210 protein-coding genes, 6 tRNA genes, 2 other RNA genes and 1 riboswitch (2 of these 219 cut by a window edge) are annotated in these 230,686 nt (G+C 39.5%); of the genes, 133 read left to right on the top strand and 85 right to left on the bottom strand.

The genetic code is table 11. The features are described from left to right. Positions 1 to 834: the end of a mechanosensitive ion channel gene (locus AAC388_RS14575; protein ID WP_342370853.1), read on the top strand. It extends 852 nt beyond the left edge of the window; the window shows 834 of its 1,686 coding nt (coding positions 853-1,686); its start codon lies off the left edge, out of view; the stop codon is at positions 832 to 834. Positions 835 to 960: 126 nt separating this feature from the next. After that, entirely contained in the window at positions 961 to 1,131 is a 171-nt protein-coding gene (locus AAC388_RS14570) for a hypothetical protein (RefSeq protein ID WP_002120038.1), read from the top strand. Between the two features lie 12 nt (positions 1,132 to 1,143). On the opposite strand, the gene AAC388_RS14565 is transcribed toward AAC388_RS14570, so the two are convergent. The 5 genes from AAC388_RS14565 to AAC388_RS14545 all read right to left on the bottom strand — a co-directional run bounded on the left by AAC388_RS14565 (position 1,144) and on the right by AAC388_RS14545 (position 6,775). Further along, positions 1,144 to 2,343: an NAD(P)/FAD-dependent oxidoreductase gene (locus tag AAC388_RS14565; RefSeq protein ID WP_342370852.1), complete on the bottom strand. Its 1,200-nt coding sequence runs from the start codon at positions 2,341 to 2,343 to the stop codon at positions 1,144 to 1,146. 117 nt (positions 2,344 to 2,460) lie between these two features. Further along, the gene (locus AAC388_RS14560; RefSeq protein ID WP_342370851.1) at positions 2,461 to 3,342 is read right to left on the bottom strand and encodes a pyridoxal-phosphate dependent enzyme; all 882 of its coding nucleotides are present in this window, start codon (positions 3,340 to 3,342) and stop codon (positions 2,461 to 2,463) included. A gap of 65 nt (positions 3,343 to 3,407) precedes the next feature. Further along, a complete protein-coding gene (locus tag AAC388_RS14555; RefSeq protein ID WP_161282997.1) occupies positions 3,408 to 4,526 on the bottom strand; it encodes an HlyD family secretion protein in 1,119 nt (372 codons plus the stop codon). Positions 4,527 to 4,565: 39 nt separating this feature from the next. Then, the gene (locus AAC388_RS14550) at positions 4,566 to 6,209 is read right to left on the bottom strand and encodes an MFS transporter (RefSeq protein ID WP_014205911.1); all 1,644 of its coding nucleotides are present in this window, start codon (positions 6,207 to 6,209) and stop codon (positions 4,566 to 4,568) included. Next, complete coding sequence (locus AAC388_RS14545) at positions 6,206 to 6,775, bottom strand: TetR/AcrR family transcriptional regulator (protein ID WP_213689854.1); 570 nt, start codon at positions 6,773 to 6,775, stop codon at positions 6,206 to 6,208. Before AAC388_RS14545 ends, AAC388_RS14550 begins: the two co-directional genes overlap by 4 nt. Before the next feature lie 179 nt (positions 6,776 to 6,954). On the opposite strand from AAC388_RS14545, the gene AAC388_RS14540 reads away from it, so the two are divergent. From AAC388_RS14540 to AAC388_RS14530, 3 genes are all read left to right on the top strand, one after another. Next, complete coding sequence (locus tag AAC388_RS14540) at positions 6,955 to 7,578, top strand: LysE family translocator (RefSeq protein WP_013198835.1); 624 nt, start codon at positions 6,955 to 6,957, stop codon at positions 7,576 to 7,578. Positions 7,579 to 7,740: 162 nt separating this feature from the next. Next, positions 7,741 to 7,929, top strand: a complete 189-nt coding sequence (locus AAC388_RS14535; protein WP_309167405.1) for an NF038215 family lipoprotein — start codon at positions 7,741 to 7,743, stop codon at positions 7,927 to 7,929. Then, positions 7,910 to 8,245, top strand: a complete 336-nt coding sequence (locus AAC388_RS14530; protein ID WP_017386609.1) for a hypothetical protein — start codon at positions 7,910 to 7,912, stop codon at positions 8,243 to 8,245. The genes AAC388_RS14535 and AAC388_RS14530 overlap by 20 nt, the downstream gene beginning before the upstream one ends. 82 nt (positions 8,246 to 8,327) lie before the next feature. Here AAC388_RS14530 and metG read toward each other — a convergent pair whose 3' ends face one another. Next, on the bottom strand, positions 8,328 to 10,394 hold the full coding sequence (gene metG, locus AAC388_RS14525) for a methionine--tRNA ligase (RefSeq protein ID WP_309167436.1): 2,067 nt from the start codon (positions 10,392 to 10,394) through the stop codon (positions 8,328 to 8,330). A gap of 282 nt (positions 10,395 to 10,676) precedes the next feature. Between metG and AAC388_RS14520 the strand changes: the two genes are divergently transcribed. The 3 genes from AAC388_RS14520 (at position 10,677) to AAC388_RS14510 (ending at position 13,529) form a co-directional block, all read left to right on the top strand. Further along, positions 10,677 to 11,177 carry a hypothetical protein gene (locus AAC388_RS14520; RefSeq protein ID WP_017386611.1) on the top strand — a complete coding sequence of 167 codons (501 nt, stop codon included), beginning with the start codon at positions 10,677 to 10,679 and terminating at the stop codon, positions 11,175 to 11,177. A 145-nt stretch (positions 11,178 to 11,322) separates the two neighbouring features. Further along, positions 11,323 to 12,513, top strand: coding sequence for an iron-sulfur cluster carrier protein ApbC (apbC, locus tag AAC388_RS14515; RefSeq protein WP_002120320.1), 1,191 nt, complete (start codon positions 11,323 to 11,325; stop codon positions 12,511 to 12,513). 143 nt (positions 12,514 to 12,656) lie between these two features. Then, positions 12,657 to 13,529, top strand: a complete 873-nt coding sequence (locus AAC388_RS14510; protein ID WP_002120400.1) for a 5'-methylthioadenosine/S-adenosylhomocysteine nucleosidase — start codon at positions 12,657 to 12,659, stop codon at positions 13,527 to 13,529. A 32-nt stretch (positions 13,530 to 13,561) separates the two neighbouring features. Here the strand turns inward: AAC388_RS14510 and AAC388_RS14505 are convergent, their stop codons facing one another. Then, positions 13,562 to 14,128, bottom strand: coding sequence for a DUF2062 domain-containing protein (locus AAC388_RS14505; RefSeq protein WP_016802582.1), 567 nt, complete (start codon positions 14,126 to 14,128; stop codon positions 13,562 to 13,564). A gap of 362 nt (positions 14,129 to 14,490) precedes the next feature. Here AAC388_RS14505 and AAC388_RS14500 point away from each other — a divergent pair, with 362 nt between their 5' ends. From AAC388_RS14500 to AAC388_RS14470, 7 genes are all read left to right on the top strand, one after another. Further along, positions 14,491 to 15,084, top strand: a complete 594-nt coding sequence (locus AAC388_RS14500) for a LysE family transporter (RefSeq protein ID WP_032004285.1) — start codon at positions 14,491 to 14,493, stop codon at positions 15,082 to 15,084. A gap of 114 nt (positions 15,085 to 15,198) precedes the next feature. Continuing rightward, entirely contained in the window at positions 15,199 to 15,768 is a 570-nt protein-coding gene (gene dcd, locus AAC388_RS14495) for a dCTP deaminase (RefSeq protein WP_002120290.1), read from the top strand. 302 nt (positions 15,769 to 16,070) lie between these two features. Continuing rightward, positions 16,071 to 17,549: a hypothetical protein gene (locus tag AAC388_RS14490; protein ID WP_342370850.1), complete on the top strand. Its 1,479-nt coding sequence runs from the start codon at positions 16,071 to 16,073 to the stop codon at positions 17,547 to 17,549. Between the two features lie 231 nt (positions 17,550 to 17,780). After that, on the top strand, positions 17,781 to 19,823 hold the full coding sequence (locus AAC388_RS14485) for a hypothetical protein (protein ID WP_342370849.1): 2,043 nt from the start codon (positions 17,781 to 17,783) through the stop codon (positions 19,821 to 19,823). Positions 19,824 to 19,838: 15 nt separating this feature from the next. Next, positions 19,839 to 20,564 (top strand): DUF6160 family protein, encoded by a 726-nt coding sequence (locus AAC388_RS14480; RefSeq protein WP_101664015.1) that lies wholly within the window; start codon positions 19,839 to 19,841, stop codon positions 20,562 to 20,564. A 32-nt stretch (positions 20,565 to 20,596) separates the two neighbouring features. Further along, a complete protein-coding gene (locus tag AAC388_RS14475; RefSeq protein ID WP_342370848.1) occupies positions 20,597 to 23,008 on the top strand; it encodes a DUF6160 family protein in 2,412 nt (803 codons plus the stop codon). A gap of 161 nt (positions 23,009 to 23,169) precedes the next feature. Continuing rightward, positions 23,170 to 24,123: a DUF6160 family protein gene (locus AAC388_RS14470; RefSeq protein ID WP_342370847.1), complete on the top strand. Its 954-nt coding sequence runs from the start codon at positions 23,170 to 23,172 to the stop codon at positions 24,121 to 24,123. 83 nt (positions 24,124 to 24,206) lie between these two features. Here AAC388_RS14470 and AAC388_RS14465 read toward each other — a convergent pair whose 3' ends face one another. Next, entirely contained in the window at positions 24,207 to 25,151 is a 945-nt protein-coding gene (locus AAC388_RS14465) for a tRNA-dihydrouridine synthase (RefSeq protein ID WP_025464116.1), read from the bottom strand. 84 nt (positions 25,152 to 25,235) lie between these two features. Further along, positions 25,236 to 26,045 carry a cytochrome c biogenesis protein CcsA gene (ccsA, locus tag AAC388_RS14460; protein WP_002120294.1) on the bottom strand — a complete coding sequence of 270 codons (810 nt, stop codon included), beginning with the start codon at positions 26,043 to 26,045 and terminating at the stop codon, positions 25,236 to 25,238. A gap of 140 nt (positions 26,046 to 26,185) precedes the next feature. Here ccsA and ffh point away from each other — a divergent pair, with 140 nt between their 5' ends. Continuing rightward, the gene (gene ffh, locus AAC388_RS14455; protein WP_342370846.1) at positions 26,186 to 27,598 is read left to right on the top strand and encodes a signal recognition particle protein; all 1,413 of its coding nucleotides are present in this window, start codon (positions 26,186 to 26,188) and stop codon (positions 27,596 to 27,598) included. A 49-nt stretch (positions 27,599 to 27,647) separates the two neighbouring features. On the opposite strand, the gene AAC388_RS14450 is transcribed toward ffh, so the two are convergent. Together AAC388_RS14450 and AAC388_RS14445 are read right to left on the bottom strand one after the other, a co-directional pair. After that, the gene (locus AAC388_RS14450; RefSeq protein WP_064785587.1) at positions 27,648 to 28,382 is read right to left on the bottom strand and encodes a pantothenate kinase; all 735 of its coding nucleotides are present in this window, start codon (positions 28,380 to 28,382) and stop codon (positions 27,648 to 27,650) included. A gap of 14 nt (positions 28,383 to 28,396) precedes the next feature. Further along, positions 28,397 to 29,149, bottom strand: coding sequence for a biotin--[acetyl-CoA-carboxylase] ligase (locus tag AAC388_RS14445; RefSeq protein ID WP_068526716.1), 753 nt, complete (start codon positions 29,147 to 29,149; stop codon positions 28,397 to 28,399). A gap of 30 nt (positions 29,150 to 29,179) precedes the next feature. Between AAC388_RS14445 and AAC388_RS14440 the strand changes: the two genes are divergently transcribed. From AAC388_RS14440 to AAC388_RS14410, 7 genes are all read left to right on the top strand, one after another. Further along, positions 29,180 to 29,983 carry a sulfite exporter TauE/SafE family protein gene (locus tag AAC388_RS14440; protein ID WP_014205929.1) on the top strand — a complete coding sequence of 268 codons (804 nt, stop codon included), beginning with the start codon at positions 29,180 to 29,182 and terminating at the stop codon, positions 29,981 to 29,983. A gap of 256 nt (positions 29,984 to 30,239) precedes the next feature. Then, entirely contained in the window at positions 30,240 to 30,935 is a 696-nt protein-coding gene (locus AAC388_RS14435) for a GntR family transcriptional regulator (protein ID WP_016144478.1), read from the top strand. Between the two features lie 10 nt (positions 30,936 to 30,945). Continuing rightward, positions 30,946 to 34,395: a chromosome segregation protein SMC gene (gene smc, locus AAC388_RS14430; protein ID WP_342370845.1), complete on the top strand. Its 3,450-nt coding sequence runs from the start codon at positions 30,946 to 30,948 to the stop codon at positions 34,393 to 34,395. A gap of 1 nt (position 34,396) precedes the next feature. Further along, on the top strand, positions 34,397 to 35,428 hold the full coding sequence (locus AAC388_RS14425; protein WP_078225459.1) for a cell division protein ZipA C-terminal FtsZ-binding domain-containing protein: 1,032 nt from the start codon (positions 34,397 to 34,399) through the stop codon (positions 35,426 to 35,428). Between the two features lie 94 nt (positions 35,429 to 35,522). Further along, positions 35,523 to 37,562, top strand: coding sequence for an NAD-dependent DNA ligase LigA (ligA, locus tag AAC388_RS14420; RefSeq protein WP_078225458.1), 2,040 nt, complete (start codon positions 35,523 to 35,525; stop codon positions 37,560 to 37,562). A gap of 252 nt (positions 37,563 to 37,814) precedes the next feature. Further along, positions 37,815 to 38,279, top strand: a complete 465-nt coding sequence (gene bfr, locus AAC388_RS14415; protein WP_001214863.1) for a bacterioferritin — start codon at positions 37,815 to 37,817, stop codon at positions 38,277 to 38,279. 289 nt (positions 38,280 to 38,568) lie between these two features. Continuing rightward, on the top strand, positions 38,569 to 39,762 hold the full coding sequence (locus AAC388_RS14410; RefSeq protein ID WP_078225478.1) for an MFS transporter: 1,194 nt from the start codon (positions 38,569 to 38,571) through the stop codon (positions 39,760 to 39,762). Positions 39,763 to 39,831: 69 nt separating this feature from the next. Here AAC388_RS14410 and AAC388_RS14405 read toward each other — a convergent pair whose 3' ends face one another. Together AAC388_RS14405 and otsB are read right to left on the bottom strand one after the other, a co-directional pair. Then, positions 39,832 to 41,265 (bottom strand): trehalose-6-phosphate synthase, encoded by a 1,434-nt coding sequence (locus AAC388_RS14405; RefSeq protein ID WP_032063852.1) that lies wholly within the window; start codon positions 41,263 to 41,265, stop codon positions 39,832 to 39,834. Beyond that, on the bottom strand, positions 41,253 to 42,104 hold the full coding sequence (gene otsB, locus AAC388_RS14400) for a trehalose-phosphatase (protein ID WP_139363401.1): 852 nt from the start codon (positions 42,102 to 42,104) through the stop codon (positions 41,253 to 41,255). Before otsB ends, AAC388_RS14405 begins: the two co-directional genes overlap by 13 nt. Positions 42,105 to 42,460: 356 nt before the next feature. Here otsB and AAC388_RS14395 point away from each other — a divergent pair, with 356 nt between their 5' ends. From AAC388_RS14395 to bioD, 5 genes are all read left to right on the top strand, one after another. Beyond that, the gene (locus tag AAC388_RS14395) at positions 42,461 to 43,192 is read left to right on the top strand and encodes an alpha/beta fold hydrolase (RefSeq protein ID WP_017402526.1); all 732 of its coding nucleotides are present in this window, start codon (positions 42,461 to 42,463) and stop codon (positions 43,190 to 43,192) included. A 93-nt stretch (positions 43,193 to 43,285) separates the two neighbouring features. Next, the gene (gene bioA / locus AAC388_RS14390; RefSeq protein ID WP_342370844.1) at positions 43,286 to 44,566 is read left to right on the top strand and encodes an adenosylmethionine--8-amino-7-oxononanoate transaminase; all 1,281 of its coding nucleotides are present in this window, start codon (positions 43,286 to 43,288) and stop codon (positions 44,564 to 44,566) included. Position 44,567: 1 nt separating this feature from the next. Further along, positions 44,568 to 45,725, top strand: coding sequence for an 8-amino-7-oxononanoate synthase (locus tag AAC388_RS14385; RefSeq protein ID WP_342370843.1), 1,158 nt, complete (start codon positions 44,568 to 44,570; stop codon positions 45,723 to 45,725). Beyond that, on the top strand, positions 45,722 to 46,471 hold the full coding sequence (gene bioC, locus AAC388_RS14380) for a malonyl-ACP O-methyltransferase BioC (protein WP_342370842.1): 750 nt from the start codon (positions 45,722 to 45,724) through the stop codon (positions 46,469 to 46,471). Before AAC388_RS14385 ends, bioC begins: the two co-directional genes overlap by 4 nt. Beyond that, a complete protein-coding gene (gene bioD / locus AAC388_RS14375; RefSeq protein WP_342370841.1) occupies positions 46,472 to 47,116 on the top strand; it encodes a dethiobiotin synthase in 645 nt (214 codons plus the stop codon). 61 nt (positions 47,117 to 47,177) lie between these two features. Here the strand turns inward: bioD and rluB are convergent, their stop codons facing one another. The 5 genes from rluB to AAC388_RS14350 form a co-directional block, all read right to left on the bottom strand. Next, positions 47,178 to 48,101 (bottom strand): 23S rRNA pseudouridine(2605) synthase RluB, encoded by a 924-nt coding sequence (gene rluB / locus AAC388_RS14370; RefSeq protein ID WP_016142048.1) that lies wholly within the window; start codon positions 48,099 to 48,101, stop codon positions 47,178 to 47,180. A gap of 41 nt (positions 48,102 to 48,142) precedes the next feature. Continuing rightward, positions 48,143 to 48,739: an SMC-Scp complex subunit ScpB gene (gene scpB / locus AAC388_RS14365; RefSeq protein ID WP_002120355.1), complete on the bottom strand. Its 597-nt coding sequence runs from the start codon at positions 48,737 to 48,739 to the stop codon at positions 48,143 to 48,145. Then, entirely contained in the window at positions 48,736 to 49,527 is a 792-nt protein-coding gene (locus AAC388_RS14360) for a segregation/condensation protein A (RefSeq protein WP_002120271.1), read from the bottom strand. The genes scpB and AAC388_RS14360 overlap by 4 nt, the downstream gene beginning before the upstream one ends. 224 nt (positions 49,528 to 49,751) lie before the next feature. Further along, on the bottom strand, positions 49,752 to 50,369 hold the full coding sequence (locus tag AAC388_RS14355) for an L-threonylcarbamoyladenylate synthase (protein ID WP_342370840.1): 618 nt from the start codon (positions 50,367 to 50,369) through the stop codon (positions 49,752 to 49,754). A 90-nt stretch (positions 50,370 to 50,459) separates the two neighbouring features. Beyond that, a complete protein-coding gene (locus AAC388_RS14350; RefSeq protein ID WP_342370839.1) occupies positions 50,460 to 51,122 on the bottom strand; it encodes an elongation factor P hydroxylase in 663 nt (220 codons plus the stop codon). Positions 51,123 to 51,218: 96 nt separating this feature from the next. On the opposite strand from AAC388_RS14350, the gene AAC388_RS14345 reads away from it, so the two are divergent. From AAC388_RS14345 to lysM, 6 genes are all read left to right on the top strand, one after another. Then, positions 51,219 to 51,779 carry a YceD family protein gene (locus tag AAC388_RS14345; RefSeq protein WP_002120393.1) on the top strand — a complete coding sequence of 187 codons (561 nt, stop codon included), beginning with the start codon at positions 51,219 to 51,221 and terminating at the stop codon, positions 51,777 to 51,779. A gap of 74 nt (positions 51,780 to 51,853) precedes the next feature. After that, the gene (rpmF, locus tag AAC388_RS14340; protein ID WP_000290730.1) at positions 51,854 to 52,039 is read left to right on the top strand and encodes a 50S ribosomal protein L32; all 186 of its coding nucleotides are present in this window, start codon (positions 51,854 to 51,856) and stop codon (positions 52,037 to 52,039) included. Positions 52,040 to 52,190: 151 nt separating this feature from the next. Beyond that, the gene (gene fabD, locus AAC388_RS14335; protein ID WP_002120357.1) at positions 52,191 to 53,177 is read left to right on the top strand and encodes an ACP S-malonyltransferase; all 987 of its coding nucleotides are present in this window, start codon (positions 52,191 to 52,193) and stop codon (positions 53,175 to 53,177) included. Continuing rightward, entirely contained in the window at positions 53,174 to 53,908 is a 735-nt protein-coding gene (fabG, locus tag AAC388_RS14330) for a 3-oxoacyl-ACP reductase FabG (protein ID WP_002120395.1), read from the top strand. The genes fabD and fabG overlap by 4 nt, the downstream gene beginning before the upstream one ends. Positions 53,909 to 53,992: 84 nt before the next feature. Continuing rightward, the gene (acpP, locus tag AAC388_RS14325) at positions 53,993 to 54,229 is read left to right on the top strand and encodes an acyl carrier protein (RefSeq protein WP_001279871.1); all 237 of its coding nucleotides are present in this window, start codon (positions 53,993 to 53,995) and stop codon (positions 54,227 to 54,229) included. Between the two features lie 186 nt (positions 54,230 to 54,415). After that, a complete protein-coding gene (gene lysM / locus AAC388_RS14320) occupies positions 54,416 to 54,889 on the top strand; it encodes a peptidoglycan-binding protein LysM (RefSeq protein WP_002120434.1) in 474 nt (157 codons plus the stop codon). 44 nt (positions 54,890 to 54,933) lie between these two features. Here the strand turns inward: lysM and AAC388_RS14315 are convergent, their stop codons facing one another. Further along, positions 54,934 to 55,701, bottom strand: a complete 768-nt coding sequence (locus AAC388_RS14315; RefSeq protein WP_016144494.1) for a hydroxymethylpyrimidine/phosphomethylpyrimidine kinase — start codon at positions 55,699 to 55,701, stop codon at positions 54,934 to 54,936. A 97-nt stretch (positions 55,702 to 55,798) separates the two neighbouring features. Between AAC388_RS14315 and AAC388_RS14310 the strand changes: the two genes are divergently transcribed. Next, positions 55,799 to 56,473: an HAD-IA family hydrolase gene (locus AAC388_RS14310; RefSeq protein WP_002120346.1), complete on the top strand. Its 675-nt coding sequence runs from the start codon at positions 55,799 to 55,801 to the stop codon at positions 56,471 to 56,473. Between the two features lie 58 nt (positions 56,474 to 56,531). Here AAC388_RS14310 and ribB read toward each other — a convergent pair whose 3' ends face one another. After that, positions 56,532 to 57,191 (bottom strand): 3,4-dihydroxy-2-butanone-4-phosphate synthase, encoded by a 660-nt coding sequence (gene ribB / locus AAC388_RS14305; RefSeq protein ID WP_005070969.1) that lies wholly within the window; start codon positions 57,189 to 57,191, stop codon positions 56,532 to 56,534. Between the two features lie 90 nt (positions 57,192 to 57,281). Beyond that, positions 57,282 to 57,433, bottom strand: a riboswitch (FMN riboswitch). Between the two features lie 176 nt (positions 57,434 to 57,609). Here ribB and AAC388_RS14300 point away from each other — a divergent pair. Both AAC388_RS14300 and AAC388_RS14295 read left to right on the top strand, forming a co-directional pair. Continuing rightward, a complete protein-coding gene (locus tag AAC388_RS14300; protein ID WP_342370838.1) occupies positions 57,610 to 59,394 on the top strand; it encodes a DUF2157 domain-containing protein in 1,785 nt (594 codons plus the stop codon). Beyond that, positions 59,391 to 59,951, top strand: coding sequence for a GDYXXLXY domain-containing protein (locus tag AAC388_RS14295; RefSeq protein ID WP_342370837.1), 561 nt, complete (start codon positions 59,391 to 59,393; stop codon positions 59,949 to 59,951). Before AAC388_RS14300 ends, AAC388_RS14295 begins: the two co-directional genes overlap by 4 nt. A 45-nt stretch (positions 59,952 to 59,996) precedes the next feature. On the opposite strand, the gene panD is transcribed toward AAC388_RS14295, so the two are convergent. The 11 genes from panD to AAC388_RS14240 form a co-directional block, all read right to left on the bottom strand. Next, positions 59,997 to 60,377 (bottom strand): aspartate 1-decarboxylase, encoded by a 381-nt coding sequence (panD, locus tag AAC388_RS14290; RefSeq protein WP_002120296.1) that lies wholly within the window; start codon positions 60,375 to 60,377, stop codon positions 59,997 to 59,999. A 131-nt stretch (positions 60,378 to 60,508) separates the two neighbouring features. Continuing rightward, positions 60,509 to 61,090: an aminoacyl-tRNA hydrolase gene (gene pth, locus AAC388_RS14285; protein WP_002120328.1), complete on the bottom strand. Its 582-nt coding sequence runs from the start codon at positions 61,088 to 61,090 to the stop codon at positions 60,509 to 60,511. A 20-nt stretch (positions 61,091 to 61,110) separates the two neighbouring features. Beyond that, entirely contained in the window at positions 61,111 to 61,407 is a 297-nt protein-coding gene (gene rplY, locus AAC388_RS14280; protein WP_002120443.1) for a 50S ribosomal protein L25, read from the bottom strand. 96 nt (positions 61,408 to 61,503) lie between these two features. Then, the gene (locus AAC388_RS14275) at positions 61,504 to 62,454 is read right to left on the bottom strand and encodes a ribose-phosphate pyrophosphokinase (RefSeq protein ID WP_002120445.1); all 951 of its coding nucleotides are present in this window, start codon (positions 62,452 to 62,454) and stop codon (positions 61,504 to 61,506) included. Positions 62,455 to 62,490: 36 nt separating this feature from the next. Then, positions 62,491 to 62,565: transfer RNA gene (locus AAC388_RS14270), tRNA-Gln, on the bottom strand. 91 nt (positions 62,566 to 62,656) lie between these two features. Beyond that, positions 62,657 to 62,731 (bottom strand) — tRNA-Gln (locus AAC388_RS14265). Between the two features lie 20 nt (positions 62,732 to 62,751). Continuing rightward, positions 62,752 to 62,826: transfer RNA gene (locus AAC388_RS14260), tRNA-Gln, on the bottom strand. A 26-nt stretch (positions 62,827 to 62,852) separates the two neighbouring features. Further along, a tRNA-Gln gene (locus AAC388_RS14255) sits at positions 62,853 to 62,927 on the bottom strand. Then, positions 62,926 to 63,759 (bottom strand): 4-(cytidine 5'-diphospho)-2-C-methyl-D-erythritol kinase, encoded by an 834-nt coding sequence (ispE, locus tag AAC388_RS14250; RefSeq protein WP_218660247.1) that lies wholly within the window; start codon positions 63,757 to 63,759, stop codon positions 62,926 to 62,928. The genes AAC388_RS14255 and ispE overlap by 2 nt, the downstream gene beginning before the upstream one ends. Positions 63,760 to 63,777: 18 nt before the next feature. After that, positions 63,778 to 64,356 (bottom strand): lipoprotein insertase outer membrane protein LolB, encoded by a 579-nt coding sequence (lolB, locus tag AAC388_RS14245; RefSeq protein ID WP_342370836.1) that lies wholly within the window; start codon positions 64,354 to 64,356, stop codon positions 63,778 to 63,780. Positions 64,357 to 64,360: 4 nt separating this feature from the next. Continuing rightward, positions 64,361 to 66,070 (bottom strand): tetratricopeptide repeat protein, encoded by a 1,710-nt coding sequence (locus AAC388_RS14240; RefSeq protein WP_005070953.1) that lies wholly within the window; start codon positions 66,068 to 66,070, stop codon positions 64,361 to 64,363. A gap of 88 nt (positions 66,071 to 66,158) precedes the next feature. Between AAC388_RS14240 and hemA the strand changes: the two genes are divergently transcribed. After that, a complete protein-coding gene (gene hemA, locus AAC388_RS14235; protein WP_005803203.1) occupies positions 66,159 to 67,442 on the top strand; it encodes a glutamyl-tRNA reductase in 1,284 nt (427 codons plus the stop codon). Here hemA and AAC388_RS14230 read toward each other — a convergent pair. Beyond that, entirely contained in the window at positions 67,439 to 69,307 is a 1,869-nt protein-coding gene (locus tag AAC388_RS14230; protein ID WP_032056898.1) for a DNA primase, read from the bottom strand. The genes hemA and AAC388_RS14230 overlap by 4 nt on opposite strands. Before the next feature lie 158 nt (positions 69,308 to 69,465). After that, positions 69,466 to 70,629: an outer membrane protein assembly factor BamD gene (locus AAC388_RS14225; RefSeq protein ID WP_202744714.1), complete on the bottom strand. Its 1,164-nt coding sequence runs from the start codon at positions 70,627 to 70,629 to the stop codon at positions 69,466 to 69,468. Between the two features lie 71 nt (positions 70,630 to 70,700). Between AAC388_RS14225 and rluD the strand changes: the two genes are divergently transcribed. The 3 genes from rluD (at position 70,701) to AAC388_RS14210 (ending at position 73,242) form a co-directional block, all read left to right on the top strand. Continuing rightward, a complete protein-coding gene (rluD, locus tag AAC388_RS14220; protein WP_005075271.1) occupies positions 70,701 to 71,753 on the top strand; it encodes a 23S rRNA pseudouridine(1911/1915/1917) synthase RluD in 1,053 nt (350 codons plus the stop codon). Positions 71,754 to 71,763: 10 nt separating this feature from the next. After that, positions 71,764 to 72,501, top strand: a complete 738-nt coding sequence (gene pgeF / locus AAC388_RS14215) for a peptidoglycan editing factor PgeF (protein WP_206217308.1) — start codon at positions 71,764 to 71,766, stop codon at positions 72,499 to 72,501. 189 nt (positions 72,502 to 72,690) lie between these two features. Continuing rightward, complete coding sequence (locus tag AAC388_RS14210; protein ID WP_005075275.1) at positions 72,691 to 73,242, top strand: flavodoxin family protein; 552 nt, start codon at positions 72,691 to 72,693, stop codon at positions 73,240 to 73,242. Positions 73,243 to 73,290: 48 nt separating this feature from the next. On the opposite strand, the gene smpB is transcribed toward AAC388_RS14210, so the two are convergent. Then, positions 73,291 to 73,767, bottom strand: coding sequence for an SsrA-binding protein SmpB (gene smpB, locus AAC388_RS14205; protein ID WP_002120348.1), 477 nt, complete (start codon positions 73,765 to 73,767; stop codon positions 73,291 to 73,293). A gap of 134 nt (positions 73,768 to 73,901) precedes the next feature. Here smpB and coaD point away from each other — a divergent pair, with 134 nt between their 5' ends. From coaD to AAC388_RS14180, 5 genes are all read left to right on the top strand, one after another. Next, the gene (coaD, locus tag AAC388_RS14200) at positions 73,902 to 74,393 is read left to right on the top strand and encodes a pantetheine-phosphate adenylyltransferase (protein WP_005070938.1); all 492 of its coding nucleotides are present in this window, start codon (positions 73,902 to 73,904) and stop codon (positions 74,391 to 74,393) included. A 1-nt stretch (position 74,394) separates the two neighbouring features. Beyond that, the gene (locus tag AAC388_RS14195; protein ID WP_005070936.1) at positions 74,395 to 74,658 is read left to right on the top strand and encodes a YfhL family 4Fe-4S dicluster ferredoxin; all 264 of its coding nucleotides are present in this window, start codon (positions 74,395 to 74,397) and stop codon (positions 74,656 to 74,658) included. Between the two features lie 27 nt (positions 74,659 to 74,685). Then, positions 74,686 to 75,041, top strand: an RNA gene (gene rnpB / locus AAC388_RS14190) — RNase P RNA component class A. 64 nt (positions 75,042 to 75,105) lie between these two features. Beyond that, positions 75,106 to 75,182 (top strand) — tRNA-Met (locus AAC388_RS14185). A 148-nt stretch (positions 75,183 to 75,330) separates the two neighbouring features. Further along, on the top strand, positions 75,331 to 76,515 hold the full coding sequence (locus AAC388_RS14180) for a porin (RefSeq protein ID WP_342370835.1): 1,185 nt from the start codon (positions 75,331 to 75,333) through the stop codon (positions 76,513 to 76,515). A 54-nt stretch (positions 76,516 to 76,569) separates the two neighbouring features. Here AAC388_RS14180 and AAC388_RS14175 read toward each other — a convergent pair whose 3' ends face one another. Next, on the bottom strand, positions 76,570 to 77,550 hold the full coding sequence (locus AAC388_RS14175) for a LysR family transcriptional regulator (protein ID WP_014205958.1): 981 nt from the start codon (positions 77,548 to 77,550) through the stop codon (positions 76,570 to 76,572). 103 nt (positions 77,551 to 77,653) lie between these two features. Here AAC388_RS14175 and AAC388_RS14170 point away from each other — a divergent pair, with 103 nt between their 5' ends. The 7 genes from AAC388_RS14170 to AAC388_RS14140 all read left to right on the top strand — a co-directional run bounded on the left by AAC388_RS14170 (position 77,654) and on the right by AAC388_RS14140 (position 85,336). Further along, the gene (locus AAC388_RS14170) at positions 77,654 to 78,766 is read left to right on the top strand and encodes a tartrate dehydrogenase (protein WP_005803190.1); all 1,113 of its coding nucleotides are present in this window, start codon (positions 77,654 to 77,656) and stop codon (positions 78,764 to 78,766) included. Between the two features lie 20 nt (positions 78,767 to 78,786). Beyond that, positions 78,787 to 80,439 carry a BCCT family carnitine transporter gene (locus AAC388_RS14165; protein ID WP_080749776.1) on the top strand — a complete coding sequence of 551 codons (1,653 nt, stop codon included), beginning with the start codon at positions 78,787 to 78,789 and terminating at the stop codon, positions 80,437 to 80,439. An 11-nt stretch (positions 80,440 to 80,450) separates the two neighbouring features. Then, positions 80,451 to 81,425 carry an alpha/beta hydrolase gene (locus tag AAC388_RS14160; RefSeq protein WP_342370834.1) on the top strand — a complete coding sequence of 325 codons (975 nt, stop codon included), beginning with the start codon at positions 80,451 to 80,453 and terminating at the stop codon, positions 81,423 to 81,425. Between the two features lie 42 nt (positions 81,426 to 81,467). Then, positions 81,468 to 82,583: a carnitine monooxygenase subunit alpha gene (gene cntA / locus AAC388_RS14155; RefSeq protein WP_002120432.1), complete on the top strand. Its 1,116-nt coding sequence runs from the start codon at positions 81,468 to 81,470 to the stop codon at positions 82,581 to 82,583. Positions 82,584 to 82,646: 63 nt separating this feature from the next. Next, positions 82,647 to 84,098, top strand: a complete 1,452-nt coding sequence (locus AAC388_RS14150; protein WP_342370833.1) for an NAD-dependent succinate-semialdehyde dehydrogenase — start codon at positions 82,647 to 82,649, stop codon at positions 84,096 to 84,098. A gap of 47 nt (positions 84,099 to 84,145) precedes the next feature. Next, complete coding sequence (cntB, locus tag AAC388_RS14145) at positions 84,146 to 85,102, top strand: carnitine monooxygenase, reductase subunit CntB (protein WP_342370832.1); 957 nt, start codon at positions 84,146 to 84,148, stop codon at positions 85,100 to 85,102. Between the two features lie 157 nt (positions 85,103 to 85,259). Beyond that, positions 85,260 to 85,336, top strand: a tRNA-Met gene (locus AAC388_RS14140). Positions 85,337 to 85,379: 43 nt separating this feature from the next. On the opposite strand, the gene AAC388_RS14135 is transcribed toward AAC388_RS14140, so the two are convergent. The 5 genes from AAC388_RS14135 to AAC388_RS14115 all read right to left on the bottom strand — a co-directional run bounded on the left by AAC388_RS14135 (position 85,380) and on the right by AAC388_RS14115 (position 90,834). Continuing rightward, positions 85,380 to 86,408 (bottom strand): hypothetical protein, encoded by a 1,029-nt coding sequence (locus AAC388_RS14135; protein WP_202724696.1) that lies wholly within the window; start codon positions 86,406 to 86,408, stop codon positions 85,380 to 85,382. Continuing rightward, entirely contained in the window at positions 86,401 to 88,026 is a 1,626-nt protein-coding gene (locus tag AAC388_RS14130) for an NAD+ synthase (protein WP_342370831.1), read from the bottom strand. The genes AAC388_RS14135 and AAC388_RS14130 overlap by 8 nt, the downstream gene beginning before the upstream one ends. 385 nt (positions 88,027 to 88,411) lie before the next feature. Continuing rightward, the gene (locus AAC388_RS14125; RefSeq protein WP_014205966.1) at positions 88,412 to 88,972 is read right to left on the bottom strand and encodes a hypothetical protein; all 561 of its coding nucleotides are present in this window, start codon (positions 88,970 to 88,972) and stop codon (positions 88,412 to 88,414) included. A gap of 161 nt (positions 88,973 to 89,133) precedes the next feature. Beyond that, complete coding sequence (hemJ, locus tag AAC388_RS14120) at positions 89,134 to 89,586, bottom strand: protoporphyrinogen oxidase HemJ (RefSeq protein WP_002120291.1); 453 nt, start codon at positions 89,584 to 89,586, stop codon at positions 89,134 to 89,136. Between the two features lie 18 nt (positions 89,587 to 89,604). Next, the gene (locus tag AAC388_RS14115; RefSeq protein WP_002120440.1) at positions 89,605 to 90,834 is read right to left on the bottom strand and encodes a beta-ketoacyl synthase N-terminal-like domain-containing protein; all 1,230 of its coding nucleotides are present in this window, start codon (positions 90,832 to 90,834) and stop codon (positions 89,605 to 89,607) included. Positions 90,835 to 91,134: 300 nt separating this feature from the next. Between AAC388_RS14115 and AAC388_RS14110 the strand changes: the two genes are divergently transcribed. The 8 genes from AAC388_RS14110 to rimI all read left to right on the top strand — a co-directional run bounded on the left by AAC388_RS14110 (position 91,135) and on the right by rimI (position 100,027). Continuing rightward, the gene (locus AAC388_RS14110) at positions 91,135 to 92,454 is read left to right on the top strand and encodes an EcsC family protein (protein WP_202724695.1); all 1,320 of its coding nucleotides are present in this window, start codon (positions 91,135 to 91,137) and stop codon (positions 92,452 to 92,454) included. A gap of 200 nt (positions 92,455 to 92,654) precedes the next feature. Then, positions 92,655 to 93,029 carry a 30S ribosomal protein S12 gene (rpsL, locus tag AAC388_RS14105; protein WP_002050319.1) on the top strand — a complete coding sequence of 125 codons (375 nt, stop codon included), beginning with the start codon at positions 92,655 to 92,657 and terminating at the stop codon, positions 93,027 to 93,029. 160 nt (positions 93,030 to 93,189) lie between these two features. Then, complete coding sequence (gene rpsG, locus AAC388_RS14100; protein ID WP_001138055.1) at positions 93,190 to 93,660, top strand: 30S ribosomal protein S7; 471 nt, start codon at positions 93,190 to 93,192, stop codon at positions 93,658 to 93,660. A gap of 177 nt (positions 93,661 to 93,837) precedes the next feature. Continuing rightward, entirely contained in the window at positions 93,838 to 95,976 is a 2,139-nt protein-coding gene (gene fusA / locus AAC388_RS14095) for an elongation factor G (protein WP_002120436.1), read from the top strand. 95 nt (positions 95,977 to 96,071) lie between these two features. Then, positions 96,072 to 97,262, top strand: coding sequence for an elongation factor Tu (gene tuf / locus AAC388_RS14090; protein ID WP_005065785.1), 1,191 nt, complete (start codon positions 96,072 to 96,074; stop codon positions 97,260 to 97,262). Between the two features lie 204 nt (positions 97,263 to 97,466). Further along, on the top strand, positions 97,467 to 98,348 hold the full coding sequence (locus AAC388_RS14085) for a metal-dependent hydrolase (RefSeq protein ID WP_002121792.1): 882 nt from the start codon (positions 97,467 to 97,469) through the stop codon (positions 98,346 to 98,348). Between the two features lie 235 nt (positions 98,349 to 98,583). Then, entirely contained in the window at positions 98,584 to 99,459 is an 876-nt protein-coding gene (locus tag AAC388_RS14080) for a metal-dependent hydrolase (RefSeq protein ID WP_032057683.1), read from the top strand. A 106-nt stretch (positions 99,460 to 99,565) separates the two neighbouring features. Further along, on the top strand, positions 99,566 to 100,027 hold the full coding sequence (gene rimI / locus AAC388_RS14075) for a ribosomal protein S18-alanine N-acetyltransferase (RefSeq protein WP_002121701.1): 462 nt from the start codon (positions 99,566 to 99,568) through the stop codon (positions 100,025 to 100,027). Here rimI and AAC388_RS14070 read toward each other — a convergent pair. The 3 genes from AAC388_RS14070 to trxB all read right to left on the bottom strand — a co-directional run bounded on the left by AAC388_RS14070 (position 100,013) and on the right by trxB (position 102,649). After that, positions 100,013 to 100,828: an arginyltransferase gene (locus tag AAC388_RS14070; protein ID WP_004703325.1), complete on the bottom strand. Its 816-nt coding sequence runs from the start codon at positions 100,826 to 100,828 to the stop codon at positions 100,013 to 100,015. The two genes, rimI and AAC388_RS14070, sit on opposite strands and share 15 nt — an antisense overlap. An 18-nt stretch (positions 100,829 to 100,846) precedes the next feature. Beyond that, positions 100,847 to 101,578, bottom strand: coding sequence for a leucyl/phenylalanyl-tRNA--protein transferase (aat, locus tag AAC388_RS14065; protein ID WP_233734766.1), 732 nt, complete (start codon positions 101,576 to 101,578; stop codon positions 100,847 to 100,849). 123 nt (positions 101,579 to 101,701) lie between these two features. After that, entirely contained in the window at positions 101,702 to 102,649 is a 948-nt protein-coding gene (gene trxB / locus AAC388_RS14060; RefSeq protein ID WP_233734768.1) for a thioredoxin-disulfide reductase, read from the bottom strand. 269 nt (positions 102,650 to 102,918) lie between these two features. Between trxB and AAC388_RS14055 the strand changes: the two genes are divergently transcribed. After that, positions 102,919 to 105,972 carry a DNA translocase FtsK gene (locus AAC388_RS14055; RefSeq protein ID WP_233734771.1) on the top strand — a complete coding sequence of 1,018 codons (3,054 nt, stop codon included), beginning with the start codon at positions 102,919 to 102,921 and terminating at the stop codon, positions 105,970 to 105,972. A 150-nt stretch (positions 105,973 to 106,122) separates the two neighbouring features. Then, entirely contained in the window at positions 106,123 to 106,743 is a 621-nt protein-coding gene (rhtC, locus tag AAC388_RS14050; protein ID WP_068551238.1) for a threonine export protein RhtC, read from the top strand. A 40-nt stretch (positions 106,744 to 106,783) separates the two neighbouring features. On the opposite strand, the gene AAC388_RS14045 is transcribed toward rhtC, so the two are convergent. From AAC388_RS14045 to AAC388_RS14020, 6 genes are all read right to left on the bottom strand, one after another. Continuing rightward, positions 106,784 to 107,071, bottom strand: coding sequence for a PA4642 family protein (locus AAC388_RS14045; RefSeq protein WP_005070896.1), 288 nt, complete (start codon positions 107,069 to 107,071; stop codon positions 106,784 to 106,786). 83 nt (positions 107,072 to 107,154) lie between these two features. Then, positions 107,155 to 107,427, bottom strand: a complete 273-nt coding sequence (gene minE, locus AAC388_RS14040) for a cell division topological specificity factor MinE (protein WP_000896934.1) — start codon at positions 107,425 to 107,427, stop codon at positions 107,155 to 107,157. Between the two features lie 2 nt (positions 107,428 to 107,429). Beyond that, positions 107,430 to 108,242, bottom strand: a complete 813-nt coding sequence (gene minD, locus AAC388_RS14035; RefSeq protein ID WP_002121719.1) for a septum site-determining protein MinD — start codon at positions 108,240 to 108,242, stop codon at positions 107,430 to 107,432. Between the two features lie 66 nt (positions 108,243 to 108,308). Next, the gene (minC, locus tag AAC388_RS14030; RefSeq protein WP_005075304.1) at positions 108,309 to 109,037 is read right to left on the bottom strand and encodes a septum site-determining protein MinC; all 729 of its coding nucleotides are present in this window, start codon (positions 109,035 to 109,037) and stop codon (positions 108,309 to 108,311) included. A gap of 120 nt (positions 109,038 to 109,157) precedes the next feature. Beyond that, a complete protein-coding gene (locus AAC388_RS14025; RefSeq protein ID WP_039756890.1) occupies positions 109,158 to 110,204 on the bottom strand; it encodes a hypothetical protein in 1,047 nt (348 codons plus the stop codon). A gap of 16 nt (positions 110,205 to 110,220) precedes the next feature. Then, complete coding sequence (locus tag AAC388_RS14020; RefSeq protein ID WP_005803140.1) at positions 110,221 to 111,147, bottom strand: acyltransferase; 927 nt, start codon at positions 111,145 to 111,147, stop codon at positions 110,221 to 110,223. Positions 111,148 to 111,393: 246 nt separating this feature from the next. Here AAC388_RS14020 and AAC388_RS14015 point away from each other — a divergent pair, with 246 nt between their 5' ends. The 10 genes from AAC388_RS14015 (at position 111,394) to AAC388_RS13970 (ending at position 121,400) form a co-directional block, all read left to right on the top strand. Continuing rightward, positions 111,394 to 112,047 carry an OmpA family protein gene (locus tag AAC388_RS14015; protein WP_009390536.1) on the top strand — a complete coding sequence of 218 codons (654 nt, stop codon included), beginning with the start codon at positions 111,394 to 111,396 and terminating at the stop codon, positions 112,045 to 112,047. Positions 112,048 to 112,240: 193 nt separating this feature from the next. Further along, positions 112,241 to 114,280 carry a UvrD-helicase domain-containing protein gene (locus AAC388_RS14010; RefSeq protein WP_005070868.1) on the top strand — a complete coding sequence of 680 codons (2,040 nt, stop codon included), beginning with the start codon at positions 112,241 to 112,243 and terminating at the stop codon, positions 114,278 to 114,280. A gap of 25 nt (positions 114,281 to 114,305) precedes the next feature. Next, positions 114,306 to 114,758 carry a dUTP diphosphatase gene (gene dut, locus AAC388_RS14005; RefSeq protein ID WP_002121799.1) on the top strand — a complete coding sequence of 151 codons (453 nt, stop codon included), beginning with the start codon at positions 114,306 to 114,308 and terminating at the stop codon, positions 114,756 to 114,758. Positions 114,759 to 114,957: 199 nt separating this feature from the next. Continuing rightward, positions 114,958 to 116,376 carry a phosphomannomutase/phosphoglucomutase gene (locus AAC388_RS14000; protein ID WP_342370830.1) on the top strand — a complete coding sequence of 473 codons (1,419 nt, stop codon included), beginning with the start codon at positions 114,958 to 114,960 and terminating at the stop codon, positions 116,374 to 116,376. Between the two features lie 15 nt (positions 116,377 to 116,391). Continuing rightward, complete coding sequence (gene argB / locus AAC388_RS13995) at positions 116,392 to 117,297, top strand: acetylglutamate kinase (protein WP_002121716.1); 906 nt, start codon at positions 116,392 to 116,394, stop codon at positions 117,295 to 117,297. A 122-nt stretch (positions 117,298 to 117,419) separates the two neighbouring features. Further along, positions 117,420 to 118,202: a GNAT family N-acetyltransferase gene (locus AAC388_RS13990; RefSeq protein ID WP_002121744.1), complete on the top strand. Its 783-nt coding sequence runs from the start codon at positions 117,420 to 117,422 to the stop codon at positions 118,200 to 118,202. A 108-nt stretch (positions 118,203 to 118,310) separates the two neighbouring features. Next, a complete protein-coding gene (locus tag AAC388_RS13985) occupies positions 118,311 to 119,159 on the top strand; it encodes a class II glutamine amidotransferase (protein WP_342371585.1) in 849 nt (282 codons plus the stop codon). Between the two features lie 250 nt (positions 119,160 to 119,409). After that, positions 119,410 to 119,865, top strand: coding sequence for a bacteriohemerythrin (locus AAC388_RS13980; protein WP_086400214.1), 456 nt, complete (start codon positions 119,410 to 119,412; stop codon positions 119,863 to 119,865). A 153-nt stretch (positions 119,866 to 120,018) separates the two neighbouring features. Beyond that, entirely contained in the window at positions 120,019 to 121,086 is a 1,068-nt protein-coding gene (locus tag AAC388_RS13975) for a hypothetical protein (protein ID WP_139841464.1), read from the top strand. Further along, positions 121,086 to 121,400 (top strand): RnfH family protein, encoded by a 315-nt coding sequence (locus AAC388_RS13970; RefSeq protein WP_342370829.1) that lies wholly within the window; start codon positions 121,086 to 121,088, stop codon positions 121,398 to 121,400. Before AAC388_RS13975 ends, AAC388_RS13970 begins: the two co-directional genes overlap by 1 nt. 64 nt (positions 121,401 to 121,464) lie before the next feature. On the opposite strand, the gene AAC388_RS13965 is transcribed toward AAC388_RS13970, so the two are convergent. After that, a complete protein-coding gene (locus AAC388_RS13965) occupies positions 121,465 to 121,863 on the bottom strand; it encodes an outer membrane protein assembly factor BamE (RefSeq protein ID WP_002121740.1) in 399 nt (132 codons plus the stop codon). A gap of 111 nt (positions 121,864 to 121,974) precedes the next feature. Here AAC388_RS13965 and fur point away from each other — a divergent pair, with 111 nt between their 5' ends. Continuing rightward, on the top strand, positions 121,975 to 122,412 hold the full coding sequence (gene fur, locus AAC388_RS13960; RefSeq protein ID WP_016141990.1) for a ferric iron uptake transcriptional regulator: 438 nt from the start codon (positions 121,975 to 121,977) through the stop codon (positions 122,410 to 122,412). A 69-nt stretch (positions 122,413 to 122,481) separates the two neighbouring features. Here fur and AAC388_RS13955 read toward each other — a convergent pair whose 3' ends face one another. Together AAC388_RS13955 and AAC388_RS13950 are read right to left on the bottom strand one after the other, a co-directional pair. Continuing rightward, positions 122,482 to 123,600: a PilT/PilU family type 4a pilus ATPase gene (locus tag AAC388_RS13955; protein ID WP_032037409.1), complete on the bottom strand. Its 1,119-nt coding sequence runs from the start codon at positions 123,598 to 123,600 to the stop codon at positions 122,482 to 122,484. A gap of 19 nt (positions 123,601 to 123,619) precedes the next feature. Continuing rightward, positions 123,620 to 124,657, bottom strand: coding sequence for a type IV pilus twitching motility protein PilT (locus AAC388_RS13950; protein WP_002121749.1), 1,038 nt, complete (start codon positions 124,655 to 124,657; stop codon positions 123,620 to 123,622). 126 nt (positions 124,658 to 124,783) lie between these two features. On the opposite strand from AAC388_RS13950, the gene AAC388_RS13945 reads away from it, so the two are divergent. After that, positions 124,784 to 125,476: a YggS family pyridoxal phosphate-dependent enzyme gene (locus tag AAC388_RS13945; RefSeq protein ID WP_342370828.1), complete on the top strand. Its 693-nt coding sequence runs from the start codon at positions 124,784 to 124,786 to the stop codon at positions 125,474 to 125,476. A gap of 200 nt (positions 125,477 to 125,676) precedes the next feature. Here AAC388_RS13945 and AAC388_RS13940 read toward each other — a convergent pair whose 3' ends face one another. After that, on the bottom strand, positions 125,677 to 129,273 hold the full coding sequence (locus AAC388_RS13940) for an AAA family ATPase (protein ID WP_342370827.1): 3,597 nt from the start codon (positions 129,271 to 129,273) through the stop codon (positions 125,677 to 125,679). A 9-nt stretch (positions 129,274 to 129,282) separates the two neighbouring features. Next, a complete protein-coding gene (locus tag AAC388_RS13935) occupies positions 129,283 to 130,551 on the bottom strand; it encodes an exonuclease SbcCD subunit D C-terminal domain-containing protein (RefSeq protein ID WP_342370826.1) in 1,269 nt (422 codons plus the stop codon). A 164-nt stretch (positions 130,552 to 130,715) separates the two neighbouring features. Between AAC388_RS13935 and AAC388_RS13930 the strand changes: the two genes are divergently transcribed. Further along, positions 130,716 to 131,189, top strand: a complete 474-nt coding sequence (locus AAC388_RS13930; protein WP_342371584.1) for an OsmC family protein — start codon at positions 130,716 to 130,718, stop codon at positions 131,187 to 131,189. 61 nt (positions 131,190 to 131,250) lie between these two features. On the opposite strand, the gene AAC388_RS13925 is transcribed toward AAC388_RS13930, so the two are convergent. Further along, positions 131,251 to 131,628, bottom strand: a complete 378-nt coding sequence (locus AAC388_RS13925; protein ID WP_342370825.1) for a VOC family protein — start codon at positions 131,626 to 131,628, stop codon at positions 131,251 to 131,253. Between the two features lie 380 nt (positions 131,629 to 132,008). On the opposite strand from AAC388_RS13925, the gene AAC388_RS13920 reads away from it, so the two are divergent. Further along, positions 132,009 to 132,458 carry an ABZJ_00895 family protein gene (locus AAC388_RS13920; RefSeq protein ID WP_002121708.1) on the top strand — a complete coding sequence of 150 codons (450 nt, stop codon included), beginning with the start codon at positions 132,009 to 132,011 and terminating at the stop codon, positions 132,456 to 132,458. Positions 132,459 to 132,544: 86 nt separating this feature from the next. After that, positions 132,545 to 133,450, top strand: a complete 906-nt coding sequence (locus AAC388_RS13915; protein ID WP_342370824.1) for a TIGR01777 family oxidoreductase — start codon at positions 132,545 to 132,547, stop codon at positions 133,448 to 133,450. Here the strand turns inward: AAC388_RS13915 and AAC388_RS13910 are convergent. Together AAC388_RS13910 and hemB are read right to left on the bottom strand one after the other, a co-directional pair. Next, positions 133,442 to 134,557, bottom strand: coding sequence for an FAD-dependent oxidoreductase (locus tag AAC388_RS13910; protein ID WP_342370823.1), 1,116 nt, complete (start codon positions 134,555 to 134,557; stop codon positions 133,442 to 133,444). The genes AAC388_RS13915 and AAC388_RS13910 overlap by 9 nt on opposite strands. 25 nt (positions 134,558 to 134,582) lie before the next feature. Then, positions 134,583 to 135,596, bottom strand: coding sequence for a porphobilinogen synthase (gene hemB, locus AAC388_RS13905; protein WP_004794101.1), 1,014 nt, complete (start codon positions 135,594 to 135,596; stop codon positions 134,583 to 134,585). Positions 135,597 to 135,738: 142 nt separating this feature from the next. Here hemB and AAC388_RS13900 point away from each other — a divergent pair, with 142 nt between their 5' ends. The 7 genes from AAC388_RS13900 to AAC388_RS13870 all read left to right on the top strand — a co-directional run bounded on the left by AAC388_RS13900 (position 135,739) and on the right by AAC388_RS13870 (position 145,274). After that, a complete protein-coding gene (locus tag AAC388_RS13900; protein ID WP_002121786.1) occupies positions 135,739 to 136,236 on the top strand; it encodes a thioesterase family protein in 498 nt (165 codons plus the stop codon). 267 nt (positions 136,237 to 136,503) lie between these two features. Further along, entirely contained in the window at positions 136,504 to 137,655 is a 1,152-nt protein-coding gene (locus AAC388_RS13895) for an EmrA/EmrK family multidrug efflux transporter periplasmic adaptor subunit (protein WP_005070833.1), read from the top strand. A 6-nt stretch (positions 137,656 to 137,661) separates the two neighbouring features. After that, positions 137,662 to 139,185 carry a DHA2 family efflux MFS transporter permease subunit gene (locus AAC388_RS13890; protein WP_342370822.1) on the top strand — a complete coding sequence of 508 codons (1,524 nt, stop codon included), beginning with the start codon at positions 137,662 to 137,664 and terminating at the stop codon, positions 139,183 to 139,185. A 304-nt stretch (positions 139,186 to 139,489) separates the two neighbouring features. After that, positions 139,490 to 141,475 (top strand): gamma-glutamyltransferase, encoded by a 1,986-nt coding sequence (gene ggt / locus AAC388_RS13885; RefSeq protein WP_342370821.1) that lies wholly within the window; start codon positions 139,490 to 139,492, stop codon positions 141,473 to 141,475. A 161-nt stretch (positions 141,476 to 141,636) separates the two neighbouring features. After that, positions 141,637 to 141,996, top strand: a transfer-messenger RNA (tmRNA) gene (gene ssrA, locus AAC388_RS13880). A 219-nt stretch (positions 141,997 to 142,215) separates the two neighbouring features. Next, positions 142,216 to 144,030, top strand: coding sequence for a DUF262 domain-containing protein (locus tag AAC388_RS13875; RefSeq protein ID WP_057068412.1), 1,815 nt, complete (start codon positions 142,216 to 142,218; stop codon positions 144,028 to 144,030). Positions 144,031 to 144,293: 263 nt separating this feature from the next. Beyond that, positions 144,294 to 145,274 (top strand): restriction endonuclease PLD domain-containing protein, encoded by a 981-nt coding sequence (locus tag AAC388_RS13870; RefSeq protein WP_057068414.1) that lies wholly within the window; start codon positions 144,294 to 144,296, stop codon positions 145,272 to 145,274. Between the two features lie 8 nt (positions 145,275 to 145,282). Here AAC388_RS13870 and vsr read toward each other — a convergent pair whose 3' ends face one another. The 3 genes from vsr to AAC388_RS13855 all read right to left on the bottom strand — a co-directional run bounded on the left by vsr (position 145,283) and on the right by AAC388_RS13855 (position 148,155). Continuing rightward, positions 145,283 to 145,744 carry a DNA mismatch endonuclease Vsr gene (gene vsr / locus AAC388_RS13865; RefSeq protein WP_342370820.1) on the bottom strand — a complete coding sequence of 154 codons (462 nt, stop codon included), beginning with the start codon at positions 145,742 to 145,744 and terminating at the stop codon, positions 145,283 to 145,285. Between the two features lie 80 nt (positions 145,745 to 145,824). Continuing rightward, positions 145,825 to 147,084 (bottom strand): DNA (cytosine-5-)-methyltransferase, encoded by a 1,260-nt coding sequence (gene dcm, locus AAC388_RS13860; RefSeq protein WP_057068418.1) that lies wholly within the window; start codon positions 147,082 to 147,084, stop codon positions 145,825 to 145,827. 9 nt (positions 147,085 to 147,093) lie between these two features. Beyond that, positions 147,094 to 148,155 carry a DNA cytosine methyltransferase gene (locus tag AAC388_RS13855; protein ID WP_057068420.1) on the bottom strand — a complete coding sequence of 354 codons (1,062 nt, stop codon included), beginning with the start codon at positions 148,153 to 148,155 and terminating at the stop codon, positions 147,094 to 147,096. Between the two features lie 191 nt (positions 148,156 to 148,346). Between AAC388_RS13855 and AAC388_RS13850 the strand changes: the two genes are divergently transcribed. Together AAC388_RS13850 and AAC388_RS13845 are read left to right on the top strand one after the other, a co-directional pair. Next, positions 148,347 to 150,059 carry a hypothetical protein gene (locus tag AAC388_RS13850; protein ID WP_342370819.1) on the top strand — a complete coding sequence of 571 codons (1,713 nt, stop codon included), beginning with the start codon at positions 148,347 to 148,349 and terminating at the stop codon, positions 150,057 to 150,059. Between the two features lie 19 nt (positions 150,060 to 150,078). Further along, positions 150,079 to 152,508 (top strand): DUF2357 domain-containing protein, encoded by a 2,430-nt coding sequence (locus tag AAC388_RS13845; protein ID WP_342370818.1) that lies wholly within the window; start codon positions 150,079 to 150,081, stop codon positions 152,506 to 152,508. Between the two features lie 66 nt (positions 152,509 to 152,574). Here AAC388_RS13845 and AAC388_RS13840 read toward each other — a convergent pair whose 3' ends face one another. The 8 genes from AAC388_RS13840 to AAC388_RS13805 all read right to left on the bottom strand — a co-directional run bounded on the left by AAC388_RS13840 (position 152,575) and on the right by AAC388_RS13805 (position 160,024). After that, positions 152,575 to 153,057 (bottom strand): hypothetical protein, encoded by a 483-nt coding sequence (locus AAC388_RS13840; RefSeq protein ID WP_057068425.1) that lies wholly within the window; start codon positions 153,055 to 153,057, stop codon positions 152,575 to 152,577. A gap of 111 nt (positions 153,058 to 153,168) precedes the next feature. Beyond that, positions 153,169 to 153,699, bottom strand: a complete 531-nt coding sequence (locus AAC388_RS13835) for a hypothetical protein (protein ID WP_032057743.1) — start codon at positions 153,697 to 153,699, stop codon at positions 153,169 to 153,171. Between the two features lie 2 nt (positions 153,700 to 153,701). Then, positions 153,702 to 154,400 carry a hypothetical protein gene (locus AAC388_RS13830; protein WP_342370817.1) on the bottom strand — a complete coding sequence of 233 codons (699 nt, stop codon included), beginning with the start codon at positions 154,398 to 154,400 and terminating at the stop codon, positions 153,702 to 153,704. 17 nt (positions 154,401 to 154,417) lie between these two features. Continuing rightward, entirely contained in the window at positions 154,418 to 154,972 is a 555-nt protein-coding gene (locus AAC388_RS13825) for a PAAR domain-containing protein (RefSeq protein WP_342370816.1), read from the bottom strand. Positions 154,973 to 155,167: 195 nt separating this feature from the next. Next, the gene (locus AAC388_RS13820; protein ID WP_004794079.1) at positions 155,168 to 155,452 is read right to left on the bottom strand and encodes a hypothetical protein; all 285 of its coding nucleotides are present in this window, start codon (positions 155,450 to 155,452) and stop codon (positions 155,168 to 155,170) included. Between the two features lie 644 nt (positions 155,453 to 156,096). Continuing rightward, a complete protein-coding gene (locus tag AAC388_RS13815; RefSeq protein ID WP_342370815.1) occupies positions 156,097 to 157,443 on the bottom strand; it encodes an OprD family outer membrane porin in 1,347 nt (448 codons plus the stop codon). A gap of 78 nt (positions 157,444 to 157,521) precedes the next feature. Then, positions 157,522 to 158,907 (bottom strand): MFS transporter, encoded by a 1,386-nt coding sequence (locus AAC388_RS13810; RefSeq protein ID WP_057084983.1) that lies wholly within the window; start codon positions 158,905 to 158,907, stop codon positions 157,522 to 157,524. A 172-nt stretch (positions 158,908 to 159,079) separates the two neighbouring features. Continuing rightward, complete coding sequence (locus AAC388_RS13805) at positions 159,080 to 160,024, bottom strand: dihydrodipicolinate synthase family protein (protein WP_000050879.1); 945 nt, start codon at positions 160,022 to 160,024, stop codon at positions 159,080 to 159,082. Positions 160,025 to 160,211: 187 nt separating this feature from the next. Here AAC388_RS13805 and AAC388_RS13800 point away from each other — a divergent pair, with 187 nt between their 5' ends. The 9 genes from AAC388_RS13800 (at position 160,212) to AAC388_RS13760 (ending at position 170,676) form a co-directional block, all read left to right on the top strand. Then, positions 160,212 to 161,102: a LysR family transcriptional regulator gene (locus AAC388_RS13800; RefSeq protein ID WP_208753187.1), complete on the top strand. Its 891-nt coding sequence runs from the start codon at positions 160,212 to 160,214 to the stop codon at positions 161,100 to 161,102. A 136-nt stretch (positions 161,103 to 161,238) separates the two neighbouring features. Further along, a complete protein-coding gene (locus tag AAC388_RS13795; protein WP_003653184.1) occupies positions 161,239 to 161,760 on the top strand; it encodes a sigma-70 family RNA polymerase sigma factor in 522 nt (173 codons plus the stop codon). Next, positions 161,761 to 162,777, top strand: coding sequence for a FecR domain-containing protein (locus tag AAC388_RS13790; RefSeq protein WP_342370814.1), 1,017 nt, complete (start codon positions 161,761 to 161,763; stop codon positions 162,775 to 162,777). Between the two features lie 138 nt (positions 162,778 to 162,915). Continuing rightward, on the top strand, positions 162,916 to 166,089 hold the full coding sequence (locus AAC388_RS13785) for a TonB-dependent receptor (RefSeq protein WP_342370813.1): 3,174 nt from the start codon (positions 162,916 to 162,918) through the stop codon (positions 166,087 to 166,089). Between the two features lie 193 nt (positions 166,090 to 166,282). Next, positions 166,283 to 167,074, top strand: coding sequence for a Slam-dependent surface lipoprotein (locus tag AAC388_RS13780; protein ID WP_002041986.1), 792 nt, complete (start codon positions 166,283 to 166,285; stop codon positions 167,072 to 167,074). Between the two features lie 103 nt (positions 167,075 to 167,177). Beyond that, positions 167,178 to 168,644 (top strand): porin family protein, encoded by a 1,467-nt coding sequence (locus tag AAC388_RS13775; RefSeq protein ID WP_342371583.1) that lies wholly within the window; start codon positions 167,178 to 167,180, stop codon positions 168,642 to 168,644. A gap of 10 nt (positions 168,645 to 168,654) precedes the next feature. Beyond that, positions 168,655 to 169,575 (top strand): energy transducer TonB, encoded by a 921-nt coding sequence (locus AAC388_RS13770; RefSeq protein ID WP_342370812.1) that lies wholly within the window; start codon positions 168,655 to 168,657, stop codon positions 169,573 to 169,575. A 32-nt stretch (positions 169,576 to 169,607) separates the two neighbouring features. Next, complete coding sequence (locus tag AAC388_RS13765) at positions 169,608 to 170,207, top strand: biliverdin-producing heme oxygenase (protein ID WP_081175011.1); 600 nt, start codon at positions 169,608 to 169,610, stop codon at positions 170,205 to 170,207. 28 nt (positions 170,208 to 170,235) lie between these two features. Then, the gene (locus tag AAC388_RS13760; protein ID WP_342370811.1) at positions 170,236 to 170,676 is read left to right on the top strand and encodes a YbaN family protein; all 441 of its coding nucleotides are present in this window, start codon (positions 170,236 to 170,238) and stop codon (positions 170,674 to 170,676) included. 5 nt (positions 170,677 to 170,681) lie between these two features. Here the strand turns inward: AAC388_RS13760 and AAC388_RS13755 are convergent, their stop codons facing one another. Next, positions 170,682 to 170,957 (bottom strand): hypothetical protein, encoded by a 276-nt coding sequence (locus AAC388_RS13755; protein ID WP_086264849.1) that lies wholly within the window; start codon positions 170,955 to 170,957, stop codon positions 170,682 to 170,684. Between the two features lie 321 nt (positions 170,958 to 171,278). Here AAC388_RS13755 and AAC388_RS13750 point away from each other — a divergent pair, with 321 nt between their 5' ends. Both AAC388_RS13750 and AAC388_RS13745 read left to right on the top strand, forming a co-directional pair. Then, entirely contained in the window at positions 171,279 to 171,986 is a 708-nt protein-coding gene (locus AAC388_RS13750; protein ID WP_014206013.1) for a YoaK family protein, read from the top strand. A gap of 149 nt (positions 171,987 to 172,135) precedes the next feature. After that, positions 172,136 to 174,049 carry an alpha/beta fold hydrolase gene (locus AAC388_RS13745; RefSeq protein WP_342370810.1) on the top strand — a complete coding sequence of 638 codons (1,914 nt, stop codon included), beginning with the start codon at positions 172,136 to 172,138 and terminating at the stop codon, positions 174,047 to 174,049. Between the two features lie 55 nt (positions 174,050 to 174,104). Here the strand turns inward: AAC388_RS13745 and AAC388_RS13740 are convergent, their stop codons facing one another. From AAC388_RS13740 to betI, 7 genes are all read right to left on the bottom strand, one after another. Then, positions 174,105 to 175,439 carry a basic amino acid/polyamine antiporter gene (locus AAC388_RS13740; protein WP_342370809.1) on the bottom strand — a complete coding sequence of 445 codons (1,335 nt, stop codon included), beginning with the start codon at positions 175,437 to 175,439 and terminating at the stop codon, positions 174,105 to 174,107. Positions 175,440 to 175,444: 5 nt separating this feature from the next. Next, positions 175,445 to 176,323: a homocysteine S-methyltransferase family protein gene (locus AAC388_RS13735; RefSeq protein WP_014206015.1), complete on the bottom strand. Its 879-nt coding sequence runs from the start codon at positions 176,321 to 176,323 to the stop codon at positions 175,445 to 175,447. A 217-nt stretch (positions 176,324 to 176,540) separates the two neighbouring features. Continuing rightward, positions 176,541 to 177,011, bottom strand: coding sequence for a hypothetical protein (locus tag AAC388_RS13730; RefSeq protein WP_342370808.1), 471 nt, complete (start codon positions 177,009 to 177,011; stop codon positions 176,541 to 176,543). A gap of 91 nt (positions 177,012 to 177,102) precedes the next feature. Continuing rightward, a complete protein-coding gene (gene mqo, locus AAC388_RS13725) occupies positions 177,103 to 178,743 on the bottom strand; it encodes a malate dehydrogenase (quinone) (protein ID WP_068930621.1) in 1,641 nt (546 codons plus the stop codon). 510 nt (positions 178,744 to 179,253) lie between these two features. Beyond that, the gene (betA, locus tag AAC388_RS13720) at positions 179,254 to 180,912 is read right to left on the bottom strand and encodes a choline dehydrogenase (protein WP_057062629.1); all 1,659 of its coding nucleotides are present in this window, start codon (positions 180,910 to 180,912) and stop codon (positions 179,254 to 179,256) included. A gap of 95 nt (positions 180,913 to 181,007) precedes the next feature. Continuing rightward, a complete protein-coding gene (gene betB, locus AAC388_RS13715; RefSeq protein WP_075382446.1) occupies positions 181,008 to 182,480 on the bottom strand; it encodes a betaine-aldehyde dehydrogenase in 1,473 nt (490 codons plus the stop codon). Next, positions 182,473 to 183,096, bottom strand: a complete 624-nt coding sequence (gene betI / locus AAC388_RS13710; protein ID WP_005070763.1) for a transcriptional regulator BetI — start codon at positions 183,094 to 183,096, stop codon at positions 182,473 to 182,475. Before betI ends, betB begins: the two co-directional genes overlap by 8 nt. Positions 183,097 to 183,360: 264 nt before the next feature. Between betI and AAC388_RS13705 the strand changes: the two genes are divergently transcribed. The 4 genes from AAC388_RS13705 to AAC388_RS13690 all read left to right on the top strand — a co-directional run bounded on the left by AAC388_RS13705 (position 183,361) and on the right by AAC388_RS13690 (position 188,562). Continuing rightward, the gene (locus tag AAC388_RS13705; RefSeq protein ID WP_002117782.1) at positions 183,361 to 184,983 is read left to right on the top strand and encodes a BCCT family transporter; all 1,623 of its coding nucleotides are present in this window, start codon (positions 183,361 to 183,363) and stop codon (positions 184,981 to 184,983) included. Between the two features lie 120 nt (positions 184,984 to 185,103). Beyond that, a complete protein-coding gene (locus AAC388_RS13700; RefSeq protein ID WP_064784315.1) occupies positions 185,104 to 187,170 on the top strand; it encodes a choline transporter in 2,067 nt (688 codons plus the stop codon). Positions 187,171 to 187,181: 11 nt separating this feature from the next. Further along, positions 187,182 to 187,796 carry a MarC family protein gene (locus AAC388_RS13695; protein ID WP_002117499.1) on the top strand — a complete coding sequence of 205 codons (615 nt, stop codon included), beginning with the start codon at positions 187,182 to 187,184 and terminating at the stop codon, positions 187,794 to 187,796. A gap of 250 nt (positions 187,797 to 188,046) precedes the next feature. Beyond that, a complete protein-coding gene (locus tag AAC388_RS13690; RefSeq protein WP_005070756.1) occupies positions 188,047 to 188,562 on the top strand; it encodes an acyl-CoA thioesterase in 516 nt (171 codons plus the stop codon). Between the two features lie 130 nt (positions 188,563 to 188,692). On the opposite strand, the gene AAC388_RS13685 is transcribed toward AAC388_RS13690, so the two are convergent. Continuing rightward, complete coding sequence (locus AAC388_RS13685; protein WP_000761577.1) at positions 188,693 to 188,893, bottom strand: hypothetical protein; 201 nt, start codon at positions 188,891 to 188,893, stop codon at positions 188,693 to 188,695. 500 nt (positions 188,894 to 189,393) lie between these two features. On the opposite strand from AAC388_RS13685, the gene AAC388_RS13680 reads away from it, so the two are divergent. Further along, the gene (locus tag AAC388_RS13680) at positions 189,394 to 190,392 is read left to right on the top strand and encodes a GTP-binding protein (protein ID WP_202732859.1); all 999 of its coding nucleotides are present in this window, start codon (positions 189,394 to 189,396) and stop codon (positions 190,390 to 190,392) included. 45 nt (positions 190,393 to 190,437) lie between these two features. Here the strand turns inward: AAC388_RS13680 and dctA are convergent, their stop codons facing one another. Further along, positions 190,438 to 191,700 (bottom strand): C4-dicarboxylate transporter DctA, encoded by a 1,263-nt coding sequence (dctA, locus tag AAC388_RS13675; RefSeq protein ID WP_342370807.1) that lies wholly within the window; start codon positions 191,698 to 191,700, stop codon positions 190,438 to 190,440. Between the two features lie 189 nt (positions 191,701 to 191,889). On the opposite strand from dctA, the gene AAC388_RS13670 reads away from it, so the two are divergent. The 5 genes from AAC388_RS13670 to pgaD all read left to right on the top strand — a co-directional run bounded on the left by AAC388_RS13670 (position 191,890) and on the right by pgaD (position 196,860). After that, positions 191,890 to 192,420 (top strand): YaeQ family protein, encoded by a 531-nt coding sequence (locus AAC388_RS13670; protein ID WP_005075397.1) that lies wholly within the window; start codon positions 191,890 to 191,892, stop codon positions 192,418 to 192,420. 87 nt (positions 192,421 to 192,507) lie between these two features. Further along, a complete protein-coding gene (locus AAC388_RS13665; protein WP_002117532.1) occupies positions 192,508 to 192,846 on the top strand; it encodes an FKBP-type peptidyl-prolyl cis-trans isomerase in 339 nt (112 codons plus the stop codon). Positions 192,847 to 193,089: 243 nt separating this feature from the next. Further along, positions 193,090 to 195,084, top strand: coding sequence for a poly-beta-1,6-N-acetyl-D-glucosamine N-deacetylase PgaB (pgaB, locus tag AAC388_RS13660; protein WP_342370806.1), 1,995 nt, complete (start codon positions 193,090 to 193,092; stop codon positions 195,082 to 195,084). 13 nt (positions 195,085 to 195,097) lie between these two features. Next, complete coding sequence (gene pgaC, locus AAC388_RS13655) at positions 195,098 to 196,357, top strand: poly-beta-1,6-N-acetyl-D-glucosamine synthase (protein ID WP_002117710.1); 1,260 nt, start codon at positions 195,098 to 195,100, stop codon at positions 196,355 to 196,357. A gap of 83 nt (positions 196,358 to 196,440) precedes the next feature. After that, positions 196,441 to 196,860 carry a poly-beta-1,6-N-acetyl-D-glucosamine biosynthesis protein PgaD gene (pgaD, locus tag AAC388_RS13650; protein ID WP_017403159.1) on the top strand — a complete coding sequence of 140 codons (420 nt, stop codon included), beginning with the start codon at positions 196,441 to 196,443 and terminating at the stop codon, positions 196,858 to 196,860. A gap of 101 nt (positions 196,861 to 196,961) precedes the next feature. On the opposite strand, the gene AAC388_RS13645 is transcribed toward pgaD, so the two are convergent. Further along, a complete protein-coding gene (locus AAC388_RS13645; protein WP_342370805.1) occupies positions 196,962 to 197,750 on the bottom strand; it encodes a crotonase/enoyl-CoA hydratase family protein in 789 nt (262 codons plus the stop codon). Between the two features lie 247 nt (positions 197,751 to 197,997). Between AAC388_RS13645 and pnuC the strand changes: the two genes are divergently transcribed. Beyond that, complete coding sequence (gene pnuC / locus AAC388_RS13640; protein ID WP_005070736.1) at positions 197,998 to 198,579, top strand: nicotinamide riboside transporter PnuC; 582 nt, start codon at positions 197,998 to 198,000, stop codon at positions 198,577 to 198,579. Positions 198,580 to 198,593: 14 nt separating this feature from the next. Then, positions 198,594 to 198,893, top strand: a complete 300-nt coding sequence (locus tag AAC388_RS13635) for a hypothetical protein (RefSeq protein WP_032056871.1) — start codon at positions 198,594 to 198,596, stop codon at positions 198,891 to 198,893. Positions 198,894 to 198,938: 45 nt separating this feature from the next. Here the strand turns inward: AAC388_RS13635 and AAC388_RS13630 are convergent, their stop codons facing one another. Then, entirely contained in the window at positions 198,939 to 199,751 is an 813-nt protein-coding gene (locus AAC388_RS13630) for an IclR family transcriptional regulator (RefSeq protein WP_017399043.1), read from the bottom strand. A gap of 273 nt (positions 199,752 to 200,024) precedes the next feature. On the opposite strand from AAC388_RS13630, the gene AAC388_RS13625 reads away from it, so the two are divergent. The 14 genes from AAC388_RS13625 to AAC388_RS13560 all read left to right on the top strand — a co-directional run bounded on the left by AAC388_RS13625 (position 200,025) and on the right by AAC388_RS13560 (position 213,481). Beyond that, positions 200,025 to 200,330 (top strand): non-heme iron oxygenase ferredoxin subunit, encoded by a 306-nt coding sequence (locus AAC388_RS13625; RefSeq protein ID WP_002117586.1) that lies wholly within the window; start codon positions 200,025 to 200,027, stop codon positions 200,328 to 200,330. A gap of 27 nt (positions 200,331 to 200,357) precedes the next feature. Beyond that, entirely contained in the window at positions 200,358 to 200,657 is a 300-nt protein-coding gene (locus tag AAC388_RS13620; protein WP_342370804.1) for a recombinase-like helix-turn-helix domain-containing protein, read from the top strand. 16 nt (positions 200,658 to 200,673) lie between these two features. Beyond that, positions 200,674 to 201,741, top strand: coding sequence for an aromatic ring-hydroxylating dioxygenase subunit alpha (locus AAC388_RS13615; protein WP_342370803.1), 1,068 nt, complete (start codon positions 200,674 to 200,676; stop codon positions 201,739 to 201,741). Then, entirely contained in the window at positions 201,734 to 202,498 is a 765-nt protein-coding gene (locus AAC388_RS13610) for an SDR family oxidoreductase (RefSeq protein ID WP_005070723.1), read from the top strand. The genes AAC388_RS13615 and AAC388_RS13610 overlap by 8 nt, the downstream gene beginning before the upstream one ends. Positions 202,499 to 202,509: 11 nt before the next feature. Beyond that, positions 202,510 to 203,439, top strand: a complete 930-nt coding sequence (locus AAC388_RS13605; RefSeq protein ID WP_342370802.1) for a VOC family protein — start codon at positions 202,510 to 202,512, stop codon at positions 203,437 to 203,439. Between the two features lie 28 nt (positions 203,440 to 203,467). Next, entirely contained in the window at positions 203,468 to 204,679 is a 1,212-nt protein-coding gene (locus AAC388_RS13600; protein WP_342370801.1) for an FAD-dependent oxidoreductase, read from the top strand. A gap of 43 nt (positions 204,680 to 204,722) precedes the next feature. Then, positions 204,723 to 205,946: an MFS transporter gene (locus AAC388_RS13595; protein WP_005075416.1), complete on the top strand. Its 1,224-nt coding sequence runs from the start codon at positions 204,723 to 204,725 to the stop codon at positions 205,944 to 205,946. Positions 205,947 to 205,969: 23 nt separating this feature from the next. After that, positions 205,970 to 206,491: a cupin domain-containing protein gene (locus AAC388_RS13590; RefSeq protein WP_002117566.1), complete on the top strand. Its 522-nt coding sequence runs from the start codon at positions 205,970 to 205,972 to the stop codon at positions 206,489 to 206,491. 35 nt (positions 206,492 to 206,526) lie between these two features. After that, a complete protein-coding gene (locus tag AAC388_RS13585; protein ID WP_068530344.1) occupies positions 206,527 to 207,351 on the top strand; it encodes an alpha/beta hydrolase in 825 nt (274 codons plus the stop codon). Positions 207,352 to 207,366: 15 nt separating this feature from the next. Continuing rightward, entirely contained in the window at positions 207,367 to 208,161 is a 795-nt protein-coding gene (locus AAC388_RS13580) for an SDR family oxidoreductase (protein WP_204085979.1), read from the top strand. Between the two features lie 15 nt (positions 208,162 to 208,176). Further along, positions 208,177 to 208,968: an aspartate dehydrogenase gene (locus AAC388_RS13575; RefSeq protein WP_342370800.1), complete on the top strand. Its 792-nt coding sequence runs from the start codon at positions 208,177 to 208,179 to the stop codon at positions 208,966 to 208,968. A 13-nt stretch (positions 208,969 to 208,981) separates the two neighbouring features. Next, on the top strand, positions 208,982 to 210,448 hold the full coding sequence (locus tag AAC388_RS13570) for an aldehyde dehydrogenase (protein WP_342370799.1): 1,467 nt from the start codon (positions 208,982 to 208,984) through the stop codon (positions 210,446 to 210,448). A gap of 40 nt (positions 210,449 to 210,488) precedes the next feature. Next, positions 210,489 to 212,129, top strand: a complete 1,641-nt coding sequence (locus AAC388_RS13565; RefSeq protein ID WP_342370798.1) for a thiamine pyrophosphate-binding protein — start codon at positions 210,489 to 210,491, stop codon at positions 212,127 to 212,129. Positions 212,130 to 212,284: 155 nt separating this feature from the next. Next, the gene (locus AAC388_RS13560) at positions 212,285 to 213,481 is read left to right on the top strand and encodes a hypothetical protein (RefSeq protein ID WP_342370797.1); all 1,197 of its coding nucleotides are present in this window, start codon (positions 212,285 to 212,287) and stop codon (positions 213,479 to 213,481) included. Between the two features lie 61 nt (positions 213,482 to 213,542). Here the strand turns inward: AAC388_RS13560 and AAC388_RS13555 are convergent, their stop codons facing one another. Further along, the gene (locus tag AAC388_RS13555; RefSeq protein ID WP_342370796.1) at positions 213,543 to 214,841 is read right to left on the bottom strand and encodes an MFS transporter; all 1,299 of its coding nucleotides are present in this window, start codon (positions 214,839 to 214,841) and stop codon (positions 213,543 to 213,545) included. Positions 214,842 to 215,075: 234 nt separating this feature from the next. Between AAC388_RS13555 and def the strand changes: the two genes are divergently transcribed. Then, positions 215,076 to 215,558: a peptide deformylase gene (def, locus tag AAC388_RS13550; RefSeq protein WP_032004170.1), complete on the top strand. Its 483-nt coding sequence runs from the start codon at positions 215,076 to 215,078 to the stop codon at positions 215,556 to 215,558. 178 nt (positions 215,559 to 215,736) lie between these two features. Continuing rightward, entirely contained in the window at positions 215,737 to 217,059 is a 1,323-nt protein-coding gene (locus AAC388_RS13545) for a glutaminase (RefSeq protein ID WP_002060167.1), read from the top strand. Here AAC388_RS13545 and AAC388_RS13540 read toward each other — a convergent pair. Further along, on the bottom strand, positions 217,026 to 217,814 hold the full coding sequence (locus AAC388_RS13540; protein ID WP_039757072.1) for a helix-turn-helix transcriptional regulator: 789 nt from the start codon (positions 217,812 to 217,814) through the stop codon (positions 217,026 to 217,028). The two genes, AAC388_RS13545 and AAC388_RS13540, sit on opposite strands and share 34 nt — an antisense overlap. 106 nt (positions 217,815 to 217,920) lie before the next feature. On the opposite strand from AAC388_RS13540, the gene AAC388_RS13535 reads away from it, so the two are divergent. Beyond that, positions 217,921 to 219,141: an MFS transporter gene (locus AAC388_RS13535; protein WP_342370795.1), complete on the top strand. Its 1,221-nt coding sequence runs from the start codon at positions 217,921 to 217,923 to the stop codon at positions 219,139 to 219,141. 67 nt (positions 219,142 to 219,208) lie between these two features. On the opposite strand, the gene AAC388_RS13530 is transcribed toward AAC388_RS13535, so the two are convergent. Beyond that, positions 219,209 to 220,354, bottom strand: coding sequence for an aldose epimerase family protein (locus tag AAC388_RS13530; protein WP_130625646.1), 1,146 nt, complete (start codon positions 220,352 to 220,354; stop codon positions 219,209 to 219,211). A gap of 193 nt (positions 220,355 to 220,547) precedes the next feature. Between AAC388_RS13530 and AAC388_RS13525 the strand changes: the two genes are divergently transcribed. After that, positions 220,548 to 220,994, top strand: coding sequence for a hypothetical protein (locus AAC388_RS13525; RefSeq protein ID WP_342370794.1), 447 nt, complete (start codon positions 220,548 to 220,550; stop codon positions 220,992 to 220,994). Positions 220,995 to 221,005: 11 nt separating this feature from the next. On the opposite strand, the gene AAC388_RS13520 is transcribed toward AAC388_RS13525, so the two are convergent. Continuing rightward, a complete protein-coding gene (locus AAC388_RS13520) occupies positions 221,006 to 221,881 on the bottom strand; it encodes a LysR substrate-binding domain-containing protein (RefSeq protein WP_081037658.1) in 876 nt (291 codons plus the stop codon). A gap of 184 nt (positions 221,882 to 222,065) precedes the next feature. On the opposite strand from AAC388_RS13520, the gene AAC388_RS13515 reads away from it, so the two are divergent. The 4 genes from AAC388_RS13515 (at position 222,066) to AAC388_RS13500 (ending at position 226,075) form a co-directional block, all read left to right on the top strand. Beyond that, positions 222,066 to 222,815 carry an SDR family NAD(P)-dependent oxidoreductase gene (locus AAC388_RS13515; RefSeq protein WP_017399062.1) on the top strand — a complete coding sequence of 250 codons (750 nt, stop codon included), beginning with the start codon at positions 222,066 to 222,068 and terminating at the stop codon, positions 222,813 to 222,815. A 78-nt stretch (positions 222,816 to 222,893) separates the two neighbouring features. Next, a complete protein-coding gene (locus tag AAC388_RS13510; RefSeq protein WP_342371582.1) occupies positions 222,894 to 224,195 on the top strand; it encodes an MFS transporter in 1,302 nt (433 codons plus the stop codon). 19 nt (positions 224,196 to 224,214) lie between these two features. Beyond that, entirely contained in the window at positions 224,215 to 225,060 is an 846-nt protein-coding gene (locus AAC388_RS13505) for a transketolase (protein WP_057093946.1), read from the top strand. 10 nt (positions 225,061 to 225,070) lie between these two features. Continuing rightward, positions 225,071 to 226,075: a transketolase C-terminal domain-containing protein gene (locus AAC388_RS13500; protein WP_342370793.1), complete on the top strand. Its 1,005-nt coding sequence runs from the start codon at positions 225,071 to 225,073 to the stop codon at positions 226,073 to 226,075. An 81-nt stretch (positions 226,076 to 226,156) separates the two neighbouring features. Here AAC388_RS13500 and metH read toward each other — a convergent pair whose 3' ends face one another. Then, positions 226,157 to 229,843, bottom strand: coding sequence for a methionine synthase (gene metH, locus AAC388_RS13495; RefSeq protein WP_342370792.1), 3,687 nt, complete (start codon positions 229,841 to 229,843; stop codon positions 226,157 to 226,159). A 463-nt stretch (positions 229,844 to 230,306) separates the two neighbouring features. On the opposite strand from metH, the gene AAC388_RS13490 reads away from it, so the two are divergent. Continuing rightward, positions 230,307 to 230,686: the 5' end (the start) of an inorganic phosphate transporter gene (locus AAC388_RS13490; RefSeq protein ID WP_276124080.1), read on the top strand. 1,252 nt of this gene lie beyond the right edge of the window; 380 of the gene's 1,632 nt are visible here — the first part of the coding sequence; the start codon lies at positions 230,307 to 230,309; the stop codon falls past the right edge of the window.

The raw sequence follows: 230,686 nt of genomic DNA, 5'->3' as shown, positions 1-230,686 counted from the left end.
ACAGCAATGCTTAATGAAATCTTGCAGGCGATTCCAAACATTATTGCTGCTGGTTTAATTCTACTGGTTGCTTATATTGTTTCTCGTTTTGTTGGTCGCTTAGTCGCTGAATTAATTGCAGGTACAGGTGTTGATGAGATTCCTGCAAAGTTAGATGTACAACGCTTTTTAGGTCAAACTAAAGTTTCTAATGCAGTTGGCTGGTTAATTGTATTCTTTACTATGCTATTTGCGGTTTCTGAAGCTGCGGATCGTCTTGGTTTCGATCAAATTAGTGGTCTAATTGCAATGTTTATCCATTTCGGTGCAAACATTCTATTGGGCGCTGTAATCTTGGTTATTGGTTTCTGGCTTGCCAATGTTGTGGCGAACGTGGTTCAACGCGGCGAATATAATAGCTCGCGTTGGTTAGGTAGTTTAGTTCGTGTATTAATTATTGGTCTTGTACTTGCGCTTGGTTTAAGAGCGATGGGTATTGCAGATTCAATCGTTAATCTTGCATTTGGTTTGACTCTAGGCGCAGTTGCAGTTGCTTTCGCTCTTGCATTTGGTTTAGGTGGTCGCCAACCAGCAGAAAGACTGTTGAGCGATTTGCTAGATAAAGCTAAAAAAGAAGCGAATGAACCGAATCCGCTTTATCAACCACCGTCTAATACCACAACGAGCAGCCCATCTGCTGGTAGCTCATCTGCAACTACGAGTTCGTCAACAACTACAACTTCACCATCAACGGTTTCATCTGATGCAAAACCTGCTGATTCTGCACAAGTAAATCCAGCAGAACCACCAGTAAATAAACCGTTTGGATCTACTGGAGAAAATGACGAAATTTAGTAAGTAAAACTAATTTTCAGATAAACCGTACAAAAAATCTTTGATTTTTGTGATAAGTTCGACCACTCTATATTGAGTGGTCGTTCTTTTTAGACGTTATAAAAACAAATAAGTGAGGAAAATACGATGAAGAAACCAGGTCGTTTTTTAGCACCGATTGTCATTGCGGGAATTACGGTAGGTTTTTTAGCAAGTGCTTATAAATTTGTGTTTAATAAATCTAATTCATCAAAACAGGCAACAACTCATACACGTAATTCTGAAAAATCATCAAATGATTCGAAAGCTTCAAATTAGCTTATTCATCATTTAAACGTATTGTGCTGCTGCATAAGCAGAAGACCAAGCCCATTGGAAGTTATAACCTCCTAAATAGCCAGTCACATCAAGTACTTCCCCAATAAAAAACAGTCCTTTCTGCTTTTTACTTTCCATGGTTTTGGAAGATACTTCACTTGTATCAACTCCGCCTAAAGTAACTTCGGCAGTACGATAGCCTTCTGTGCCTGATGGTTTGACGGCAAAACCATGTAGTTGCTCAGCAATATGATCTAGCTGTGCATCACTGATATTACCAATCGCTATTTCGCTCTGCTCTGGCCATATAAGTTGCTGTAACTCTTGTACAATACTTTTTGCAGTAAATTCATTCAGAAGAGTACGCAATAAAACTTTAGGTTGGGCTTTCTTTTTGTCTTTTAAATAAGTTGCTAAATCTTGGCTCGGGAAAAAGTCAATTTTAAAACTTTCACCAGTATTCCAATAGTTTGAAAGCTGTAAAGAACTTGGACCACTCAAACCACGATGCGTAAACAATAATGCTTCAGTAAAGCTATTCTTCGAGTTACTTAGAGTCACATCTAAAGCATTACCACTTAGGCGTGTAGTGACTTCTTTAATATGATCTGAAAAAGTAAATGGGACTAAACCTGCGCGAGTTGGGAAAACCTGATGTCCAAATTTTTGTGCCAGTTCATAGCCAAATCCAGAACCACCCAAAGTTGGAATGGATAAACCACCTGTAGCAACCACTAATGACTCACAGCTAAATCGGCCTTGGTTTGTGTGTACAGTAAAACCGCCTTTTTCTAATGGATCAATCTGTACAGCTTCACATTGAGTTTGGATATCAACGTTATTGGTTTTATCACATTCACTTACTAGCATCTCTAAAATTTCTTTAGCGCCGTTTAGCGTGAATAATTGCCCGTGTTTTCGTTCTTCATAAGCAATTTTATAATCACATACCAAACCGATAAAGTCCCAGTTGCTATAGCGTGATAGAGCAGAAATAACGAAGTGTGGATTATGAGAAATATAGTTGTCAGGCTCTACATAAAGGTTGGTAAAGTTACACTTACCACCGCCCGACATTAAAATCTTTTTACCAATTTTATTGGCTTTTTCTAAAATTAAAACCGAGCGCCCTCGTTTAGCAGCATGTGCAGCCAACATGAGTCCAGAAGCACCTGCACCTAAGACAATGACATCGACATGACTGTTAGACATAAGAGATTCTCGATTAATCGTGAAAATTTAAAAGGGGCATATACTATCATGCCGAGCCTTAGTCATGCTAAAGACATTTACTGCTATGCGGAGTAATGTGCACTAAAAGCTAATAAGTTATTGATGTGTTTTATTTCTTATATCTGCTTGTAAACCACCAGAATGAATTGCCAGAATGCGAGTACCTTCAGAAAAGTAATTATTCTTTATAAGATCAAACAGACCAAACATCATCTTTCCCGTATAGATCGGTTCAAGTGGTACCGCATGCTGCTCTTCAAAACTTTCTATAAATGCCAATAATTCGGGTGAAGTTTTTGCATACCCGCCACAGCAGTATGCATCTGTCACAGCCCAGTTCTGTTTTTTGGTCCATTGCCGAATTTCTTGTTGTAAAAAGTCACCTTTTAAAGCCGAAAATCCTAAGACTTTTTGATCGGCTGAACTCCTTTCAATAAGACCCGAAATCGTTCCGCCAGTTCCTACTGCACAGCAAATCACATCATAGTTTTGCAAATCGCTTTGACTGAGAATTTCCTGACAACCTTGAACTGCAAGTTCATTGGTGCCGCCTTCAGGGATAATGAAAGTTTCAGGAAATTGGTGTTGTAATTGTTGAAGATAGTTTGCATCATCTCTCAAGCGGTATTCGTTGCGGGAGACAAAATGTAGATGCATTCCTAGACTTTGAGCTTTTGCTAAAGTTGGATTAAGAGGTTTGTCAGCTAACTCTTCACCACGAATAATCCCAATACTTTTTAAGCCAAAAAGATGAGCTGCATAGGCAGTCGCGGCAATATGGTTGGAATAAGCCCCACCAAAAGTCAAAATGCTCGGTAAACCTTGTTGTTTTGCAGCAAGCAAATTGTATTTTAGTTTGAAAAATTTATTGCCCGAAATTTGAGGATGAACTAAATCTAATCGCTTAATGTAGAGATGAACTAAAGAGGGGAGTTCAATATGCTGATAGGAAATAGGTTGGGCAATGTGATCAAACATTAGAAATTGAGAAAAATAATGATTGATCACATTGTAGCTTTTTAAATAGAGCTTTAAAAAGCTGTTTACGAACTTGTATCGACAGAAGTAATCACTGACATGCCAGGGCGTAAATGCTCCATTCCTTCTTGATTTGGATCAATGGTAATGCGTACGGCAATTCTTTGAACCACTTTGGTAAAGTTTCCTGTTGCATTGTCAGGCTTTAATACACTGAACTCGGAACCCGCAGCAGGTGAAATCTGTTCAACATGTCCTGTAAATTTTTTATGTTTCATGGCATCGACTGTGAACCATGCTTTTTGCCCAATTCGCATATTGGCAATTTGGGTTTCTTTAAAGTTGGCAATCACCCAAGTTTGTTGTGGGATGAGGTAGAGTAATTGTGACCCTGCTGCTACATATTGCCCAACACGAGGGTTCACCTCACCAAGTTGACCATCCATTGGAGCAACAATAACGCTATAGTCTTTAGTAGTTTGTGCTTGGTCTAGTTGTGCTTTAGCACTGGAAACTTGTGCTTCTAATCCAGCTTCTGCCACTTGCGCTGTTTTAAGCGCTTCTTTGGCAACTAAAACATTGGCCTCTGCCTGCTTCAGTGCTGCAAGGTTATTTTCAGCATCTGCTGCGGCTTTATCTTGCTCAGATTTAGAAGCTGCTCCACTATTTCCTAACTGTTGATATCGTCTAAGCTGTGCTAAAGAAAGTTCATATTGAGCTTTAACTTGTTCAACTTTAGCCTGTGCAGCCACAATATCAGCTTGTTTTTGAGCAATAGACTGTGTCTGATTGGCTAAAGTATTTTTAGCTTGTTCAACTCCAGAAGCCGCTTGCGTTACTTTTTGATCATAAGTAGTTGCATCAATATGCATGAGCACTTGACCTTTTTTGACATGATCAAAGTCTTTAACGACTACATCTTTAACATAGCCATTAATTTGCGACGATAAAATCGTTGTTTTACCTTTAACATAACTATTGTCAGTTTGTTGAACACTCGTTGCGAAAGGTCCGATTCTCCATGCCCACAAAATCACTAAAATACCAACAATGAGCACAACTAGCATCCATAATAAAGTTGAGCGTTTTGTGGGAATCAGTTTGCTCGCAGGTGCCGGTTCATTAGATGGAGCGGGAGCTGCTTGAGGTGGAGCTTGTTCCGGTTTGTTTTGATCATCTGACATATATCAATCTCAATTTCTATTTCATCAATAAAGAAGCCATTAAGGACGGCTAATTCCTCTGCGTTGTAGATATTTACTACGTGCAATATTAAATCCACCCCACAAGAGGAGTGCGATAGCAAAAATACCGTTTAATGCAATAACGTCATTGTAGGCACGTACTTGCGCTTCACGAGTGACCACTTGATTAAGTGAGCGCATGGATTGGGCTGTTTGTAATGCTGGGTCAGTAGTCGTAACTGATGCACTGCGTTGATAGGTCGAGAGCCTTTGAGCAACTAGAGGATCTGCTTGTTCTAAATCTTTAATAATCTCAACTTGATAGTTCTGCGTGCGGTGTTGTTGATAGGTCGAGAAGAATGAAGACCCGACAAGGCCACCAAAGGTTTGAGTTGCAGAGAACAGCACAATAAAAGTCACCACATACGAAGGACCTTTAGCCAAAGTTTGCGCAAAGCCAATCAGGAGCAATGGCCCAATAAATAAACCACCTGCAAAGCCTACTAAAAACTGACTTGCAAAGAAGTTCACAGGTCGGACATCACTCGTTAAGTGATAATCTAATCCACACGCGACTAAAATTAAAAATTCTGCAAAAAGTAAGTGGAAGATAATCCGTTCGCGTGAAAAAGTTAGTGCACTAAAAAGTGTTCCGCTTAAAATCCCTACCAATATGACCACATAGAGTGGAACAAATTGGTCAGGACCCATTCCCATAGTTTTTAAGAAATTAACCGCTGCGTAGCTTTGTTCTGACATTAAAAGTCGAATAGCAAAAGCACCAAAAATGAAGCGTAGGGTCGAAGCGGCACCTAACCAACGTGTCATAATTAATGGATTGGCGCGATAGTGCTCATAGAGCAACCCCAAAACAACTAAACTAAAACCTGCAATTAAGACGTAAGCAAGCCATTCACTGTTAAACCACCATAAAATTGGACCTTGCGTGAGCACAATACACAAGCAGGCAAAACCTGGAGCCAATAAAGCAAATGTAAAGAAATCCTGCTTCTCAAAAACATAAATTCTTAAGCTTCGCGGTAATTTCAATGAAACGACCATGGCTAAACAACAAAGTGCTAAGCCGAGCTCAAACGTATATAGAACAGACCAACTGTCTGTATTTACAAGAAATGGAGAAATAATCCAAGCTAATGGCACGCCAAGTTGCTGAAAACCAAAGGCAATATATATACCTTTTGCCATGTCTGCTTTTTTAAAAGCTTGCATGGTGTAATACATACCTAAAGAGCTTAATGGCGCACCAGCTAAACCTGCCACAACTCGAGCGAATAGTGCCATTTCATAGGTATGCACAAAAATATGTAATACCAAAACCGCAATAAAAATCACGAGTCCTATTTCTGAAAACACTCTCAAACCATACTGTTGCCGGGCTTTAAATAAAATCAGGTTTGAACTGACATTTGCCATGACATAAGCAGCAGGCAACCAAGCCGCTTCGGAAGGAGTTAGTCCATACTCACCTTGGATTAAAGGTAAATTTGCCGTAATAAAACCATTACTTAAGCTTGCCGAAAGGGCGATAAATAAACCAATAAAAAAGTAAATAAACCGCTTAGGTACAGAGTGTGCAATAGCTGCTGGTGAACCAGGTAAAGTCGGTTGCTCTTCTGGGGTCCAGTCGGGTGGTGTTTCTAAGTAACGAGGCGTTTTACTCATTCTATCCCTCGAATTTTTTGTATTTGAATACCATGAAATAGTAATTCAATTGCTCGTTTTGCTAAGCGAGTCTGTTCTTCTGGCTCATGTCCTTGAAATGAAGAACCCAACATTGCTGTGACCATTGCATAGTCATCGGCGGTCAGATCAGCTCGGCACAATTTTTGTTCTATCGCATTTTCAATCAGTGGGTTAAGTGCATTATTTCGCCGTTCATAAATTTTTAACATAATTGGATCTTGTCGATCAATCACTCTCCAAAAATCTTGCAAAATTGCGAGTTTGGGAAGTTGTCCAATATGTCCTTCAATTAAACGAAATAAACCGTCCTCGAACTGTTGAAAATGAGCTGCTTTTTGCTCTAGCTGCGTAATCGCGCGTTCTAAAAGTGCACTAATTAAAGCTTTTCGATCACCAAAGTTACGATAGAACGTCGCTCTGCCTACACCAGCGTGGTCAATCACAACTTGTAAGGGGACATTAATGCCATGAATACGGAAACATTCTTCGGCTGCATTGAGTAATTCATCCCGGTTCTGGGCAGCAATTTTTTGACGTTTACTCATGTCATCGGTTTGAGGAGTTTTAAAGGTTATATATTTAACGGACATTTTTGTCCGTTGTGAAGATCTAAATTGTAAAAACATGAAAATTCAATTTTCATCATTTATATCTTCGCCATTTTTATATGTGTCATAAAAAGCTGTTAGAATACCGCGCAATTGCGTGATGCTAGGTCAATACAATGTTTGAGTCCCTTATTCCTCTTTTTTCAATTGCGATGGCATTGATGCTTGGAGCAATAAGTCCTGGGCCAAGCTTTATTTATGTGGCACAAAATTCAATTTCTAAATCACGTAAACATGGGTTGTTTACCGCTTTAGGGACGGGGACAGGCGCAGCTCTGTTTGGCCTATTAGCTGTTATGGGATTGCAAGCAGTTTTATTAGCAGTACCTTCAGCTTATTTGATTTTAAAAATTGGTGGTGGGCTGTATTTGCTTTGGCTGGCTTTTAAAATTATTAAACATGCCAAAGAACCAATTGCTATGGAAAATGATGGCAAATCAAAAATGACCTATAAACAGGCATATCGATATGGCTTAATTACCCAGTTAAGTAATCCAAAAATCGCAGTTGTATTAGCCAGCGTATTTACGGCTTTACTACCAAAAGAAATTCCAAATTATTACTACGTCGCATTACCAGTGATTTGTTTTATGATTGATGCGGGTTGGTACTCATGTGTGGCAATGCTGCTCTCTTCAGAGAAGCCTAGAACAATGTACTTAAAAGCAAAAACTGGCGTTGACCGAGTAGCTGGAAGTATTGTGAGTGTATTAGGCTTAAAGTTAATTTTCTTCAAATGATAAGTCTTTAATTAAAATATCTAAAAAATCCGAAGCCAGCTATTTATAGTCTGGCTTTATTTTTGCGTAAAATATATACAAATTTAAATATCTTTTTTAGCACTTAAATACTTTAAAAGTGGTAACTTAATAAATAAAACAAAAAGAAATGAGGATCACGTTATGAAAAAACTAATGGTGAGCATTTCTGTAGTTTTTCTCATCTTAACTACAGGATGTGAGATGAAAACGATGAGCAAGCAACAGCCAGCAAATGAGCGGACCATGAGTATTGTGGGTACTCCGGTTCATGAAAAGGATTATAAAATTTCCGATATACAAGTGAATAATCATGAGCAAGCTAACTATTAAGTTACTTGCTGGATGTGCAACTTACTGTGTTTTTAATATGGTAAGTGCATGTGAGCCTGCTTCTTTAGATTGGGAGCTTTTTCAGGAAAAATATGATTTAAATCATGATGGCATGTATAGCCAAAAAGAATTTCAACGGGTTGAAGACTTTTATCCTTATAACTGGCCGAGTGATAAACGTTTTCAAGGTGAAAACAAGCAGACAGAGCTATTTCATTATTTAGATGAAAATAAGAATGGCTATTTAACAAATGAAGAGTTGGGAAATATACACGTTTTATTTAATAACCCTTGCGAAGGGTGGCCGTGGTCCTAATTTAGTAAGCCCCGTTTAAACCTATTCAAAGCCCTTAAAAATAAAAAAGCTCCCAATTTAGGGAGCTTTTTTTGAAAGCAGATTAAGAAACTTTATCGCCAGGTTTCGCACCGCTGTCTGGAGAAATAATGAAAATACCTTCACCATTTCCGGCAGCAAGTACCATGCCGTTTGAAATACCAAAACGCATTTTGCGTGGTGCAAGGTTAGCCACCATAACAACCAATTTACCTTTTAGGTCTTCTGGTGCGTATTGGCTACGAATGCCACTAAATACATTGCGTGGTTCAGCTTCACCAACGTCTAAAGTAAGTTGTAGTAGTTTATCTGAACCTTCAACTGTACCTGCTTCAATGACCTGAGCAACACGTAAGTCAACTTTTAAGAAGTCTTCGATACCGATAATTTCAGCTTCACCCACTGCTGGAGCAGGGGCAGCTTTTTTCTCGGCAGCTTTGTCCTTTTTCGCCGTTGCTTTAGTTGCTTCTGGAGCAGGAGCACCTAAAGACTCTTTAGAAGCATCAACCATAGCTGCAACAGCTTTTGGATCAACACGCTGCATAAGCGGTTGGAACTGCGCAATCTCATGGCTTACAAGAATTTGTTTGCGTGACTCGAAATCGAAGCTTTCAAGTTTTAAGAAATCTTGAACTTGTTGAGCTAAAGTTGGCAGAACTGGAGCCAAGTACACCGCTAATTGACGGAATAAGTTGATACCAACAGAACATACATCAAGAACTTGTTGTTCTTGACCTTCTTGTTTCGCAAGTGCCCAAGGCTTTTTCTCGTCAATATATTGGTTTGCGCGGTCAGCTAGCGCCATGATTTCACGGATCGCCGTAGAGAATTCACGTGCTTCATATGCAGCAGCGATTGAATCGCCAGCATCAATAAAACTTTGTACTAAATCAGTTTCTGCACTTTGAGCAGATAACGTATTGTTAAAGCTGCTGTTGATGAATTTCGCACAACGGCTAGCAATATTAACGACTTTACCGACTAAGTCTGAATTTACTTTCTGAACAAAGTCATCAAGGTTCAAGTCAGAGTCTTCAACTTTATCTGAAAGTTTAGAAGCAAAGTAATAGCGTAAATATTCTGGGTTTAGATGTTGTAAGTACGTCTCGGCTTTAATGAAAGTACCGCGAGACTTAGACATTTTTTGTCCATTTACAGTCAAGAAACCATTTACAAAAAGACCAGTTGGAGTGCGATAGTTCGCACCTTCAAGCATTGCAGGCCAGAATAAAGCATGGAAGTAAACAATATCTTTACCAATAAAATGATAAACATCATTTTGGCTATCTTTTTTCCAGAAATCATCAAACTTTAAATCTGGGCGTTTAGCTTTGATATAGTTTTCAAAACTAGACATATAACCAATTGGGGCATCTACCCATACGTAGAAATATTTATTCGGTGCGTCTGGAATTTCAAAGCCAAAATATGGTGCATCACGAGAAATATCCCAGTCTGCTAAACCTGCTTCAAACCATTCATCTAACTTGTTCGCAATCGAAAGAGGTAAACGACCTTCATCGCGCGTCCATTTTTGTAAATATTCAGAGAAGTTTGGAAGCTTGAAGAAATAGTGATCTGATGATTTTTCAACTGGTGTTGCACCACTTAAAGTTGAACGTGGATTAAGTAACTCGGTTGCATTATAAGTTGTACCACACACTTCACATGAGTCGCCGTATTGATCTTCTGATTTACATTTTGGGCATGTACCTTTAATGAAACGGTCAGACAAGAACATCCCTTTTTCTGGGTCAAATAATTGAGTTACAGGACGAACTGCAATATTTCCAGCTTCACGGTTTTTAATATAAATATCTGTTGAACGTGCTTTGTTTGCATCGCTATGCGTTGAATCGTAATGATCGAAATGTACGCCAAAACCGTCAAAATCACGGATGTGTTCTTTTTGAACATTCGCAATTTGCTCTTCTGGGCTAATACCATTTGCTTCGGCACGTAGCATAATTGCTGTGCCGTGAGCATCATCCGCACATACATAAGTCACATCATGACCCATTGCTCGCATGGCACGAACCCAGATATCTGCCTGGATGTAACCGAGTAAATGACCCATATGAATTGGACCATTAGCATAAGGGAGGGCATTAGTGACTAAAATTTTACGCACGGATTTCATTCTCTCATTCGTATTTATAAGGTGGAAGATTTTAACTGATGCAGGGAGATAAGCAAAGATTAATAATCTTCGGCTTGGCATAAGCGATTTCTATTAAAATGGATTTTGGTCAGGCATGGTTTCTCTTTAGAACAGATAAACAAATCAAAAAATATTTGAATCTTCCTGTATTGTCTTTGTTTCAAATTGCAGTTACGGTCAGAAAATAAGCCATAACGATGTATAACTAATAACTTATTCAGGTAATTTTTTAATTAAATGAGGATAACAACGATGACTACAGAAAATAAATTAGATGAATTAAAGGCAAAAGCGGCTGATGCAAAAGTACAAGGTGAAAAAGCTTTGGACGATTTAAAGGAAAATGTAAAAGAGAAGCAAGCTGCTGGTAAAGAAGCAGTTGAAGATAAGGTAGACCAATTAAAGGCAAAAGCAGCTGATGCGAAAGTACAAGGCGAAAAAGCTTTGGACGATTTAAAGGAAAATGTAAAAGAGAAACAAGCTTCTGGTAAAGAGGCTCTTGAAGAAAAAGCAACTGATTTAAAAGGTAAACTTGAGGATGCTCAGCATAGTCTACAAGATAAGTTTGATCATTTGCGTACAGAAGCAGCTCATAAACTTGACGATGCTAAAGCCAAAGCTGCGGAATTAAAGGAAGAGGCTGCTACAAAATTGGATGAGTTGAAAACGCAAGCAACCGCAAAACTTGATGAGTTGAAGAAAACTGCGACCGATAAACTCAATAAATTAAAGAACCATGATTCTGCTGAATAAGCTGATTTAAACTAAAATCTGCACTCCTTACCTAAAAGATGAGATGTGAAGTTAGTAATTATTCATCCCAAGGTGAGCGAGTGCGGAGCAATACTGTTACACTATCTCCATTAAGCTGTAATGATCTGTTTTTGGAGTAAACAATATGTCTTGGCTTTCTTCATTAAAGTCCGTTTTTTCACCCGCACAAGAGGTGAAAGAAGATGAAATCCAAACCGTACTCCAAAACTATTTACTACCCCATTCAAAAGATGCTTTAAAGGAGCGCATTAGTCAGCTTCAAGTTCAAGGTCGTGTTTTACAACTTACGATTAATACATTTCCTGATGAAAAAGAGCATTTGCAGCAAATCCATGATGATTTAGCTGGTGCATTAGAAAAGTGCGGTATTGAAGAACTTAATTTACACGTAGTTCAACAAAAGCGCCCTACACAAGAAAGTTCAAACCTACCTCCTGTGCTTGATGCCTCACCTAAATCAGAACCAGATCCAAATAATCCACCGATTCAAAAAGCCGCTCCGCAACAAAGAGATGTTCCACTTCACCCTCGCATTAAGAATGTTATTTTAGTTTCATCTGGAAAGGGTGGCGTTGGTAAATCGACAACTACGGTTAATTTGGCGCTTGCCTTGCAAAAAATGGGTCTTAAGGTTGGGGTATTAGATGCTGACATCTATGGCCCAAGTATTCCCACAATGCTAGGAAACGCTGGCAAAACCCCACTTATTGAAAGTGAAAATTTTGTACCTTTAGATGCTTATGGTATGGCTGTGCTTTCTATTGGTCATTTAACAGGTGATAACAACACACCTGTTGCATGGCGTGGACCAAAGGCAACAGGCGCTCTAATGCAACTGTTTAATCAAACACTTTGGCCTGATTTAGATGTACTCATGATTGATATGCCACCAGGTACTGGTGATATTCAGCTTACGCTTGCACAGCGTATTCCGGTTACAGGCTCAATCATTGTGACTACTCCGCAAAATGTTGCCTTGCTTGATGCCACCAAAGGAATTGAATTATTTAATAAAGTGGGTATTCCAGTATTAGGTGTCGTCGAAAACATGTCGACTCATATTTGTTCAAACTGTGGCCATGAAGAGCAAATTTTTGGTATCGGTGGTGGTGATAAGCTTTCCGAGCAATACCATATTCCATTGTTAGGCCGTTTGCCTCTAAATGCTCAAATACGTGAACATGCTGATCAGGGTAAACCGAGTGTTGTGGCAATGGATGATGCGGCTGATAGTTATATTGAGATTGCTAAATCAGTCTGGCAGCAGATTGAAAAAATCCCTCAACGCACACGTGATGATAAGCGTATTTTCTAATGTATTAAAACCCGGCTTTAAGTCGGGTTTTTTATCATGTGATTAAAATAAAAAATTAAATTACTGAATCCTAATAACAAAGCTGAACTTGAAATTGGCATGTAGATTGCTACCTTACACTTTTTAAAAAGAAAGGTTAAAAAATGCAATTTAAGTATAGTTTGGGCGTAATCAGTTTATGTAGCGCTTTATTTTTAGTTGGATGTAACGATGACAACTCATCTGCTTCACAAACACCAACAGTTCAGGAACAAAAACAGAAGTTACAGCCGATCATTATTCAGGGTGCTTTACCTGTAGAGTCGGAAAGAATGGCTTCAAAGTTAGAAAATAAGACTGTTGAAACCATTGGAGGATGGACCTTTTGGAAAGGTACCTATAATGGTTATCCAATGATTATTTCTAAAACCCGCATGGGTATGAGTAACTCTGCTGCAGCAACTGCTCTAGCGATTGAACGCTATAAACCAATTGCGATCATCAATCAGGGAACCTCAGGTGGACATGATCCTGACTTGCATGTATATGATATTGTTTTAGGAAAATATACAACCAATATTGGTGCATTTAGAACACCTAAACAGCCAGTGGGTGGTGGTTCAAACTCACTCACATGGGTTGAGGCTTTTGATGTGTTACCAACAGATGAATCTGACCCAGAGCCGATTGCAATACGCAAATTTGAAGGTGACCAAGAGTTGTTAATGGCGGCACATAAAGTCCGTTATGATAAAGGTGATGTGGTTGAAGGAACGATTGGTTCAGCAGATGTCTGGAATAATGAACTTGACCGTATTCAATTTTTCCACCAGCGTTATGGTACTTCTGTTGAAGAAATGGAAGCGGCTTCTGTTGCACAAATTGCAAGCCAGTTTAATGTTCCTTTCCTAGGCATTCGAATCTTATCTAATAATATTACCAATAACGGAGCTTATGACCCTGGTACAGGAGAGGCTTGCCAAGAATATGTGCTTAATGTGGCCGAAGAATATATGAAATCAAAACTACCGAAATAATGATTTAAACTTATGCAAGAAGAGTGAAGCTTTTATAAAACCTCTTCTTGCTTCTTTTGATGATGTCTACTTTTCCAGTTTTTAACAACCATCCAGCGCCAGAAAATTTCTGTGCATATATATAAAATAACAGCAAATACAAAAGCTTCTACAACAAGTCCAGTCATCAAGATTTTCGCAAGACTAAAATCAATGTGGCCATGGCCGAAATGAGTAATCCAACGAGAAATCTGATGCAATACACCTAGCAGCATTTCTTTGTTAATCATATGCACATGAAAAATGTGTGCACCGAACCAAAAACCAATATATAGAATAGGAACTAATGTAAGCGGGTTACTTAACCAAGCGAGCATCAAGCTAATTGGTAAATTTACTTCAAATAGTAATACCGCCATCACAATAAATACGCTGTGAAAAGGAATAGGCAGTAAACCAAAAAAAGTTCCGACAAAAACAGCTCGGGTAATTGATTTTCGATTGACATACCAAAGCACAGGATTAAGGGTTTTTTTACCAAAAATCCTTAGAAATTTCATATTTGAAACTTTCTCGGGGGAGGGAAGCCAAGATTGAAAAAAATGCTTTGCCATAATCATTAAGGGTAGTAAAGCGCGATGCTCTATATAAAAAAATCAGAAACAATATATGAATTGAAACTTATTAAAAGCTTAAAATTTAAACTTACCAGTGCTATATATTTTTATTATAAAGACTTTTGATGGAAAAATAGACTTAAAATAAAAATAGTTATGTTACTTAACTCAGAATCTATTTGAAAAGTATAACAACTGACCGTAAAGTTTTCTTCTCGACTTTATGTGATAATTTTATAAATATTTGTTTTTATATACTTTATTTTTATTTTGAAAATAATTTGAAATACTTTGTCTTACAATTACCTTTTGCCTTGTGACAGGATATCTATTAATCTGAGATGACTATATTGTGAGGTCATTCAATGATTTCATGGCTTTTTATTGGCTTAGTAGCCACAATTTTACTTACTCCTGGTCCAACCAATACCTTACTAGCTTCTTCTGGGGTACAAGTGGGTTTAAGGAAGTCAGTAAAACTTATTCCAGCAGAAGTTTTAGGTTATGTCATCTCTATTTCTGCATGGGGAATGCTGATTGGAAAAGTGTCTAGCACACTACCAATGCTGCCGCCTATTCTAAAGCTATTGAGCGCTTGCTATATTATTTTCTTAGCCATCAAGTTATGGCATACGGCAAATCAAGAAGTTGAATTAAATCAGCCAACAATTCGTGCTCGTGAGTTATTCTGCGCCACTTTATTAAACCCAAAAGCATTACTGTTTGCCTCAGCAATTTTCCCAGTAGGTGCATGGAGTAATTTTCATATTTATTTAATTCATATGATGGCTTATTTAGCGCTTATTACCCCAATTGCATTGTTCTGGATTTTCTTGGGATCGGTTTTAGCATCTAAAAAAGTAGGTTGGTTAAATCAAACTAACTTGCAAAAAACTGCTTCACTTGTATTGGTCAGCTTTTCAATTCCAATTAGTTATTCTGCTTTACTGAACCTCTAAATGTGCAGCTGAGCTATTCTTATTTATTTGAGTAGCTCTGTGTTGTTTTCATAATTGGTTTTTTAAGTTAAAGTACGTCGAAATCAATGAATTTACCTTTTGGATAGAAAATACATGGCCATTAAGTCTGATCGTTGGATTCGCGAAATGAGCGAAAAACACGGCATGATTGAACCTTATGCAGAGAATCAAGTCCGTTTTGATAAAAATGGTGAAAAGTTGATTTCCTACGGGGTCTCTAGCTATGGTTATGATGTACGCTGTGCCCGTGAATTTAAGGTTTTTACAAACGTACATTCTGCAATTGTCGATCCAAAAAATTTCGATGACAAAAGTTTTATCGATATTGAGTCTGACGTTTGTATTATTCCGCCAAACTCATTCGCTCTAGCGCGTACAATTGAATATTTCCGTATTCCTCGCAATGTGTTGACTGTATGTCTAGGCAAGTCAACCTATGCTCGCTGCGGTATTATTGTAAATGTGACTCCATTAGAACCTGAATGGGAAGGTCACGTTACTTTAGAATTTTCAAATACAACAAATTTACCTGCACGTATTTATGCTGGGGAAGGCGTAGCACAAATGCTATTCTTTGAAAGTGATGAAGTATGTGAAACCTCTTATAAAGACCGTGGTGGTAAATACCAAGGTCAAACAGGTGTTACGCTTCCTAAAACTTAATCTTTCCTCGATGAAAAGATTTTAAAAATAATGGGTCACTTAGGTGGCCCAATTTTATAAATAAAATTTTTTTGAGAAGCGTTTATCGGAATTATGATAAACGACAGTTTCCTTTTGTAAAAAATGATATAAAATGATCAATAATTGATTTGTTTTTTTGTTCTGCATCACAGAATTTAAAAGTAAATGTGGTTGATATAGGCTTTCTTTGATAATGTTTAGTTAAATATTTATCAAATGTAGATAGGCCAAATAAAAAGAAATTAAACAGGATTATGCCCCCACGGATACGGAGGTCGGCCATGCGACAGTTTACGTCTCTTCGAGTAGCACTTTTGACACTCGGAAGTCTATGTTTTTGTTCAGCTTACGCTGCTTCTACACTAGTCCCTATGTCAGATGCTGAACTATCAGCAACTCGTGGCCAAGCTTTAATGAGTATGTCTTATATTGCGCCTACGGACTCTGCAAATTTAGAAAAACTACGCGACAACAGTAGTAATATTGGTTTCTATAAATTAGGTTTGGAAGCTGAACTAGAAATTAACACCAATATTCGTAAATTACAGTTAGGTTGTGGTGGTGTAAATGGTGCTGGTGGCTGTGACATTGATATTGATAATCTGAGCTTAAGTGGACAAAAGTTTGATGCGAATGGCAATCCTTTAGCTATGACTAGCGAAGAGCGGGCTTCATCTTCTGCGGTTTTAACAAATCCGTTCATAGAGTTTGCGATTAAAAACCCTAATTCCGCGTCAACCCGTGAAGTCGCAGGTTTAAGATTAAGTGCTGAGAAATTTATCGGCTTGCTTACAGCAGGTACTGAAAACACAACTAGGCCAAATGGCATTAACTCGATTTCTGGTTATATGCAGGTTCAATCTGATAGCAGTGGGTTAATTAAAGGTTATGCAACAACTTCTGCTACGCGGGACAATTTATATGGTGCTAATGCAGTTACAGGTCGTTTACAAGCTTTAGGTTTAGGTGGATTTGCAGAAGTTAGTTTTATTACTTCAAATGGCGGATTTAATATTCCTGGCATTCAAAATAACTATTTTGAAATTGCTCCAATTCAAGTGAATGGTAATCGGGTTAGTTCTAAAGTTTTATCTGCTCCCGTTAAAGTCCCAAATATTTATGTAGGTCATAGTAGTTCCTATCCGGTCGATGGAACAGTGCAATACAATGCAGCAGGTCCACATGACCCAGCTTATCCAGAACCAACAGGTATTTATACACAGGGCGGTAGAGTGGAAGCTACAGTAACAGACTGTACTCCATTAGCATGTTTGATTGCAGGTAAAGGTGCTAAATTTCCTAATGTATATATGAATGGTACGATTTCAAATATTACTGCGAATTTAAATTTAACTCAGTCATTGGGTCTTATTCATAATTTACCAATTAATTCACCAATGTATCTCGCGCTACAAAATCAAATGCTCCAATGGCCAGGTGCGAAACCAGATGATGTGGCTCAAAAAGGTTGGTGGATGTCTTTTGCAAACCCCGTTAACATCGGTAACATCATTCCGCAAGATGCGATTGATATTTCACCACTATTTCCACAAATTTCGACGGCCGTCTCTGCTTATTTACAAAATAATCCAGCACAAACTTATGATTTATTAGGATTATTAAGTGTAGGTGATTTGGATGTAAATATTGGTACTATTGATTTGAAAAATAGTCCGCTTACATTAAATTTAAGCAATTTGCAGTTAACGAATCAAAATTTTAAGCCAAACTGCCATGGTTCGGGTTTAACTTTTTGTTAAATTCCGAGAAGGCAGATTAAGCTGCTCTACATTCATCGGAAAAGTAAATTTTTACATGCTTTTTTTTGCATTTGTGCAAATATTCCGCATAATAGAAATGTGGAAAGGTTGGCAATATCTTTTAGATTTGCCTCTTTGTCTAAGGTGAAAAGGATAGATTCACCTGGCATCAAGGATTGTTAAAGAAAAATAAATATGGTGCACGGCATCGTATAAAACAGGAAGGTCAAGATGACTACACTTAATTATACGGTAAGGTTTCAAAAAACCGTTTTGGCAAGTTTAATCGGGCTTTGTATAAGCCAACCTAGTTTCGCACTCGAAGAACTTTCTGATGCGGGCTTAAGTGAAACTACAGGTGAAGGTATTGCTATCTTGCCACAGAATACTTATATGGTATTTCGTGGTGCAGGCGCAAATGAAACCTCAAGTCAGATATTAACCGATCGTACTAAAGATACAGGTTATATCAATTATGTACCTGTTGGTCCTTTAAGTATGACAGCCGCTGATACCAATAAAAATGGCTCGATTGATTCTGGTGACCGTGCGGTAGGTAAAGCTGATATTTTTCTTTATGGCTTAGCACTTTCCAAATCTGATAATAATACCAATACTCGCCTTGCTTCTACCGATGCAGCCGCTGCAATTTCGAGTTGGGGTACTGCGGTTAACCCATGGATTTTTAAAGTTGCTACAGAAAACTTAGTACCGAATTTTAGTGCAAATAATTGTACAGGTGCGACTGATCCAACTTGCCAAGTGACTAATTTAGCTCTAGAAGCGCCTTTGTATGAGGTAGGAACAAAAGACGCTGCTGGTATAGATGCATATAAGCTAAAACTAGGCTTATGGACAGATATTTTTGTCCGTAATCCAAATAAAATAAATGGCGCCGCAGATCAATTTAATTATGGTGATTCGAATGGTTTAATTGGTACGAGTACGGATGCAAGTCGTGCAAACCGTCTTCGTTTACAAGGGGTCTGGAATAACTTTAGTTTAAATGGTAGCCGTTTGCAGCTTTTCCAGACCCTAGGTGGAGCGACATCTGCTGGAGGAATGAGCCCTTTCTATAATGATACTTTAGGTTTCGCTGGAGTAGTGCGTTTAAATAGTGGAGATGCCTCTAATTTAAGAGCAACGATTACTGCAAATACTCCTACCTCAACAGTTGGCCCATGGGTAAATCGCTATAGTACTCAATATACTGGCGCTCCAAGTAATGATTCACCAAGTTCAGATTGGTTGTATCGTATTCGTAGTCAAACTACGACAATTACTTCAACTGGTTCATGGACTGCCCCAACAGACAGCGCTATGAATAACGTATTGCGTTTGAGCACTCGTGAATCTGGAACTACTCAAAGTAATTTGGTAACACCTGCAATTAATGGTGGGTTTGCACCAACTTTTGATGCGAATGAAGGTTTATATCTCTATAACCCTAATATTAACCTTGTGTTGGGTTCTTTGTATCAACCATTGGTTTTAAGCTCAGATGGTAAAAACTTTAGTCTAGAACTTGCTCGTATTCCAAATAAACCTGAAATTTATAAGAAAATTTATACAGACTATAGTGGAGCCGATACGAGTTACTTAGGCTCAACTTGTAATATTTACCAATGTGGGACCAATGTAACCTTAGGCGGTAAAACTTACCAAGGCTCTAGTGCAACGCATAGCAGTATTTCAATTGGTTCAACTGTTTATAATTCTTCGAACAATACTTTAGAAGCATTTAAAGGGAATAGTACACAAGACGCGGTCGGTATTTCATTTGGTAAATTGCCTACGGGCACTGTAGCGGCTATAACGCAGACTAAAAACTTCTACCAATTGCAGAATCAAGAACGTCGTGCTGGTGAGTATCGCTGTGGGTTCTTGAACTTAGGTACTTGCTACGATACTTGGCAGTACCGTACAGCAACGGGCTGGACTGGAAATGCAGGTACAGGCTTAAAATTTGATTCTCAGGGTGCTAACTGGGCTAGTATTGACAGTACCTCTTATTATAACCCAACAGTAAATAATACAGGTTATACCTTAGCTGATGCAGGGAATGGCGCTCAATTTACTGTGCCAGCCGGCACACCTTTACCAGATGCTCGTTACGAAGGGGGGCGTTGGTATAGCACTACACCAAATGCAGATTTGAACACCTATAAATTATCTGGAGCACAAATTAGTTCAGCCATTAGTAATAACATGGGTTCAGGTGTTATTGACGGTGTTTTAATTCAGCACTTGAAACTTACAACTAAAGGTCTATAAGAGGAGGAGATTGATATGAAAAAAATAAGTACTTTGATCCTCGCTCTTTGCACAACAGTTACTCATGCTGAGCTGCAAACTTTAGATAATGACGCTTTGCAGGCGATTAATGGTCAAGCTGGTGCTGATTTATCTTTAATGCTTAATTTAAACCAGACAGCTAACGGTGTCTTTGACAATGGTAGTGGTGGTGTCTGTGAGAACGTTGAGTTCTGTCATATAGGTTTAGCGATTAACAAACGTTTTGTACAAGCAGATGCAACTAAGCCAAGTGGTTGGGCTGAAAATAGTGATAGTGGTAATAAGCTTTGGCTCGTGTTTAAAGGCGTACAAGGAACTTTAAATATTCAAAAAATGGGCTTGGATGGCGTTGATTTAAAGTATCTTGATAAAAGTAATACTGAAATGATTAAGCCTGCTATTCAGCTTAGTTTTAGCTCAGCTCAACCGATTTTATTGCGTAATTTTGGTTTCAATGCTTTATCAATTGAGCAAGATAACTTTACCAGCTCAACAACAACGCAAGGCTCGAGTGCAAATATGTATGATTATGCATATTTCAAAAAACCGACATATGCTGCGACTGCTAATAGTGCAGCACAGCAAGTTGCTACAGCGACTCCATCAGCCTATGACTATGGGCGTGAAACTGGTTTCATGGGTTTAATGATGAATGGGAATTTGGCTATTCAAGGAAAAGTCATGGTCTTTAGCTGTGATGGTAGCCATCCTCGTTGTTAAGGGTTAATGTAGATTTCAAAGGAACTGAAGTGATGAAAAAAAATAAAGAAAATCACAGCTCAAAGTTTATTTTAAATACATTAGCAACCAGCATGTTGTTAGTGAGTGGTCAAATTTATGCTTTAGAAGCTTTAACAGATGCTGATTTGAGCGCCGTCAATGGACAAGATGGGATCTCGATTCAAACGACGTTTAATGAAATTAATATTGATAATGCTTACTGGGATGACCATGCAGGCACACCAACAAGTGCTGATCAGGTATTAAGAGCTCAAGCAAGTGGTGTAAAAGTCCAAAAAAGTAATGCATCTAGCCAAACTTTAAGCACTAATTACCGTTTAGATGTAGGGAGTAACCCAACTACGGGTAAAACTGGACTCGACTTTTCTATGCAAAGTAGTCCATCACTTATTACCGTAAATAGCGTTAAAGTCTGTAATAGCTCTGCTACATGCTCACCAACTTTAGGGCAGTTGGCTATTCAAACGACCTCTCCTTTAAATTTAGCACTTACAACCCAAGATGGCTTATTTAATGCAAATAGCCAGTCAAGCATGACACTTGGTATTAATAATACCAATATTTATTTAGGGCAATTAGATGCTCGTAGTCAGCTAAATCAGTTAATTTTAAGAAATTTTAACTTTAATTTTGTCGGTAAAGGAGCCATGCTGATTGACCCAACTCGTGGCCTAGTTTTACAGACGAATACTGGAACTAACGTTGCTAGTGTAGGGCAAACCCCAAATAGTACCTATGGTTATGTTGATTTTAACCGTGTAGCAGATTCAGCTTCTGGTCTAACAGCAGGAACATATGTAGATAGTAGTGGAAAAGTAACTAATTCAGGCCTGAATATTGAGGTCATGTTAAGTTCTAATGTGGATAAAACTAACCCTTATGCTTTAGATGCAACCAATAGTCCCCAAAATGCGAAAGGTTTGATTCGTTTAGGTGCTAGCGGACGTATGGTAAATAGTTATTTACAAGTCCGTGGCATGGATGGTACGGCGGACACTACCACTTTAGGCACTGCAAATACCGCTACGGGTACGGGCTCAAGTAATAGTATTTTAGGTAATTCTGGGATTGCCTTTCGTATGAAAGGTGAATTCACTAAAGACAATGACTCAATGTTGGGCTCAGATGGCAAAGCAACCACTTTAGAAATTGGTGGAGCAGGTCTGAATGCTTATGGTTTCGAATTTGGTAATTTAACCGGCCTTAACTCCGCTACGCGTGGTTATTTTGACAGCGGAAATATTTATTTAAATCTTGCTGATACAAAAACATTATTAATGCCAAACAACGCGACTTTAAATGCAATTCGTTTAGGGTCGGGTACTTTAACAACAGCTGCTGATTATCAGCATAATATTCACCGTGATACGGTCACTAATCCGTTTAGCTTAATTCTTGCGATGCGTGGAGCAGAGTTTCAGGCATTTTCAAGACGCGGTCGTTTTACGACAAGTGCAAATGTTGCTGCTGCCAATCAGTTTGCAGACAATGGTGCAAATAACCAGTGGGGCTTAGCATTACCTTTTTATAACTTAAATGCTAACGCTGCTGTATATGGTTTAGATGCACCAGCAAATAGTGCTTATTACTATACAAAAGATGCAAATGGTAAGCCTGTTCGAAATGCTGTAGCTGCATCTGGAACCACTTCGCGTTTAGGTTTTGGTATTGCTGCTGGAACTACGGGACGTGATGCGACTGGAACTAAAACAACCTCAATTTTATTAATTGATGGTTCTCCAAATGCTAATAATGGTGGTAGTCCTACTGATTATTACATGGGCTTACGTAATATTGATATGTTCCTCAAAGGCAATGGAAGTATTGGTTTAGAAAATGGCAGTCTTAATATTAGTTTAAAAGAGATGCTACTTGCTTTATCAACAGAAATTGCAGCTGGTTATCTACCAGGGGCTAAATATAAAACGTGTCCAGCGACGGGTTCATGTACTTCACCTATTGATAATTTTGCCAAAAATAATGATGTGTTATTTGGTCTAAAACTCCGTTTAGGTGGCGATCTTAACTTATCAATTGTGCCAAATAGTTCAATTGCAGATGGTAGTGCCTTAACTGTACTCGGCGATTTCACAGTGCCTGCGACAGCAACTGGAAATACGGTTCAAATTAGTGATCCGATTGATGGTTCTGCAATTGGTTTTGACAATATTACAGGAAAGCTAGCGTTTAATAGTGCTTTGGTTGTGGGTAAAGATACAACAAGTGGTTTAGGTAAAGTTGGCGTAAATACGGCGGTTTATTTTAACCCTGATAAGAGCATTGACGGCGCATTACGTGTTAAAGATATTAATTTCTATCCACCTTCAACAGGAGCTGGAGCACGTTTAGGTGAGCTTGCAATTACTGGTGGACGTTTAAATAGTAGCTTTAGTATTGTGCCTAGAAATGGGGCCTTTAACTAATAAATAAAAGTGACGATTATCGTCACTTTTTTATATAAATTTTATTTTAGTGTGATTGGATTTGCATTCGTCGGGTTATAGAGATAATTGCTTTGTACTTGAATATTATTCTGATAGTCTGAACAAATAATAAGCGTTTGTCTCTTAAGGATTAGAGCGACATGAAGAATAAAAATATAGGGTTCTGGCTGCTACTTGCCAGTAGTTCAAGTGTATTTGCAATGCAACCTTTGGATGATCAAAGCCTTGCAGCAGCGACGGGCCAAAATGGCTTAACTTTAGGAATTCAGGCCGATAAAGTTAAATTTAACCAAGTCGCACTCATTGATACTAATGGTATTGCTTCAACTTCTTATAACAGTAAGGCTGGTTTTGTCATTGCTGGAAACTCTACTAATCCAGTTCCTGGTATAGAGTTTATTAAAGCCGCTGTATCGGGTAATCCTTCTTTTAATATTGCAATGGATACCGATGCTGGGGGGGGAAATCCTTTTTTAAATTTAGCTATATCTATGGGGAATGATGTAAACGGAATTCGACTTCTACCTTTTTCAGTTTATTTAGCCCCAAGTACATCTTTATCTAACCCATCCGATTATGCATTAACAAGTTATGCACCAAAATCAATTTTTAGTTCGGGAACGACAGTAAATACGGGTGTAAAAGAAATCATTCGTTCTACTGGAAATCTAGATATTAACTTTGTACAAACCAATAAACCCCGTTTAAACATTCAACTGGGTCATGCTGCCCAGTCCGTTATGGTTAAATTTGGTGGGGCAATTCAATCTATTTGTTCTGCTGCTACGGGTTGTCCAATTACTTTAGTGTCCGATAATACGGGTGCTACATTTGGGTTTAAGTTTGCAGGAACAAATACTTCAACTGGTTTTGTATTAGATGGTTTTTATGCAGGAGTTGATCCAACTGGATTAACTTTTGGTAATACAGGTGCATCTAGTAAATTTGATGCTTCACTTAATAATGTCACTTTAGGGAATATGGGTACTCAAAATACAACAACGTTTAATAATTTACCTAATGGTTCTATGGGGAGTTTTGGTGTCACTGGCGTTTCTGTAACTGACTTTAAAATGAAAGTAAGCGGCTTTTAAAAAAGAATAATAGCTTAACCTGAAATACGAAAGAGGGCGGCTGTGAAAACAATCGCCCTCTTTTTTTTAAAGGCTATGCCGAGTTAAATAGTATCTGATCTGGTGTGTTCTAATTGTTGAACAATCTCATCTAAAGCTTTAATTCGTTTCACTTGATCCCATAATTCTTTCGCTTGAGGGTAGGCTTTGGTCATCATACCTAACCACTGTTTATAACGACCAACCATCCCAATTTCTGTTTTTGCTTGACCGTTTAAAAAGCGAATTTGTAAGTCAACGAGTTGTTCCCAACTAAATAACGCTTCATCCATATTTTGGCGAATGCATTGGGTTAAATCAGGAGTTGTCACCGCACCACGGCCAATCATTAAGTCTTCACAACCAGATTGTTGCTGACAGGCTCTAGCATCAGCATTGGTCCAGATTTCACCGTTAGCAATGACATTAATTTTTAAAGCTTCTTTAATAGGTAGAATTTTTTCCCAATAAGCTGGTGGTGTATAGCCATCTGCTTTAGTTCGAGCGTGTACAGTTAACCAGCTTGCACCTGCATCTTCGACAGCGTGGGCATTTTCCATTGTATGGTTTTCATCGAGGTAACCTAAACGCATTTTTGCTGAAACAGGAATATGAGCAGGTACAGCATCTCTCACTGCTTTAATCAGCAGATGTACCACGTCTGGTTCATCAAGAAGGACTGAACCACCACGATGTCGATTAACGGTTTTTGCAGGGCAACCAAAATTAAGGTCGATTGCAGGTGCACCCAATTCAACAACTTTTGCTGCATTTGCTGCCAGCATATCTGGGTTATTACCTAGGAATTGAACATGAACAGGTGTACCGGCTGCCGTTTTACCGTCATTTTTTAGTTCAGGACAAAAACTATAATAGATGTGGTCTGGCAAAATACTGTCTGTAACGCGAATAAACTCGGTCACACACCAGTCGAAATCACCAACAGATGTGAGTGTATCCCGCATGATCGGGTCAGTTAAACCTTCCATTGGAGCGAGTATGAGTTTCACAGTCTGTGTCACCTGAGTAAAACGAAAACAGCGTTATACGGGATATGCATAACGCTGTCTAGTATCGATTAAATTTTAATTTCTCTAGCGCCCTAAGATCATCTCAAGCACAAATTTACTGCCGATAAATCCAATCGCTAAAAGTACAAAACCCATTAAGGTAAAACGAATTGCTTTTTGACCTCTCCAGCCAAGTTTGTAATGGCCGATCAGTAATGAGCCATAGATAAACCAAGAAATAATACTAAATACGGTTTTATGAGCGAGATGCTGAGCAAAGAAGCTATCAATTGTTAAAAAACCAAATGTAAGCGCAATCGTTAATAAAATGAAACCAGTAATGATTAGGTCAAATAATAAAGATTCCATCGCCTGAATCGGCGGTAGTAAGTTGACCCAGAAACGTTTTTTTTGTTTCTTTTTGAGTTCACGATTTTGGAACCACATTAAGATCGCATGTATGGTTGCCATCAGTAAAACTGCATAGGCAGAAAGCGAAAGAATGATATGAGTATCAAGTCCTAACGAATGCTGTTCAATAAATTGATCTGGTCGACTAAAGGCAAACCCTAAAATAAGACCAATAGCTGCGACAGGAATGCCTAACAAGTTTAACGGCAGAATAGGGCGGAAAGTACTAAAAATTAAGCTTAACAATAACATAAGCCCCGATGTAAAAGACATCAGGTTAAATACATCGTAGTTAATTCCTGCTGGTGTAAGCATGGCATCGCATAAAACTGTGCCGTGCAGTACTAATGCCAAGATAGTAACAAAAGCAAATAACCATGAGTTTGGTTCACGTTTTGACATTAAACGAATAAACAGATACCAGAAAGAAGTGGTATATGCGATGAGTGCCAAAATTGTATAAACCAAGGGGAGGCTAATCATGTCAAACCTTTTTCAGGATTAATTCATCTATATAAGATATAAATTCGCTGCGAACTAAAGTATCCTATAGCATTCTATGCATAAATTTTCTATTTCGAGAAAGATTTTTTTGCAACTAGCCATTTTAAGCGGATTTTGCAATGTTTGATACCTTAACAGAACGACTCACACAGAGTTTAAGAAATGTTACTGGCTCAGGGCAGCTGACCGAAGACAATATTAAAGATACCTTACGTGAAGTACGTATGGCACTTCTTGAAGCCGATGTCGCGTTACCTGTAACTCGTGAATTTATCGCGAAAGTTAAGGAAGAGGCATTGGGCCAAGAAGTGATGACTCAGTTATCACCAGGCCAGGCATTTGTAAAAATTGTCTATGACGAACTCACCAAGATGATGGGTGAGGCGAATGAAACACTTGATTTAAGTGCGAAACCTCCTGTTGTAGTATTACTTGCTGGTTTACAAGGTGCAGGTAAAACCACAACTGCTGCCAAGCTGGCACGTTTCTTAAAAGAACGTCAAAAGAAAAAAGTAATGACTGTCTCTGCCGACGTTTACCGTCCGGCAGCGATTAAACAGTTAGAAACTGTTTCAAATGAAGTTGGTGCAGGCTTTATTCCTTCAGATCCTTCTGAAAAGCCAATTGATATTGTTAATCGTGCAATTGAACAGGCAAAAATCCAGTTTGCTGATGTATTGATTGTCGATACAGCAGGCCGTCTACATGTCGATGCAGACATGATGGACGAAATTAAAGAATTGCATGCAGCAGTTAAGCCGACTGAAACTTTGTTTGTGGTTGATGCCATGACAGGTCAGGATGCTGCAAATACAGCAAAAGCATTTAATGATGCTTTAGCACTTACCGGTGTGATTCTTACTAAAACTGATGGTGATGCACGTGGTGGTGCAGCGCTTTCTGTGCGTGCCATTACTGGTAAGCCAATCAAGTTCTTGGGTATGGGTGAGAAGCTTGACGCTTTAGAACCATTCCATCCAGACCGTGTTGCTCAACGTATTTTAGGCATGGGTGATGTACTTTCTTTAGTCGAAGAAGTTGAACGTAAAATCGACAAAGAAAAAGCCGAAAAAATGGCGAAAAAATTGCAAAAAGGCGGTAGCTTCAACTTTGAAGATATGCTGATGCAATTTGAGCAAATGAAAAAAATGGGCGGCATGATGGGGTTCTTAGACAAGCTGCCTGGCATGGGCGGTGCAGGAATTCAGCAAGCGATTGAGCAAGCGAACCCTGAAAAACAAGTCAAGAAGATGGAAGCGATTATCCAGTCAATGACTGTTAAAGAGCGCCGTAACCCAGACTTGATGAACCCAAGTCGTAAAAAGCGTATCGCGGCAGGTTGTGGTATGGATGTTGCTGAAGTGAATAAACTTATCAAGCAACAAGCACAAATGGCCAAAATGATGAAGAAGTTTGCCAATCCATCTGGTATGAGCAAAATGATGCGTTCATTAGGCAATATGCAAAAGCAATTTGGCGGTGGCGGTGGCGGAATGGGTCCACTGTTTGGTAACAACGACCAAAAGAAATAAATCTATAAAATAAAAGGCGCATATAGCGCCTTTTATTTTGTTCTGTATTTTAGTCTTTAGGATAATGGGCAATATATTGCTGTAATCCTTTGAGTAAAAGATCGGTTTCTACCACAGGCTCATATTTTTGTAAGAACTTGGCAAATAGTGTTGCATCACCACCAGTCAGCAGTAGCTTTTTAGGAGATTGCTGCATAATATTTTCAATGGTACTAATCAGGCCTAATAAAATACCGTGATGTACTGCATCTACAGTGTTATTGCCCGGATTTAGGTTATCAAAAGCTGAGTCTGGAATTTTAATACCCTTGGTATTTTGAATAAGAGCATCTCGCTGCAAATACAAATTAGGCAGGATGTAACCTCCTAAATGCTGTTTACCTTGAGTTAAGTCAATTGTAAGCGCTGTTCCGCAACCAATAATGCAATAGTTTTCATCTGTCTGAGCTACAGCTAACACTTGTAACCAGCGGTCAATTCCAAGCTGGCTCGGAACTTCATAACCACACTGTAAGCCTGCATATTCAGAGTGAACTTTCGCAAAAACTACTGGAATTTCAAGCCATTTTAAAATCTGCTGAATACGTTGATTATTCTCGGTATCGAGTACCGAAGAAATCCCGATTCGATGCAGGCCTTGATGCTTAAAGTGTTGAATTAACCCAAGTAATAAATCGGCAGGAGACTGTAAATGTAGCTCAGCTGCATGTTCAATAGTTTGCTGATTTTCAGTAATCCAATACTTTAAACGGGTGTTCCCGATATCAAGCCATAAACTTTTCATGGAAGAACACCTGTTTATTGATTCACTTGCGGTCTTAAGCGACCTTGATAAAACTGTTGAGGTTCAGGAGTTTCAAGAATTACTGCACCTTCATTGGAGATTCCAACAAAACGACCATGTACCAGTCCCTGACTATGTTCGAACTGAACTAGCTGATTAATCCATGCCGCGTGATGGTTAAAACGTCCCGCTAAATTGTAGCAGCCATGATCAAACCAGCGAGCAGCATTTTGAATGGCAACATAAAGCTCTGAAATTAACTCAAGACGACCCATTTGATCTAGACCTAAATCCTCTAAAGAGGTAATTGGTTGATCACTATCAGTCACTGGTGGTGTTTTTAAATTAATCCCTACACCTACAATAGCCTGATGCTGAGACAGTGGTTCGACTAAAATTCCACCCCATTTACCCTGAGCACTATATAAATCGTTTGGCCATTTCACTTGCAGATTAAGAGCTTGTAACTGGGGGATTTGCAAAATATTCAGAGCAACTTCAAGTGCTAAGCGACCATCTAAGGGTGTTCGAGTTTGCACCAATGTGCTTAAATAAATGTTTCCTTCAGGTGAAATCCATTGCCGTTGATGTTGACCTCGCCCTTGAGTTTGTTGAGCACTGCAAACCAAGCCCGTTGTAATGCCTTTTTGGGCAATTTCACGAATATCATCATTGGTCGAAGTTGTGGTTGCTTTTAATAAAACCACTTCTGGAAGCTGGTTTTTTGCGCTTAAAAGTTGTTGTAGTTGGCGAGTCTCTAAATCCATGTTGAATATGAGCAGAGTGGTAAAACATTTATGGAGTTAATCATATATTTACTCATTGGCGCAATTGCTGGTTTTACTGCCGGATTGTTTGGAGTTGGTGGCGGACTAATTATTGTACCAATCCTCTATGTCGTTTTTACCCAATTGCACTACGATCCCGCGGTAATCATGCATATTGCAGTCGGAACATCGCTTGCAACCATTATTGTGACGTCTTTTAGTTCTGTTTCAGCTCATCATAAAAAGGGTGCAGTACTTTGGCCTGTTTTTCGTAATTTAGCGCCTGGACTGGTGTTGGGCTCATTTTTAGGGGCGGGTATTGCCGACCTGATGTCTGGCCAGCATTTGCAACTTCTTATTGGTATTTTTGCGGTTGTGATGGCCTATCGGATGTTTAAAGGAGCACATGTAGTTGTTGATCCAACGCGTCAGCTCCCTTCAACCCCTATGCAATTCATGGCGGGTGGAGGCATTGGTATTGCCTCTGCAATTTTTGGAATTGGGGGAGGAAGTTTAACCGTTCCATATTTAAACCGTCATGGCGTGGTCATGCAAAAAGCTGTCGCGACTTCTGCCGCTTGCGGTTTACCAATTGCAGTTGCTGGCGCGATTGGCTTTATGTGGTTTGGTGCCAAAGAACAAATCTCAGTGCCTAACACGATTGGTTATGTGCATATCTATGCGTTTATTGGCATTAGTGTCATGAGTTTTGTCACAGCGAAGTTTGGAGCAAAGGTTGCTCATGCGTTGTCGCCGCAGATGTTAAAAAAATGCTTTGCTTGCCTCTTAGTGGTGGTAGGTAGTTATTTTATTTATAAAGGCATTATGCATTAGAGACTAAAATCTCAAATTTATAAGACTGTGGAGTAAAAGCTTGAATTTTTAGGAATTCGAGCTTTTTTTATTCATAACATATAAGAGCGCTCCAAGCTTTTATTCATCTGATTTTGGTGTTGTTTTTAAATGAGTTGGCTTAAAATGCAATAAAATTGTCAGACAATGACATAGTTTTTAATCGATGGGATCAGTTAAAAACAAGGATGCGAAAGAAAAGCATGGATTAATGCATATAAAAAGTAGCGGGTGATTTATGAATCTCGAAGAGACAGAAAGTCTTTCTGAGCAAATTGTCAAATATATTAGCGAACAGATCATTAGTGGCGAGCTAGTAGAAGGCGAACGTATTCAAGAACTACGTATTGCCAAAGAACTTGACGTTAGCCGAGGATCAGTTCGTGAAGCATTGTTATTATTAGAGCGTACTCATTTAATTGAGATTTTTCCACGCCGTGGGGCAATTGTTTCAGAAATGTCTGCACAACAAGTTAAAGCGTTGTTTGATACAAATATGATGTTATTGGGGCATATTGTACAACGCATGAGCGAAACATGGCGTGCGCATGAAGCAGATCAATTACAGTTGCTATTAGAGCAACTTCTTGAACATGTCAAAGCAGGTGATATCGAAAAATTTTATGATGGGGTCTTCCAATATTTAGCTGAACAGCAAGATATGGTGGGTAATCCTTATCTAATGAAATTTTATAAAGAGTTATTACCCTCATTACGTCGTAGTTATTTTTTGACCTTAAATACCTCTAAGCGGGAACTACAAGAAGCATTTGCATTATTTAAACTCGTGACTGATGCAATTTTAATCCGAAAATCACAACAAGCCGCTTTATTTATGGAAGATTTTTGTCGACACTTACGTAACCTTGTGTTGGAATCGCTGACACGAATGAAACAGATTGAATTGGCTTGGGCAAGACGCTCACGCCGCTAGTTAGGGCATTATGCGTTTAAGCAGTTTAAAACTTTCCGGCTTTAAATCTTTTGCAGATAGTACAACCTTAAATTTTAAGGCTAACCGCACAGCAGTGGTTGGTCCAAATGGTTGTGGCAAATCAAATGTAATCGATGCAATCCGCTGGGTGATGGGTGAGTCAAACGCTCGTCAACTCCGTGGTGGTAGCATGCAAGATGTTATTTTTACGGGGACTTCCAAACGTAAACCCGTTGGTGTGGCCAGTGTTGAGCTACGCTTTGATAATACTTATGGAAAGTTGGGTGGATCGTATAGTGCTTATAATGAGTTAGCTGTTCGCCGTCAGGTCACGCGTGAAGGTAAGTCAGAATATTTCTTGAATGGTACACGTTGCCGCCGCCGTGATATTACCGATATTTTCTTGGGAACAGGCTTAGGACCACGTTCATATGCGGTCATTGAGCAAGGCATGATTAACCGCTTGGTTGATGCCAAGCCTGAAGAAATGCGTGTGTTCATTGAGGAAGCCGCAGGTGTTTCTCGTTATCAGGCTCGTCGCCGTGAAACTTTGCAGCATCTTGAACATACAGAGCAAAACCTTTCACGTTTAGACGATATTGCACTAGAGTTAAAATCGCAGCTTAAAACGCTTAAGCGTCAGTCGGAAGCAGCGGTTCAATATAAAACTTTAGAAAGCCAGATTCGTACGCTCAAAATTGAAATTTTGTCTTTTCAGGCAGAGAAAAGTGTACGCCTACAAGAAGAATATACCGTTCAAATGAATGAATTGGGTGAAACCTTTAAATTGGTTCGCTCAGAATTAAGCACGATTGAACATGATTTAGAAGCAACCAGTGCTTTGTTTCAGCGACTTATTCAGCAATCTTCACCGCTACAACAAGAATGGCAACAAGCTGAAAAGAAACTATCTGAGCTGAAAATGACTCTTGAACAAAAACAGAGTCTATACCAGCAAAATAGTACCACTCTCGTTCAGTTAGAGCAGCAAAGATTCCAAACTAAAGAACGTTTACAGCTTTCTGAATTGCAACTTGAAACACTGAATAATCAGCTAGAAGAACAAACAGAAGCTCTAACTGGTGTTGAGCATACAGCAACGGAGGCTGAACAAAACTTTGCTGATTTACAATCTCAGCAGAAACAAGCACAACAACAGTTTGAGCAAGTAAAAGCTCAGGTTGAAAAACAACAGCAGCAAAAAATGCAGATGTCAGCTCAAATTGAACAGTTGAGTAAAAATGTTCAGCGCATTGAGCAGCAAAAAGAAACGCTGCAACATCAAGCAAACCAAATTCAATCGCATGTTCATGAAGATGATCAGGGCGAGCTTGAGCAACTGCAACAGAAATTACTTGGCGAAATCGCGTCGCTTGAAACTGAAATTGAGCAACAATTACTGCATTTAGAGCAATCTCAACAGCAACATCAATCAAGTAAAAATCAGCAGCAAACGCTGAAAACAGAAATCCAAGTTTTATTATCGGAGCAGAAAAACCTAAGCCAGCTTGTTGCAAAGCAAAGTCCAAAACAACATCAAGATACGCTACGTTTAATGCAGGCTCTAGAGTTAACAGAGCAAGGTAAACCACATGCGCAGATTGTTGAGAAGTTTTTAGCAAAATGGTTACAAGCTCATATTCTTGAGACTGAACAAGTCTTTCAAGAAGGAGTTGCTCGCCAGCTAAAACCTTCAGAGCAAACAAGTAAATTTAAAGGTAACTTGGCTTGTTTAAATGAGTGGATTGCATCGCCACAGCTATCAATCTTTTCAAATGTAGCGATTGCACAAGATTTGACTCAAGCTTTAAATGAGCAAAAGCAGTTGCAACATGGCCAGTCTGTTTTGACTTTAGATGGTTATCATGTCGGGCAGGATTGGGTGATTGCCCTTATGTATGATGACGAAAGTCAAAGTGCACAAGGTATGCTGAGCCACCGTATTCGTCTAGATGAAATTGAACAAGCTCTTCAAAAGCAGCAACCAGAATTACAAGTATTAGATCAAATTATAGTTCAGCAAAAAGATGATTTAGGGCAATTACAGTCTGGTGTGCAGCACAAACAGCAGGTTGTGAAACAAAAGCAAAAAGACTTACAACAGCTTGATGTGCAAATTGCCAAGCAACAAACCGCAGCACAAGCATTTTTATTGCAAAAACAGCAATTAAAAGATCAACTTGGTCAGTTAGACATGCAGCTTGAAGAAGATGCAATGCAAAAAGACGATCTTGAAATTGATTTGCATGCATTAGCAATCAAGCTTGAAACCATTTTACCTGACTATAAAACTTTGCAATTTCGGGTAGAAGAATTAACGGAACAGTTAGACGAGCAGCAACAAGCCCTGCAACATCAGCAACAAGAACGTGAAATTTTACGCCGTAATAGCACGCAGACAACTCAACAGATTGAGTTGCTTGAAAAAGATATCTCATTCTTGCAAAGCCAATATCAGCAAATTAATGTTCAAATGGAGCAAGCGAAAAAGTTTGTTGACCCTATTCAATTAGAGTTACCAAATCTTGAGTCAGAGTTTCAGCAACAATTTGCTCAAACTGAAAAGTTGCAAAAGAACTGGAATGAATGGCAGCTTGAACTCAATAGTGTGCAGGAAAAACAGCAGACTTTGACCGATCAGCGTCATCAATATCAACAAAAAGATGAGCAGCTCAGAGAACAACTTGAAGCGAAACGGTTGGCATGGCAAGCAGCCAAGTCAGATCGTGAGCATTATCAAGAGCAGCTTAAAGAGCTAAATGCCGAGTTTCAAAAAGGCTTACAAATAGATTTAGTCGAGCACCAGCAAAAACTGGAAAAAGTACAGAAACAGTTTGAAAAAATCGGTGCAGTTAACCTTGCCGCTTCGCAAGAGTTTGAAGAAGTTTCTCAGCGTTTTGATGAGCTGAGTCACCAGATTCAAGATTTGGAAAATACGGTAACTCAATTAAAAGATGCGATGAAAAGCATTGACCAGGAAACCCGTAAGCTGTTTATGACAACTTTTGATCAGATCAATCAGGAGTTGCAAAACCTGTTTCCAAAGGTTTTTAATGGTGGTGAGGCGAGTTTAAGTCTTGAAGATGACTGGCAATCTGGTGTTAAACTGATGGCAAGGCCACCGGGTAAGAAAAATAGTTCTCTAGCATTACTTTCCGGTGGAGAAAAGGCTTTAACAGCGTTAGCATTAGTATTTGCGATTTTTAGATTAAATCCGGCACCGTTTTGTGTACTAGATGAAGTGGACGCACCACTTGATGATGCGAATGTTCAGAGATATTGTAATTTGGTAAAAGAACTTTCTGAACATGTACAATTCATTTACATTACACATAATAAGCTGGCGATGACCATGGCAACTGATTTGTTGGGTGTGACCATGCCTGAACCGGGTACATCAAAATTAGTCACTGTCGATTTAGAACAGGCAAAAGAATACGGGTTAGTTTCGGAGTCATAGAATGGAAATCAATACGATTATTGGCATCGTTGTTGCCATTATAATTATGCTAATTGGCTTAAAAATGATTTTAAAAAAGCCAAACCATGCTGAACCCTCATTAGACAGTGATTTACATATTAATCCTGATAGTAATCAACCGGTTATACCTAGGCACGTGAGAGATCAGCTTGAGAAAACTGAAGCTGAATCTGTAGCGGTGACTAGTGCAGAGCGAGTAGAACCGACTTTAAGCGAAGCTCCTGAAACAAAACAGTCAGAAATTGAGACCGTAGAACCCGCTAAAGCAATACAAACTGAAAAAACTCAAGCAGTTGTTGAAAACGCTTCTGTAAAAGAAATTAAATCTGAAGAAACAGTACCAAGCTCTGCCATTCATAAAGATGGTTCAGTTGAATTGGTTGATACAGTTTCTGTTAAACCGGAAGCTGAAGCTTTAGCAAAAGAAAATTTGGAAGCTGAAAGCGAAAAAACTGAGCCTGAGTTGAGTTTAAATCCGAATATTGAAACCGCCGAAATTGCTGAGTTTGAAGGCGAGAGTAATATTCTGGATGTGCATTTACATGAACAGCAACGTTATGATGATGAAAGTGCATTAGCGATGGCTGAACAGATTATTGCGCTAAATGTTTATCCAAACCCTCGTCGTGCATTGTCTGGCGATAAAGCGCTTAAAGTGCTGTTGAAATATGGTTTACGCTACGGCGAAATGTCGTGCTTCCATCGTTATGAAAATACCGATGAGCCGAGTGTACTCATGTTCTCTGTATTGCGTATGACAGACAATGGACCAGCTGGTTTTGATCTTGAAACTCTATCTACTGAACAAGTTCAAGGGTTGGCATTTTTCCTTGCGCTTCCAAACAGTAAAGCCGTGACTGGTTTTGATATGATGGCGAGTATTGCAGGTTTAATTGCTCGCGAAATTGATGGCAAAGTTTACGATGAGAATAATCTTGAATTTACGCCACAGTTAAAAGAGCACTGGCGTCATCATGTGATTGATTATCGTCCGGCACAGGCGACCGCCTAGTTTTAATTTTTTACGTTCGTTGCGATAATTGCAACATATCTAGTCGCAGCTCAGGGTGGAGAAATTTCCACCCTTTTTTATGGTGAATAACATAATGGCAACAACTTCCGTGATCGAACAGATGCGTCAGCTTATTCAACTGATTGCAAAGCATAACCATGCCTACTATGTCATGGATCAGCCGACAATCTCGGACAGTGAATATGATCATTTATTTCACCAGTTAAAAGCTTTAGAAGAGCAATATCCTGACCTTGTTCAATCAGATTCACCAATTACAAAAGTAGGGGGGCAAGCACTCTCTAAATTTCAAAGTGTGACTCATGTAGTTCCGATGCTTTCTTTGGGGAACGTTTTTAATCAGGAAGACTTATTCGCATTTGCACGCCGTGTTGAAGAGCGTTTGCCTAATCAAAAAGTACAATACGAAGTCGAACTAAAACTTGATGGTCTTGCGATTTCTCTCTGGTATGAAAATGGTGTGTTAATACGTGGCGTTACACGTGGTGACGGAGAAACTGGTGAGGACATTACCCAGAACGTTAAAACGATTCGTAATTTGCCTAAAGTGTTACATTCAGATCACTTTGAAATTCCACGTTTGCTGGAAGTTCGTGGTGAAGTACTTATGCCAAAGTCCGGTTTTGAAAAACTCAATGTCGAACAAGAAGCCAAAGGCGATAAAACATTTGCAAACCCGCGTAATGCCGCAGCTGGTAGTTTAAGACAACTCGATCCTAATATTGCTGCGGCTCGACCTTTAGCATTTTATGCTTACGGCATCGCTCAATGTGAACCTAATCATGGCTTAACTACCATGCATGACAGTCTGCAATGGCTCACAAAACTTGGATTTGAAATTGCTGAACGTCAATATCTTTGTAATTCAATTCAAGAAGTACAGCAACGTTATGAGCAAATTCAGCAAGAACGTTCAGATTTACAAGTTGAAATTGATGGGATGGTTGTAAAGGTTGATGACTTAAAGCAACAACAACAACTTGGTTTTTTAAGTCGTGAACCACGTTGGGCAACTGCTTATAAATTCCCTGCACAAGCTGCATTAACTACAGTTGATCAGATTGACTGGCAAGTAGGGCGTACAGGTACTTTGACTCCTGTAGCGCGTTTAAACCCTGTATTTGTGGGAGGAGTTACAGTTTCCAATGTAACTTTACACAACATTGGTGAGATCCATCGCCTAGATGTACGTGTTGGTGACACGGTGAGTGTTTATCGTACAGGCGATGTTATTCCTAAAGTAGAAAAAGTTTGGCCAGAGTTCCGTCCTGTTGATGCCGAAGTTGTACATTTACCTGAAAACTGTCCTGTTTGTGCCTCACCAGTTGTAATGCCTGAAGGGGAAGCTTTAGCACGTTGTTCTGGTGGACTGTATTGTGCTGCACAGCGTATTGAAGCGATTCGTCACTTTGTATCACGTAAAGCTCTGGATATTGAAGGTCTAGGTGATCGTTGGGTAGAGTCTTTATTACACCTCGATTTGCTCAAAGATGTTGCCGATATTTACCATTTGCATGAACACCGAGAAACTTTACTCGGGATTGAAAAAATGGGCGAGAAATCGGTACAAAATCTGATTGATGCGATTGAAGCTAGTAAAAAGACAACGCTTGCGCGTTTTATTTATGCTTTAGGAATTCGTGGGGTAGGTGAAACAACAGCTAGAATGTTAGCCAATACTTTCCAAACTTTGGAAGCGCTTAAAGCTGCGGATGTTGAAGCTTTAAAGAAAACACCAGATGTTGGTGATATTACTGCCGAGTGGATTGCTGACTTTTTCTTGGCACCGCACAACATTGAAGTGCTTGATCGCTTAATTGCCGCAGGAATTCATTGGGATGCACCGGCTGCACCAACACGACAGCCATTAAATGGCGAAAGCTGGGTATTAACAGGCACTTTAGAGCAAATGACCCGTGATCAGGCAACTCAAATGCTACAAGCATTAGGTGCGCGTGTAAGCGGTAGTGTATCGAGTAAAACCAAATGTGTTGTTGCGGGCGAGAAGGCTGGTTCGAAATTAGAAAAAGCAGCAAAACTAGGTATTGCTGTTATGAATGAGACTGATTTCTTATCACTTATGGCGAGCTACGGGCAGACTTTAAGCGAATAGATCTACCGAAATAAGAACCATTGATTTTAGTTACAAATTTATAAATTGATGGTTTGAGCCATATTTTAACGCTTGTCTGAACTTATAAATTGGACAAGCGTTTCTTTTTGCAGAGGAAATTTAAATAACTTAAACTGCAAATGCGTATGTTTCTCATTTTAATTTGATAAAAATCATAAACTTAACCATTTTTTGTTTTGCAATCACTTTTAAGATTGCCCATAATAGTTCTCATACGATAGGAGATTTATTATGCGTGGCAATCCAGAAGTCATAGACTATTTAAATATGCTCATTGGCGGAGAATTGGCTGCCCGTGATCAATATCTAATCCATTCTCGTATGTATGAAGATTGGGGCTTAAATAAAATTTATGAACGTATTGATCATGAGATGCAAGAAGAAGCTTCTCATGCTGATGCGATCATTCGCCGTGTATTGTTTTTAGGTGCTAAACCAAACATGCACCGTGAAGATATCAATGTTGGTACAGACGTTGTATCTTGTTTAAAAGCTGATTTGGCGCTTGAATATCACGTTCGCGAAAAGTTAGCGACAGGTATCAAACTTTGTGAAGAGAAGGGCGATTACATTAGCCGTGATATGTTGCGTCAACAATTATCAGATACTGAAGAAGACCATACATACTGGTTAGAAAAGCAATTACGTTTAATTGAGTTGATTGGCTTGCAAAACTATATTCAATCTCAAATTTAATAAAAAACCCAGCTAAGGCTGGGTTTTTTTATCGGCTCATTTTAATAAAATGAAGTCTTAACTTAGATGTTGATTTTTTCAAATTGAACATATTCAAAGCCTTACTATATAAGGCTTTGGCAGTTACAAAAAAGTCAGAAAAATTGTATCACACCCCCTGTTTTTTTTATGAAATTGTTTATAATTTCGCCAACAAAACCCTTGCCTAGAAATTTAATGAGGCAAGGGTTTTTCTATGGAAAATCGGTTGGTATGGATCGCCAATGATTTTATGGTGAGTTCGCGAAATATGTTATTTACCAAACCTGCTGTTTTAGATACAGCTACTCTCCTAAGCACACAGCGTCTTGCAACACGACTAAGCTTTTTTAGCTTAGGTTTTGCGACTGCAGCTTGGGCACCTCTTATTCCTTTTGCGCAACAGCGTTTAAACCTAAATCATGCTGATTTTGGTTTACTTTTGCTGTGTATGGGTATTGGTTCAATGATTGCTATGCCTGCGACTGGTGCTTTAGTAAAGCGCTGGGGATGTCGTCCGTTAATTGCTTTGGCATTGATGTTGTTAATGGTTTTATTGCCTAGCCTTACGATGTGGAGCAGCATTGTGACGATGGCTGTAGCATTGTTTATTTTTGGATCGGCAGCAGGATGTCTTGGAGTAGCTATCAATTTACAAGCAGTAGTTGTTGAAAAACATAGTGTGAGAGCTCTTATGTCTAGCTTCCATGGAATGTGCAGTCTTGGTGGCTTAACAGGCGCTATGCTTGTGACTGCACTATTGGCAGTAGGTCTTTCACCCTTAATGAGTACTTTATCAGTCGTTATGATTTTGCTTGTTATTGGTGGGGTTGCGATTCCATCTTGTTTAACGTCTTTTGAACAGGACGAAAAGCCACATGAAGATACCACTCAAGCGCCCAAAAAACTTTATCGTCCTGATGGCATTATTCTGCTTATTGGTATGATGTGTTTTATCGCCTTTTTATCAGAAGGTGCAGCAATGGACTGGGGTGGTATTTATTTAACAAGTAAATATCAGCTTAATCCTGCTTTTGCTGGTTTAGCTTACACTTTCTTTGCGCTTAGCATGACGACTGGTCGTTTTGCAGGTCATATCTTGCTTAAGCAATGGGGTGAAAAAAATATTGTGACTTATAGTGCAATTGGAGCCGCTATTGGTATGGCTGTTATTGTAACGGCACCAGTGTGGCAAGTGGTTGTATTGGGTTATGCACTGTTAGGATTAGGTTGTTCTAATATTGTACCAGTGATGTTTTCTCGTGTTGGTCGACAAAACAATATGCCTAAAGCAGCAGCACTTTCTTTAGTATCAACAATTGCCTATACCGGTTCATTAAGTGGACCAGCTTTAATCGGTTTAATTGGGGAATGGACTGGTTTAAGTACAGTTTTAACAGGCGTCGCTGTATTACTATTTATTATTGCTTTACTTAACCGCTTTACATTAGTAAAGACAAACTAATTTATAAATAATAATCATCAAATAGCGAACATCGAGAAATTAAATTTCTCGATGTTCTTTTATTCAGATTTATAAAACCTGATAAATAGATTGATAATTATCTTGTAATAATCGCTGAGGCTTCATTAGTAAAGTTGGTGTCTTTTCTAAATCATCCAAGAAATTATTTCGCCAATGGGTAAGATCAGATGATGTTAATCCCTCTATCAATTGTTGATAACGATTAATACGCTCAGCTTTAGACATTTCTAAAGCCATTTTTAAAGCATCCATCATTGCCGCTCTATCTTGTGGGTCAACAATCAAGGCTTGAGACATCTGCTCAGCAGCACCAGCATATTTAGATAAAATGAGCACACCTGGATTTTCTGGGTCTTGAGCCGCAATATATTCTTTAGCTACTAGATTCATCCCATCACGTAGTGAACTGATCCAGCAAATATCTGAATGACGATAAATGTGCATGAGATTATGGTGTTGTACCGTGTCATAGCAGCAATCTACAGGTCTCCAGTCTTCATGCGCAAACTCTTCGTTAATTAACTCCAGCTTGGTTTTAAAACGTTGATATAAGCGTTGATAAGCTGGAATATCGGTACGAGAAGGGATCGCCACTTGAAGATGTCGAACTAAGCCATGATATTCAGGGCTGGTTTCCAAAAAGGTTGCAAATGCATTAAATCTTTCGAGTAAACCTTTTGAATAATCAATACGATCAACTCCAATAATAGTTTTTTGACGTGGAATTTCTTCAAAATTAAATACCGAAGAGGTCGCCAAATCTTGTTGTGCTTGCTTTTGTATAAGTTCTGGTTGAACGCCAATTGGGTACGATTTAATTAATATTTGACGTTTTTTATAGCTAATACTGTTGCTTTGAATTTTTTGAGCTTCGAGTAAATTCAGACAAGTCTGCATGCAGGCATTTTGGTCAATCTGAGTTTGTAAGCCAATAACATCATATTGACTCAAGTCTTGAATTAACTCACGGGCTACCGGAATTTTGTGCCAGATATTCAGACTGGCAAAAGGAATATGTAAGAAGAAACCAATTTTGTTTTGCATGCCTAATTCACGGCAATAGCGAGCCACACTAAAAAAGTGGTAATCGTGCACCCAAATAAGATCTTCAGGCTGAGCAAGCTCTTTTAGCTTTTGAGCAAATAAGCGATTAACCTTTTGATAGGTATTATATTCTTCTGCATCATATTCAATTAGATCATCTCTATGGTGCATTGCTGGCCATAAAACTTTGTTAGCGAAACCACAATAATATTGGGCATATTGCTGATGAGTGAGAGGGCAGGTAATGTAGTCAATTCCTTGAGAATAAGCCTGCGCAAATTCTGGCGCTTCGCTATCGGTAATTTGCTGCCCATTCCAGCCTAACCAGATGCCGTTACTATCATTTAGTGCATCTTGTACAGCTACAGCAAGACCACCTGCTGAAGCTTTACCCGATGGCATACTTATTCTGTTCGATAATACGATTAATTTAGACATAATTTTTCTCCATTCTGATTTTGGCTATTTTTGACATATAAGCTTTTTATTCTGTTTTGAAATAAAAGAAGAAAATCCGCGACATTATTAATATCTTTTAATCTATATTTTGCTTGTGTTTCACCCGGACCTACTTTAATACTAAGGCCAGATTGCTGATTAATGTAAGTGAAACCAGATTCATCTGTTAAATCATCACCTATAAAAATAGGTAATACAGCAGGTAAATCAAGATGATTTAATATAGTTTTAATTGCTCTACCTTTATCAGCTTGGTTTGGAATTAATTCAACAACAAATTTCCCTCTATTTATTTTTAATTGAGGATAATTTAAATTAATTCTTTGCATAATATTAATGGCATTATTTTCTAAATTAGGATTTTTACGATAATGTAAGGCAATAGAATATCCTTTATCTTCAATTAATAATTCAGGATGTTTATCACAATTTTTGGTAATATCTTGTTTTAATTTTTTGAAATTAATACTGCTTAAATCTGGTCGAATATAATTTCCTGAATCAAAATAAATATCTAAACCATGTAAACCAGCAATTGGAACTTCAATAGGATGTAGTAGTTTGCTTGCTGTATCTACATCACGACCTGTTACAGCAATAACAGGTATATTTAATTTAGTAATTTTTTTTATAACGTCTAAGGTAGTTTGTGGAATAAAACTATGCTCAGGATTAATTTGAAAGGGTGCTAATGTACCATCAATATCCAAAAATAAGCAGTAATTTTTATCTAAAGATAAGTTATTTATAATATCATTGGGTGTAACAAAAGATGTATTTTTTTCTCTCCCATCAGATATTGTGTTTTGACTGTTCATATTAGCCTTCCTAATACTTTTTGATCAATAATTAATCTTCTAGCATTAAAATGAATTGGTGAGTCATTTTTTTTAATAAAAAAACATAAGTATTAACATTAATTACATTGCATAATGGATTTATAGGCGAAGTGTGGAGTATGTTGTTTTTTGATTGGCTTCAATGTTTAGATAATTAATTTTTTGTATGTTTACTATGAATAATGCGGGTCTTATTTATCAATATATTTCAGAATATTATCACATTATAAATGCTTAATTTTATGCTCTAAAATTTAATTTTTATATTGATTTTAAAAGATATTTTAAATCGATATTATTATATAATCCTTATAAAATTGGCTTTGAGCAGGCATATGAAGTTACAAAATAAAATTTTATTAATTACAGGTTGGGGAGTAGGAGTGGAGCCTTTGCAGTCCCTTAAATTGCAATTGGAAAAAGCTGGCTATCAAACACAACTTATTAATATTTTTAATATTTTAGATGGTAAGTATCGTGCCCAGCTTGATTTAGTTGCTGAGGTTGATGTAGTAATAGGTTGGTCTTTAGGTGGACAGTTAGCAACTCAACTGGTTAATACTTTTTATGAACAAACAGGGCAAACTAAAACTTTAATTACGCTCGCTTCAAATCCTTGTTTTGTTACCAACGATAATTGGCAGACTGCTATGCCTGCTGATGTGTTTAGTCAATTTAAGACTTCTTTTTTACAAAACCCGCAAGCCACTTTAAAGCGTTTTTATTATTTAATTACACTCGGTTCCTCTCAGGCTAAACAAGATTGGATAAGCATGCAAAACATAGCAAATCCGCCTTCAAGTGAATTGCTATCAGAAGGTTTGCAAATGCTTGAGCAACTAAATTTGGTAAATAACTTAAAAAACTATCTAGGTCCGCAGCTTCATGTGTTTGCCGAGCAAGATAATGTCATTCCTTGCAAAATTAGTGAAAATTTCAAGGATATCGCGACAGAAAACATGAGTTATAAAGTATTAGAAGGCGCTACCCATGCTTTTCCATACCTAGAAGTAGATCGAACAATTGAAGAAATCTGCCAATTTTTAACAATTCATCAGCAAAGTTAATAAGCTTTGGTTGATCTCGCAATTTTCTTTCATTCTTAACAGGTTTAACATGTGCTAAATGAAAGATTTAATTGCTGTAAAAGGGTATATAGGATGACCGATAATTTTGATTTGGAACATATTTGGCATCCATATACCTCAATGACCCAACCTTTACCAACGTTTAAAGTTAAACGTGCCTATGGGGCAACTATTGAACTAGATGATGGTAAGACTTTAATTGATGGTATGTCGTCATGGTGGTGTGCAATTCACGGCTATAACCACCCTGAACTCAATCAGGCAGTGACAGATCAATTACAGAACATGTCGCATATCATGTTTGGTGGTTTAACTCATGATCCTGCCATTGAACTTGGAAAAATTCTTTTAAAAATTACGCCGCCGAGTCTCGATAAAATTTTCTATGCAGATTCAGGTTCGGTTGCCGTTGAAGTTGCATTGAAAATGGCTGTGCAATTCTGGACAGCACAAGGCCAACCGCAAAAAACAAATTTTATTACTACACGTTCTGGTTATCACGGTGATACATGGAATGCGATGTCTGTTTGTGATCCAGTGACAGGCATGCATCAGATTTTTGGTACAAGTTTACCGAACCGTCTTTTTGTAGCAGCACCGCAAACCAAATTTCATGAAGAGTGGAACCAAGAAGATATTGCTGAGCTAGAGCAAGCTATTCAGCAAAATCATGAAAACCTTGCTGCACTGATTATTGAGCCGATTGTTCAAGGTGCAGGGGGGATGCGTTTTTATCATCCTGAATATTTACGTCAGGCGAAAGCACTTTGTGAACGATATAATCTGTTATTAATTTTTGATGAAATTGCGACTGGTTTTGGTCGCACGGGTAAGCTTTTTGCTTGGGAACATGCACAAGTTGAGCCAGATATTATGTGCATAGGTAAAGGGTTAACAGGCGGCTATATGACGTTATCTGCTACCTTAACGACAAAGCATGTTGCAGAAACCATTAGTCGCGGTGAGGTTGGGGTGTTTATGCATGGCCCAACCTTTATGGCCAATCCACTTGCTTGTGCGGTCGCTTTAAAAAGTACCCAATTATTAATTGAGCAAGATTGGCAGGCTAATATTGAGCGAATTGAACAACAGCTTAGCCAATATTTAAAGCCTTTAAGTCAGCTTGATTATGTTGCCGATGTGCGAGTGCTAGGTGCAATTGGTGTAGTAGAACTCACCTTTAATGTTGATATGAAAACCTTACAGCAACAATTTGTAGACCGCGGAATCTGGATCCGTCCTTTTGGAAAATTGGTTTATGTGATGCCACCGTATGTCATCACGCATCAAGAGTTAAGCGATTTGCTCGAACAATTAGTTGAAGTTGTTCAAACGATGCGGGGAGCGAATTAAGATGTCATTGCTTGAACATTTTTCTGCCGAATTGGATGAGTTAAAGCAACAAGGTAACTTTAGACAATTTACCCAAAATGTGCAGCACGGACGTTTTATTACGATCCAAAATAAAACGATGCTCAACTTAGCTTCAAATGATTATCTTGGGTTGGCTGCTGATATCAATCTTCGTCAAGAGTTTTTAGATAGCTTTCCAATCGAGCGTAGCTATTTTAGTTCATCATCTTCACGTCTATTAACGGGCAATTTTGATGAATATGAACAATTAGAAAATAGCCTAAGCCAAGCATTTGGTGGTCGCGCGGCACTATTATTTAATAGTGGCTACCATATGAATATTGGTATTTTGCCAGCTGTTGCTGATAGTAAAACTTTAATATTGGCGGATAAGTTAGTTCATGCCAGTATGATTGACGGGATCCGTTTATCTGGCGCTCAGTATGTGCGTTATCGACATAATGATTTACAACACTTGGAACAACTCCTCCAAAAATATCATGATGATGACAAGATTGAACGAATCATTGTGGTCACAGAAAGTATTTTTAGTATGGACGGTGATGAGACGGATTTAGCCGCTTTAGTTCAGCTAAAAAAACGTTTTGCTAAAACTATGTTATATGTCGATGAAGCGCATTCAATTGGGGTGCGTGGTCAGCAAGGCTTAGGGTGTGCTGAACAATATAATGTGATTCAGGAAATTGATTTTCTAGTCGGTACATTAGGCAAAGCATTAGCAGCAGTCGGTGGTTACATTATTTGTGATCCAATTATTAAAGATTATCTCATTAATAAAATGCGCCCACTTATTTTTAGTACTGCACAGCCACCGATTGTTATGGCATGGGCAAACTTTATTTTTCAAAAAGTATTACTCGCTCAATCTCAGCGTGAACACTTAAAAAATATTAGCCAATATCTTCAACAAGCTGTTGTAGAGAAGGGCTACGATAGTCCATCGACCAGCCATATCATTCCAGTCATTGTTGGAGAGAGTCAAGCTGCTATCGATAAAGCAAAACAGGTTCAGGAAAGTGGTTTTTATGCTATGCCTGTGCGTCCACCAACAGTACCGAAAAATAGTTCGCGTTTGCGTATTTCTTTAACATCAATGGTGCAGCAACATGAACTTGAAGAATTGGTGAGTTTTCTGTGAGTTTGAATAAAAACTTAGTTGCCCAGCGTTTTGCCAAAGCAGGGCAAACCTATTCAGAGCATGCAATTGTTCAAAAACAAATTTGCCAAAATTTAACAGGTTTAGTTCAGCAGTTCTGCCCGCGTATGATGTCGCGTGTTTTTGAAATTGGTTGTGGTTCTGGCAATTTAACTCGTCTTCTTGCTACATCTTTTCAGTTTGAAGAGTTAATTTTGAATGATCTATATGCAGATGTGCAGCAACACTTTAGTCATCAAGAAAATTTAAAATGGTTGATTGGGGATGTTGAAACTTTAGATTTTCCCCAGCAGCTCGATATGATTGTTTCAGGTTCAGCTTTACAGTGGATGCAAGATTTACCGCACTTGCTCAAACGTTTTAATGAAGCTTTAACTGAGCGAGGTTGGTTATGCTTTTCAACATTCGGCTCTCAGAATTTAATGGAAATTAAAGAGCTAACAGGACAAGGTTTAAGTTATTGGTCAGTTGAAAATTGGAATAGTGCCTTAATTCAGGCTGGTTTTGAGATTTTGCATTTGTCAGAATCAGAAACTCAACTCTATTTCGATTCACCTAAAGCCGTGTTGCAACATTTAAAAGCAACAGGTGTAACAGCAACGGCGCAGCATCGTTGGACTAAGCAAACTTTACAACAGTTTTATCAAGATTATGATCGGTTTAAGTGTGTCGAGGGATATTCCCTAACATATCATCCGATTTATTGTATTGCCCGGAGAGTGAAGTAAATGAGTGGCCAGATCTATTTTGTGAGTGGGATTGATACCGAAATTGGTAAAACCTACGCGACAGGTTTCTTAGCAAAATTATGGACTGAGCAGGGTAAAAAAGTGATTACCCAAAAACTCATTCAAACAGGTAACGCTGATGTTTCTGAGGATATTGAAAAGCATCGTGAAATTATGGGACAGGGCTGGTTTCAAGAAGATCATGACAAGCTAACCATGCCTGAAATCTTCAGTTATCCTGCTTCACCTCATCTTGCAACACGTCTTGATAATCGAGAAATTGATTTTCAAAAAATTGAAGATGCGACCCAAACATTGGCGGAGCGTTTTGAAATCGTATTGTTGGAAGGTGCGGGAGGCTTAATGGTGCCATTAACCACCAGTCTGCTTACCATTGATTATGTCGCTCAGCACCAGTTTCCCGTTATTTTAGTAACATCGGGTCGTTTGGGAAGTATTAACCATACTTTACTTAGTCTTGAAGCACTTAAGTCTCGTGGGCTGAAGTTGCATGCCTTGGTTTATAACCTAAAAGATGAATCAAAAGATCCATTAATTTCTCAAGATACTTCAAATTATTTGAAAGATTACTTAGCTATTCATTTCCCCGAAGCTGGCTGGATTGAACTGGCAAAAATGAATTAAGTCAAACGGCTAAAAAAAACCGCTCAAATTTGAGCGGTTTTTTTTACATCTTATGAATATTTTAGAATTTCTTCGAACCGCGGTTAAAACCAGTCGCTTTACGTTGGTTCCCTGTGTTAACAGGAGCTTCTTTTTCATCATCACGACGTTGTTGACGTAAGTAACCGCCACGACGTGCTGCCATTGGTTTTTCAGTCATACGATCAGTACGGCGTTTTGCCATACCAAATAGACCTGTACCTTGGCGTGGCTTTAACTCAACCGATTTGGCTAAGTTATCGATGTCAGTTTTGTCGAGTTCCATCCAACGGCCAGTACGTAATTCGCGCGGTAAAATAACAGTACCGTAGCGTGTACGTAATAAACGGCTGACTTTAAGATCTTGCGATTCGAAAATACGACGTACTTCGCGGTTACGACCTTCTTTTACTACAACTTGGTACCAGCGGTTAATACCTTCACCACCAATTTCAGAGAATGATTCGAATTTGGCAGGACCATCTTCGAGCTCTACTCCGTTGACCATGTTTTGGCGTAGTTTTGGCGTTACTTCCCCCATTACTCGAACAGCGTATTCACGTTCGATTTCATTAGATGGGTGCATTAAGCGGTTAGCAAGTTCGCCATCATTTGTGAATAGTAATAAACCAGTACTGTTAATATCCAGACGACCTACCATTACCCAGCGGTCATTGGCAATTTGTGGTAAATGATCAAATACGGTTGGGCGTTTTTCAGGATCATTACGTGAACAGATTTCACCCTCAGGCTTATAATAAATCAGTACGCGACGACGAATTTCGTCTTCAATCTGAAACTGAACTTTACGGCCATCAATGCGTAATTCATCGCCTGGTTCAATGCGCTCACCCACTTGGGCAACACGACCGTTTACACTCACGCGTCCTGCGGCAATAACCTCTTCCATATATCGGCGGGAACCTAATCCGATTCTCGCTAATACTTTTTGCAATTTTTCACTCATGACAGCACAACCTTAGACATAATGATCAACAGTCCACCTCTTTATGATTTCGGTGCATTTGCATCGAGAGCCATAAAGGCTTCCTTGGCGTTCTGTAGGGGAGGCAATTGGCCTAGAGAGGCTAGACCAAAAGCATTCAGAAACTGAGGCGTTGTAATTAGCAACGCAGGTCTTCCGGGTAAATCTCTAAAACCGGCTTCTTTAATCCAGTTCCAGTCAAATAGTGTTCTAAGAATCTGACTATTATTAGATACACCACGAATTTGTTCAATATCAGCTCGGGTAACCGGTTGATGATAAGCAATGACAGCCAGGGTTTCTAGTAATGAAGGCGACAGTTTTGTTGGTCGCTCTGGCCAAATTTGCGCAATAATACTACGATATTTAGATCTTACCTGAAAGCGAAACCCTTGTGCTGTTTCAATCAGCTCAATAGATCGACCATGTTGTAATAGCGCGAGCTGCTGCAAAAGCTGACGAAGCTGTTGTTTATTATATTGATTGTTAAATGCTTCTTTTAAGCGGGCAATTGAAACAGGCGCTTCACTGGCAAAGATAATTGCTTCAAGTTGTAATAAGACTTCATGATGTATGTCAGCTAATGACAAATCACTATTATTTTGTTCAAAACTACTCATATTGAAGATCCTTGAATTGCTAACGGGGCTTCAATACCAGTGGCAATAATTTTAATTTTCTGTTGGCGAGTCAATTCTAAAACTGCCATAAATGTAACAACCATTCCCATACGACCTTGCTGGGGATTGAGTAATTCTTTAAAACTTAACACATCACCAGACTCTAATTTCTCTTCAATATATGCAATACGTTCTTCGAGCAAAACAGGTTCTTGAGTGACAACATGGGTAATAGGTTCAGGGCGATTAAATACACAGAACAACGCATCATGTAGCGCTGAGATATCGTAACCTTCATAAACAGGAGAGATATGTCCTAAGCTTACATTGGCACTAAATGTATCGCGCTCAAGAATTGGCATTTGGCCTAAACGCTCAGCTGCTTGCTTAATGCGTAGATAGGTTTCAAGACGATCAATAAGCTCCTGCTTAGGGTCTTTTTCAATGCTTATAATTGTAGGTTTTGGTAGAAGTAGGCGAGACTTCAAGTCAGCCAATAAAGCAGCCATCACCATATAATCTGCTGTCAACTCGATATTCAAAGATTTCATGCTATCCATATAGGCCAAATATTGAGTCGCTATAGGAGCAATATCGAGTTGAATTAAATCGAAACCGTTTTTCTGAATCAGATAAATTAAAAAATCTAATGGACCTTCAAACCGCTCGAGCAAAATCTCAAATGCAGCTGGAGGTATATAGAGATCTTCTGGAATTTTGTCATGCCACTCATCTAAAACACGGATGTGTGGAGCGTCTTCCATGGATTGATGAAGTGATTGATTCATTACGATTATAAGCCACGCGAATTTTCAAAAGCATGAGACTTGTTATTCAAGTCCTAGACAGCTGTAAGTAGAAGAACAGCAGATAGTGAAAATCATTCTAAATGAATTGTGTCTTTTAATAAATTACTTAACGACTAAAGTGTAAAAAAAATCCAAAATAAATAAAGAGTATTTTTTTGAGTGATAATACTTTTTTTTAAACTATTGGTAAAAAATGTAAGTGCTTATTCAAAAGCACTTACGTCGCCAACACCACGACGGATAATTTCAGGATGTTCACCCGATAAATCAACAATACTTGTACTTGTTAGAGTTCCGAAACCTCCATCAATAAATACATCAATTCGTTTATCTAACTGATTTTCAATATCGTAAGGGTCATCTAGAGGATCTTCTTGACCTGGTAAAATTAATGTACTGGTAAGTAGAGGTTCACCAAGTTCTTTTAATAAAGCCTGACAAATTGGGTTACTCGGAATACGCAAGCCAATTGTTTTCTTTTTAGGGTGCATCAATCTACGAGGAACTTCACTTGTTGCAGGTAAAATGAACGTAGTAATAGCCGGTGTGTTCGCTTTCAATAAACGATATGTCGCATTATCAACTTTTGCATAAGTCGCAATATCTGATAAGTCGCAGCACATAATGGCATATTGATGTTTAGGCCCTAAGCCACGAATCTGTGCAATACGTTCCATGGCACTTTTATTACCGATTTGACACCCAATTGCATAGGCAGCATCGGTAGGGTAGACCACAACATCTCCTGCTCGGATACGTTCAACCGCTTGGGCAATGAGGCGTTGCTGTGGATTTTCAGGATGTACATGTAAATGCATCATATTTTAGAGACTCCCTCACGCCAGTGTTAAAAATAATTATTAGGCTTTTTCAATGGCCTAGGCAAGCAATTAACGTAGCTTTTTTGTCAATTAATCAAGGAGTTCACGTTTAAATTCATTTAATTGTAAAGGCGTACCCGAACGTGTACATTGGCAAATAAAACCAATAAATGCTGCTGCATCACGTGGCAACTTAGCTTCACCCGAAAAGTAACGTTGCACTTGAGCATAAACGTTATCTTTAAATAGTTTGCCATCTCCGCCATCACCTGTAAGGTTATCGAGTGAAACTCTAAATTTTCGGCCAAAAGATTGCGCAAATAACCATTCAATTGCTTGTGGCTTAATTTCTACTTGTTCAAATAAACTTTGCTGTTCTTGGGTGCGACCATCAGGTGCATACCAATAACCTAAATCTGGTAATAGACGTCTTTTTTCACCTGCAATAGACCAGTGACTAATTTCATGCAAAGCACTATTAAAGAAACCGTGAGCAAATTGGATCTTGGCTGGTTCTTTATTTGTCGCTGGAAAATATTCAGGTTCAAAATCACCACGAACTAATGTCACATTATGGTGGGAAAACCAGTGATTAAAGTGTAAAATAAGCCAATCAACTTGCTCAGACTCCGATTTTGAGCTTGACCATGGTGAGAGTTGCACTAGGTCAGGTACAAAGGTTTTCTGATGAGTTGAATGGGTGCAAACGAGTAATGAAGTGTTAACTTCAGGTTGCGGCTGCAACAGGTGCATTGCTTAATTTACCCCGAGTTCTGTCTAAAGAAGTGCAAAATTGTATCTTAATCTTTGACAGAGTACCGATGAATTTGTAGAATTGCCGCCTTAATTATGTCAGCAAATACCTTTCCGGCACAGATTGAGCCGTTTAAATGGGCTGAACAAGGCTTTACATGGTCAGGTCAACTGCCCTTGTCTCGCTTTGCTCGTATCGCTCGTGAAGCTGTTGGATCAATTGATAACCAATTGATCAACATAGACTGTAAGCTATCAATGGATGCATATCATCGCATTGTGTGGATGGACGGTCACATGGACACGAAAGTTCCAATGGAGTGCCAACGTTGTTTGGAACCTGTTGAAATGCCTCTTGTCTTGGACTTCCATATTGCATTAGTGGATGATGAGTCACTGATAGAGCGCTTGGATGAGGATGCTGATTTCATCGTTTTAGGTGAAAGTGAGTCTTCGACGAAAGGCGATTATGATACGCCTGCCTCGATTAACTTACTCGCATTACTAGAAGATGAACTGTTATTGTTGATGCCTTTATCTCCCAAGCATGATGCTTGTGAACATAAACATCAACCTACCATTCAGAATGTTGTCGAAGAAAAACGGGATAATCCGTTTGATGTTTTGGCAGGTTTGAAGGGTAAACTTAACTCATAATTTGTGTTATAATTGTGAGATAAGACAACTGAATTTGTTCTGATCCATTTTTTCGATCTTTGTAAGGAGCCATCATGGCCGTTCAGCAAAACCGTAAAAGTCGCTCTCGCCGTGACATGCGCCGTTCACATGACGCTTTAACCGAGAATGCATTAACAGTAGACCAAGCAACTGGTGAAACTCATCGTCGTCACCACGTGACTAAAGACGGTTTCTACCGTGGTCGTCAATTATTCGCTAAAGCAGCTGATGCTGAATAATTGCATGATATGCATTAAGCGTGATGCTTAAGTATAGAAAAAATGGGAGCGAAAGCTCCCTTTTTTTGTTGTTTTTCGCAATTATAAATATATAAATAACATGTTAAATTTCCGCTCCAGAAATGAGTGAAAACCCAAAAAAGGATTTCTTATGTCTGCTAAACGTCTTGAACAAGTAGCTTTAGCCACAAAAACTGCATTTGTGTTTCCTGGTCAAGGTTCACAAAAAGTCGGTATGCTTGCTGAACTAGCAGAACAGTTTAGTGGGGTCGGGCAAACTTTTGCAGAAGCTTCAGATGCTCTTGGATTTGATCTTTGGCATATTGCGCAAAGTGGCGAAGGTCTCGACCAAACAGAAAATACCCAACCTGTGTTATTAACTGCCAGTATCGCTTTATGGCGTGTATGGCTTGATTTAGGTGGTCTGGCACCTAAATACCTTGCAGGACATTCACTAGGTGAATACAGTGCATTGGTAGCTGCAGGCTCTATGAGCTTGGCAGATGCAGTTAAATTAGTTAACTTGCGTGGCAAGCTCATGCAAAGTGCTGTACCTCAGGGTCAAGGGGCTATGGCTGCAATCCTTGGTTTGGCTGATGAAAAAGTGGTTGAACTTTGTCAAACCGTGAGTGCGTCAGGTGAAGGTTCTGTAGAAGCTGCAAACTATAATTCACAAGGTCAAGTTGTGATTGCAGGAAGTACAGCTTCTGTACAAGAAGTTATGGCTTTGGCAAAAGAGCAGTCAGCTAAAGCAATTGCTTTACCAGTGTCAGTTCCTTCTCATTGTTCGTTGATGAAACCTGCCGCTGAGAAATTTGCAGAAGCTTTGGAACAAACTGCCATTGAGCTACCTACCATTCCTGTAATACAAAATGTCAACGCGGGAATAGCTACCGATGTTGCTCAATTGCGTCAGGCATTAACTGCACAATTGTACCAATCAGTACAATGGACACGTACCATGCAGTCTCTACAAGACCAAGGTATTCAATACATTGTTGAGTGTGGTCCAGGTACAGTATTGAGTAACCTCGCAAAGCGTTTACCAAATATTGAAAAAGCTTTTTCTATTGATAGTAAGAGCAAAATGGAAGATGCCCTAAATGCTGTTTTAGTGGCAGAAGGAAAAATTGCATGACACAAGAACGCAAAGTTGCATTAGTAACGGGCGCGAGTCGGGGTATTGGCGCTGCCATTGCCCAGCAACTTATTCAAGACGGTTATTTTGTTGTAGGTACTGCGACTTCTGAATCTGGTGCACAAAAGTTAAGTGATAGCTTTGGTGAACAAGGTGCAGGTTTGGCGCTCGACGTGCGTAATCTCGATGAGATTGAAGCAGTCGTTTCTCATATTGAACAGAACTATGGTCCTGTACTTGTTCTAGTTAACAATGCAGGTATTACGAAAGACAATTTGTTGCTTCGTATGTCTGAAGATGATTGGGATGACATTCTCAACATTCACCTTAAAGCAGTTTATCGTTTATCTAAACGTGTGCTTAAGGGTATGACGAAGGCACGTTTTGGTCGAATTATTAATATCAGTTCTGTTGTAGCTCACTTTGCAAACCCAGGCCAAGCGAACTATTCTGCTGCTAAAGCAGGTATTGAAGCATTCAGCCGTAGCCTTGCAAAAGAGATGGGTAGCCGCCAAATTACTGTAAACAGTGTGGCGCCAGGCTTTATTGCAACAGAAATGACAGATGCACTTAGTGAAGACATTCGCAAAAAAATGAGTGATCAAGTGGCTTTAAATCGCTTAGGTGAGCCACAAGATATCGCAAATGCGGTGAGTTTCCTTGCAAGTGATAAGGCAGGTTACATTACCGGTACGGTATTACATGTAAATGGTGGTTTATACATGGCCTAACGCCGATGTATAAACTTTTAAAAATTTTTATATTCAATTAAACTAGTGGCAAATTAAACGCCACAAGCAATGAGGAGAATTCCTGTGAGCGATATCGAACAACGCGTTAAACAAGCAGTTGCAGAACAACTTGGTCTTAAAGCTGAAGAGATTAAAAACGAAGCATCTTTTATGGATGACTTAGGTGCTGACTCTTTAGATTTAGTTGAACTTGTTATGTCTTTCGAAAACGACTTCGACATCACTATCCCTGATGAAGATTCTAACGAAATCACTACAGTTCAATCTGCAATTGACTATGTAACTAAAAAACTTGGTTAATTCGCATATTGCTGAATAAAAAGAAGGCCACCGTAAGGTGGCTTTTTTTATTTTAGAAAAAATTTAAGAGATACATATTTTTACAAGATCAACCTCAATTGATAGCAGAGGTATAACTTTTTTGAAGTATAACAATAAAGGTCAGTTTAATGACTTTACTATAAACAATAATATGAGGACTAAAAGATGGGTCTTTTTGATTTTGTAAAAGGTATTGGCAAGAAAAATACCGCACCAGCAGAACCACAACCAGCTCCAGCAACACCAGCAGAACCTTCTGCACAAGAAGTTGCAAATAAATTATTAGGTTTAATTAAAAGTTTGGGCTTAGGGGTAGAAGGCTTATCTGTAACCTATAACGGTACTACTGATACCGCAATTATTAAAGGGCAGGTAAAAAGCCAAGCAGATAAAGAGAAAATTATTCTTATTGTTGGAAACATTGATCATGTGGCTCAAGTAGATGACCAGATGACAGTGGCAACTCCTGAACCGGAAAGTAAATTTTATACCGTGAAATCAGGTGACAACCTTTCAAAAATTGCGAAAGAAGTTTACGGCGATGCAAATCAATATCCAAAAATCTTTGAAGCAAATAAACCAATGTTAAAAGATCCTGATGAGATTTTCCCAGGACAAGTTTTACGTATTCCTCAATAATTAAGAGTAATAAAAAAGGCGCTTTAAGCGCCTTTTTTGTGCTTTTAAAAACGCTTTGGAATCTTTTGTCCGTTTGGTACAGGGGTGTCTGCATTTTTTAAAACACCGAATAACCATGTTTCAGCATGCTGTACTGCAATTTTTAAAGAATCACCTAAAGCTAAACGGCCAGCGATAAAGCTAGCTAAAGAACAACCTGAGCCGTGATATTCACCTTCAAGGCGAGGACAGCTACTACTCGCTGCTAGTTCACCATCGATATATAAACTATTTTTAATATGATCTGGTGTATCTTCATGTCCACCTTTCACTAGAACAGCTTTAGCACCCATTTCAAAAAGCTTTTGAGTGGCTTGATCTAAATCAGTAATACCTGTGAGAGCACGTAATTCAACGGTATTTGGAGTAATAATTGTGGCTAGAGGAATAAGTTCAACGAACGCTTTAACGAGAGTTGCCTGATCACCTAAAGAGCCGCCACTGTTTGCGACTAAAACAGGATCAAGTACATATTGGTAGTCAGGATGAGCACGTAAAAATTCAGCTAGTGCCGCAATATTATCTGTTGTGCCAAGCATGCCTGACTTAACACATTTAATGGGTAAGTCACCTACAACTGCATTTGCTTGTGCTAATAAGAGTTCTTTTGAGGTTGCTTCGAAGCCAAATACTTGTTGTGAGTTTTGAATAGTGAGGGCAGTACATGCAATTGCTGCATGGGCACCACTTTGTCCAATTGCTTCGATATCGGCTTGTAAACCTGCACCACCTGAAGGGTCTAAACCCGAGAAACAAAGTACGGTTGGACGCACGGTTATTTCCTTTTCAATTTAAATTTACGTTAGTATAAGAGAGTTTGATTAAACTCTCGACCAATTGAATTAAATACTTTACTGGGTTAATGATTGAATGGCTATAAAACATATTTTGATTGATTTAGATGGAACCTTAACAGACCCAAAAGTTGGAATCCATACTTCAATTCGCTATGCAATGGAGAAATTAGGCTATCCATTGGCTGCCGATTTAGATATTGACTGGACAATTGGCCCACCATTAAAGCCATCACTCGCAAAATTATTAGCTACTCAAGATGATGCTTTAGCTGAACAAGCTTTACTTGCTTATCGCGAGCGTTTTTCGGTGGTTGGCCTGTTCGAAAATGAAGTGTATCCATCTGTTGCCAAAACGCTTAGCGCTTTAAAAAAAGAAGGATATCGTTTATTTGTCGCAACTGCTAAACCAACGATTTATGCAAAACGTATCTTGGATCATTTTGAATTAAGTCAATACTTTGTACATATCTATGGGAGTGAGTTAACGGGTGAGCGGACTAATAAAGCTGACCTTATCCATTATATTTTGGAACATGAGCAATTAAACCCAGAAGAGTGTTTAATGGTCGGTGACCGCCAATATGACGTTTTGGGTGCTCGTCATAACGGTATTGAGGCGGTAGCGGTGACTTATGGTTACGGAACAGCAGAGGAACTTGCTCAAGCACAGCCAAAAGCAATGATTAAGCAGTTTTCTGAGCTTTTGGACTATGTTGAAGAACTGGCAGCACAAAAGAAAGTTTCTTAAATATTATTAAATTTTAATTTGAAGGTTTGGCTTTGATCTAAAGCCAAACCTTTTTTATTTAAATACCGTGTTGCTGGCGGTATTGAACAAGTTCTTCAATCGTAATCACCGTTAAGTGATGAGTTTGAGCATATGCTAAAACTTGAATGCCCGATGCCATCGTGCCATCTGGATTGGTTAATTCACATAACACACCAGCAGGTTTTAAACCGGCTAATCTTGCTAGATCAATTGTTCCCTCGGTATGACCTCGACGAGTAAGGACTCCACCATTACGTGCACGTAATGGGAAAACGTGACCCGGACGATTTAAGTCACTTGCAACAGCGCCATCTTTAATAGCAGTTTGAATAGTTGTTACACGGTCTTTAGCAGAAACACCAGTGGTAACGCCTTGAGCTGCCTCAATGGTCACTGTAAAAGCGGTATGAAACTGGCTTGAGTTTTGAGAAACCATCGGAGGAAGTTCTAGGTGATCTGCTAGCTCTTCTGTAAGGCATAAACATACAATACCTGAGCCATCACGAATCATCCGTGCCATTGTTTCTACCGTTAAAGTTTCGGCTGCAACGATGAGATCTGCTTCATTTTCACGATCAAAGTCATCCATAACCAAAACAGGTTTGCCTTGACGGATATCTTCTAAAGCTTGTTGAATGCGTTGTTCAGCAGGAGAGAGGGCTGAGAAAAAAAGTTCTGGTTGAATTAAGCTAGACATAATGAAACGCTCTCGTAAAAATACGGTTGAACATTTCAGGACTGATGTAAAAACAGGCTGGCACTGAAATAAAACGGATTTATCCCAGTTCGTCGTCTTCTTTCATCCGGACTATACCGTCGGCTTTGGAGTTTCACCAAATCTGCTCAAATTACACAATTTAAGCTCGTGGGCTTGTTAATCTATTTATTGAAAATTAACTTTACCACCGGTGGGGAATTACACCCCGCCCTGAAGCGATGGGTTTTATTATAGCGCGCTTGATAAAATTGGCTAGATGCTTTTATAGAATGCTAAGTCTCTTTATGAATAAGTATTTTCATAAACAGAATTAGGCTTTTTAACAAGAGCTTACTTGTTGATATGAAAATGGAATGCTATGTTTTTTATAGAAAATTATAAATAAAATAGGTGTTTCATGCAGATAAGAGACTATTATTCTCTAACAAATAGCTCATTTATTCAGCATCTCCATATTTTCAGTTATGTATTTATGGCGGTAAGTATTCTTTATTTAATTGCTGCTAATTGGTTGATGCTTCCAGATAGCATTCAACTCGCTATCCCGCCCCTTATATTACTTGTGACAGCATGGTTCAGTGTAAAAGATACCTTAACCGAAGGTGTTAGGCAGACCTTACACAGTATTTGTGGCTTGATGCTAGGCTTAAGCTTGGCCGTTATCGGACAGATTTATCAAACTGGTGCAGACAGTTATTTGCTTTTTTTAATTTGGACATTGCTTTTACTACCATGGCTATATCGACCGAATATTGGAATCTTTGCTTTAATTTGTATTACTAGTCAGCTCACACTTTTTTTATTTTTTAAGCAGACTTTTTGGTCAGAAAAATTTCCTTATTTATATCTATTCGCTCTAAATTTATTAAGCCTTATTGAGTTTTGGGTATGTATAAAGAAGTATCGTGCTCTAAGATTTGTTTTTATCGCTTGGTTTGCCATTATTTCAATCATTGGAATGATTCAATATTTATCGAATGAGAATATTCCTTATCTGATTTCGGCGTTCTTTTCAGGAATAATCGCTTTTTATTATTTCTTCAAAAAAGACGACCAATTATGTGCCAGTTTAATGGCTGCTGTTCTCGGCGTGACCGTAACAATATGGCTTGTAGATGGGATTAATAACTTATTTAAAGATTCTAATGAGTTCATTTTTTTATTGATTGCGGGCATTATTTTTATTTGGTTTGCACTGATTAGTTATCTTTTAATAAAAATTTTTCGTCAAAGCCGCTTTTATGTCATTCCATTGGCAATTGGTGCTTGGCTTGCAGGTCTAGCACTTGCAGCTTTTACACTGGTGTTTTGGGAGGCCATTTCTTTAGTTATTGGAATTATTTTTGTTGGACTAGCTTTTATTCTTTTAAAGAAATCACAAAGCTATTTCTTTCGACAATTTGCTTATTGTTTATTTATCAGTGGACAGACTGCTTTCTTATTTCATCTTGGTTCAGAAACAGATCAAATTCTATGGGTTTTAATTGCGCAGATTTTTATTCTATGTATCAGTTATTTCCTTAAACCACATTGGTTCTTCTTTTTAATTCAAATGCTTGCTACATATGGAATAGCTTTTATCTACTTGCTACAACTAGACCATTCATTGTGGTCAATACATTCTAATCAGACCTATTTAAATTTAACTTTGCTCAGTTACTTGGTTTTTAGTTTGGTGCTGTTGCCTAAGAGTGAATCAATAGCGTTATATGAGCGTAGTATTTTTTTATGTGTGCTGGTCGTAATAGTAGTAGCTTCTTTTTTTGATGCTTTTATTGGTTTAATTCCAGAGAGTTTGATAGGTCAGCAGCTATGGGTTTTGTATTTGCTACCTAGTCTATGGTTGCTATGTTTTGGTATTTTTCATTTATATCGACAACTTCATGGAGTCACTTTTTTTGCCTTTTTAATTTTTGGCATATTGCTTATTACACTTGGCTATTTTGAAATTTTTATCCTTTTCATTATTTTAACGTGGGCATTAAAAAAGAAAGATTATATAGTTTATGGAGTTAGCTTGGCTGTATTAGTTTTAGTGTTCTGGCAGCTCTACTACAACTTACAAATAACTTTTCTAGCCAAGAGTGCTTCAATTTTTATTTCTGGTGTTGTTCTCTTTGCTCTGTCATGGTTACTTCATCATGAAAATAAAAATGATCTTGTTAAAGGAGAGAAAGAATGAAAAAGTATTTTTCTCTTATTCTTGCCTTTATTACGCTATTATTTTTTGCAGGTTTAGTGGCGAAAAACGAATGGCATCTGCACCATAGTAAAAGTATTTTCATTGAGCTTAAGCCAGTTGATCCTCGTTCAATTTTACAAGGTGATTATATGGCATTGGCTTATGAATTAAATTTACAATTTCTTAAAGCTCTTGTTGGAAGTGAAGGTGAGGCTCTGGAACAGGTGATTTTTAATCGTCCTTCCGTTCCCGCAAAAGTTATTTTGGATTCACAAAATCGCGTAGTTCGTACCATTTTAGATATCAATAATTCATTTGTTGGGCAGAGGTTAATTTTAAAAAATCCTGAAAATCGTTTGCAGGCTTTATATCCTGCCTCTCGCAGTTTCTTGTTTGCAGAAGGCTTGGCTCAATGTTATGAAAAAGCCAAATATGCTGAATTTAAGGTAAATCCTAAAGGAGAGGCGATACTGTTCGAATTACGAGGAGAACAGCTTCAACCATTAAATTGTGAAAAACAAAAGAACTGGTGGGAAGGAACGATTAAGGATTTATAAAATAATAAAAGCCCGTCAATGCGGGCTTTTTATTCTTAAAATAAATTAGGCAACTTGAACAGGAATGCAATTCGCTGTGTGGTTGACTGTATTATTTGGATTAGCATATACCAAACGTGGTTTATGAATATTTGCTTCAGCTTCAGTAAAATCACCAAATGTAGCAATAATTACTAAATCGCCAACGTCTGCTTGATGTGCAGCACCACCGTTTACTGAAATAATTCCAGAGTTATCTTCACCACGAATCGCATAAGTTGTGAAGCGTTTGCCATTGGTTACATTCCAAACATGAATTTCTTCATATTCACGAATACCAGCTAAGTCCATCAATACGCCATCAATTGCACAAGAACCTTCATAGTGAAGTTCAGCATGGGTTACAACTGCACGGTGAATTTTGCATTTTAATAAACGAGATAGCATGGCTAGCGTCTCCTGAGTAGACCTAAGATGTAGATCTTATGGTGAAATCTTTAGCTTTTGCGTTTGGCAAAGTGGCTGATGCGCATTTTGCTCCTAAAAAAGCAAGATAGCAAGCATGATTGTTCAACAATTTAAGTGGGTTTATATGCATTAATTTGATTCATGGCCTGTGGAACTTGTCCTTGAACAAGTAGCTTTACTTTAGAAAGGGCATGATCAATTGCTGCATCCATCAGACTTTGTTCACTACTTGGTGCTTTTCCAAGTACGTGACCTGAAACTTTCTCTTTCGAGCCAGGATGTCCGATACCAATACGTAAACGGTGAAAATTTGGACCAATATGAGGGACAATGTCACGTAAACCGTTATGACCACCGTGTCCACCGCCTGTTTTAAGACGAATTACACCTGGGTTCATATCAAGTTCATCATGAGCAATCAAAATTGCTTCGGGAGCAATTTGATAAAATTTTGCAAATGGAACTACACTTTGTCCAGAACGGTTCATAAATGTAGTGGGTAGAAGCAGACGGACATCGTGTCCTTCTATATTACCACGTCCACTGATTCCGTGAAATTTCGGATCATTTTTTAATGTAATGCCATATTTGTCAGCAAGCTGTTCAATGAACCAAAAACCTGCATTATGGCGGGTTTGGGCATATTCTGAACCAGGATTGCCCAAACCAACAATTAGCGAAATATTTGACACTAATCTACGCCTTTAAACACTTATGCGCGTTTGAAGTCAGCGTGCATAGGAGTGTTTTTAGATGGGTGACGTTGTAACGCTTGGATTTTAACGTTTTCAACTTTGTCGCCCACTTTGATTTCTACAACTTCTTCAAAGAAAGCATTGCTTTCTAAAGCTTTTACAAGCTCACGAAGTTCTAAAGTAACAGTTACAGGCTCAGCGTTGCCACCATAAATGATAGCTGGAATTAAAGCTTCGCGACGAAGGCGGCGGCTCGCACCTTTCCCTTGTTTGTCTTCAGCACGCGCTTGAGCGTTTAATACGAAGTTTGCCATGAGTAAATCCTCATTAAAGTTTAAAAGACTAAACTTGCGACCAGTTTAGTGATAGAAAACCCCAGCCAAGGCTAGGGTTTATAAAAAGCTGCAATATTATAAACTATCGAACATTGCACTGATAGACTCTTCGTTATTAATACGACGAATCGTTTCAGCAACCATGCTAGCAACAGAAACCTGACGGATCTTGCCTAGGGTCAATGCTTCTTCAGAAAGAGGAATGGTATCAGTCACAACCAGTTCATCAATAACTGAATTACGTAAGTTTTCAATAGCCTTACCTGATAGTACAGGGTGAGTTGCGTATGCAACTACACGACGTGCACCAAATTGCTTAAGCGCATCAGCGGCTTTACACAATGTACCAGCAGTATCAACCATATCGTCTACGATAACGCAATCACGATCTTTTACGTCACCAATTAAGTGCATAACTTGCGACTCATTGGCTTTTTGACGACGTTTATCAATAATTGCTAAATCGATGTCACCCATCTGTTTGGCAACAGCACGAGCACGTACTACACCACCAACGTCAGGAGAAACCACCATAAGGTTGTCATGTTGTTGTTGACGTAAGTCAGCAAGCAAAGCAGGAGTACCGTAGATGTTATCGACTGGAATATCGAAGAAACCTTGAATTTGGTCAGCATGTAAGTCGATCATCACGACACGGTCAATACCAACAGTGGTAAGCATGTCTGCAACAACTTTAGCTGTAATCGGCACACGTGCAGAACGTGGACGACGGTCTTGGCGAGCATAACCAAAATAAGGGATAACAGCGGTAATACGACCAGCACTTGCACGACGCAAAGCATCTGCCATAACCAAGATTTCCATAAGGTTATCATTGGTAGGGGCACAAGTAGGCTGAACGATAAATACGTCTTTACCACGAACATTTTCAGTAATTTCTACTGAAATTTCTCCATCAGAAAAGTGACCGACTGATGCAGCACCTAGAGGGATATGTAAGTGACTTACGACTTTTTGAGCGAACTGTGGATGAGCATTTCCACTAAAAACGACAAGATTGGGCATGAAGCACCCTTGGCGGTTGGTATGTAATGAAATAGATGGCAGGGGCGGCTGGATTCGAACCAACGGATGCCGAGATCAAAACCCGGTGCCTTACCACTTGGCGACGCCCCTAATGCGGCAGAACTTTAATATTTTTGCAATGCAATGTCAAGATTAATCAACAAAAAGCATAGCAATTAAGTCTGTCTTTAAAATAAGAGAATGGCAGGGGCGGCTGGATTCGAACCAACGGATGCCGAGATCAAAACCCGGTGCCTTACCACTTGGCGACGCCCCTAAATTCGATGATATATATGATGGCAGGGGCGGCTGGATTCGAACCAACGGATGCCGAGATCAAAACCCGGTGCCTTACCACTTGGCGACGCCCCTAATATAATCATCATTACAGGTGAGGTTGGCAGGGGCGGCTGGATTCGAACCAACGGATGCCGAGATCAAAACCCGGTGCCTTACCACTTGGCGACGCCCCTAACGTGTAACCTTAAAATGATTAAGAGGAGATTCTTTTAAACTATTTACCAAGTAAGATTTACATGGTGAATGCTTAAAAATTTCATCAATATTCATTTCATTCGTTACTTCAATAAAAACACAAGCACCTGTACCTGTAAGCTTTGCTTGACCAAATTGATCTAAATATTGCATTGCTTCTTCTACTTCAGGGTATAACTGCCGAGCCAGTGGCTCAAAGTTATTTCCAAAATTAGAAGGTTCTAACTGATAGGCGCAAAATTTAGTGGTCTTAGAGTCTCTTGTCAATGTTTTTTGTGAAAAAAGCAATTGAGTGCTGATAAAACAATCAGGTTTTAAAATAATGAACTGTTTTTGATCTAAGTCTATGAATGATAAATGTTCACCGATGCCTTCAGCCCATGCATTTTTACCATAAATAAAAATTGGAACATCAGCACCGAGCTTTACACCGTAGTCCGCAAGTTGTTCTTGCTTTAGGCCACATTCCCATAATTGATTTAACACAATAAGCGTTGTGGCGGCATTAGATGAACCGCCACCTAGACCTGCACCCATTGGAATATTTTTTTCAATTTTGATGTGCAAGCCACAAAATTTTTTCGCATGTGGTTTTAGTATTTGAGCTGCCCGATAAATCAAGTTTTCTTCAGCACGAACTTCACTTAACCCATCGATTTTGATTTCTTCGCCCAAAGTCGGTGTAAATGTCATCCAATCATATAAATCAATCAGTTGGAAAATGGTTTGTAGCTCATGGTAACCATTCTCACGTCGGCCTGTAATATGTAAAAACAGGTTGAGCTTAGCAGGGGAAGGAACTCGAATCATAGATTTATATAATTAGACTTAGCGGTTTTGGATGACCATTGTAATACGGTTTTCTTTATCTTCAGCAAGAGCTTGCTTTAAAACCAGTTTGTTTGGCAAAGTTTGTTCACCATCGTAACTGAAATTAACTGTCCAGCCATCTTCAATCAGTTGACTCACTCGATTTGCAGCGTCTTTCGTAATTTGAGCATTTAGCGTTGCTGGTTTTGCTAAAATCCAGCTCGTTAAGTGTGTAATTGGTGCTTGCCAACCCGTTGCTCGCTCTAAAAGTTCTTCTGGAGAGGCAGCGCTAAGAAGTCCTGTTTTAGAACTGTTTAAAGTTACTTCGCCTGGTTTACCCTGAATTTGGGTTTTTCCAACGCCTAAAATGCCGCTTAACTCGATATCAAAATTATCTTGCTGTTGAAGCCAGGTAAAAAACGCACTACCAGTTTGCTGTGGTGTACGAACTCCAATCTTACCTTGCAAATTAAAGTGTTTTTCATCTTGAACTTGTTGGGTAACCGCTGGCTTTGGTTGAGTAAAATGCTGACAACCGGTTAGAAATAATACACTTGATCCACAAATCGCTGTGCACAGTTGGGCAAATTTGCTCATATATTTAACTCTTTTTTGCAGATGTAGGTAAAATTAACGCATCAAGCTGTTGTAATTGTGGATCATTGGCATGTTTTTGTTTCAGTTGTTGTAACACTGCGCTAAATTGCGTGAGTGACCCTTGCATATACAAAGCTTTAGCATAACGAACGCCAATATTTATATTATGGCTAAGTTCATATGCTTTGCCTAAGGCTTCCGCCGCAGCTTCATAATCGTTCTGTAAAAATGCAATATAACCTAGCGTATCAAGGATTGAAGCTTGTTCAGGTGCATATTCTAATGCTTGCTCTGCATACTGACGTGCTTCTTTTAAACGACGGTTTTGCAGTGCCAGTGTATAAGCGTATGCATTTAGGTACGTTGGGCTGTTGGGCTCAAGTTGTAATAATTGTTTTAATGTTTTGTCCAGCTTGTCACGATCCGTATATGGATCAAGTAATAAAACTTCCGCATAAATCAGTTCCGGATCGTCGGGTAAGTTTTTAATTGCTTCATCTAATAGATTTAGTGCAGCTTTTTTATTGCCCATTTTCTTTAAGATTTCGGCTTGGGCTTGATATAAGAAACTTGCATGTTGAGGATAATTTACTCGTTCTTGAGTAAGGAACCGTAAAGCATCGTGTAAGTTTTCTTGTTTATCATATATTGCGATCAAGTTTCGTCTAGATACCACATATAAACTGCCATCAACTAAACGATAGTAAGCTTTTGCAGTTTCATAATGCTGTTTACGCTCTGCATTAATGGCTAAGTAGTAATATGCTTCATTTTGGTATTTAGCCGAGTTTCTTAGGTCAACAAGATATTGTTCTGCTTTGTCATATTGCTTTAAATCAATACTCGTTAAGCCTGCAATGAATAAGGCTTCTTCAGCTTTAGGGTTAGTTTCTATAATTTTTTCAAGTTTTTCTAACGCAAGCTGAGATTGGTTAATTTGTATGAGATAGCGGATTTCCGCTAATCGAATATCTAAATTTTTCTTATTCTTACGACTCGACTTTGCATACCATTTAAGCGCACCTTCTTGATCGCTGAGAGCAATAAGTAAGTTTGCTTTCATTAAAATAAAGCTCGTTACTTTAGGACGTCGACGTAATGCTTTGTTAATGTTGGTTAGTGCAGTTTGTAATTGACCATTTTGAGCTTCTAAATTGGCGATGAGTGCTAAAATAGAAGGATTGTCTTTTTCTGCGCTAGAACGTAAAGCTGTTAATAGTACTTCTCGATCCTGCGCATTTTCTGGAGCAATGCTGGCCAAAATTTGTTCTAAATCGGCAGTGGGATCTATCTTTAAAATTTTATCTAATGTCTCAGCAGCAAGCTGATATTCGTGCGTTTTTAAAGCAATGTGTGACAAATAAAATAAAGCTGGTACATCTTTAGGTTCTTGAGCTACCCAGTGTGTAGCAATATTTAACGCAGCTTGTAAATCATTATATTCAAGTGCAACGTCTAAAGCTCTCTGCTTAATTGATGTAGAGTTGCTTTTAATTGCGAGCACTGTGTAATTATGCAAAGCATTTGGAATATCGTCATAAGCTAGAGCAAATTCAGCGACCATTGTTTGCTCTAGGGCCTGATCAAATGAATGCACGGCATAGGTCTCTTGCACAGGACGTGCATAGACATACGAGGACATGCTACCTAACAACAAGAATGTGGTAGAATACTGTCTTATCGAAGCACCGTTAAAATTAATACGGCTATTCATTTGACGCAATTTTTATTGATCCAAAGTAATGCTTTTTATGACACCGATGTTGCACAATAGCATAAATTTAGCGAAATGATGATCTGATATGTCTTTCTTTGCATTGGGTGTCAACCATCAAACAGCTTCTGTAGAACTCCGCGAACAAATTGCTTTCAATGCAGAGCGATTAAGTCGTTTGCTTGCCGAACAACGCCATCACCAAAACTTAAAGGATTTGGTGGTCGTCTCGACCTGTAACCGTACAGAAGTTTATGCCATGGCAGAAAACGCCGAAAGCCTTCTAAAATGGTTAGCCGATGCCAATAATATTGATGTAAAGCAGTTAATTCATCATGTTTATCGTTACGAGAATACGCAGGCGATTACACATTTAATGCGAGTGGCGAGTGGTCTAGACTCTCTCATGCTTGGTGAGCCACAAATTTTAGGGCAGGTCAAAAGCGCTTTGGCATTGTCTAAAGAAGCGCAAACGGTCTCTCCTGAATTAAATAGTGTTTTTGAATACGCTTTCTATGCAGCTAAACGGGTACGTTCCGAAACAGCGGTAGGTAGTCATGCTGTTTCAATGGGTTATGCAGTTGCACAACTGGCCTTACAGGTTTTTAGTAAGCCTGAAAAGCTTACTGTTATGGTGGTTGCTGCGGGTGAAATGAATAGCTTGGTGGCTAAACATTTGGCTGAAATGGGTGTCGCGAAGATTATTATTTGTAATCGTAGCCGTGAGCGTGCTGACCAGCTGGCTCAGGAGATTGCACATCAGGTTGAAGTTGAAATTATTGAGTTTTCAGCATTAGCAGAAAATTTATATCGTGCTGATGTCGTGTCGAGCTGTACTGGTAGTTTATATCAAGTTATTGCTTATTCTGATGTTAAGGCCGCATTGAAGAAACGTCGCTACCAACAAATGTTAATGGTTGATTTAGCGGTACCACGTGATATAGATCCTAAAGTTGAAGCACTTGATGGGGTCTATTTATATGGTGTTGATGATTTACAAAGTGTGATTGATGAGAACCTTGCTCAACGTCGTCAGGCGGCTGTTGAAGCAGAGGTCATGGTTAATCAATTAGCTACTCAGCTTATTACGCATCAAAAGGTTAAAGAGGCGGGTAGTACAATTCATGCTTACCGCCAGCACAGTGAAGAGATTAGTCAACAAGAGCTTACACATGCGTTAGAAGCTTTGCATCATGGTGAGAATGCCGAACAGGTGTTACAGCAATTTGCTCACCGTTTGACGCAAAAACTTATGCATCCCACATCTATCTTGTTACGTGAAGCTGCTAAAGCAGAAAATCCTGATTATTTTGAATGGTTACAACAGCATTTACAGGATGTATTTGATCATGAGCGTAAGCCAAAACATTAAGACAACAACTTTAAGCTAATTTGTTTTGTTAATTCATTCAATTGTTGTCTTAGATTTCTTGATTCAATTAAAGAAATCGGTGATTTCAGTTTTTGACGTAAATATCTTTCTTGCAGACTTAATGAATATTCTTTAGCTAACTTGTCAGCTACTTCAGGAGCCTGTGTTAATGCTTGAATATTTGTTCTTTGCATAATATCGGCGATTTCATGACAGTAACTACTACAAGCACCAAGCACATAATAAGTTGCCAGCTCTTGATCATCCGGTAAATCATCAAAAATACGATTTAAGATTGCCAGTACTTTGGCTAATAATTCATCTTGGTGAATATAAGCCCGTAATCCTTCAAAATGAATATAAAGAAAAGGATGATGCATTAAAATTGCAATCGCAAAGTCTTCATCTTTTGTATGGATGTTAAATGAGAGCGAGGCATCGTGGCTGATTTGTGGGGTAAAACGTTTACCTAGTCCGAGTTTTTCACGGAAAGATTGAGTAAGCAAGTAGCGGAAAGAACCTTGTTTTGGCAATAACTCGGTGAGTTCTCTGAGTTCACCCATGACTAAGCTTTTCCCTTCAGGCGTACTGATATCGTGTTGACCTGTTAAGTGCGCAAACACGAAATCGGACAGAAGAGGGGCTTGTTGTAATAGTTTTTGAAAATTTTCGAGTCCTTCTCGACGGATGAGAGAGTCTGGGTCGTGATCATTGGGTAGAACAAAAAATTTGAGTTCACGACCATCATTGAGAAGGGGTAAAGCAATTTCTAAAGTTCTGCGTGCTGCTTTTTGACCAGCAGCATCACCATCAAAAGCAATGGTAATTCGGCTATTTTGTTTAAATAGAATATTAAGATGTTCTGTATTACTTGCAGTCCCTAACGTTGCTACGGCCCCTGTAATGCCATATTGCTGAAGCGCAATGACATCCATATAACCTTCGACCATTAACCAATCGCTAGATTTAAGTTTTCTACCTTCATAAAGTCCATAAAGTAGCTGATTTTTATGAAAGACTTCTGAGTCCGGCGAGTTGATGTATTTGGGTTTTATTTCATCATTTAAGGCACGCCCACCAAAACCAACCACTCGGCCTTTAGGGTCGCGAATTGGGAAAATGACGCGGTCACGTAACAAATCAAAATCACGGCCATTATCACTTGAGCGGATAAGTCCGAGTTGTTTTAATCCGTCAATGTCATAAGGAAAAGCTTTTTCTAGGTGTTGCCAGTCTTCTGGAGCATAGCCTAAGCGCCAAAACTGAATCGTCTGATTGGTTAGTCCACGCTGTTTAAAGTAATTTTTTGCCTTTTGACTATGAGGTAATTGTTGTTCATAGAACTGAGCAACATTTTCCAGTAAGTCATATAAATTACCTTCTTGAACTGGTTCATCAAAGCTAAACGGCTGTTCGAACTGAGCAAAAGGGTCATCAAAAAATACGGGTTCAAGCGTGTTGTAGCTTTCATCTGATGGCTGCTGTGAAGTTACAGGCTCAGCCGTATTTGTTTTAGTAACAGGTGGCTTTGTAACCTGACGGGTATAAGATAGTTTTTTATTCTCAGTATTATCTTTAGGTAATTCAATTCCGGTACTGCTCGATAATTCTTTCATTACCTCAATAAAGTTTCGGTTATCAATATCCATAAGAAAACGGATTGCATTTCCGTTAGCCTGACAACCAAAGCAGTGATAATACTGCTTGTCACGGTAGACATGGAATGATGGCGTTTTTTCTTGATGAAAAGGGCAACAGCCGGAATATGTACGTCCGGTTTTTTTCAATTTCACACGCTGACCAATCAGATCGACAATATCTGTGCGATCTAGAATTTGATCAATCGTATGTTGTGGAATTGCCATAATTCAGATAACCGTATTAAAACTTGATGAGACAGCGAGTCAGAATATTCTGACATGATGAATCGAGATATGCCCAATAAATATTTTAATATTTTATAAAAACAAACAGGCAAGTGATATCACTTGCCTGTTTGTTGATGTTTTTTTAAAGCTTAAACTTATTGAGCAGCGTTATCCGCACCTTGTGTTGCCTCATCTGATTGTACATCAGTTGAAGCCTCAGGAGAGGTGACAGCTGGCGCAACAGTTGTATTTTCTGCTGCTTGTGGTTCAGGTTTGTCTAATAAACCGAAGCTTAAACGGTTTGTCCAACTACGTTCAGACTTAGGAGTTTCAACAGGTGTTTGTTGTGGTGCTTCAGTTTCTTCTTTATCTGAATTACCAATTAAACCAAAACTAACACGGTTGAGGAAACCACGTTTTGGAGCTTCTGCTTCAGTTGTGCTCTCTGGCGTTGCAGCAGTCGATTCACGACCGAAAATACCTAAAGTTGCACGGTTGATCCAGTTGCCTTCTTTACGAGCAGCACGCATGTTAACTGTGCCGTCTTTTTTCACAAGGCTTGGATAATTAAGCTTTAAAACTTCAATATATTGTTGCGAAGTAGCTTTATCACCTAACTTGTCATAGCTATATGCCAAAGTGGCTAAAGCTTCTGGAATTTGAGGTGTTTGTGGATAGTGTTCAATCACCCATTGCGAACGTTCTGCAGCGGCGATCCAAGCTTTACGTTTAACGTTGAAGCGGGCAGCAGTCATTTCATTTTCAGCAAGTTCTTGCCCAATGAATTTCATACGCTGAGCAGCATCGACAGAATATTGGCTACTTGGGAAACGACGAATTAAATCAACAAAGTTTTGATACGCAACTTTTAAATAACTCACATCACGATGTGACTGTTGCAAAGAGGTATAGCGCATCAAACTATCGTAGTTTTGTTCCATATTGGCAACAGCACGAACATAATAAGCATAATCCACATTTGGATGTTGAGGATTTAAACGAATAAAACGTTCTGCTAAGGCAATGGTACCTTCATAATCTTTTTGTTTAAATTTCGAATATAGAAGTTCAAGTTGTGCTTGTTGAGCGTATTGTCCAGTCGGATAATAAGTATCGATTGCCTCTAAAGACTTGGTCGCATCAAGATATTGACCACGGTCAAGCGACTTTTGGGCCTTTTCGAAGTAAGCTTGTTCACTAGATTGAGGGCCAGTATCGACCACTTCTTTTTTACTTGGATTGCTGCTACAGCCCACAAATGCAGACGCTACGCCTAAAGATAAGGCAAGCATCGTAATTTTATAACGTGGTAGCGACATAAAAACTCCTCTGTTATGTTGGGCAATGAGCTACAATTGCGCTATTAAACCACTTTTATCTCAATGATCAAATGACTTCAGCACAATCTTCAAACACAAACTTCTCTGAAACCGACTTCAATTTACTTGAAGATTCTGAGGATGCAGATAACCATACTTCTGATACAACTGCAACACGTTTATCGTTGCAAGTTCAGCTAGATGAAACCTATCTGGGACAACGTATCGATCAGGTAGCAGCTTTGGTGTGGAGCGAGTTTTCACGTGAAAAGCTCAAGCAATGGTTGAAGGATGGCCATCTGTTGGTGAATGGTAACATTGTCAAGCCTAAGCACCGTTGTGAAGGAACAGAGCTACTTACGCTTGAAGTAGAGCTCGAAGCCCAGACGACGAGTCAACCTGAAAATATTCCACTTAATATTGTCTATGAAGACGATGATATTTTAGTCATTAATAAGCCAGTAGGCATGGTGGTACATCCAGGAGCAGGCAATAGTTCTGGAACTTTAGTGAATGCTTTGCTTTACCATTTCCCAAAATTGGCAGAACTTTCGCGCGCTGGTTTAGTACACCGTATTGATAAAGATACCAGCGGTTTACTGGTTGTCGCTAAAAGCCTAGAAGCTCAATTTTCTTTAAGTAAACAGTTGGCAAATAAAACGGTTTACCGTGTATATGATTTGGTTGTTTATGGAAATATTATTGCTGGCGGTACGATTGATGAACCAATCAAACGCCACCCAGTTGACCGTGTGAAAATGGCAATTTTACCGGGTGGGCGAGATGCGGTAACTCACTACAATGTAAAAGAACGCTTTAAAGATTTTACTCGTGTACAAGCTCGTCTTGAAACAGGACGAACACATCAGATCCGTGTGCATTTTAGTTATATTGGTTACGGTTTGATTGGCGATCAGGTTTATATGAACCGTGTACGTGTGCCAGCTGGTGCATCTGAATTGCTCATTGAAACTTTACGTGGTTTTAAACGTCAAGCATTGCATGCAGCTAAATTAGGCTTGAAACACCCTCGTACTGGTGAAGAAATGCTGTTTGAAGCGCCGTGGCCTGAAGACTTTACACATTTAGTAAATGTGTTACGTTCAGAAAACGCTGCATATTAAGGACGTGCATATGGAATTTGTTCAAGGTTTACCTCAAGGCGTATTTGTAGGGCAGACACGTGTTCAACATCCTTTGGCATTACCAACGGATCAACTTGAATTATCTGGCTTTAATTTAGCTTTACATGTCAAAGATGAGGCACAACGTGTTCAACAGCATCGAATGATATTGTTAGATGAGTTTGCGAAATTTGGTGTTAAAAAAATGACATGGATGACTCAAACGCATAGTACGATTTGCCATACTGTAAACGAACAAATTCCTTTTAAAGCTTTAATTGGCGATGGTTTGGTCACCCAAACAAAAGGCCATGCTTTAATGATGATGACGGCTGATTGCTTACCTGTCGTGTTGGGAAATGCTGAAGTCAGTGAAGTTGCTAATTTGCATGCTGGTTGGCGTGGTTTGGCTGGTGGCATTATTGAAAATACAGTGGCCGCTATGCAGAATCCTCCAACTTGGGCATGGTTAGGGGCTGCAATCAGCCAACCTTGTTTTGAAATTGGGGCTGAAGTAAAAACTGCTTTTTGTGATAAATATCCAGAGTTGGAAACAGCCTTTGTTGAGGGCGTGGCTCCAAATAAATTTCATGCAGACTTATATGCCATTGCTCGCTTTATTTTGCAAAGTCTAGGTGTGCAACAAGTCTTAGGTGGAGATCAATGTTCTTATCAACAGGGTGATGAGTATTTTTCTTATCGTCGTGATGCGAAGACAGGACGTATGGCTACGTTTGTTTTTATGTAAGTTTTGATAACTTCCTTAAATGACTCTCTTATTTTATATTTATTAAAAATAGGAGAGTTTTTTATTTAATTTGAAAATATTTCTATAGTATGCGGTAGTGAAAGCCTTATATTTCATATTTATAGATGAAGGTTTAGCAAGCGTTAATAAAATGATAAAATAGAAAAAATCGCTCAAAATTTTAAACTTATGTCTTTGCCTGAAAAACATCTCTCTATTGTCTACCACAGTCCATATGGTCATACCGCGAAGGTAGCTTCCGCTATTGCTGCTGGTGCAGAGGTGATGGGTGTAAAAGTACATTTAATGAATATTGAACATATTGATTGGGATGCACTTGATGCATCGCACGGTATTATTTTTGGTTCGCCTACCTATATGGGGAGTATGACCGCTGACTTTAAAAAGTTTATGGACAGTACTTCTAAACGTTGGAAAGAGCGTTTGTGGCAAGGCAAGCTTGCAGCTGGCTTTGCAAACTCAGGTGGTCTAAGCGGCGATAAATTAGCGGTATTACAACAATTAAATATTTTTGCGATGCAACATGGCATGCTTTGGTCAGGTTTACCTTTAATGACGACTGGGCATAGTGAAAAAGATTTAAACCGATTATCGAGTTGTTTAGGTTTAATGACACAGTCAGATAATGCACCTGTTGAAATTACTCCTCCACAAGGCGATTTAGATACTGCAAAATGGTTTGGCGAATATATTGCTGGACTCTTATATAGATTAAATTAATAAATTCCGCGACATAAAAAAGCCTCTAAAAAGAGGCTTTTTATTTAATTACTTATGAAATATACGAGCTTTATCACGCTGCCAATCGCGATCTTTTTCAGTCGCACGTTTGTCGTGAAGTTGTTTACCTTTCACAAGCGCGATTTCAAGTTTAACCAAGTGACCTTTCCAGTAACATGCTAAAGGAACACATGAGTAACCTTTTTGGTTAACTGAACCTGTTAGCTTTTCTAGTTCTCGGCGTGATAATAATAATTTACGTGTACGTGTAGCTTCAGGTACTACATGAGTAGATGCTGAAAGGAGCGGTTGAATTTGTGCACCAAATAAAAACGCTTCACCATTCTTAAAAATGACATAACTTTCTGTCAAACTCATGCGACCAGCACGTAAAGACTTTACTTCCCAGCCGAGTAAAGACATACCAGCTTCAAATTTTTCTTCGATAAAATAATCATGGCGGGCACGTTTGTTTTGTGCGATGGTTCCGCCATTATGTTTTTTCACTACTGTCGCTTTCGCCATAATTCAAACTTCCACAATTATGCCTATTGTGCCGTAAACTGATGCTAAGGTGAAGTTTTTCCTGCACGTCAATATTTCGCCTGATGTATAACTTTTGCTAAAATAGGTTCACAATACAATTAGAGTACTAGCGGATGTCTAAAACGCGTGTAATTTATCCTGGAACATTTGACCCCATCACGAATGGACACGTTGATTTAGTTACTAGAGCATCAAGAATGTTTGATGAGGTTGTAGTAGCAATTGCAATTGGACATCATAAAAACCCTTTGTTCAGTCTAGAAGAGAGAGTTGAACTGGCCCAAACATCACTCAGCCATTTATCAAATGTTGAATTTGTAGGCTTTGATGGTTTGCTTGTTAATTTTTTCAAAGAGCAAAAGGCAACAGCAGTACTTCGTGGTTTAAGAGCAGTTTCTGATTTTGAATATGAATTTCAACTTGCCAATATGAACCGTCAACTTGACCCACATTTTGAAGCAGTATTTTTAACACCATCTGAGCAGTATTCATTTATTTCTTCGACATTGATTCGGGAAATTGCTCGTTTAAAAGGGGATGTAACCAAGTTTGTTCCGCAAGCTGTGGTTGAGGCTTTTGAACGTAAACATCAACAAGGTTGGTAAAGTGTCGTTATATATCACCGATGAATGCATAAACTGTGATGTTTGTGAACCAGTTTGCCCAAATGAAGCTATTTTCATGGGTGAAGTAATTTATGAAATTCATCCAGATTTATGCACTGAATGCGTTGGTCATCATGACCAGCCGCAATGTCAGTTATTTTGTCCAGTGGACTGTATTCCTAAAGATCCGCAGCATGTGGAGACGGAAGATGAGCTATTCGACAAATATAAAAAATTAATTGCTCAAAAAAGCACAAGCAATTAGTAAATAAATTTGTTAATATGCGCCCCTGAAGTGAGCTGGATGGTCGCTGCTGTGGAGGTCTTCGTGACTGAAGCAGGGGAGGAAAGTCCGGGCTTCATAGGGCAGGGTGCCAGGTAACGCCTGGGCGGTGAAAGCCGACGGAAAGTGCAGCAGAGAGTAGACCGCCTCATTCGTGAGGTAAGGGTGAAAGGGTGCGGTAAGAGCGCACCGCGTGTCTGGTAACAGTTCACGGCATGGTAAACCCCACCAGAAGCAAGACCAAATAGGAATCCTGAGGTACGGCCCGTACTGGATTCGGGTAGGTCGCTTGAGCGTATGAGTGATTGTACGCCTAGAGGAATGACCATCCTCGACAGAACCCGGCTTATAGGCTCACTTCACCTCATTTTATTTAAAATTTTTCTTGACGTGCGTTAAAGAAGTTAAGATAATGCGCGCACAGTTTTCGGCTATGTAGCTCAGTTGGTTAGAGCACCGCACTCATAATGCGGGGGTCACAAGTTCAAGTCTCGTCATAGCCACCATTTTATAGACCACGCTCCTGCGTGGTCTTTTTTTATGCTCATTTTTTGATTAAACACAGTTTGTAAAGACCGACTTTATAGTTATGGCATTGTTTGTCTAGATCAATTTCTTCATGTTCTTATAACACTTAACAAGGATGTTGAAGACATGAAAAGGTCATTATTATTTTTAGGAATTTTAAGTTTAACGGCGGGAGTTCAAGTTTCTGCGGCTGATTTAAGTTGGGGTGATCCAACTTTGGATTCGGGACAGTTTAAAGTTTCTGGCGCAGTACGTTCTCGTTATTTGCATAAAGATTATGTGGTTGATGCAAATGAAGGTTCTCAAAATGATGACTGGCGATTAACTGATATTAAATTAGTGCTAGGTTATGAAAATCCAGATTGGATTGCAGGTGCGGATGCCCGTTGTTATCAATATGATCGCTTATGTGATGCGATTTTTCTAAAAAAAGCTTGGGTAGGTTATAAATTATCTGATCAGCAGAGAATCATGGCAGGTTTGCAACCCATTGATTTTGGTTTTGGCGAATTTTGGGGAAGTAGTTATTACGAAACACTTTTAAATACAGTTGGTTTAGAAGATATTGATAATCTGGGGATTAAATATAAATTTGCAGATGATAAATACAATTTGACCTTAGGTTTCTATCCAACTGATGGAGGAAACTATAAGGGAACGTCAAAAGACTCAAGTAGATACAGCGGTAATTTCGTTGAAGCTGATGACTTGATGGTAGGAACCAACATTGAAGAAAAGAATATGTGGATTGCGCGAGCCTCTAGAAAATTTGAACTTGATAAAGTTCAAAAATTTTCGACCGAGTTAGGAGGTTCAGTCTGGTATTCTGATTTAGAAAATAAAAGAACAGATGAAGATGGTCACCGCAAATCATGGAATGTATTTGCTCAAACGCAATATCAAGCATGGCAATGGATGTTCTTAGCAGGTAAGCAAGATGTCACTAATGGCGATAATTTATTGCCAAATAGCTCAACAATTGGAGCATTTGATTACCCGTATCAAGTCGCTAACAAAGGCAAATATCTGGTCAATGAAATTAACTATACCTTTGCTCAGCCATTCCACAAACTTGAAAATATTAAACCTTATATCTCTCATAGCCGCTTTTTCAAAGATGAGGATGGATATAAAGACTCTGAACGCTTAATTGCAGGGGTTTATTTTAATTACAAAGCCATTGGTATTCAGGGTGAATACATTATGAGTAAAAATGATCCAATGGTTGGTGGTGGGGCTGATGGCCTTGCACAAGGTAGCAGTAATGATTGGGATAAACTGTTCTATCTTTCAATTGGATATTATTTCTAAAATTTAAAAGTAAACGATTGCCCTAAGTGAATAGGCCTCACTTAGGGCTTTTTTTCATAGAAAGACTTTTTCAGGTGGTGGTTCTCTTTTAACTGCCGGAGAAATGAGTTGTCCTCGGTTTAGGTTTTGAACATGCTGTAAACGATTGAGCAATTCGTTTTGAATAAACAAAATACAGGTTTGTAATTTAGATGAGCTTTTGAGCCGTGATGGATAAACTGCCCAAACATCAGCATCTTGCCAATATTCAGGCAAAATGTGTTGGAGTTGACCTGTAATTAATTCATCTGCAACATCCCAAATTGATCGGAAAATAATCCCGTGGCCTTCTATGGCAAGTTGATGAATAATTTCGCCGTTATTCGAAACAAAACGTGGTTTGATATGCACTGAGACATCTTCAGAAGCATGCCTAAATTTCCATAGCACAGACGATTGATCACGCTCACTAATCGTCAAACAATCATGTGTTTGCAAATCCTCAATGCTGTCTGGTACACCGTGTTTAAGTAAATAACTCGGTGAAGCGCACAAAATTCGAAAATTAGAAGCTAACTTCTTCGCAATCATATTTGGCGCAATTTCATTACCAATTCTAATATCCAAATCAATACTGTGTTGAATCAGGTCTTTGGTATTGTCGATGGTGTCAAAATGAATCTGAAGTTTTGGGTAGAGCATCATTAATTTAGACAAAATTGGTGCAATATGCTTTCTGCCAAAACCAAAACTACTAATAATATCCATACGACCTGTGGGCGTACTGAGCGGGTTATTGACTAGTTCACAGACTTCATCAAATTCTTCAAGAATATTTGAAACTCTCTCAAGGATGAGTTTGCCATCTTCCGTCAGGCTAACATGACGTGTACTGCGATGAAAAAGTTTGCAGCTTAAGGTGTTTTCTAAAATATTAATTCGCTTGCTAATGAAAGCTGGCGATGTTCCGAGTTCCTCAGCAGATTCGACAAAACTTTTTAGTTTGGCGACTGTGCAAAAAACCTTTAAATCCGATAGGTTAGGTAGATTATTCACGATCCGTGTCCATTGGAGTGATAGTTCTGTTGTTGATCATTTTTGCTTAAAACATCATGTTTAAGCCATACAAGGATATTAGTCGAAGGTGTGAAGGAAGCTTATGGCAAAAAGATATAAAGTTGCCACGATTGCAGGCGATGGCATTGGTTTAGAAGTTCTACCAGAAGGCATTAAGGTTGTAAAGGCAGCAGCAGAGAAGCATGGTATTGAGCTTCAGTTAGATGCTTTCGATTGGGCAAGCTGCGATTACTACCTTGAGCACGGCAAAATGATGCCAGATGACTGGTTTGAAACTTTGCAGGGCTACGATGCAATTTATTTTGGCGCTGTAGGCTGGCCAGATAAAGTACCTGACCATATTTCGCTTTGGGGTTCGCTGCTCCAGTTCCGTCGTGGTTTTGACCAATATGTGAATTTACGTCCAGTGCGCTTAATGCCGGGTGTTAAATGTCCCTTAGTAGGTAAAAAACCGGGCGATATCGACTTCTACGTAGTCCGTGAAAACAGTGAAGGTGAATATTCAGCCATTGGTGGTAAGGCTTTTGAAGGAACAGATCGAGAGTTTGTTTTACAAGAAGCCGTATTTACACGTCATGGTGTAGATCGCATTTTGCGTTATGCATTTGAGTTTGCAAATCAGCGAGATGCGAAAAAAATTACCGCAGCGACCAAGTCAAATGGTATTGCCGTTAGCATGCCGTATTGGGATGAACGCGTTGATGCGATGGCAAAACAATATCCACAAATTCAGGCCGATAAACAGCACGTTGATATTTTAGCAGCTCGTTTTGTTTTACAACCTGAGCGTTTTGATGTGGTTGTTGCATCGAATTTATTCGGTGACATTCTTTCCGATTTAGGTCCTGCATGTACAGGAACCATTGGTTTGGCAGCTTCTGCAAATTTAAACCCGGAAAGAAAATTTCCATCATTGTTTGAACCTGTACATGGTTCAGCACCAGATATTTACGGTAAACAAATTGCCAACCCAATCGCTGCGATTTGGTCGGGTGCCATGATGTTCGAATTCTTTGGCGAAGATGATGAACGCTGCATTCAAGCAGGTCAGGACATTATGCAGGCGATTGAGAATGTATTAATTAATGGGCCAAAGACAGCCGATATCGGCGGTCAGGCAAAAACTTATGAGGTAGGAGATGCAATTGCATCGTGTGTAGCCCAAATTAAAATGGACGTGTTCGCTATGGAATAACGCCATCCAAAAATGGATGTATGGATATGGATAATCAAAACACAAAAATTTATACGGATAAAGTTCTTGCCGTAACCAGTTTACTGTTTGTATTTATTTCAGTTGCTGGTTTGGCGATTTATTCGCAAGAGTCGATAAAGATTGCTGCAACATGGATGCAGTGGACGACATCGGTATTTACAACCCCTGTATTACTGTTTGCTTTTTTAGCCATTATTTTTACTTTTGGTCTAGCTTTTAGTAAATACGGCAAAATCAAACTAGGTGAAGGAAAGCCTCAATACACCACGATGTCATGGATTTTTATGTTCATCTTGTCAGGTATTGGATCTTCTACACTGTACTGGGGCTTCTTGGACTGGGCTTACTATTATCAAACTCCGGGTTTGAGCTTACCGCCTGAGTCAGCAGAAGCATTGAAATATAGCGTGGCTTACTCGTTTTTTCACTCAGGTTTAAGTGCATGGGCAATTTATGCTTTGGCATCAATTTCTTTGTGCTACAGCTACCATGTTAGAAAAAACAAAGGCTTAAGTTTGGCTTCAGTGATTGAAGCGGTAACAGGTTTTAAATCAACAGGTGTGGTTGGGCGTTTAGTCGACTTAATGTTCTTGCTTTGCATGTTTGGTGCATTAACGATTTCGCTTGTACTCACTGCCGTGACATTTACCAATATTTTGTCTCAGCTCACAGGTATCCCAAATACCTTTATGACCAAAGTCATCATTATTTTGGGTGTTTCGGTTCTATTTGCACTCAGTTCGTATGTAGGTATGGATAAGGGCATGCAACGTTTAAGTCACATGGTGTGTTTAGGCGTGGTGCTATTTGCAATTTATGTACTTTGCTTTGGTCCAACTCAATTCATTTTGAATAATTCATTAATGAGTTTCGGGTTAATGGCTACCAACTTTGTTGATATGAGTTTGTTTACCGACCCAATGGGTGACGGCAAGTTTACTCGTGAATGGACTGTTTTCTACTGGTTATGGTGGATTTCATATGCACCGGGTGTGGCACTCTTTGTAACGCGTGTTTCTAAAGGCCGTACTATTAAAGAAGTGATCTTTGCCATGGTGATTGGCGGCAGTGTTGGTCTTTGGTTTATCTTTGGTGTGTTTGAAAACTACAGTGTTTATAGCTTTATTCATGGGGCTGTAAATGTACCGCAAATCTTAAGCCAACAGGGTGGTGAGGTTGCAATTGGTCAATTGCTCAGCCTATTACCTGCTGGAAAGCTGATGATGTGGATTTTCCTCGGCATTATGGTGGTGTTCTTGGCAGCACATATGGATGCGGTTGGGTATGCGGTTTCAGCAACATGTACACGCGGTTTAAGTGAAGGGCAAGATCCATCGCCAAACGCACGTCTGTTCTGGTGTGTCATGCTGACTTTGGTTCCAATTGCCATGATCTTTAGTAAGGCACCTTTAGACACAATGAAAACAGCAACTATTGTGACGGCTTTACCATTCATTGTGATTATTCTGATTCAAACCTATGGTTTAGTGAAATGGTTGATTCAGGATTATGCCAAAGTCCCATCACATTTAATTGAGCAACAAGGTTATGATGATGCGGAAATTGGTTTAAACCAGACTCAAGATGAACATGCAAAACGGATGCAGCTTGAGCTTGCAAGCTCAATCAAACTGGACAGAAAAACCAGCTAGAGGGAACGGTAATGACTACATGTGAACAGACCACGTATGCCTTAAGTGAAGAAATGCAAAGCCTTGTGTATTGGAGCAGCATTTATTCACCAGCAGATGCAGATATTGACTCAGTCCGCGCGGCCTATGACGCGATGTGTCGACACTACACTTTGCCTCGTGATGGCAAGATTGAAGTCGAAGATAGAGTTGTTGCAAATGCAGAGCATCCTGTACCTGTTCGCATCTATTCACCAAAAACTAAACGACCTGAAGCTGGTTGGCCGTGTGTGTTGTATTTACATGGTGGCGGTTGGATGGTGGGTGGCCTCGATTCACATGAGTTTATTACCAGTTATTTATGTCAGGACTTAAATGCAGTTGTCATTGGTGTGGATTACCGCATGGCACCAGAGCATCGCTTTCCGGCAGCTTTTGAAGATTGTTTAGCAGTTTATCAATGGCTTAAAGAGCATGGTTCTGATTGGCAGATTGATAGCGGAAATATCGTTCTAGCAGGCGATAGCGCAGGCGGTAACTTAGCAGCAGCCCTTGCAGTGCATCTACAGCATAGTGGTTTACAAGCTCAAGGTCTGGCTTTGGTTTATCCGTGTTTAACTACAGCGCTTGATACACCAGCCGCACAAAAGCATGCCCATGCGCCGTTACTCACAACGGAAGATATGCATTTTTATTTAAAGGAATATGCACCTAATCCACAAAATTGGCAGGATGTACGTCTAGCACCTTTATTGGCAATGGATTTTTCAGATATGCCTGCAAGTTTTGTCGCAGTTGCAGAGTATGACCCTTTAAGTGATGACGGTTATTTCCTTACCCAAAAATTGGAACAAGCAGGTATCCCTAACGAGTTCCATTTAGGCAAAGGTTTATTACATGGCAGTTTACGTCTGATGCGTGACTGTCCTGAAGTTCAACAGTTATATCAAAACATGCTGAGTGCGATACGTCGCATGTTTGGCAGTGTCGAAAAGACATCAATTTAATATCGAGTCATTTGGACGAAAAGAATTTAATGGAGTAATAACATGAGTGCAGTTGAAAAATTACCTGAAGATTTTTGCGCAAACCCAGATGTTGCATGGACTTTTCCTAAAGTTTTCTATACTTCATCGCAAGTTTTTGAGCATGAGAAAGAAGCAATCTTTGCTAAAAGCTGGATTTGTGTTGCACATGGCAGTGAATTGGCACAACCGAATGACTATATTACCCGTAAAGTAATTGGTGAAAATATTGTCATCATTCGTGGTAAAGATAGTGTTTTACGTGCGTTTTATAATGTGTGTCCGCACCGTGGTCACGAGCTTTTAAGTGGCAGTGGTAAAGCAAAAAATGTAATTACTTGCCCATATCATGCTTGGACTTTTAAGCTAGATGGTAGCTTAGCTTTGGCACGTAACTGTGATCATGTTGAATCTTTCGATAAAGAAAACTCAAGCATGGTGCCTTTAAAAGTTGAGGAATATGCAGGATTTGTTTTCATTAATATGGATGAAAATGCGACTTGTGTAGAAGACCAGCTTCCGGAATTTGCTGAGCGTTTAAATCAAGCATGTAGCGTAATTAAAGATTTGAAACTGGCGGCACGTTTCGTGACAGAAACGCCAGCAAACTGGAAAGTGATTGTTGATAACTATCTAGAGTGCTATCACTGTGGACCGGCGCATCCAGGTTTTGCTGACTCCGTACAAGTTGATAAATATTGGCATACAACACATCAAAACTGGACATTGCAATATGGCTTTGCACGTTCATCTGAGAAGTCATTCAAGCTTGATCCATCAGTAACAGATCCTGAGTTTCATGGTTTCTGGACTTGGCCTTGCACGATGTTCAACGTGCCACCAGGCAGCAACTTCATGACAGTTATCTATGAATTCCCTGTTGATGCAGAAACGACTTTGCAGCATTACGATATTTACTTCACGAACGAAGAGCTCACTCAAGATCAGAAAGATTTGATTGAGTGGTATCGTAATGTATTCCGTCCTGAAGATTTGAACTTGGTCGAAAGCGTACAACGTGGTTTGAAATCACGTGGTTATCGAGGTCAAGGCCGTATCATGACGGATAAACAACGCTCAGGAATTAGTGAGCATGGTATTGCTTACTTCCAACATTTAGTGGCGCAGCATCATAAATAAAACAAATGGATTTATTCAGGTGTAAAGATGACTTACACCTGATTCTTCAGTTAGGAAGATGATATGTCGAGTTTACAAAGCACAGAATTATTTCAGCAACAAGCCTATATTAACGGGCAATGGCTAGCTGCACAGTCAAATGCAACAGTTCCAGTGACTAACCCTGCAACAGGCGAAGAAATTGGCACAATTCCAAATATGGGAGCGGCTGAGGCGACTCAAGCAGTTGAGGCTGCTTATACGGCTTTACAAAGTTGGAAAGCTTTAACTGCCCAAAACCGTGCAGATATTTTATTGGCTTGGTACAAACTGGTTCTCGAACATACCGATGAACTTGCTTTAATTATGACCATTGAACAAGGCAAACCTTTGGCAGAAGCGAAAGGTGAGGTGCGTTATGCTGCATCATTTATTCAATGGTTTGCCGAAGAAGGCAAGCGTATTTATGGTGATGTGATTCCAACGGTAAATAATCAGCAACGTTTTATTATTAGTAAAGAACCTGTGGGGGTTGTGGCTGCAATCACGCCGTGGAACTTCCCAATTGCCATGATTACCCGTAAAGCAGCACCAGCTTTAGCAGCTGGATGTACGATAGTGATTAAGCCAGCGAATGAAACGCCTTACTGTGCTTTAGCAATTGTGAAGCTTGCAGAAAAAGCAGGTATTCCAGCTGGTGTAATTAATGTTGTTACCGGTAAATCTCAAGAAATTGGTTCTGTATTTACTTCGCATGAAAAAGTGAAGAAATTGACTTTTACTGGCTCAACTCCAGTGGGTCGTTTACTGATGCAGCAGTGTTCAAGCACTATTAAAAAGTTAGCGCTTGAGTTGGGCGGAAATGCACCTCTGATTGTATTTGATGACGCCGATTTGGATAAAGCTGTACAAGGTGCGATTTTTGCCAAGTTCCGTAATGCAGGCCAGACCTGTGTTTGTGCTAACCGCATTTATGTACACGACAATATTTATCAAGCTTTTGCCGAGAAGTTTGTACAAGAAGTACAAAAGTTTAAAGTCGGTAATGGACTTGAAGATGGTGTACAAATTGGTCCATTAATTAATGAAAAAGCAGTTTTGAAAGCACAGCAGTTGATTGATGATGCAGTGAGCAAAGGCGCTAAAATTGCTTGCGGCGGTAAACAGCATGTTTTAGGGCAAACCTTTTATGAACCATCAGTTTTAACGAACGTTGACCGTACAATGGAAATTGTCCAAGAAGAAATTTTTGGTCCAGTTGCGCCGCTTATTCGCTTTACAGATGAAGCAGACGTCGTTTCTCAAGCAAATGACACGATCTTTGGTTTGGCTGCTTATGTGTATAGTGAAAATATTTCACGTTTATGGCGAGTATCAGAACAGCTTGAATATGGAATGGTCGGCATGAATGCCACAGCAATTTCAAATGAAGTCGTGCCTTTCGGCGGTGTGAAGCAATCAGGTGTTGGGCGTGAAGGCTCAAAGTATGGTCTTGAAGAATTCATGACTATTAAATACATGTGTTTAGGGCTTTAAGGATAAGCCCTAACAACAAGAATATGCAGTAAAAGAAGGATTCTAATATGGCTAGTCATTATGAAATGTTCCCGGCGGTTGTTACTCGTGTGGAGCAGCTAACCCCTTTAATCAAACGGTTTACGTTCAAACGTCAAGATGGGCAGAACTTTCCTCGATTTAGTGGGGGAAGCCATATTATTGTCAAAATGAATGAACAGCTTTCAAATGCATATTCATTGATGAGTTGTACACAAGACCTATCGACTTACCAAGTCTGCGTTCGTAAAGATGTGGAAGGTAAGGGTGGTTCAGTGTTTATGCATGATCAGTGTAATGAAGGCTGTGAAATTCAGATTTCAGAACCAAAAAATTTATTTCCATTAGCCGAAACAGGCAATAAACATATTTTAATTGCAGGTGGAATTGGCATTACACCATTCTTGCCTCAAATGGATGAGCTTGCGGCACGCGGTGCTGAGTTTGAGCTACATTATGCTTATCGTTCGCCTGAACATGCGGCTTTGTTAGATGAGTTAAAGCAGAAACATGCCGAGCATGTATTTAGCTATGTTGACTCAGAAGGTTGCTCATTGAAGCTGGATGAATTGATTTCATCACAACCTAAAGGCACACACGTGTATGTCTGTGGGCCGAAACCCATGATTGATGCTGTGATTGATTGCTGTAATAAGTATCGTTATCGCGATGAGTACATTCACTGGGAACAATTCGCTTCAACAGTTCCTGAAGATGGGGAAGCATTTACGGTTGTACTTGCCAAGTCTAATCAGGAAATTGAAGTACAAAGTAATCAGACGATTTTACAAGCTATTGAAACATTAAATATTGATGTGGAATGCTTATGTCGCGAAGGCGTATGCGGTACATGTGAAACTGCTATTTTAGAAGGTGAAGCAGATCACTTTGATCAATACTTAAGTGATGCAGAAAAGGTTTCACAGAAGAGCATGATGATTTGTGTGTCGAGAGCTAAAGGTAAAAAACTAGTATTAGATCTTTAATATATTTCTGTGGCCGATCAATTGTTTAAAGCAAAAAAATGCTAAAAAAAGAACAAATAATGATGAACTGAATCTTATTTGTTCAATTGATGGGCATTAAGGGTTTTTACCTATTGACCTGCTATACAGAACTATAGATAATGCGCACACAGTTTACGGCTATGTAGCTCAGTTGGTTAGAGCACCGCACTCATAATGCGGGGGTCACAAGTTCAAGTCTCGTCATAGCCACCATTTTAAAAACCACGCTCCTGCGTGGTTTCTTTTTATCTATTTTTTACTCATTAAAATGTTTTTCAATCATATCGAGTGTTTTTGAGCTTTGATAAAAGGGGGCTAAAAGCGCTTGAAGTAAAGGTTCTAAAATACCGTGCTCATTAAAGGCATCTATAACCTTCGGATAAAAACGCAAAGCTTCGGTTTGTAAGTCGCTTTCAGTTAATCCAATCTCACTTAATACTTCAAATAAACTTTGGTCTTTATAAAAATCATAAAAAACTTCCACGCCATACAAAATCAGGTCTTGCATAAATTGTGACTGGCGTAATTCTTTCCAGTATTCATAGATTAGAACAAAGAATTCTTCTACATCGAGAGGAGTGAGCTGTTTCATAAATTCATACATTTTTTTATATCTAATATCTTCCCAAACATGACGTACTAGACTTTCTAAATCTTCACTCGATAAAAGACTTAATTCTGTAAGTTGCTCATGAATAAAACTAGCAATCCAAGTTTCAAGTTTATGCTCAAGGCGTTGCTGCTGTAAAAAAGAGAATTTTTTGAGCTTATGTTGCCATTCAAAATGGTAGTCATCGACTCTAGATGCTGTTAGAAATTTTGGTAATTTTTGTTCTAAAGTTGAGGTTGCAATGTATTGGCAAAGTTGTTGTACAGAAGGACTAGTTCTTAAAAACTGGTTGAGATAATGAGGAATATGCTCCATTTCTAAAAATTTAGAAAGCCACATTTCAAATTGGTGGTCAGAGACCAAGTCTTGTAACTGAATTGGAGACTTCATCGCAGATAAATAAATACGCTGCGCGATTTCCCCAATAAACTCAAGTAAACCAGCACCTAGCTGCATTTCAAAAGCATAGCGTTTCACAACGGCCTGTAGTTGTTCTAAATCAACAACCTCATGGAGCTTGATTTCATCAGCATGTTGCATAAACAGTTGAATAAACTGCTGGAAATAAATAGGTGAGTTTTCTATAGATAATTGTTTTTTGAAAAACTCCACTTGCTCAAGCAAAAGTGCTTGAGCAAGTGCTGTAGTTTTTGATGAGTTTTTCTGCTCAGTCATTCGCTGTCCAACCGTTGACAATCGGATAACGTCGTTCGCGACTAAATGCGCGAGAGGTAATTCTCGGGCCAATCGCACCTTGACGACGTTTGTATTCATTACGATCAACTAAACGGATGACTTTTTCAACAACTTCTTTATCAAAACCTTTGGCAATAATATCGGCCTGACCTAAATCTTCTTCAATGTATGCGTAAAGGATGGCATCTAATACATCATATGCTGGTAAAGAGTCTTGGTCTTTTTGATCTGGGCGAAGTTCTGCTGAAGGTGGGCGGGTAATCACACGCTCAGGAATCACAGGAGTTTCGCTTAAGCTGTTACGGTATTTTGCTAATTCAAACACGATAGTTTTATAAACATCTTTTAGAACAGCAAAGCCACCAACCATATCGCCATAAAGCGTACAGTAGCCAACTGAAAGTTCAGATTTATTCCCTGTAGCAAGGACTAAATTACCAAACTTGTTTGATAAGCCCATAAGCAATGTACCACGAGCACGCGCTTGTAAATTTTCTTCAGTTGCGTCAGCTGGTGAATTACCAAAGAAAGGATACAAGGTTTGCATGAAGCTATTTACGATTGAGTGAATTTCAGCAATACCAAAAGTTACACCCATACGGCGAGCTTGTTCAGCCGCATCTTCTACACTAATTTGAGAAGTGTAGGTATAAGGCATCATTACAGCTTGTACTTTTTCTGCACCGATTGCATCAACAGCAATTGCGAGTGTGAGGGCAGAGTCGATACCACCAGAAAGACCCAAAATCACACCTGGGAAGTCTGAGCGCTCTACATAGTCACGAGTTGCCATGACTAAACCTTGATAGATCTCTGCAAATGTTTCTAATGCAGGAGCAGATTCAGTGACTTTATATAACTTTGTATCACGGTCAAATTCAGCAATATAAATGTCTTCTTTAAAGCTTGGAGCTTGTAAAGCAATTTCACCATTTTGATTGCTGACAAAACTTGTGCCATCAAAAATTAAATCGTCTTGTCCGCCCACTTGGTTAACGTAAACAATATTTAGATGAAGTTGTTTTGCAAGTTCACTTAAGGTCTGTATACGGTGTTGTGGTTTGCCGACTTCATATGGTGATGAGTTGAGTACAAGAACTGTATCAACATTTAATTGGCTCAACTGTTTAACCGTATTAATTGACCAGATATCTTCACAAATTAATACACCAAACTTATGCCCAAGATATTCAAAAACTAAGTGCTGATGGCCTTTTTGGAAATAGCGTTTTTCATCAAAGACGCCATAGTTTGGTAAATTATGTTTATTAAAAACACCCAAAACTTGACCGTCTTTCATGACAGCAGCAGAATTATAACGTTGACCATCTTCTGTCTGGTTTACAAATCCGAAAACCATAACAATATCTTTAACTTCGGCAAGTTGTGCAAAAGCCTTTTGCATACGTTTATTTAAATTTGGACGTAACAATAGATCTTCAGCTGGATAACCAATAACAGAAAGCTCGGGAAAAATAATCAGGTCAGCGTCTTGTTTTTTCGCCTGATTTACTTGCTCAATCATCTTTTGGGTGTTTGAGTCAATATTGCCAATATGCGGAGAAAACTGAGCAAGGGCAACTTTAAAACTTTTCATTCAAACCTAATCCTAGATCATAACGAATATAGATACACACAGTGTTGATTTTTATGGATATAATTTTTCAACGATGTGTATGATACGATAGTAAACAATTAAAATAGTAAACAAAAATGTCAAGATCAATAATATATACCAATCCCATATTTTCTGCGTAAAAATAACGAGATTTTCTGTATAGAATAGAAACAGGCTTCATTATTTTTATTGTTTGTATACTGCCTTATCACACGCTAATTTGGAATAAGTCTGTTCTATTTTTTTCAATAATTTGAATTGAATAAGCGCACTTTTATAGTTTAGATAAGTATTTCTGATTTATAAGAATTCTCATTTACATTACGCAAAAAATGTTACGTTCAAAGCGAGATTGATTATTTAGTTACAAATGAAGTTGAGGTGAACAGATAATATTTGGGATTTTTCCAGAGCAAATATCGCGCGCAATTTCGCCTTGCTGTTCAATATTATACGTACTAAATGCCTTGTCAGGGTGGTAGGTATATTTGTAGGGATTGTAACTTTTAAAGCTGAGGTAATAGGCTGATTGTAATAAAGCACCTTTAACTAGTACATGAATGCCTTTTTGATATTGCATGACGTGGGTGAGTTCGTGAATAAAAATACCCTGCATAAACTTAGACTCTAGAGCGTAATTTTCACTGTAATCAGCAGGATTGACATAAATATTCCCATTGGGAGCCATAAAAATACCGCAACTCTGCCAAGGGAGGTAGCGCGTAGCAATAATTTTAGGCCGTTCACAATCAAGCATGTCACCGAAAACCATTTGCGCTAATATTTTTTCTTGAGCAGTCAAATGTCTAATCGGATATTTTTTTAAGTGACGGAAAATAAAAAGGGTAATAAGAATAAATGGTGTATGGATTAAGCGTTTAAAGGCATTAAAAGTTAGCATAGCTTTGCCATTAAATGAGTTCATCTATTTCTTTAGCATAGTATAGATCATGTGTTGCTAAATAAAGAGGTAGGGTATTGATTAATTTTATAGTTCTGTTTTGAAAAATATAATTGTTTGAATAGATTGTGCATTTTATTAGGATGAATAAAAGAATTCTTGGATAAGAAAAGCAAAAGCCCCAGTTAAAACTGAGGCTTTACAACAACTAAAATCACAACAGCAAATAAAATTAAGGTTGGCATTTCATTAAAGAATCGCCAGAACTTGTGTGATTTATAGTGAGCATTTCCGATGAGCTTTTTACGATAATAGCCACATACCAAATGATAAATCACTAATAAAGCCACTAATCCAACTTTGAGGTAAAACCAAGTCGCTTGATGGTAATGTCGAGTTGCATCACCCCACTCTACAAGGAAATGGGCGGTAATTAATGTAGCAATCATCGAAGGCCACATAATTCCACGATACAACTTGCGTTCCATTACCTCAAAGCGTTGATGACTTGCAGCATCTTCACTCATAGCATGATAAACATATAGACGTGGTAAGTAGAACAAAGCAGCGAACCAGCAAACCACGGCAATAATATGTAATGCTTTTACCCACAAAAAAGCATCAGAAGGTGCATCCATCGATAATCCTAGGTGGGATTATGCATCCCACTTCTTGAAAATAAGGCAAGCGTTAACACCGCCAAAGCCAAAACTGTTACTCATTACAGTATTCAATTTTGCATCACGTTTTTCAAGTACGATATCGAAAGGTTTTGCGCCTTCATCAAGTTCAGTCACGTTGATGTTTGGTGCAATAAAGTCATTTTGCATCATTAGCACAGAGTAAATAGCTTCCTGTACACCAGCCGCACCCAAGCTATGACCTGTCATAGATTTGGTTGAGCTAAGAGGAGGTACGTTACCTTCACCAAATGCACGTTCCATTGCTTTAAGTTCTGTAATGTCACCCGCTGGTGTAGAAGTACCATGTGTATTTACATAGTCAATTTTCTCTACGCCATGTTGCTTAGCTTCTTCAAGTGCCATTAATACACAACGTGTAGCACCTTCACCACTTGGAGCAACCATGTCCGCGCCATCACTGTTCGCAGCATAACCTACTACTTCAGCTAAAATGTTCGCACCACGTGCTTGCGCGTGCTCAAGTGATTCAAGTACTACGAAACCACCACCGCCAGCAATAACGAAGCCGTCACGGTCTGCTGAATATGGGCGAGATGCTGTTTCTGGAGAGTCGTTATATTTCGAGCAAAGTGCGCCCATTGCATCAAACAATAAACTTTGAGACCAGTGATCTTCTTCACCGCCACCAGCAAGCATAAGGTCTTGTTTGCCAAGTTGAATTAAGTTGTACGCATAACCAATTGCATCTGCAGAAGTTGCGCAAGCACTTGTAATAGTATGTGAAATACCTTGTAGCTTAAATGCAACACCTACGTTTGCGGTAATGGTGTTTGACATGTTACGTGGCACGAAGAATGGACCCACTTTACGTGCGCCTTTAGTCTCTAATAATTCTGTCATTTCAACAACAGAAGCAGTTGAGCCACCACCTGAACCACCTGCAATACCATAACGTGGATTACCAGCAAGTTGTTCAGGAGTAAGGCCTGCATGTTCAACTGCAGCTACAGCAGCGTTGTATGCATACATCGCACATACGCCCATGAAGCGTTTTAATTTACGGTCGATATTATCAAAGTCTTGTTCTGCAGCAGCGCTGACATGACTTTTAAAATTGAGTTCAGCATAAGTTGGGTTAAAACGTGTCCCGGAGATTCCATTTTGAAGTGAATGAGTAACTGCTTCTAAAGAGTTACCGATACATGAGTTAATACCCATACCAGTGATTACAACACGTTTCATCTACAGGTCCCTTTATGGTGATATTTAAGAGTCTATCGTGTTCAACAGCTATGAAAATGAATAGGAGAATATAGCTGTAAGAAAACGGGACTCATGTTTTTCGTTGTTAACATGATAGCAGAAAGGATTTTTATTTCTTATGGCAAATCTTTATGACAATTTTACATTTAAAAAAAATAACCAAATACATAGTATGTTGCATTTGGGGTTAACTAAAATACACACATTCAAGTTGAGATAAATCCACATTCCACCTAGTATTTATCTCTAATTAGATAAATTAAAAAATCGAGGTACTTGATGACAAAATTTAATAATAATCAATCTGACAATTTGTTTTCTCAGGTCTTCGGAGTGGCTAAAAAGCTCAGTTCTACAGGATTGAGTATCTTGCAACAGAACCAATCAGGTGACGTCAGTAAGGTAATTGAACCAGTCCCAACTGGAAAAACTGTTGAAGGTAGATCGAGAACAAAAAGCCCATTTGAGGTTGAGCAATATGAAAGTCCTCAACAAATGCTAAGAGAACATTTACCAAAAGTCACACGTCAGGTATTTGGTCGACATTTTAAAAAAGTAAATGGTGTTGCTACATTTCTTTCGCCAGATTGGGATGAAAAAATCTCAGGCCATTTATTTAATTGGTTAAATGACTTTAGTTCAAAAAGTACCTTAACTGAAAAAATCCTAGAAGAAGCGGGTGCTAAAGATTTATTTGAATTAACTAAAGATACAGGTCGTTCTCAACGTCTAAGTCAGGCGCTTATAGAACAAAACAAGCTCATTGCGACTGTACAAGGTGCAATTACAGGTGTATCAGGCGTCGTTGGTGCAGCTGTAGATATTCCAGTATCATTGGTTTTGGTCTTAAGAACTATTTACCAGACAGGAAGGTCACATGGCTTTGATCTGCTGGAGGTAGCAGACCAAGATGTTGTTGAGTTTATTTTTAAAGAAGTTGACATTAGCTTGATTGCAGAGAAACAAACTCTCTTGTTGGCTTTAAAAACATTGCGAAATATGTTGGAAACTCAAGATATTCATCAATTTCAGCAAGTATTAGGTTCAACCACAGATATAGATACTTTAAAGAACTGGTTAACAGATGAAGAAGGGGAGTTTAAATGGGAATGGTTAAATCGTATTCCTAAACTTTCAGCTTTTGGTAAGTTTACTCCAGTTGCAGGCGCTGTTTTAAGTGCAGTATATAGCTGGAAATTACAAGAAGATGTAGGACATAAAGCTCAGGCAATTTTTGGAGCTGCAAGACATTATTTAAACGAACATCCAAGTGAGCATTTATCTCCACTACAGGCTTATTATGCTGCGGTTACACTCATTCAAAAAGCAAGCCCAAGACTTTTAAATGTAGGGGAAGATGGCAATATTCATGCTGCTCATCATCATAAAGTAGAAAACCACGAGGTAATCTCGAAAGTATCTATTGTGTTAAAACCTACAGAAAGTGAAAAAAGTGAAGAGAAAGTTCAGGAAAATGTTCATCAGGGCTTAGAAAAACTTGCTGACAAACATGTGACAGAACATGAGCATACTGAACAAAAGCCTGCTCTAACTCCAGAGGATGATGACGAGTTATTAGAAGATAAAAAATACTCTTAACAATACGCTTACAAAGTGAAGGTTTAAAATGTAGAAATAGCCTCTATTTAAATTTGTAAATCGTGCTGTCAAACATTGATATGGTCAACATTTGGTAAGTATTGCCGTGTTGACCATTTTTGCATCTTGGCTTACAATTATGTGCCCTTAAAAAGAGGTATTTTCTTTTTAAGGTTTTTTAATAACGGGAGAATTGCCATATGGCAACAACGAATCAGTTGATCCGTAAGGGTCGTACGACTTTGGTTGAAAAATCCAAAGTTCCTGCGTTGAAGGCTTGTCCACAACGTCGTGGTGTTTGTACACGTGTTTATACAACTACACCTAAAAAACCTAACTCAGCTATGCGTAAGGTTTGCCGTGTTCGCTTAACTTCAGGTTTTGAAGTATCTAGCTACATCGGTGGTGAAGGCCATAACTTACAAGAGCACAGTGTTGTTCTTATCCGTGGTGGTCGTGTTAAAGACTTACCGGGTGTACGTTACCATACCGTTCGTGGTTCATTAGACTGTGCTGGTGTTAAAGATCGTAATCAATCACGTTCTAAATACGGTACTAAGCGTCCTAAGAAGTAATTCTAGGAAACTAGTCGAATAAGCCCTTTAGCGTTTCGCTTGTTTGAATTCTTCATAGATTTGTAATTCAAGCGACGTATAGTAAGGCCAGCGTCGTGTACATGACACTTGTACAAACTGCTGGATCATCCTGAAGTGTCATATTATTAGGTGTATTAAAATGCCAAGACGTCGCGTAGTCGCTGCTCGTGAGATCCTTCCAGATCCAAAATTTAGCAGCCAAACAATCGCTAAATTCATGAACCACGTAATGCAAGATGGTAAAAAATCTATTGCAGAAAGTATCGTTTACGGTGCTTTAGAACGCGTTCAAGAAAAAAACAAAGTAGACCCAGTTGAATTTTTCGAGACTACTCTTGAAAAAGTTCGTCCTATGGTTGAAGTAAAAGCACGCCGTGTTGGTGGTGCTACTTATCAAGTACCTATGGAAGTACGCCCATCCCGTCGTACTGCCTTAGCTATGCGTTGGTTAGTAGATGCTGCTGCTAAGCGTTCTGAAAAAACGATGGCTTTACGTCTTGCTGGTGAGTTGCTTGATGCAGCTGAAGGTAAAGGTGCAGCAATCAAAAAACGTGAAGATGTGCACCGTATGGCTGAAGCTAACAAAGCCTTCTCTCACTACCGTTTCTAAGCGGATAAAACAGGCCTTATTCAGGAGAATATTCATGCGTACAGCAGCTCGATTCAACATTGCTCTCTATCAAAGTGGGGGCTTTGCAGGTATTTAAGTTGCCTGTTTGGATATTCGCGCGCATCAATTTAATTGGTGCGTCCTGTTTTAAATATAACATTTAGGAATGTAGACATCATGGCTCGCCAAACCCCAATTACTCGTTACCGTAACATCGGTATTTCTGCGCACATTGACGCAGGTAAAACAACTACAACTGAACGTATTTTGTTCTACACAGGTGTATCTCACAAAATTGGTGAAGTACACGACGGTGCAGCAACAATGGACTGGATGGAACAAGAGCAAGAGCGTGGTATTACAATTACCTCTGCTGCTACGACTTGTTTCTGGTCTGGTATGGGTAACCAATTCGAACAACACCGTATCAACGTAATTGACACCCCGGGACACGTAGACTTCACAATCGAAGTTGAACGTTCTATGCGTGTTCTTGACGGTGCGTGCATGGTTTACTGTGCTGTAGGTGGTGTACAACCTCAGTCTGAAACTGTATGGCGTCAAGCGAACAAATATAAAGTGCCTCGTTTAGCATTCGTGAACAAGATGGACCGTACTGGTGCAAACTTCTTCCGTGCTGTTGAGCAAGTTAAAACTCGTTTAGGTGGTAATCCTGTTCCTATCGTTGTGCCAATTGGTGCTGAAGATACATTCCAGGGTGTTGTTGACCTTATCGAAATGAAAGCGATTATCTGGGATGAAGCATCTCAAGGTATGAAGTTTGAATATGCTGATATCCCAGCTGACCTAGTTGATACGTCTAACGAATGGCGTACAAAAATGGTTGAAGCTGCGGCTGAAGCTTCTGAAGAATTAATGGACAAGTACCTAGAAGAAGGTGATCTTTCTAAAGAAGACATCATCGCTGGTTTACGTGCTCGTACATTAGCTTCTGAAATTCAAGTAATGCTTTGTGGTTCTGCGTTCAAGAACAAAGGTGTTCAACGTATGTTGGATGCTGTAATTGAATTCTTACCATCACCTACAGAAGTTAAAGCGATCGAAGGTATCCTTGACGACAAAGACGAAACTAAAGCGTCTCGTGAAGCATCTGACGAAGCTCCGTTCTCTGCGCTTGCGTTCAAAATCATGAACGACAAATTCGTAGGTAACTTAACATTCGTACGTGTTTACTCTGGTGTTCTTAAACAAGGTGATCCGGTTTATAACCCAGTTAAAGCTAAGCGTGAACGTATCGGTCGTATCGTGCAAATGCATGCGAACGAACGTCAAGATCTTGATGAAATCCGTGCAGGTGATATCGCAGCGTGTGTAGGTCTTAAAGACGTTACAACTGGTGATACATTATGTGATGAGAAAAACATCATTACTCTTGAGCGTATGGAATTCCCAGAGCCAGTAATTTCATTGGCTGTTGAACCAAAAACTAAAGCAGACCAAGAAAAAATGTCTATCGCTTTAGGTCGTTTGGCTAAAGAAGATCCATCGTTCCGTGTTCGTACAGATGAAGAATCTGGTCAAACAATTATTGCTGGTATGGGTGAACTTCACCTTGACATTATTGTTGACCGTATGAAGCGTGAATTCGGTGTTGAAGCTAACATTGGTAAACCAATGGTTGCTTACCGTGAAACGATCAAAAAGTCTGTTGAACAAGAAGGTAAGTTCGTACGTCAAACTGGTGGTAAAGGTAAGTTTGGTCACGTATATGTACGTCTTGAACCGCTTGATGTTGAAGAAGCTGGTAAAGAATACCAATTCGTTGAAGAAGTTGTTGGTGGTGTAGTACCTAAAGAATTCTTTGGCGCGGTTGACAAAGGTATTCAAGAACGTATGAAGAATGGTGTATTGGCTGGTTACCCTGTTGTTGGTATTAAAGCGACATTATTCGACGGTTCTTACCATGACGTCGACTCTGACGAATTATCGTTCAAAATGGCAGGTTCTTATGCCTTCCGTGATGGTTTCATGAAAGCGGATCCTATCCTTCTTGAACCTATCATGAAAGTTGAAGTAGAAACTCCAGAAGACTACATGGGCGATATCATGGGTGACTTAAACCGTCGTCGTGGTATGGTTCAAGGTATGGACGATCTTCCTGGTGGAACAAAAGCAATTCGTGCAGAAGTTCCTCTTGCTGAGATGTTTGGTTACGCGACTCAAATGCGTTCTATGTCTCAAGGTCGTGCGACTTACTCTATGGAATTTGCTAAATATGCTGAAACTCCACGTAACGTGGCTGAAGGCATCATCGCTAAATTCCAAGCTGGCGGTAAAAAAGGTGACGACGAGTAATCTTTCGATTACTATAAGCCCAAACTAATTTCTTAGTTAAAAACCAAGTGCTCATGGGGTGACCCTCCATGAGTAGTTTATAAAGGAAGATCATCATGGCTAAAGCCAAGTTTGAACGTAATAAGCCACACGTAAACGTGGGCACAATCGGTCACGTTGACCATGGTAAAACAACTTTAACTGCTGCGATTGCAACAATTTGTGCAAAAACTTACGGCGGTGAAGCGAAAGATTACTCACAAATCGACTCAGCACCTGAAGAAAAAGCACGTGGTATTACAATTAATACTTCACACGTAGAATACGATTCTCCAATTCGTCACTACGCGCATGTTGACTGCCCGGGCCACGCCGATTACGTTAAAAACATGATTACTGGTGCTGCTCAGATGGACGGCGCGATCCTTGTGTGTGCTGCGACTGACGGTCCAATGCCACAAACTCGTGAACACATCCTTCTTTCTCGTCAGGTTGGTGTACCTTACATCATCGTATTCTTAAACAAGTGTGACCTTGTTGATGATGAAGAATTACTTGAATTAGTAGAAATGGAAGTTCGTGAACTTCTTTCTACTTATGACTTCCCAGGTGATGACACTCCAGTTATCCGTGGTTCTGCGCTTAAAGCGTTGGAAGGCGATGCTGGTCAATATGGTGAGTCTTCAGTTCTTGCTCTTGTTGAAGCGCTTGACTCTTACATCCCAGAACCAGAACGTGCTATCGACAAAGCATTCTTAATGCCAATCGAAGACGTATTCTCAATTTCTGGTCGTGGTACTGTAGTAACAGGCCGTGTAGAAGCTGGTATCGTTAAAGTTGGTGAAGAAGTAGAGATCGTTGGTATTAAAGATACAGTTAAAACAACTGTAACTGGCGTAGAAATGTTCCGTAAACTTCTTGACGAAGGCCGTGCAGGTGAGAACTGTGGTATCTTACTTCGTGGTACTAAGCGTGAAGACGTGCAACGTGGTCAAGTACTTGCTAAACCAGGTACAATCAAGCCGCACACTAAATTCGACGCAGAAGTATACGTACTTTCTAAAGAAGAAGGTGGTCGTCACACTCCATTCTTAAATGGTTACCGTCCACAGTTCTACTTCCGTACAACTGACGTAACTGGTGCAATCCAATTACAAGACGGCGTTGAAATGGTTATGCCAGGCGACAACGTTGAAATGTCAGTAGAATTAATCCACCCAATCGCAATGGACCCAGGTCTACGTTTTGCGATCCGTGAAGGTGGTCGTACTGTAGGTGCAGGTGTTGTTGCGAAAGTAACTGCATAATCACTTTCAGTGAAAAAAAGCGCTCTTTTTAGAGCGCTTTTTTTATACTTAATTGTCTAACAATCACTATAAAGGCTGGCCCTAACTGATATTTCAATGTCCTTATTTCCCCTTAATCCTTTTTATTAAATTTGTATGATAAGAATCAAGAAAACGAACAATAAAGTTTGAGTAACTAGAGTTACTTACTAAGGAGCTTTGGGTATGAATGCTAAAGTGAATATTACGAATCGTGCAGGTGCAAGCTTTCCAGTACGTCGTATGAATTTTGACTTTAATGATGTACCAGAATATTGGATGAATGGTTCTGCTGGACTCACACACTTTATGACTGCATTGTCAGCATTGTTTCCAGCTGGTGAGAAATTCTTTATAGATAGTGTAAGAGCAGTACGTTATCACCCAGCTATTAAAGATGATGAAGCGCTCCAAAAAGAAATTAGTGCTTTCATTGGGCAAGAAGCAATGCATACTCAAGAGCATGTAAACTTCAATGCTTCTGCTCAAAAGTTTGGTCATGATGTAGAAACGTTAGAGAAATTTACCGATACGGCAATTCAAACAGCCATTAAAACTTTTGTAAAAATTGTCAAACCTTTCGGTATGACAAAAGAAATGGTTGACTTGACTGCTACAACGGCTCTTGAGCATTTTACCGCTACTATTGCGTCGCAATTATTGGTCAATAAGCACATTCAAGAGCTTATGACAGATGAGACAATGTCAACAATGTGGTATTGGCATGCGATTGAAGAAAATGAGCATAAAGCCGTAGCTTATGACGTGTACGAAGGTGTATTTGGTAAAGGCATAAAAGCTTATGCGTTACGAACCAGTTCTTTGGTATTTGCTATGACTTTAATCTTTTTAATCCAGTCATCTTTTGTGCTTCGTTTATTAAAGCAAGATAACAAGTTGAATTTAGATGAATTATCAGTAATTTACAAATACGGATATAGCCCATCTAAAGGTATTATTAGTGGTATGGCTAAAGAAATGTTAGCTTACTTTAAACCTGGCTTTCATCCAAATGACCTAGATACCGTTGGTCTATTGAAAACATGGAAAGCAAAATTAGGTTTATAGATTTAATTCATGATTTATAAAGGGCCGATAGTGGCCCTTTTTTATTTTTCTATAACTATATTAAAGAGATCGTGGAGCAGATATTGCACCTTTATGTGTCTATGAATGACCTCATCTGATATTTCTCTGTCCTCATCTGCACTTAATTGGTACATCGAAAGACGTATGATTATAAATATTAAGAAAATAAATAAAGTTATATGTGAATTAGCTATTCACTTAAAAGGAGTCTGAGATGAATGCTAAGGTAAATATTTCCAATCGTGCTGGCGCTAGTTTCCCTGTGCGTCGTATGGATTTTGAATTTGCTCAGGTCCCACGTTATTGGGCAAATTATGATGCAGCATTAACACATTTTATGACAGCATTATCGGCCCTTTTTCCAGAAGGTGAGCAGTTCTTTGTAAATAGTACGCGTGCTGTTCGAAATGATCCAAAGCTTGCTGATCCAGATCTTCAAAAAGAAATTAGTGCTTTTATTGGTCAAGAAGCGATGCACTCCAAAGAGCATTTAGCATTTAATGCTTCAGCACAGGCTTATGGTTATGATGTGCGTCATATGGAAAAGCAAACAGGAAAAGTCATTAAGATGGGTACAGCTGTTGTAACCAAATTAATGAAACCTTTTGGCTATACCAAAGAAATGATTGATTTGACTGGAACATGTGCACTAGAACATTTTACATCGACCATTGCAGCTGAACTTTTACAAAACCCTGAAATTCAGGCCATGTTCCAAGACGACACTATGTATCATTTGTGGATGTGGCACGCAGTTGAAGAAAATGAACATAAAGCTGTGGCATTTGATGTGTATACAAGTATGTACGGACAAGGTCCGAAAGCTTATTTTATGCGTTCAACAGCCTTGATTATTGCAATGGCATTAATCTTCGCAACTCAGTCTTATTTTACTGCTAAGTTACTTAAAACTGACGAAAAATTAACTTGGAAGGATACGAAGTACATGCTTAAGTTCATGTATGGTCGTAAAGGTTTTATGACTCGTCAAATTCCAGAGTTACTTGATTTTTTAAGACCAAAATTTCATCCAAATGATTCGGATACCACAGCATTGCTAGCAACTTGGCGTGAAAAATTAGGTCTTTAAAAAATACTGAAAAAAGGACAATTCAATTGTCCTTTTTTTTACTCGTTTTTTCTTGGGAAGTTTTTATAATACGCACTACTTTAGAATCTTCATTGCGTTGAAACTCATGATTCGTATTATGCAAAACACTGATGTGGATATTGTCGTTCAAATTGAAAAATCAGTTCAGACCCATCCGTGGTCAAGACAGCAATTTATTGAATCTTTGAACTCTTATCAATGTACAGTGATTGAGTCACAAAACAGAGTGGTTGGGTTTTGTATTTTACAGCCTGTTTTAGATGAAGCTAATTTATTACTCATGGCAGTTGATCCTAAAATGCAAGGGCAGGGTTTAGGATATGAGTTATTAAGTGCATCAATTGAAAAATTGGAAAATCAGCCAGTACAAATCTTTTTAGAAGTTCGTGAAAGTAATAAAGCCGCTATTGGTTTATATGAAAAAACAGGCTTTCACCAAATTGATCTGCGTCGCAATTATTATCCTACCCAAGATGGTGGGCGGGAACATGCGGTCATTATGGTAAAAACCTGTACAGATGATTTCGCATCTTTATTTAATGATTAAATTATTCCATTCAGAAGGTAACGTAGTCATAAGAGATGTACCTAGCTGTTGAATTTCTTCTGGTGATAATGACCTGTTTAAACGGCGCCATTGCCCATCGAGCAGAAGTTCTAAAGGGGTATATTGCGATTTATAGTTCATTTTGGCTGAATGAGGCACCCAATAGCCTAAGTAGAGATATTCTAAACCGAGCGATTTCACATATTCAATTTGGTTAAGAATAGAGTAAACACCAAGTGATCTACGATGCTCATCGGGATCAAAGAATGTATAGACAGCCGATAGTCCATCATCCATTAAATCACAAGTAGAAACGCTAATGAGCCGATTGTCTTTCCAAAGCTCAAGAAAAAAACTATCTGTGCAGCTATGTACTAAAAACTTTTCAAACTGATCTAGACTTGGTGGAAACATATCACCATCTGCATGGCGTTCATTAATATAGCGTTCATATAAATCATAATGAATTTGGGCTGCTTGTCGCGTAGGCAGAACAGTCATGGTGAGATCTTGATTTCGTTTCCATGCTTTTTTTTGCATGCTGTTCATTTGGAAATCGGCCACTGGGACACGACAAGACAAACATTGTCTACATAAGTGACATTCAGGGCGATAAACAAAGTCGCCACTACGGCGAAAGCCTAAACGAGAAAGTTCTGAAAGAGTGACCACATCAATTCGATGGATGGGATCTAAAAACACCATGCGTGCTGATTTATTTTCTAGATAGCTGCAATCATGAGGTGGAGTAATATAATACTGCAGATCATTTAAAAGGGACTTCGGGTGATATGATTTCATGATTGGTCCCTCCTGTTATCATTCCATTAATTTTGCATCTAATGCTATTGTTTTACTTGAAAATACACGTTCTTGATACTTTTTCCAATTGATAAAGGGGTGAATAATTACATCTTGTAACGATTTTAAGTAGTCTTGACGAGAAAGTGTACTGGCTCCCAGACTAATTAAGTGACTGTTTACGAGTTGGCAGTCTATCCATGGTAGCTGATTTTCTTGTCCTATGAGCATTAATGTATAAAAAGCCATTTTTGAAACATCGGTTTCGTTGCTAAACATTGACTCACCAAAACACCCTTTGCCAATCGTAACACCGTATAAACCTCCTACAAGCTCCTCTTGTTGCCATACTTCAATACTGTAACCATAACCAGCATTAAACATCTCACAGTAACCTTGAATAATATCCTCGCTAATCCATGTTTCATCTGCATAACTTCTTGGCAAAGAGCAAGAGCGAATAACTTGTTCAAAGGCATGATTTACCGTAATGGTGTAATCGTACTTTTTCATGTTCCGAATGAGTGATTTACTTGGTTTATAGTTTTGAGGGTAGATCACGCAACGAGGTTCTGGGCTCCACCAACAAATAGGCTCATCTTCATTAAACCAAGGAAAGAGACCATGGGTGTATGCTTCATATAGGGTAGAAGGGGAGAGGTCCGCTCCGATACAAATTAAACCATGCCCATCTGGATCAGCTTCAATGGGGTCAGGAAAAATGAATTGGGAAAGTGGAAGTGTATTCATAAAAATAAAATAAGATGAGCTTTAAGGTTATGCTATAAAAATTAATATATGTCAGCTAGTCATTATTCTAAAAAAAACAGCCGTTATAAGAACGGCTGTTTTAAAACTCTAGAAATCTATTAATTAAAGATTATCTAGATATTTTTCAGCATCTAGAGCCGCCATACAGCCAGACCCAGCAGAAGTAATCGCTTGGCGATAAATGCTGTCAGCGACGTCACCAGCAGCAAAAACACCAGCAACAGAAGTCGCTGTTGCATTACCAGAAGTACCACTTTGCACTTGGATGTAGCCATCACGTAAGTTTAATTGGCCTTCAAACATTCCAGTGTTTGGCTTGTGGCCAATTGCTATGAATAGACCATGAACCTCTACGTCTTGCTTAGAATCATCTTGAGTTGATTTAAGGCGAACACTGGTTACGCCAGTATTGTCACCCAATACTTCTTCAACTTCGTGGTTCCAGATAATGCTGATTTTGCCTTCCTTTTCTTTGGCAAATAAATGATCTTGCAAAATCTTTTCAGAACGTAAAGTATCACGGCGGTGTACTAACGTTACATGTGACGCAATATTTGATAAATAAAGTGCTTCTTCAACAGCAGTGTTACCACCACCTACAACCATTACTTTTTGGTTTTTGTAGAAGAAACCATCACATGTTGCACATGCGCTTACACCTTGGCCCATAAATTTTTGTTCAGACTCTAAACCAAGATATTGAGCTGTAGCACCAGTTGCAATAATCAAAGCGTCACATGTGTACTCTTCCATGTCACCTTTTAAAACAAAAGGACGTACATTTAAGTCCACTTCGTTAATATGGTCATAGACGAGTTCTGTACCAAAGCGTTCAGCATGTGCTTGCATACGATCCATTAATGCAGGACCTGTTAAACCTTCAGGATCGCCCGGCCAGTTGTCAACTTCGGTTGTTGTTGTAAGTTGCCCACCTAGTTGTAAACCTGCAATTAAAGTAGGTTTAAGGTTTGCACGCGCTGCATATACTGCTGCACTATAGCCCGCAGGGCCAGAACCGAGAATAATTAACCGAGAATGACGAGCACTCATTGAGGGTATCCTTATTTATTTCGAGAATTTTGAAAATTATACGTGAATTTGCCGATCAATAGCGTTAAATCAATGTGGATAATATTGATCAGGTCAATCGAATTAAGTTATATAACAATATAGAAGTGCCTTATGTTAACAACAACTGTAAAGAATCATGCACCTTTTTTGTAAGAACAGGTGCATAATATAAAGTTCATTCGTTGAAGATCTAAAATGTAGTTCTTCACATCTCTAAACCAATAATTAAATGGGTTACAGGACAGTATATGACTGCGGTGTCAAGTGTTTATGCACAGCGCTTATTGATGACATTATTCTTGGTTTCTTTTGGTATTTATATGTTTCTGGCAACAGTAACATATACACCATTTGACCCGGGCTGGATGCATATTTCCAGTGATACTCAGCAAGTATCCAATGCAAGTGGTATTGCTGGCGCATGGATTGCAGATTTGCTGTTTGGTTTTTTAGGATGGGCAAGTTTGCTTATTCCAATTTTCCTTTTCATTGAAGCAATTCAGGTTTGGTGGCCACGTAGTTTCCTAAACCGCCCATTTCGTTATGCTGCACAATTCTTCTTAATTTTAGTTGTATCTAGCTTACTTTATTTACACTGGAATGTGCCGGCAGATACTTTAGATAATGCAGCTGGGGGAATTATTGGTTACGAGCTAGGTCAAAGCCTATCTCAATTGTTAACAATTTACGGTGCAACCTTATTTTTACTGGTTTTCGGGGTAGTGTTGTTTACTCTTGCATTTGGGGTGCAATGGAGTAAAACATGGGTTACGCTCAAAGCTACACCAAGTTATTTACAAGATTTATTTTATAAGAACGTATCTCCGAATGAATCGGATTATGACTTAACAACTCAACCTGCCAATAAAGCAGCCGCGGTTAAAGTTGCTGACAATGCAGAAACGAATGCGAATGCTTCAGATGAGAAAGAAACACCAGCTCAATCTGAAACAGCTCAACCGCAAACTACGACAACGCGACATGATGCGGTTGCTGAGCGCTTATTTGCAGATGTGCTAGCGAAAGAGCAGAGCCGGCCTGAACCTGTTGCAGATACACCAGTTGCAAATACTCAGAACTTTGAGCATACGCTTGAACAGGCCCATAAACTTGAACGAGATAGCCAACGTTTAGTTGCGACTGGCGAAGTATGGCGTGCTTTACAGCGTGATGATGCGAGTCATAAGCAAGAAATTGATGCGCTTTTAAGAGCTGCTGATGATTCGACAGAGACAGAGCAAGTTCCTACTCATGAGCAATTTCAGCAAACAATTTCTCAAGTAAATCAAAATCAACCATCATCTAAACAAGACTTACATAGTCTTGATTGGAGTGATGATGAGATTTTTGATGAGTTGCTTGCCGCGGTTCCAAACAGTAAAACTGCAACAGATGTGCATACACCATTTGTTCAAGATCACCATGTAGAAGCCGAACCAACTTCGCAATCTGTTAATATTGCGAATGAAACATCTTCAAATATTTCAAATTTAAATCAATCACCTAAAAATTTAGCAAACGAACAAGTCTTTGAAGATTTTGATGATTTATTAATAGATGAAGACATTGCCCCAACTGAACCTGTGAGAGCAAGTAGTTATGCGCAATCTTCAGCATTTGTAAAAGCTCCTATCCAAACGACTATTCAGGCCGACAAACTTTCAAAAGAAGAGTTTATTGAAGCTTGGCAGGAGACTGCTGGAAAACCGCAGGAAAATGCTGATTTTGATGAAGACGATTTCGATTTTGATGCACCGTTAACAGATGCATCAGGTCGCCCAATGTCTCGTGCAATGCAAGTTGCTAAGAAGCGTTTGGATTTACCAACTTTACCGGGCCTTGACCTACTCGATAAGGTCGATCCAAATAAGAAAGTCAACTTTACTGAAGAGCAACTTTCACGTTTGTCTGAATTGCTTGAAATTAAATTGCAAGAATTTAACGTAAAAGCTCAGGTGGTAGAGGCTCAACCAGGGCCAGTTGTAACTCGCTTTGAGTTAGATTTGGCACCCGGTGTTAAAGCTTCTAAGGTCACAAATATCTCACGTGACTTGGCGCGTTCAATGTCGATGGCATCGGTCCGTGTGGTCGAAGTTATTCCTGGTAAACCATACATTGGTATTGAAGTGCCAAACAGTGCCCGTGAAATGGTACGTTTGATTGAGTTATTGGAAACACCAACATATCGCGACCCAAGTGCATTAATTAGTATGGCGATGGGTAAAGATATTTCAGGTAATCCTGTACTCACTGATTTAGCGAAAGCACCACATATGTTGGTTGCTGGTACGACAGGTTCTGGTAAATCGGTTGCGGTCAACTCGATGATTTTATCGATGTTGCTTAAATACACACCTGATCAATTACGTTTAATTCTAATCGATCCAAAACAGCTCGAACTTGCAAACTATAATGATATTCCACATTTATTAACTCCAGTCGTTACTGACATGAAAGATGCGGTAAGTGCTTTGAACTGGTGTGTGAATGAAATGGAACGTCGTTATAAACTTATGTCGTTCTTAAAAATTCGTAAATTAAGTGACTACAACCGTAAAGTTGAAGAAGCGATTGCGAATGGTGAAGACTTAATTGATCCGACTTGGAAACCAAGTGATTCTGCGACACAAGAACGTGCACCTCGTTTAACACCATTACCATCTATTGTTATTGTTGCGGATGAGTTCGCTGACATGATCATGCAAGTTGGTAAAAAAGCAGAAGAAATGATTACCCGTTTGGCGCAAAAATCTCGTGCTGCTGGTATTCATCTATTGCTTGCAACTCAACGCCCATCTGTTGATGTTATTACCGGTTTGATTAAAGCAAATATTCCAACGCGCGTAGCACTACGTGTAAACAGTAAAATTGACTCACGTACTATTTTGGATGCTGGTGGTGCAGAAGACTTGTTAGGTCATGGTGATATGCTGTTCTTAGGCCCTGGTAAAATTGAGCCAGAACGTGTGCATGGTGCTTTCATTAGTGATGATGAAGTAAACCGTATTTGTGATGCTTGGCGTGAACGTGGCGAACCAGATTATATTGAGGAAATCTTGACACCATTTGATGAAGAGCCAGCGTCACGTGGCTTTGAAGAGGGTGAAGGCGGTTCTGACCGAGATGCACTTTATGATCAATGTGTGTCATTCGTATTAGAAACTCGAAAAGCGTCTACATCTTCGCTACAGCGTAAATTTAGCCTTGGTTATAACCGTGCCGCTCGTATCATTGATCAAATGGAAGAGAACGGCATTGTGAGCTCAATGGGCCCTAATGGTAAGCGGGATATTCTAGTTTAATACGTATAATTTAAGCCTCTTCGGAGGCTTTTTTATAACTTAAATAAAGTGAACCTATTTACAAATGACTTAAAGATTTTATCGTCTAGTAAAAAAATGCTAATGTATTTTCCCTAAATAAATAACAATGAATTAAATCAGGAGAAAGACATGCTATTAGCTCTGATTACTTTAGCCTTTATTCACTTTTGCGCACTTATTACTCCCGGGCCTGATTTTTTCCTTGTATCTCAAACTGCCATTAGCCGGTCTCGTAAAGACGCTATGCTGGTCGTTGCTGGTATAACGGCGGGTGTTATGTTTTGGGCGTGCTTGGCACTGATGGGATTAAATCTTATATTTGAGAAAATGGCTTGGTTAAAGCAAGGATTGCTCATTGCTGGTGGTTTATATCTATGTTGGTTGGGTTATCAGATGCTACGTTCGGCTTTTTCAAAAAATCAGCAAGAGAGCAATGTTGCTGTTGAGCTCCCCAAAGCTCCTTACTTATTTTTTATTAAAGGTTTGATAACCAATCTATCAAATCCAAAAGCTGTTATTTATTTTGGTAGTGTTTTCTCTTTATTTTTAGCTAATCCTCAACTTGATCAGGTTCACTGGCTACTCTTTATTATTGTCACAGTCGAGACAATTTTATGGTTCTGCTTTGTGACTTTTATTTTCTCGTTACCAAGTTTTAGAGCAGCTTATCGTAATTTTTCAAAATGGATTGATGGTATTTCGGGTGGTATTTTTACCGTGTTTGGTATTTTCCTGATTGGTAATCGATAAGTCTAGATAAGAAAAAAGCCTCTTTTAGAGGCTTTTTATTTTAAGCAAACTTCGCTAGAACTTCTAAAAATGGTGCTGATTGACGCGGAAACTTAGCAATTACATCATGGATGCGTTGGCCTTCAGGGTCTTTGGCATTAATATCGCGTCCGTCCGCAATAAATTGCTTTAAAAGACGCTCATAGTCTGTTGGGCGCATATGTTTGAATGCATGGTAGAGCACATGAAAATCTGCATTCACACCACTTGGAGGAAGTTGGTTGAGGTAGGCAAAAACACGCTCATCGGACCATTCTTCATTGAAAGTTGCTGGCTGTGATAATGCCATGACAATCTCCTCATTTTAAAAAAGGCAAAATAACTTGCGTTATTTTGCCTTGATTCTGATTTATTGAATAGTCAGAAATAGAATTATCGTTCTTCAGGTAAATTGATATTCATTTCTAACATTTCGATATTAGCTTCAGAGCGAACTTGCATTTGGATATGCTGTTCACCTACACCGCTAACATAACGGCTAACCACTTGCATGATTTCTTTTTTCATCTGATCAATTTTGTCTTGGCTTAAACGGCGGCCTAAACCTTGTTCAGAAGCAACAATAACTTTCAAACGATCTTTGGCAGTTTGAGCACTTGATGGTTTTTCTTCGCTGCTAAATAATTTACTCCAGAATCCTGCCATATCTACGCTCCAAATAGTCGTGCTAACCAGCCTTTAGGTTGAGCTGTGATGTGTCGATAAGGACGGTCTTCGCCAAGGAAGCGTGCAACCAAATCATCATACCCCTGACCAGCTTTAGTTTCTGAATACAGAATAACTGGCTTACCTTCGTTTGATGCTTGTAATACACTTGGACATTCTGGAATAACACCTAATGTCGGTACGCGTAAAATATCTTTAGAAATATCATCAATTGTCAGCATTTCCTGACGGTCAGCACGTTCCGGGTTAAAACGTGTAATACATAAATGTTTACGTATACGCCCTTCGTTGTGTTCAACTTTCTTGGTTTTGCTATCTAACATACCAATAATACGGTCAGAGTCACGTACTGAAGAGATTTCAGGGTTTGTTACAATGATTGCTTCATCTGCATGATACATGGCTAAAATCGCGCCACGCTCGATCCCAGCAGGTGAGTCACAAATGATGTAATCAAACTCTTGAGATAACTCATCAATAACTCGAGCAACACCTTCGTCGCTCAACGCATCTTTATCACGTGTTTGTGAAGCCGGTAAAATATAAAGGTTTTCGATATCTTTATCGCGAATAAGGGCTTGTTGCAGACGTGCTTCATTATTAATAACATTAACGAAATCATATACAACACGACGCTCACAACCCATAATCAAATCAAGGTTACGTAAGCCTACATCAAAATCAATCACAACAGTTTTATGACCACGAAGGGCTAAACCTGTTGCAAAAGATGCGCTCGTTGTAGTTTTACCTACACCACCTTTGCCTGATGTTACGACAACAATTTTGGCCACCGAATCCACTCCTATTATGGTCATACACCCTTAAAAGGGCTGTTTTTTGGTGATTTGCTTAATAAATTAAAGTTCTAGAGCTTCAAATTCAAGCTCTTGCTTTTCATTTAAATAAATATGTACTGGTTTTTTTACCACATGTTTAGGGATATCATCTGCGACACAATACGTTCCGGCAATGGAAACGAGCTCAGCCTCTAAAGATTGGCAAAAAATGCGTGCAGCTGCGTGCCCGCCCGCACCAGCAATGACTCTACCACGAACTGTGCCATAAATATGTATATTTCCTGAAGCGATCACCTCGGAACCACTATTCATGCCAGCCTTTAAAATAATATCGCCGTTATCTTGTACAAGGGATTGGCCTGTACGCAAAATTTCATCATGATAAGAGGTAATATGAGCGACCGCTATCTTGTTTAGTGGTTTTTTTGTTTCTGCTGAAGACGAGGCAGGAGCTGTAGCAGGTTTTTCCACAATAGCCACTTGTTCAGCTGTCGCTTTAATGCGTTGTAATGGTTGATCTGCCGGTAAAACAGGGAATTGAATAGCGCGAGCCTCATCTCCTAAAATACCGTCGATTACCGCCATTGGTTGTAAACCCAAGCTCACCAGAAGTTGAATCAATGCAATTAACTCTTGCTCAACTGTACTGTCAATAATCACTAAAGTTCCTTGATAGGAACCTTCATTTAAAATATTTGATAATTGCTGGCGGATCACATCATGATCATTGGTATCGAAGGTTATCCTGCTAAAGTTAACCATTCTGCCGGTAATCCGTATATCAGCCATAAGTCTTCCTTCAAGGCGTTAAACGAGCTGTAATATCGTTAAGTTTATTGTAAATAGGGCAAATGCTAGAACAATTCGTGCCAATTCTCTAGCGTGATTCATAAAAAATTAAATAAATGCTTATTCTTTGATTCGATCATACTCCGCAAGGGTTTGTTGCCATTGTTTGACCTTGACTTGTTTACGTACAGACTCCAGTGTCTCGAACACGACAGATTCAACCAATTGCTCAAGCTGACGATTATTAATATTGATTTCACTTACTCTTTGAGAAATTAATTGATAAGTAGGGTTCGGACTATTTGGTGAGCCCTCAATTAAAGGTTCAATTAAACCTGCACTAATATTTTCACCTAATCTTTGACCAATGCTTTGAATTTGCTGTTCAATGCGGCCCCCGACTAAAGGAATTAATCGTAATAATTGAGTTAGCTCAGGCGTATCAATAATGGCTTGATCTACAATTTTGCCCACACCTTTTGTAATGGCAGGCTTTTGTTCTTTTAAAGCGGTGGCTAAAGATTCTTGTAATAATGCAGTTAGAGCAACAGTAAATTGCTCACGATGATGATTAACCAAGTCGTGAATAATCTGTTTATGGCTAGAACTGGTTTCAAGTTCATATCTAATACCATCAATCACGGTAATTACAACGCGGTCAGATAATTCTTCCATTACGACGCGATAATAAAATAGCCCAGTTTTCCGCCAGCTTTCCGGAACAACTGGATAACCCAACTCATGTAAACGGTAAGCAATAATTCCAGCACGGAATAAACGTAAAAAACGAAGTTGAGGAATAATGGCTAAAATTTCATACCAGTGAATAAAAGGGAAAAAGAACCAACGCTTATGGTGCTTGTTGATGATCGCAATAGCCCAGCGTACAAGCAGCTCAATAATTAAAAAACCAATAAACCAAGCTTCTGATGTAATCACCCACGGATGTAGTGAAGTACGATAAAAGCTGAGTACTTGGGGCAAGTGAATATGTTCAAAGAACCATGCCCCAATACTGCTCATTAAAAAGAAATTAGTCGCAAGACAGAACAAGTTAAAAATGATAATAAACACCATAAAGATGTCGTAGACCAAAAACAGCTTAAATGAAAGGCTGTTTGGGTCTACATGATGGTATTTCGTTTTTTTCCCAGAACTGTTTTGCATAATAACGGGTGCTTTCTTAAATATTTGCAGTGGTATATTGAGACTTCATTTGCTCAATAAGTTGATCTTTTTCGGTCCAAATGTCATGAACCCATTGCTGAAAACGTTCACGATAAGCTGCGTCATCTTCATAGTTGCCGCCAAGTACCCAGTCTGGAATTTCAATTTTACGTAAGTTAACCGCAATTTTAGAAACATCCCCAAGCCAGAAATCGCTATATCCCGGTACGCCATCAGGATAGACGATGGTCATATCAACTAGGGCATCGATTTTGTCACCCAAGATATTTAATGCAAGCGCCAAGCCACCTGCTTTAGGTTTTAGTAAATGCTTATAAGGGGATTTTTGCTGGTCATGTTTTTCTTGAGTAAAACGAGTCCCTTCCAAATAATTCAATAGTGTGAAGGGCTGACTTAAAAGCTGCTCACAAGCTTTACGTGCTTCCATCATGTCACGGTCTTTAAGTTCAGGATTCTTAGCGATCTGTTCTTTAGTGTGACGCTTCATCATTGGGAAGCCTAAAATTTTAAATGCTTGCCCAACAAAAGGAATAAAGATGAGTTCCCATTTAGTAAAGAAACGGGTAAGGGGCATACGGGTTAAACCAAAATATTGATTTACAGTCGTGTCTACCCAACTTTGATGATTACAGGTCATTAAATAACGACCTTGCATATTCAGATCAAGCCCTTCATCAATGGTAATGTCCCATTTTAGATTGGGTAGAACATGGTCAATTAACCAGTTATTTACCCCTAACCAGCTATTTGTAATTTGAATATTAGTTTCATCTATTTTTGATGATTTTTTTAAAAGCTTGGTCAGACCTAATGCAAGAACAGGAGGACCATGAAAAAAAGTACTTCCTGTAATGACTGTACCTACAGTGAGTCCACGTGTAATTTTTTTTAGCGCAGATTGTTTATTGGGTGCAGTTGACATATAAAAGACCCCGAATGTCTCAAATCCATAGAAAAGTTGTTCAACTATAACTGTCATAATATGAAATACAACGTTATCTTAGACAACAATGAAGAAATTGTGATGAGCTAGCATCTTAAAGTGCATCAAAATATTACAAAAACATAACTAAACTGTTTATTATTAACAAAATATCAATGTTTTATACTTCCTTTTTGTTTCATTATTCATTCAGACAACAAAACACACAAAGTGAGGAGGCATGCAATGCGTGCATTAGTTATTTCAACAGTGGTAGGGGCAGCAGTAGTTCTTTCTGGTTGTCAAACAACTGGTAATAATCTTGGTGGCGTTGAATACGATAAAACCGCATTAGGTACTTTAATTGGTGCAGCAGCTGGTTATGGTATTTCTAAATCAAATGCAAACTCTAGCCGTCAAAACAACCGTGCTGCGGCAATTGGTGCAGTTCTTGGTGCTGCTGGTGGTGTATATCTTGACCAGAAAGAGAAAAAACTTCGTCAACAAATGGCGGGTACTGGTGTAGACGTTGGCCGTAACCCAGATGGTTCTGTTCAATTGATCATGCCTGGTAGCATTACTTTTGATACAAATAAATCAAACATCAAGCCAAACTTCTACGCAACTTTGAACAAAGTGGCTCAAACTTTGGCTGAAGATAACAAGAGTGCAATTCTTGTAACTGGTTATACTGATAACACTGGTAATGACTCTATCAACATTCCATTATCACAAGCACGCGCTCAATCAGTACGTAGTTATTTAGCTAGCCAAGGCGTATCTGCTAGCCGTATCGACGCGCAAGGTTATGGTTCATCTAACCCGATCGCAGATAACTCAACTGCATCTGGCCGTGAACAAAACCGCCGTGTAGAAATCAGCATTTATGCTAAACAATAAGATCTAGTTTATTGTTTCAAAAACCACCTTCGGGTGGTTTTTTTATGGGGGCAGTACAAGAAATAATCACGACATTCTGCGGCGCATAAATTGCATTATTAGACATCATTTATACATATCCGTAGATTTACTATTGGGATTCTAAAAAAGAGATGACTATAATCATGCTCGAAAAATTAAGAGGTAATACACGATGTCATCTGCCAGTCAATTGAACAACAAGCAAGAAGAAGCCATGAAATATACTCAGGGCCCTTTATTGGTGCTTGCTGGCGCTGGTTCAGGTAAAACATCGGTAATTACGCGTAAAATTGCCTATTTGGTGCAACATTGCCGTATTCCTGCACATCGTATAACCGCGATGACCTTCACAAACAAAGCTGCGCGTGAAATGAAAGAACGTGTGACCAAGCTTTTGTCGCGTGAAGAAGCAAAAGGTTTATCTGTTTCTACTTTCCATACTTTTGGTTTAAATCTTTTACGTTTAGAACTTAAAAATTTACCTTTAAAAGCTAATTTTTCGATTTTGGATGCAGACGACTGTAAACGTATTTTGATGGATCTCATGCATCGCGATAATTTATCGGGTGCAGAGAGTAAAGAATTAATTGCCAAGGCAATGAAGAAAATTTCAGATTGGAAAAACGATCTGATTTTGCCGGAACAAGCACATTCGACTTGTGAAACACCAGAAGATGTCCAGTTTGCACATCTCTATCAACTTTATGAACGTAATTTACGTGCCTACAATGCTGTCGATTTTGATGACTTGATTGTTATGCCAACACGCTTATTGCAAGAAAATGCAGAAGTACGTGACAAATGGCAAAACCGTGTCCGTTACTTATTGGTCGATGAATATCAAGATACCAACACCGCGCAGTATATTTTGGTCAAACTTTTAGTTGGGGTAATGGGGCAGTTTACCGCGGTAGGTGATGATGACCAGTCGATTTACGCATGGCGTGGTGCTAAACCTGAAAATATGGCATTGCTTAAGCAGGATTTCCCAAATTTACATATTATTAAGCTTGAACAAAATTACCGTTCGACCAGCCGTATTTTAAAAGCTGCGAACTGTGTGATTCAAAATAATCCACATATTTTTGACAAGAAATTGTGGAGTGATAAAGGGCATGGGGAAGTCATCCGAATCATTACATGTCGTAATGATGACGATGAAGCAGAGCGCGTGGTAAAAGACTTACTGACTCATAAGCTAATGAACGGTAAGAACTGGAAAGATTATGCCGTTTTGTATCGCGGAAACTTTCAGGCACGTGTATTAGAAACCCAGCTTCGCCAAATGCAAATTCCGTATAAACTCTCTGGCGGTACATCGTTCTTCGCCCGTGCAGAAATCAAAGACGTGATGAGTTATTTACGTCTTATTATTAATCCAGAAGATGACAGTGCTTTCTTACGTATTATTAATACACCTAAACGTGCAATTGGCCCTGTTACTCTAGAGAAGTTAGGTTTATTTTCACAAGAAAATAATTTGTCTTTACTCGGTGCTTCTGCTGACCAGCGTTTAAGCATGGTGCTTCCTAAAAAGGCAGAAACACAGCTTCATGAGTTTGCCGATTTTATCGCGACATTTACTCGTGAATTGTTAGAAGATGATGAGCCTGTGCCTAAAGTTCGTCAAATGATGAATGAAGCGGGTTATATGGATTACGTTCGAGAACAGTCAGCAACACCTGCACAAGAGAAAAGTAAGCTCGATAACATCGAGAACTTATTTACCAGCATTCAAAATCTGATTAATCGTGCTGAAGATGTTGATGAAAAGAATATTGAAAGTGTTATCCGAAAACTAGTTTTGCTCGATCTGTTAGAACAGCAGCAGGAAGAAGAAGATACAGACAAAGTTAACCTTCTTACTTTGCATGCAGCAAAAGGTCTGGAATTCCCATATGTGTACATTATGGGACTTGAAGAAGAACTATTGCCTCACAAGAACTCGATTGCAGCAGAAACCATTGAGGAAGAGCGCCGTCTCATGTACGTGGGAATTACACGTGCACGCCAAGGTTTAACGTTAACTTTAGCGGAACAGCGCAAAAATGGCGGACAGATGAAACAAATGACGCCTAGCCGTTTCCTTGATGAGCTTCCACAAGATGAGCTCGAGTGGTTAGGGCGTAAAAAGAAAATTGCGGCTAATGTTGACCCTAAAGAACAGGCTCAACAATATCTGGCAAATTTAAAAGCTTTATTAAAGCGTTAATTTTTTTTAATTTTTAGGAAATCCCATGAAAGTTCAAGTGAAATTGCTCGATCCGCGTTTAGGTAAAGAATGGCCTTTACCTTCATATGCAACAGCAGGTTCAGCGGGTTTAGATTTACGTGCCTGTTTAGATGAAGCAATTGATATTGAACCAGGACAAACTGTTTTAGTTAAAACAGGTATGGCAATTTATATTCATGATGTAAATTTTGCTGGTTTAATTTTACCGCGTTCAGGTTTAGGTCATAAACACGGGATCGTGCTTGGCAACTTAGTTGGTTTGATTGATTCGGATTACCAAGGTGAATTGATGGTTTCAGTTTGGAATCGTGGTCAAACCACATTCCGTTTAGAACCAGGTGAGCGCTTGGCACAGTACGTTTTAGTGCCAGTCGTACAAGCTGAATTTGAGCAAGTAGAAGAATTTGAAGAAACTTTACGTGGTGCTGGTGGCTTTGGTCATACAGGTAAGCAGTAAGTTTTTCTAAAATATTAACGAAAAAGAAACGCCTGTTGAACAGGCGTTTCTTTTTATATCTTGAATGTTACACTGGATTATATTACAACACGCTTTACTCATATTCTTTTAACTTTTTTAGCAAACAAACCTTTCAAAAATTTTGAATAATCTATGTTTTTGCGATAGATCGAATTGATCTTTAAATAGAAGATACGCTATGAATGTAAGACACTCATTTCCAAAAAGTATTTTTCGTGCTTACGATATTAGAGGCAAACTTTCTTACTTAACCACGGACGTTGTCCGTTCAATTGCCTACGGATTGGCACAACAATACAAACAAGCAAAGCAAACTCAATTAGTGATTGGCTATGATGCCCGTCTCACAAGCCCAGCCTATGCACACTTAATTGAAGAAATTTTAATAGAACAAGGTTTAAAAGTGACTAATATTGGTTGCTGTTCATCACCAATGATGTACTACATTGCACGAGATTTTGGTGGCAATGGCATTATGGTGACAGCAAGCCATAACCCAAAATCTGATAATGGTATTAAGTGGATTTTAAAAGGCGAACCGCCGTCTCCGGAAATGATTCAACAGGTGGGTGAAGAAGCCCAAACTTACGTTCCAAGCCATTCAATTTCTGTACTTGAGTTAACCTTACCGCAATTTAAAGCTGAATTTTGCCAGCAATACCAACAAGCCATTTTTAAAGATATTCAGTTAAAACGTCCTTTAAAAGTTGTTTTAGATGGTTTGCATGGTTCAGCTGGGCATTGTTCAAAACTAATCTTAGAAAAAATGGGTTGTGAAGTCATTGCTTTACGCACTAATCCAAATGGAGAGTTTCCAGATCACGCACCAGATCCATCACATGCAGCTCATTTGATTAGCTTGCGAGAAGCCGTGGTCGAGCAGCAGGCTGATATTGGTATTGCTTTGGATGGTGATGGAGACCGCGTTGTTTTAGTTGATGAAAAAGCACAGATATTGACCGCAGACCGCTTATTGTCGCTTTTTGCCCAAATGTGCCTTGAGCAGCACCCAGAGCAAGAAATTGTTTTTGATGTGAAATGTTCGCGTATGGTTCAACAAACTGTCGAGAAACTCGGCGGAAAAGCAAAAATGATCCGCACGGGAAGTAGTTTCCTAAGAGCTTATTTATCTCAGTCGAATGGGCGTGCCATTTTTGGTGGAGAATATGCAGGTCATTATGTGTTTAATGATGGCCGTGGTTTTGGCTACGACGATGGTTTATATGCCGCATTACGAGTAATGGAGTATTTTACCCAATCTGATACCGCTACAATTTCTGAATTATTTGCTCCATATCCAGAAAGATGTTGTACAGAGGATACTTATATTGGTACGTATCAGTCTGATCCAAAGTATGTATTACAAGATATTGAGATTTTAAGTCATCGCTTAGGGGCACGTATTAGTAAAATTGATGGCGTACGTCTTGATTTTGATGATGGTTTTGGCATTATTCGAGCATCAAATACTGGTGAATACTTTACAGTACGATTTGATGCGGATAATCCTTTACGATTAAAGGAAATCCAGCAAAAATTTGTGGATATGTTGCAAGAACACTATCCGCAAATTGCACAAGAACTTTCAGAGGCCTAAGTAAGGAGAGGCGTAATGCCACAACATCAGCATATCGGTGTCGACAAAGCAAAAATCTTGATTGAAGCTTTGCCGTATATTCAACGCTTTACTGGTAAAACGCTGGTGGTGAAATACGGTGGCAACGCAATGACTGATCCGGAGCTTGAAAGTTCATTTGCTCGAGACATTGTTTTACTTAAAACTGTAGGATTAAATCCGATTGTTGTTCACGGTGGTGGGCCACAAGTGGACTCATTCTTAAAGCAGTTAGGCCGTGAATCTGACCGTATTGATGGTATGCGTGTAACTGATGCTGCAACTATGGAAGTGGTTGAAATGGTGTTAGGTGGTAGCGTAAATAAATCAATCGTTAATTTGATTAATAAACACGGTGGACGTGCGATTGGTTTAACAGGTAAAGACGGCAATTTACTTCGTGCCCGCAAATTGCTTATGGAAAAACAGGAAGAAGATGGTTCTATCAAACATATTGACTTGGGTATGGTTGGTGAAGTGACTGGCGTTAAAACAGATGTATTGGAAATGTTCACCCAAAGTGACTTTATTCCAGTTATTGCACCGCTAGGTGTAGATGAAGAAGGCAATACTTATAATATTAATGCTGATTTAGTTGCAGGCAAAGTTGCAGAAGCCTTAGGCGCTGAAAAATTAATTTTGCTCACCAATATTAGCGGTGTGCTTGATGAAAATAAAAATCTGTTAACTGGTCTTACGACGCAAGAAGTTGATCGCCTCATTGAAACAGGTGTGATCTATGGCGGTATGATTCCTAAAGTAGGCTGTGCGCTTGATGCTGTTAAAGGCGGCGTTGTTAGTGCACATATTGTTGACGGTCGCGTGCCACATGCCACATTACTTGAAATCTTCACTGATCATGGTGTTGGAACGCTGATTTCTAACCGCACTAAAACAGCTTAAGAAATCCGTTATTTTCAATAAAAAGATCACTCTAGGTGGTCTTTTTTTATACCATTTTAATTTGGTCATTTTTTTGTCATGAGCTTTGACTAGTGTAGGGGGTGTCACTAGGAGCGTTCATTATGCTGGAAAAATTTAATCAATATCGCCAAACCTGGACTTTACCTTTAAATCGTCATAAAGCAATAAATCAGACGCAATTTCGTTTTGAGTGGGTTGATAATTTAAAAGAATTACAAGATGTACAACGGTTTCGTGCACAACAATTTAGTCAACAATTCGGAATCAAGTTTGAAGATAACCTAGACCAAGATATTTATGATTTTGGTTGTGAGCATGCGGTCTTACGTGAAAAGTGGACTGGAGAAATTGTAGCGTATACGCGTCTAAAACTATTTCAAGGCCATGAAATAGCACAGAGTTACAGCGCACATGAGTTTGATATAGTTCCTCAGCTATCGCATCTTCCAAATGTGTTAGAAATAGGCCGTACTTGTGTACATCCCCGCTTTCGTAATGGTAAAGCGTTATCTATGTTGTGGTTAAATCTTGCACCGAAAGTGCTATGGTCAATGCGTGCTAAATATTTAATGGGCTGTGTTAGTATTCATTTGCAAGATAATTTGGCTAGAGCGTACTACACGCATCGCCAGATTCAGCAGTTACCAGAAAGCAAAACGATTGATATCCGTTCAAAAAAAATCTATGAACCTGAATATCCTGAGTTTAGCTTCCCACAAGATGAACGTATGCCAAAGCTGTTCCAAATGTATTTGAGCATGCAGTCAAAACTATCGAAACAGGCATTCTTTGATGAAGAGTTTAACTGTTTGGATTATTTTGTATTTCTTGAGGTAAATAAAGTCGCAACCTCATTTGTGATGAATAAAATGGTGCAGCGTTAATCATATTTTCTATTCTGTAATAGCCAGCACATATTGAGATTTGCAAGCACTTTTACTCTCATGCACAATAGAGCAGATGGGGTAATTAGAAGTAGTTTAAAAAGCGATATGTGCCAGCTATTAGGAATGAATTGTGCAACACCAACGGATATCACTTTTTCCTTCCGTGGTTTTTCACAGCGTGCAGGAATTACCTCAGATCATAGTGATGGATTTGGCATCGCATTTTTCGAAGATAAGGCGTGCCGTTTATTCGTTGATAACCAATCAGCAGTTGAGTCTCCAATTGCCGATCTCATTCGTAATTATCCTATTAAATCACGTAATGTGATCGCACATATCCGTAAGGCTACTCAAGGTAAAATTACTTTAGAAAATTCTCATCCCTTTATTCGAGAGTTGTGGGGACGGCATTGGATTTTTGCTCATAATGGCGATTTACATGACTTTAATCCGCCCCTAAGTGGGCGTTTTACACCTGTGGGCAACACAGATAGTGAACGAGCTTTTTGCTATTTGCTTGATCAGTTGGTTGAAGTATTTGGTTATGAAGAACCAACTCTTGATGAAATATTTGAAGTATTAGAAAAGATTTCTCCGCAAATTGCAGAATACGGTACATTTAATTATTGCCTATCTAATGGTAAGGCATTATTTAGTTATGCCATTACTAAATTACATTGGCTCGTTCGTGAATATCCATTTAATTATGCTCATTTAATTGATTTAGATGTTGAAGTGGATTTTAGTCAGGTAACCACACCTGAAGATCGTGTAGCTGTTATAACTACAGAACCTTTAACACATAATGAAAATTGGACAGCATATCAACCTGGTGAAATGATTTTATTTCAACATGGTAAACCAATTAAAAAGGCGATTACTTTTGTAGAAAGATTGAAGCGTGAACAAGAAAATCCTGAACTTAAACGTATTACGCGCGCAGATCAGTATTAATATAAAATACATTTAAAATATATAAATAAGGATGTTTATATATTTTTATCATTTAATAATAAAATATTTTGTTTAAAAAATACTTTATTATTTTAGTTGGTTAATTTTAATTAAAATATATAAAACAACAACTTGTGTTAAATTTAATTTTTATATGCTAAAGCCGACAAATTAGGTTTGTTTTTATTTATATTCTTTAAATATATCATGCAGTTTATGCAACAATCATTAAGCATCATTGGGGAGATGTATGAAAATGAAATGGGCTTCAGAATATAATACAGGTATTGATGTTATTGATGAACAACATAAACGGATACTTGATTATATTAATGAAATTGATGATGTAAAAGATGATGAAGATAGACGTCGTATTAAGGATGTTTTAGACAATATTATCGATTATACGCAATCACATTTTACTTTCGAAGAAAGTTTGCAAGAGGAGGCTGATTATAAATATCGTGTACCTCATAAACGTGTACATGATTTATTTATTAAAAAAATAGAATTATATCGTGAACGTTTTGAAATGGGTCATACGATTGAATCAGAGTTACAAGAAATTTTAGCTAAATGGTTAATTAATCATATTCAACATGATGATGCCGATTATGTAGGAGCAGTAAAAGAAAATATGATGGGAATTATTAGAGAAAAAGAAAAAAAGAAAGGGAAAAACTGGTTTGCTCGGTTTTTCTCATAACCTGAAATAAAAATAAATCATAATTTCAATTAGCGCGGCAAACTATCGTTTCGGTAGTTTGCTTTTTTTATTGAGCAAACTTTGATTTTCAAGCATGACACGGGCAAAATATCTCTAGTCTTTTTCAAGGAATGCATAATGCAGGACATACCTATGTCACGATGGTTATCGCCCCTGATGGCGTTTTGCTTATCTTTCATCATTATGGCGACATTGGCACCCACGATGGGCATCCAGATTGATCGTCAACTCGATTTCTGGTTATTGTGGTTAGGCACAATGTTGTTATTGGCACTACCAGTTTGTTATTTGGAAATTGCGTTAGCAAAACGGTCGAAGACTACAGCCTTAAATGCTTTATCAAGTTTAACTCGTGAAGCAGATAGTTCCCCAAAATGGCGTTTGGTTGGCTGGCTTGCGGTTATTTTTATTCCATTTTTAGCAGGTAATGTATTAAGTACTGCTGGCAATTTACTGACTACACAGCTTAATAATAGTGTTTCAGGGCAACTTGTTTTTGCTGGCTTTGCTGTTGTGGCCCTCATTTTATCCCTTATTCCACGTCAGATTTTAATTTTACTGATGACGGTTGGTGTAATTGCTTCTCTTGTTTTAGCTAACACGATGGGAACGACTTTACAGCCTTGGCATTGGACCAATGTTGAGTTTAAAGAGTGGGGTAATGCAACTGTACTTGCACTTGTTGCGAGTGGGTTAGGCTTAGGGCTTTACTGGCAAAATAGTGTAGGTGCTGTTCAGCCACAAGAAGGAGCAACGAAAACTGTTCTTCCAATCTGGTTAGCTCAGTTAATTGCTGTGATTGCCTTCGGATTCTTTTCTTTACAAGCACAGCTTCCTGTTTTTACTTGGATCTTTACCGCAGTAATGACAACAGCGTTATTTGTCCAATTGGCTAGAGAGCAGCTTGCTCAGCGTCAGCTTATGCCTATTTTACAGTGGGTGATTATTGTTGTAGCGATTGCTGTTTGGGCTGTGCCTGAGCTTCATAATATCTTTACGCTGATTTTGATGCTTTGGGGATTACTCATTTGCTTGATCTATGCCATTTTTGCTGGCTGGATTATGAAAATTAGCCATTTGCGTAAATCTATGAATTTTAGCAATGAGTTGTTTTATAACTTATGGCGCATTGCGGTACGTATTGTATTGCCACTTTCAATTGTGATTGCCATGATTGCGGTAATTGGACAAATTATCTGATGGAAAAAGCTCAGCAAGTGTGGGTTGCTTATGCAGCTCCAGAGCAACAGTTTTTAGTTGCTATTCCATTTGAAGCTGGTATGACTGCATTACAAGCAGTTGAGACGAGTGGTTTGCAGACACAGTTCAGTTTGCCTGAGCCATTACAACTTGGCATCTTTGGTGCAAAAGTTGAAGCACATGCGATTTTGCAAGCTGGTGATCGAGTTGAGGTTTATCGACCTTTAACGATCAATCCCAAAGATATACGTCGTAAACGCGCTGAGAAAAACCCTGTGGGGCGATATATTAAAAGTAATCGCTTTAAGCAATAAGCCCCATAAACAAAACCCCTCAAAGTATTTCACTTGAGGGGTTTATTTTTATTAGAAAAAACGATTATAGTGGTGGTGCAGTTAAAATCGCTTCTTTAGAAGCAGGTAAACCTGGTTGCGATTCTGGAATAGTTTCTAAACCTTCAATTTTAGTTACAGTACCAGTTCCATCAAAGTAAATTTTTAAATGCTGACCATGTGCTGCGGGGATTTTAGCTTTTTTAGCATAAGTTCCCGGGATATAGTTGTAAATGTAGTCCCAACGTAGAGGATTTAGAGGATCAGTCACTGTTGGACTACCAAGCAAAAAACGCACTTGCTGGAAATTCATGCCGACTTGTACTTGAGAGGCTTGAGCTTTGGTCAATGGAGTCCCTTGAGGAATATCAACCTTATACACACCAAAGATTGAACAACCAGCAAGGAGTGAAGTGACTAATAACGTCAGCACGAGTTTTTGCATTTTGCTACACTATCCCAATAAATTATGATGCATTTGATCAAAGGATAGATCATACTTCATCTAAATTCTATTGCCTATTCCAACTTGAGATTTGTTGAGAGACCTTTTTTCATGCCTATTTCCAATCAAGATTTGCGCAAAGCTGGACTTAAAGTTACCCTTCCACGAATTAAGATTTTGGAATTATTAGAAAATTCAAAACAACATCATCTTAGCGCCGAAGATATTTACAAGACTTTGTTAGAACAAGGGGAAGATGTCGGCCTTGCGACAGTTTACCGTGTGTTAACACAATTTGAAGCTGCGGGTATCATTCAGCGCCACCATTTTGAAAACAATCATTCTGTTTTTGAAATTATGCAAGAAGATCACCACGATCATTTGGTTTGCCATAATTGCAACAAAGTTATTGAATTTACTAATGATATTATCGAGAAAGAACAGCATGCTGTAGCAGAGCAACATGGGTTTACCTTAACGGGTCACTCATTAAATCTCTACGGTTACTGTAACGAACCTGAATGTCAGGAAGTGCTGCGCAAGAAATAATCGTTTTCACACAAAGAAAACAAATAAAAAAGGAAGGTTACGTTTAACCTTCCTTTTTTTATGAAGAAATTACTGTCGGTCGAAGGTTAAATGCTGATTTGTGCCTGCAATTTGATCAGGACTTTCTTCGGCAAGCTTAATTGTTAAACGCAAATCGTTTGGTGAGTCGGCATGTTTTAATGCATCTTTGTAGGTAATTTGGCCTGACTTATAAAGATCAAACAGTGCTTGGTCAAAAGTTTGCATACCGAGTTCACGTGAGCGTTTCATTAAATCTTTAATTTCATGAATTTCGCCTTTGCGTATATAGTCTGAAATTAGTGGTGAGTTAATGAGAATCTCAATCGCTGCACGGCGCGAATTACCATCAGGCGTTGGAATAAGTTGCTGTGCAATCATGGCCTTTAAGTTAAGTGATAAATCCATGTAGAGCTGGCTATGACGGTCACTTTCAAAGAAGTGAATAATACGGTCAAGTGCTTGGTTGGCGTTGTTCGCATGCATTGTGGCTAATACAAGGTGACCTGTTTCAGCGAAGCCAATCGCGTAGTCCATAACTTCACGAGAGCGAATCTCACCAATCAAGATTACATCGGGTGCTTGTCGCAAAGTATTCTTTAAGGCAATTTCGAATGAGTCTGTATCGATCCCGACTTCACGTTGGGTAATGATGCAGCCAGCGTGTTCATGAATAAACTCAATCGGGTCTTCAATGGTAATGATATGACCTTTAGAGTTATGGTTCCGATAGCTAATCATTGAAGCCAAAGATGTCGATTTACCTGTACCTGTTGCCCCTACAAAAATAATGATGCCGCGTTTGGTCATCGATAAATCTTTAAGCACAGGTGGTAATTGCAAGTCATCAATTGAAGGAATTTTAGTTTCAATTCGACGTAATACCATGCCTGGCATGTCGCGTTGCTGAAAAGCACTGACACGAAAGCGGGCAGTTTTATCACGGTTCATAATGGCAAAGTTACATTCACGAGTCTCAGCAAATTCTTTGCGTTGTTTTTCACTCATGATGGAATGTAATAGTTGTCCAATAATTTCGCCTGAAAGACTATTTTTTGAAATGGGAACAATTTGCCCGTTAATCTTCATCGATGGTGCAACGCCATCTGTAATAAAGAGGTCGGATGATTTTTTTTCAACCATGAGGTTGAGTAGGTCATTAAAATCCATATTTATTCTCTAGTTATTTTTATAGAAATGATTCAGGCTGTTTGGCAGCAGTACGAGCTGTTTGAGGGCTGATCACACCGCGAGACACCAAATTTTTTAAGCTTTGGTCGAGGGTGGTCATGCCATGATTTGCGCCAGTCTGAATAGCTGAATACATTTGCGCGACTTTGTTTTCACGAATTAAGTTACGAATGGCAGGAATACCAATCATGATTTCATGAGCTGCCACACGGCCACCGCCATTCTTTTTAAGCAGGGTTTGTGAAATAACAGCCTGTAAAGATTCAGACAGCATGGCACGAACCATGTCTTTTTCTTCTGCTGGGAATACGTCAATCACACGGTCGATGGTTTTCGCAGCAGAAGTGGTATGCAACGTGCCAAACACCAAATGACCTGTTTCGGCAGCGGTAAGCGCTAAACGAATAGTCTCAAGGTCACGCATCTCACCGACCAAAATAATATCTGGGTCTTCACGCAGTGCTGAACGTAGCGCCTCATTAAAGCCGTGTGTATCACGATGCACTTCACGTTGGTTAATCAAACATTTCTTAGATTGGTGTACAAATTCGATAGGGTCTTCAACCGTTAGAATGTGGTCATAACGGTTTTCGTTGATGTAGTCCATCATCGCTGCAAGCGTCGTTGATTTACCCGAACCTGTTGGACCTGTCACCAGTACAATCCCGCGAGGATAGTCACAAATGTCTTTAAAGATTTGTCCTAAGCCTAAATCTTCCATGGTGAGTACTTTGGACGGAATGGTACGAAACACTGCACCCGCACCACGGTTTTGGTTAAATGCGTTTACACGGAAACGAGCAACGTTGGGTACTTCAAAAGAAAAGTCGGTTTCGAGTTTTTCTTCGTAGTCACGACGCTGTTTATCATTCATGATGTCGTAGACCAAACGATGAACATCTTTATGATCTAGAGCAGGTAAGTTAATGCGACGGACTTCACCATCAACGCGAATCATTGGTGGCATGCCAGCAGATAGGTGTAAATCGGACGCGCCATTTTTCACAGAGAAGGCGAGTAGCTCTGTAATATCCATAATTTCCCCAAGTAAATCAAAATATGTCATTATTTTGTAGAATAATATACGGCTTTCACCGAGGCTTACCAACACCTCGCTTTAGGTGAAAAGCAAAAAAGTTTTTTGAAAATGAGAACCTTGTCAATGAATTACCTGCAAGATGCGCGTCAGCACGTATTACAGCAAATCCAAAGTGCTTGTGAACATGCTCAACGTGCGCCTGAAACTGTGCAACTTTTAGCCGTATCGAAAACACATCCAAGTGAAAGTTTGCGTGAAATGTATGCAGCAGGACAAAGAGCATTTGGCGAAAACTATTTGCAAGAAGCTTTGGAAAAAATCGAAGCTTTACACGATTTAGATATTGAATGGCATTTTATTGGTCATGTTCAACGCAACAAGACGAAGCATTTGGCCGAGAAATTTGATTGGGTACATGGTGTAGATCGTTTAATTATTGCCGAGCGATTATCTAACCAACGTGGCGATGATCAATCTGCACTTAATATTTGTTTGCAAGTCAATATTGATGGGCAAGACAGTAAAGATGGTTGTGCACCAGATGAAGTTGCCGAGCTGGTTGCTCAAATCAGTCAATTACCAAAAATCAAGTTACGCGGTTTAATGGTCATTCCAGCACCTGACAATACTGCTGCATTTGCAGATGCTAAAGCCTTGTTTGATGCTATGAAAGACCAACATGCCCACCCACAAGATTGGGATACTTTAAGTATGGGAATGTCGAGTGATTTAGAAGCTGCAATTGCTGCTGGTTCAACCATGGTTCGTGTAGGAACAGCCTTATTTGGTGCTAGAGACTATTCGCAAAAAGGCTGATGTAAGCTTTATCTTACAGAAACTGCGGCCTTTTGCGGCTATGGCAGACAACGTTTTTTTCGTACTATGAACTCATCAGGAAACAGGATGTTTCTAAGAATAACAATAAACAGTGATGAATGGATGCATACAGGTACGACAGGAGTTATACCAACGCAGAATCTAAAAAAGCCCCGACAGGATGTCGGGGCTTTTTAGTTTTAACCTACTACTTCAATGGTACTTGCACCCGCGCCGAGTGGTTTTACCTGAATTTGTACAGGAATACGTTCATGCATTTCTTGAATGTGTGAGATGAGAATGACCTGACGTCCCTGATTTTGCAATTGATCTAAAGCATTCATGACCATGTGCAAAGAAGAAGCATCCAAAGTACCAAACCCTTCATCAATAAACAGAGATTCAATTTTCATTGAACCCGAGGCCATATTGGCAATGGCTAAAGACAAGGCAAGCGCTGTTAAGAATGATTCACCGCCAGATAAAGAGGCAACAGAGCGGGTTTCTCCATCCATATCGTGGTCAATAATCGCTAAACTTAAGGACTGATCTAGACGTTTGAGCGTATAGCGCTGAGATAGCATCGCCAGTTGCTGATTGGCATGCTCAACTAAAATATCTAGGTGATATTGCTGAGCATAGTCGCGGAACTCTTTACCTTTTGCATCACCTATCAAGCCTGAAATTTTGCTCCAACGATGTTCTTCTTGCTGAATATTTTGAATTTGCTCGGCGTATTGTTGCTGTTTAGCCAGATTTTGCTGATGCACTTCGAGCTTAAGCTTAAGTCGATCACGTACTTCAAGTTGTGCTTTAAGCTCTGCAATATTGTCTTGAATAAGGCTAACAAGCTTTTCATATTCAATATCTGGCTGATTTTGTAAGTGCTCGTTCAATTGCTCTTGCATGGTTTTAAGGGCAGAAGAGGCTTCACTTAATAAACGCTCTGCATGATTAAGACGGTTACGAATGTCTTGCTCTTGAGCTGAATTAATTTGCATGAGCGCCGTAAGATCAGAGGCTTGAAAATCAGCATGGGTTTTTAACCAGATTTGAATTTGTTCATGAATCTGCTGCTGGTGCCCCGCAGTGTGTTGATGTTGATGCTTGAGTTGGTCGAGTGATTGTTTTTGCTGTTCAAAGTGTTGTCTGGTTTGTTCGAAACGTTGTTTGGACTCATGGTATGCCGTTTGTTGTTGCTGACGTTTGGCGTCATGCTCAATTAACCATTCATGTGGTTTAAGATCCGAGCGACCTGTCATTTGCTGAATGAGCGATACCGCTTTTTCATTATTTTGTTGGCCTTTAAGCGTAATCTCTTGGAGATTTTGATCGATCTCATCAATTTGCTTAGTCATTTGTTCAAAGTTAGCAGTCAACATTTTAAGTTCTTGTTGCTGCTGTTCAAAACGATGTGAAAGCTGTTCTTGTTGCTCAAGCTGCTTAGCGCGTGCATCAAGAATAGTCCAAGTCTGCTTAGCCGTTTGGCTACTCGACTGCTGCCATGCATGCTGTTCGGCTTCAGATAAACACTCAACAATATGTTGAACTTGTTGTTGCCATTGCTGTGCCGTATTGAGCAAGCTTTCATTGCGCTGAATAGATTGAACCAGTTGATTGTGCTGTTTAATCGCTTGGGTTAAACGCAAGTTTTCTGAGTCAAATGAACTTATAACAGTTTGTGTGGCTTGTCTGAGTTCATTTAGTATTTGCAAGATTTGTTCAGGGGCTTGATTAAGCTCAATATGTAACTGATTGAGCTTAAGCGCTTGCTCAAGTTCTTGCTGTAAGTTTGTTTGTTTTGCCTGAAGTTGAGCTAAATATTTCTGAACTTGCTCAAGCTCGGCACGACACTGGGTGAGGGCATGCTGTTGGGTTTGCCACGCATTAAATGTAGTTTGCTCGAGTGCAATAGCTTGTTGCTCTTGCTGTTGCTGCAAATCGAATAAAGCTTTGGAAACTGCACTGTCATCAATACGGTAGGGATGATGGGTGCTTCCACAAACTAAACACGCTTCACCTTCTTTAAGATTGGCCCGTAACTGCTCAATATTTTCGGTGTGTAGTAAACGCTGCTGTTGCAAAATGTGCTGTAACTTTTCACGTTCAGTTTTTGCTGTTTGGTATTCTTGTTCAGCTAACTGGCAAACGGTTTTAAGCTGCTGTTCTTGGGCTGAGACTTGAGTTTGTTTTTCAGTGAATTGCTGAAGCTCAGCATATAACTCATGATAAAGTTTAACTTTCTGTTGAATCAGATCTAGCTGAGTGATTTGAGCAAGTTTCTGATCTTTATCTTTACGTTGCTGTTCAAGCTTTAACTCAATTTGTTCAACTGTGCCGAGTGAAGCTGTGAGTTGTTCAACTTCACTTTTAGCTTCCGATAGCTTTTGGCGAGCAAGGGTAGGGTTACCGAGCTGTTGTTCAATCGTTTGGTAATTTTGAATAAATTGCCCGAGCTGATGTAGATGTGCTGAAAGGCCCTTATCTAATACCGCATATTGCTGAGTTTGGGTAAGTTGTTGTTGTAGATAAACTTGACTCTGCTCAAGTTGTGCAATCTGCTGTTGCACAGTATTTTGCTGTTGTTGCAGTGGACTGAGTTTCTGCTCAAGTACATTTTTCTTTTCTTTGCACTTTTTATATTCATCGGCAATAAAGGCACGTTCTTGAATGGACTGTCGAACTTGATTTAAAGCTTGTTGATGTTGTTGCTCAAAATCGAGCGTTTGTTTGAGTTGTTGTTCTGCAAGTTGATATTGTTTTTGTCCGGTTTCAAAAATTTGTACTAAATCATTAAACTTGGTTTGCGCTTGCTGAATTTGCGGCTCAAGTTGTTGTAGGGCTTGTAAATTTTGAGCTTGCTGAAAAACCTGTGGGCGTATTTCAGAGAAAACTTCGAGTCGTTTTAATTGCTCACGTTCAGGGGCAAGTTGCTGATGGTGATTTTGCTGGGTTTGAAACTGTTGTTGTTTCGCTTGAACTTCTTGTTCAAGTTTTGCTTTACGTTCAAACCATTGTTGTTGTTTGTCTAAAACATTTTTTTGTTGTTCTAACTGTTGATGGTTTTGCTCGGCTTGCTGATATTGTTCGGTAAAAGCCGCAATATCTTCATCAGACAAAATTTCGATATGTCCTAAAAACTCTTCAAGCTGTTTACGCTGCTTTGCAATATCGGCTGTTTTACGAAAAGCCAATTCACCGATTTTGGCGAAAATGCTGGAGTTGGTCAGGTACTCAAGTAACTCACCACGCTCGCTGTCTCGTGCTTTTAAAAACGCGGTCACTTCTGACTGAGCAAGTAGTACAGCACGAGTAAACTGTTCAAAAGAAAGCTGGGTAATTTGTTTAACTTTTTCATCAACCGCTTTGGCTTTGTCAGCAAGTACCACACCATCGGTCAGGCATTTTAAATGGCGTTGTACGCTTTGTAATTTACCATTTGGGTTTTCACGCGCACGCTTAATTTCCCAGCGTGCCAAATAGCGTTTTTGATCTTGTGCAATAAAGCAAAGCTCAGCAAAACCATGTCCTGTACCACGGCGTAAGACAGTTAAAGGTGAGTTAGTGTGTAACTCAGAACCATCAACATCTTTTAATTTGCCATCGCTGTCTTTAAGACGAGGCACCCGATTAAACAAAGCCAGACACATGGCATCTAAAATGGTTGATTTACCTGCGCCTGTTTTCCCTACAATTGCAATAAGACCAGCATGGGCAAGAGGCGCGCTTTCAAAATCAATAAAGTGTTCATCAGAAAGAGATGCCAGATTTTTTATTCGAATGGATAAAATTTTCATGACATATCCTTAATGGCTTGCATCATTTTCAAGATGTTTTTGTGCTTCTTGTACCAGGCTCAGAAAATCTTTTAAGACGGCATCATCGGCGCTGTAACCTTGTTTTTCCCAAATATTTTGAAAGAGTTTTTCCGGTGTAGGCGGTTCAAGTGCAATGTGCTGAGTAGTATGTGAATCGGTCGCGTCTTTATTCACATATTGACGTGAAATACGCACTAAACGATAGCGGTCAGGTGGCAGGGCTGCTTCAAACTGCTGACGTAAATTAGGCTGTGGCGGCGTTAAACTATAATATTCAATATCGACATATTCACGGTGGTCAATATTTTCAATCACGCCGTGAGGCAAGGCTTTAAGTTGTTGCAGTACCTCGTTTAGCTCACCACGAATGCGGTGCAATTGTATGCAGCGCGGAATTTCCACAGCTTCAAATTGCAAACGGCTGTCAGTGTCTTGAGAAGGGTCGATTTTGACCTCAACTACTTGGTGTTTATAGTTAATTTCACTAAAAGAAAGTGGAATGGGTGAGCCGCTATAACGAATGTGCGGCTGGCCTACTTTTTGTGGTTTATGTAGATGTCCTAAAGCGACATAGTCGACCGCATCTTCAAATAAAGTCGTTGAAAGCGCCTCTTCATTACCAATAATAATTGGGCGTTCAGAGTCGGATGTTTCTCCACCTTGCATATGTGCATGCGACATCAAAATAAGCGCTTGGTCCGGTGTCTTGCGACGTTTGGCTTCGGCAATGAGTTGCTGGTGCAAATAGGCAATCGCGTTTTTGCTATTGGTGGTATGTTCGTTAAAGCCCGTAATTTCGGCCGAACGTAAAAAAGGCAGGGCAAGGCACCACGCCACAATATCTTGATTTTGGTTATAGATAGGTAAAAGCAGTCGATCGAGGTCTAGAGTTTTATCTTCATTCCAGCGAACCACACCCACAGTTTTTGCATTGTATTTTTCTAAAAGCGGTTCGACCTGTTCAATACGGTAGCCTGAGTCATGGTTACCCGCAATCATGAGTGTTTGCATGTGCGGCGCAAGGCGATGAGCATCTGCTAAAAATTGGTAGAGTTGTTTTTGTGCTTGAGAACCGGGGTTAATCACATCAAAAATATCGCCGGCGATGAGTAGGGCATGTGGCTGTTTTTCTTGAATTTGAGTGAGTAACCAGCTTAAAAATTGTTGGTGTTCGTAGTGGCGTGAATGATTATAAAAAAACTGCCCCAAATGCCAGTCAGAAGTATGTAGAAAATGTACGGACATAGAAACAGACATCAAACCAAAATAAACACAGATACGTTAGCATAAATTGGCAGGAGATTTTATCAAGACATTTTAAAGTGCTCGATATTCAAGCCTAAGTTGAAACTTGAATTAAATTTTTCACTTTAAACGCCGCTTTGTTACTATCGACTAAAACCATGAACTTTGAGAATAAAATGACCATTCACGAATACGAAGTAAAAATACAGTGGGAAGGCAATACGGGTACAGGCACTTCATCTTATCGTTCATATAAACGAGACTTTAGTATTCAGCATCCGCAAAAGGCCACAATTCAAGGTTCATCAGACCCCGCCTATTTAGGTGATGTGACCAGATGGAACCCTGAAGATTTATTGGTGGCATCAGCTTCAGCTTGTCATAAGCTTTGGTATTTACACCTGTGTGCAGTCAATCATATTCATGTGCTGAGTTATGTCGACAAAGCACTGGGTTTTATGGAAGATACAGATCCAGTTAAACGTGGTCACTTTACTCAAATTATTTTAAGACCCGAAGTTGTTTTAGAAAAAGGTGCAGACCAAGCGCTTGCAGCAAAACTGCATGAAGAAGCACATCACGAATGTATGATTGCCAATTCGGTGAATTTTCCAATTACATGTGAAGCAAGTTTTAACTTTGCCGAATAAATAATATGAAATAGCCACCGATAAAAAAGCGGTGGCTATACATTAAAAATAAATAAAATCTTTAAGCTGCGTTTTCATCGACTTGAAAAATACCAAAAACGTTATGGTCTAAATCGACAAAATAGCCATGCCAAGCGCGGCCCGGAATAGCAAATTTATCCATTGCGACAATACCGCCTTGCGCTAAAATTTTTGCAGCTACCTCATCGAAGTTTTCGACCTGAACCGAACAGGTAAATGCATTGGTGCCATATTCCATTGGAGGTGTTTGAGCGGGGCGTTTTAATAGCCCACCCATAATTGAAGGTGTCTGTATGCGGTAATATTCAATCGGTAAGCTTTCATCGAGTTTAAATTGCCAACCAAACACAGCTTGGTAAAACTGCGCATCGCGGGCAGGGTTTGAAGACTGGATTTCAAAATAGGCAATAGTGTTCATATTATTTAAATCATATTTTTATGGTGCAAAAAGTATACGCATAGCCTTTATCGCCACGAAAGCACTATTGTGTATGGTGAGCGTAAAATAAATGAAAGTACCAGAAAATAAAAACCGACGATTCGAGTGATGAGAGAATCGTCGGTCAAAAACTTCATCAAGGGTTTCGGCTGCTAACAAAACCTAATCCGAAGGAAGGAAAGAGTCGTAATGAAAGGTCACCGAAACAATTTTGCGGATGCCGTGCAAAGGAAGTATTCGGTTGCTGCGACCTTGTTATCCTATATAACGTCAAGAGATCAGGATTGGTTGACAGAAAAATGAAAAAAAATTGAAAAAAATTTATAATTATTTTTTGAACCCATAAATTAGGCAAAAATATGACCAAATTACGTTCTTACTTTCTCTGGTTTTTTGGTTTATGCATCGTACTTACCTTAATTGTAGGTGTGGTTGCAGCACTATTACCAGCGAGTGTAGGTGGTATTTTAACAGCCGTTCCATATTTAGGCGCAATGATTTTTGTCTTATTTAAATTTTTAAAGAAAGAACGCCGTGCCCCGACTGTACCAGAAAAAAAGAAATTTACTTTAGGTTTTACCCTGATTTTTTGGGGCTATAACTTGTGTGGTGTTTTATTTGGTCTGTTTTTATTTGCCAGAAAAGACCCTGAGATTTTGCAGAACTTTATGCTTTACCTCAAACAGCCTCAGTTTTTAAGCATTATGGTGATTATGCTTTTAATGTTAGCTATTCCGCTTTATTTAATTACCTACTGGTTTTATGGCAAGCAGGCACAGCGAATGGCTGACAAAATGTTTAACGTGTAATAGATCACTACGAAAACTCATACGATTAAATATAAATGAGTCTTATACAATTAAATAAAACTTGAATCCTCAGCTTAGGAGGAAATATGAATAAGAATGTATTAATTACAGGTGCAAGTGGTTTTATCGGAACGCATTTAATTAAGTTCCTGCTACAAAAAAATTATAACGTGATTGCTATGACACGGCAGGCTGGAAAGGCATCTGACCATCCTGCCTTGCAGTGGGTACAAAAGTTTGAAGATATTTCGACCCGACAAATTGATTATGTGGTGAATTTGGCAGGTGCAAATATTGGCGAGAAACGCTGGACCCAGTCACGTAAAAAACAACTCATTGAAAGCCGTGTAAATACGACCCGAAAACTGTATGCATGGCTCAAGCAGTCTGAAATTTTTCCGGAAGTAATTGTATCTGGTTCTGCAATTGGTTATTACGGAATAGATGATCAAGAAAAGTGGGCAGAAGTGTGTACTGAACAAAACCCGCCACAGCCTATTTTTATGTCCGAGCTTTGCCAAGAGTGGGAGCGAGCAGCTTTAGCAGATCCTCAACAAAATACTAAAATTATTCGCTTAGGTGTGGTGTTTGGGCAGGGCGGTGGCATTTTGCCTAAAATGTTACTTCCTATTCGACTCAATTTAGTTGGTCAAATTGGTCATGGTCGTCAGCCTGTGGTTTGGGTACATATTGAAGATGTATTAAACGCAATTGAGTTTATATTTCAGCATCCTCAATCTGCTCAAATTCACAATGTCGTAGCGCCAGAAAACGTGACTCAAAAAGCTTTTGTTGAACAAGCTGCTGCGGTACTCAATAAGAAACCATTATTGTCGGCGCCAAGTACGGTTTTTCGCTGTTTGCTAGGAGAGCAGTCGCAATTGATTTTGAATGGGCAATACGTTAAACCCGCTGCCTTACAAGCAGAAGGATTTGAGTTTGCTTATCCTCAATTGAAAATGGCTTTAGAGAATATACTCGCCTCAGGCTAAGATTTTATTTTGCAAGCGCTCTGGTGAATATGCTTTGGCATCAACTAAAGTCGGTTGACCCAGCATAAGCTGACGGAGCAATTGCGCAGAGCCTGCGCCCATACATAAACCATTTCTAAAATGACCAAAGTTTGCCCAGAGATTGTCCATTTCAGGCATTTTGCCAATGTACGGAACGCCATTTGGTGAACTTGGTCTTAGGCCTGCCCAGCGATGTACAATCGGGAAATCGGCCAGTTCAGGCACCATTTCTAAACATGCTTCTAAAATATTGTGCTGAGTCGTTTCATCGGTAGAGGTGTCAAAACCACGATGTGCCATGCTTGATCCACACACAATATGACCGTCCATACGTGGAATCAAATACATCACTCGATTCATACACATGGTCGGTAGCCAGTGAGCTGGGGTTTTAAATAATAACATTTGGCCTTGCACAGGTTCGACTGGAATTTCGAGTTGTAATTGTGAGTTCCAGTAATGGCTCCAAGCGCCCGAAGTTATTACAAAATGATGTGCTGTATGTTTGCGACCATTTTCAGTTTGAAGAGCTTGTATGGCATCACCTTGTTGAATCAGTTTTTTAACAGGAGTGTGCTCAAAAAACTCAACGTTTGGGTGTTGTTTTAAATAGCGAATCAAGGACTGTAATACGCGTGGATTACGAATATTAGACAGTTCAGGGAAATAAATGGCTTCTTGAAACTGATCGGAAATATGCGGGTTGACTTGTTCTAGCGCATCTCGCTGTAAATATTCACAGCGCTGCATCGGTTCTTGATGTTGATTTGCATAGGAAAGTCCAATGTCAAAATCTTCTTCATCAAAAATCAGCATGCCTGTGTCATGAATTTCAAAATCAATTCCTGTAATAGGGTAGAGTTTTTGGTTCCATGCTTGATAAGAGGCTTTGCCAAATTGAGCAAGTTGATTCACTGCATGCACATAGCGCCACGGGTACATCGGAGAGAGAATACCTCCGCCAGCCCAAGAGGCTGCTTGTCCCGCTTGTTGTTGATCAAAAATGCTGATCGTACAGCCTTGCTCAACCAACTCCAGCGCAGACATTAATCCACTTATGCCCGCGCCAATGATTGCAATATGCATGCAGTGTTATCCTTTCTCTGCGAACTTAGTTCATTTCCTTGAGTTTTTCAGCAGCGGTTTCTGCAAAGTAAGTCCAGATTCCGTCTGCACCAGCGCGGCGGCAGCACATGAGTGATTCTAAAATGACTGAGTCTGATAACCAGCCATTTTGAATTGCGCCAGCTAACATCGCGTATTCGCCACTCACTTGGTAAATGAATGTAGGAACACCAAAGGTATCTTTCACTTCACGTACCACATCCAGATATGGCATGCCCGGTTTTACAATCACCATGTCGGCGCCTTCTTGAATATCAAGCGCGATTTCATGTAATGCTTCGGCACGGTTGGCAAAGTCCATCTGGTAGTTATATTTATTACCACCTTTGAGGTTGGATGCAGAGCCAACAGCATCACGGAACGGACCATAGAAGCTAGACGCATACTTTGCAGAGTAGGCCATGATGTTGGTGTAGATGTGACCATTAGCTTCTAAAGCCTGACGAATTGCGCCAATACGGCCATCCATCATGTCACTTGGTGCAATTACTTCGGCACCTGCTTCTGCGTGACTTAAGGCTTGTTTAATCAAGCATTCTACAGTCTCGTCATTTAGCACATAGCCTGTTTCATCAATAATGCCGTCTTGACCATGAGTGGTATATGGGTCGAGGGCACCATCGGTAATTAACACCATTTCTGGTAATTCTTTTTTAAGCAGACGACATGTGGTTTGTACTAAACCATCTTCATGCCATGCAGCTTCTGCGGTGAGGCTTTTATCTTCTTGCGGGGTAACTGGAAAAAGAGCCAGTTTTGATACGCCCAATTCCAAAAGTCTTTCAGCTTTTTTCAGTAACAAATCTGCCGACAAACGCTGAATGTTCGGCATACTTGGAATATCTTGGGTCTGATTTTGTCCCGGTAATACAAATACTGGATAAATCAAGTGATTGGTAGTGAGCTGTGTTTCGCTGACCATCGCACGCAACTGGTCATTTTTACGGATACGGCGCATGCGAGTGGCTGGAAATGCAGGACGATTGAACGTATAAGTCATAACAATCTCGATGTTCGGTATTACACTAGGATAGGTTGGCGGATATTCCATTACTGTCAACCGACTGCTGTATTGTAGCCCCATAATGCTGTATTTGTACAAAATTATGGGCGTTTATCATGCTTTTAAATTTAGGCAACATATGAGTGAAGAAAAGAAAAATTGGACTGGGAACATCCATTTAGGTGCAAAAACAGACCTGACTGTGGTTCTCAACCAATTATGTAAGGCGTTTAATAGCTCTCCTTTTTTTAAGCATAGTGGAATGATTATGCGTGTGGTGGACGGGCACATTGAAGGCTATATTGAGATGCAACCCAACCTGATTGGCAATTTGGCATTTCAGATTTTGCATGGCGGTGTTGCTGCAACTTTGCTCGATAGTATTGGTGGAATTGTGGCAATGGAACACCTCTATCGCCGTTCAACTCCCGAAACTTTAACTGAAACCATTAAGCAAGTGTCGCGTTTGGCAACAGTCGACATGCGTGTAGATTATTTAGCGCCGGGGCGTGGTAAATATTTTATTGCACGTGCCGAAGTATTACGTTTAGGTCGTAAGGGCTGCACCATGCGCATGACCATGGTCAATGATGAAGATAAAGCGATTGCTGCCGGCATTGCTTCATATGCCTATTAAGCAATGAATTGAACCCTTTGAAAGCGCCAAGTGCGCTTTTTTTAGTGTTTGAAAAGCTAAAATTTTTACAAAAACTTTGAGATAAACATTAATTTAATTAGAACGAACGCATGAGTTATGAAATTTTATTCTCATATTATGAGGTTTTAGCGTTAAAATTAGCTCCTTTGACAATGCGGTATGTCTTGTTTATAGAAAAATAAAAACTCTATAACAAGGTGTAGTGCGAGATTGATGGCAAAGCCAACTCATCTTTAGGAACATACCATGACTGATGCACAAAGCAATGTACAAGAAACAGTGCCAACAACATCTGCCTCGGATGAAAACAATCAAAACAAGCGCAAAAAATTTCTTGGTTTTTTTGCGCTGATTTTATTGATCGCCGCTATTTTGTATGCAATCTGGGCATTATTTTTAAATAATTCCGTGAGTACGGATAATGCCTATGTCGGTGCAGAAACCGCGCAAATTACTTCAATGGTAAGCGGACAGGTCGCTCAGGTTGTCGTAAAAGATACCCAAACGGTACATCGTGGTGACGTGCTGGTTCGTATTGATGACCGTGATGCCAAAATTGCATTGGCTCAAGCTGAGGCAGAACTTGCCAAAGCAAAACGCCAATACAAACAAACTGCGGCAAACAGTAGTTCTTTAAACTCTCAAGTTGTGGTGCGTGCTGACGAAATTAACAGTGCCAAAGCACAAGTTGCTCAAGCACAGGCAGACTATGACAAAGCTGCTTTAGAACTGAACCGCCGTGCGCAGCTTGCTGCCTCTGGTGCAGTGTCTAAAGAAGAACTCACTAAGGCACAAAGTGCAGTCGAAACAGCCAAAGCAGGGCTAGAGCTTGCTAAAGCTGGTTTAGCGCAAGCCTCTTCGAGTCGTAAAGCTGCCGAAAGTACTTTAGCTGCAAACGAAGCGTTAATTCAGGGTGTAAGCGAAACTTCAACACCTGATGTACAAGTTGCACAAGCCCATGTTGAACAAGCTCAGCTTGATTTGGAACGTACCGTGATTCGTGCGCCAGTCGATGGTGTGGTTACGCGTCGTAATATTCAAGTGGGTCAACGTGTTGCACCGGGCACCAGCATGATGATGATTGTGCCGCTTAACGATTTATATGTAGATGCAAACTTCAAAGAAAGTCAGTTGAAAAAAGTCCGTCCGGGTCAGGAAGTCACGCTTACTTCAGATTTATATGGTGATGACGTTGAATATCACGGCAAAGTGATGGGCTTCTCTGGTGGTACAGGCTCTGCCTTTGCCTTAATTCCGGCTCAAAACGCAACAGGAAACTGGATTAAAGTGGTTCAACGCTTACCGGTTCGTATTGCACTTGACCCAAAAGAACTTGCTGAACACCCACTACGTGTTGGCTTGTCGATGGAAGCAAAAGTCGACTTATCTGCGAAGTAAACGCTTATGAAAACGCAAACACCTTTTGCCGAACTAAGCGGTGGCCGTTTAATACTGGCAGCGTTTGTTATTGCCTTGTCGAACTTTATGGTCGTGCTCGATACGACTATTGCCAACGTATCTGTACCGCACATTACCGGTAACCTTGCCGTTTCAAGTACACAAGGGACATGGGTAGTTACGTCGTACGCCGTTGCAGAAGCGATTTGTGTACCTTTAACAGGTTGGCTTGCGGGTCGCTTTGGAACCGTTCGGGTTTTTATTTTTGGTCTGATTGGTTTTACCATTTTTTCTTTTTTGTGCGGACTAGCAAACTCGTTAGGCATGCTGGTGTTTTTCCGTATTGGACAAGGTCTATGCGGTGGCCCGCTTATGCCACTCAGTCAAACCTTGCTGATGCGTATTTTCCCTCAAGAAAAGCATGCACAGGCAATGGGCCTATGGGCCATGACTACCGTCGTTGGACCAATCTTAGGACCAATTTTGGGTGGTCTGATTAGTGACAACCTATCTTGGCACTGGATTTTCTTTATTAACTTACCTGTTGGGATTATTTGTGTTTTAGCGGCAATGCGCTTGTTAAGAGTGGCTGAAACAGAAACGATTTCTTTAAGAATCGACACGGTCGGTTTAGGTTTGTTAATTTTGTGGATTGGTGCGCTACAGCTCATGCTTGACTTAGGGCACGAACGCGACTGGTTTAACAGCACCAGCATTATCGTTTTAGCTTTAACTGCCGCCATTGGCTTTGTGGTGTTCCTGATATGGGAGCTGACCGACAAACATCCCGTCGTAGACGTCAAAGTCTTTAGGCATAGGGGTTTTGCAATCTCGGTACTGGCCTTGTCACTTGGTTTTGGCGCATTCTTTGGCAGTATTGTACTGATTCCGCAGTGGCTGCAAATGAACCTTTCTTACACCGCCACGTGGGCCGGCTATTTAACTGCAACCATGGGCTTTGGTAGTTTGACCATGTCACCTATTGTGGCAAAGCTTTCGACCAAACATGACCCACGCGCACTGGCAAGTTTCGGTTTGATTTTGTTGGGCGCTGTGACCTTAATGCGGGCATTCTGGACCACAGATGCTGACTTTATGGCACTGGCTTGGCCGCAAATCTTACAAGGTTTTGCTGTGCCATTTTTCTTTATTCCACTGTCGAATATTGCACTCGGTTCCGTACTCCAGCAAGAGATTGCATCTGCTGCGGGCCTCATGAACTTCTTAAGAACCATGGCAGGGGCGATTGGCGCTTCAATTGCAGTGACGGTATGGGATGACCATGCCAAAGTTGCCCGTAGTGAAATGGTGTCAAACCTAAATACTGCCGAAGTTCAAAATAACCTTGCACAAAATGGTTTTACGGCTGACTCGACATTAGGAATTATTTCAAACCTTGTCGATAAAGAAGCCATTACCATGTCGGCAAACCATGTGTTTTTGCTGTTTGCGATGGTGTTTGTCTTTGCGGGATTGGTCATTTGGCTGTGTCCAAAACCCAAACAGGTCAGTGGTATGCCTTCTCACTAAACATAAAAAAAGCATCTCTTCGGAGGTGCTTTTTTTAGGCCAACTACAAAATGAGTGAGTTTATAAATAGCAGATTTTGCCTGTATTTAAAGAAATAAAGCATGCCAGAATTGGGCAAATCAGTTATAAAAGAGTGTGATAACAAGCAAGGAGACATCACACAGAGCACAAAACAAACACCGCCAATCATTTAATATTATTAAAACTTTATTTTTATCAAAGATTAAAAAACTGAAGACCTGAAAACAAAGAAGCTTGCATGGCAATTGCATGGATAGGCAGGCGTATATATTGGAGTTATCACGTGAATAAAAGATATTCATTTTTGTTCAGTAGTTTATTAGCAGTCGGTTTATTACAAGGATGTGGAGATGATTCCTCTTCAGATCAGCCCAAGGATGATTCAAATACAACCCCGCCTAATTTAATTGTAGATAATGACCCGACCAGTTGTAGCAAACTGGCACAAGACGGTTCAAGCGTGGTGGTCGGTTCAAACCAAAATGGTGACCCCGCCGCGCCAGAGGGTGCATCGGGTTATAGACTCGGTAATACGGTTAAATACGCAGATAAATATATGGTGGTGGCAAACACGCCACTTGCGGTAAAAGCCGGCTGTGATGTTTTAAGAGCAGGCGGCAGTGCAGTCGATGCAGCCGTTGCCGTACAAGCAGTGTTGGGTTTAGTCGAACCTCAATCGAGCACGATTGCTGGTAGTGGTTTTATGATGTATTACGATGCCAAAACCAAAAAAGTTACGGCTTATGATGGACGTGAAACTGCACCAGCCGCAGCTAACGAATATTATTTAATTCGCCAAGATATATATGATCCTAATTCACCAGCGCCTGTACCAAGCGCGCGTCGTAGTGGTCGTTCAATTGGTGTGCCGGGTGTGATGCGTTTGCTTGAGCAAGCACAACAAGAACATGGCAAACTCAAATGGAATCAGCTTTTTGGTGAAGCGATTGGTTTAGCTGATAACGGTTTCCGCATTCCGGGCCGTTTAGCAGATGCAATTGCAAACAATGCAAGCAATTTAGCACTCGATGCAAATGCAATGGCGACCTATTTCTACCCAGATGGTTCACCACGTAAAGTTGGTGAAACTATGACTAATAAAGCCTATGCAAAAACCCTAGAGGCACTTGCCACGCAAGGCGCAAATGCATTACACACTGGGCCGATTGCGCAAGCCATTGTGGCAAAAGCAGGGCAGACGTTAGGTGATGACCCAGCAAAAACTCCAATTACCCCAAGTTTGATGACCTTGCAGGATTTATCGAACTATCAGGTTAAAAAACGCGACCCGATTTGTACGACGTATCGTGAGCGTTACTATGTATGTACCATGCCGCCTCCATCTTCGGGAGGGATAGCAGTTGCACAGACGTTGGGTATTTTAGAAAACTTTGATATGTCGCTTTATCCACCTAAGAACCCTGAAAATGAAGGTGGTGTGCCCGATGTTATGGGTGTGCATTTAGTGTCTGAAGCAGAGCGCTTGGCCTACGCCGACCGTGACAAATATGTGGCAGACACTGACTTTGTTCGTTTGCCGGCACAGGGTATTCCAAGTTTTATTGATAAAAATTACCTCAAACAACGTGCCGCACTGATTAACCCGAACCAAAGTATGGGCGTTGCGCCAGCAGGTAATTTCAATACAGCAGCAGGTGTGGATACTACTGTTGAACACGGTACAACGCAGTTCACCATTGTAGATGCCTATGGCAATGTGGTTTCAATGACATCGACTGTTGAATCGAGCATGGGTTCATTCCACATGGTGGATGGTTTCTTGCTGTCAAACCAGTTAACTGACTTTAGCGCGAACCCTTATGACAGCACTGGGGCACTGGTTGCTAACCGTGTAGAAGGGGGCAAACGCCCACGTAGTACCATGGCGCCAACTTTAGTGTTTAAAGGCACCACGCCAGATGAGTTTTATATGGCAACAGGTTCACCAGGTGGCGGTACCATCATTCAATATGTAGTTAAAACTTTGGTGAGTGCATTGGACTGGAACTTAAATGCACAGCAGGCTACTTCGCTTGTTAACTTTGGCGCAACCAATAGCAAAAACACCAATGTGGATAGCTCGAATGTACAGCTTTCTTTAGTTGACCTGATTGAAGGTTTAAAAGCAAAAGGGCATGGCATCTCTAACACTGCGCAAACCAGTGGTATTTCAACGATTATGAAAGTAAATATAAATAATCAAAGTAAATACGCAGGTGGGGTAGACCCACGCCGTGAAGGGATCGTGTTAGGCAATGGAGCCTTATAGACCACACTTTAAAAAAAGCTGTCATTTTTGGCAGCTTTTTTATGAGGGGCCTTGAAAAAAACAAAAGGCTCTCCATTATGTAAATATGTTCATCAGTAGCAGACTGTTGATAAATTGCACAGCATTTTATTTTAGTTATGCTATGATGTTCAGACATTCATGGGGATGTTATTGGCTTCGACGCCGGTGATGAAACTCATAGATGCATGCCGAGAGCGCATTTTCTCTCGTAAATAAAATTTGCATTTTAATAGTCGCAAACGACGAAACTTACGCTCTAGCTGCCTAAGGGCAGTTTGTCCGCTTCCTAGAATACTTGTGGTTTAGGAACCCGACCGTAGCGCACGCACACAAGTCCGTATAGAGTCAAGCCTCGGGGCTTTATACCAAACTTAGAGGATCGCAACTTGTACCCTGTTCGTCGGGTCACTTGGTGTTAAAACAATAGACGATATCTAAGCATGTAGTATTCTCGAGCGTAATGCTGGCGGACGCGGGTTCAACTCCCGCCATCTCCACCAAAATTCGTGAAAAGCCCTGAAACGTAAGTTTCGGGGCTTTTTATTGGCTGTAAGTTTTTAATATTTTGATTATTCTAGACTAAATATTAATAGAGTAGTTAATGATGATTTATTTATAATGAGTAGAAATATTTTAAGGGACGTTATGTCATCTTTTTTTAATTAATAGATACATTAATGCCTTTTTTATAAAGAAGTAAGTTAGAGGTAATAAATGAAATGTTAAGTGCTAATAAAGAGAAAATTCAGTCATTTTTAATGGGGAGCAGTCAATATCATATTCCATTCTTTCAAAGGCCATATGTATGGAAAATTGAAAATTGGCAGGAATTTATTGAAAGTGTAATTGAGCAAACTGAAATGGCTAGTGATTCTGAATCAGAACATTTCATTGGCACAATTATAGTTCAACAAAAAGAATCAACTAAAATTGGTGCAATTGAATATGATCTAGTGGATGGACAACAACGATTAACAACAATTTGTTTACTGTTAAAAGCTATTCAAGATCTTGCTCAAAAAGAAGCAACAAAGAATTGGATACAAACTCTACTAACTTTCACTGACAGTGAAGCTGAATTGTGTCCGCGAATTATTCATAGTAGAAAAGATGTAGAACTTTTCGAATCTATATTATTTGATGCTAGTCATAATGAAAAAAGTTGGAAAGATTTTGAAAAGTTATCAAAAGATCAATGGGATGATTATTTTAATAAAGCTTTAGAACATAAAACAGTTTTAGGCTGTTATCTATATTTTAGAAATGCTGTGAATAAATATTTAAACTCTAAAAATATAGATATAGATACTCAAGATCAATTAATTAAAAAAATTGTCCAAACAATTCTAATTAAATTACCTGTAATACATATGGCGTTATCAAAAAAAGATGATGTTCAAGAGATATTCGATACGATCAACTCTCAAGGTGTTAAACTAACGACAGCTGAACTGTTGAAAAACTTTTTATTCAAAAATAATGAAAAATCAATAAAGCTATATCAAGAGAATTGGTACTCTATTTTTGAAGCTAATGAAGATGATATCGAATTTTGGTCATCAGATCGTACATCGGGCCGTATGCGTCGATCAACTATGGAGTTGTTTTTATATAGTTATCTTGTTATCACGAAAGAAAGCACCGTAAAGCTTGAAAAGCTATTTAGAGAGTACAAAAATCTCATCAAACAGAAAAATCAGGATGAACTTGTTGCTTTGATAAAAGATCTGAAACAACATGCCGAGGTCTATCGACAAATTCCTGATGGAATTGACTTACGTGCTTTATCTTATGGGGAATATAAAAAGCGTTTTTTCCAAATTGCTTCGGAATTCGACATTACGACTATAATGCCTTTAATGCTATTTATTATGAAACAAGTAAAGGATGAAGCAGAACTTAAAAAGATATTAAAAGTTCTGGAATCGTACATAGCAAGACGTACAATCTGTAAGATGACGACTAAAAACTATAACAACTTGTTTTTAAGTTTATTGGTAGAGGTAAAAAAATGGGACACTATTACTAGTGAACGATTTTTGAATAAACTCCTTACTTATAAAGAAGATACTAATATTTTTCCTAGTGATGAGCAAGTTAGGAAAGCAATATTTAATAAAGCACTGATTAATAAATATACCCGTGAAGTTTTATATATCATCTCTTTATATGATTTAAGTGACCCTAAAGTTGATAATCATGTTCTATCATTAGATGGTTTTTCTTTAGAGCATCTGATGCCAAAAAAATGGCAGAATAATTGGGATATACCTGAAACGAAAGAGTTAATTGATCAAAACAATTACAAGCTTTTGACATTAGGGAACTTGGCTTTGATAAAAGGTACATTAAACTCTAAATTACGTGATGCAGCTTGGTCTTCTAAGCGTAAAGATTTAGATACCTACTCAACACTAAAACGAACTAGAGAATGTTTAGATAAAGAAATCTGGGATGTAAAGCAGATTGATGAGCGTTCTCATAGCCTTTTTAAAGCTATCATGCAAATTTGGCCGAAAGAATCATTAGTTTAGCATTATTGATGTGGTAGAGGAGGTGAGTCAACTCCCCCTTATTTCCACCAAAATTTGTGAAAAGCCCTGAAAAGTAAGTTTCGGGGATTTTTCTTTTTAAAGATTTAAATTATTAAATTAATTAAAGAGTATATTCTTTAATTAACTTAATAATTAGTAGAATGATTATATTTTTAATCTAAATAAAATTATATGATTTTAAAAGATAGGGACTTATATTAAATTTAAGTAATAATTAACATGGTGTTTAAGAGTTTTATTTTATGTATAGTAATAATTTAGAAAGTGTAGTTTTTAACAGACATTTGGGTTCAAAAGCTGACGAATTGTTGATTATTACAGGTTACATCGGACCTGATCCTTTTGCTAAATTAAAAACTCTTCCCTTAGATTGCCAGGTCATTTATGGAATGTATGGTTCCGATAGTATAGGTGAGAAACTCCATAAATCTTTAGTAAAAATAAACTCTAGCTTAACAAATACAGATCTTTTCTATTCCCAAAGTGGTGTCCATGCAAAATGTTATTTGTGGAAAAAGAAAGGAATTATAGTAGATGCTCTTATTGGATCGGCCAATTTTTCAAGGAATGGTTTAGCTACCCCTGATCGAGAAGTTCTTGTAGAAGCTGATCCTTCAGTATTTTCTCAATTACAGGCTTATTTTGATAAAATAATAAGCAATTCTATTCATTGCTCTTCTAGTTCAGTAAAGTTAAAAGTAAATAATTTATCTGCAAGAGTTGGAGTGGCAACGGACTGTAAGCTTTCTTTTTTAACGAAAACTAGAGGGATATTGGAAGTTCCTGCAAAGAGCGGATTAAATTGGGGAGTAAACTCATCAAAAATAGGAGGAACCTCTCATACCTCAGTAGGTGATGCCGAGATTAGAATTACTAAAAAAGCAATACAAAATTATCCTCATCTATTTCCTCCTAAAGTGGGCACTCCGTCTAAACGCACTGGTAAATTACAACGACAAAATGATGAGATAGAGTTAATTTGGGATGATGGAACAATTATGAAGGGATTATTAGAGCAAAATCTTACCATCGGAGATTTAATCTACCCGAAAGCTATATGTTCAAGTGATTCAAAGGCTGAGCTTGGCTTATATTTAAGAAAAAGAATAGGTGTATCAGATACTCATGTGATTACTAAACGAGATTTAGAAAAATATGGCCGTACAGATGTTACTATTTCTTTGCAAGCGGAAGGAATATATTATATGGATTTTTCTGTTTAAACATATAATTATTCATATATTTTTGAACTTACCTCTAAAAAAACTTCAGAACCTTGTAACCAATTTGCAATCAATGTAATAACCTGTTCAGGGTTCCTGTTTTTCCCTCTAATACTACATTCCCAAACAATTGCTATTCTCCAGTTCTTTTCTAATAAAGCTACTATGGCTTTATTATCATTAATTTGATTCCGAGCAATTTTCTGCTCCCAGAAATCACTACGAGTGCCAGGTAATTTGAAAAGTGAGCAACCTTGGTGTCCATGCCAGAAGCATCCATTTATAAAAATAACTGCTTTATATTTAGCTAATACAATATCTGGTTTACCTGGTAAATCTTTTACATGGACGCGAAAACGGAATCCTCTTCTGTGTAACAGACTACGAATAAGTAATTCAGGTTTTGTATTTTTGCTCCTTATTTTAGACATCATAATACTACGAGTTGTGCTATCTACAATGTCGACCATAGGTTGCCTATTTCTTATAAAGAGATATTAACCATTTAAAAAAAGCCTTAAAAAAGTGTAAACAATAAAGTTGTAAAAACTTAAAAGTTTATTGTTAACTGACAATTTTCTTTTAGATTCTCCATATTCAGTTCTCTAAATAATTCTTTAATAGCCAATGCTAATTTATAAGAAAAATAAGGAGGTACGGCGTTTCCAATCATTTTATAATTGGCGCCAACTGAAGAAATAAATTCATAATCATCATCAAATGTTTGTAATCTTGCAGCTTCTCTTACAGTTAGTGATCTTGCCTGCTGAGAGTCTGGATGAATATGTCTTAATCCATCTTTATACAAATGAGCAGGAATTGTATTACTAGCTTCATCTCGACGTAAGACATAATATTTATGTACCGCAGAAGTCTTCCCTGTTCTCTCTGTATAAAGCTTTAAGAGCTCATTTGTTGAGATATATTTTTTTTCACCAGATTCAATATCTTGTGCTAATAGCTTAAATGTACCTATATCGATACTATTATGAAAACGAGGTTCATGATTTTTTATAATTTCTTCTGCGAAAGAGTGTGAATATTTTTTTCCATTTAATTTATACTCTTTAACGGGATATAACTTTGGCAAATCCCCAATAGCATCTTCAACTGTTTTTAAATGTTCATGATGAGCAGGTAAAATATTGGTATAAAAGTTTCTTAAAGTCGCTTCTGGGTCATTGAACAGATCTTTACGAATACCAATAATTATTACTCGATTTCTTTTCTGTGGAACACCGAATAAAGTTAGATCCTGTAAGGCATATTTTTTAAGATCTGAAACAATAGCATAGCCATGCTGATCAAATATTTCTCTTATCAGATCAACTACTGGGACATCTTTCGGTTTTGCAGATAATAATCCCACAACATTTTCAAAGATAAATACTTTTGGTTTATATTGATCTACGACTTTAATATAACTTTCGAAAAGATAATTTCTATAATCATCTTTCATGCTATTTTTATCTTGAGCTCTACCGGCCAAAGAATATGCCTGACAAGGGGGCCCACCAATAATAATATCGACAGTCTTATTTCCAATAACTTCATTTAGTCCTTTATGTGAGCCATATTCTGGATCTTCTTGCCACCCATGGAATAGTTCAGCTGTTCTCTGAATATCAAATCTTAGAACTTTATCAGCTGCATTTTTTTCATTCCATTTTCGTTCTAGACGATGAATTAAATTAATTACTGGATCTTTTTCCCACTCAACAGCAGCTAGAAATTCAAAGTCATTAACTTTATGAAAACCTTCAGATAAACCGCCGCAACCAGCGAATAAATCAATAAATGTATAAGTCATTTCTATTCCCTAGTCTAAGTATTTCTTAAGAGCTTTAGCTAAATGAAAACCTAGTAGAGGTGGAACTGCATTTCCAACTTGACGGTATTGTTGAGTTTTGTTTCCAAAAAACTCAAAGTCATCAGGAAAACTTTGCAGACGGGCATTCTCACGAACTGTAGGTACACGATTCCATTTATAATGGAAATGGTTACGATGGCCTGTATCAATGGTCTTGGATGGCTTTTTGCTATGATAACGAGTCCATGCCTCATTAAATTTTCGGCTGTCACCCACGCCTGGAGGTAAATCTTTATGATTTCCACCTTCTGGTACTAATGAAATAACAGATTTAACCAATTCTGTATGAACTGTTCCTACGTGATTTAAAAGAATAGAGGAATTTTTTCTCATATACTCTTGATATTTTGAAAGAGGAGATGAAGGGTATTCCATTTTCTCTTTACCTAAGTCATGTTCTAAACTTGGTAAATCAGAAATAGCTTGTTCACAGGAGATATATTTTTCAGGAGTTAGTACCGGTTCTGGGAATGAAAACTTTTGTCCATTTTTGATTCCCACAAAGAAAATCCGTTTTCTTATTTGTGGCACACCATAATCAGGAGCATATAAAACCTGAAAATTGATTGTATATCCTAGAGCCCCAAATTGTTCAAGGATGGCATTTTTAGCTTTACCATCATATAACGTAGCTAAACCAGGAACATTTTCAAGTACAAAAGCTTTTGGTTGAAACAACTTTACTGCTTCTACCATAGATTGAAAAAGAGTATTTCTAGCATCGTTTTCTTTACGAGTTCCTGTCAGAGAGAATCCTTGGCACGGTGGTCCTCCAATTATGACGTCAACCTTTTTGGTTTTTATTAATCGGGCCATATCAAGGAGTGTTTCTTTTTTAAACAAGTCTCCGTGAAATGCAATTGCATCTCCATGATTGTGTTTAAAAGTTTTTAAAGCGATTTCTTCATGATCTACACCAAGTAAAACTTCATAACCTGCATCCATGAAGCCACGTGATAGACCACCACAACCGGAGAACATATCAATTACAGTTGGTTTGTTTGATGCCATTAATGAATAATCCTGAAAACTTTAAAACTTTGCAGGGGAGAGTTTAATAGATTTTTAAAAAAAAAGCTGGTGGGGGAGACATAATTTGTCGCTTTAGTTTGATTTATTAGAATAAATAAATAATATTATAGTTTATGATCAAGATTAATTTTTACTAAGACTAAAATCAATTCAGTACAACCGGAGGAAAGATGTCTAAGCTCGTATGGGTTCATAAATTTAATAATAATGAGCTTGGCATTAGTACAAATGGAGGTACAGGACGGGGGGCCTTTTGTTTAGTTCCGAAGGATGCAGCCGGTATATTTCCTACCTTAAATGAAGAGAATTTGTTTAGAGGAAAGGTAAATTTATACGTCAATCGTATTTTTAGGGTTGAAGTAAATTATGCGAAGCCTCCGTCTAAAACTGAGTTTAGACTGTCTCTACCAAAAGAAGTGCATACTGATGAGGATGGAAGTATATTAATTTCCCCAAATACTGTAGTTGCATTTTATCAATATCAGGATGGTGTGAATATTGATGTTAATAATAATCATTTAGATCTTTATGATTTTCTTGAAAGATATAAAGAACGTCCGCAATCTAATAATAAAGTGATTGAAATTGTTGCAGATGAAACTATATCAGATGAAATTACCAATTCAAAAGTTACAAGATTAGGTAAGCCATTCATACTTTTGGCAGGTATTTCCGGCACAGGTAAGACAAGATTTATAAGAGAACAAGCTAAAGCATCAGGTAGTTTATCTGATACATATTGTTTAACTTCTGTTCGGCCTGATTGGCATGAGCCAAGTGATTTATTGGGCTATATTTCTCGTTTGAGTGGGAAAACAGAATATATAACTACTGATGTACTAAATTTTATAGCTAAAGCTTGGAAGGCAATTGTAGATGCCGAAGTAGAAATCAAGTTCGAAAATATTAATGGATATGGAGAACGCCTTTACGTAAGTGGGAATTCAGCTCAGTTGGAAAAAATTCCTCCATTCTGGTTATGTTTGGATGAAATGAATTTAGCCCCAGTAGAGCAATATTTTGCAGATTATCTGTCGATATTAGAAACAAGAGAATGGAAGTGGATTAATACAGATTTTAAATATTTTTCAGATCCTTTGTTGAAGGCTAGTATATTTCAGCAAGTAGAAAATACTGTTGAGTTGAGACAAAACTTAGGTTTAGAAGAAGTAAAGTATGATTACATTTGGGAGACTTTCTTTAAATTTGGTTTAGGCTTGCCGTTTAATCTATTGGTGGCAGGAACCGTGAATATGGATGAAACTACTCATGGGTTCTCAAGGAAAGTTATTGATCGTGCTTTAACTTTTGATTTTGGAGAGTTTTTCCCAACTGATTATCAAATGTATTTTAATTCTAGCATTAAAAATGAAACTTTAAGTTATCCTATTTATTCTCAGGTAAATATTACTGATTTACCTGCTATAGACAGTAATGGTGGGAAAACTATAAGCTTTCTCAATGACATCAATGAATTATTGCTTAACACTCCGTTTAAGTTGGCTTACCGTGCTTTAAATGAGCTTTTGCTTGCATTAGTTAGCCAGAAACCTGGTAACTATTTAGAATTAATCGCTGTTTGGGATGACTTTCTGATGTGCAAAGTATTACCTCGGATCGAAGGAGATATTGATAAATTAATGAATGGTCTCTCTGAAGAGTCACTATTAGTACAATTGGGAAAAAAACTCCGTGTTGAGTTTAAAGATATTATCGAGCAAAAAACTGGAGAAGATGAATCTGGATCAATTCTCCGTCCTGATCTATATAGAAAAGATAATTCAACTAATTCTCCTGTTCAGATTGAATGTAGAAGTTTGCATAAGTTAAATTGGATGCAAGAAAGGTTAGAGAGTTCAGGATTTACAAGTTTTTGGCCATGATTTGGTAGGATAAGCTGTTATGCCTGAATTACTCTATATAAAGACTCCAGAGTTTGAACTATCTGTTTGGTCAAACGATATTTCCAAACGCCGAAAAACTTATATGGATACTATCGGTAAACGTAATAAAAATCTGTTGAATGGCGAGGGTACATTACAAAAAAATATTTCATATATTTATTTCTATCCAATGTTAAAGGTGATAAATGTTGAATGCGAAAATAAGTCTTTAGTTCAGGATGAAAGTTATTCATTATCAGAAATAGAATTACCAAATTCTCTATTTTTCGAAAACGTACAATATCAATTCGAATGGATTTTTCATAATAATATACGTGTGGCAGAACTTCTTCACAAAAGTTTAGCATTAAATAGTAGTTTTCGATTTGTCCAGGCTCATCGTAATATGCCAGCTCGTTTAGTAGGCACATTTAATACCGAAAATAATGTTGGTTGGATGCGTTTGCCATTAGAGTACAAAACAGAGAATCAAACTTTTCGGCATGAAATATCTTTCGAAGTACTACCATCAAAAATGGATTTACATACAGATTTACCCGTTATGTATGAGGCAATTGATCAGATATTTCCTTTATGGCGTTTTAGTTTAGTTGAAAAAACAGAACAAAATTCAGCAAATAGCCATCATCGTGGAAATTTTCCTTTAATGTGGTTGGCTAATTTCTCTAGATTGAGAGAGCGTTTTGAAAAGGGATTGAAAGTTATTGTTCAAGCTCCTCATAATAGATTGCAAGCACATTCTACATTTATAAAAGCTGACCGTCTCAAGGGACGAATAAATCAAAAAAACAGTATGAAAATAAGAGAGGATAAAGAAAATGGATATTTTAATAAAAAATATAAAATAGAAATCAAAAAATTAAGTGTAGACACTCAGGAAAATAGATTTATTAAATCAGTTGTTTTGACTTGCCAAAAAAAATTGTTTGCTTTTGAGAAAGCCTTAAGAAAAAGTGATCCATTATTAGAAAAACAACGTTTTTCAGAAGCTTTTCTTAATGAATTACATCAGTGGCAATACCCGTTAAAAAAAATTTTAGCTAATGACTTTTTTAATGAAGTTGGAAATTATACAGAAAAAAATAAAGAGTCACTGGTTCTACAGCAAAAAACAGGGTACAGCACTGTTTATCGTATTTGGCAGGATTTAAAATTCTATTTGGATAAGTTTGGAAGTATTTCAACTATTTCAATGAAATCTGTAGCTGAAATATATGAGGTTTGGTGTTTTCTGACGTTAAAAAATATTTTACAAGATGAGTTGGGATTTGAAGAAATTATCACTGGAAAAAATAAATTAGAATTAAATGAATATTTCGAATATCAATTCAAAAATGGGAATAAAGGTGCATTCGAGTTTATTCGAGAGGATGGGGTCAAGGCTAGACTTGCCCATGAGCCAAGATTTACAAAGTCGTCTACAGATATCCGCTCTTACACAGTTAATCAAGAGCCTGATATAGTTTTGGAAATTGAATCAACTCATGGAAAACGATTTGTCTGGTTATTTGATGCAAAATATAGAATAAAAAATAATGATGATCGTTTTGGTAACAATGATTCAAACGATAAGGATTATGTACCGGATGATGCAATTAATCAGATGCATCGTTATCGAGATGCTTTAATAGAAATTAGAGCTAAAAAAACATCTGCGGGGCAATATTTCTTAAAAAGTCGGCCTGTAATTGGAGCATTTGCTTTATACCCTGGTAATTTTGATCAGTTAAATCTTGAAGTGGGAAATCCATATCAAAAATCTATAGATGAAATTGGCATAGGAGCATTTGCTCTATTACCTAATAACAAGGAAGACGACAAAAGTGGGTATCATTGGCTATTAACATATTTATCTGGTCAAATAGAAGCGGTACAAACTCTTGATGAAAAATCAGGGGATACTTTTTTTGAAAAATTATATCTCAAGGAGCCTGTTCGTATCCCATATAGTGGTATGAAACAATTTTTATACCCTGACTTGATAATGACGGCAGCTTTAACTGAAAATGAAGAAAAGAATGACATCTATTTTGACAATTTCAGGAATGGTGTTGCTGAAAGCTTTTCTTTACCTGCAGATCTCTTGCTTAATAAGTATTCTATTCATATTTTAAATGAAATTAGATACCTGGGGCTAGCAATTCCTTCAGTTGAAGATAATTCCATAAAAAATATTGATAAAATTTGGCCGGTAAAAAAAATTGATATCATTTTAAGTAATGATGCTGTCCAGAGAGGGAGTGATGGAAAACAACCTTCTATGTATTATAAATTTGAGTTAGGGCAACCTTTATTATTGATGAATAATATTTCTAATATTCCTGATAAAGTATTTACAGACTCTATAATATTGACTACTTTGGAAAGATTGGAAAATATTAAAGACTTTACGAAATTAAAATGTGTTTATAGGGGTCTAGTTTTTTGAATGGATTGCATCCCATCAAACTCTCAACAAAAAAGCCACTTTTCATAAGTGGCTTTTTATAACTCATTATTTACGGCAATCGTCAGGTCCTAATTCATCTTTAGTATAGGAAGAATTTATTTTTTTCACCCAAGTTTGTTCTTTGTTATTTAACCAAGCATAAATATCTTTATAGTGATCTTGTTCTTTGGGTGAGATTACATCTTTAGTTTTACGTACAAATTTCGCCATCCAGCAGATTTCATTCAACTTACGAGTATTCAAACTTTCTTCAATAATATAACCATTTCCAGCTTCTTCTTCAAAAGCCTTTAATATATTTGCATTTGTTAATGTTGCATAAACTAATGATTTTGTGACATCACTATTTTTTTCTTGAAGGGCATATCTGTACACTCGGTAATTTGTAATTATTACATTGACGGCGCCACGCCCTGCATTAACTAAAGCTTCTCTATCGCTATTTATCTGGGAATTTGCACAACCATTCATGAAAAGCATAAACAGAAGGGCACAGATAAATTTAACATAAGTTCTGTTTACTAACATTGTGCAGATCTCCGAAGGTTCTCTGAGTTGTTTTTATTATTTGAATCAGTTGGGGTAATTTACGTTAAATCACTTTAGAAAAAGCCCTGAACAATCAGGGCTTTCTCTAGCTTACTTTAATTTTTTACATTCAATATCATTTAATGGTGAATCGGTTTTCATTATGATTTTTTCAATTTTCGGTTGAAGGGCCAAAGCCTCTTTAGATAGTTCTTTAGCTTCAGCAGAAACTTTGCTCCCGTTTTTTTCTTTCAGTTTTATATATTTTTCGATGTATTTATTACTTACACATAATGAATCTAAAGCATCAATTGACATCTTACTTTTTTTGCCTGAAGCCATTAAATCTAGGTCATCATTAAGCTTTAAATTTAAAGAATCGTATGTTGTATTTACTGCATGCATTAAAAAAGTGGCATAACTTAGCAATTGATCATTAGTTTCAGTTACCTTGTCAGCTTCATTGTATGCTGCTTTATACAAGAACTTTGTGTAATAAAGCTGATTAAACTGAGCATACAGAGATGCTTCGCTTGCTTGGGTTACATCAGCTTCAGTAATTACATCCTTCTTGGGCGTGTTTGCTTGGCTACACGCTACTGTCAAAAGAGACATTAAAATAATACAAAGTTTAGACTTCACAATTAATCACCCATTTTTCTCATTTCAGACAACGGTCGCACATAACCATATTCAGCAACAGCAAGATTATAAGCCTGCCTATTCCATTTTTTTCGATTACCGAAGACTACTTCATACATTATTTGATCTATGTAAAAAGGACCTCTATTGAGTTTGACTGCTTCAGCAAGTCCTACATATCTGGCCTTATCAAATAAACCCATACCAGTAGGAGCAAGTTTTACAATTTCTGGTATATCTTTATAGTTAGCAGCAGCTCTGATTTCAAACACATCTTTAGCAAGTTCAAATAGGGCTTTACCTGCTCGACTTGTTGCGACATCTGTTATGTAAGATGCAAAGCGTAGGTACATCAGTGTATGAAAATATTCTGTATAAATTAAACCAGGTGTAGCTTTTTCAATTTCACGCAAATCGAACTGCAAACCAAAATGCAAAGCCATGTCATATTCAAAGGGTTGTCTTTCTTTAACATGGTCCCAATGGGCTTGTTTCATTCCAAACGTGTAAGGAACTATTTTTTTTACAGGTACTAAGTTTTGCCAACCTTCACACGCTGTTAGATAACCTTCATCTTTTGAGACGCACATGTTGGTTGTGCTTTTAAGATCAATTTCAACATTTGCGGGTTTAGTATCATAGTTTGAATGAAAAATTATTCGACCTAAATTTGTGTTTATTTCTCTTTGAGAGCCAGCCATAAAAACTTCCAATAATTCTAAATAGGTTCAATTGGCTTCGATAAGTCCACTAAAATTACTTCTACAGATTCGGCTGTAAAGTTGCTTTCATAAAGCGCCGTTAATCCGCTTTTATCAGTGTAGCCTTGTACAAGCAGTTGCCCTTTATCTTTACTATAAATTTCATACATAAGTTCAGTGAGTGGCTTTTTAGTCTCATCATCAACAAGCTTAAATTGAATTTTATGAATGTCTTTCGACTTGTCTTCTACAAAGCTATCTTGAGTTTGAGCTTTACTCGCTGGCGAACTTTGAGCCGAACCACCACCATTGTCTTGAACTACTAAGTTCTGTTGTGGAAGTAACTTACAGCCACAGGAAAGAGAGTCGTTAACACGCGCAGCAGCTCTACCAAAGATTTGCATATACGGGTCGCCAGACACAATAGTTGCAACAACTTTATGAGTGGGGCAGGTAGCTTTGTCACCGACGCAAGCAACGGGAATACCGTCGACTAGGAACATACTGTTCCCAGAAATTACTTGACCACCGCCACTAGTGGGGCAGCCTATTGTTATATATGGTGTTGCCAAACTTATTCCTTCTTATCTTTATGAAGTGCCAAAAGCATACCAAATACGGGGTAGACAATACTGTATATTTTTTATTGTTCAGTAGAGTTAACTTATTGTCCAAGGCCCCCATGCCACAACAGAACTTTAATTTTTTGCGCTGATTTAAAGTCATCCACCATTGCAACACAGAGATAAGGGAGCTAAGCCAAATGCTTAGCCCATGTCTTCTTTATCGCACCGCCGCATCACACTAAAAAAAGTAGGAGCAAAGTCCTGTGGGAGAGCAGGACTTTGCAAACTGACATGTTCTAGACGTTGCATGAGCTTATGCGAATACACTTGTTCAAGCCGTTGGTAAATACAGTCGCAACTGGCTTGGGTGTGTCCACCAGACAGGCAAATTTCTTCAAAGTCCTGCTGAGTGTGAATGTCGCAACCAGAAACACCGTAATCGCCTATTAAAAGGCTTAAAGCCAAAATAGGTTTATAAAGTTTCATATTATTCTCGTGATAATTTTCACTAAGTTATTAATAAAAAATAATCCGCATATATTTAAAGTATTAAAATCATTTAAAAGGGAATGGTTAACCCGCCTGAAATACAGGAAAATAAAATGACTTAAATTTTAAAATAAAAATAATTTATAAATTTGAAAATTTAGATAATAGAAAACCCAAATTTTAAATAAATAAAAAAGTTTATAAGAGAGAGGGGATAAGTATATATAGTGGCATGGTCAACTCCTTAAAATGTATGGAGCTCTACCACCAAAAATCACCGTCAATTGATTAGGGTGGTAGAACGAGAAGGGGTTGACAGACTGGGTATACACCAGCACGCGCAAGCGCGTCCCCCTCCCGTCCTACCGCAACGGTAAGGGGGAGGTGCAGGTTGCGCACAAGTCTGATACTCAGGAAGTATAAACCTGATACGCTGTATACTCGGTCTGTCAAAACCGACTGGCAATGTAGGCCAGCGGGACCATAATAATCATAAGTTTTTAATAGGTCAATTCAATTTAAATAAAATATTATAAAAATTTTAAATATAAATTTATATTTTAATTAAACTCAAAAGTTAATATATTTAAAGCCGTAAATTAATAAAAATAATAAAGCTAAACTAAACGTTTAGCCTGTGCTTAAAATGTATAACGGTAATTAATAAATACACGGTGCTGGTCCCAATCTTTCCGAGACATACCATTTATTTTTTCACCTAGGTTTGCATTTTCAAACTTTGACTCATAATGCAAAAATGAATAACGCACATCTAAGTTTTTTACCCACGGCAAGGCATAACTCACCGTAAAGTCAAAATAACGCTCTTTACCCTCAATATCACTGCTGATGTTACTTTGGTGAGCGCCAAAGCCATAAATATACTTCGCTTCGGTTTTTAAACCTTTCACATAATCTTTCCAGTTATATTTCAAGCGAAGGGCAACGGCAGTTTCATCGTTATTGCTAAAGTCTGGGCCAATGGTCGCAGAGGTCGGAAACGGGTTGGTGCCGTGGTCTTGCGTTAAAACCGAGTTGCGGGCGGAGTGCACGGCAAAGTTATCTTCTATCCAAAAACCATCAAACTTTGAAACGGCAATGCCACCCTCAATATTATTCTTGGCCACATTTACATCTATAAAATAACCATTCCCGCGGTTGTTAATGTCTTGGCCTTTGACACAATCCAGCTCGGTTTCGGCACCGCATTTAAATAGCTTGCCATCATCACGCGAGAAAAACGCACCCGTGTTAAATGTCCACACAAGGCCATGCAAGGGCAGTTTATATTGAGCAATCGCCCCATACTTTTTTAAATAATCTTTGCTGTTTAAATACTCGGCATTCACGCTCCAGTTTTTGTACTGGTACTTGGCACCGAGTAAACCGACATAATCAATTCGCTCGTCATTTTCAGTCACCAGTTTTTCAAAAGAGTCCATGCTGCGCGGTTTCCAGCGGTCATAGTAGGCGATGTAAGTCTGTAGCCGATCATTCAGTTGAAACTGGCCACTCGCGCCCGAAAAGGTATCTGGCACAGCGCGGTTATTGGTGCTTTTAAGCAACAGCGAATCTTGCAGCTGACGGCCTAACTTAATTTCACCTTTATCGCCCAGTTTTGCTTTGATATAGAGCTGTCCTAAAGTCGCAAAGTTTTGATCAAGCTTGCCGTTATTTTCGACTTCTAAAAGCTGAGCGCTCGGCTTGCCAGAGTCAAATAACTTGGTGACTGCATAGAGTGAGCCATCTACCCCAAGCCAGTCCCACAAGTAAGGTGACTGATAATTTAACTCAAGCCCTAAGGCACTTTGTTCATATTCACTCGATGAAGGCGAAGGGTTGGCAAGCGTGGGGTGGGCGGTGCCTTCATCATTCCAGTAACGGGTGTTGAGTTTTAATTCTAACTTGCCAAATTCTTGAGGAAGCTCTGCATACGCATTGCTCACGCTGCCTAAACCAATACAGCCCCATAGCAAATATTTATTCATTTTAAATTCCTTTTTTAAGCATGAATAAGCCCTTTGCCTAACGCTGGGGTTAGGCAAGCTTTTTATGAAATGGATGAATTAAGGAGAGAGTTTTTCGAGCACTTGGCCTTTGGTTTCAATGGCAAACAAGAAGGTCACCAGACCACCAATGAGTGCCACAACGGCAAGCACACTAAACACATATTGAATGCCGTAACCACCAACTACGAGGCCCACCATAACAGGCCCAATTGCAGAGCCGGCACGTAACCAAGCGGTACTAAAACCAATGCCCATCGCACGTAGGCGAGTAGGGTAAAGTTCGGCAGCGTAGAGGTATAAAGAGAAGGAAATAGTTTGCAAAATGGCATAGCTGAGCGTTGCCAAAATCACAACTTCCATCGCCGATTTTGCGCCTAAAACCGAGAGGCTCATGAGTGGAATAATTGCCAAGAAAAATGCTGCACTGTACCAAGGGCGACGGCCAACTTTATCAATCATTAACGCACAGATAATAGAGGCAATCACACCCACGCCCGAGGTAATCCAGCCATAACCTAAACTGGTTTGCAGCGACAGGCCAAAGTGTTGTTTGTAGAGAGATGGCAGCCAAGTCACCATGGCATTGTTCACCATATAAACGCAAAACCACATGCCCCACAGGGTAAAGGTACGTTTGCGGTAAATGCCACGGAACAGCTCGCGCCAGTCGGTTTTTGCCATGCCTTGCGGGTTAATTTCTTTAACCACAGGTTCAGCCAAAGTCTTACCGCTTTTGATGGCACCGTCTTCAAAGCTTTTAACCACTTGATCCGCTTCTTTAAAACGGCCTTTTGAAGCCAACCAGCGTGGTGACTCAGGCAAGAAAAACCGTAAAGGAATTACCAATAAAGATGGAATTAGGCCCACAATAAACATGACTTTCCAGCCATAAATTGGCATCAGGAAAAATGCAGCCATGCCTGCAAACATAAGACCGAGTGGGAACAAAACTTCATAGAGCAAGAAAAACTTACCGCGCTTTTCTGCACCAATAAACTCATTAATATAGGCACTCGCAACAGGCACTTCGCCACCTGTTCCAACGCCTTGTAAGAAACGGAAAATTAACAGCGACATTCCGCTCCACGCAAACAGACAAGAAATGTCCATTGCCACAAACAGTAAAATGGTAAAAGACAGCACTTTTAAACGACCGACTTTTTCTGCAAGTGAACCAAAGAAGATTGCTCCGACCAGTTGCCCGACATAGCCCGCGGCAATGATTGCGCCGACATAGGCAGGCGTTAGGTGCCATTCGGTAATGAGTTGGGGTAAAGCAAAGGCAATCGCAAGAACAGTATAAGCGTCAAAAAAGGTCGCTATGCCAATGGTAATTCGCATAAATTGCAGTCGACCGGTGACGGGTAGTCGTTCGAGTCTTGCAATAATTTCCGCATTTTTTTGATGATGACTAATTTGTTCTACATCCGCTAGATTTGTCATCTTCTATCTCCTTATTACTACATTCCTCGTAGTTTTGTTGTTCTATTTCGCACTACCTGTTCACCACAGTTTGCATGCTTTTTATTATTATTTTTAAGAGACATGCCCGATGTTTGGCCTCAGGCAGCGTACAGGAAAAAAAGGCTAGCGTACATGCTAGCCCGAATAGAATTTAAGCAACGGCTTGGGTTAAATCGACCTTGCCAATTCCAGCTTGACGCATCGCATCATGAATTTCTTGCTCAGCACCATCTGCCAGTGGAAGCAGAGGCGAACGCACAGTGGCATGGTCCAAAATGCCGCGAGCAACCAGTGCATGTTTAAGCGCGACTGTGCCTTCCATGTGTGAACCGCGGTGATAAACATTGCGAGTCACTGGTAATAATTGGTCGTGAATCGCACGAGCTTTGGCGTAATCTTTAGCTTTACCTGCTTTAATCATTTCAATTAACAGTTCAGGGGCAATGTTGCCATAGCCAACCAAAGCGCCGTCTACATCAAACATGGTGTGAAGCAAATATTCATCGTGGCATGTCAATACCTGTAAGTCTGGACGTTCACGGCGAATAATTGGAATTTCGACATCCCAGCGGCGCATGTTACGCACACCATTTTTCATGGCAAACACACCTGGCTGTGCAGAAATATCGAGTAGAGTCTCTAGATCGTAAGTGGCCTTCGTTGCATCTGGATATTGGAATAAAATAGATGGCAAACCACTTTCTTCATAAATTGCTTTATAACGGTCTTGTGGTGCGCCTTTTTGATAGCCAAAACGCAACCAGCCATGTGAAGGGTAAATCAAACCTGCCGAAGCACCAGCGCTGACTGCACGTTTTGCTTCTTCTGCTGCAACAGAAGTACCTTCGAGTGTAATCCCTGCGATTACCGGAATTTTGTCATCTACCGATTTAACAAAGCTTTCGATGACCTGCATTTGTTCTTTTTGCGACAAGAATGTTCCTTCACCTGCATGCCCAAGAACAACCAAGCCTTTCACACCATCAATACTGCCTAACCATGAACCTAAACGTTGAATTGCATTATGGTCTACTTGTCCGTCACGGGTAAAAGGAGTCACAGGTGCTGGGGTTAATCCACGTAAATCTAAACTCATAATCGTACTTCCTATACAGTGTAATTAAATATTCTCTGGTTCTTAATCTGACTGAAATCGTGTTGTAGAGAACATGATTGGAGTATAGAAATAGGTGAGCTATGTAGGAATTACCAATTCTTGAATTTCAGTTATACTGAAAATGTATGGCTCAAAATGCTGCCTATTTACGATTTAGGAAGAATCGATGAATTATGAATTATGGAAAATATTTTTAGACGCGGTGGAACTCGGTAGCTTAAGCAAAGTCGCGATGTTGCATAACACCAACCAGCCGCAAATCAGTCGGCAAATGAACGAGCTTGAGGCGCAATGTGGCGGTCGTTTGTTTAACCGAACCGGACGCGGCGTCGAACTCACCGATTTAGGTCAGCATTTACTTCCTAAAATTCGTTCATGGCTAAATGTGACCGACCAACTCAATAATGAAATTTTGCACTCGACCGATACCCCGATCGGGACGGTTCGTATTGCCAGTTTACCGTCTACAGCACATCCATTGTTATCGACTCTGTATAAAGTGCTTCAAGAGAAATATCCCTTAATTAAACTGTCGGTACGTGAAGGTCAAGGCGTGCATTTAGAAAAATGGCTAGAAGATGGTAGCGTTGATTTAGCTATTCTCTATCGGTTTAACCCGACACCTAAACAAGGCGATGTTTATCTTAGCCAAGCCGATACTTACTTGGTGGGCTGTGAAGGAGATGCACTCACTCAGGCCAATGAAGTCGACTTTAAAGAAGTAAGTCAGTTACCACTGGTCACGTTTTGCAGGCCAAGTAACTGGCGTAATTTTTTAGACCACATGGCTTATGAAAATGGGGTAGAGCTAAATATTGTATTTGAAGCCGACTCGATTAGTTTACAAACGCATTTGGTTTCCGAATCTCGCATGTACACCATGTTGGGGCCGCAAGCTTTAAAAAAAGCCAGCCAATACACCTCAATTCAAGCCGCAAAAATTATTAACCCAGCTCTCAAGCGTTATATTTCTTTGTCTATTTCTAAACATGGCTATTTAACGCCTGCGTGTAAGGCGGTGATGGAAGAAATTAGGAATTTGGCCGATTTGCTTTAAGAGGAGTGCAGCAAAACGAGCGGGCAATTAATTCAATTTATTAAACAGTGATTTAAGTTTTACTTGAATTATTGCTTGACTTATTTAAATGATAATTATTATCATTTGTGAGTTCCTTGTTTTGAGTCCAATTGCTGTGAACAAAACTTCTTTGCTTGTAGATCAGTTATATAGAAGTCACCAAAGCTGGCTTCACCAATGGTTGAGACAAAAATTAGGTAATACTGATCAGGCCGCAGATCTGGTTCAGGACACATTTATTAAACTACTACAAACGCGAGACGAGCTATTCGGCATTAAGGAACCGCGTGCTTATTTAACCTCCATTGCTAAAAACCTGCTCATTGACCAAGTGCGCCGTAAACGCATTGAACAAGCTTATTTAGATGGCTTGAGTCAAATGGAATATATGCTTGATGCAGTGGCGTCACCCGAAGACCAAATGCAAATTATTCAAGCAATTAACCAACTTTGCAAAGCACTCGAAGGGGTTTCTGAAAAAGCACAGCAAGCTTTTATTTTGCATTATCTCGAAGGCTATACCCATAAAGAAATTGCCGAGCGTTTAAATGTGTCGACCAAAATGATTCAAAAATATTTGGCGAGCTGTTTAATTCAGTGCTACCAAAACAGACAAGACATGGACGCTTGCATTTAAATGGCCATGGATAAAAGCAAACATCACCAGTTGGTTGAAGAAGCTGCACATTGGATTGTTCAACTGAGTTCGGATGATGAAAGCTCACGGAAAACCGCCAAACAAAAATTTGAAGAATGGAAAAAAACCAGTGAGCAACACCGCCAAGTGGCTGCCGATATTGAACAGTGTATTGGGTCAATTCAAAAACTTTCTCAAACCAGCGGACATAAAAAAGTTACCAAAGTTGCCCTTAAAGCTGGCCTAAACTCAGGCAAAGCTTATAAACATTTGCGGGCAGGAACAGCGTTTGCTGTCGTGTTTGTTCCCATGAGTGGGGCGTTATTTTATTTAACCGATACTACAGTGGCCTATGTTACGGCCGACATTCAAGGGCAATCGGGGCAGTGGACTACGCAAACCTTACCAGACGGTTCACGTTTAATTTTACGTGGCAAAAGCGCAGTTAATCTTGATTTTAAAACCAGCCAGCGAGTGGTTGAGTTGGTGCAGGGTCAAATTTATGTCGATGTTGCCAAAGATAAGACTAGACCGTTTGTGGTCAAAACCAGTCATGGGCAAATTCAGGCACTCGGCACAGCTTTTAGTGTCAGTTATGATCCTTCGGCAACCGAACTCAAAATGGTCCACTCAAAGGTAAAAGTAGAAGCCACGCAAGTTAAAACCACCCAATTGCATGCGACTCGTCAGGCCATTGTTGAAGCAGGGCAAGCCATTAAAATGGACAAAAATGGCGTCCAAAAACTGCCTGCACTAAATGTGTATAACGAACAACAAAAATGGCAAAAGCATCAGCTTATGGTAGAAAACCTGCCATTAAATCAAGTGCTACAAGAGCTAGACCGTAACTACAAAGGCAAAATTATTTTTAATGATGCGGCGCTGCAACATGTGCGGGTCAATGCGGTATTGCCTTTAGACCAAACCACAGAATCACTTAAGCTTTTGGCTATGGTTTTTCCAGACCTGAAAATTAAGCAAATCACGCCGTTTGTGGTCATGGTTTCTTTAAAATAATAAAAAATTAAATTTATTTTCGATTTTAGGTTCCACTTTTTTGAAAGTCGTTCGTCATAGTAAGTAGAAGCAATAAATATGGATCATTTTAATTTGTTGTATTGAATGATTCTTATTACGATTTACTGGGGCGGGCAAATGAAAAAAGCGGGAACGGGGCAAAAGCGGAATCGATCGATTTTTCGATTCTCAACACTGGCGTTTGCCATACATGCTGTGTCGATGGGTGGGTTAGTTACACTCTCTTTGCAGCAGGCCTATGCAGAAACAGCTGGAGTTAAAAGCTATAACATTCCTGCCGGCCGTCTTGCTAACGTACTGAATCAGTTTGCCGAACAATCGGGTACTTCAATTGCAATGGATGCTCAGCAACTCCAAGGGTTGCATAGCCTAGGCTTAAAAGGCAATTTTGCTGTCGAGCAAGGTTTTGAGCAGCTTTTAAAATTAACCGAATTTAATGCTGTAAAAGTTGGGCAGGGCTACACACTCAGCAAAAAATCTACACCACGAGTCACTCCCGCTAAGGTTCAGGCCGCTAGCCTACCGGCAAGTAGTGCCGTAATTGAAGAAGACGCATCGGTACGACTCACGCCAATTGTGGTGTACGGCAAAGAAGACCGTGACACAGAAGGTTATAACAAAGTTTATGACGCAAACCGTTCTTCGGTTTATGCGGGCAAAGACTATGTCGAACGCTTTAAAGGAACCAACCCAGCCGATGTTTTACAAGGTATGGTGGGAGTCTATAGCGGTGATGCCCGTAACAGTGGCGCACTCGACCCAAGTGTACGTGGTGTGCAGGGTGTTGGTCGTGTGCCTTTAACCATTGATGGCACCGAACAGTCAATTGCCGTATGGCGTGGCTACAACGGGGTAAATAACAGAAACTATATCGACCCCAATCTCATTGCGGGCATTGAAGTCATTAAAGGCCCATCTTTAGAGCGCAATACCACAACTTCTGTAGGTGGTGGTGTGGTAGTTAAAACGCTAGAGGCCGATGACATTGTTCGTCCGGGTAAGTCTTTTGGTGCAGAGTTAAAAGTAGAAGGCTCAACCAACTCAATTGATCCGTCTTTGCCAGACATGAGCAAAGTGGGCCAAAACTACGATAACACCACGCCTTGGATCGACATGAATGGGTCAAAGTATGACCCCGATATTTATAAAAAGAACCGTACCAGAAGTGATAACTCTCATTTTTCGGGCGATGACTTAGCGGGGCGACTGGCAATTGCCACCAAGCAAGATAAATTTGATTTACTGGCAGTCTATGCAGTACGTGAGCGCGGCAATTATTTTTCGGGGACACATGGCGCGGGCTACTATAAACGAGCGACGCCAGACAGTAGCCTCGATTTTATTCCTTACTTTGCCTATGCCTATCAACCGGGCGATGAAGTTCCTAACACTTCAAGTCATATGGAGTCGTGGTTGTTAAAAGGGACCTATCGCCCAACCGATAACCAGACTCTTAAACTGACCTACCGAGATACCAAAAATATTTTTGGTGAAATTATGCCATCTCGAATTGTTTGGGGCATTACGCCTGACTTGGGTGTTCCGCAGTGGCCTTTAAGCAATATTCACTCTAAAGCTTATAGCTTCGAATATAAGTTTAAGCCTGAGAATAATCGCTGGATTGATTTCTACGCCAACATTTGGCAAACCGACACCGAAAGCCAGACCTACACACGTGGTGGATGGCCAACCACAATCGATTTTCGAGATAACACCATTATTAACACGGCGATAAGCCATTCTGACAATACGCGTAAAGGCATTACGGTCAGCAATAAAACCCGTTTGTTAGACCAGCTTGATTTGACGCTCGGTGGAAGTTTCTTAAAAGAAAAGCTGACGTCTGACGATATATATGGCGAATTTGGCCCTAGTTATTCGCTTTATCAGGCGCTGCCACGAGCAGGGCGCCGTGAGGAAAAAACATTCGACTTTAACTTTAATTATAGACCGCTATCTTGGTTAAGTTTTGATGCGGGCATGCGTTATCGTTCATATTGGGCTGTTGATGACTTTTTAAATAAGTCTTTGCAGAGCGAGATTGACCCGAGTTTAAATCCGCTGTTTACCAAAAAAAGTAGGCTTAAAGAATATACCTTTGAATATCAGACCATGCCTGAGAGTTACACCTCGACTCAGCAGCGTTTAATCAATGTTTTAAAACAGCGCTATGCCACAAAAAATCCTGATTGGGATGGGCAGCTCGATACTGTGCCTGCATCAGAGAGCACGTTGTATAACATGATCTGGTCACAGAAAAATACGCTGAGCTGGAAAGCAGATGCGAATGGACAATTGTCGCTTGCCGATAATCCTTTAAACCAGCTCAATGCCTCTGGCCAAAAGTACGTCGTAACTGGCGGGAACTTTATGTCGGTGGTTGACCAAGTTCCAGTTGAGTCTGCCGACAAAGTTAAAGATAGCGGCTGGGCACCGCAGTTAGGTGCCTCAATTCACCTTACGCCAAACAGCAGAATCTATGCACGCTATGCAGAGGAATATCGCTTACCAAGTTTGTTTGAAAGCACTGTCGGTTTTTCTGCGATGTTGCCATATCAAGCAATCAAACCTGAACACGCTTTTAACTACGAAGTAGGGTATGTCTATGACATGCGTGATTGGTTTAGCACAGCGCGCAATGCCGACATTAAGCTCGCCTATTACTACAACAAAACCAAAAATGTGATTGAGCGTGACCAAAACCTTATTTTTACCAATATGGATGAGCAAAAGCTATCAGGTCTAGAGTTACAAAGTCGTTTTGATAATGGCGGTTTTTTCACAGACTTGAGCGTGGCCTATAACTTAAAAAATGAAGTATGTGACACCAATAGTGCCATTAACAAAATGATTTTAGGCGGCACGGTTCAAACCGAGCAGGGCCTTGAGTTCCGCGAACCGTATCAGCGTTGTGTCGATGATGGTTTTCCAAATGGCTACTTAGTAACAATGGCTACACCTGAACTGAGTTTTCACGGTTTACTTGGCGCACGTTTTTTTGATGAAAAGTTAGAGCTTGGTGCACGTGCAACATTCTATAAAGCTTATGAAAGCCCGCTACGCAAAAACAATGATGCTAGCGTCAATAAAGGCTATTACCTCAATGTGCCTTTGGCTTGGGATGACACGTGGATTTTTGATGCCTATGCGCGTTATCAGGTCGATAACTACAACACGGTTGAGTTTGTCGGCAGTAATCTTTCTAACCAATTTTATATCGATCCTTTAACTCGTAGTGCCATGGCCGCACCCGGCCGAACGATGAAAATTAGCTGGACCACTAAATTTTAAACAGAATTTGATTCCCTCTACACATACATAAAAGGGGAGTCAGGTAACGGTAAATAATAAGGTTGAATGATTATTATTTACAAAAAAAGCCCGAGTAGGTTTGCAGCTGAGCCTACTCAATAAACTAAAAATAGCGAAATCGTTATTTTAAATTAAACAATAACTTAGTTTTAAAAAGATGGAGTAACAACAAATGAAAATCTCTCAATTGTTCTTGGGTCTCGTTGCTTGTTCAACTGCATTTGCTTATGCAGGAATTGATGGTATTTCGAGTAATGAAAGTAACATCAAAATCGGTGCTGCTGCCAATGCAAGCCATCCGGGTGGTGTAGCAGCGGTGTCGGTTCAAGCTGCCGGTGCACCATATAACGCTTTTACAGGTTTTAGTTCGTTAAAAGGTTTGGCTCAGGCTTTTGCTGCGCAGGGAACGAGTAATACCAATGTAACGGTTGGCAGCAAAACCTTTAATATTTCGCATATTCCAGTGTCTGCAATGCCACCTTCACACAGTGCATTAGGTAATTTTAACTTTGGTCAGGTGGGCACACAGGAAGTCTATTTTGGTGAATGGTGGAAAGCGGGCGACACGCCGGCAAGTGCGAGCCATACCGTTTACTACGCGGGTGATAACACCAATACCACGGTTCCAACCGCGGGTACTGCAACATATACCGTTGCAGGGATTAATGGTTCTGGAAGCAATCTGTTAAGCGGTACGTTCACCGCAAATTATGGCGCGGGCACACTTGAAGGAACACTTACCGGAACAGGTACGGCTGTTTCATCATTAAGCCTAGATGGTGTGGCATTTAACCCGGGTACTGCTGCGTTTGCAGGTTTGGCAACGGCTAACGGTACAGCTGGTGTCGACAACTCTGGTGTGGTGCAAGGTCAATTCTTTGGTGCAAATGCTTCGGCTTTAGCGGGTATTGCCCAGTTTGATAACGTGTCTTACAACACTGCTTTTGGCGGTGCTAAAAATTAATGAATGCAAAAGGAATCTACATACGTAGGTTCCTTTTGTTTTTTGGGCTTTTGCTTGGTTGCTTCAGGTTTATTGTTTTATGAAACGAACGCTTTTGTGCTGTCTGACATTGTTGAGTTGTCCATTTTTATATGCCGACGAAGACACACAGCTTCGTCTCAATCAAAGCTTGGACCAAACACTTTTACAAGAACAGCGCCAGTTTCATGAGCAGGGAACCATTCGTAGTACCGAGCAATTACCTAAACTTCAAATTAATGGACAAGAATATAGTGTTGAGCAAAACCCGAATGATCTTGCCAAGGCATTATATTTGGCTGTCATGCAAAAACAGTGGCTCAAAGCCACGGTTTATTTAGAACATTATAAAAAATATGTTGGCTACGATCGGGCTTTAACCGACTTTGCCGAAGGGGCAGTTGCACGTTCTCAGGGGCAACTGAAATTGGCTGAACAAAAATTTCAAAGCAGCCTAAAACAACAACCTCATAATTTAATTTGTGAACTTGAGTTAGCGCGCGTGCTGTTTGAACAACAGAAGAATAAGGAAGCAGCACGCCTTTTTATTTCCATTCAAGACCAACTGAAACAAAGTGATCCTGCTGTAATTCCGTCTGGAGTTTTAACAACAGTGAATACCTTTGTTCAAGCACTAAAAAAACGAGACTCTTGGCAAGGCTCGGTTTCAGCGGGTTATACCTATGTCAGTAATTTAAATAGTTCGTCTGAACAAAGCAAAACATGGACGCTTTATGGCAAAGATAGTAAAGGTAATATTATCCCAATTGAGCAAGTTACTCGTGGGACGCCTAAAGCTGAGTCGGCAATGGGTTTAGATTACGAAGCCAGTCTGATTAAACGCTATGCGATTAAGGGGCATCATGGCGTGGCTTTACGTGCGCTGGCGTTTGGACAGTCCTATAACGACCACGCGGCATTTAATGAATCTACCGTTAACATTAATGCAGGCTACAGCTACTTTGACTTAAAAAATCAAATTGGGGTGAGTCCGCTTTTTGAACATAAACGTTATGGCAATGATGGTCTTTACAATGCATGGGGTGCGCGTGCCGAGTGGATGCATTTTATCTCGGCAGATAAAGCCTTCAAGCTTGAGGCTGAGAGTAAAGATTTAAATTATCAGAAATATAAAACCCTAGATGGGGTAGAAAGCTCAGCTTTTGCTACTTTCTGGAAAATCCTCCCAAATCAGTGGACCGTTTTTAGTGGTTTAGATGTAGTTGACCATTCGACCCAAGAAAAATATATGGCTGCCTACCAACAGCAAGGTGTGCGTTTAGGCTTAAGTAAGTCTTGGCGTGCTGGTTTTAACACTACTTTATTGAGTTCTTATCGTTGGCGCCAGTTTGATAAATACGCAGAAACTTTCTTAGCTCGTCGTCATGATTTTGAACAGAACTATACTTTTGTTGTGCAAATGCCGCGCTTTGAGTTTTATGGGATGACGCCTAATTTAACCTATCGCTATAACCATAATAAAAGTAATGTCGATTGGCTGTATTCCTACGATAAACACAACATTAGCCTCAAGCTTGAGCATCGTTTTTAGGGAATCAGTCATGAAATCAAAATCTTTATTCCCTACACATAAGCCGATGTTTATGTTGCCTTTACCACAAGGGCCGAAGCACTTTTATAAGTGTTTAACCGTAGTCGTGGTGATTGGACTGCATGTGTTTGCTGTCTGGATGCTGAGTCATTTAATTGAACCTTATACTTTTCAAGCAACCCCCAAAGTAGATGCATTAAAAGTAAGTTTTGTGTCATTGGCGCCTGCTAAAAAGCCATCGCATGAAAAGACTGAAAGCCAACCTGAAAAAAGTGTAACGCCTCAATCTACGTTAAACAGTTCAGTTTCTTCAGTACCTGAAAAATCAAAAAACTCGCCTACAAATGTTCAAACATTAGCGTCAAAAACTGTCTCTAAAGAGGTCGTACAAAATAATTTAAATAACAAACAGCAAGCAGAACTCAAAACGACTTTAAATAATTTAGTTTCGTCTCAAGCAGTGCAGCCTACAGAAAGGCGAGCGGCTCATAACGATAAAAAACTGAGTTCGACAGACCTTGAACAAACGCAAACGGAGCATTTGCCACAAAACACCAATAGCGAAACCAAAAGTGGCGGCGTCAAAACACCAACAACGCAGCAAGAGTATTCCAAAGCACCGAGCACTCAAGTTGAACACGATGACGTTGTTCAGGTGAGTAGTGTGGATGTGCTGAGTTTTGGCGGGCTTGACTATGATGACCGCGAGTTAAAACAACAAAATCGTTTGGTTGAGCTTCGGATTCGCATTAATGAAAAAGGGCAGCCGATTGACATCCAATTACGTCAAAGCTCAGGCATTCAAAGCCTTGATGAACGGGTCATACAAGCTGCACGTAAATCCAGATTTAAACCCCACAAAATTAACGGTCGAGCCGTGACCATTGTTGTGGATTTTCCAGTCCAACTCAAACTCATTCGGGGCCGTTAACCGATGAGTGATATTCATTTTGCAGGAGAAAGATGATGAATTCATCTACAGAACAAATCATTAGCAACAGTTTGTCTTTACGTTTGAAACAAGAAACTGCTGCTGAACACGAACGTATGCATCAATTAATGTCAGAGGCAAAGGTATTTTCAAGTAAAGAAAAATACGCGCAATTTACGTTGTCTCAATATTACTTTCAGCGTGAAATTGAACATCTTTTTGAAAAAGAGGGTGTGGCAGGACTGATTCCAGACCTCGACATTCGTGGCCGCTCAAAACAAGCACTTGCCGATTTAAATGATTTGGGTATTCAACCCAACGGGCAGCAATTACAAAGTGAAAACGTACAGCTACCCGAAGCTTTAGGCTGGATTTATGTGTCTGAAGGTTCAACCTTAGGAGCTGCATTTTTATTTAAAGAAGCTCAAAAGCATTTGGGTTTTTCTGAAACGTTTGCTGCCCGTAATTTAGCGGCCTATCCCGAAGGGCGCGCTAAAGTCTGGAAACGTTTTGTACAAGCACTTGATGAAACAGGCTTTGACCAAACCCAGCAAGACCGAGTTGTTCAAGGGGCGTTAGATGCCTTTGGATATTTTGGTCAAGCGCTTGATCAGCTTGATGAATTGAAATAATAAAAAGTGGATAAAGGGAATACCCGATATGGACAAACTCAATCAAGTAAATATGATCGTAAAACATGAGCAGTCGTTAGCACCCGCTCAACCAGTCAGTAAGCTTGCCCGTTCTGTTTGGGCGCGTTGGGTGTTTATTGGTTTGGCTTGGTTGTGTATTGCGCTTGGCATATTGGGTATTTTTATTCCGGGTTTACCCACCGTTGATTTTATAATTTTGGCGGTTTTCTTTGCGGCTCGAGGCTCTGAAAAACTTCATCAATGGTTTCGAAATCATCGTTATATCGGACCACTCATTCGCGAGTGGCAAGAACATCGGCGTATTCCTAAAAAAGCAAAATACATCTCGACGTTGAGTATGAGTTTGGCTGCGGGACTGATGATTTGGACTATTCCACATCCGTGGTTTGTCTATCCGGCAATTTTATGTATGGCAGGGGTATTAGTGTGGATGTGGCTTAAAAAATAAAAGAATTATGATCTGCACTGTTGCATGGTACGACGCATGGTTTTTATAAAGTCACGCGGTACCTCAGGGCTTTGTAAACTTAAATTTCCAAGTTTATTCATAAATTTAGGGGAGTATTGACGTTCTAAACGATGATAAATGCATGTACAGCTTGCACGGCTATGACCAGCTGCAATACATTTCAAATAAAAATCACGATGAGGACTGTTTTTTTGACCCGCGAAGGCAACAGATACAAATAATAATCCCCCTAAAAAAACTGAAAAATTATAAAGTGACATATATCTACTCGTGATTGTTGTTATTGATTATCCATATTCTGGCATAAATTTTTCAGGTCCAAAACCAGTTGATTTCAACTAGCGGCTTCATCATAGTTAGAACAGTTTTGGAGGTCAAATTGATTTAAGGATGAGAACAGTTTAGTGTTTTAAAAATAGTCAATTTTGATTGTTGCCATTTTAAAGACAGTGTTACGACATTACGCACCCTATTTTTTTACATGATTTTTTGCTTTCATAAACGCTTTAGTATTATTCATTTTTAAATCATTTATATACAACTTAATTGCTTTAAAGTTTTAATTTAACAGGATATTTTATATGACAGATACCCCAATTAAAAAAGACACAGAAAGTACCTGGGCAATATGTCGAGATCCTGTTTTACTCACCATGGTGGGTGGAGCAATTGATACTATTGGCTTTATTGCGCTGTTTGGCTTTTTCACCGCGCATGTGACGGGAAACTTAGTGTTGGCAGGGGCAGCATGGGTTAAAGGTGGCTCGGGGTTATGGATCAAGCTCGCAGCAATTCCATTATTTATTTTGACCGTTGTTATTACCAAACTGTTGATTGACCGCAGTCAGGTCAAGCACAAAACGTTGTCTTATTTATTTTTATTTGAAGCTATTTTTCTATGTGCCTTTATGGTGGCAGGGCTTTACTTCGAGCCATTTAAAGATCCGGATGCACTAACAGTTGCGGTAACAGGGGGACTGGGCTTAATTGCTTTGGCTATTCGTAATACTTCAAGCAAAACCCTTATTAAAAATATTAGCCCAAGCACCATGATGACAGGCAACACTACCCAACTTGGGATTGATATTGCCAACTTACTTAAAAACAATAATGCAGCCAATCGGGCAAGTTTTCTAAAAAGTGCCAGTATTGTAATTGGTTTTGTGATTGGTGCTTTCTTGGGAGCGATCCTCTATGTCTATTTTGATTTCTGGAGTGTAGCGCCGTTTATCTTACCAATTTTGTATTTCTCTTATTTAGCTTCACAGCAAAAGTTCAACCAAGCTTGATTTGAAAAAATAACAAAAAAGCCTGAATTAAAATGAGTTCAGGCTTTTTTTTGTAATAAAGGAAGACGGAAGCGGAGTCGAAATTGTTCGTTCACTGCTTTACAGGCATAATGACCAGATGGGGAATACATTCGATTAAGGAAGGCAGAATGACAAAGTCTTACCATTATTCAATCATAACAATAATGGCTTTGCTCAGTGGCTGTCAGGTCATTCATTTAAAAGAAAGTAATTTAAGCAATGCTTTAAAAAGTAAGAATGAAAGTATTTTGACCGACGGTACCTTAAGTCATCAAACCCAAAACTTATTGTATTTGGTCAAAGAAGATGAAAAAACTTGCCTACAAAATTTTGATGATTGTTTAAATAAGGTTCAGAGCCTGTCCGAAAATAGCAGCCGAGAAGAACGCTATGCTGCGCTGAGTGAAATTTACTTGGCAAAAGCTTTAGATGTCGGGCGTAGTAGCCAGTGTAATGTCATTAATAAAAGTAACAGTTGCGTTGAGCAAGAGTTAGCGCTGTTCGATAAAAGCTTACGCTATAGTTATGTCTATTTATTTGACTCTGAAGAGTCGCCTTTCGATCGGGTGTTTGACCATCGCCAAAATCAGGTACGTATTTTTTATAACGTCGCCTTATCAAAGCTCATGACCACGTATTTTAATCATTTAAATACGCATCGCTTTCCACCATTGCTGAAAGCAGATGGGCATAAGTACCACGTCAATTTTGACCACGCGTTAGATGTACAAAAAATTGAAGTCGATACTTTTCGCTCAAGCTATAACATGAACTTTTCCGGTTTTAATACCGTTAACCGTAAGGATGGTTTGGGGGCAGAATTTATTGTTGGGCGTAAAGAAAATGATGTAAATCACGGCTTCATTTTAGACCCAGATAATTTTTATGCTCACCAAGCCAACCCTAATATTCATTTACCACGCTTCTTTCCAGCTACTGCCATTGCATATCCAAAACAAAAAGCCACAGCCGATCAGGTCATTGCTGGGGCAGAGTTAGAAATTTCAATGTTCGATCCATATCGACAAGATCGTGTAAAAATTGAAGGTGTGGACTATCCACTGACTGCAAACTATTCGGCACCTTATGGGCTGTGGCTATCGAAATATAATTTAGGCGCAGCAGGTTATTGGTCTTTAATTAATAAAGAAGCCAATTTAATCATGCCGCATTTATATATGCTGGAACCTTTTAACCCGAATAAGAAAATTATTGTGTTTATTCATGGTTTAGCAAGTAGCCCAGAGGCGTGGGTGAGCCTAACCAATGACATTATGGGCGATGCCGAATTAAGGAAAAATTATCAAGTTTGGCAGGTGTTTTATTCAACCAATATGCCGATTTTTGAAAGTCGTTTTCAGATTTATTCATTGTTGAATCAGGCTTTTCAAAACATTGCCAAAGACAGTTATGCTGCACACGATGCAGTGTTAGTTGGGCACAGTATGGGCGGCGTGATTAGCCGTTTACTGGTGAGCAATGCCGATGTTTCAGAGCAAGCCATGCAAAAAATGAATGAAGCACAGCTAAACCGTTTAAAAGAAAATCCGGTAATTCAAGAGCGTTTTCAGTTCAAGGCTTTGCCATATTTTAATCGAGTTGTTTTTGTTTCAGCACCGCATCATGGTACTGACTACGCTGACCGATGGTTTACCCAAATTGCCCGCCGTATCATTCGTTTGCCAGCTGATTTTTTTATTGCAGTTGAAATGAGAGATGAGAAAAATACAAAACTCAGAAAAGGCTTAATTGAAAATGGGGCGAGTAATTTAAGTCGCTCTTCTAACTTTATGCAGTTGACTCAAGCTATTCAACCATCGCCACAAGTGGTCTATCACTCGATTATGGGTAATATTAATGGGACAACTGATAAGTTAAAAAGCAGTGATGGGATTGTACCGTATCAAAGTTCGCATTTGGGTGGGGAGCAGTCGGAGTTGATCATTAAAGGTGGCCATTCGATTCAAACTAGCCCTGAGGCAATTTTAGAATTACGCCGTATTTTACGATTGCATTTAAAGCAGTCGCAGCCTTCAAAGTAGAGAGTTTTATTCTTAGAAAACCACTGCTGAACTGGGTCAACAGTGGTTGAAATAATTAATTTAGCTGATTTTGTTTGAGCGATTTTTTATGCTCAAAGTAGCTGATTGAAAAAATAACCAAGCCGACCAAATACAACACACCAGACAAGAGTAGTAAGTCTAGTCCTGCGGCATAGAGCAACCAAAGCGCATAGATTGAAGCAACGCTTGCAATCGCAATGTGAGGCGTGCGTTTATGGCGAATAGATTCTTTAAGGTAAAAAGCCGACACCAGAAAATAAGGCAGCAAAATCATGACCGATGAAATCAATAAAAGCTGAGTGTAGTTTTTATTGAAAAAATACACGGCAATTAAAGAGCCTTGTACCACAAGCGTCGTCAGCCAAAGTGATGAGATTGGTACATTATTTTGATTATTCTTTAAAAATAATTTCGGGAAAGCACCATTTTTTGCAGCCAGAAATGGAATTTCAGTGGCAAATAAAGTCCAACTTAAATAAGAGGATGCAACCGAAATAATCAGCCCGATGGTAATAATGATGGTACCCGGCAAGCCGATCAGTTGCTGCAAAATCGTCGCCATTGATGGGTTGTGCATGCCAGCAAGCGCTTCACGACTCGCCACACCATAAGCTAATACTGTCACCATCACGTAAAAACTTAATGCCAGCAAAACACCTAAAATAGTTGCTTTACCAATATCATGACGTTTTTTTGCACGTGATGATAAAACTACAGCACCTTCAATACCGGTAAATACCCAAAGGGTAATGAGCATTAGGTCTTTCACTTGCTGCCAAAGTGGAACTTGCAAAGAAAAGTCATTTAAGTTGAGTTTGAACAAATCAAACTTAAAGGCAATGAAGGTAAAGAAGATGAAAACTACCATTGGAATAATTTTGGCAATGGTCGCCAGTAAATTCACAATCGCAGCTTCTTTAATGCCTCGACTTACTAACCAGTGCACCAGCCATACAAAAATGCTTGAGCCAATCAGAGAGTAGAGTGTATTACCTTCACCAAAAATAATATGGTCTTTGCTATCGGTAAACATGCCGACGCCTGAAAAGGCAATCACCACATAACCGACAATACCAATGGTAGTACATAACCAATAGCCCCACGCTGAGCAAAACCCGATCAGGTCTCCAAAGCCTTCTCGCGCATAGTTATAAATACCGCCGTCAAGGTCTGGTCGTTGACGCGTTAAATGCAACAATGAGAGGGCCAAGAAAATAATACCGACCCCAGTAATGAGCCATGCAACTAGAAGGGCAGAACCATTGGCAACTTGAGCCATATTTTGGGGGAGGCTAAAGACGCCTGACCCCACCATAGAACTAAAGACCAGCGCTGTAAGAGACAATAATCCGATTTTGGCAGCAGACATGGTATTTATTCTTTAAAAAATTGTGAAAGTTCAGCAATGTGTTCTGGCCCGATACCACAGCAACCGCCGACTAAACTTGCACCTGCTTGCTGCCATTGCTTGGCAAACCCAAGATAAGCTGGAGCGTCTAAGTCTTTACGAATTTCATCCAGACCATCGTTGGCAGTAGCGCTTTCATCTTGCGGTGGGAAAGCATTGGCATAAGCACCAATTTGCACCGACTCTGGAATGAGTCCTTTAATTTCATTAATCGCTTGCAAGATCACTTCAGGTTGGCAGCAGTTAAACAACACTGCTTTGGCATTGGATTGTTTGATGAAATCAGCCACTTGTTGCATATTTTCACCAGAACGAAGGAGTGCTTGTTCTTGTTTAATCTCATCTTGCAGCGTAAATGACACCCAATAGTCCTTACCATCTTGTGGTAATAGCGCATGTACCGTTTCAACTTCTTTTAAGCACGATTGGGTTTCAGCGAGCCAGAAATCTACTTCTGGTGCCAATGTGTTAATGATCGGCTCAGCAAGGCTTTTAGCTTGTTCAGGTTGGAACAGGTCAGCACGATAAGAACCAAATAACGGTGGTAAGCAGCCTGCGATTTTGACATTTTTGCCGCTTTCTTTAACTGCATTTTTTGCCTGTTCAATTGCAACTTTAATTAAACGCACACCGTCAGTTTCAAAGCGTTCTTGACCAATATGAAACGGCACAACAGCATAGTTGTTAGTCGTAATAACTTCTGAACCAGCGTTAATAAAATCAAGATGTACTTCTTTTACTGTTTCTGGTGCTTCAATGAGCGCGAGAGCAGACCACTCTGGTTGACGAAACGGAGCGCCACGACGGGCCAATTCACGGCCTAAACCGCCATCTAAAATCTTCATAAATTACAACATAAAGGGAGAAAAAATATTTGAGTTAATCTAGCGTGTAGATGGATTGTGTTCAATCGCGAATATGCTCGATATATTTCTAAATAAATTAGATTGTTATGAATATTTTTTCTTAAGAGGATTTCTGTAGACGATGTTCAGTTTTACTGATGAACTTCACGTGAAAAAGATGAGGTATTTATTTGAACACATTGAATAAAAAATGATCTTATAACGCGCCAAATTGCTGCCAACTTTCACCAGTATGCTGCGTTTTATAATACGCTTTAAGTTGTTCAAGTTGCATAAAATGTATGCCTGACCAAATCAATAAACTAATGAATAATAAAACCTTAGATAAGCTGCGAACTTTTTCTAGTCGAGCAAAAGCTAACAGTACAAAAAATAAGGTAGGTAAAAATATAAAGAATTGAACAGGGGAGAAAAATAAATGAGCAGTACTAAAATATAACGCCGCTGCACTGATGAGCAGATTTAAAACAGAACATAGCTTTTGATATTTACCGAGCTTAAATGCATACGCGGTGATGGCAAGTAGTACGGCTGAGCTGATGTAAATTGCTGTACCACCAATCATCCATATATAAAAACCGCTTACCAAAAGATAAGCCAGCAGTAAAACAAGCACGAGCTTAAAACCAAATGATAAGAGGTGAGAAGATGAGTTTAAATGGGTCATAGCGAATCTAAATATCTCAGCTGAGGTCTTAAAAAACAAAAGGACGAATCGAAATTCATCCTTTTGGAATTTTATTTATACATCGTCAAACTTAGTTTGCTTTTGCAACTGGGGCAGCAGCAGTTTCATCGTTTGCAGCTTTGAACGGAGATGTATAGTTCAAGCCAAGCGTAGAACTTGTGTACTGGCGAACTTTATCGAGTAACACAGGATCTTTGCTTAAGTCTTGTTTATAAGACACTACAATTTCATGAAGCTTCTGGTTCCACTTACCTTCAGTTTGCTGAGGGAAAGCTTTTTCAAGCAAGTTAAGCATGATGTATGGAGAAGTCGAAGCACCCGGAGACGCACCTAACAATGCAGTTACAGCACCATCTTTAGACGCAAAGATTTCTGTACCGAATTGAAGTGTTGCAGGTTTACCTGGTTCTTTCTTGATGATCTGAACACGTTGACCACCTTGGCTTAAACGCCAGTCTTCAGCTTTTGCATCTGGGTAGTACTTACGAAGTTCATTGAGACGATCTTCATCTGACATCATGACTTGGCTTACCAAGTATTTAACAAGATCAAGGTTTTCCAAGCCAACAGTGGTCATTGGTAAAACGTTGTTTTTGTTTGTTGATGCAAGTAAATCAAGCTGAGAACCATTTTTCAGGAACTTATTTGAATACGTTGCAAATGGTCCAAACAATACATATTTTTTACCGTCGATATAACGTGTATCAATATGTGGTACAGACATTGGAGGCGCACCAAGTTCAGCACGGCCATATACTTTTGCTGTGTGTTCAGCAGTAATTTTTGGGTTGTCAGTAATTAAGAACTCACCACCAACAGGGAAGCCAGCATATTGTTTAGCTTCTGGTAAACCAGTAAGTTGCAATAATTTAACTGCTGCACCACCTGCACCGATAAATACAAAACGTGTTTTAACGTGATCTACTTTACCAGTTTTCAAATTTTTGAAAGACACAGTCCAAGTTTTGTCATCATTTTGGCTGATGCCAGTCACTTCAGTTGATGTCTGTAATTTGAAATTCGGGTTTTGATTTAAATGACCCACTAATTGTTTAGTGATTGAACCATAGTTTACGTCAGAGCCAACATCCATACGGGTCGCGGCAACTTTTTGACTTGGATCACGGTCATTCATGACTAAAGGTGCCCATTGTTTAATAACAGCAGGGTCTTCAGTAAATTTCATACCTTTGAACAACGGGCTTTGAATCATGGCAGCATAACGTTTTTCTAAGAATTGAACGTTATCGCCCCAAACGAAAGCAATATGCGGAACTGGATTAATGAATGATTTTGGTTCAGCTAAAACGCCTTGTTTTACCTGATATGACCAGAACTGTTTAGCAACTTCAAATTGAGAAGCAACTTTTTCAGCTTTGGCAATTTCCATTTTACCGTTTTTCTCTTCGGTATAGTTCATTTCCATAAAGCCAGAGTGGCCTGTTCCGGCATTGTTAAAGCCGTTTGAACTTTCTTGAGCAACTTGATCAAGACGCTCAAACATACGAATTTGCCAGTTTGGTTCAAGCTCAGTTAAATAAGTACCAAGAGTGGCACTCATGATGCCGCCGCCAACAAGAACAGCATCAACTACTGGCTCATCTTTTGCAGTTTCAACTTGTTTTGACGTTGTAGGTCTAAACAAGAACGCAATACCTGCAATTAAAATAAGAATGATTAATACCAGAAGGTATTTCAAAAACTTTTTCATGTAAGGGGGACCTTAAAATAAGTTATTTGAGTCACTTAAGGTGTGAGGAAACCTAGACAGCGTATCCAGACAAAAAGGATATAAATGCGAAAGTAAACTCTCTAAAACAGAGAGTCTTGAAAAAAATAAAAATTACTTGGGATTATCGCAAACACTCTATATTTTAGACTAATTTTGCATTGACAAGACAATTTTTATAATAAATGAGGTTCATCAAAATCATAAATATGATTTATATTTAACCAAATTTAGCTTTGATAAGACAATTTAAGTCGATTGATATTATATAAATATTTGAAATTTAAATAATAATTTTGATTTGATTAAAGTTAAATCAATTGAAGAATATTTGCCTATAAAAATCGATTAATTTTTATTTCATACCATATTTATGTAAATAAGCTCTTCGCAGGCGCTTATTTTCTGTCATACATCGTTCTTATTAATATTGATTCTATAAAGATTAAATTAAGGGCATATCTCTGCATAAGAAATATACCCTTTCAGATTTTATGATGCTACATAGAACGGTGCAGTTGAACGTGGTAATGCTTCACGTCCACGAATTTGGTCTGCAATTTTCTCGGCAATCATGATGGTGGTTGCATTTAAGTTGCCGGTAATAATCAGCGGCATAATTGAGGCATCAACTACACGCAAACCCTTCATACCGTGTACACGACCTTGACCATCTACAACAGCCATTTCATCTTCACCCATCTTGCAGCTACAAGACGGATGGTAAGCTGTTTCTGCATGGTTACGAACAAAGTCGTCAAGCTCTGCATCTGTTTGCAAATGTTTGCCCGGACTAATCTCATCACCACGATATGGATCAAGCGCAGGTTGCTGCATGATTTCACGAGTAATACGAATTGCATCGCGGAACTCGCGCCAGTCTTGTTCAGTCGACATGTAGTTAAACAAGATACTTGGATGCTCAAATGGATCTTTCGATTTAAGTTTGATACGACCGCGTGAAGGCGAACGCATTGAACCAACGTGGGCTTGGAAGCCGTGTTCTTTCACTGCATTACTACCGTTGTAATTAATAGCAACCGGCAAGAAATGGTATTGGATGTTTGGCCACGTAAACTCATCCGAACTACGGATAAATCCGCCTGCTTCAAACTGGTTACTTGCACCAATGCCTGTACCGTTAAATAACCACTCGGCACCAATTGCAGGTTGGTTATACCATTTCAAGGCAGGGTATAAAGAAACAGGTTGCTTACATTTATATTGTAAGTACATTTCTAGATGGTCTTGCAGGTTTTCACCTACACCCGGCAAATCATGAACCACATCAATGTCCATTGATTTTAAGAAGGTACTTTGACCCACACCCGAGCGCTGTAAAATTTGTGGTGACGCAATTGCACCTGCGCAAAGTAATACTTCGCGTTTAACCAATGCGCGTTGTAAGTTGTTTTGATCAGCACCAATAATGTATTCAACACCAATCGCTTGCTTTTGATTAAACAAGATTTTATTGGTTGTAGCATGGGTCAAGATAGTGAGGTTTGGACGACCTTTTGCCATATCTAAATAACCGCGTGCAGTGCTTGAGCGACGACCTTTAGGGGTTACCGTACGGTCCATTGGACCAAAGCCCTCTTGTTGGTAACCGTTTAAGTCATCAGTACGCGGGTAACCTGCCTGTACACCTGCTTCAACCATGGCATGGAACAGTACATTGTTGCCATTTTTAGGTGTAGCAACGGATACTGGACCGCTATCACCATGATAGTCGTTGCCACCAATATCACGAGTTTCGGCTTTTTTATAGTAAGGTAAACAGTCAGCATAAGACCAGTTTTCAAGGCCTTTATGAGTTGACCATTGCTCTAAATCCATTGCGTTACCGCGGATATAGCACATGCCGTTAATTAAAGATGAACCACCTAAACCTTTACCACGACCACACTCCATACGACGGTTGTTCATGTGTGGCTCTGGGTCAGTTAGATAAGCCCAGTTATAGCGACGACCTTGAAGAGGGTAGGCCAAAGCTGCCGGCATTTGTGTACGGAAATCCAAGCGATAATCTGGTCCACCTGCTTCTAGCAGTAAAACGGTGGTATCTTTGTCTTCAGTAAGACGCGCAGCGAGTACATTTCCGGCAGATCCTGCGCCAATAATAATGTAATCATATTCTTTAATATTCATAACTATCCTTTTTTTACTAACAGTTTGCCTGAGCAATCTATAAAGACTGCTCGGCATATGTGATTTAGGTTGAAGGTTTTAGAGCGATTGAGGCATTAAAAAATGCTTTGATAATCGCCAAGTTCAACTTGAATAGATTTGATACGGGTATAGTGCCCAAGCGTGGTTAAGCCATTTTCGCGGCCCACACCAGATTGCTTGTAGCCACCGACTGGCATTTCGGCAGGTGATTCACCCCAAGTGTTAATCCAGCAAATACCAGCTTCAATTTGGTGAATAATGCGATGAGCGCGGCTAATATCTTGAGTGACCACACCGGCAGCAAGACCAAAGGTCGTGTCGTTGGCACGTTGAATCACTTCTTCTTCGGTTTCATAGCTTAAGATGCTCATGACAGGTCCAAAAATTTCTTCTTGAACAATCGCCATCTGGTCAGTGCAGTCGCTAAATACAGTCGGTAGTACATAAGCGCCTTTGGCAAGTTCGCCTTCTGTTGCGCGGCCACCGCCAATTAACACTTTAGCGCCTTGTTGTTTGCCTGACTCAATGAAAGACAACACTTTTTCCATATGAGGGAAGCTAGTGAGCGGTCCGAAGTTTGTATCTTCAGCCATTGGATCGCCAATGCGAATACGTTTTACACGTTCTACAACCGCTTTTTCAAAGTCGGCTAGAAGTGATTTTGGAACAAATACGCGTGTACCGTTGGTACATACCTGACCTGAGCTAAAGAAGTTTGCCATGACTGCAATATCTGCTGCGCGGTTAAGATCAGCATCTTCACAAATAATGAGTGGTGATTTACCACCGAGTTCCATAGTCACTTCTTTAAGCGTAGAACCAGCGGCACTTGCCATGACTTTTTTGCCAGTTTCCACACCACCAGTGAATGAGATTTTTTCAATCACGGGATGTTCAGTGAGCCATTGACCAATTTCACGGCCAGCGCCTTGAACCACGTTAAATACGCCGTCTGGTACGCCAGCTTCTGTATAGATTTCTGCAAGTTTAAATGCAGTGAGTGGAGTGGTTTCGCTTGGCTTGAAAATCATGGCGTTACCCGCAGCAAGGGCAGGGGCAGATTTCCATAAAGCGATTTGAATTGGATAGTTCCAAGCACCAATACCAGCAACTACGCCTAAAGGTTCACGGCGTGTATAAAAGAAACTTGATTCGCGGAGCGGAACTTGTTCACCTTGAATGGCTGTTGCAAGTCCTGCGTAGTATTCGAGTACATCTGCGCCAGTCACAATATCGACTGTAGATGTTTCGCTAAAAGCTTTACCTGTGTCGAGTGTTTCAAGACGGGCAAGCTCATCATTTCGTTCACGAAGAATGTCGACAGCACGACGTAAAATACGTGAACGTTCCATGGCAGTCATGGCAGCCCAGATTTTTTGTCCTTGTTGGGCACTTTGTACAGCAGCTTCAATATCTTGTTCAGAAGCTTGTTGAAGAGTCGCGATTGTCTCGCCGTTGGCAGGGTTAATACTATTAAATGTTTTACCACTGGTTGCTTTAACGTAGCGTCCATGGATATACAATTGATGAACTTGTACATCACTCATTTTGTCTCTCCTGCAAAGGCTTGTTCGCAAATTGCAATTGCGTTTGTACATAATCGTAAGCAATGGAACGAGCAAGGTTGCTGTCAAATTCGTTATGACGGCTTAAACTGCCTCGTAACCATAATCCATCAATCAATGCTGCCAAACCTCTAGCGGCAACACTGGCCTGTTGTTCATCCATTAACTTAAGAAAATAAAACTTTAAGTTGGAGTACAGGCGTTGATCATTAATCTTTTGCAAGCGGCTTAAGTCTGGTACATGCATACTTGCTGACCAAAAGTCCAACCAGACCCGCATTGCTTTTTCATTGACCTGACTAATGTCAAAGTTAGAGTCGATAATGGCCTTAATTTGGCTCTCTGGATGCGAATCTGCTTCTGCTCTGTACTGTTCGGTTTTACGACGCAGAACATTTAACATTTCTTGCATACAGGTATTTATCAACCCCTGTTTGTCGCCAAAGTAATGGCTGACAATGCCGGTCGACAGCTCGGCTTTTTTTGCAATTTGTGCAATGGTGGTATTGGATAACCCCACTTCATAAATTACGTCGAGTGCAGCGTTCATGATTTCTTCACGTCGCACATGTTCTGGTTTTACTCTGCGTTTTGTCATGGTTGTCCACATCAGCACTTTTAGTGGTGCTTAAAATTCAACATGTTAACTTGCAGAGCATCATAGCACTTTTTTATCATACTTGTTATTGATTGAACGTTCAATCAATAACAAGTATGATATGTAAAAATCAATGAATTTTTGAACAAGCTTCTAAAAATAAAGAGGTGAAATCAAAGGTTCTTAAGGATAGGATGATGCGCATAAGTACATTACTTATCACGTTATTTTGAGAAAAATACACCGATTGCAAGGAGCAATAAGATGGTGTTGAAAAGTGATGGATATTCTTCAGACCATATTCGGTTAAATCGTTTCGTATTTTGGAGTTCAGCAATCAGTATCGGTATTTTTGGCCTGCTTTTTGTGCTGTTTCCAGAAAAAAGTCAGTTTTGGCTGACCTATGTACAAGAGCAAGTAAATCACTTTTTTGGGTGGTATTACATGCTGGTTATTGTGCTGTGTCTGGGTTTTGTTGGTTGGCTCGCTTTTTCAAAAGTAGGGCAGATTCCTTTGGGAAAAGATGACGACAAACCAGAGTTTAGTTATTTGGCTTGGACTTCAATGCTGTTTTCGGCAGGGATTGGTATTGCGCTACTTTATTATGGTGTGGCCGAACCGGTTGACCATTTTTTAAGACCGCCAGAAGGCGAGGCAGGAACGATTCAGGCAGCCCGTAATGCGATGACTTATAGCTTTTTGCATTGGGGGATTCATGGCTGGGTGCTCTATGCATTGCTCGGAGTTACTTTAGGCTACTTCGCTTTCAGACAAAACTTGCCATTAGCACTGCGTTCAGCACTTTACCCAATTTTTGGAGAGCGAGTGCATGGCTTGGTGGGCGATTTTGTCGATGGCTTTGGGATTTTAGCGACAGTTATTTCCTTGGTTACCAACTTGGGAATCGGAGCGTTAGTGCTTGTATCGGGCATTTGTTATTTACTTCCGCAAATTCCGGATAACTCTGCGACTTTAATTACTGCCGTGCTCATCATGATGTTCGTTGCGACGATTACGACAGTGGTGGGTATTGAAAAAGGTTTAGCATGGTTGTCGCGTATTAATTTACGTCTGCTGTATGCCTTACTTTTATTTGTATTTTTAACGGGTCCGACTAACCATTTATTAAATGGTCTGGTACAAAATACGGGCGATTATCTCAATAATTTTATTGGTAAAAGTTTTGATATGTATTTGTACAATCAAAAAGCCAGTGGCTGGTTGGGTTCGTGGACCGTATTTTATTGGGCTTGGTGGATTGCTTGGGCGCCTTTTGTCGGTATGTTTATTGCCCGTATTTCAAAAGGACGTACCATTCGTGAAGTTGTATTGGGTGTATGCCTGATTCCACTAGGCTTTACATTGGCTTGGATTTCAGTTTTTGGAAACACTGCAATTTATTTTATCTTGCAGCAAAAACAGAAAGTATTAGGTGATATGGTCTTAACTGATCCAGCATTATCTTTATTTAAATTACTCGAATATCTGCCGTTTAATCCGTACGTTGCGGGTATTGTTGTTGTAATTTGTTTCGTTTTATTTTTGACACCAGTTGGCTCTGGTACACTAATGATCGCTAATTTGTCCTCAAAAGGGGGCACCAATGATAGTGATTCACCGATCTGGTTACGCGTCTTTTGGTCTGTGGTAATTACCATTGTAAGTATTGGCTTACTTTTAGCCGGTAGTTTTAACTCCATGCAAAGTGCTGTGGTGTTATGTGGTTTACCATTTTCAGTCATTATTTTGCTTTATATGTTTGGTTTAGCTAAAGCATTAAAGCAAGATGATTTTGACCCTCAATTAGTGAAAAAACAGTTAGCTGTTTCAAAAGACATTTCAGTCCCATCGAATTGTGACCAGAATAAAGTGACCGAGGTTTTATAACCTCAATCGATCACATCTATATATTATTTTTTGCGTTTAAAGTCGTCTTTTCATTGTTTTAAATAAGAGTGAAAAGACGAAATTAAATATTTTGTTTTTATTTTATTCCTTGAGGATTGTATGGCAACAGATAATCCAAGAGCAGTTGATGATTTAACATTATCTAAATCTAAAAAAGACCCGCTCAACCGTGTGGTTTTTTATTTTTCAGCTGTACTTATTTTAATTTTTTCTCTCGTCACGTTTTTGTTCAACGATTTTGCAAATCGAGTCATGAATGCTGTGCTTCAGTGGGTGACTTCAACTTTTGGTTGGTATTATCTGCTTGCCGCAACACTATATATGGCCTTCGTGATTTTTATTGCCTGCTCAAGATATGGCAGTATCAAATTAGGACCTAAGCATTCAAAGCCTGAGTTTAGTTTACTCAGTTGGTCTGCCATGCTGTTCTCGGCGGGTATTGGTATCGACCTCATGTTCTTCTCGGTCGCTGAACCATTGTCTCATTACATGCAACCTCCGGTTGGAGTAGGTCAAACCTATGAAGCAGCACGCCAAAGTATGGTCTGGACATTGTTTCACTATGGCTTAACCGGCTGGTGTATGTATGCCTTGATTGGTATGTCGTTGGGATACTTTAGCTATCGTTATAATTTGCCGCTTACTATTCGTTCTGCTTTATATCCAATCTTTGGTCAAAGAATTAATGGTGCGATTGGGCATAGTGTTGATACAGCTGCCGTGATCGGGACAATTTTTGGTATTGCGACGACCTGCGGGATTGGAGTAGTACAGCTAAATTATGGCCTACATGTGTTATTGGGGTTACCAGAAAATATCTGGATGCAATTTATCCTGATTGCTGTTGCAGTGGGTATTAGTATTATTTCAGTGACATCCGGGGTCAATAAAGGCCTGCGGATTTTATCTGAAATCAATATTTATGTTTCGGTCGGGTTATTGCTGTTTATTTTATTCTTGGGAAATACCGAGTTTTTACTTAATGCTCTTGTCCAAAATATTGGTGACTATTTAACTCGTTTCCCTGCTTTAGCATTACAAAGTTTTGCTTTTGAACAGCCTAAAGAGTGGATGAGTAGTTGGACTTTTTTCTTCTGGGCGTGGTGGATTGCTTGGTCTCCATTTGTAGGACTCTTTTTGGCACGTATCTCAAGAGGGCGTACCATTCGTGAGTTTGTATGCGGCACCTTAATTATTCCACTTCTATTTACACTCACGTGGTTATCTATTTTTGGTAATAGTGCTCTGCACAGCGTTATTTTTGAAGGCAATCAAACCTTAGCAGCGACTGTGTTAGCAAATCCGGCTCATGGTTTCTACGACCTGTTAGCGCAATATCCGGGCTTTACCTTTATTGCTTCAATTGCCACCGTAACAGGGCTTTTATTCTACGTGACTTCTGCCGATTCGGGAGCGCTGGTTTTAGGTAACTTCACCACTAAACTGACTAATATTGATAATGATGCTCCACGTTGGTTAAGCGTGTTTTGGGCAGTGGCGATTGGTTTACTCACATTAGCTATGCTCATGACCAACGGCATTACCGCCTTGCAAAACGCAACTATTATTATGGGATTGCCGTTTAGTTTTGTAATGTTCCTTGTGATGGCAGGGCTTTATAAGTCGCTCAGACTTGAAGATTACAGGCATGCTAGTCTCAGTATGAATGCAGCGCCAGTGGTAGGGAACGTTGATATTCTGAACTGGAAACAGCGTTTAACTCGAGTCATGCATCATCCGGGAACCACTGAAACACAGCGCATGCTAGATATGGTGTGTTTGCCAGCTGTTCAGGCTGTTGCTGATGAGTTGATTAAGCAGGGCATGAATGTGGACGTGCAGCAAACCCCACTTGAAGATGAAGATACGCTTTACCATCTAGATCTCACCATTCATTTGGAAGAAGAGCAAAACTTTGTTTATCAGATTTGGCCTGTACGCTATAGCGCGCCGAACTTTAGCCAGCGTGTGAAACGAGGTAAACAGTTCTATTTCCGACTTGAAACCTATCTTTATGATGGCTCGCAAGATAACGATCTGGTCGGTTACAGTAAAGAACAGGTCATTAACGATATTTTAGATAAATATGAAAGACATATGACGTTCTTACATATTAATCGTATTAGCCCCGGGAATCGTCCATTGTTCCCAGATCCACAAGCTTAAGAGGAAAATGCATGGCTTCTCCTTATCTACATTCTTTTGCTTTATTTTTCTCGTTGCTCAATCCATTTTTAATGAGCATTTATATGATTGGCCTGATCCGCCATTCAGAAGCCAAGGTGTTTAATAAAGCACTGATTCAGGGAAGTTTGATTGCTTTTGTCGTGTTCATGCTATTTGCATGGGGCGGCGAAACAATTTTTAGTAAATATCTGAATGTACGTTTTGAAGCCTTTCAGATTTTTGGAGGTCTTATCTTTTTGGTGATTGGCTACCGCTATGTGTTTCAGGGGGCCGATACCATTGGAGAAATGCGTGGTGCTCCAGAACATCTGGCTGGCACCATTGCCATGCCGTTTATGATCGGTCCAGGGACTATTAGCGCTGCGGTAGTCACAGGGATTGAAATGTCCATCGGTGAAGCAGCCCTAGTGATTGCTTTCACCTTGTTTTTAACTTGCAGTATTTTGATTTTGATGAAATTTTCACATGATCATTTACGCTATAAACATGCCAAACATATTGACCGCTATTTTGATATTGTCGGGCGTTTATCTGCTTTATTAATTGGTACGATCGCCATTGATATGATCATTAATGGTGTGACAGGCGTCATTAATAAAGTTTAGCAAGTCACTCATAAGAACCTGCTATGCCATTGAACATGGAATAAAATGGCATAGCATCTTCTAAAAAATTCTAAGATAAATAAAACAGCTTTAAAAAATAACTTTAAAAATAGTGTCTTAAAAAATTAAATTTTAAAAAACAATCAAAGATATTAAAAAATACAATGCTATGTTGTGGATTTAAGCATGTTTTTTTTGTGAATTATCAACCATAATGTTGACTGAGCTTGTTTTAAGACAGAGTTGAGCTATGCCTACATTAGATGAAATGACCACAGCAACTGATGATCAGTCTGAATTGACGATGTCAGTTTTGATGACGCCTGATATGGCAAATTTTTCAGGTAATGTTCATGGTGGTACGATTCTAAAACTACTAGACCAAGTCGCTTATGCTTGCGCAAGTCGTTATTCGGGTGGCTACGTGGTGACTTTATCTGTAGATAAAGTAAATTTTAAAGAACCTATTTATGTAGGTGAGCTGGTGACCTTCTTGGCAAGTGTGAACCATGTAGGTCGTACTTCAATGGAAGTCGGAATCCGTGTTGAAGCGCAAAATATCCAGAAGCGAACAGTGCGCCATACCAATAGTTGTTATTTCACGATGGTTGCTGTTGATGAACAGGGCAAGCCATGTGAAGTACCTCAATTAAATCTCAATACAGAATGGAAGCGTTGCCGCTTTGAAGCTGCTGAGCATCGTAAGGTTTTACGTCTTCAAGAAAACCACAATCCATCTTGTAGCATGTATAAGAAAACTTCTTAAAAAAATACATCGAATTAAAAAAGGATCGAACCGCAGCATGGTTCGATCCTTTTCTTCTTTACCAAAATTCAGCGTCCATTTTTCATTTCAGTAAAATTATCTCTGAGCTTGGAGGAGAATGCTGAGAGAATTAACGAGTTGCAGGAGCAGCTTCAGAAGCAGAACCTACAGCATCAGATGCAGCATTTGCAGTGTTTGCTTGTTCTTGAGTTGAAACAACAACTTTTTCTTCACCAGCAGTGTTATGTGCTTGGTCGTGCTTAGAAGCAGCAAAAGTTGAAGCAGCAGTTAAAGCAAGTGTAGTAGCGAGTAAAGTTTTAGCTAATTTCATTTTATGGCATCCTTAAATTTCATTTAAAAATAAATTAAACCTAATCGTTCATACATACCTGAAACCTGTATGGCTGAATGACTAAGCTAGGACACATGCTAAGCCGAGCTTGGTATTACATCAATTAACTTAACAATCTATTACGGCTATCTTAACAATATGAAATATACGGGTCATTTATGTGAGCAATCTGTAAAATAAAAGGGCTTAAATACACCTTAAAATGTGAAAAAATATTTCTTATCGAATGAAAAAAGATCAACTGTGTTACGTAAACCTAACACTCTGGCATGAATTGTGAATGCGCCTAAATAGAATATTCCGTTTGAATTATAATTATCCAGAGTTAATATAGATTTTAAATGAGATGTATGTCACATATTAACTATTTTGGTCTGATAATTGAAAAGTATATCTTCAAAGTTAAAAATCATTTTCATGCTACTTAAACAGTGATATATCTTTCTTAGTTTTTTAAACCTTGTTGATTTGAGCTGCTTGTGAAACTGATAGCCCCAAAAACTGTTCCCACCCATATTATTTCTGGTTTTTTAGGGGCAGGAAAAACCACATTATTACAGCATTTATTAAGCCAAAAGCCTAAAGATGAGGTTTGGGCTGTATTAATGAATGAGTTTGGACAAATTGGAGTAGACCAACAACTCTTACCTCAAGATGAAGGATATGCAGTCAAAGAGCTATTAGGGGGCTGTCTATGTTGTAGCAGTCAATTGCCGATGCATATTGCTTTAGCACGTCTTTTGAGTGAACAAAAGCCAGATCGACTCTTTATTGAGCCGACTGGACTTGGGCATCCTTCTCAGTTATTTGACCAACTGACTGAGCCTCATTGGCAAAGTAGTTTAGCCATGCGGGCACTGATTACTGTGGTAGATGGTAGTCGTTTGCATGATACCAATTGGGTTAAACAAAACCTTTATGAAGATCAGTTAAAAGCTGCCCAGATTGTGGTGGTGTCACATACCGATGTTATGACTTTTGAAGATGATCAGGCGCTTGAGCTATTAAAAGACGAATACCAGCCTTATCACCAAGAGTGGATTAAAATTGAACATGGTCAGTTAGCGTTAAATAAAATTGATGTAGCTGCTCGTTTAACTGAGCGATCTATACAACCTTTACTTAAACTTCAAAAACAAATGACTGAAACCGAGGTCGCAAAGGAAATTAATCAATTACCTTATCATTATGTCGAGTCGGCACAAGGTTATATTGTGGCTGGTTGGAAGTTGCCTAAACGCTGGAAATTCGAGTTTTATGCTTTGCTAGATTTATTATGTGCACAGCAAGACTGGCTCCGAATTAAGGGAATTTTTAACACAGATCAAGGATGGAAAGTTTTTAACTTTAATCCTGATCAGTTTAATTATAAGTCGGGCGAAGAGGGTATTGATAACCGGATTGAAATCATTAGCGAACATAACCATGATTGGTTGGCTTTTGAAACAGCATTACTTGCCTGTCAGCTTGAAGAGTAGAGAACATTAAACCAAAAGTAATTCAATGTTCTCTGAAGAGTGGGATTAAGGTTTGCTATCTAACACAGCTTTAGCTTGCGCATGGTCAATATCTTTTTCCCAGTGAGCAATCACTACGGTCGCGACACAGTTACCAATTAAGTTGGTACAGGCACGAATAATTCCGATAAACCAGTCGACTGAAAGTAGAAGAACTAAGCCAATTGCAGGGAGACTTGGTATCACTGAAAGTGTGGCTGCAAGAATAACTAAAGCCGAGCCTGGAATACCGTGTGCACCTTTAGAAGTAATGAGTGAAACTAGCAAAATAGCCAGTAAGTCATGCATAGATAAATCAATATTGCAGGCCTGTGCAATAAAGATCACCCCTAAAGTTAAGTAAATTGAAAAGCCATCTAGATTAAATGAATAACCAGTTGGAATAACCAGACCGACAGTTGAATCCTTAATTCCCAAATTTTTGAGCTTTTTCATAATTTGAGGAAGAACAGAGTCAGAAGAAGCGGTACCTAAAACAATAGCGAGTTCATCTTTAAAATAACCCACAAATTTGAAAATGTTGAAACCGGCAAGTTTTAAAATCGAACCTAAAACAATAACGACAAATAAAATGCAGGTTGCATAAAACAGTAAAACTAAATAACCCAATTGTAAGAGTGAATCTAAACCAAATTTAGCAGTGGTATAGGCTACTGAACCGAATACACCAATTGGAGCTAAACGAATAATAAGTCCCATAATTTTAAAGAAGACTTCCGAAAAAGCTTCAAGCGCTTGACGTACTAACTCTGCTAAATGTTTAGGAATTAAAAGTAGGGAAACACCAAATAAAATAGCGATCAATAAAACCTGTAAAATATCGCCGTTTGCAAAAGCAGCAGTAAAGGTCTTCGGAATAATATTGAGTAGAAATTCCGAACCTGTATGCATCTCGTGGGCACGTTCGGTATAGGTACTTAAATCTTTTGCATCTAAATGGCTAATATCGATATTCATGCCGACGCCAGGTTTAAATACAAAGGCCACAATAATGCCTAAAATTAAGGCAATACTGGTGACGACTTCAAAATAGAGAATAGTTTTTGCACCGACTTTGCCCATTTTTTTAATGTCGTTTGCACCATAGATTCCCAGTACAACAACACAAAATACAATTGGTGCAATCAGCATCTTAATTAAAGAAATAAAACCATCACCTAATGGCTTTAGAGAAAGGGAGAAATCATGAAAGCCGATTCCAACTGCAACCCCAAGAAAGAGAGCACACAGAACCTGTAAAAATAAACTACGCTTGAGCTTTAGCCACATAAGTCATCAATTTTAGCAAGAGGAAAATATCTCTCTCTAAAGCAAAAAGTCGGCCAACTATAAAATAAGCTGAGCGTTTTGGAAGAATATGCAAATTTCACATGACAATGCTTTGCATTGTTCAGTTTTTTTATAATTTTTTACCCAAAATCGAGTATCCTTAGCGCCAAATTTTTGGACATATTAATCATGGCGCTTAAAGCAACAATTTATAAGGCAGACTTGAATATTGCCAATATGGATGACCATATTTATGGTGATTATCAACTGACGCTTGCCTTGCATCCTTCGGAAACTTTAGAACGCTTAATGGTTCGTTTGATGGCTTTTGCCCGTTTCGCAAGTGATGAGCTTGAGTTTACTAAAGACCTTTTTGAAACTGACGAGCCAGCATTATGGCAAAAAGATTTAACAGGTCAGTTAGAAACATGGATTGAAGTTGGCTTACCGTCTGAAGATAAAGTCAAAAAAGCCAGTGCGCGATGTAAAACAGTTGCGCTTGTTGTGTATGGCACACAAGTCGAAGACTGGTGGAAACGAAACAGTAAAATTAAAACGTTAAGTAATGTTCAAGTGTGGCAAATTGCTCCTCAAAGTACAGCAGAGCTTGAACAACTTTGTGAACGTACGATGCAGCTTCAATTAAATGTCATGGACAACGAGTGGACGCTTTTAGGTGAAAAGGGTCAGGCAAGTGTTGTGTGGACACAGTTACAGTAATATAGAAAAGCGCAACAAATTCTACAGATTCAGTTGGTACACTAAGTACCAATTGCGATTTTAAAGATTCAGATTAAGGGGTAAACCATGTCAAATGAATTAGAAATTATCGATTTAAAAGTAGGTGAAGGCAAAGAAGCGGTTAAAGGTGCTTTGATTACAACTCACTACACAGGTTGGTTAGAAGACGGTACAAAATTTGATTCTTCAATTGATCGCGGCAATTATTTTGAATGCGTGATTGGAACAGGCCGTGTAATTAAAGGTTGGGACCAGGGCATTATGGGAATGAAAGTTGGCGGCAAGCGTAAATTAATCGTACCTGCTCATTTAGCTTATGGTGAGCGTAAAATGGGTAAGATTATTCCTGCTAATTCTAATTTAATTTTTGAAATTGAATTATTTGATGTCAAAACTCGTGACTAGTGAAAATTTAAAGCCCTTTAGGGGGCTTTCTTGTTTATATGAGCTTTAAATATAAATACATTATTAATTTATATTTTAGCTTTTTAAATATTTAAGATTATTTTCAGATTATTTGATTATAAATGCTGACTGAGAAACTGTTCATTTATGGGCAGGCTGACATTAAGACCAAATTCCAAAAAATTTGCGTCTTAAAATCAAACTTCGCATAAATAATCTATATTGTTATTGAGACGCTATTTCATGATTATCCGCTTTGCATCTCCTTTGTTGAACATATCACTTGGCTTAGCTCTGGCAGGTTTGTCAAGCATGGCATTAGCCAAACCACCTAAACTGGACGCGTCAACACTTACGGTGATTGGTTATCATGAAATTACCGATACTAAAAATGCACTAATTCCTCAATATGCAGTGACGACTCAACAATTTACACAGCATGTTGAATGGCTGCAAAAAAACGGATTCCATTTTATTACGGTTGATCAGTTGATCCGTGCTCATCAAGGTAAATTTCAATTGCCTACAAAACCTGTTCTATTAACTGTAGACGATGGTTATCAATCTTTTTATCAAAATGCTTATCCTGTTATTAAAGCTAAAAAAATCCCTGTAGTACTCGCAGTAGTAGGTTCATGGTTAGAGCCAAAAGCAGGGCAGAAAGTTGATTTTTCAGGGGAAGAAATTCCACGCGATAAGATCTTAAGCTGGCCTGAGCTGAAAGAAATGCAAGATAGTGGCTTTGTTGAGATCGCAAGCCATAGCTATCATTTGCACCGCGGTATTACAGGCAACCCACAAGGCAACTCTGAACCTGCTGCAACTACTCGTTTTTATGATGTTAAAACTCAAACCTACGAGAACGATGCACAATATCAGTCACGTATCTATAACGACTTAAAGAAAAATAACGAATTACTAAAAGCACACGGCTTACGTTCACCACGTATTATGGTATGGCCATATGGTCGCTATAATATGCAAACAGTTCAAATTGCTAAAAAGCTTGGTATGCCAATTACCATTACACTTGATGATGGGGCAGACCACGCAAAACAATCTCTACAAAATATGAGTCGTATTTTGGTAGAAGGCGATATGACGACTGATGATTTGGCTCAAGAAATTAAAAATCGTGAATTGAATTTAACGGATAACAATCGTCCGCAAAAAATTATGCATATTGATCTGGACTATATTTATGATCCAGACCCGAAACAGCAAGAGCGTAATTTAGGTCACTTGTTAGACCGAATTAATGCGATGGGCGTAAATACCGTTTATTTACAAGCTTTTTCAGATCCAGATGCGAATGGCTCTGCTGATATGGTGTATTTCCCGAACCGTCACCTTCCAATGCGTGCCGACTTATTTAACCGTGTAGCATGGCAAATTCAAACCCGTACGCCTGTAAGTCGTATTTATGCATGGATGCCTTTATTGGCATGGGAACTACCAAAAACTGATCCTGTTTCTAAGGATTTGGTGGTAACAGAGCAAGCAAAAGCTGGTGAACACCTCAACATGGGGTATATCCGTTTAAGTCCGTTCTCAGCAGACGCACGCCAAACTATTCGTGAGATTTATCAAGATTTGGCTAAGTCATCTTCATTTAACGGGATTTTATTTCATGATGATGTCACCTTATCTGACTATGAAGATGCAAGTCCAGATGCCTTAAAAGCTTATGCGAAACAAGGCTTGCCAACAGATTTGGCAAAAATCCGTGATAACGATCAAGATTTGCAAAAATGGACGGCATATAAGACAAAATATCTAGATGATTTTGCAATGCAACTCGTTGATGACGTGCGACAATATGAACCGTTCTTGCTCACCGCACGTAACTTATATGCGCAAGTTGCTTTAAAACCATATGCAGAAAATTGGTATTCACAATCGCTTGAAGAGTCGTTAAAACGCTATGACTTTACGGCTATTATGGCAATGCCTTATATGGAACAGGTAGATAATGCTGATCAGTTCTATAAAGATATGGTTGATCGCGTGAAACAATATCCAAATGGTATTAAGAAAACCGTTTTTGAATTACAGGCAACCGACTGGCGTAAAAACGAAAAGGTACCTTCAACTGAAATGGCTGCAACAATTCATTCTCTTTATCAGCAAGGTGTAATGCATGTCGGATATTACCCAGATGATCCAATTAAAGATCATCCGGATGTGGACACTATGCATAAAGCATTTGCTGAAAAATCATCTCGTCTTGTGCCGTAGTTGAGGCTAAAACATGACAATCTTTGCTGCAATATGGTCGCATGCCTTAAAATTCGTTTTCTATTATCCATTATTCATGTCGTATTTATGGATGATTGGCGCGATTATTTTCTATTGGAAAGAACGTCAGGCCCCGCCTTACGATCAACCTGCTCCATTAGAGAGTTATCCAAAAGTCGCTGTGTTAATTCCTTGTTTTAATGAAGGGGATAATGCAGAAGAAACCATTAGCCATGCGTTAAAACTGGACTATCCTCATTTTGAAGTGATTGCGATTAATGATGGTAGCTCGGACAATACTGGTGAGGTACTCGACCGTTTAGCAGCACAACATGAAAAACTACGTGTTGTTCATTTGGCGCAAAACCAAGGTAAAGCAATGGGGTTGCAAGCCGGAAGCTTAATGACCGATGCCGAGTTTTTAATTGGTATTGATGGCGATGCTTTACTTGATCCTCATGCAGCAAAGTGGATGATTCGTCATTTTCAGGAAAATCCAACAGTTGCAGCGGTTACTGGTAACCCGCGTATCCGTACTCGCTCAACTTTATTAGGACGTATTCAGGTTGGTGAGTTTTCTTCAATTGTCGGCATGATTAAACGTGCACAACGCACCTTTGGGCGCTTATTTACCGTATCGGGTGTAATTACCGCTTTTCGTAAGAGCGCTGTTCACCAAGTCGATTATTGGTCACCCAATATGTTGACTGAAGATATCGATATTACTTGGAAATTGCAGCGTGCAGGTTGGGACATTCGTTTTGAACCGAATGCCTTAGTCTGGATTTTAATGCCTGAAACTTTAAACGGTTTGTGGAAACAACGTTTACGTTGGGCTATGGGTGGGGCACAGGTATTAATTAAAAATATTGATGTGTTCACCAAGCCAAAATTAAATTTTTTATGGCCTTTAATGTTTGAGCTTTGCTTAACCTTAGTTTGGTCATATTTAATGCTGGCGATGGCTTTATTATGGTTGGTACATTTTATTTTACCGGTCCCTGCTTTAGCCGTTGTGAGCTCTCCATTTTTACCGTATGGTAGCGGTATTTTATTGGGGGCAACCTGTCTCATTCAGTTTGCTTTAAGCAAATGGATGGATAGTCGTTATGAACCACATCTAGGAAAAAACTATTTCTGGATGATCTGGTATCCATTGGTCTTTTGGCTAATCACCATCTCGGCAACTATTGTGGCATTTCCAAAAGTTTTAAAACGTGGAGATGAGAAACGTGCGCGTTGGGTGAGCCCGGATCGGGGCATTCGTGGATGAAATGCAAGAGTCATGAGATTTTAAAGATCGTGCTGTATTGATGTCTGGGGAAAACCACAGCACTTCGTTAGGTAAAGAGAGAAATGAAGACAAATTCGTTGATTATTGATTTACGCCGTCAATTACCATGGCATAAGCGCTATGCTTCTACAACAAGCACAGCCATGATGTGGGCGGTTTGGTTGTTGCTGTGGCGTCCATTTGTACTGATCTGGGTTTTGGCTGAGCTCCAAAAAACACATTTGGTTCACCGTTTGTTTAGTGCCTTTGGTTTAGGCATTGAACATGGCATTACTGCGTTAATTGCTTGTGCAATTTGTTTATTGTTGTGGAGTCATGTGCTGCCTGAGCATCGTGTTGGTGGTAATGCGCTTAAAACAAAACAGACTGATGATTATGCGCGCTATTTTGATTTACCTGAACATGAAATTGAGCAGGGACGTAGTCAGAAAATTACAGTCGTTCATCATGATGAACTAGGTAAAATCGTTAGAGTTGAATAAAGCCAATTAATAAAAAAAGCCCGCATCATGTGGGCTTTTTTTACGCTAATTTCAGTATATCCATAAGTTTTAAGCTGTAAAGCGCAGTGCTTGAGCAGGTATTATTTACCTTTAAAAACAGGAGGTCTTTTTTGCAACATGGCAAACACACCTTCTTGAACATCTTCTGTTATGAGCAATGGTTGAAGATGGCTTTGCAGGTGATTAAAGGCAACCTCGTAACCTTCGTTAATAGCTTCACGCGCAGAGGCGAGAGTCGCTTTTACAGCAAGAGGAGCAGCTTGCGCAACATGTTCAGCAAGTTCTATTGCACGATTGAGCTGAGAACCTTCTGGGCATATTTCGGTAATCAGGTTCATATCAAATGCTGCTTTTACATCGAAAGAGTCACCAGTGAGTAAATAGCGCATGGCTTTTGCCCAACCCGCGGCTTGAGTAAAACGGGCGGTTGCTCCGCCAAAAGGTAAGATGCCACGTTGAACTTCCATTTGAGCAAATTGTGTATTTTCACTCGCAATCGTAATATCTGCGTTGAGGAATAGTTCTATACCAGCGGTGTAACAATAACCTTGTACCGCTACTATCAAAGGTTTACTGAGCTTTTGGCCGATTGTGCCCCAAGGGTTAATTTCATTTTCACTAAAATCAAAAACACCTGTAGCGAGTTTAGGTTGTAACTCAACTAGGTCTAAACCAGCTGTAAAATGATCACCATGAGCAAAGATAACAGCGCAGCGCAGGGCATCATTATTTTCATATTCGGTGAGCGCTAGTGATAAGTCTTTGATCATGTGACTATCAAAAGCATTACGTTTTGCTGCCCGATCTAGACCAATTAAAAAAATATGTCCACGAGTTTCACGGCTGACTTTTCCTGCTTGATTTGACATATTGTCACGCTCTTTATTTGTCTTTAATCATGTTTTAAACAATCGTTTAAAAACTAGCAAATATAATTTGTTCGCGACTCGATCGGTATTTCTTTTGTCTGTGCATTGAAATAAATCGATGACATTAGAAAAGAATAAAACCTCAGACAATGCCAATTTGCATAATTTATTTAAATTAGCAGTTTGCTTCGCTTTATATTTTTCTCATAATACCTCGTCAAATTGATCTCAATAAGCAGCTGTTTTTATGTCACCTCTAGAAATCTTTGCAGTCTTGATTAGCCTGATTGGAGTCGGATTAACGGTAATCCGTAATATGTGGTGTTGGCTGTTTAATTTCTTTGCCTTTGTTTTATATGCCTATTTGTTTTACGAATTTAAGCTATATGGCGAAACGATTTTGCAGTTCTTTTTTATGGTCGTAAATTTTTATGGCTTTTACTACTGGCTCAAAGGAAAGCAGCAAGATCACGACATTCGAATTGAACCGATAGCAGTTCAAACTGCTATCATCCAAATGATCATTGCCGCGGTAGGTGGCTTGCTTTTTGGCTTAATTCTTAAAAACTTTACTGATGCAGCAGTTCCTATGCTCGACTCACAACTTGCCGCATTTAGTTTGCTTGCAACGTATTGGACCAGCCGAAAACATATTGCGACTTGGATACTCTGGGTATTTGTCGATATTATTTATGTCGGCATGTTCATCTATAAAGATTTATTTTTAACAGCCGCTTTGTATGCAGCATTTGTTTTGATGGCAGCTTATGGTTGGTATCAATGGGAAAAGGTTAAAAAGAAACAGCTTTTAGCCTCAAACCAGCTTTAATTTGGAGTGTGATCATGCTGTTGAGCTTAGAGGTCTATAAACAACAACAATTTGATCAAATTGCTGCAAAAATAATGGCAGAGCCAAAACAGTATTGTGAATTTAATTCTGTATCAGATTTTTATAACGCTGCATGGCTTAAGAAATTTCCGCAAGGCAGCCAGATTTCTGCGACAGGTTTAGATGATGGTGCAGAAGAGTTTTATGCGGTAATCCAGTTTAAACAGCAGTATTTAAAATTTGATATTAAAGAAAATGATTCGACAATTATCTTTAAAGATATGAATGAGAACGTTTTAAAAAGTAATTTTTAATTTATGAAATAAAATCTAAAAAAAAGCGACTTAACGTCGCTTTTTTTAATAAATAAATTTGGAAATTTTATTCGCTGTTTCAACAACTAAACTTGCGATATCTTCTTTAAATGTTCTTTCATCGTAAGTTGTAATTGGACAACTTACAGAGATAACAGCCACCATCTTACCATTTGACTGTTTAAAAATAGGCGCCGCACAGGCTGCCATATCATGGTTGTAATGACCCCAGCTCACCATGGTTTTTTGAGTTTTTACGTAAGAGAGTCTTTGCAATAAAGCTTTTAAATTGGTTGGCGTCAGTTCAGAGAAACTGTCCCAATCGCTAAAATTGCGGTAACGCTGACGTACTTCCGTTTCAGGTAAATCAGATAAAAGCATTTGACCAATGACGGTTGCATGAGCAGGCCAGCGAGTTCCTAAACTAATGTTGCTCGTAAAGGTTCCCATCGACTGGATATTATTTACAAAGACAATATGAGTGCCTTCTAAAATTGAAAGATGTACCGCGAGTTTGGTTTGGTCACGTAGTTCTTTCATTAAAGGTGTCGATAAATCGAGTAATGAAAGTTTAGATAAACTGTTAAAACCAAGTTCCATAACTTTTGAATCGAGAGCGTAAGTTTTTTGAGATGCTTTTCTTAAATAGCCACAAGATTCGAGTGTATAGATCAGACGAAATGCACTAGAACGGTTCACTTCTAAAATTTCAGCAATTTCTGTAATGGTCATTTCTTGCGCTTGTTGGTTAAATGCTTGCAAGATAGCTAAACCCCGTACAAGACCGGGAACTAAATATCGATCATCATTTTTTGTTGTTTCCGATTCTTGCGAATCTTCATCAATTGCTATGCTCATTCGTGTCATTTTCCTATAAATAAAACATGATTCAATTTGGGGCATGCTGCTTTATTTTATAACTATTGTAATTGTTAAAAATGCATAAAACAATTTTTATATTTAAAACTTTGTTTCCTTCTTGAAACGTAACAAAATATTTAAAAATTAATAACACAATGAATTTTATATTTATTTTTACTTTGACAAAAAATGATCAAGGGGATTATGCTTAGCTTGTGTTTTGAAAATCAAATTATGTTTTGTATATAAAACAAAATGAGGACGCAAGGTATGAGTTGGATCTCAGTTTGTCAGCAGGGTGACGTTAGCGAAGATGAGCCGAAAGCCATCGAAATTGAAGGGAAAAAAATAGGCGTATTTTTCGTCGATGAAAATTACTTTGCTATCGAAAATGTTTGCCCTCATGCGTATGCCTTATTAACCGAAGGATTTATCGAAGATCAGACTGTTGAATGTCCATTGCACGAAGCAATTTTTGACATTCAAACAGGTGAGCTAAAAAGTGGGCCAGGGTGTAGAAACCTATGTACGTACCCAGTTCGTGTTGAAGGACAGGATATTCAAATTCAACTCTAGTCCTCACATGTACAAGGAAGCAGAACAATGAAGACATTTAATGAAAAGTTGGCAAGCTGGATTCATGCAACGCCGGCAACCGAAGCAGGTATCAACAATATTCAAATTCCAGGTCAATCTGAATTGTTGGTTTGGCAGACACGTTATAAAGAGCCAACGCTCTATGAACAGTATTTTGTAAAAAACTTGATTCAGGCATTTTCTGCGGGCGCAACAGAGTTAGATGACGTTGTTTCTGCACTTAATCAACAGGGTTTCCGCTGTGAATCTGGTGATGAATGGACTTCTGCAAGCTTTACAGAAGAAATGCAACGTTTAGGTTATTGATTCAGGGAAGAATAAAATGAACGCAATCGTATCAACTTCACAAAGCGCTGAAGAATATTTAGAACTTGGTTTACGTGACCAATGGCATCCGGTTTTGGCAAGTTGGGAAGTCGCTGCTAATCCAGTCGGAATTACCCGTTTAGGCGAAAATATTGTGGTTTGGCGTGATGCCGAAGGTCAGGTTCATGCACTTGAAGATCGCTGTCCACACCGCGGTGCTCGTCTTTCCCTTGGTTGGAACTTAGGCGACCGAGTTGCTTGCTGGTATCACGGTGTTGAAGTTCGTGCTGATGGTGTAGTTGCTGATGTGCCAGCGGTTCATGAATGTCCAATGACCGGAACTAAATGTTTAAAGAACTATCCTGTCATTGAGCAACATGGCGCAATCTTTATCTGGTTTGGTATTGATGCAAATGAACAACCAGCACCGCTTGTTTTCCCAGAGCAACTTGCAAGTGAAGAGTGGAGTGCGTTCCTTTGCCAAGCAGACTGGAAAGTAAACCATCAATACGCGATTGATAATGTGATGGACCCAATGCACGGGACCTATTTACATGCGACATCGCACTCGATGGCAGATGGTGAACGTACTGCAGAGATGAAGCACCGTACTACCGATAATGGCTTTGTTTTTGAAAAAGAAGGTCAAACAGGTGTGAACTTTGACTGGGTTGAATATGGTTCAACAGGTGCAAGCTGGTTACGTCTTTCGATCCCATACCGCAAACAATTTGGCCCAGGTGGTGAATTCTGGATTGTGGGTTATGCAACGCCAATTGATGCCAACAATACTCGCGTATTTTTCTGGCGCTGCCGTAAGGTGAGTGGTTGGCAACGTAATGTATGGCGTTTCTTATATCGCAATCACTTAGAACAATTGCATTGGGATGTATTGGAACAAGACCGAATTATTTTAGAAAACCTTGCGCCAAATGCGCGTGAAAAAGAATTCCTCTATCAACACGATGTTGGTCTGGCTCGTTTACGCCGTTTAATGAAAAAAGAAGCTGAGAAGCAATTAAAGAAAATTGCTGCACTAAATGCATCAAACCGTATCGAGATGCAGGAAGAAGCTCATGGCTAATGTAGCGTTGTTGCAAGGCAAAAAAGTTTTAGTGACTGGTGCTGCGCGTGGTTTAGGCCGAGATTTCGCGCAAGCGATTGCCGAGGCAGGCGCTGAAGTTGTGATGGCAGATATTTTGTCTGACTTGGTGCAACAAGAAGCCCAAGCGTTACAGCAACAAGGACTAAACGTTCATGCTGTCACCGTTGACCTTGCCAATGCAGACTCTATTGAAAATGCGGTTGCAAAAAGCGTTGAAGTATTACAGGGACTAGATGGCCTTGTGAATTGCGCGGCACTGGCGACCAATGTCGGTGGAAAAAATATGATTGATTACGATCCTGAACTTTGGGATCGGGTCATGAATATTAATGTGAAAGGCACATGGCTGATCAGTAAGGCATGCGTTCCCCATCTAAAGCAATCGGCTGCCGGCAAGATCATTAATGTTGCTTCCGATACAGCACTTTGGGGCGCTCCGAACCTGATGGCTTATGTGGCAAGTAAAGGTGCAATTGTTGCCATGACGCGTTCAATGGCAAGAGAGTTGGGGCAGTCCAATATCTGTGTCAACACATTGTCACCGGGTCTTACTCTGGTTGAAGCAACCGAGTATGTGCCTCAAGAACGTCACGATTTATATGTCAACGGAAGAGCGATTCAACGTCAGCAACTTCCACAAGATTTAAATGGAACAGCATTGTATCTACTGTCGGATTTGTCCTCTTTTGTGACAGGTCAAAATATTCCGGTCAATGGCGGTTTTGTCTTTAACTAAGGAGTAGTCAAATGATTACAGGGATCGAGATTTTAAAGTTTGGAGTTGAAGATAGAGCCGCTTCAAACAAGTTTTTAGCAGATTTTGGTTTAAGCCAAAGTACTTCGGATATTGAAGGCGCTGATCTTTATCAAACTCAAAACGGTAGCAAAATTTATTTATTTAATTGTGATGATGATCGTTTGCCAGCTGCTATTGAACAAGGTTCAACTTTACGTGAAGTGACTTGGGGCGTTGAAAGTACTCAAGACCTTGAAGATTTGGCAGCTCGTTTGGCCGATGTAGAAGGTTTTAAACGTACTGAAAATACAGTTCAGTGCCTTGACCCAAATGGCATGACTATTCGTTTTCAACAAAGTTTTGTTAAAGAAGTACCTGAACTTAAAACGGAAGGTATTAACCAGTACGGCAACATTCAACGTGTGAATGCCGCAAGTCCTGTCTATGAAAAGGGTCAACCTGTTGCGATTGGACACGTGGTGTTTTTCACACCGGATTTGGCAACAACTGAAAATTTCTATATCGAGAAAGTAGGTTTCCATTTATCTGATGCTTATAAAAATCGGGGTGCATTCTTACGTTGTCGCGGTGAAGGTTATCACCATGATTTATTCTTGCTCAGTGTTCCAAATAAACCTGCTGGCTTAAATCACGTTGCGTTTGTAGTACGTGATATCCATGAGGTGATTGGGGGCGGTTTAAATATGAATCGTTCGGAGTGGTCAACCTTTATTGGGCCCGGACGTCACCCAATTTCTTCTGCTTATTTCTGGTACGTCAACTCACCATTAGGTGGTGCATTTGAATACTACACTAACGATGACTATTTGACAGAAGAATGGCAGCCGCGTGTAGAAGAACATCGTCTAGAGCTTTTCACTGAATGGGCGATTGAAGGTGGTCTTGATGACACAACCCGCCGTCAGGTGAAGCCTGTTTAACAGGGATTGCTTTACAAGGAAGATGGCTATGGAAAAGATCGTAATTGTAGGTGCCGGACAGGCAGCGGGTTGGGCAGTAAGTACCTTGCGTCAAAATGGGTATGTGGGTGAAATTCACGTTGTTTCAAATGAAGATCAAGTGTTTTATGAACGTCCGCCACTGTCTAAGCAAGTACTTTCAAAAGAAGCAACGTATGAAAGTTTGAATCTGTTCTCACCTGAACAGGTTCAAGAGTTCAACGTTCAATGGCATAAACCGGAAATTGCAACAAAAGTCGATCGTGAGCAAAAACAGGTTCATTTAGAAAGCGGCCAGATCTTGCCGTATGACAAATTACTGATTGCAACTGGAAGCCGTGCCCGTGTACCCGTTAATACATGGCAGTTCATTCCTAATGTTGTGACTTTACGCAATGTGCATGACTGTGAGCGTTTAGCTGAAATTTTAAAGAATGCCAAAAAAGTCGCTGTGATTGGCGGTGGTTGGATTGGTTTAGAAATTGCTGCAACTGCACGTAAGCAAGGTAAAGATGTTCATATTTTTGAATATGGCGACCGTTTATGTGCAAGAAGTGTGAGTCCGGAAGTTTCTGCATTTTTAAAAAATATACATGAAGCTCAAGGTACAAAAATACATTTAGACAGCAAGAGCCTTCATTTGGTTGAAGCACCTAATCAGAAAGTTGAAGTGGTGAATCACCCACAAAATAGTCAGTTATTTGACTGTGTTGTGGTAGGTGCAGGCGCTGAGATTGCCAAAGAGTTAGGTGTACATGCTGGTCTCGATGTGAAAGATGGCATTGTGGTGAATTGTTTTGGGCAAACTTCAGATCAAAACATTTATGCCGCAGGTGATGTCGCGATTCATCCTGGTTTGGGTTATTGCATTCAGTCTTGGGCAAATGCACAAAATCAGGCGATTGCAGCAGCAAAGTCGATGCTCGGAATTGAAACTGAATATAGCGATATTCCATGGCTTTGGTCAGATCAATATCACTTTAATATCCAGATTTTAGGTACTTATCAACCTGAAAAAACGAAGGAAGTAGTCATTCGCCAAGGCGGTGAAGATCAGGTGAGCTATTTATATCTGGACCATGAAAATCGTTTGCTCAACATGATTGCCATTAATGATTCTAAACTGGTCAAACTGGCAAAACGTTGGATGCAAGCCAACACCGTTTTAGATCCAAAATTATTAGCAGATGCTGAATTTAATGTCATGAAGTTAAAACCGTAAAACATTAAATCTGGTTCTCATTACCAAATCGAAGGAATGACACATGAGTAATGAAGAAAAAAGTGGATTGAAGCATTGGGTACCTGCTTTTGTCCTTATGGTGTGTGTGGTACTGGCATTTTTCGACAAGATTAGTATTGCGGTTTTATTTTCAGATCCTCATTTTCAAAGTGCAATGGGAATTGCTGAAGATAAGGCCAAGCTCGGATGGCTCATGACAAGTTTCTTACTTGCTTATGGTTTTTCATCAGTCTTTCTAAGCTTTTTGGGTGACATTTTTAACCCAAAGAAAATGCTGTTCTGGAGCGTAACGTCGTGGGGCGTACTCATGTTCTGTATGGGGTTCACCACCAGTTATTCAGGCATGTTGATTTTACGTGTACTGCTTGGTTTAGCTGAAGGCCCGTTATTTGCCTTGGCATATACCATTGTTAAGCAGACTTATTCAGACCGTCAGCAGGCACGTGCTTCTACCATGTTCTTACTTGGAACACCGATAGGTGCATTTCTTGGGTTCCCGATCACTGCAAATGTTTTAGCTCACCACGACTGGCACACCACTTTTTTTGTGATGGCTGCGCTAACCCTGATTGCGATTTTTAGCATTGTTTTTGGTCTGCGTAACTTGCAGCTCAAGAAAACTGTTGAAATTGAGGGCGAGAGTAAACGCACTAATTTCAAAGGTCACATTACTAATACTAAATTGCTGCTCAGCAACAGCGCATTCTGGTTGGTTTGTCTCTTTAACATTGCGTTGATGACGTATTTGTGGGGTTTAAACAGCTGGGTTCCTTCTTACCTAATGCAAGACAAAGGATTCAATCTCAAAGAGTTTGGGATGTATTCAAGCTTTCCGTTCATTGCCATGTTAATTGGCGAAATTATCGGTGCGTTTTTATCTGACAAGTTAGGCCGCCGTGCAATTCAAGTATTTAGCGGTTTATTACTCGCGGGCATCTTCATGTATGTGATGGTCATAATGACCGAGCCATTATTGATTATTGCTGCCATGTCTTTAAGTGCTATGGCGTGGGGTTTTGGAGTAGCAGCTGTATTTGCTCTGCTTGCAAGAGTGACGACCTCAAATGTAGGGGCGACTGCGGGTGGAATATTTAACGGTTTAGGTAATTTTGCAAGTGCAATTGCGCCTGTTCTTATCGGTTACATCGTGATGCAAACACACAGTTTTAATTTAGGAATTACCTTCTTGGCTGCTGTCGCTGTCATTGGGTCGTTGTTCTTGGTTCCTCTTTTAAAACGTTATTAATTCACTGTATAGGAGTTTAAAAAATGACTACACAACAATTCGAATCGTGGGCACAACCAGAGGGTGCTTCTTTAGAAGATTGGTTAAACACACGTATTGCTCGCTTTGAGACACGTAAATACGACTTTGATGCTTTGAAGTTCCAAGCAGATTACGACCCGAAATATCGCCGTGCACAAATGCGTTACATGGGTACGGGTGCAACAGGTGTTGCAAATGACGGTAACACCGTTCCAGCAGAAAACTTCACGTTTTCAACCATGGTTCTACCACCACAGTGTGAAGGCCCTTTGCATATTCACCACGATGTTGAAGAAGTTTTCTTTATGCTCCGCGGCGAAATTGATTTGTTTATTGAGCACAACGGCGAAAAATTTGAAACCCGTTTAAAAGAGCGTGATCTGATTTCAATTCCACCGGGTATTTACCGTGGTCTATTTAACCCAGGTCAAGAAGATGCCTTGATGTGTGTGATGTTGGGAACAGGTAAACCAACCATTCCGAACTATCCACCAGAGCATCCATTGTCTCAAATTAAACGTTAATTGTTCGATGAAGTGAATGAAGGAAAGAATTGAAAATGATGACACTCATTGAAAAGTTAGCAGAATTTCCGGTGAAAACCGTCACTGTTCAAGGCCAGCAACAAGCTTATCGGGAAGCCGGTCAGGGCGAGTACCTTGTGCTGTTGCATGGCATTAGTTCAGGCTCTGCTTCATGGGTAAACCAACTTGAAGTGCTGTCTCATCATTTTCATGTCATTGCCTGGGACGCACCAGGCTATGGCAAATCAGATGAACTTTTAACTGATCAGCCCAATGCTACTGACTACGCAAAGCGTTTGGCAGCATTGTTAGATGTTTTAAAAATTGAAAAAGCGATTGTGGTCGGACACTCATTAGGTGCCTTACAGGCCAGTGCATTTGCTGCACTTTACCCAGAGCGAGTGGAACACTTGGTTGTTGCTAACTTAGCTCAAGGCTACCAACGCTACGATGAGCAAACACAAATTCAGGTTTTTGAAAAAAGACCAAAAATGTTGAAAGAACTCGGTGCTAAAGGAATGGCCGAAAGCCGTGGACCTCATTTGATTTATAAACAAGAACCACAGGCCTTAGCTTTAGTTTCAGAGGTGATGCAGCAGTTGACCTTACAAGGTTTCACCCATGCATCGTACTTACTGGCATATGACGAAATACGTAATTACTTAACCGATTTAAAAGTCCCATGCACAGTGATTGCAGGGCAGCAAGATCAAATCACTCCTGCGTTAGGTATACAAGAGCTTGCTCAGGAATTGCAGTTGGAGCAGCGCTTCGTCATAGAAGATGCCGGACATTTAAGTTATGTCGACCAACCGCAAGCATTTAACCAAATTATGTTGACGATTCAGGAACAATCGTAAGAGAGATTAAGGATTATGAGCTTCCAAGTTGAAGGAAAAGTTGCAGTTGTTACCGGTGGCTCATCTGGGATTGGGCTGGCTGCTGTTGAAATACTGGTTGCAGAGGGTGCAAAAGTTGCTTGGTGTGGTCGCGATGAAGAACGTTTAAATGCTTCTAAGCACTATATTTTAGAAAAATTTCCACATGCCAATATTTTTACCAAAGCATGTAATGTGTTGAAAAAAGAAGAAGTTCAGCAATTTGCCAAAGAGGTCAAACTCAATTTGGGCAATGTGGACATGCTCATTAACAATGCTGGGCAAGGCCGTGTTTCAAATTTTGAAAACACACAAGATGAAGACTGGATGAAAGAAATCGAGCTGAAATATTTCAGTGTCTTACATCCGGTACGGGCTTTTCTCGACGACTTAAAACAGTCGCCAAATGCCTCAATTACCAATGTGAACTCGTTACTGGCATTGCAACCGGAACCGCACATGATTGCGACTTCATCTGCACGCGCTGCGCTGTTGAATTTAACCCATTCATTGGCGCATGAGTTTACTCAATATGGCGTTCGTGTGAACTCGATTTTACTTGGAATGGTCGAATCTGCGCAGTGGAAACGCCGTTATGAAACCCGTTCAGATTTAAATCTGTCATGGGAAGAGTGGACAGGCAATATCGCAAAAAATCGTGGCATTCCTATGCAGCGCTTAGGCCGTCCAGAAGAGCCTGCACGTGCATTAGTTTTCTTGGCATCACCATTGGCATCTTACACCACAGGTTCGGCAATAGATGTCTCGGGTGGTTTTAACAAACATTTATAAATATCAGGTGCTGTCATGAAAAAGTTGATGATGATTGGTTTTGGCGCAATGGCAGCAGAAGTGTATGCCCACTTGCCTCAAGATCTGCAACTCAAGTGGATTGTAGTGCCATCTCGCAGCATTGAAAAAGTGCAGTCACAAGTCTCTTCTGACATTCAAGTAATTTCAGATATTGAGCAATGTGATGGTGAGCCTGACTATGTCATTGAGGTGGCAGGTCAAGCAGCAGTGAAAGAGCATGCTCAAAAAGTTTTAGCTAAAGGCTGGACCATTGGCCTGATTTCGGTGGGTACTTTGGCTGATAGCGAATTTTTGGTTCAGCTTAAGCAAACTGCCGAAAAAAATGATGCACATCTGCATTTACTTGCAGGGGCTATCGCAGGCATTGACGGTATTTCTGCGGCCAAAGAAGGTGGTTTGCAAAAAGTCACTTACAAAGGCTGCAAAAGTCCAAAAAGCTGGAAGGGCAGTTATGCAGAGCAATTGGTCGATTTAGACCATGTTGCTGAACCTACGGTCTTTTTCACTGGAACTGCCCGTGAAGCTGCAACCAAATTTCCAGCCAATGCCAATGTTGCAGCAACCATTGCACTTGCAGGACTTGGTATGGATGAAACCATGGTTGAGTTAACTGTTGATCCAACCATCAACAAAAACAAACACACCATTGTGGCAGAAGGTGGTTTTGGACAAATGACCATTGAACTGGTGGGCGTGCCGTTACCAAGTAACCCAAAAACATCAACTTTGGCTGCGCTTAGCGTGATTCGTGCTTGTCGCAACAGTGTAGAAGCAATACAAATTTAAGAAGGATTTGATCATGGCAAAGGAAATTTATATTGCGGGTGAATGGCGATTAGGCAGTGGTGCAGTCATTCAAAGCCTTTTTCCGGCAGATCAGTCGGTAAACGCTGAGCTTTCAACAGCAACGCTTGAAGATGTAAATGAAGCAATTGAAAAAGCGGATCAGGCTTGGCGTCAACCGAGCTGGAGAAACAGTTTGCCGCATGAGCGTGCACGTATTCTTTATAAAGTTGCAGACATTATTGAAGCGCGTGTAGATGAATTATCGAAACTGCAAACCCGAGATAATGGGAAGCCTTTAACCGAAACTCGTGGTTTAGTGATGAGCGCGGCGGCAACTGCACGCTATGTTGCTGCGGCATGTGAAACGTTGAACGATGAGCTTACCACTCAACGTGCTCCAGACTTTATGACCATGAGCGTGCATGAACCTGTAGGTGTTGTGGCAGCTATTACCCCTTGGAACTCTCCAATTGCGAGTGAGGTTCAAAAACTTGCTCCAGCTTTGGCAGCAGGAAATGCCGTGGTTTTAAAACCAGCAGAAGCAACTTCACTGATTGCTTTAGAGCTTGCCAAAATTTTTGAAGAGGCTGGTTTACCAAAAGGCTTACTCAGTGTGTTAGTGGGGCGCGGTTCTGTGATTGGTGATGCAATTGCTCAGCACCCATTGGTTCGTAAAATTTCTTTTACAGGTGGAACAACCACAGGTCGTCATTTGGCACATATTGCCGCAGACAAACTGATTACTACTTCACTTGAGTTAGGTGGTAAGTCACCAACCATCGTTTTACCAGATGCAGATGTCGAACTGGCTGCTAAAGGTGTGGCGTACGGAATTTTTAGCTCGGCAGGCCAAGCGTGTATCGCAGGTTCTCGCTTGTTTATTCATAGCAGTCTTTACGATCAGTTTTTAACGCGTTTGGTTGAAATTACCAAATGCTTACGTGTGGGCCATCCAGAACAAGCGGGTGTGCATTTAGGGCCACTGGTCAATGACAAACATTTGCAGTCAGTTGACCGCTATGTACAGCTTGCTAAAAGCGAAGGTGGTCAAGTTTTGATTGGTGGAGAGGCACTTACCACTGGTGACTATGCCAAAGGAAGCTATTACTTACCAACCATTATCACGGGCTTAAATAACAGTGCTCAAACCTGTCAGGAAGAAATTTTTGGCCCTGTTTTAGTCGTTATGAAATATGACAACGAGCAAGATTTAATTGCCCAAGCCAATGACAGTTGTTTTGGTCTTGCCGCAGGTATTTGGACTGAAAGCTATCGTAAAGCTTGGCGTATTGCACGTGCATTAGAAGTGGGAACGGTATGGATTAATACCTACAAAAAGTTCTCGATTAGTGCGCCTTTTGGTGGCTTTAAAGACAGTGGGATTGGGCGTGAAAAAGGCCGTTTGGGCATTTTATCGTACATGCAACAAAAGAGTATTTATATGGGACTGAATGAACAGCCTAACCCTTGGTGCGATTAATAAATTCAAGGACTGAAAAAACAAATTTTGAGGAACAGAAATGACTGAACGTGTAAATGTAGGCGAAGCAATCGCAAGAGTTTTAGAAGCGCACCAAGTTGATAGTATTTATGGTGTTATTTCCATCCACAATTTACCTATTGCAGATGCAGTAGGGCGCCGTGAAAAAATGCGCTTTGTCGCAGCCCGTGGTGAAGCGGGTGCGGTCACCATGGCAGATGCACACTCACGCTTTAAAGGCCTAGGTGTAGCGTTGACCAGTACAGGGGCTGGTGCAGGTAATGCGGTAGGTTCATTGATAGAAGCAATGAATGCTGGTAGTCCTGTATTGCATTTAACGGGTCAAGTTGAGCGTGAATATCTCGACCGTGATGCAAGCTTCATTCACGAAACCAAAGATCAACTTACATTTTTACGTGCATCAAGCAAAGCAGCATTTCGTATTACCAGTCCAGACAATGCAGTTGGCGTAATTCGTGAAGCCATTCGTGTAGCAACTACAGTTCCAATGGGACCAGTTAGTGTTGAGTTACCAATTGATGTACAGGCAGCAGAAATTGATTTGCCACTTAACTTAGGGCCAGTCAAAGCACTTGAGTTACCACAGGCAGAGCAAGCAGAAATTGATCTTCTTGTAAGCGAAATCAAAAAAGCAAAACGTCCGATTTTCTGGATTGGCGGTGGAACTTTAAATAGCGTTGCCGAAGTTAAAGCGATTGCAGATTTAGGTATTCCGATTGTGTCATCTACGCACGGCCGTGGTGTGTTGGCAGATGATCATCCACGTAGTTTAGGTGCTTTTCATAACTCGGCAGGTGTTGAGCAGTTATTAAAAGATGCTGACTTAATGGTTGTGGTGGGTTCTCGTTTACGTAGTAATGAAACAAAAACTTATTCGGTTGAATTCCCTGAAAACATTATTCAGGTAGATGCAAACCCAGTGGCTCAGCAACGTAATTACAAAATCCGCAACTTCATTTGTGGCGATGCCAAAGATGTCTTAACACGTGTGTTAGAACAGCTTCAAGGAACTTCAAAAGTTGATGCCGATTACGATGCTGCTGTAGTGGCGGCTAAACAAGCTGCAATTGATGCACTGCGTAAACAAATCGATCAGTACGCATTAATTTGTGATCACTTGCGTGCAGCTTTACCTCAAGACGGTATTTTTGTACGTGACATCACCATGTCGGGTAGTACATGGGGCAGTCGTTTATTCCCAGTACAAGCACCAAACCAAAACATCCACTCACTCGCGGGTGCAATTGGTTTAGGCCTTGCAACAGCAATCGGTGCTTCAGTTGCTAACCCTGATAAAAAAGTAATTGGTTTAGTCGGTGATGGCGGCTTAATGCTGGGTATTGGTGAAATTGCAACTATGGTGCAAGAAAACACCAACATGGTCTTAATGATTATGAATGACGGTGGTTATGGCGTAATGCGTGGCATTCAAAATAACTACTTTGGTGGTCGTCAGTATTTCAATGAATTGCATACGCCAGACTACAAACTTCTTGGCGAATCAATGGGTGTGAAAAGCTGGAAAGTGGGTAGTGCAGATGAGTTTAAAACGGTTATTCAAGAGGCTGTTGCTTTTGAAGGGCCAACCGTGATTGAGCTCGATATGAACTCGATTGGACCATTAAACTTCGCGGGTCCACCGCAAAAGAAACTGTATTAACCAGTTTGGATGGTTTAGTACATATGCGATGGGAGCTGCTAAGCCATCCTTTTTTTAGATAAATTTTTTTGTCTAAAAAACAATAAAAACGAAGTTTTACAGGTAAAACAAATAAAGTTCCAGCAGGACGCTGGAACTCAATCAAGGATGTAGAGATGAAAAAGACTTCATTGATCATGGCATTCATTGCACCGCTTACGCTGGGGGTAAGCGTCAATGCATTTGCAAAAGACTCATTGCTTGAATGGAAAAGTGATGACGGCACCGACTCATTAAAGTTAGGTGGGGTGGTTCGGTTAAATCAACGCTATGAAGATTGGGAAGGGCCAAACCGTGGTTTTGGTAAGCTCCATTTTGATATTTTCAGGGTCGATCTAAAAGGTAAATTTGATGATGCCTATATCAATGCCAGCTATATGGTTCAAGACCAACAGAAAACGTCCATTGAAAAAGCATATGTTGGCTATAACTTAGATGCCAATAACAGCATTGAAGCAGGTCTAGTTTATAAACCTTTTACGATTTATCCTTACCCGCAAAATGGCTGGACCTACCACATCCCATTCTTTTTAGGTTATGGCAATAACATTGCGCCGGGGATTAACTGGAATTATCACGACAAAGATTGGGATGTAAAACTCGGTTATTACCCGCAAATGTTAGAGACTAACTTGCGTTATTCACCAGAAAGTGCAACTTATGATGACTTGGCAGGAAACGCATTTCCATCTCAAAAAGCCTATCAAAATGAAAAGCGCAATCAGGTGAATACCCGTATTGTTCGCAAATTAGAAACTGATTTTGGTAAGCAAGAGTTCGGTGTATCGGGTGCAATTGCTCAGTTGCATAATGATATTACCGATAAAGACGGTAAATATTATGCAGTCGGTTTGCATACCGAAAACAACTATAAGCGCTTTAACTTACAAAGTTCGCTCATCCACTATCAGTACGATGCTAAAAATCCGGATGGTGTAAATAGTGATATGACTTTGATGGGGGCAAATGGTCTTACGCCAGCCTATTTCATTGCTTCGGAAGGAACCATTGCCAGTTTAAACCTTGCTTATACATTGCCTGTGACTAATATGGGCAAGCTAAAAGCGATTAAGTTTTATAATGACTATAGTTATCTCGAAAAAAAACGTGATGATTGGTCGGATTCGCAAATGAACACTACAGGGATGATGTTTATTGCTTCACCATTTATGGTTTGGGCAGATTATACGTGGGGTAAAAACTCCAACATTATTGGTGGCTCGACCAACTCAACGGGTTATACCTCTGCCACTTCGCCAAATAGCGATAAATGGCTATACCGTATTAACTTTAATATCGGCTTTACTTTCTAAAGTAAGCAGCAATAAAAAACCACGCAATCAGCGTGGTTTTTTATTTAATAAGTGAAAATTTTTAATACCTGTTTTTTTCAAACTTATTCCAAAATACAAAGGCAGTCACAAAGGCCAAAATGGTTAGCGCGAAAATATAATACATCGCACCAATATCACTATATTGACTGAGCCAATGCACTAAAGGCAGGGTCATACCACCAACAATTGCATATGACAAATTATAAGAAAATGAAATGCCAGAGAAACGCACAGGCGCGGGGAACATTTTAACCATACTGCTCGACACCATGCCGACAGTACCAGAGCATAGACCCAACAACATATATAAACCAAAAATGGTTGAATGTGCGGCATGTCCTAAACTGTTATAAAAAACTGCCGCTGTAACTGCCACAGCAAGCGCACCGACCATCATGACTTTGCCACAGCCAAAACGGTCAGCAAAATAGCCAGCCAAAATACAACCCACCATTTGCATAACAATGGCTGCACTTTGCATTTCAAAAGTCTGCGCGCGCTCAAAGCCAAATGAACCAATCAATAAATTGGGCATGGCTAAAATCACCACCACCACGCAGCCCGTTAAAAACCACGTAAATAACATACCAATCGCAACGGCTGTTTTATGCGTTTTTAAGACTTGTTTTACGGGCATTTCTTTTGAGATTTCTTTACGAGCCTGCATGGCTTTAAACACAGGCGTTTCTTTTAAATAAGTTCGTAAATAAAGTGCAACCAAACCAAAAATACCACCTGCAATGAAAGGAATACGCCATGCCCAGTCATGGATTTGTCCTTCACTAAAATTCAGTGAAATCCATAAAGACATGAGCGCGCCTAGTAAAATTCCTAAAGACAGCCCAGCGGTGAGTAAACCATTTGCCAGTCCAATTTTTCTTTCAGGTACATGTTCAGACACAAATGTCCATGCGGCTGGAATTTCCCCCCCAATTGCAATACCTTGTACTACACGCATGAGTAATAAAAGTAGCGGTGCCAAATACCCAATATTTTCAAAAGTTGGCAATATCCCGATAAAAAGGGTAGGCAGTGCCATCAGCAAAATAGAAAGTGAAAATAACTTTTTGCGCCCAACCAAATCACCAAAATGGGCCATAACAACCCCGCCTAAAGGCCTAAAAAAGTAACCTGCTGCAAAAATACCGTAAGTATTAAGCATGGCCCAAAAAGGGCTAAGCGTGCTTGGGAAAAAGAGGTCGGAAATGATTTTGGCGTAAAACACATAAATCACAAAATCGTAAAATTCTAAAGCTCCACCCAATGAAGAAAGGGCGAGGGTTCGTTTATCTTCTTTATTAAGATAGTTCGCATCCTGCAAAGTTAATTCCTGATCCATTTTTTACTTAATTGTTGTAATTGAAGTTTGGATATTAATGGAAAAGTGAAGTAAAAGTAAATGGAGGAAATTTGTTCTATATAGCAACGTCGATTGGACTTACTCAGAACAAAAAGCTTTAAAACAAAAAACGCTTTAGATGAAACAAAAACAGATGTAGGAATGACTTTTCTTTTGAGTCGTTCAGCGACACAATAAAACTTGTCATAGCCAGTTTAATGAGAGATTCAAAGGATGAGTGTAGTTCTACCTGTCGCGAAGCGTGGCGAAGATATTTTAAAACTAATTGCGGCTCCCGTTTCGGTAAATGAGTTAAACAGTAATTGGCTTTATCAGCTTGCTGACGCTATGCATGCAACAATGCTTGAGCGTAATGGAGTAGGGATTGCCGCACCGCAAATTTATATCTCTAAACGTGTCATTATTGTGGCATCTCGACCAAACCCACGCTATCCCGATGCACCTGAAATGGAAGCAGTGGTCATGGTGAATCCTGAAATTTTAGAGTTCTCAGACGAAGTTTGTTTAGGTGAAGAAGGCTGCTTAAGTGTGCCAGACGAACGTGGACAAGTTGAACGCGCAGAAATGGTTAAGGTGAAATATTTAACACTTCAGGGCGAGACGGTGGAAACGATTTTTCATGGTTTTCCTGCTCGCATTGTTCAACATGAGGTCGATCATTTAAATGGGATTTTGTTTGTAGAAAGAATAAGCTAATCTTCAGTTTAAAGTTTTGAAAAACCTATAATGAGCTTGAAAAGGATAAGTCATCGGAATTACAATACTTATAGCGTGATATTTAAATCATTACAAAAGATATAATTTTAATATTATCAGCAGGTTGTGCTGAAATTTTACGCGATGTTGTAAATCTCCTCATTTAAGGTTACTAACCATGCAAACCCCTCTCCCAGATTATTTGGCAAATGTTATAGAAGCCTGTGACATCGATAACAGCGGTCATCTCGCCGATTATATTCCTGAGTTGGCAAATGCAAACCCAAATCGATTAGCTTTAGCAATGTCTACGGTAGATGGTGAAATTTATTCGGTCGGCGATGATGATGTTGAATTCACCATACAATCAATTTCTAAACCATTTGTATATGCTTATGTTTTACAACAGCTTGGCATTGATGCAGTACTTGCGAAAGTAGGGGTAGAGCCTTCTGGTGAAGCCTTCAATGAAATTTCATTAGGTAAAGATGGACGTCCAAAAAATCCGATGATTAACTCTGGCGCAATTACTGTACATTCCTTGATTCAGGTCAAGCATGGTTTACATAGCGCAGAAATTCTACGCCGTTTTATGAGCGAGCTTGCTGGTCGTGAATTAAGTTTTGATGAGTCTGTCTATGATTCGGAAGTCAAAACAGCCTACCGTAATCTTTCGATCGGTTATATGTTGCGAACGGTGGGGATTTTGGAAACTGACCCTGTCGATATTGTGAATGGTTACATTCGTCAATGTGCAATCATGGTTACAGTTAAAGACTTGGTACGTATGGGCAGTGTACTTGCTAATGGCGGGGTCGATCCTAGAACTGGAAAGCGCCTATTGAATCGATCTGTAGTTAGACAAGTGCTCAGTGTCATGATGAGCTGTGGTATGTATGATGCCGCGGGTGACTGGCTTTCAACTGTAGGTATTCCTGCTAAAAGCGGTGTAGCAGGGGGTATTTTGGGTGTGCTACCGGGGCAGGTCAGTATCGCTGCTTTTTCACCTCGACTAGATGAGCATGGTCATAGTGTTCGAGGTATTGATATTTTAGAACGATTATCTCGTGACATGGGATTACATCTCATGGAAGGTACACCTTCTGCCCAGACCATTGTACAAAGTCATTACCGTACAGGAAAAGATGCATCATTAAGTGTGTATGTGCTTCGGGGCGTATTGAAATTTACCGAAGCTGAAATGTTGTTGCGTATTTTACAAGACGAGACAACTGATCAAAGCACTATCGTGATTGATTTAACCCAGATTTCACTTATCCACGATGTGGGTAAACGTATGTTTTTAGAAGGCGTAGACCGTCTGATTGATGATGGCCATACTCTTGTTTTAGTCGACCCTGAACAGCGCCTAGACCATGCCAGAACTGGTAAAGATCGAGAACTGCATGTCTATCATGATTTTGATGATTTGCTCGAAAAGCATGACCTACCTGCAAAAAAAAAGACTTATAGCGACATCGCGGCACTTCTAAACTGCTGAGGTGTTTTTCCTAGATGTCGCTTAAACATTGCACTGAACGCGCTGGGGTTTGTATACCCCAGTGACTCTGAAATTTGGGCAATAGATTCACCATTCGCGATTTTACTTAAGGCAAGTGCAATATGCATTTGTTGCAACCATGCCCGATATGACAGCCCAGTTTCTTTTTGGAACATACGCATTAGGGTTCTAGAACTGGCACCAATATCATCAGCCCAATCTGTTAAATCTTTTGAACTGTCAGGCGTATGTAATAACTCTTGGCAAATTTTTAAGAGTCTTTTGTCTTTCGGCCACGGAATCTGAATAGGCAATAAATTGGCCCGATGTATTTCTTCAAAAATCAAAATTTGTAAAGAACGGGAAAGCTCTTGAGAGGTTGCTGTATTTGGAGTTTCCTCACGTTCAATTTCATTTAAACGAATCAAAAGCTCATGCAACAGGTTGCTCACCCGAATAATAAAACAATGTTGTCCCATTAAAGCTGCTGCATTTACTTCAACCAATGCCGTATTTAACTTCACGTGACTCAGTGAAATCACGCTGTGCTCTACATGTGCTGGAATCCATAACGCGCACATGGGCGGCACAATCCACACATGATTGGGCGTAAAAACTTGAATGTTTCCAGTGGACGCATATAAAAACTGCGCACGTGTATGCGTATGGGTAGGCGTGATTTCTCGGTAAGAATGCTCAGAAGATAGCCCAATCACAAGTTCAGATAAATCAGGCTGAATAAGAGAATCGGACATAAACTATCCTAAAAATTGTCACTTATACGATGATTATTGGAAGATAACTTTATAAGCGACAATTTACAATAAGCATCTCATTTAAAAATATTGGAGTTTTTCAGGTATGACGTCTTCAATACAATTGAAAGATGGTATTGCCAATACCGTTGCAAATGATCAGCCTCAAGGAATGATTATTAAAATTGTAGGCGCCGTGGCAGTCGCGCATTTACTGAATGATTTAATTCAGGCAGTGCTACCAGCCATCTATCCAATGCTAAAAGCAAACTTTGCGCTGAGTTTTGCGGAGGTTGGCCTGATCTCGTTTGTATATCAAATTACAGGTTCACTGCTACAGCCTTGGATTGGACTTTATACCGATAAACATCCAAAACCATATCTTCTTCCACTTGGAATGGTTGTCACATTCTGTGGCATTATCTTGTTAGCATTTTCACCAAGTTTTGCTGTGTTGTTATGTGCATCTGCGCTTATTGGGGTGGGGTCTGCAACATTTCATCCAGAAGCTTCACGTGTGGCACGAATGGCATCGGGCGGGCGCTTCGGTACAGCTCAGTCGACTTTTCAGGTGGGCGGAAACACGGGTACAGCCATTGGCCCATTGTTAGCAGCGTTATTGATTGTTCCATTTGGGCAGCATGCAGTTGCGGGTTTGGTGATATTTGCACTTTTAGCGATTTGGGTTTTATTTGGCGTAAGCCGTTGGACAGTGAGCCATGCTAAAAGTCAGGTGGTTGCACGTGCTACCCAAGTACATAGTAAATTGCATGGCCGTAAGCTGATTATTGCTTTGAGCACAATTAGTGTGTTGATGTTTGCTAAATTTACCTACATTGCCAGCATTAGTAACTACTTTACTTTTTACTTAATTCAAAAGTTCCATATCAGCATTCAAACGGCTCAGTTGCATTTGTTTGCCTTTTTGGCAGCCGTTGCTTTAGGTACGTTTGCAGGTGGCCCAATTGGTGACAAAATTGGCCGTAAAGCAGTGATCTGGGTTTCATTTATTGGTATGGCACCGTTTGCATTAATGATGCCGTTTGCAAACCTATTTTGGACAACGGTTTTCTCAATTATTGCAGGTTTAGTGTTGTCGTCTGCTTTTGCAGCGATGGTAGTTTACGCACAAGAAGCCGTTCCGGGCCGTGTGGGTATGATTGCAGGTCTTATGTTTGGTCTTATGTTTGGGGTAAGTGGTATTGCCGCAGCTGGGTTAGGACATTTAGCCGATATTAACGGCATTGAATGGGTATTTGGTTTATGTTCATTGTTGCCATTACTTGGTTTTGCAACTGCATTTTTACCCAACACAAAAGTAAAATAAATGAAAAGACTCTCAGCCATATTTAGCTGAGAGTCTTTTTAATATGAACATAGCCTCATTGAAAAGATTATTTTTGAACACCAAACTTAAATACGGTGACACTGTTATAAGTTTGATTTGGATTTAAACGTGTAGAAGGGAAAGCTGATTGATTCGGGCTATCTGGAAAATGCTGTGTTTCTAATGCTAGCGCATCTGCTTGTCGATAGAGTACGCCATTTGCACCAGTAACATTTCCGAGTAAATGATTGGCTGTATACATTTGAACGCTTGGTTCAGTGGTTAAAACCTGCATGGTTCGTTTAGATTTTGGGTCAACCACAATAGCTGCAAGATTGAGTTTCCCTTGAGACTTTTGATTAATTACCCAAGTTTGGTCATAGCCATATCCATAGGCCAATTGCTGATTATTCGCTCGAATATCTTTCACAATAGCCTTAGGCGTCCGAAAATCAAAAGGTGTACCTGCAACCGAAGCTATTTCACCTGTGGGTAAAGAGTTTTGATCGGTTACTAATATACGGTCTGCATTGAGTTGTACCACATGATCTAGCACGCCATAAGGGTTATTGCCAGCGCCTGATAAGTTGAAATAACTGTGGTTGGTGAGATTGACGACTGTCGGTTGATCAGTTTTGGCTTTATATTCGATCTGGAATTCATTTTGATCTGAAAGACTGTAGATTACTTCTACATCTAATTTTCCGGGAAAACCTTGATCACCATTTGGACTGGTTAACTTAAGAGAAGCTTTAACGGTTTCACCTTTAGAAACGAGGGGCTTAACTTGCCAAACACGTTTATCAAAACCGGGATTACCGCTATGTAATGAATTCGGCCCATTATTTTTTTCAAGGTTATACGTTTTTCCATCTAAGTTAAATTTAGCATTGCCAATACGGTTCGCATAACGACCAATTAATCCGCCAAAATGAATGCCTTCCTTGGTATCAGTGACTTCATAACCTTTTAGATCATCAAAGCCCAAAACAATATTATTTTGTTTGCCTTGTGCATCGGGAGTCAAAATCTGTGTAATTACACCACCGAAGCTAATAAAAGATATCGAGACTCCTTTGTTATTGCTCATGGTATATAAATCAACTTTTTGACCGTCTTGAGTCGTACCATATGGTTTTACATTTAATGTGGCTGCATTGGTAAGTTGTGCAAAGCTATAAATCGTAATACCTAAAATTACTAATTTTTTCATGTTTATACTCTATTTTTTAATAGTAAGACTGGATGAATATAAGATTGATTTTTCATCTTTTTAAAGAGGTTTTTATTATAGATAGTGTTAATGATGCTTAGTGCCATTAACTCTAAATATTGAACAAACTTGCACAATTTAAGGTTATAAAGAAATTAATCTTATGAGTAAAACTCAACGGTAAGCTATTTTTATGATTCATCCCGACTCGGTTTTAAAATTTTCACTTGGTCTAAATAGTCTCTCGTTTGATTTAGATAGCCAACACCTTCACCTTGAGCAGGGCTTAGGTTTTATTAATTCAAAAAGTATTAGCAATGGTGTTATTGATGAGCTTGCGATTGAAAAGATGATTTATTTCATTGAAGAAATCATCGAGTCGCAGCCCCTCAGAAATTTAAATATAAGTGGTGTAGCTGTTACCTCTGATGCTGTTATGACACAACTGAGTCAGTTATTTTTTAATGCTAAAAAGCAAATCAGCCGTACTGAGCTTGAGCATGGATTTAATGGTTTTATTGAACGTTTAAGTTACTACACAAACCAAGTGGCTCCAAATCAGCTTTATATTTTTACCTACTTTGTATTTGTTCGAGAAATGATGCATCACTTAAGAGTTGAGGAAATTCAAATCATTTAATAATTACTTTCTCAATCCGCTAACTCATCATGAATCCAGTTTAAAAACAGCTCAATTTTAGGAATAAATTGGTGGGTTCGTGGATACACCAAATGATGAGCAGAGATAGGAATCGATAGCTCATCTGCAAAAACTCTAACTAATTTTCCAGATTCCAAATAATTTTGAGTAAGCAAATTACTCTCCAAAACAAAACCTAGTCCGTGTGTAGCTGCTTCAAGTGACATATAAGAGCGGTCAAAACTCAAAGTGTAGGGAAACTCAGGAATGCTTAAACCCTGATGGGCAAACCACTGCGGCCAAGTAACTAAAGTTGAACGCGATAAAATCAGTTCTTTCTTTAATAAATCTTGAGGTTTATTTACTGGACTACGTTCAAGTAGCTTAGGAGATGCAAGTACTTCTAGTTTTTCATTACGAATCGTTCTGATTTCTACCCCTGTCCAGTTGGGCAAACCATGACGAATATCAATGTCGATCTTGTCGCGGGTAAAGTGCAAGTTTTCATAAGAACACGAAAGATTGACCTGAATCATTGGGAACTTTTCTTTAAATGACTCGAGGCGAGGGAGCAACCAAAGCAAACCAAAACTTGGGGATGAATGAATATATAAACTGTCTTTAGGGCTTTTATCGGCAGCTTTTTCAGTGGCTAACATTAGATTATGCAAAATGGTGGTGACATCTTGAAAATAGCGCTCGCCAGAAGGGGTAAGCGTCACACCACGGGCACCACGAATAAATAAACTCTGCCCAATCATTTCTTCAAGCTTAGCAATTTGATGACTTACTGCTGAAGGGGTGAGATTCAAATGCTCGGCTGCCTTGGCAACATTGCCGAAACGGGCGGTTTGTTCAAAAGCCTGTAATGTTTTAATTGAGGGCATGTGGTTGAAATTGTTTTCACTACTATCCATGAAATGATCCGTTTTTATCCCTAAAACTTATTTGAAAATAGCATAGGCATGAATTTTTTTCATGCCTTGTTGAATTCGACATGATTGCTGGGCTTTGTGAAAAAAGAGATTCTAAGTCAGAACTCAGGAAATAAAGCGTAAAAGAGGATTGAACATGTTACTACAAGGAAAAGTGGCATTAATTACCGGTGCAGCATCAGAACGTGGAATTGGGCGAGCAACCGCAGAAATCTTTGCACAACAGGGTGCCAAAGTCATTATTGTTGATTTAGATCTTGCTCAAAGCCAAAACGCTGCAAAAGCGCTTGGTGAAGGACATTTAGGCCTTGCTGCAAACGTTGCGAACGAAGAACAGGTCAAAGTAGCTGTTGAACAAGCACTACAGCACTATGGCAAGATTGATATTTTAATTAACAATGCTGGTATTACTCAGCCAGTTAAAACCCTTGATATTCAACGTAATGACTATGACCGTATTTTAGATGTCAGCCTCCGCGGAACATTGATTATGTCGCAAGCGGTTATTCCATCTATGAAAGCAAACGGTGGTGGAAGTATTGTCTGTCTATCTTCAGTTTCAGCACAACGTGGTGGTGGTATTTTTGGCGGGCCACACTATAGCGCTGCCAAAGCAGGCGTGTTAGGTCTGGCAAAAGCGATGGCTCGTGAGTTTGGTGCTGATCAGATTCGTGTAAATTCTCTTACTCCAGGTCTAATCCAGACTGATATTACTGGCGGTTTAATGAATGATGACCGTCGTCACGACATTTTGGCAGGTATTCCACTCGGCCGCTTAGGTAAAGCGCAAGATGTTGCAAATGCAGCATTATTTTTGGCAAGTGATCTGTCAGCTTACTTAACTGGTGTCACACTCGATGTAAATGGTGGCATGCTGATTCATTAATCGCTCACTATTTCAAAACTAAAAATAGAATGATGGTCACAAGAGGATACTGTGGCCAAATGTAAAGGGATTCGCATGATGGATACAGTATTTTCATCTGAAGTAGATACGGCGGTTCGTAAATCTGCCTATCGAAAAATTGCATTTCGGCTCATGCCATTTTTAATGCTTTGTTATTTTTGTGCCTATTTAGATCGAGTAAACGTGGGTTTTGCCAAGCTCCAAATGATGAGCGATTTACAGTTTAGTGAAGCTGTATATGGTCTAGGCGCAGGGATTTTCTTTATTGGTTATTTCCTCTGTGAAGTACCAAGTAACATTGTACTTCACAAGGTAGGCGCAAGACGTTGGATTGCCCGAATCATGATTACATGGGGCATTTTGTCAGGTTGTTTTGCTTTTGTTCAAACCGAATGGCAATTTTACACCTTACGTTTTTTGCTTGGTGTTGCTGAAGCTGGACTAGCTCCGGGTTTGTTGCTCTACCTCACTTATTGGTTTCCATCTTACCGCCGTGCACGCATGACCGTACTTTGGTTTATCGCGATTCCAATTTCAGGAATGATTGGTGGACCACTTTCAGGCTTAATCATGGACCGAATGAGCGGCGTACATGGCTGGTTTGGATGGCAGTGGATGTTTGTAATTGAAGCCATTCCTACTGTACTTGTTGGCCTGCTTGTACGTGCTGTTTTAAAAGATTCAGTTCAAGACGCCAACTGGTTAACCCAAGATGAAAAGAACTTGGTGAAGCAAGAACTTGCTCAGGATAACCAGCACAAAGAAGGTCATGCTAGCGTCAAAGAGTTCATTGCAGATAAACGCTTATGGCTACTGGCAGGTATTTACTTTTGTGTCGTGATGGGGCAATACGCCATTACATTTTGGCTACCAACTCTCATTCGTAACTCGGGCATTAGTGATAACTGGCATATCGGTTTGCTCACCAGTCTGCCTTATATGTGTGCCATTGTGGTCATGATTTTGGCAGGGCGTAGCGGTGACCATTTTCAAGAGCGCCGCTGGCACTTAATTATTCCGATGTGTGCAGGCGCTATAGCACTCACATTTGCGACTTTATTCGCTTCAAATCTAACGCTCTCTTTAATTTGCCTTTGCATCGCAGCCTCAGGTGTGCTGACGGCATCCTCTTTATTCTGGATGTTACCGACCAACTTTTTGGGTGGTGTTTCCGCAGCGGCAGGTATTGCAGCAGTGAATAGCTTCGCCAATCTTGCAGGATTTTGCTCACCTTATTTAATCGGTTGGGTCACCACCAACACAGGTTCAAATGCAATCGGCATGTTCTTAATCACAGCAGTATTAATTTTCGGTGCCAGTCTGGTTCTGCGTGTTCCGGCAAAACTGGTCAATCGTTAATAAGGAATAGTAAATGACAATGTTAAATGTTGATAAAGCAGGCCAAATTGCCGAGTTGCAACAACGTGCCTACCACATTCGCCAACATGCTTTACGTATGGGGCAAGTACAGGGGCAAGGTTATGTTGGGCAAGCCTTAGGGGCAGCGGATTTGCTCGCCGTGTCTTATTTTCATGCCATGAAATATCAGCCAGAAAACCCTGAATGGGAAGGCCGTGACCGTTTTTATCTTTCTATTGGGCACTATGCAATTGCACTCTATGCAGCCTTAATTGAAGCAAAAATTATCCCACTTGAAGAACTTGAAACCTACGGTGCAGATGACAGTCGTCTACCGATGTCGGGTATGGCTTCCTATACACCTGGCATGGAAATTACAGGTGGCTCATTGGGTCATGGTCTTGGAATTGCAGTCGGCGCATGTCTAGGACTGAAACAGAAAAAATCAGATGCTTTTGTCTATAACTTACTGTCCGATGGGGAGCTAAATGAAGGCTCAACATGGGAGGCTGTGATGTCTGCTTCTCATTGGAAACTAGATAACTTGATTGCCATCATTGATGTGAATAATCAGCAGGCAGATGGACATTCCAGCGAAATTTTAGCGTTTGAGCCAATTGTTGATCGTTGGCAGTCTTTTGGTTGGTACACCCAACGTGTGGATGGCAACAACATGGAAGCTTTGCTTGAAGCATTCGATCAGGCACGAAACTATAAGGGAACATGCCCACGCGTCATTATTTGTGACACCAAAATGGGTAAAGGCGTGTCGTTCTTGGAAAGCCGCGAAAAAACACACTTTATTCGTGTTGATGAACATGAATGGGACGACGCTTTAAATATTTTGACCCACTACGGACAGTAAGGAATATACCATGAGCCAGTTAGCCAATCCTTCTAAGAAAAAACTAACCACTTCGGCAATGATTGCTTCTATTGCTGCCGAGGGGCAACCTACCAAACCAGCACCATTTGGACATGCACTGAATGCCTTGGCAAAAGAGCGTGACGATATTGTGGGGTTATCCGCAGATTTATCAAAATATACAGACCTACATATTTTTGCCAAAGAAAACCCAGACAAGTTTTTCCAAATGGGCATGGCAGAACAACTTTTGATGAGCGCAGCAGCAGGACTTGCTCGTGAAGGATTTGTTCCTTTTGCGACGACCTATGCCGTGTTTGCATCACGCCGTGCCTACGATTTTATTTGTATGGCAATTGCAGAGGATAACCTGAATGTCAAAATTGTGGCGGCACTTCCGGGGTTAACCACGGGCTACGGCCCAAGTCATCAGGCAACGGATGATATTGCAATTTTCCGTGCTATGCCGAACTTGATGGTTATCGATCCATGTGATGCCTTGGAAATCGAACAGGCAATTCCTCAGATTGCCGCGCATAATGGCCCCGTATATATGCGTTTATTGCGTGGTCAGGTTCCATTAGTGCTCGATAAATACAACTACCAGTTTAAATTGGGTAAGGCACAGGTGATTAAACCCGGTAAAGACTTACTCATTATTTCGACTGGTTTATTGACCATGCGTGCGCTTGAGGCAGCCGAAGAGCTTGAAAAAGAGGGCATTGAGGTTTCAGTGCTACATGTACCGACCATTAAGCCTCTAGATGAACAAACTATTTTAGATGAAGTCACAAAAGGTGGCCGACCTGTTTTAACTGCCGAAAATCATTCAGTCATTGGTGGGTTAGGAGAAGCTGTTGGCTCACTACTTCTAAGAAATGGTCAACATCCTCGTTTTGACATGATTGGTTTGCCAGATGCATTTTTAGATGCAGGCGCATTACCCACTTTGCATGATCGATATGGTATTTCAACTGAAGCAGTTAAAGAGAAGATTAAGTCACATTTGAAGTAAAAAGATTAAATTTTTAAATTGAAAAGGGCGTGATGGAATTTCCCTCACGCCTATTTTTTAATCAGGTTTATTTATATCAACTTAAGCAATCGAATCATCTAAATTCGGCGCTAACCAACGTTTCGCTTCATCTGGTGTCCAGCCTTTACGTTTTGCATAATCTTCAAGTTGGTCTTGTGAGATTTTACCCACGTTAAAGTATTCACTTTGTGGATGAGAATAATAAAAACCACTTACTGAAGATGGTGGCATCATTGCAAAGTGTTCAGTTAGTTTAGTGCCGATTTTGTCGGTAGAACCTAACCAGTCAAATAATACTGCCTTTTCAGAGTGCTCAGGGCAAGCAGGGTAGCCCGGTGCAGGACGAATACCAACGTATTTCTCTTTAATCAGTTCTTCATTGCTAAGCTGTTCATCCGCTTTATAGCCCCAGAACTCTTTACGAATGCGTTCATGTAAGTGTTCGGCAAAAGCTTCAGCAAAACGGTCTGCCAATGACTGAACTAAGATTGCAGAGTAGTCATCACCTTTGGCTTTGTACTCATTTGCCAGTTCTTCTGCACCAAAAATCGATACAGTGAATCCGCCTAAGTAGTCTTGTTGCTCACGGTCATTACGAATGTAATCTGCCAAAGACAAGTTCGGTTTACCTGTCACTTTGTCAGATTGTTGACGTAAGTGCTCAAAAGTATGCGTAACATTTTGACCCGCTTCATCAAATACGCTCACTGTGTCTGCGTCAGTGCGCTGTGCAGGGAACATACCGAATACGGCACGAGCATCAAAACGGTTGTTGTCGATAATATCTTTCAACATCGCTTGAGCTTGGTTGTACAAATCTGTTGCAGCTTCACCAACCACTTCATCTTCTAAAATTTTCGGGAATTTACCTGCCAAGCTCCAAGAAATGAAGAATGGTGTCCAGTCAAAATACTCTACAAGGGTTGCAAGCGGGTAGTTAGTGAGAACTTGTGTTCCTAAAAGATTTGGTTTTGGTGGTACATAGCTTTCGTCAATTTTAAAACCGTTTTCAACTGACTCAGCATAGGTCAATTTTGCAGCTTTTGGCTGTTTGTTGGCTAAGCGCTCGCGAATCTTGGCATATTCAGCACGGTGCTCTGCAATAAAGTTTCCACGCATTTCTTTCGAAAGGAGAGTGGTTGCAACACCCACCGCACGTGAAGCATCGGCAACATAAATCACAGCATCGTTTTGGTACTGAGGATCAATTTTTACTGCAGTGTGTGCTTTAGAAGTAGTCGCACCACCAATTAATAAAGGAATGTTAAAGCCTTTGCGCTGCATTTCTTTCGCAACAAATACCATCTCATCTAAAGATGGAGTAATCAGACCTGACAAGCCGATGATGTCACATTTTTCATCAATTGCAGTTTGTAAGATTTTCTCGCAAGGGACCATCACGCCAAGATCAACAATGTCATAACCATTACAGCCGAGTACTACACCTACAATATTTTTACCAATATCGTGTACGTCGCCCTTAACAGTTGCTATCAGGACTTTACCTTTAGATTGGCTACCTGTTTTTTCAGCTTCAATGTACGGGTTGAGCCAAGCCACAGCTTGCTTCATAACACGTGCAGATTTCACAACTTGTGGTAAGAACATTTTGCCCGAACCGAACAAGTCACCAACCACGTTCATACCGTCCATCAAAGCGCCTTCGATTACATCTAAAGGACGTTTGGCTTTGAGGCGAGCTTCTTCGGTATCTTCATCAATGTAAGTGGTAATACCTTTGACTAACGCATATTCAAGACGTTTTTCTACAGATTCATTACGCCATTCAAGGTTCTCGGCTTCTTTTGTAGCACCGCCTTGGCCACGGTATTTTTCAGCCACTTCAAGCAATTTTTCAGTCGCCGCCTGACCAGACTCACCTTGGTTTTGGTTTAAGATGACATCTTCAACAGCTTCTTTTAGCTCGGCTGGAATATCATCATAAATTGCCATTTGGCCGGCATTCACAATACCCATGGTCATGCCTTGCTTGATGGCATGGTACAAGAACACAGAGTGAATGGCTTCACGAACAGGCTCGTTACCGCGGAACGAGAACGAAACGTTCGATACGCCACCAGAAATCATGGCGTGCGGTAAGTTTTGTTTAATCCAACCTGTGGCCTCAATGAAATCGACGCCATAGTTATTGTGTTCTTCAATCCCTGTTGCAACTGCGAACACGTTCGGGTCAAAAATAATATCTTCAGCAGGGAAGCCTACATCGTTAACCAAAATGTCATATGAGCGTTTACAGATTTCACGCTTACGTGCAGCAGTGTCGGCCTGACCTGTTTCGTCAAATGCCATAACAATAATTGCAGCACCATATTGACGGCACAGGCGAGCTTTTTCTACGAACTCGTCATAACCTTCTTTTAAAGAAATCGAGTTAACTACAGGTTTACCTTGTACACATTTTAAGCCAGCTTCAATGATTTCCCATTTTGATGAGTCAATCATGATTGGCACACGTGAAATATCTGGCTCAGAAGCCACAAGGTTTAAGAAATGCACCATCGCATTTTGCGAATCGAGCATCCCTTCATCCATATTAATGTCGATAATCTGTGCGCCAGCTTCCACTTGTTGCTGTGCAACTTCTAAAGCTTCGGCAAAGTTTTCTTCACGGATCAAGCGTAAGAATTTTTTCGAACCTGTAACGTTAGTACGTTCACCCACGTTAACGAACAATGAGTCATCATAAATATTAAATGGTTCTAAACCACTCAAACGGCATGCAGGTACAGTTTCAGGAACTTGACGAGGGGCAATATCTTTTACCGCATTGGCAATCGCACGGATATGATCAGGTGTTGTACCACAGCAACCACCAGTAATATTAATTAAACCGCTTTCTGCAAATTCTTTTAAGAATGCTGCAGTTTGCTCTGGCGTTTCATCATATTCACCAAAAGCGTTTGGTAAGCCTGCATTTGGGTGCGCTGAAACAAACGTATCAGCTACATCGGAAATGGTTTTTACGTGAGGACGCATGGCATCTGCACCAAGCGCACAGTTAAAACCAATCGATAGCAAGTCGCCATGACGTACAGAGTTCCAGAACGCTTCGGCAGTTTGACCTGTTAAGGTACGACCCGATGCATCGGTAATGGTCCCTGAAATCATAATTGGTAATTCGCGACCAATCTGTTTAAAGACTTCTTTTACCGCAAAAATCGCAGCTTTACAGTTTAATGTGTCAAATACGGTTTCAATCAAAATGATATCTGCACCGCCTTCAATCAACGCATGAGTCGCTTCAATATAGTTTTCTTTTAGCTCATCAAAGGTAATGTTACGAAAGGCAGGGTCATTTACATTAGGTGAAATTGAACAAGTACGTGATGTTGGCCCAAGTACACCTGCTACAAAACGCGGTTTATCTGGAGTCGAATACTTTTCACAAGCTGCTTTGGCTAAACGTGCTGCTTCACGGTTAATCTCTGGAACAAGATCTTCCATGTGGTAATCCGACATAGAAACACGCGTGCCGTTAAAGCTGTTGGTTTCAATAATATCTGCACCCGCATCAAGATAAGCTTCATGAATACCTTGAATGATTTGAGGCTGGGTCAGAACCAAAAGGTCATTGTTACCTTTTAAGTCATGTGCCCAATCGGCAAAACGCTCACCACGGTAATCGGCTTCTTCCAATTTATGGCGCTGGATCATAGTTCCCATTGCACCATCAATAATCAGAATGCGTTTAGCAAGAAGCGCTTTTAGGGTGGCAAGCGTAGACATAGAAAACCCCGATCTTTTATATGAATTTAAAAATGCGGCGCTATTGTAACAGAATAGTTGCGCAATTGATGACCTATAACGACCTATCATTTACTGTCATAGATTCATTAAAAACGGCTTTTATGACAAATGAAGGCTGTTTTTTCATCAAATATTCATAAAATGATCATGATATTGAAATATTTCATCTCCAATATTCGGTTTTATGACAGTTGTAGTGTTTAAAAAGTAAGCGTTTAGGTAATTTTTTAGATATTTTTGCTTCAAAAATAGTCATAAAATAGATGGGTGGGGATTTATGTAAATTATTGTATTTAAATAAAAAAATAAAAATCATAGGGGAAAGGTGCATCAAATGAGGTCAAAATGTGAAAAATTGACTTCATCAGGCGCCGCTTTGTCATATAATTGTCATAATTTAATTTAAGAATACAGAGGATTTTTTTATCCTCTTACCGTCTGCATGAATTCTAATCTACCCCCTGTTTCGGATTCAAAACTTGCGGCAAACCTGCAAGTCAAATCGACGAATGTACATGTCCCGACACCTAAATTTTTTATGCCGGTGTTTCTGACGATTATTGTTGCAACACTTATTTATATTGGATTTCAGGTGAGTGCTGATTTAGCGCATGTACCACCTTTGAGTCTTTATTCAGTTATTCTTTTATCAACTGCACTCTTGATTGCTTTAGGCTTTGAGTTTGTAAATGGCTTCCACGATACTGCAAATGCAGTGGCAACAGTAATTTACACCAATGCTTTACCAGCACCGGTTGCAGTCATGTGGGCTGGTTTTTGTAATTTCCTTGGGGTAATGGTTGCAAGCGGCGCAGTCGCTTA

This window comes from Acinetobacter sp. D009, from assembly GCF_038562025.1.
Lineage (GTDB): Bacteria > Pseudomonadota > Gammaproteobacteria > Pseudomonadales > Moraxellaceae > Acinetobacter > Acinetobacter pittii.
Note: the sequence above shows the minus strand (reverse complement) of the source record. Positions and strands in the feature narration are given on the sequence as shown.

Excerpts from the sequence above, each read along its gene's own strand:
- bioD (WP_342370841.1), top strand. The coding sequence starts at position 46,472 with ATGAGTGGCCAGATCTATTTTGTGAGTGGGATTGATACCGAAATTGGT.
- rluB (WP_016142048.1), bottom strand. The coding sequence starts at position 48,101 with ATGAGTGAAAAATTGCAAAAAGTATTAGCGAGAATCGGATTAGGTTCC.
- coaD (WP_005070938.1), top strand. The coding sequence starts at position 73,902 with ATGTCTAAAACGCGTGTAATTTATCCTGGAACATTTGACCCCATCACG.
- AAC388_RS13850 (WP_342370819.1), top strand. The coding sequence starts at position 148,347 with ATGTCTAAGCTCGTATGGGTTCATAAATTTAATAATAATGAGCTTGGC.
- AAC388_RS14045 (WP_005070896.1), bottom strand. The coding sequence starts at position 107,071 with ATGGCATTATCACAGCCAGCAACTTTCAATGAAGAATGGTCCGATGAG.
- AAC388_RS13910 (WP_342370823.1), bottom strand. The coding sequence starts at position 134,557 with ATGCATATTGCAATCATTGGCGCGGGCATAAGTGGATTAATGTCTGCG.
- AAC388_RS14015 (WP_009390536.1), top strand. The coding sequence starts at position 111,394 with ATGCGTGCATTAGTTATTTCAACAGTGGTAGGGGCAGCAGTAGTTCTT.
- AAC388_RS14110 (WP_202724695.1), top strand. The coding sequence starts at position 91,135 with ATGACAAAATTTAATAATAATCAATCTGACAATTTGTTTTCTCAGGTC.
- AAC388_RS14080 (WP_032057683.1), top strand. The coding sequence starts at position 98,584 with ATGAATGCTAAGGTAAATATTTCCAATCGTGCTGGCGCTAGTTTCCCT.
- AAC388_RS13690 (WP_005070756.1), top strand. The coding sequence starts at position 188,047 with ATGCCTACATTAGATGAAATGACCACAGCAACTGATGATCAGTCTGAA.
- AAC388_RS14540 (WP_013198835.1), top strand. The coding sequence starts at position 6,955 with ATGTTTGAGTCCCTTATTCCTCTTTTTTCAATTGCGATGGCATTGATG.
- rluD (WP_005075271.1), top strand. The coding sequence starts at position 70,701 with ATGACTTCAGCACAATCTTCAAACACAAACTTCTCTGAAACCGACTTC.
- ligA (WP_078225458.1), top strand. The coding sequence starts at position 35,523 with ATGGCAACAACTTCCGTGATCGAACAGATGCGTCAGCTTATTCAACTG.
- AAC388_RS14410 (WP_078225478.1), top strand. The coding sequence starts at position 38,569 with ATGTTATTTACCAAACCTGCTGTTTTAGATACAGCTACTCTCCTAAGC.
- AAC388_RS14475 (WP_342370848.1), top strand. The coding sequence starts at position 20,597 with ATGAAAAAAAATAAAGAAAATCACAGCTCAAAGTTTATTTTAAATACA.
- AAC388_RS14225 (WP_202744714.1), bottom strand. The coding sequence starts at position 70,629 with ATGTCGCTACCACGTTATAAAATTACGATGCTTGCCTTATCTTTAGGC.
- AAC388_RS13730 (WP_342370808.1), bottom strand. The coding sequence starts at position 177,011 with ATGACCCATTTAAACTCATCTTCTCACCTCTTATCATTTGGTTTTAAG.
- AAC388_RS13625 (WP_002117586.1), top strand. The coding sequence starts at position 200,025 with ATGAGTTGGATCTCAGTTTGTCAGCAGGGTGACGTTAGCGAAGATGAG.
- AAC388_RS14570 (WP_002120038.1), top strand. The coding sequence starts at position 961 with ATGAAGAAACCAGGTCGTTTTTTAGCACCGATTGTCATTGCGGGAATT.
- AAC388_RS13525 (WP_342370794.1), top strand. The coding sequence starts at position 220,548 with ATGATTCATCCCGACTCGGTTTTAAAATTTTCACTTGGTCTAAATAGT.
- AAC388_RS13590 (WP_002117566.1), top strand. The coding sequence starts at position 205,970 with ATGACTACACAACAATTCGAATCGTGGGCACAACCAGAGGGTGCTTCT.
- AAC388_RS13840 (WP_057068425.1), bottom strand. The coding sequence starts at position 153,057 with ATGTTAGTAAACAGAACTTATGTTAAATTTATCTGTGCCCTTCTGTTT.
- minC (WP_005075304.1), bottom strand. The coding sequence starts at position 109,037 with ATGGCTGATATACGGATTACCGGCAGAATGGTTAACTTTAGCAGGATA.
- tuf (WP_005065785.1), top strand. The coding sequence starts at position 96,072 with ATGGCTAAAGCCAAGTTTGAACGTAATAAGCCACACGTAAACGTGGGC.
- AAC388_RS14085 (WP_002121792.1), top strand. The coding sequence starts at position 97,467 with ATGAATGCTAAAGTGAATATTACGAATCGTGCAGGTGCAAGCTTTCCA.
- AAC388_RS14535 (WP_309167405.1), top strand. The coding sequence starts at position 7,741 with ATGAAAAAACTAATGGTGAGCATTTCTGTAGTTTTTCTCATCTTAACT.
- AAC388_RS13555 (WP_342370796.1), bottom strand. The coding sequence starts at position 214,841 with ATGGATCAGGAATTAACTTTGCAGGATGCGAACTATCTTAATAAAGAA.
- AAC388_RS14125 (WP_014205966.1), bottom strand. The coding sequence starts at position 88,972 with ATGAACTCATTTAATGGCAAAGCTATGCTAACTTTTAATGCCTTTAAA.
- AAC388_RS14445 (WP_068526716.1), bottom strand. The coding sequence starts at position 29,149 with ATGGATTTAGAGACTCGCCAACTACAACAACTTTTAAGCGCAAAAAAC.
- AAC388_RS14310 (WP_002120346.1), top strand. The coding sequence starts at position 55,799 with ATGGCTATAAAACATATTTTGATTGATTTAGATGGAACCTTAACAGAC.
- AAC388_RS13570 (WP_342370799.1), top strand. The coding sequence starts at position 208,982 with ATGGCAAAGGAAATTTATATTGCGGGTGAATGGCGATTAGGCAGTGGT.
- AAC388_RS13605 (WP_342370802.1), top strand. The coding sequence starts at position 202,510 with ATGATTACAGGGATCGAGATTTTAAAGTTTGGAGTTGAAGATAGAGCC.
- fabG (WP_002120395.1), top strand. The coding sequence starts at position 53,174 with ATGACACAAGAACGCAAAGTTGCATTAGTAACGGGCGCGAGTCGGGGT.
- AAC388_RS13980 (WP_086400214.1), top strand. The coding sequence starts at position 119,410 with ATGAAAATGAAATGGGCTTCAGAATATAATACAGGTATTGATGTTATT.
- AAC388_RS14425 (WP_078225459.1), top strand. The coding sequence starts at position 34,397 with ATGGAAATCAATACGATTATTGGCATCGTTGTTGCCATTATAATTATG.
- AAC388_RS14480 (WP_101664015.1), top strand. The coding sequence starts at position 19,839 with ATGAAAAAAATAAGTACTTTGATCCTCGCTCTTTGCACAACAGTTACT.
- fur (WP_016141990.1), top strand. The coding sequence starts at position 121,975 with ATGCCTATTTCCAATCAAGATTTGCGCAAAGCTGGACTTAAAGTTACC.
- betB (WP_075382446.1), bottom strand. The coding sequence starts at position 182,480 with ATGAGTGATGTACAAGTTCATCAATTGTATATCCATGGACGCTACGTT.
- rhtC (WP_068551238.1), top strand. The coding sequence starts at position 106,123 with ATGCTATTAGCTCTGATTACTTTAGCCTTTATTCACTTTTGCGCACTT.
- AAC388_RS14230 (WP_032056898.1), bottom strand. The coding sequence starts at position 69,307 with ATGGCAATTCCACAACATACGATTGATCAAATTCTAGATCGCACAGAT.
- AAC388_RS13780 (WP_002041986.1), top strand. The coding sequence starts at position 166,283 with ATGAAAATCTCTCAATTGTTCTTGGGTCTCGTTGCTTGTTCAACTGCA.
- ribB (WP_005070969.1), bottom strand. The coding sequence starts at position 57,191 with ATGTCTAGCTTAATTCAACCAGAACTTTTTTTCTCAGCCCTCTCTCCT.
- AAC388_RS13500 (WP_342370793.1), top strand. The coding sequence starts at position 225,071 with ATGAGCCAGTTAGCCAATCCTTCTAAGAAAAAACTAACCACTTCGGCA.
- AAC388_RS14405 (WP_032063852.1), bottom strand. The coding sequence starts at position 41,265 with ATGTCTAAATTAATCGTATTATCGAACAGAATAAGTATGCCATCGGGT.
- apbC (WP_002120320.1), top strand. The coding sequence starts at position 11,323 with ATGTCTTGGCTTTCTTCATTAAAGTCCGTTTTTTCACCCGCACAAGAG.
- ispE (WP_218660247.1), bottom strand. The coding sequence starts at position 63,759 with ATGATTCGAGTTCCTTCCCCTGCTAAGCTCAACCTGTTTTTACATATT.
- AAC388_RS13735 (WP_014206015.1), bottom strand. The coding sequence starts at position 176,323 with ATGAAGATTTTAGATGGCGGTTTAGGCCGTGAATTGGCCCGTCGTGGC.
- AAC388_RS13915 (WP_342370824.1), top strand. The coding sequence starts at position 132,545 with ATGAATAAGAATGTATTAATTACAGGTGCAAGTGGTTTTATCGGAACG.
- AAC388_RS13560 (WP_342370797.1), top strand. The coding sequence starts at position 212,285 with ATGAAAAAGACTTCATTGATCATGGCATTCATTGCACCGCTTACGCTG.
- AAC388_RS14505 (WP_016802582.1), bottom strand. The coding sequence starts at position 14,128 with ATGATTATGGCAAAGCATTTTTTTCAATCTTGGCTTCCCTCCCCCGAG.
- AAC388_RS14560 (WP_342370851.1), bottom strand. The coding sequence starts at position 3,342 with ATGTTTGATCACATTGCCCAACCTATTTCCTATCAGCATATTGAACTC.
- AAC388_RS14300 (WP_342370838.1), top strand. The coding sequence starts at position 57,610 with ATGCAGATAAGAGACTATTATTCTCTAACAAATAGCTCATTTATTCAG.
- AAC388_RS13520 (WP_081037658.1), bottom strand. The coding sequence starts at position 221,881 with ATGCCCTCAATTAAAACATTACAGGCTTTTGAACAAACCGCCCGTTTC.
- AAC388_RS14345 (WP_002120393.1), top strand. The coding sequence starts at position 51,219 with ATGTCAGCAAATACCTTTCCGGCACAGATTGAGCCGTTTAAATGGGCT.
- AAC388_RS13895 (WP_005070833.1), top strand. The coding sequence starts at position 136,504 with ATGACTGATGCACAAAGCAATGTACAAGAAACAGTGCCAACAACATCT.
- vsr (WP_342370820.1), bottom strand. The coding sequence starts at position 145,744 with ATGGTCGACATTGTAGATAGCACAACTCGTAGTATTATGATGTCTAAA.
- AAC388_RS13505 (WP_057093946.1), top strand. The coding sequence starts at position 224,215 with ATGTTAAATGTTGATAAAGCAGGCCAAATTGCCGAGTTGCAACAACGT.
- AAC388_RS13810 (WP_057084983.1), bottom strand. The coding sequence starts at position 158,907 with ATGACAAATCTAGCGGATGTAGAACAAATTAGTCATCATCAAAAAAAT.
- AAC388_RS14240 (WP_005070953.1), bottom strand. The coding sequence starts at position 66,070 with ATGAATAGCCGTATTAATTTTAACGGTGCTTCGATAAGACAGTATTCT.
- AAC388_RS13940 (WP_342370827.1), bottom strand. The coding sequence starts at position 129,273 with ATGAAAATTTTATCCATTCGAATAAAAAATCTGGCATCTCTTTCTGAT.
- panD (WP_002120296.1), bottom strand. The coding sequence starts at position 60,377 with ATGCTATCTCGTTTATTAAAATGCAAAATTCACCGTGCAGTTGTAACC.
- AAC388_RS14160 (WP_342370834.1), top strand. The coding sequence starts at position 80,451 with ATGACTACATGTGAACAGACCACGTATGCCTTAAGTGAAGAAATGCAA.
- dctA (WP_342370807.1), bottom strand. The coding sequence starts at position 191,700 with ATGTGGCTAAAGCTCAAGCGTAGTTTATTTTTACAGGTTCTGTGTGCT.
- AAC388_RS13975 (WP_139841464.1), top strand. The coding sequence starts at position 120,019 with ATGTCACGATGGTTATCGCCCCTGATGGCGTTTTGCTTATCTTTCATC.
- smc (WP_342370845.1), top strand. The coding sequence starts at position 30,946 with ATGCGTTTAAGCAGTTTAAAACTTTCCGGCTTTAAATCTTTTGCAGAT.
- AAC388_RS13985 (WP_342371585.1), top strand. The coding sequence starts at position 118,311 with ATGTGCCAGCTATTAGGAATGAATTGTGCAACACCAACGGATATCACT.
- AAC388_RS14165 (WP_080749776.1), top strand. The coding sequence starts at position 78,787 with ATGGATATGGATAATCAAAACACAAAAATTTATACGGATAAAGTTCTT.
- AAC388_RS14170 (WP_005803190.1), top strand. The coding sequence starts at position 77,654 with ATGGCAAAAAGATATAAAGTTGCCACGATTGCAGGCGATGGCATTGGT.
- AAC388_RS13965 (WP_002121740.1), bottom strand. The coding sequence starts at position 121,863 with ATGCAAAAACTCGTGCTGACGTTATTAGTCACTTCACTCCTTGCTGGT.
- dcm (WP_057068418.1), bottom strand. The coding sequence starts at position 147,084 with ATGACTTATACATTTATTGATTTATTCGCTGGTTGCGGCGGTTTATCT.
- AAC388_RS13870 (WP_057068414.1), top strand. The coding sequence starts at position 144,294 with ATGTATAGTAATAATTTAGAAAGTGTAGTTTTTAACAGACATTTGGGT.
- AAC388_RS14360 (WP_002120271.1), bottom strand. The coding sequence starts at position 49,527 with ATGAATCAATCACTTCATCAATCCATGGAAGACGCTCCACACATCCGT.
- rplY (WP_002120443.1), bottom strand. The coding sequence starts at position 61,407 with ATGGCAAACTTCGTATTAAACGCTCAAGCGCGTGCTGAAGACAAACAA.
- AAC388_RS13615 (WP_342370803.1), top strand. The coding sequence starts at position 200,674 with ATGAACGCAATCGTATCAACTTCACAAAGCGCTGAAGAATATTTAGAA.
- AAC388_RS13530 (WP_130625646.1), bottom strand. The coding sequence starts at position 220,354 with ATGAAAAAATTAGTAATTTTAGGTATTACGATTTATAGCTTTGCACAA.
- pnuC (WP_005070736.1), top strand. The coding sequence starts at position 197,998 with ATGTCACCTCTAGAAATCTTTGCAGTCTTGATTAGCCTGATTGGAGTC.
- lolB (WP_342370836.1), bottom strand. The coding sequence starts at position 64,356 with ATGAGCAAATTTGCCCAACTGTGCACAGCGATTTGTGGATCAAGTGTA.
- AAC388_RS13935 (WP_342370826.1), bottom strand. The coding sequence starts at position 130,551 with ATGTCTGTTTCTATGTCCGTACATTTTCTACATACTTCTGACTGGCAT.
- AAC388_RS14490 (WP_342370850.1), top strand. The coding sequence starts at position 16,071 with ATGCGACAGTTTACGTCTCTTCGAGTAGCACTTTTGACACTCGGAAGT.
- AAC388_RS13510 (WP_342371582.1), top strand. The coding sequence starts at position 222,894 with ATGGATACAGTATTTTCATCTGAAGTAGATACGGCGGTTCGTAAATCT.
- AAC388_RS14500 (WP_032004285.1), top strand. The coding sequence starts at position 14,491 with ATGATTTCATGGCTTTTTATTGGCTTAGTAGCCACAATTTTACTTACT.
- AAC388_RS14385 (WP_342370843.1), top strand. The coding sequence starts at position 44,568 with ATGTCATTGCTTGAACATTTTTCTGCCGAATTGGATGAGTTAAAGCAA.
- rimI (WP_002121701.1), top strand. The coding sequence starts at position 99,566 with ATGATTCGTATTATGCAAAACACTGATGTGGATATTGTCGTTCAAATT.
- otsB (WP_139363401.1), bottom strand. The coding sequence starts at position 42,104 with ATGAACAGTCAAAACACAATATCTGATGGGAGAGAAAAAAATACATCT.
- AAC388_RS13670 (WP_005075397.1), top strand. The coding sequence starts at position 191,890 with ATGGCGCTTAAAGCAACAATTTATAAGGCAGACTTGAATATTGCCAAT.
- rpmF (WP_000290730.1), top strand. The coding sequence starts at position 51,854 with ATGGCCGTTCAGCAAAACCGTAAAAGTCGCTCTCGCCGTGACATGCGC.
- scpB (WP_002120355.1), bottom strand. The coding sequence starts at position 48,739 with ATGAGTAGTTTTGAACAAAATAATAGTGATTTGTCATTAGCTGACATA.
- AAC388_RS13695 (WP_002117499.1), top strand. The coding sequence starts at position 187,182 with ATGGCTTCTCCTTATCTACATTCTTTTGCTTTATTTTTCTCGTTGCTC.
- rpsG (WP_001138055.1), top strand. The coding sequence starts at position 93,190 with ATGCCAAGACGTCGCGTAGTCGCTGCTCGTGAGATCCTTCCAGATCCA.
- AAC388_RS14545 (WP_213689854.1), bottom strand. The coding sequence starts at position 6,775 with ATGAGTAAACGTCAAAAAATTGCTGCCCAGAACCGGGATGAATTACTC.
- AAC388_RS14440 (WP_014205929.1), top strand. The coding sequence starts at position 29,180 with ATGGAGTTAATCATATATTTACTCATTGGCGCAATTGCTGGTTTTACT.
- pgaC (WP_002117710.1), top strand. The coding sequence starts at position 195,098 with ATGACAATCTTTGCTGCAATATGGTCGCATGCCTTAAAATTCGTTTTC.
- AAC388_RS14450 (WP_064785587.1), bottom strand. The coding sequence starts at position 28,382 with ATGAAAAGTTTATGGCTTGATATCGGGAACACCCGTTTAAAGTATTGG.
- metH (WP_342370792.1), bottom strand. The coding sequence starts at position 229,843 with ATGTCTACGCTTGCCACCCTAAAAGCGCTTCTTGCTAAACGCATTCTG.
- AAC388_RS13595 (WP_005075416.1), top strand. The coding sequence starts at position 204,723 with ATGAGTAATGAAGAAAAAAGTGGATTGAAGCATTGGGTACCTGCTTTT.
- AAC388_RS14275 (WP_002120445.1), bottom strand. The coding sequence starts at position 62,454 with ATGCCCAATCTTGTCGTTTTTAGTGGAAATGCTCATCCACAGTTCGCT.
- AAC388_RS13685 (WP_000761577.1), bottom strand. The coding sequence starts at position 188,893 with ATGAAATTAGCTAAAACTTTACTCGCTACTACACTTGCTTTAACTGCT.
- mqo (WP_068930621.1), bottom strand. The coding sequence starts at position 178,743 with ATGAAAAAGTTTTTGAAATACCTTCTGGTATTAATCATTCTTATTTTA.
- dcd (WP_002120290.1), top strand. The coding sequence starts at position 15,199 with ATGGCCATTAAGTCTGATCGTTGGATTCGCGAAATGAGCGAAAAACAC.
- AAC388_RS13785 (WP_342370813.1), top strand. The coding sequence starts at position 162,916 with ATGAAAAAAGCGGGAACGGGGCAAAAGCGGAATCGATCGATTTTTCGA.
- fabD (WP_002120357.1), top strand. The coding sequence starts at position 52,191 with ATGTCTGCTAAACGTCTTGAACAAGTAGCTTTAGCCACAAAAACTGCA.
- AAC388_RS13820 (WP_004794079.1), bottom strand. The coding sequence starts at position 155,452 with ATGAAACTTTATAAACCTATTTTGGCTTTAAGCCTTTTAATAGGCGAT.
- argB (WP_002121716.1), top strand. The coding sequence starts at position 116,392 with ATGCCACAACATCAGCATATCGGTGTCGACAAAGCAAAAATCTTGATT.
- AAC388_RS13580 (WP_204085979.1), top strand. The coding sequence starts at position 207,367 with ATGAGCTTCCAAGTTGAAGGAAAAGTTGCAGTTGTTACCGGTGGCTCA.
- AAC388_RS14520 (WP_017386611.1), top strand. The coding sequence starts at position 10,677 with ATGACTACAGAAAATAAATTAGATGAATTAAAGGCAAAAGCGGCTGAT.
- AAC388_RS13845 (WP_342370818.1), top strand. The coding sequence starts at position 150,079 with ATGCCTGAATTACTCTATATAAAGACTCCAGAGTTTGAACTATCTGTT.
- AAC388_RS13900 (WP_002121786.1), top strand. The coding sequence starts at position 135,739 with ATGAGTGAAGAAAAGAAAAATTGGACTGGGAACATCCATTTAGGTGCA.
- rpsL (WP_002050319.1), top strand. The coding sequence starts at position 92,655 with ATGGCAACAACGAATCAGTTGATCCGTAAGGGTCGTACGACTTTGGTT.
- ccsA (WP_002120294.1), bottom strand. The coding sequence starts at position 26,045 with ATGATTAGCCTCCCCTTGGTTTATACAATTTTGGCACTCATCGCATAT.
- AAC388_RS13705 (WP_002117782.1), top strand. The coding sequence starts at position 183,361 with ATGGTGTTGAAAAGTGATGGATATTCTTCAGACCATATTCGGTTAAAT.
- AAC388_RS13950 (WP_002121749.1), bottom strand. The coding sequence starts at position 124,657 with ATGGATATTACAGAGCTACTCGCCTTCTCTGTGAAAAATGGCGCGTCC.
- AAC388_RS14210 (WP_005075275.1), top strand. The coding sequence starts at position 72,691 with ATGTCTTTGCCTGAAAAACATCTCTCTATTGTCTACCACAGTCCATAT.
- AAC388_RS13970 (WP_342370829.1), top strand. The coding sequence starts at position 121,086 with ATGGAAAAAGCTCAGCAAGTGTGGGTTGCTTATGCAGCTCCAGAGCAA.
- def (WP_032004170.1), top strand. The coding sequence starts at position 215,076 with ATGAGTGTAGTTCTACCTGTCGCGAAGCGTGGCGAAGATATTTTAAAA.
- AAC388_RS13750 (WP_014206013.1), top strand. The coding sequence starts at position 171,279 with ATGACAGATACCCCAATTAAAAAAGACACAGAAAGTACCTGGGCAATA.
- AAC388_RS13700 (WP_064784315.1), top strand. The coding sequence starts at position 185,104 with ATGGCAACAGATAATCCAAGAGCAGTTGATGATTTAACATTATCTAAA.
- AAC388_RS14130 (WP_342370831.1), bottom strand. The coding sequence starts at position 88,026 with ATGAAAAGTTTTAAAGTTGCCCTTGCTCAGTTTTCTCCGCATATTGGC.
- hemJ (WP_002120291.1), bottom strand. The coding sequence starts at position 89,586 with ATGGATGCACCTTCTGATGCTTTTTTGTGGGTAAAAGCATTACATATT.
- AAC388_RS13765 (WP_081175011.1), top strand. The coding sequence starts at position 169,608 with ATGATGAATTCATCTACAGAACAAATCATTAGCAACAGTTTGTCTTTA.
- AAC388_RS14295 (WP_342370837.1), top strand. The coding sequence starts at position 59,391 with ATGAAAAAGTATTTTTCTCTTATTCTTGCCTTTATTACGCTATTATTT.
- cntA (WP_002120432.1), top strand. The coding sequence starts at position 81,468 with ATGAGTGCAGTTGAAAAATTACCTGAAGATTTTTGCGCAAACCCAGAT.
- AAC388_RS13920 (WP_002121708.1), top strand. The coding sequence starts at position 132,009 with ATGACCAAATTACGTTCTTACTTTCTCTGGTTTTTTGGTTTATGCATC.
- AAC388_RS14435 (WP_016144478.1), top strand. The coding sequence starts at position 30,240 with ATGAATCTCGAAGAGACAGAAAGTCTTTCTGAGCAAATTGTCAAATAT.
- AAC388_RS14555 (WP_161282997.1), bottom strand. The coding sequence starts at position 4,526 with ATGTCAGATGATCAAAACAAACCGGAACAAGCTCCACCTCAAGCAGCT.
- AAC388_RS13990 (WP_002121744.1), top strand. The coding sequence starts at position 117,420 with ATGCTGGAAAAATTTAATCAATATCGCCAAACCTGGACTTTACCTTTA.
- AAC388_RS14025 (WP_039756890.1), bottom strand. The coding sequence starts at position 110,204 with ATGCAAAACAGTTCTGGGAAAAAAACGAAATACCATCATGTAGACCCA.
- aat (WP_233734766.1), bottom strand. The coding sequence starts at position 101,578 with ATGAATACACTTCCACTTTCCCAATTCATTTTTCCTGACCCCATTGAA.
- hemA (WP_005803203.1), top strand. The coding sequence starts at position 66,159 with ATGTCTTTCTTTGCATTGGGTGTCAACCATCAAACAGCTTCTGTAGAA.
- AAC388_RS13760 (WP_342370811.1), top strand. The coding sequence starts at position 170,236 with ATGGACAAACTCAATCAAGTAAATATGATCGTAAAACATGAGCAGTCG.
- AAC388_RS14485 (WP_342370849.1), top strand. The coding sequence starts at position 17,781 with ATGACTACACTTAATTATACGGTAAGGTTTCAAAAAACCGTTTTGGCA.
- bioA (WP_342370844.1), top strand. The coding sequence starts at position 43,286 with ATGACCGATAATTTTGATTTGGAACATATTTGGCATCCATATACCTCA.
- AAC388_RS13600 (WP_342370801.1), top strand. The coding sequence starts at position 203,468 with ATGGAAAAGATCGTAATTGTAGGTGCCGGACAGGCAGCGGGTTGGGCA.
- AAC388_RS13830 (WP_342370817.1), bottom strand. The coding sequence starts at position 154,400 with ATGGCTGGCTCTCAAAGAGAAATAAACACAAATTTAGGTCGAATAATT.
- AAC388_RS13955 (WP_032037409.1), bottom strand. The coding sequence starts at position 123,600 with ATGGATTTTAATGACCTACTCAACCTCATGGTTGAAAAAAAATCATCC.
- AAC388_RS14020 (WP_005803140.1), bottom strand. The coding sequence starts at position 111,147 with ATGTCAACTGCACCCAATAAACAATCTGCGCTAAAAAAAATTACACGT.
- dut (WP_002121799.1), top strand. The coding sequence starts at position 114,306 with ATGAAAGTTCAAGTGAAATTGCTCGATCCGCGTTTAGGTAAAGAATGG.
- AAC388_RS13790 (WP_342370814.1), top strand. The coding sequence starts at position 161,761 with ATGGCCATGGATAAAAGCAAACATCACCAGTTGGTTGAAGAAGCTGCA.
- AAC388_RS14070 (WP_004703325.1), bottom strand. The coding sequence starts at position 100,828 with ATGAAATCATATCACCCGAAGTCCCTTTTAAATGATCTGCAGTATTAT.
- ffh (WP_342370846.1), top strand. The coding sequence starts at position 26,186 with ATGTTTGATACCTTAACAGAACGACTCACACAGAGTTTAAGAAATGTT.
- AAC388_RS14115 (WP_002120440.1), bottom strand. The coding sequence starts at position 90,834 with ATGAAACGTGTTGTAATCACTGGTATGGGTATTAACTCATGTATCGGT.
- AAC388_RS13800 (WP_208753187.1), top strand. The coding sequence starts at position 160,212 with ATGAATTATGAATTATGGAAAATATTTTTAGACGCGGTGGAACTCGGT.
- fusA (WP_002120436.1), top strand. The coding sequence starts at position 93,838 with ATGGCTCGCCAAACCCCAATTACTCGTTACCGTAACATCGGTATTTCT.
- AAC388_RS14395 (WP_017402526.1), top strand. The coding sequence starts at position 42,461 with ATGAAGTTACAAAATAAAATTTTATTAATTACAGGTTGGGGAGTAGGA.
- AAC388_RS14530 (WP_017386609.1), top strand. The coding sequence starts at position 7,910 with ATGAGCAAGCTAACTATTAAGTTACTTGCTGGATGTGCAACTTACTGT.
- AAC388_RS13925 (WP_342370825.1), bottom strand. The coding sequence starts at position 131,628 with ATGAACACTATTGCCTATTTTGAAATCCAGTCTTCAAACCCTGCCCGC.
- AAC388_RS13770 (WP_342370812.1), top strand. The coding sequence starts at position 168,655 with ATGAAATCAAAATCTTTATTCCCTACACATAAGCCGATGTTTATGTTG.
- AAC388_RS13540 (WP_039757072.1), bottom strand. The coding sequence starts at position 217,814 with ATGTCCGATTCTCTTATTCAGCCTGATTTATCTGAACTTGTGATTGGG.
- cntB (WP_342370832.1), top strand. The coding sequence starts at position 84,146 with ATGGCTAGTCATTATGAAATGTTCCCGGCGGTTGTTACTCGTGTGGAG.
- minE (WP_000896934.1), bottom strand. The coding sequence starts at position 107,427 with ATGGCAGGATTCTGGAGTAAATTATTTAGCAGCGAAGAAAAACCATCA.
- AAC388_RS13635 (WP_032056871.1), top strand. The coding sequence starts at position 198,594 with ATGCTGTTGAGCTTAGAGGTCTATAAACAACAACAATTTGATCAAATT.
- AAC388_RS14355 (WP_342370840.1), bottom strand. The coding sequence starts at position 50,369 with ATGATGCATTTACATGTACATCCTGAAAATCCACAGCAACGCCTCATT.
- AAC388_RS13545 (WP_002060167.1), top strand. The coding sequence starts at position 215,737 with ATGCAAACCCCTCTCCCAGATTATTTGGCAAATGTTATAGAAGCCTGT.
- AAC388_RS14350 (WP_342370839.1), bottom strand. The coding sequence starts at position 51,122 with ATGCACCTGTTGCAGCCGCAACCTGAAGTTAACACTTCATTACTCGTT.
- hemB (WP_004794101.1), bottom strand. The coding sequence starts at position 135,596 with ATGACTTATACGTTCAATCGTCCTGCATTTCCAGCCACTCGCATGCGC.
- AAC388_RS13930 (WP_342371584.1), top strand. The coding sequence starts at position 130,716 with ATGACCATTCACGAATACGAAGTAAAAATACAGTGGGAAGGCAATACG.
- trxB (WP_233734768.1), bottom strand. The coding sequence starts at position 102,649 with ATGAGTGCTCGTCATTCTCGGTTAATTATTCTCGGTTCTGGCCCTGCG.
- AAC388_RS13575 (WP_342370800.1), top strand. The coding sequence starts at position 208,177 with ATGAAAAAGTTGATGATGATTGGTTTTGGCGCAATGGCAGCAGAAGTG.
- AAC388_RS13855 (WP_057068420.1), bottom strand. The coding sequence starts at position 148,155 with ATGGCATCAAACAAACCAACTGTAATTGATATGTTCTCCGGTTGTGGT.
- AAC388_RS14565 (WP_342370852.1), bottom strand. The coding sequence starts at position 2,343 with ATGTCTAACAGTCATGTCGATGTCATTGTCTTAGGTGCAGGTGCTTCT.
- bfr (WP_001214863.1), top strand. The coding sequence starts at position 37,815 with ATGCGTGGCAATCCAGAAGTCATAGACTATTTAAATATGCTCATTGGC.
- AAC388_RS14550 (WP_014205911.1), bottom strand. The coding sequence starts at position 6,209 with ATGAGTAAAACGCCTCGTTACTTAGAAACACCACCCGACTGGACCCCA.
- AAC388_RS13535 (WP_342370795.1), top strand. The coding sequence starts at position 217,921 with ATGACGTCTTCAATACAATTGAAAGATGGTATTGCCAATACCGTTGCA.
- AAC388_RS13745 (WP_342370810.1), top strand. The coding sequence starts at position 172,136 with ATGACAAAGTCTTACCATTATTCAATCATAACAATAATGGCTTTGCTC.
- AAC388_RS14135 (WP_202724696.1), bottom strand. The coding sequence starts at position 86,408 with ATGACTGAGCAGAAAAACTCATCAAAAACTACAGCACTTGCTCAAGCA.
- AAC388_RS14055 (WP_233734771.1), top strand. The coding sequence starts at position 102,919 with ATGACTGCGGTGTCAAGTGTTTATGCACAGCGCTTATTGATGACATTA.
- AAC388_RS14510 (WP_002120400.1), top strand. The coding sequence starts at position 12,657 with ATGCAATTTAAGTATAGTTTGGGCGTAATCAGTTTATGTAGCGCTTTA.
- AAC388_RS13565 (WP_342370798.1), top strand. The coding sequence starts at position 210,489 with ATGACTGAACGTGTAAATGTAGGCGAAGCAATCGCAAGAGTTTTAGAA.
- AAC388_RS13630 (WP_017399043.1), bottom strand. The coding sequence starts at position 199,751 with ATGAGCATAGCAATTGATGAAGATTCGCAAGAATCGGAAACAACAAAA.
- AAC388_RS14010 (WP_005070868.1), top strand. The coding sequence starts at position 112,241 with ATGTCATCTGCCAGTCAATTGAACAACAAGCAAGAAGAAGCCATGAAA.
- AAC388_RS13875 (WP_057068412.1), top strand. The coding sequence starts at position 142,216 with ATGTTAAGTGCTAATAAAGAGAAAATTCAGTCATTTTTAATGGGGAGC.
- AAC388_RS14180 (WP_342370835.1), top strand. The coding sequence starts at position 75,331 with ATGAAAAGGTCATTATTATTTTTAGGAATTTTAAGTTTAACGGCGGGA.
- AAC388_RS13585 (WP_068530344.1), top strand. The coding sequence starts at position 206,527 with ATGATGACACTCATTGAAAAGTTAGCAGAATTTCCGGTGAAAACCGTC.
- AAC388_RS13740 (WP_342370809.1), bottom strand. The coding sequence starts at position 175,439 with ATGTCTGCTGCCAAAATCGGATTATTGTCTCTTACAGCGCTGGTCTTT.
- AAC388_RS13945 (WP_342370828.1), top strand. The coding sequence starts at position 124,784 with ATGAATTACCTGCAAGATGCGCGTCAGCACGTATTACAGCAAATCCAA.
- AAC388_RS13755 (WP_086264849.1), bottom strand. The coding sequence starts at position 170,957 with ATGTCACTTTATAATTTTTCAGTTTTTTTAGGGGGATTATTATTTGTA.
- betA (WP_057062629.1), bottom strand. The coding sequence starts at position 180,912 with ATGAATATTAAAGAATATGATTACATTATTATTGGCGCAGGATCTGCC.
- AAC388_RS14000 (WP_342370830.1), top strand. The coding sequence starts at position 114,958 with ATGAATGTAAGACACTCATTTCCAAAAAGTATTTTTCGTGCTTACGAT.
- betI (WP_005070763.1), bottom strand. The coding sequence starts at position 183,096 with ATGACAAAACGCAGAGTAAAACCAGAACATGTGCGACGTGAAGAAATC.
- pgeF (WP_206217308.1), top strand. The coding sequence starts at position 71,764 with ATGGAATTTGTTCAAGGTTTACCTCAAGGCGTATTTGTAGGGCAGACA.
- pgaD (WP_017403159.1), top strand. The coding sequence starts at position 196,441 with ATGAAGACAAATTCGTTGATTATTGATTTACGCCGTCAATTACCATGG.
- AAC388_RS14150 (WP_342370833.1), top strand. The coding sequence starts at position 82,647 with ATGTCGAGTTTACAAAGCACAGAATTATTTCAGCAACAAGCCTATATT.
- AAC388_RS13665 (WP_002117532.1), top strand. The coding sequence starts at position 192,508 with ATGTCAAATGAATTAGAAATTATCGATTTAAAAGTAGGTGAAGGCAAA.
- AAC388_RS13620 (WP_342370804.1), top strand. The coding sequence starts at position 200,358 with ATGAAGACATTTAATGAAAAGTTGGCAAGCTGGATTCATGCAACGCCG.
- AAC388_RS13805 (WP_000050879.1), bottom strand. The coding sequence starts at position 160,024 with ATGAGTTTAGATTTACGTGGATTAACCCCAGCACCTGTGACTCCTTTT.
- smpB (WP_002120348.1), bottom strand. The coding sequence starts at position 73,767 with ATGGCGAAAGCGACAGTAGTGAAAAAACATAATGGCGGAACCATCGCA.
- AAC388_RS13815 (WP_342370815.1), bottom strand. The coding sequence starts at position 157,443 with ATGAATAAATATTTGCTATGGGGCTGTATTGGTTTAGGCAGCGTGAGC.
- pgaB (WP_342370806.1), top strand. The coding sequence starts at position 193,090 with ATGATTATCCGCTTTGCATCTCCTTTGTTGAACATATCACTTGGCTTA.
- AAC388_RS14470 (WP_342370847.1), top strand. The coding sequence starts at position 23,170 with ATGAAGAATAAAAATATAGGGTTCTGGCTGCTACTTGCCAGTAGTTCA.
- AAC388_RS13645 (WP_342370805.1), bottom strand. The coding sequence starts at position 197,750 with ATGTCAAATCAAGCAGGAAAAGTCAGCCGTGAAACTCGTGGACATATT.
- AAC388_RS13515 (WP_017399062.1), top strand. The coding sequence starts at position 222,066 with ATGTTACTACAAGGAAAAGTGGCATTAATTACCGGTGCAGCATCAGAA.
- lysM (WP_002120434.1), top strand. The coding sequence starts at position 54,416 with ATGGGTCTTTTTGATTTTGTAAAAGGTATTGGCAAGAAAAATACCGCA.
- AAC388_RS13890 (WP_342370822.1), top strand. The coding sequence starts at position 137,662 with ATGAAAACGCAAACACCTTTTGCCGAACTAAGCGGTGGCCGTTTAATA.
- AAC388_RS13610 (WP_005070723.1), top strand. The coding sequence starts at position 201,734 with ATGGCTAATGTAGCGTTGTTGCAAGGCAAAAAAGTTTTAGTGACTGGT.